The organism is Tomitella gaofuii, from assembly GCF_014126825.1.
In the GTDB taxonomy this organism is placed as follows: Bacteria; Actinomycetota; Actinomycetes; order Mycobacteriales; family Mycobacteriaceae; genus Tomitella; species Tomitella gaofuii.
Window position 1 is genome coordinate 3,609,384 of sequence record NZ_CP059900.1, and the last position, 230,686, is coordinate 3,840,069.

Below are 230,686 nucleotides of genomic sequence, written 5' to 3' on the forward strand. Positions count from 1 at the left end.
TAGCCGGCGGGCAGCGTGACCGTGAGCGAGAAGTCGTTGATCGCCCGGTCGGTGGCAGCGACGGTGCGCCAGTACATGCCGTCCGAGGACGGCCACTTGTCGGTGCGCAGATAGCCCGCGGAGTCGAACTCCGGCGACACGAACACGTCGAGGTCCGCCGTCGCGGAACTGTCGAGCGCGAAGTTCGTCGCCGCATGCCAGTCGACGGTGCAACCGTTCGACACATCACCGCTGTGTTTGCCGCTGGCGGGAAGCTCGTAGGTCGGCTGCGCGGCGGACGAGCCGACGCTGCCGAGTGAGCCCGTCAGCGGCGCGGCGGCCGCGACGGCCGGCACCGCGAGGGCGATGATCCCGGCCGAGGCCAGGGCTGCTGCTGATCGAATCCTCATTCTGACGGCTCCTTGTCTCATGGTGCGGAGTGCACCGAATCCGTGGTTCGCGGTCGCAGTCCTGCAGGCTCACCGCGGGCACACGCTCCGGGATGCTGTGCAGTGCGACGACGGGCCGAGGCATGGACGATGACTGCCGCAGACCACCGCCGGAGCCGGGGCGCGCACTCACGGTATGCACGCAACGGCCGGCGAATCCAGGCGGACTGAAAATATCCCGCGTTCACCTGTCACGCGTGCGACTGTCACCCGATCGAACGACGTGACGCCTCGTCGTACCCGCGGTCGCCCCACTCATGGACGTCCGATGTCTCCGGCCCCGCCTCGACGGTCCCCCCGGTGAGGCCGCACCTTCGCGCTCCGCCGCGAACGGGTGGCACAGCGGCGTCGGATCGTGGTCGTCGACCAGGATGACGCCCGCACCCGCACCGCACGCCCCCTGGCTTTCGCAGAGCAGCCGGTGGTGCCGCGATGGCAAGACCGTGCTGCACAATGGCCCCATGCGCACCGTTGCCGAGCACCGCGCCGTGGTCGCGGCCCTCCTCACCCGCTCCACCGCCGCGGCCGGCCTGCCCCTGGCCCGGGCGGCCGGGCGCCCCCTGGCTGCGGACCTGGTCGCCGGGCGCGCGCTCCCCGCCTTCGACAACTCGGCGATGGACGGATACGCGGTCCGCGCCCAGGATGTGGCCACGGCCGCCGAGGACGCACCCGTCGCCCTGCCCGTGGCCGCCGACATCCCCGCCGGCCGCACCGACACCCCGCCGCTCGCGCCGGGCACTGCGCACCGCATCATGACGGGCTCGCCCGTCCCGGCGGGAGCCGACGCGATAGTGCCGGTGGAGGACACGGAACCCCTCGACGGACCCCCTTCGCGCAGTCCGCGCGCCCACGTGGCTCCCGGCCGCGTCGCCATCCGCCGCGCGCCCACCGCCGGGCGCCACATCCGGCGCGCCGGCAGCGACGTCACCCCCGGCGCCGTCGTCCTGGAGGCGGGCACCGCCCTGGGCGCCGCGCAGTTGGGCCTGCTTTCCGCTCTCGGCGCGCCGAAGGCGACCGTCGTGCCCCCGCTCAAGGTGCTGGTGCTGTCCACCGGCAGCGAGCTGGTGGAACCGGGGCGCGACCTGCTGCCCGGGCAGATCCACGAGTCCAACGGCATCATGCTGGCGGCCGCGGCGCGCGAGGCCGGGGCCGTGGCCGAGCAGGCGCACTTCGTCGCCGACGACGCCGACGCGTTCCTGTCCGTGCTGCGGTCCGCCGACGCGGACCTGGTCCTCACCTCGGGCGGGGTGAGCATGGGCGCCTACGAGGTGGTCAAGGACGCTCTTGCCGGCAGGGGCGTCGAGTTCGTGCGCGTGGCGATGCAGCCGGGCAAGCCGCAGGGCGCGGGAATCGTCGACGGCACACCCGTCATCACGTTGCCGGGCAATCCCGTCAGCTCGCTCGTCTCGTTCGAGGTGTTCGTGCGCCCCGCCCTGCGCGCCGCGATGGGGTTCCGGGACACCGAACGGCCCCGCCGACGCGCCATATTGTCGGAGCCCCTGACCGCCCCCGCCGGCAAGACGCAGTTCCGGCGCGGCGTGTTCGACCGCGACGCCGGCACAGTCACCACCGTCGGCCCTCCCGGGTCGCACCATTTGCGGTGGATGGCCGCGTCGAACTGCCTGCTCGAGATCGCCGCGGACACCACCGCGCTCGACGCGGGCGCCGAGGTGACCGTCTGGGATCTCGCCGTCTGATCCGACCGACTTCTCGCCCCGGCGACGCCCTGGCCTGCGCGGGTGCGACCGGACGCCCGCCGCTTGGCACAATGGTCCGATGCCCCGCCACGCCGCAGCGGGCGGGGGCCGCGACCGAGGAGACGACTGAACACAGTGGCGCGCCGACCGAAGTCCACCGACGCAGAAGGCCCGGGCAGCCCCGGCGCCCCCGGATCGCACGCGCCCGGGCAGCCCGCCTTCTCCCCGTCCCACGCGGTGCGCGTGATCCGCTCCACCGTGCCGCCCATGGACCGCGCGGGGGTGCCGTTCGTGACGGCGCCCCTGGCAGTGGCGCTGGCGGGCCGACGGCGGCGGTACGTGCGCGGGCCTGCCCTCGCGGCGGCCGCGGTGACGGGGGCGTTCTTCCGCAATCCTCCCCGCGTCCCGCCCACGCGTCCCGGCGTCGTCGTGGCGCCCGCGGACGGCGAGGCCGTGCTCGTCGACCACGCCCCGCCGCCCGCCGAGCTCGGCCTGGGCGATGCCCCGCTGCCGCGCGTCAGCGTCTTCCTGTCCGTCCTGGACGTGCACACCCAACGCTCCCCCGTCACCGGCGTGGTCGAGCGCATCGAGTACCGCAAGGGCCGGTTCCTCTCGGCCGACCTGCCCGATGCGGCCGAGGTGAACGAACGCAACGCCATGGCCCTGCGCACGCCCGACGGCCACCGTGTGATCGCGGTGCAGATCGCGGGGCTGCTGGCGCGGCGTATCGTGTGCCGCACCGGTGAGGGCTCCACGCTGGGCATCGGCGAGACCTACGGGCTGATCCGCTTCGGTTCGCGCGTGGACACGTACCTGCCCGCCGGGTCGCGGATCCTCGTCGAGCGCGGGCAGCGCACCGTCGGCGGAGAAACCGTCCTGGCCGAGCTGCCGGACGCGGGCGACGCCGGGCGGGCCGACCGGTGAGCGGCCCCGTCGGCACGCCGGGCGGGGTGCCTGCAGAGGACGCCGACGACCGCCAGGGCATGCGCGTAAGCACCATCCGGCTGCTGCCGAGCACCATCACCATCGCCGCACTGTGTTCGGGGCTGTCCGCCCTCCACTTCGCGCTGCTCGGAAAACCGGGGGTGGCGCTGGCCCTCATCGCGCTGGCCGCGATCCTCGATTCGCTCGATGGGCGCGTGGCCCGCATGCTCGACGCCACGACCAAGATCGGGGCCGAGCTGGACTCGCTGTCCGACGCGATCTCCTTCGGCGTGGCGCCCGCCCTGGTCATTTACGTGTCGCTACTCGAGGGGCACCGGCTGGGGTGGATTGCGACGCTGTTGTTCGTCGTCGCGATCGTGCTGCGCCTGGCCCGGTTCAACACCCTCGTCGACGACGACACCGCCCCCTCCTACACCAAGGAGTTCTTCGTCGGAGTGCCCTCGCCGGCCGGTGCGCTGGTGGCGATGGCGCCGATCGCCGCGGAGGAACAGTGGGGCGACGGATGGTGGACCAACCAGGTGCTGGTGATGGTGTGGCTCCTGTTCACCGCGGTGCTCATCGTCTCGCGCATACCCACCCTCGCCATGAAGGCGGCGTCCGTGCCCCGACGTGCCGCGGTGCTGCTGCTCGGCGGCGTGGCCGTGACCGTCGCCGGGCTGGTCACCTACCCGTACGTGGTGCTGTTGGTGCTCGTGGCCGCGTACCTCGTGCACATCCCGTTCGCGGTGCACAGCCAACGGTGGGTGGCGGCGCACCCCGACGCGTGGGACTGCAAGCCGGCCGAACGGCGCGCGATCCGGCGCGGCCGCTCCGACGCGGACACGAGCGATGCGGATACAAGCCTTACAGACTCCGGCCCGACCACACCTCGATCTTCGGTCGATGCGTCCGGCCACGCGCACGCAGCCGAGAGGGCACCCGGGCCCGCACGGAGCGCGGCATCGTCCGTAGCGCCCACGCCCGCCGCATTCGACCGCCCCGCCGCCTCGCAAGGCACGTCCAGCCGCCGACTGCGGCCGGGGCGGAGGATGCGGCGCGTGCGCGTGGCGGGGCGGCGCAGGCAGTAGGTACCGGCCGGGCAGAACGCGATCAAGCAGGGCGGATTCGGGATAGGAGGGTACGCAGTGGCGCGCAACTTCCGCATGCCTCCCTCCCCTGCGCCAGGGCCGTACAGCAGTCCGGACGGCAAGAGCTCGCAGTGGCCCGGCGTCGAAGCGGCGCGGCGGCGGCGATGGCGCGCACAGCGCCGACGTGCGCAATCATGGGCGCACGAAGTGCTCGACCGCGCCGTCGCCAAGATCGACGCCGACCCACGCGTCACCGTCGTCTCGGCCCGCCCGGATGATCAACCGGGCTTCTTGCGGATCGTCTACCTGCACACCGACGACACGCGGCTGTACGGGTTCCGCGCCGACACCCTCGGCGTGCACCGCCAACCGGAGAACCGCCATGTCCCTGCGGCCGATGCGGTCGCGGACGGCATTGCCACCGCCGTCGGCGTGACACCGCCCGGGAACGGGCGGTCGGCGCGGCCGATCCGCGATGGCGGGGTCCTCTGGTGGGGCGACGGGTACCCGCACGACCGGAACGCGCCGGTGGCGGACCCGGACGACACTGCGGGGTTCGGGGCCCTCACCGCCGACGACGCACAGGCATGGTCGCAATGGCATGCCCGCGGACTGACCCCGGTGACCGATACGGCGCCGGCGGAGTGGCTCACCCGCGGCGCCTTCGCAGCCGGTCGCGCCACCGGCTACCCCGCAAGGGTGCGCCTGTCCAACCCGAATGATCCCGACGACTTCGACGGTGTCGCCGGTCTGCCCGACGCCGTGCTCGCCGCAGTCACCGCCGCCATGTCGCGCGCCACCACCACGCCCTCCACATGCTGGTACGCCGTGGAGGAGGGGACGCCGGTCACACGGAGCAGCCACGCTGGCGCGTTCGCGGTCTACGTCCCGGCGGACGCTCCTGCACCGCAGACGCCACCGGCCGGACTGCCAACGATGTTCCTCGACGGGCCCCGCGCGACGATCGGGGCAGGCCGCTGCCGGTACGTCCTTTTCAGCGGACCGGCCGACGCGGCGCCGAACATGGGTTGGAGCCCCACCCCGACCTCGTTCCACCGTCAGTGGCCCGACCTCATCTGGCCGGACGACAGGGCCTGGTGCGCCGAATACGAGAACTACGACAATGTTCTCGACATCGCCGGACCTATTTCTCTGATCGATGCACTGACCGCCATTCCCGGTGTGGGCGCCGAAAGCGTGCGCTAGCTGTAGGAGGCCAGGACGTTGGTGACGCCGGCTGGAACCCGTGATGCCGGCGGCTGACCATCGGCGGCGCTGTGTGGTCGATGGAAGTTGTAGTGGATGTTCCAGACCTCCAGGGCTCTCGCCCGTTCGTCTTCGGAGGTCCACTCGCGGGCGTAGAGGAACTCCTCGGAGAGGATCCGGTTGTAGCGCTCCACTTTCCCGTTGTGGCGAGGCGTGTACGGCGTGATCCGCTGATGGCGTGATCCGAGCAGCGCGCGGGCGAACGCGGCGGCGCGATAGCAAGCCCCGTTGTCTGTGACGATCCGCTCGATGCGAGTGACGCCGTTGGCAGCGAACCAGGCGCGTGCTCGGTGCATGAACCCGATCGCGGTGACGGCCTTCTCGCCCGGGAGCGCCTCGGTGTAGGCGAGTCGGGAGTAGCCGTCGATCGCGGAGTGCAGGCAAACGTAACCGCCCCGTTCGGTCTTGCCCTTGTTGCGCGCGACTCGGCAAGCGTGGTCGCTGTTCCTCCCATGCAGCCGCCAGCCACCTCCGGCAGGGATGCGGCCGACCTTCTTCACATCGATGTGGACCACGTGCCCGGGTCGACGGGCGATGATCTTCTGCGGTTCCCGGTTCGTGTCGCCGTTGGGGTCGATGAATCGGCGGTGGTTGAGGCCAAGATCGGCGAGAAGTCTGGTGACGGTTCGTCGCGCGATCTCGATGCCGTCGTTGTTCAGCTCGAAAGTGATCCGGGACGCTGGCCACTTGTGGGTGCGTCGCATGCGCTCGATCCGGCTGACGACATCAGCGGCAGTCGCCGTCGGCTGATGTGTCGGTACTGAGCCCTGATCCTCCGGCGTGATTGACGGTGTATTGATTTCGTGGTTTCTGTGTGGCGTTTCGGGTGTGGGCATGCGTGGGCTGGCGGCCGGTGCCGGAATGTCCACTGTGGTTCCTCGTATCGGTCCGCTGGCGCGGCAGGTGGTCAGACTGTGTGGGGCCCCGGTGGTCCGGTAGTGCTGTGCCACAACAGGTTCCACCCCGCCATCCACGGCCAATACGTCGGCAGATGCAGCATCAACCGGCGCCCGGTGCGGGCGATGCGGGCGGGGACACCGATGATGCGGGCCTGGAGCGTCGCCCACCGGGCGGTGGCCATGCCAGCGGCGACGGACGCGGCCCGGGCCAGGTTGAACCCGATCACCGCGATCGCCACCCACGCCGCATTGGCCGTATAGATCCCGGAGGGCAAGTGCGCGAGGGGACCGTTCTTCAACTCGGCGTGCACCTGCTCGATGACCGCGTGGCCGCGGTGACGCTGGTCGGCCTCGACCGCGGACAGCGTGCTGTTGGTGATGAACGCGTGGTGCCGGTAGGCGGCGAACAACTCGCCCTGCCCGGCGTGGTCCGCGGCCCGTGGCTGGAGGCGTTTGACGCGGCGCACCACCAGCCGGCAGTCGACGTGGTCGGCCTTACGGCGTGAGGTGAACGCGGTGAAGTCGACTTCGGCGACCTCGGCATCGGAGATCCAGCGGTGCTCGTCATCGTCCCAGACGGCGTGCGGGTAGGCGATCGGTGTCCACGCCTGCTCGTCGATACTGGCGATCGCGCTGGTGACCGCCGGATTCATAGGGGTGGTGATCGAGAACCACCCGCCGCGGCGCGCGGCGGTCGCGGTGAAGTCGTGGCGGTAGTAGGCCGAGTCGGCGCGCACCAGGATCTGCCCGGCGGCCCCGGCCCGCCTCGACGCGCTGATCGCGTCGGCGAGCATCCCGGCCGACCCGGACGCCGAGGCGGTGTTGCCTTTGCGTAGCCGGGCGCCGGTGATCACGGGCGCGGACACCGGCGTCGAGGTGACCGCGATCTGCATGTTCAATCCGCGTACCCCGGTGTAGCCGAATCCGGCGGCCTGCTTGGCGTAGCCGTGGACCTGGTGCACGGAATCGTCGACGTCGAGGAACGCGAGCGCCTCGGGATCGTCATGCCCGCCGATCAGGCCCGGCACCCGGTCGGCGAGCTGGGCGAGCAGGCGCGTGCCGGCGGCGTCGAGTTGGCGGACATGCCCATGGGTGAATAAGCGCAGGAACGTGCCCAGGGTCGACGGGGCGCGGACACCGGTGAACAGGGCGGGCATGCCGCCGTGCCGCAGCAGGTCCATGTCGTCGATGCTGTCGGCGCCGGCGAGCATCCCCGACAGCAGGCTCGTGGTCTTGGCCGCCGCGTTCGGGCTCTCAACGGTCAGCCGGCCGAGCAGCTCGGACAGGCCCGCCGACTCGGCCAACTGCAGGACCGGGACCAGCCCGGCGGCCGACACGAGATTGCAGTCGTCGAAAACCGGGTGGATCGTGTGAGAAGCTTTCACCTACGAGGTGCCCTCTCCGTGCTGGTGGGTGTGGATGTCGCAATCAACATCTTCCCAGCACAGAAGGGCACCTCGTCCTCATGACACGCCCGAGCCGACCATCACCACCGGTGGATCAGGGCTGAGGGCCGATCGAGCAGGCCAATCTCTCCGTAGAGGCGATAGCGGTTCACCCATTTCGAGGCGCAGGCGCGTGAGATCCCCATCTCTGCGGCAACGTGGGCAATCGGCCAAGTGCGGCAACGGGCCACGAGCCGCTGTCTGCCCTCGACCGAGAGGGGCGCGTTTCGATGACTCATCGGCCGACCTCGCTCGGGCCCTTATGCGGCGTCACGGATGACACGCTCCGCTGCCGTCGGGTAGCGGTCGACGTACTCCTGGCCGGTCAGCCTTTGAATCGCCGACATCAGCTGGTCGGTCGCCGCGCGCCACGCCTGCGGATCTGGTGTCCGAGCCGTCCACTCAGTGAGGTCGATGGGGCTGCCGATCCGGATCTCCACGACGCCGCGCCGCCACCCGCGTCTTCCCGGCCGGTTGACTGATCGGGTGCCGACGATCCCGACCGGAACCACCGAGCAGGGCTTGCCGAGGGCCACCCGCATCGCGCCGGTTCGCCCTCGAAACAGCCGGCCGTCTGGGGAACGAGTCCCCTCCGGGTAGATCGCCCACACTCCGCCGCTGCGGAGGATCCCGGCGGCCGCGTTCAGGGCAGCTTCCGCGCTTTCGGCTCCGTCCCGGCTGATCGGGATCTGTCCGGTGAGCCGACAGAGATTGCCGTAGAGCCAGGCCCCGGCCCCGCCGCGCGCAAAGTACTCGTTCTTCGCAACGAACGTCAGCCGCCGCGGCAGGGAAGCGCACAGAACCAGCGAGTCGATCTCGGTGAGGTGATTGGGCGCCACCACGATCGGCCCCTCCGGCAACTCGCCGATGACCCTCGTCCGTGCGAACCAACGGATCACCGGGCCCACCAGCACCCACTTCAGTACCCAATACACACGCAACCTCCTAGACAGTGTCTAGGAGACATCTTGGCCATTTTTTTAGACACTGTCTACGTGGGTGTGCGAGAGCAGCTGGTGCAAGCAGGCGTCGAACTACTGGAACGCGACGGGCTGGCCGCCATGTCCCAGCGCCAGATCGCCGATCGAGCGGGCGTCTCGCACGGTGCGCCCAGGCATCACTTCCAGACCTATTCCAACTTGCTCGCCGCGATCGCCCGCGAAGGGGTCACGGACCTGGATGCCCTCATCGCCGGGGCCCTGACTGATCCGGATCCGCGACAAGCCCTGATGGATACATGCCGCGAAGTGATCGCGTTCGCGATCGCCCGCCCGGCGATGTTCGAGCTCATCGCCCGCCACGACCTCCTTGACGGTGCGGGCGGCCGACTGCGCTCCATCACGGGTCAGTGGCTGGTCTTGCTGACCGCGAGGATCCAGTCCGCACGACCAGATACGGACCACCGCCACGGACTCGCCCTCTGGGCTGGTGTCCAGGGGCTTGGGATCATGCTCGGCCGGCGGAGCGCTGAGGCGATCGCGTCCCAGCCCATCGATCCAGACGCGGTCCTGATCATCCTCATCGCAGGGGTCCTCGGCGAGGTTTGACCGGCGCCACCGCGTCAACAACCTCTTGGCCAGCAACAGCTAGCGCGGGAAGAATCGGCTTCCGTGCGGGAGGCAACGTTTACGTCTCTCATCAAACGCATTGCGTACATGGTGTGTCATACCTCGATCGCCCAGAGATAGGTCCGCGCGCCGCCGTCCGCGGCCGGATCCCATTCCGCGCCGAGGAAGCCGTGAGAGGTCATCACCGACTTGCACGACATCAACGTCGGCGATGGTGCGGGCCGGTACTCCGGCGGTGCGTTGGCGAAGTCCGCGGAATCCGCCGGATGACACGATGCGAGGCCCGAAGCTCTGCGCAGCTCGCGCGCGCCCGCACCGGATGCCGAGTCCACGACGAGATACGCGCTGGAATCCCGAAATGAAGGATAGTACTCGTAATATACGACTGCATCGGACTCGGCCAAGTGCAGGCCCAGATTCGTCGCGACGGAGATCGCGCTTTTCCGTGCCTGCCGAGCGCTCATCCATTGATACAGCGGTGGGGCGCCGAACCAGAGGCCCAGCGCCGCCATCACCATCACCACCGCGACGGCGCCGGCCCACCACCGCGCGGATCGCCCCCGAAACGGATTGTCCATCCCCTATCGGACCATACGGCGGGCAATGGAGTCAGGACGAGGCCGCCCCCAGGCGATCGGCGTCCAGACTCGGAACGACCCATCGCGCGCCAGCCTGCCGGCCGCAGTGATGGTTGCCGGCGGAGCACTGCTGACGCCCGGCCGGCGATCTGACAACTGGGAGGGGAACCCTTGCGGCACGGCGACGCTCACCAACCTCTGCACGGTGGCGGGTGCACGCGACTGCCGGGAACACTCGTCACACGACGTCGTACCCGAGCCTGTCGGCCGCCGCGGCGATCCTGCCCGCCAGCCGCTGGTCCGACAGCAGCCAGCTGTGTTCCGCCTCGCCAGGAAACGGATCCCGCCGGTCACGCTGCCACAGGACGATCGCGGGTCGCCCGCTCCACCTCGCCCGGTACCGCAGTCCGTCGACGTGGGGAAAAGCGCGGTCGATGGTGCGGGCCCAGCGCTGGGTGCGCGTGCGCGATGCGCTGGTCAGCGCAAAGTTCCCGCCGGCCCGAGTCGGCCACGCGCCGTGGTCTCCGGACACGTCCAGCAGCGTCGCCGAGATCCGCATGGCGGTCAGTCGTGGCGTGCCCGCCTGCCGGTCGATCACGCGCGTGTCCTGAAACGCCTCCGCCAGCGCAGTGTCCACGTCGATCGCGCCGTACCAGACCCCGCGTCCGGGGTGCTCGCCGCGCGGAAGCGGCTGCTGGTCGAACCGCAACAGCGGTCCATGGATCCGGTAGTCGTTCCAGGGGACGACGTGCACACCGCTGGTGCGGTGCACTCGCCATACGAGGGCGCCCCCTGCTGCGGGAACGTACTCGTCGTCGCGGATCCCGACCTCACGCAGGCGGGCGATCGACGGTGGCGGCGGCAGCATCACCGCCATCTACGCCGCTTCCCACCCAACGGCCTGTGCGATCTCCACCGCACGCCCGAGTCGTTCAGGGTCGCCCCCGCTGGCCGCCGCCCAGTCGATGAGCGACATCGGGTGCCCATCCTGTGCGAGATCCGCGCGCGGCAGAGTGAGCAGACGGTGCAGAGCCAGCGGGTGCAGTCCGGTGGGGACGTGCGGCATGATCCGGTCGAGGTAGGGCACCATGCCGTCCCCGGTGAACTGCGCGACCGGCAGGCGTCGCCCGCCACGCACCCCCGGATCGAACGCCCACAGCTTGCGCTCCCTGATCAGTTGACGCACCCGCGCATCGGTGACTCCGATTCGTTCGGCGGCCGCCGCAACCGATAGCGCAGTATCCGTCACCTCCTGCGCAAGCGTGCGGCTCCGCACCATCGCCGCCGCAGCAGATCCGGGGCCTTCCGGCAGCCCGGCATCGTCGAGGGCCTGGCGTTCCTGCGACGACAGCGGCGGATTCAGCGGCCCCAACGCGTCGGCCAGGTCGCTGAGCACCCCCGCCAGCAGCGGGCGGACACGCTCGTCATCGATGCCGACCACCTTGCGGACCGCCGCATCGAATCCGATATCCCCACGCAGGTATGCCTCACGTGCCGAGTCCGACATGGCAGCCACACCGATCATCTACTTACGTCTTCTTTCGTATCCAATTCCATGTTAACCGACGACGGCGTGGGCCGGAATGATCCGGCGAGACCGCCGGGCAGGCGCGCACCGCACGCCCGCCCGGCGAACACCGCCTCCGGCGCAGCTCGGCTACGCCCAGCTCGCAGCCGCCCGCGCGTTGGTCTCGTGCATGAGGTCGTTGCCCTCCTTGACCTTGCGGCTGATCACCTGCAGCACCTGGGTGAGCTCCACGTACGCCTGATCGAACTTCGACTGCGCCGCGTGGTAACTCGCCTGCGCCTCGCCCTCCCAGGAGCCCAGGAGCGTGCGGACGTTGGTGTCGAGGTCGGCCTTGTGCCCGTTGAAGGCGGCGATATGGCCGTCGATCTCCGAAGCCGACTGCTCGATGCCGCCGAAGTCGTAGTGGATACGTCCCGTCATGAATGTTCCTTCCCGAGTGGTGTTCGTCCGGGCGAGTGTCTTCGGCCCGGCGCGTGAAGCAATGTCAGAGGTCGAGCGCGCCGCCGACCTGGCTCAGCGACTGCGCGCTCTCCTGGCTGGCCCCCTCGTAGCCGACGCTGTTGCCCTTGATGTTCTCGCTGATCTCGACCAGCGACAGCTGCATCTTGTTCATGCTCGCGTGGTACCGCTGCATGACGCCCGCGAAGGCGGTGTGCGCGTCGCCCTGCCACGATGCGGCCGCACCCTCGACGGTCGCGTTGAGCCGTCCGAGCGTCGCCTTCATCTGCTCCGAGGCGTCCATCGCCCCCTGCGCCGATGCGCGCATCACCTCGATGTCGGTGGTCAATGCCATTGCTGTTCTCCTCCCCTATTCATCGATACGGGCGCCGATGCGGCCCCGCCGAAATCCCTTGCCGGCACTCACGGGCCGGCGGTCACCGCGCGTCTGCCAGGCCGAGCTCGACCTGCACCGCGCGATGCCGCCGCGCCAGGTCGTGCGACGCCGCGGCGAACGCCTCAACCACGCGTGCACCCAGTTCCGGCCCCCTCACCGGGCGCACGTCGCCGTGCAGCCGCAGCCCGGCGGGCATGCCCAGCCCGTCGACGTCGGCCTCGACGCTGCCGTCCGCGCTGCTCCCCGTCCCGACCGCGGCCCGCATCTGCTCGGCGCAGCGGCGCAGACGTTCCACCTGAGTCCAGGCGTTGTCCACCGCCGCAGCCAGGTCGTCGCCGTTCTCCATGGTCATGCCCTGCTCAGCCATGATTCCGGTTCCCCCTCCCCGCACGTCCGACGCCCGATCGCGGCCGCCCCGGCCGCGTCGGGCAATCCGATGCGGCCCAGGAGGCCGTCGTCGATCCCTCCTGCGGCGAGTTCGGCGCGCTGCCGTGCCTGCGCGGCGGCCGCAGCCGCGGTGCAGACCCGCAGGATCCGCCCTGCGAGCCGATCCCGCTCGCAGCGCGCCGGCAACTGCGCGTCGACGTGCACGTGCACCGGCAGGCCCGACGGTGCGACGCGCACGCGCACCGCACCCGAACGCTCCGCGGCCGCCGCCGGCTCGCTGGCCTCGTCGTGCTCCACACGGGGCTCCCCGGTGCGCACGGTTTCACCGATCACCATTGCTCCCCCATTTCCCTAACGACCGGATCCCGTCCGTCAGCCTTCTGAGAATCACGGTGTTCAACCGGCGGTCGGCCGGTAGAACCCCTGGAACTGCATGTCCCCGTTGGTTGTCCGTAGCGCGGAGACCTGGACGGGATCGCCCGCTTCGATCATCCGGCCGTCCCCGAGGACCATTGCGACGTGGCCGTCCCACACCGCCAGGTCACCGGGCGCCACCGCATCGGCCGACACCGGCATGCCCACCGACTGGTTCTGCGCGAGCCGCGGCAGGTCCACCCCGGCCTGCTCGTAGGCCCACTGGGTGAGCCCGCTGCAGTCGAGCCCCTCCCCCGGAACGGTGCCGCCCCAGCTGTACGGCACGCCGCGCTGCGTCAGCGCAGCCCGGACCGCGTCGGCGGCCTCGGAGTTCGGTGCGGTGACCACGTCCCCGTTCGGCAACCTCACGTCCGCCCCGCCGCCCACGAAACCCGCCCCTGCTCCGGTATCGGCCCCGGCGGCGGCCGTCGCCGCCTGCGCGCCGTCCGCCGTACCCGCACACGCCGGACAGGTGCAGCCGGGCGGGCAGGAGCCTTCACGCCCCGCCTCGCCACCGGTTGCCGCGTCGGATGATGCCCCCTCACTTCCCGCTCCGGCCTCGAAGAACGCGTCCACCTGGTTCTTCACGTCGCCCCAAGCGCCGGCGGCCGCCGTGCGCACCTGCCCGGCCAGGTCCGTCCCCGCCTGCGACAGCCCCTCGGCGAAGCGCACCAGCCCGGCGGCGTCGGGCGTCGGCGGCAGCGGCACCTGCGGGATGAACTGCGCCATCTCCGCTGCGTGCGCGTCCAGCTCACCGCGCATGCGGGCCACCACGGCCAGTGCCCGCTCGATGTGGTCGGCGGCCGCGGCCACCACTGCGACCTGTCCCGCCGGTGTGAGCAGCGCCGGTCCTTGACAAGCGACGACGGCGAGGAACGAATCGAGAATCCCGCCGAGCTCCCCCACGCCGCGGCGCACCCCCGCTGCGGCGTCGCCGAGCACCGCGGCGATGCCGTCACCCTGTTCCACCAACGCCGCCCCGGCACGGCCCGCTTGCGCCGCCAGCCGTGCGCACGCCTCCGCGTCCGCCCCCTCCCAGCCCGCGCCCACCGCGCCGGCCGAGGTGACCCCGGTGCGCATCGCCGCCGCGATCCCCGCGGACGCATCGCGTACGCGCGCATCCTCGCCGCAGGGGCCCAGGTTACCGGTGCCGGACTGCGCGATCAGGTCGGTGATCGGCCGGGCCAGCACCTCCGCGATCACAGCGCGCCCTCCGCCGAGAGCGCGGACGCCTGCGCGGACTCATGCCGCTCGTAGGCGTCCGCGATGGCCGTCGCCGTCGCCCCGGCTCCGCCGAGGACCGCGGCCAGCCCTGCCGCGCCGGCGGCGTGTGCGGCGTGTGCCGCGGCGAAGGACTCGACGAAACCGCCGCCGAGGACCCCGAACACGGGGCCGAGCGCCGCGGCCGCCCCCGCGGTGCCGGCTCCCGAAGCCGTACCGACGCCGTCGCCGGCCGTCGCGAATTCGTCTGCACACCATCGGATGTGCTCGACGGATGCGATCAAATCCACCTTGCGATCCCCCCAAGACACTCGTGCCGTTCCGCCCGCGACGCCCCGGCAACTCCCCCACACGACCCGGCCGCTCCCCTGGTGCGGCCTGCGCCCGCGCCGCCCCCGCGGCCGAACGATTCCGACACTACACGGAACGGCCGGCCGCGGTGCCGCGCAAGGAGAGTTATCCACAGGTTCGTGCTCCGAGCCGGCCACCCCGCGACGCGTCACCCTGCAGCGTCGGAGAACGCGAGCTGCACCAGCCTGTGCCCACCGGACCTGCTCACCAGCACGCCCCGGCCGGGCGGCAACTGATCCGGCCGGGTGCCGCCGATCAGCGGCCCCTCGTCGCGGCTGCCGTTCATGACTATCCCGTCCGTGGACAGATCCTTGAGACGGCCGAGCACCGGATCGAACAGCGCACGCGCGGCGCCGCCGGTGCGCCGGGCGACGACGAGGTGGAAACCTATGTCCTTCCCCTGCGACAGGTACTCCACCAGCGGATGCAACGGGTTGCCGGAGGCGGTGGCCACCAGGTCGTAGTCGTCGACGACGAGCACGATCTCCGGGCCCTCCCACCAGGAACGGGCACGCAGCTGCTCCTGGGTGACGTCAGCGCCGGGCAGCCGGCCGGCGAGGACCGACTGCAGGTGCGCCACCATCCGGCCGAGGACGTCCCCGGTGGTGGCATACCCGGCCAGGTGGGGGCCGACGACCTCGCCGAGCATCGTGCGGCGGTAGTCGACCACTATCAACTTCACCTGCTCGGGCGTGGACCCCTCCACCAGGCCCCGGCAGAGCGTGCGCAACGCGCTGGTCTTACCGGATTCCGGGTCGGCGAACACCATGAAGTGCGGCTGGTCGCCCAACCGTGCGAACACCGGTGCCAGCGCGGCCTCGTCCAGGCCCAATGGCACGGAGAGTCCGGCGCCGCCCGGTGCGCACTGTTCCACGAGCGCCTTCCGAGGCAGGACCCGCGGAAGCATGCGCACCTCGGGCGCCGCGCAGTCCGGCCACCGTCCGCGCAGCAGCTCCGCGGCGTCTTCCACGGCGTCGCCGGCCGGCCGCCCTCCTCTGCCGGGCGGCGTCAGCCGCGGCTCCGCGATGAGCAGGTGCAGGCCCTCCCGCGTGAGGCCGCGACCGGGGCGGCCCGCCGGAACCTGCGCAGCACGCTTGCGGTGCATCTCCGAATCCGCGGGATCGCCCAGACGCAGTTCGATGCGGGTGCCGATCATGTCCTTGAGCGCCGGCCGGATCTCCGCCCACCTGTTCGCCGTGACGACCACATGGATCCCGTAGGACAACCCCCGCACGGCGAGTGCCTGGATCTGCGGCTCCAGCTGCTCGAACTCCTGACGGACGACGGCGAAACCGTCCACGACCAGGAACACGTCGCCGAACCGGTCGAGACGGTCCCCCGTCGGCCGGTCCGGCCCGGCGCGCAGGGCACGGAAGCCGTCCATCGACTCGACGCCGAGCCGCGCGAATTGCTCCTCCCGTGCGTCGACGATCGCGGTGAGCTCCGCGACCGTGCGGCGCACCCGGTCGGTGTCGCGCCGTCCGGCCACCGAACCCACATGCGGCAGGCCGGACAGGCCCGCGAAAGACCCGCCGCCGAAGTCGAGGCAGTAGACCTGCACCTCGTCCGGCGAGCACCGCGCCGCCAGCGCCAGCACCAGCGTGCGCGCCGCGGTCGACTTGCCCGACTGCGGACCGCCGACGATCGCGGCATTGCCACCGGCACCCGCCAGGCGCACCGTGAGGACGTCGCGCCGCTGGTCGAACGGACGGTCCACCAGCGCCACCGGAACCGTGAGATCGCCGTGACCGCGCCGCGGGTCCGCCGCCTCGAGCAGCGCGGCGAGCGCGGGCGGCGCACCGAGCGGCGGCAACCACACCTCGTGCGCGCGGTAGGCGTCGGAGCGCAGACGGCCGACGACCACGTCCAGCAGCACCGCGGCCGACTGCTCCGGCTCGGTGGGCGGGGCGGCGGGCACGAGCATCGCCGCGTGCGGCGGCGTCCGCGGTTGCGCGGTGAACTCCATCGCCCATGCACGCTGCACCCGCTCCCCTGATGCGGCCGCGCCCCCGCCCCGGCGCACCGGCCCGGACACGTAGGACGCGGTGAACCGGATGAGGTCACCGGAATCGCACTTGAGGTACCCGGACCCCGGAACGGGCGGCAGGTGGTAGGCGTCCGGTACCCCGAGAACGCTCCGGGACTCGTTGCCGGAGAATGTCTTCAGGCCGATCCGATAGGATAAGTGACTGTCGAGCCCACGGAGCCTGCCCTCGTCCAGCCGCTGGCTGGCCAGCAGCAGGTGCATGTGCAGCGAGCGGCCGAGCCGGCCGATGGCCACGAACAGCTCGGCGAACTCCGGCTTCTGGCTGAGCAGCTCTGAGAACTCGTCGACGACGATGAACAGCGCGGGCAGCGGTGCGAGGTCGGCGCCGTCGGCGCGCGCGGCCTCGTAGTCACCGACGTTCGCGAAGTTGCCGGCCGCGCGCAGCAGCTCCTGCCGGCGGTGCATCTCACCGGCGAGCGCGTCGCGCATGCGGTCGACCATCGACAGCTCGTCCTCGAGATTGGTGATGACGGCCGACACGTGCGGCGCCTCCTCGAGCCCCAGAAACGTCGCGCCGCCCTTGAAATCCACCAGAACCAGGTTGAGCTGCTCCGGGCCGTGCGTGACGAGCAAGGAGACCACCAGTGTGCGCAGCAGTTCGGATTTGCCCGAGCCCGTTGCGCCGATGCACAGGCCGTGCGGCCCCATGCCGCCCTCCGCGGCCTCCTTGAGGTCGATCTCCACCGGCATGCCCGTGGGATCGACGCCGATCGGCACTCGCAGACGTTCGCGGCCCGTACGCCGCGCCCGGGCGTGCCCGGGGCTCAGCGCGAACGGGTCGGCGACCCCCAGCAACGACAGCAATCCACGGCCGGCCGCCCCGGCGGCCGCGCCTGCTTCCGGCCCGCCGTGCGCCACGCGGTAGCCGGCGAGCGCACGCGCCGTCGCGGCGGCCTCGTGTGCACCGGCCGAATCCACCTCGCCGAAGTCCTCCACGCCGGCCGCGCTGTGCCCGGCGATGCGCCCACCGGATACCTCGCAGCGCAGGCCGCGGCGCACCGCGAGCTGCTCGAGCGCCCCCGTCAGGTCGAGCACGGTCACCCCGTCCACGCCGGCGGTGCACAGCCGCTCGTCGCCCAGAACGTGGCCGCCGTCGAGCACGACGACGATGTGCCCCTGCCCGGGAACGGGTTCGGACAGTCGGGAAAAGCGGCCCCGGCCCGCCAGTTCGGTGTCGAGCGTGTCCTCCAGGTCATGCAGCGAACGGAACACCAGCGCCCCGCGCCCCGGCGCCGCCTCCCCCGGCGGGCGCCCGTGCGGCAACCATTTGAGCCAGCCCCAGTCGCGGCCGTCGGGCTCGGGGGAGACCAGGCACACCCGCACGTGATCCGGGCCGTGGAACACGCACAGCTGCAGCAGCATCGCGCGCACGACCGAGCGCGCCTGCCGCCGGTCGCCGCCGAGCACGATCGCCGCGAACCCGCGCAGCGACACCGCGGTGGGCAGCCGCGACACCACCGAATGCGTGTGGACGAACCGCCGCATCGCCACCGCCGCGATGGGCTCGAGGTCCTCCAGCGGGCCCAGCGCGGGGACCGCGAGCGTGGTGGCCAGACGCTGATCTCCCAGGCCGATGCGCAGGTGGCAGAAGTCCGGTTGCTCCGGCAGCCGTTCCCACATGCGGCGCCCGCCGACGAGCCCGCGCAGCGCCCCCGGCGCCGGATGGTGCCACTGCAGCCCCGCGCGCTGCGCGCGCACCGTCTCGGTCACCTCGTCGCGCACGCCCGCCAGGTAGCGGAAGTAGTCCTTGCGCTCCTCGTCGAGCTCCGCCGGCCGCTTGGACCGGGAGCCCCCGGCGCCGCCGAGCATCCCGACCATGGAGAAGATCATCATCAGCGGGAACAGCAACGTCATCGGGTTGTTCATGCCGCCGGACGCCACCATGAGCGCCACCATGCCGAGCATCGCCACCACCATGACGACGGGCATGAGGCGCTGCAGCAGACCCCCGGGAACAGGCCGCGGCACCGACGGCGGCGGTTGCAGCTCGATCTCACCGCCGGGCACCTGCGGCGCGGGCAGGCGCGGACGCCGGATGAAGTCGCGCGTCGTCATGGGATCCCCCCTCGGCTCGGCCGGCCCTCGCCGCGCGGGTGTGCAGCGCCCCTGACCGGGTCCGTGACCGCCCTCCCCGGCGATCGAAGGCATCGTATGCGAGCCCACCGACGCATTCGGCCACCGGGCGCGGTGCTGTACGGTGGCCACCGCACGGGGGAAGGGCGCCGCCGCAGGCGCCGGGGGACATCGCGCGGCCACGTCCGCGCATCGGATCATCGCCGGGGGGCTTCGCGTGGGATCATCGCTCGTCGCAGGGGAATCGGCTTCGCCGGGGGCGGCGGAGGCCGGGCACGCCCTGTCACCGCAGTCGTGCTCGCTCTCGCTGATCGCACCGGGCACGCAGATGGACGTCACCGTCCCGGCCGCAGTGCCGGTCGCGGCACTGATTCCCGAGCTCGTGGCGTTGACGGCCACGCGCCGGCCCACCATCGCCCCGTCGCACACGCACGGCGAGGCGGACTCCGCTTGGGTGCTCGCACCGGTCGGCGCCGCTCCACTGTCGCCGGAGGGCTCGCTCGCGGATCAGGGTGTCGTCGACGGAACGCTGCTGCACCTGCAGCGATCCGCCGCAGCGGTGCCGGAGCCGCTGTTCGACGACGTCGTCGACGCCGTGTCCGTCGCCGGAGCGCAGCGGTTCTCCCAGTGGGGCCCGGCGGCGGCCCGGCGCATGGCTTTCGCCGTCGCCGTGGCGGCCGCGTCCGCCGGGGCATGGCTGCTGCTGGCGCCCTCCCTGCCGGATCTTCCGCTGTTGCCGCGCACGGCGTGGACCGCGGGCGTCCCCGGCGCCGTGCCGGGCACCGCAGCGCATGCCGCGCGCATGGCCGTCGCGGCCGCGTGCGCGGTGCTGGCCGCCATCGCGTGCCCGGTGCTCGCGCGCGTCTACCGGGACGCCGGGGCCGGCATGGTGCTCGGATTCTGTGCCCTCCCGTTCGCGTTCGCCGCCGGGGCGCTGCTGCCGCAGCCGCTGGTGGGGCCGGCCGGGCTGCTCACCGGATGCGCCTTCGCAGGCGTCTGCGCCGTGGCCTGCGCCCGCGCCGGCGGCGCCGGGGTGCCGGTGCACGCGGCCACGGTCACCGCCTGCCTGACCATCGGTACCGCCGCGGCGGTGGCGATCCTCGTGCACCCCGCGCCGCCGGCGTTGGGGGCGGGTTTGCTCGTCGCGGCGGTCGTCGTGCCGGCGGTCGCGCCGCGGCTGACAGTGCTGCTCGTGCGCCTGCCGATGCCGCCCGTGCCGTCGCGGGACATCCGCGCCGACCTCGCCGACGACGCCGCTGCACCCGCGCGCCTCGCGCCGCGGCTGGTCGACGACACGGTGCACGCCGGCCATTGCCTCGCCGGGCTCTGCGCGGGCGCGGCGGCGACCGCAGCGGCCGGCGCGCTCACGGTGTCGCCGCCGACCGCACCGCCGTCGTGGCCGGGCATCGGGCTCGTCGCCGTGGTGTGCGCGGTGCTCATGCTCCGGGGGCGCGGACACGCGGACACGGCGCCCGCCGCGATCCTGGTGTCCGGCGGCGCGTTCACGGCGATCATCACCATCGGGGCCGTGGCCGCCGGCGGGTCGGCGCCGCCGACCGGCTCCGGCGCCGCCATAGGGGCGGCCCTCGCCGCCGCGGCGGTGGCGGCGGCGCTGTACTTCGGCGTCGCCGCCCAGCGGATCGGGTTCTCGCCCGTCGTACGCCGGGCCGTGGAACTGGCCGAGTACACCCTGATCGCCTCGGTGCTGCCGCTCGCGCTGTGGGTAATGGGGGCCTACTCCGCCATGCGGTCGCTGTGACGCCGCGGCGCGGCGCCCTGGCGGCGGCGGTGCCCGTGGTACTGGCGACGCTGACGGCCGTGGCGTCCGCCGCGCCGGCCGCCGCGGAGGTGCGCCAGACGGCCCCGTGCGCCATCGCCGATCGCGCGCCCGGAGCGCCGCCGATCGGCGTCCCGCCCGTGCAGGCCGGTCTGCACGTCGCCGACCTGTGGCGCTTCGGCACCGGCCAAGGCCAGACCGTCGCCGTCATCGACACCGGCGTCGCGCCGCATCCGCGGCTGCGCAACCTCGTCCCCGGCGGCGACCTGGTGGCCCCCGGCGGTCGGGGCGCCGGACCGGGACTGACGGACTGCGACGCGCACGGCACGATCGTGGCCGGGCTCATCGCGGCCGCGCCTTCGCCGCGAGACGGCTTCGCCGGGGTCGCCCCCGACGCGCGCATCCTGTCGATCCGCCAATCGTCGGCGAAGTTCACCGACTCGGCTCGCGCGTCCGAAGCACCGGACGGCGGCCCGGACGGGCAGACCGGCCGCGGTACCGGCACCATCGGCACGCTGGCCCGGGCGATACGCATGGCGGCCGACCAGGGTGCCACCGTCATCAACATCTCCGAGGTGGCCTGCGGCAGGGGCGTCGGCGCGCTGCGCACCAGCACGCTCGCCGATGCGGTGGCCTATGCGGCGCGGCACGACATCGTCATCGTCGCAGCCGCCGGGAACACGCGCGGAGACGGCGGAGCCTGCCGGCAGAACCCCACCGAGCGCGACCCGCTGCGGCCGGATTCGCGCGGGTGGGACACCGCGTTCACCGATGTCGCGCCGGCGCACTACACGGACCACGTGCTCACCGTCGCCGCGGTGGACGCCGACGGGTCGCCCTCGGAGTTCAGCGTGGCGGGGCCGTGGGTGACCGTGGCCGCGCCCGGCACCGGCATCGTGTCGCTCGCCAACAGCGCGGACGGCGGCCTGGCCGGCCGGGTGCGCACCGAGCGCGGCGTTACGGCGATCGAGGGCACGAGCTTCGCCGCGCCGCTGGTCGCAGGCCTGGCGGCGGACATCCGGTCGCGTTTCCCCGCGTTGTCTGCGACCGAGGTGGTCGAGCGGATCGTCGCGACCGCGGTCCCCGGCCCGCACGGGTGGGAACCCACCGTCGGGTACGGCGTGATCGACCCGCTCGCCGCCCTCACCACGACGCCGGCCGCGCTTCGGGCACTGCGAACCGGCGCGGACGGACCGGACGGCGGGCCCGGCGGCCGGACCGCCGCGTTGGCGACGGCGTCGGGCCCGGAGACGCCGGACACCGCCGCCCGCGATCGTGCGCTGCTCGCCGCCGCGGCGGCCGCCGCGGCACTCGGTGCCGCGGGCATCGGCGCCGGGATCCTGCGCCGCGCCCGCGCGCACGGCGCATCCGGGCTCACCCCCCGGTGAGCAGCGCCCCGGGCGCAGGGTCGGGCGTCAGCCCGTCGTGCACCACCAGCGCGTCGGTGCGGGTGAGGGCGGGGCCGGCCGGCAACAGCCCGAGAATCGACCACGGGGCCGGGTCGGTCGCTGCGCCCAGGCCGAGGATCTTCGACGTCGCCGCGTCGGGAATGCCATAGCGGACGCCGGTCTCCGCGACGAGGAACCGCGGCCCGCCTGCGCCCTCGCCGCCACCGCCGCCACGCAGCGCGGACACGTGCGCCGCGGCGCCCGGCGTCATCACGAACCGGTCCACCGACGGGCCCGCGCCGTCGGCGCCCACCAGCTGCACCGCCGCACCGCGGGCCGCACGCGGGGCGCCGGTGCCCACTGTCCATCCGCCGCCGTGCGGACCGGGCACCCACGACGCGCACAACGCACCGTCCACCACATCGCGCAGACGCAGCCTGCCGCGCGGGTAGCCGTCCAACGGCAACGGATCCCGGGTCACCGGAGCTCCGGACACAGCCTCCGGCCCGACGCTGCGTAGCCGGAGCCCCTGCCCTGCACCCGAATACAGGATCAGGTCCGCGACGGTGGCGGGGAGTTCCTGCAAGCCGTCGCGCAGCACCACGTATCGGTCGCCGTCCGCATCCGCTCCCCTGTCCACGCGGACCACGTCGCCCACCCGCACATCGGGCATCGGGAAGCCGGGAATCCGGCCGGCGCCGTCGATGCGCGGGGCGCGAAGCTCCCGCCCCTCCGGCAACGCGGCCATCAGCCCCGCCGAGACCCGCACCGGCACGGTCCCGCCCAGCCCCAGCGCGCGCACCACCTGCGGATCCCCCAGGTCCACGGCGGAACGCGCGCCGTCGAACACCACGTACTCGCGCTGGCCGTCCGTCACCAGGACCGCCGCGCCGCCGGTGAGCGCGCCGGACACGGCGTGATCCCCTCCCACCAGCACGGTGGTCCGAGCGACGGCGCTGCGCTCGAATCCATCGCACACCGTCCACGGTCCGGCGACTTGATCCGCGCGCGCGGGAAGCATCTGCGGCGCACCGGGTATGCCGACCACCGGCCCGCGCCGGATGTCCGGGAGGTGGTCGTCGGGGACCCCCAGCGGCGCCGCGGGCGATCCGGCGACCAGCCGGGCGGAGGCCAGGTTCAGGGCGGGGTGCAACACCTCCCCGACGGTGCCGGCCCCTGCACCCGGGGCCGCGATCCGCTCGTTGTCCACGCGCACGTACAGCGCACCGCTGTCCTCGGCGAGCAGGATGTCGGCGCCATCGGTGTCCGGCGCCGGGCTGATCCACGCGGCGATGCCGAATCCCGCCATCACCAGCGTCCCCAGCACCGCGCCCACCACGAGCGAGCGCGACGCGCTGCGCATCGGCTCGTGCAGCATGCGCACGTCGCGCCGCACCAGTGCGTGCTCCATGCGACGGATGATGAATCTGTAGCCGTTCACCTGCGGCCTGGTCGTCAAAGGCGCGGGCATGGCACCCCCCGTTCTCGCGCTCCCCCGCGGCGGACACTACCGTAGTCGGCGTCCGGCGCGGGGGCCGGACAGCCGATCCAAGGGGGAGGATCACGGTGGGGGCACGGCCGGTCACGATCATCATGGTCGCCGAGATCGTCGGCATCACAGCGACACTCGCGCTCATCGCGGCGGGCTCCGTCGTTCCTGTCGCAGTGGGGGCCGGGCTGCTGGCGGCGCTCGGTGCGGTCATGCCGTTCCGCCGCCGTTCGCTGGCGGGGGTCGCGGCGCTCCGTTCACGCCACCTGCTGCAATCCCGCGGACGCCTCGCGATCGCACCGCCCGGCCCGGCGATGCGCTCGGACGGGTGCGACGACGCCGCGGACGGACCGGACGGCGGGTCTCGGGCGGGCGGCCGGGCCACGGGGCGCGAGGACGTCACTGCCGGCCCCGGTGGTGACCGCAGTCTCGCCGTTCCCCCTGCGACCGGGTTCCGGTGGGACGCGGCCGAGCTTGTCTGCGCCATGCAGGTGTCCGACCCCGTCGGGGCCGTCACGACGATCGCCTCCGGCCGCGCAGCGCAGCGCCGCGGCGGCACGGCGGCCGCGGTGTCTCCGGGACTGCTCGCACCCCTTCTGGAACAGTTCGATATCCGCCTGTCCGGCATCGACATCCACACACGCAGCGTGCGGACGGCGGGACCGGCGGCCGCGGCCGCAGCGCACGCGCGCCTGGTGGGCAGGTTGCCTGCCACGGTCCGCCGCGACACCATCGTCGTCGTCCGTCTCGACCCGCAGCTGTGTCCGGCGGCGATCGCCCGGCGCGGCGGGGCGGTGCGCGCCGCGGGCGTCGCCGCCGCCCGCATCGTCCGCGCGATCGACCGCGCCGGGCTCGCCGCCACGATGCTCACCGCCGCCGAACTCGACGGTGCCGTGCACCGCTTCACCTGCGACGACGACCCCGGTCAGCCGATGCCGAGGTGGGACCACCTCCTCTCCGGCGGGGCAGGGGACGCCGCGCACCGCACGCATACCGTGTTCGCGCTGCCCACACAGGCGCCCGGCGACGGCGCGCACCCGTGGGACGGCGCCTGGGAGCCGCCGTGCGCGGTATCGGTTCTGTCGGTCCGGGTGGGGCGTGCACGCTCCCCCGGCCACGCGCGGGTGGGCGCGCTCATCCGCTATGTCTCCGACGCACCGACGCCGGCGCCGCGCGTGCCCGGCGCACGCCGGCTCGACGGCGGGCAGCTCGACGCGCTACGGGCGACGTGCCCCCGCGGGGACAGCCGGTTCGACAGGCTCGCGGAGCCGGCCGAGATCCCGCTCGCCGCCGCACACCGGCTCACGATTCCCGTGGCCGGGCACGGCCAGCTCGTCGGCGGCGACGCGTCCGGCAGGGCGGTGCTCGCCGCGCTGGCCGGGCCGTGGGTGCGCACGATGGAGGTGGCTGGGCGGCCCTACCTCGCCCGCCAGGTGGTGCTCCGCGCGCTGGCGACGGGGGCACGCATCCTGGTGGTCACCGATCGGCCCGGCGAATGGCGTCACCTGGAAGCGGAGATCGCGGAGCCGTCGGCCCTTCGCGTGGTCGCGGGCACGGCCACCGGTTCCGGCGTCACGACGGGGCCGGCCGGAGCGTTGACGCCGTCGACGATGCTGCGCTACGGCGTCATCGTCGTGGACTGCCTGCGCGCGTCCGGACCGCTTCCGCGGGTGCCCGCCGACGCCACCGTGATCCGCGTGGCCCCACTCGGCACGGCGGGCACCGCCGACGCGGACGCGCAGGTGCGTCAAGACCCGGACGACCCGAACACCCTGCATATTCTCGTGCACGGCACCGCATCGACCGTCTCGGTGGTGTCGATCCCCGACGAGGCGCGATTGATCGGCCGGCCGCAGTAGCCGCCGCACCGCGTGCGGCACGGCCCCACCGGCGCAGCGCGCTACCCGTCGAGCGCCGCCAGCGCCGCCAGCCCGCGGCCGATGCGCGCCGTATCGCCGGGCCCGAAGGTCACCCACAGCACCCCGCCGGGCGTGCGCTCCGGCGTGGCGGCAAGCCGTCCGAGGGGCGAGTCGTAGACCACCATCGCGGCGGGCGGCGCGGTTCCGTGCAGCGCCGACGAGCGGAGCCCGGATGCCTCGGGCCCCCGCCCGCGGTGCAGCAGCACCACCTCGCTCCACGCGGTGACCGAGCACAACACCGAGGCGACCACGTCCGCCGCGTCCGGCGGCACTCCGCATGCGGTGAACGCCGCCGCGCACTCTCCCCGCGATGCCGCGTCCGCATCGTCCGGTGCCGCCGGGCACGTTCCGCCCAGCCGCCGTTGCAGCTCCTCGAGCGGCACCCGGACCGGCCCCGGCACCGCCGCGAGCTCCGCGGCCCCGAGGAACCGCATGAGCCCGGCGTGCGGGGATCGCTCCCAGGACAGCGTGACCGGAGCGTCATCGCCCGGCGCCCGCGTCGCCGCCGCACACCCGGATCCGGCGCCCGCTCCGATGGCCCCGTCCGGGCGGGCGGCCTGCGCGCCCGCGGCGAGGCACAACCGGGCGATGCCGCCCCCGGTGATCCGCCGTACCGCGACCTCGTCCGGCGCCGAGCACAGCGCGGCCACCTGCTCCGCGAGCGGGGCGCAGGGCTCCGGCGCGGCGCCGTCCCCGGCCGCCGCGAGCAGGCCTCGGCGGTGCAGCGCGGCGTCGACCTCGGCGGCCGACTGCGCAACGCCGTCCGCGCCGACCACGCCGCCCCGCCCGTCGCGGCCGAGCACCACCGGCAACTCCTCGACGCCGATCAGCCCGGCGTACCGCTGCAGGTGCCCCAAGGGCATCGTGGTCGGACCGGGCACGGCGCTCACCGCCCCCGGTCCCCCAGCACCGCGGGGACGACGAGGCGGCCGTCGTCGATCCTATCGAGGCCGCGCAGCCGGTCCTCCGCCTCGTGGTCGTCCTCACCGCCGGCGGCGGTACCGGGGCGCGGACGCGGAGGCACGGCCGATCGGGGCGAGGACGAGGTCTGCTCTCCGGATGCCGTGCCGTGCGGCCCTGGCCGCGCGGTGCCCTGCGCCCCGGCCGCGTGGCCCGCCCCGGACGCCACCGGGGCGAGGGGCGCGGGCTCCGGCCGCCCGGCCGCCATGCCGGACGACGCGGCAGTCGCCGCCGCCCGCGCGGGTATGCCCCCCTGCACCGGAGCCGGCGCCGCGCCGGACGCCGCACCGGCCGCATGCACCGCCGACGCCGGAACGTCGACGGCGGAGGGCGCCGCGGCGTGCCCGCCGGGCCCCGCGGACGGTGCCGGAGCCGCCGCCGCGGCGCGTGTCACGGTGGCGGCGGCGTCGCCGAGCGCGCCCGGGTCCACCGCCCCGGTCTCGAGGAACTCCGTGGCCGCAGCCCGCGGCCGGCCTCCGGAGGACTCGGCCGCGCGCGCGAGGTCACGGGCGACGGTGTCCACCAGCGACAGTCCGTGGTGTTCCGGGATCGTGATCGGCGGCGCCGGCCGGAACGGCTCCGGAACCGACAGCACCGTCGACGCGGCCTCGTAGCCGTCCATCGCCATCGCCGCACGGATGTCCATCTCGCGCTCCGCGGCCTCGGCCGCCGCGACACCCGCCCCGAGGCCCACGCCGGTGGAGGCGGCCGCAGGGTGGCGCCGCCAGCGCCGCACGCGTCGCCGCGATCTCCACCGGGCTAGGCATCACCAGCGCGGCCGCGGTGTACGCCGCGGCACCGGCGCCGGTGGTCACCGCCATGCGCCCCGCGTGTTCGATGGTCTCCGCAAGCCATGCGCCGAATCCGGCGAACCCCGTGTAGGCGGCGCCGGCCGCCGGGCCCTGCCAGCCGGCCCCCAGTGCGCCGACCGCACCCGTCAGCGCCGCGGCGCCCGCGCCCAGCAGCGCGGTCACGTCCGTCCAGGCGGCCGATGCCGCCGACATCGGAACCGGCCCCGGCCCCGCATACAACGTGGTCGAGTTGACCGTGGCCCCGCGCGGAAACCACACCACCCCTGTGAATCCAACCATGACAATCTCCCCCTTCGACAATGTGCGCACGGGCGCCCTCCCGCGGCCGCGCGCCCGGCAACCGGCCCCTGCAGGCCGGGACGCGCCGACTCAGTACAGCGCGCCCACCGCCGACGCCGCCGCACCGTCCGACGATGCGTACGCGGCTGCCTGCATGCGCAGCGCCTGCGCCGCACGCCGCAGCTCGGCGGCCCCGGCCGCTGCCGCGACATCGAAGCTGTCCGCCACCACGTGCTGATTGCGCGAGACGGTCAGGGACACTTCCTCCGCGCCGGCGGGCGCCGCGTGCAGCGCCGGCGCATGCGTGTGCCGGGCCGCGTCGATCCCCTCCGCCACCGCGTCCAGCTCCACGGCAGCGGCCACCATGGCCGCGGGCTCGACGACCACCATGCCGCCTGCCCCACTACTGAATCCTGCACCGAAACCGGCGCCGCTGATCCCCGTCACATTCCCCCCTCGGTTTCCCGTCCACCCCACGGACGGTGGCCAACCTAACACGCACCGGCCGGACGGGCGAGGAGTTCATCCACAGGCCCGCCACACGCCGCCGGACGGCGTCGTGCGCTCCATTAGGATCATTCCGAGTCCCCGTCCACGCCGTCACGTCGGAGCGCTGCATGATCACACTGCTCGTCGCGTATCTCATCGCGGCGGCCAGTGCTCCCCTGCTGGTGCGGGTCTGGGGGCGGAACGCCTTCTACGCGCTGGCCGCAGTTCCCGCCGGCGGCACGGTGTGGGCCGCGACGGCGTGGGGCTCCGCCGCCGCCGTCGACGCCCGCTGGGTGCCGCAGCTGTCGATGGACTTCGTGCTGCGCTACGACGCGCTGGCGCAGATTTTCGCGGTCCTCGTCCTCGGCGTGGGCGCGTTGGTGCTGGTGTACTGCGCACGGTACTTCCGCGACTCCGAGCCGCGCCTGGGACTGTTCGCGGCCGAGCTCACCGCCTTCGGCGGCGCAATGCTGGGCCTCGTACTCAGCGACAACATGCTGCTGCTCTACATCTTCTGGGAGATCACGACCGTCCTGTCGTTCCTGCTGGTGGGGCACTACGCGGAGCGCGCCACCAGCCGGCAGGCGGCCACCAAGGCGCTGCTGGTCACCACCGCCGGCGGGCTCGCCATGCTCGTGGGCATCGTGGCGCTGGGGCACCGGGCCGGCACCTTCCTGCTCTCCGAGATCGTCGCCGACCCACCGTCGGGCACCATCGTGAACATCGCCGTGGTGCTGATGCTCGTCGGCGCGCTGAGCAAGTCGGCCATCGTCCCGTTCCACTTCTGGCTGCCCGGCGCCATGGCCGCGCCCACGCCCGTGAGCGCCTACCTGCACGCGGCCGCCATGGTCAAGGCCGGCATCTTCCTCATCGCGCGGCTGGCGCCGGCCTTCGCCGCCACTCCGTACTGGCGTCCAGTGGTGCTCACCCTGGGCCTGGTCACGATGATCCTCGCCGGCTGGCGTTCGCTGCGCGAGTACGACCTCAAGCTGGTGCTGGCCTTCGGCACCGTCAGCCAGCTCGGCTCCATGGTGATGCTCATGGGCGTGGGCACGCGCGACGCCGCGCTGGCGGGCGCGGCGGTGGTCGTGGCGCACGCGCTGTTCAAATCCGCGCTGTTCATGGTGGTCGGCGCCATCGACCACGCCACCGGCACGCGCGACATGCGCGAGCTCGCGGGGCTGGGCCGTGCGCATCCCGGCTTGGCGATCATCGCGATCGCGGCGACCGCGAGCATGGCCGGCGCACCGCCGTTCATCGGCTTCGTCGGCAAGGAGGCGGCGTTCGAGGCCCTCGACCACGCGCCCGTCGCCGCCGTCGCACTGCTCACCGGCATGACCGTCGGGTCGATCTTCACCGTCGCCTACTCGGTGCGCTTCCTCGTGGGCGCGTTCGCGGGCAAGGACCGCGCCCCCACCCGCGCCGTGACCGGCATGCACGCGCCGGGCGTCGCCCTGCTCGCCGCGCCCGCCCTGCTCGCGGCCGCCGGGCTCGCCGCCGGGTTCGCGTCGGGCTGGATCGACACCCTGCTGGCCCCCTACGCCGACTCCCTCCCCGACGCCGGCCCGCACCAGTACCACCTGGCACTCTGGCACGGCTGGGGTCTGCCGGTGTGGCTGACGATCCTCGTGTTCGGCGTGGGTGCCGGCATGTTCACGGCCCGAAGCACACTGAAGAGGTGGGGCCCCGGCAGGCCCCCGCTGGGCAACGCCGACCGGGTCTACGAGGGAGCGCTGCGGCTGGCGGACAGGATCTCGCTGCGCATGACCGGCACGGTGCAGCGCGGTTCGCTGCCCATCACCCAGGCGATCATCCTGGCCACGTTCGCGGTGCTGCCCGCCGCAACGCTGCTGCTGTTCGGCGTCCCCCAGGTGCGGGCCGCCGGGTGGGACTCGCCGTGGCAGCTCGCGATCGGCCTGCTCATGATCGGCCCGGCGATCGCGACCACCGTCCTGCGCAACCGCCTGGCGGCCGTGCTCATGGTGGGCTTCACCGGCTACGGCATGGCGATGCTCTTCGCCCTGCACGGTGCGCCCGACCTGGCCCTCACCCAGTTCCTCGTCGAAACCCTGCTCCTCGTGGTGTTCGTCCTCGTGCTGCGCAAGCTGCCCGCCGAGGCGTCCACGCCGGTACCCACGCGCCGGCTGTTCCGGCTGCGGTCGGCCCGCGTCGCGCTGGCCGGCCTGGTGGGGGTCACCGTCGCGCTCGTCGGCGCCTACGCGATCGGTTCGCGGACTGCGCGGCCGATCTCCGACGCCATGCCCGACGCCGCCTACCACCGCGGCGGCGGCAAGAACGTCGTCAACGTGCTGCTGGTCGACATCCGCGCGTGGGACACGCTCGGCGAGATCTCCGTGCTGCTCGTCGCCGCCACCGGCGTCGCCAGCCTGGTGTTCCGGCACCACCGGCTCGGCGGCGCGCTGCGCGTCCAGGATGCCCCCGCCGAACTGCGCAACGGCCCGGTCACCAGTTCACTGCGCCTGGTCGGCAGCCGCATCTCCGATCCGCGGACCCGCTCGCTGGTGTTGGAGATGACCACGCGCCTGGTCTTCCCCACGGTCATGGTGCTGTCGGTGTACTTCTTCTTCGCCGGCCACAACCATCCGGGCGGCGGGTTCGCCGGCGGGCTCACCGCCGGGCTCGCCCTGACCCTGCGCTACCTGGCCGGCGGGCGCTACGAGATCGGCGAGACGCTGCCCATCGACGCGGGCAAGATCCTCGGTGCCGGGTTCCTGCTGTCCGCGGGCACCGCCGCCGTGTCGCTGCTCATGGGCGCCCCGGTGCTGTCGTCGGCGATCCTCGAGGTGACGCTGCCGGTGCTCGGCCACATCAAGCTCGTCACCGCGCTGTTCTTCGACGCCGGCGTGTACCTGATCGTGGTGGGCATGACCCTCGACATCCTGCGCAGCCTGGGGGCGCACCTGGACTCACGGGCGGAGGTGAAGCTGCAGTGACCGTCGACATCGGACTGCTCGTCGTGGTCGCCGTGCTCGTCTCCTGCGGCGTCTACCTGCTGATGGAACGCTCCATCGTCAAGATGCTGCTGGGCCTGCTGCTCGGTGGCAACGGCATCAACCTGCTGCTGGTGCTCGCCGGCGGCGGCGCGGGCAACGCGCCCATCATCGGCAGCGATGGCCGCATCTACGACACCGACGCGGATCCGCTGGCGCAGGCGATGATCCTCACCGCCATCGTCATCTCGATGGGGCTCGCCGCCTTCGTCCTGGGGCTCGCCTACCGCGCGTTCACCGCCACCAACACCGACGACGACGTCGAGGACGACCCCGAGGACACCAAAGTGGGCCTGCGCAGCGAGGACGAGTCCCCGCAGCGCGACCGTACCGCCGACCCCGTCACCGGCCGCATCACCCGCGCGGGCGACCAGTTCGGCCCCGCCAACGCGAGCGAGGAGCCATGACGGAGGTCGCCGCCATCGAATGGCTCATCCCGCTGCCGGTGCTCCTGCCGTTCCTCGGCGCCGCCGCCACCATGACGTTGGGCCGTCATCCGCGCCTGCAGCGGATCCTCAGCATCATCGTGCTCGCCCTGGGCACCGTGGTGGCGGGCGCACTGCTGGTGCTCGCCGACCGCAACGGCATCACCGCGATCCAAGTGGGCGGCTGGCCCGCGCCGATCGGCATCACGCTGGTCAGCGACAGGCTCTCCGCTCTCATGCTCGTCATCGCGTATGTCGTCCTGCTCGCGGTGATGGTCTACGCGGTGGGGCAGGGCATCCGCGACGGCGACGAGCATCAGCCGGTGTCGATCTTCCAGCCCACCTACCTGGTGATGGCGGCGGGGATCTCCAACGCGTTCCTCGCCGGCGACCTGTTCAACCTGTACGTGGGGTTCGAGGTGCTGCTGGCCTCGAGCTTCGTGCTGCTCACGCTGGGCGCCAGCGCGGACCGGGTGCACGCCGGCGTCACCTACGTGATGGTGTCGATGCTGTCGTCGCTGGTGTTCCTGGCGGGCATCGCCTTCACCTACGCCGCCACCGGCACCCTCAACCTGGCCCAGCTGGCGGTGCGGCTCGGCGGGGTGCCGGAGGGGGTGCGCATCGCGATCTTCGCCGTGTTCCTCGTGGCATTCGGCATCAAGGCGGCCGTGTTCCCGCTTTCGTCGTGGCTGCCGGACTCGTACCCCACCGCCCCCGCGCCCATCACCGCGGTGTTCGCCGGCCTGCTCACCAAGGTGGGCGTCTACGCGATCATCCGCGCGCACACGCTGCTGTTCCCGGGCGGCGCTCTCGACGACGTCCTCCTGGTCGCCGGGCTCGCGACGATGCTCTTCGGCATCTTCGGCGCCATCGCCCAGACCGACACCAAGCGGCTGTTCTCGTTCACCCTGGTCAGCCACATCGGCTACATGATCTTCGGCATCGGCCTGTCCACGGAGCTGGGGCTGACGGGGGCCATCTACTACGTGGCGCACCACATCGTCGTGCAGACCACGCTGTTCCTGGTGGTGGGACTGATCGAACGGCAGGCCGGTTCCGCGTCGCTGCGCCGGCTGGGCAGCCTCGCCGCGGCCAGCCCCGTGCTCGCCGTGCTCTACCTCATCCCCGCGCTGAACCTGGGCGGCATCCCGCCGTTCTCCGGGTTCATCGGCAAGGTGACGCTGCTCGAGGCGGGCGTGCAGGTCGGGACGCCGCTCGCGTGGGTGCTCGTCGCGGGAGCCGTGGTCACCAGCCTGCTCACCCTCTACGCGGTGATGCGGGTGTGGACCAAGGCCTTCTGGCGTTCGCGGGACGACGCCCCGGAGGGCGACATGGTCGCGGCGCGGCCCGCGGTGCTTCTCGACGACGTCGGCGACGTGGCGCTGGCCGAACGCCGCGACGTCGGCCGGATGCCGTCGCTCATGGTCGGGTCGACGGCGGCGCTCGTACTGGTGGGCATCGCGCTCACCGTCGTCGCCGGCCCGCTCATCGGTTACACCGAACGCGCGGCCGGCAACCTGGTCGACCGGTCGGTGTATGTGGGCACCGTGCTGGGGCCCGAGGCGGCCGCCGAACTGCCCGAGGCCAGCGGGCCCGCCGAGCACACCGGGCTGTCCGACGCCTCGTCCTCGCAGCCGTCCACGGCGGGCGGCCCGCGTTCCGCCCCCGCTGGCACGGAGGTCGGACGATGACCGCATTCGCGCAGTCGCTCGCCCGCCGCATGCGCACGCCGCTCACCGTGCGCGACGTGCTCATCCGCCTGTGGGTCGTCTCCTGGCTGACGTTCGTGTGGGTGCTGCTGTGGGGAGAGGTCACCGCCGCGAACGTCCTCGGCGGCCTGGCCGTGTCGCTGGCGATCCTCATCCTCGCCCCGCTTCCGCAGCTTCCCGTGGAGGGTCGGCTGCACCCCCTGTCCGCGATCCTGCTCGTGCTGCGCGTGGCGTTCGACCTGGTCGTGTCGTCCGTCGAGGTGGCGTGGCTGTCCGTCCGGCCCGGGCCGCCGCCGATGACCGCCATCCTGCGCACACACGTGTCCGTCCGGTCCGACCTCGTGTTGGGTCTGCTCGTGGACGCGATCAACGTCGTGCCCGGCACCATCGTCCTCGAGGTCGACCGCCGCGCCCGCGTGCTCTACATCCACGTGCTGGACGCGCACAGCGCCGCGAAGGTCGACCGGTTCTACGCCAGCGTGGCGCGGCTCGAGCGCATGTTCATCAGGGCCTTCGAACGCGAAGGCGACTGGCAGGAACGCGTCCGCCGGCCGACGCCGCGCGTGATCCCCGCGCCCGGCGCGACCGGCGGCGGCGCGCCGGGCGACGCACTGTGGCCCGGGGACGACGAGAGGGGGCCGCACCGATGAGCGTCGTATGGATTCTGGCCGGCTGCGCGCTGGTCGCGGCGGCGCTGCTGGCGGTGTACCGCCTCATCGCCGGGCCCAGCACCCTCGACCGGCTCGTCGCCACCGAGATGGCGGCGTCGACGTGCCTGTCCGGCATGGGCGCCTGGGCCGCCTACAGCGTCGACTCCGCAGTGCTCGCCGCGCTGGTGGCCCTCGCGCTGCTCGGCTTCATCGGCTCGATCTCCGTGCCCCGGTTCCGCAGGAGTGATCGAGAATGAACGCAGCGCTCGATTGGACCGCCGCGATCCTGGTGCTGCTGGGTTCGCTGTTCGCGCTGACGGCGGCCATCGGACTGGTCCGCTTCCCCGACACCGTCAGCCGCATGCACCCCAGCACCAAGACCCAGGTGCTGGGCCTGCTGTTGGTGCTCGCGGGCGCGGGCATCCGGCTGCGCGGCAGCGTCGACATCGGCATGCTGGTGCTGGCGGGTTTGTTCACCGTCATCGTCTCGCCGGTGTTCGCCCACCTGGTGGGCCGCTCCGCCTACCGTGAGCGCGGGCTGCGCGTGGACCTGATGACACGCGACGAGATGCCCGCGGAGCCGGAAGTGGTGGACGAGAGTCTCGACGAGGACGACTCTGATGACGCAGATCTCGACTCCGACGCTGACGGGCCCGGCGACCCCCGCTAGCCCCTCAGTTCGCCGGTCAGCGAGTCCACCACCGCCCACAGGTCGCCCCCGTACTGCTCGCGCACCCGGCGCTGCCGCTGGTAAGAGGCTCCGCGCCGTGGGATCTCGGCCACGCCCGCCAGCTCGTCCGCGCAGCCGAGCCGCCGCGCCACCGGCTGCAGCCGGGTGAGCAGGTCGTCCAGGTCGTCGATGACGGCCCGCTCCGCGTTGTCGGCGCCGACGATGACCTCCGCGTCCAGGCCGTACCGGGCCGCCCGCCACTTGTTCTCCTGCACGTGCCACGGCGGCAGCGCGGGCAGCGTCTCGCCGTCCTCGAGCCGCCGGTCGAGGTCCACCACCAGGCACTGGATCAGCGCGACGATCGACTGCAACTCGGCGAAGGTGGGCACCCCGTCGCACACCCGCACCTCGATGGTGCCCAGGTGCGGCGCGGGGCGGATGTCCCAGCGGACCTCGGTGATGTCGTCGATGACGCCCGTCGCCAGCTGGTCGCGGACGAACCCCTCGTAGCCGGACCAGTCGTCGAAATGGAACGGCAGCCCCGCCGTGGGGAGCTGCTGGAACATCATCGCCCTGTTGGAGGCGTAGCCGGTGTCGTGCCCCGACCACACCGGCGACGACGCGGACAACGCCAGCAGGTGCGGGTACTGCAGCAGCAGGGCGCCGAGGATGGGGAACACCTTGTGCTGCGAGGAGACGCCGACGTGCACGTGCACGCCCCAGATCAGCATCTGCCGGCCCCACCACTGCGTGCGCTCGATGAGCTCCCGGTACCGCTCGCCGCCGGTCAGCTGCTGCACGTCCCAGCGGGCGAAAGGGTGGGTGCCGGCGGAGATGAGGTCGATGCCCGCGCGGTCCGCCGCGGCCCGCACAGCGGCCAGCCCTGCGCGCAGGTCGGCCATCGCCTCGGCGACGTCGACGCACACCCCGGTGACGAGTTCGACGGTGTTGCGCAGCAGTTCGCCGTGCAGCCGCGCCGCCTGCGACGGCTGCTCGCGGCGCACCGCCGTGAGCAACCGTTCGGCGTCATTGCGCAGGTCGCGGGTGCGGCGGTCCACCAGGGCGAGCTCCCACTCGACCCCGATGGTGGGCCGCGGCGAGCCGGCGAACGCGATGGACACGTGCGGCGCCCGGGTAGCGCTCTGTCCGGTGCCCGGTCAGCGGCCCTCGACGACGCCGCAGCTCACGCGGGTGTCATCGGCGGACATGACGACCACGGCGCTGCCCTGCCCCGCCGCGAGCTGCTCCACCTGGACGCCCGGAACGGTGGTGTCGAGGGTGCCGTCGCCGGCGTCGGAGATCGGCAACGTCAGCGTGGTGCCGCCCTCGCCGCCGCCGAGACTGCGGACCTGCCCGGCCGACTGGAACTGGTCCGCCGCCACGCACGCGCCGTTGTCGGTGATGCCGACCTTGTAGATGCCGGCGTCGAGGTCGCTGTCATCCACCTCGACGTTGACGGTGAGGCCGCCCTGCTTGTCGCCGAGCTGCACGGTGCCGACCTGGTCGCCCGCCGCGTTCTTCAGCGCGGCGGTGAACCCGTAGGCCACCTGCGGCTTCTTGGCGTCACCGTCCGTGCCGGCCGCCTCGTTGTGGGCGCCCACCGCACCGCCGTCCGCGGCCGCCGGGTCGGGTGCCCCGGTGAACACGGCCGGAAGCTCATAGGTGGCGTCCGCCGGGGCGGACGTCTCGCTGTTGCTGCACGCCGTGAGCGCGACAGCCGCCACCGCGATGGCCGGCGCCACCAGCCACGGGCTGCGCCGAAGGTGGCTGTGCGAACGGTTGGTCATGGGTCGGCCTCCTCGAAGTAGTGCCCTGAGCATAATCAGGCGGGCTCGTGGCGTGGGACGGTGGTGCGCTCCCGCCGCCGCGGCCCGCGGACCGCGCGGTGATCCGGCCTCCGGCTCACCGGTCCGCGGTGACGATGACGATGACCCCGGGCGACGCGCTCATGATGCCCGGGAAGCGCGGCTCCACCGGCAGCCCCAGCTCGGCGCCCACCTTCTGCGCCGCCGCCTTCTCGGCCGCGCCGTCGCCGTAGTAGACGGCGCTGCGCGGCACCTCGCCGTCGTTGTAGTTGCCGACGTGGGCGACGGACCACCCCTCGGATTCCAGCGTGCCGGCCGTGTCACCGGCGAGTCCCTCGACGGTGCTGTTGTTGTAGACCCGCACCGGCGTCCGTTTGGCCTCCGCGTCGCTGACGTTTCCGGCTGCTCCCGCGGCCGCGGCCTGCGTGGTCGTGGCAGCGGCGCCCGTCGTCCCGGATTCCGGGGCGGTCGTGGATTCCGCAGCCGTCCCGGTCGGCTCCGCCGTCGTCCCCCTCGCGGCGCTCCGCGTCTGCCGCGCCGCATCGGCGGCCCGTGCCGTTCCGCCGGATCCGCCCTGCGCGGCCGTGGTGGGCGCGGACGAACCCGACGCGGCGGCGTCCGCGTCGGAGCCGGACATGCTGAGGAACCCGAGACCGGCGAACACGATCGCGGCGGACAGCAGCACCATCGCCAGTGCCCGCAGCGGAAGTCCCGACGGCTCGGGGGAAGGGGTACTCACCGCAGCGAGTTTAGGTGATGGTGATTCCGAGGCGCCGGGCCGCACGCGCCTTCTGCCTGCTGGCACGCAAGCGCCTGAGCCGCTTCACCAGCAAGGGGTCCGCCGCGAGCGCCTCCGGGCGGTCCACCAGGGCGTTGAGAACCTGGTAGTACCGGGTGGCGGACAGGCCGAACGTCTCCTTGATGGCCTCTTCCTTGGCCCCCGCGAACTTCCACCACTGGCGCTCGAAGGCCAGGATGTCGCGCTCGCGGCGGGTGAGCCCGTCCTCCGGTTGGTGCGCGTCGTCGCCGGTCGTCTCTCGCGCTGCTGCGCCGTCCATCGTCTCCTCGACTCCCCGTTTCTCACGGCCCCGTGCCGCACGGAATGCGTGCCGCACCGCCCGGCGCCGACCCGATCAGGAACGAACCCGGTCAGGAATGACAGCCCTGTGATTCCTGCGGCCATTGAACCACGGTCGCCCGGTCACCCAGGGGACCTGGCCGGGTCGTGTCGGGGCTCCGCACGGCACCGGTCAGGCCGGGGCAGCGCTGCGGACGGCGCGCACTATCCTGTATGACCATGGCAATCCTTCCCATCCGCATCGTCGGCGACCCCGTTCTGCACCAGCCGACGAAGCCGTTCGACGGCGACCCGGCGGACATCGCCGAGCTGATCCGCGACATGTACGAGACGATGGACGCCGCCAACGGCGTCGGCCTGGCCGCCAATCAGGTGGGAGTCGATCTGCGGGTGTTCGTCTACGACTGCCCCGACGACCGGTCGGACCGCGGCGGCGAGCGGCGGCGCGGCGAGGTCATCAACCCCGTGCTGGAGACCTCCGAGATCCCCGAGACCATGCCCGACGAGGACGACGACGTGGAGGGCTGCCTGTCCGTGCCCGGCGAGCAGTACCCGACAGGACGCGCCGACTGGGCGCGGGTCACCGGGCTGGACGCCGCCGGCGAGCAGGTCACCGTGGAGGGCACCGGGTTCTTCGCCCGCTGCCTGCAGCACGAGGTCGGCCACCTCGACGGTTTCCTCTACCTTGATGCGCTGATCGGCCGTAACAAGCGCGCGGCCAAGAAGATGCTCAAGCAGAACGGGTGGGGCGCCCCCGGCAACAGCTGGACCCCCGGCGAGGACGACGACCCGTTCGGCTACTGACACCGGGCCGGGCGTGACCGGAACCGGCCGCAACGACGATGCGCTGACGGGAGGCGACGACGCGATGGGCCCTGGCCGCAGGCATCCGACGCCCGCCGTCGGCTCCCGTGTGGTGCTGCGGTTCCGGCGCGAGCCCGGATCCGTGCCGTCGCAGTCCGACGCGTTGGGCACGCTGGTCGCGCTCAGCCCGCTCGTGCGGGTGAGGACGGCCGACGGCTCCGAGGTGTCGGTGGAACCGGGTCGGGTGGTGGTGCTCAAGTCCGTGCCGCCGCGGCCGGTGCGGACGTCGTCGATCCGCGCCCTCGAGTCCGCGATCGCGTGGTCGCGCCCGGACATCGAAACGGCGTGGGTGTCCGGGTGGGTGGCCCGGGCCGACGGCGCCGACCCGCTGGCCGGAGGCACGGCGACGCCCCTGGCGGACCCGTCGATGCCGGAGGGAGATTTCTTCCACGATCTTCTCGACACCCGCACCCTGGACAGGCTCGACGCGTGGTTCACCGGCCGCGACCTGCCGCTCACCCTGCGCCTGCCCGATCGCCTCGTGCGCCCGCCTGCCGAGTGGCACAGCTTCGGCGAACACCTCGTGCTCACCGCGGATCTGCCGCTGCGCGTGCCGGGTCGGCCTACGGGCGCCGTCACCGGGCCGGCCACCAGGGTCACCGCCGGGGCAACGGCCTCGGCCACCGCCGGGCATGGCGGCGCGGCGCGCGTCCCGCTCGACGCCGCCGGGTGCCCGATGGATGTCGCGGCACGGATCTCCGAGGGTTCCGACGGCCGGGTGTGGGCGGTGCTCACGGTCGAGTCTGCGGAACGGGAACGCGGGCGCGCGGCCGGAGCGGCCCACGATGACGGCGCCGACGGCATGGGCGCAGCGGTGGAGGCGCTGTGCCGGTGGGCGGCCCGCTCCGGGGCGGCCGGCGCGGTGCTCGCCGTGCTCGGGTCCGACGGGGTCACGGGCGGGGACGCTGCCGGGAAAGCGGGCGGCGACGCGGACAGTGCCGCAACCGGTGAGGATCGCCACGATCTGCGGATCGGGTTCGAGGACGCCGCGGTGCGCGCGCTGGGCTTCGCCGATCACCATCGGTGCCGGTACGTCCGCCTGCACCCGGCCCTCTGAGGGGACCCGGGCCCGTCTAGACCGTGATGTGCTGGAAGTCCGGGTTCTTCACGAGAAAGCGCTGCACATAGGTGCACACGGGTCGCACGCGCCAGCCGCGGTCGCGCGCGGCCGTCATGGCGAACTCGACGAGTTCCGCCGCCAACCCACGCCGCCAGTGATCCTCCATGATCACGGTGTGCATGAAGGCCACCTGCGTGCCGACGCCGGCCGTGGCAGCGCTCTCCCCCGGCGTCTCCACCGCGTAGCCGAGGATGCCGATGAGCTCGTCACCCACCCGCAGCTCGAAGCGGTCCTGCGCGGTGTTCTCGACCAGGCCCAAGGCGGGCGTCCCGGTGCCCGGGCCGGCCGCCGTGTCGTTCGCGTTCATCGCACCTCCCGATGTGGGTCGACGAGCGCGTTGCCGCACTCACGACCGTTCTAGCACCGAAACCTGAGAACCGGTCATGATTCACCTGAGTCTTGCGCCGGAGCCGCCCTTTCCGCCGGGGCCAGCAGCCGCAGCGCCCGCGGGTCCGCCGTGATCACCGCAGGCAGACGCCCCAACCGGTCGCCGTCGGCGTAGGCGTTGATGCCGGGTGAGGAGATCTCGATGCGGCGCGCCCGCGTGGTGATCACTTCGGGCCTGTGCACGTGCGTACCGCGGAACACGGTGGGAAACAGCCGCACCAGCGTGCGCCGGGGGATGTAGCGGATGACGGTGACATCGAGCAGGCCGTCGGCCGGGTCGGCATCCGGACAGATGCGCATGCCGCCGCCGTAGCTGCGGGTGTTTCCGACCGCGGCGAGCACGACGTCCTCCTCGATCACCCTGCCCGGCTCCCCCGCGTTGCCGTCGCCCGGCTCGGCAGCGGCACCGTCGAGGACCAGGCGGAACGGCAGCGGCCGCAGGTTGAGGAACTCCGCGAGGATCGCCAGGTTGTAGCGCATGCGTCCGTGCGGCCAGGTCATGCGGTTGGTGCGGTCGCTGACCAGCGAGTCGAACCCGGCCGCGAGCACCGTCCCGAACCAGTGATCCGCGCCGTCCCCCGTGCGGACCCGACCCAGGTCGACCTCCATGACGGTGCCGGCGGTGACGACGTCGGCGGCGGCCTCCGGATCGCCGATGGGGATGCCGTACTCACGCGCATGGTCATTGCCGGTGCCTGCGGGGATGATCCCCAGCGGCACGCCGGTGCCCGCCACGGCCTGCAGTGCGATGCCGATCACGCCGTCGCCTCCGGTGACCACGAGAACATCGGGACGCTCGGCGACCGCCTTGCGTGCCAGCCGCAGCGCGTCGTCCGCATCGTCACCGATCAGTTCGGTGATCGACGCGCCCGACGCCCGCAGGCGCCGCCCCGCACGCTCGGCGATGTCGCGCGCCTTGCCGTGACCCGAATACGGATTCGTGAGCATCGCATAATGCGGCCCGGCGCCGCGGCGGGCGGCCGTCATGGGATCAGCTTTCCGGGATTGAGGATGCCGGCCGGGTCGAGCGTGCGCTTCACCGAGCGCAGTACCGCCACGCCCAGCTCGCCGATCTCCCGGGTCATCCACTCGCGGTGGTCCGCCCCCACGGCATGGTGGTGGGTGATCGTGCCCCCGTGCTCCACGATCGCGTCGCTCGCCGCCCGTTTGGCCGACGCCCACTGCTCGACGGCGTCACCGCGCTGACCGGCGACCACGGTGAAGTACAACGACGCGCCCGTGGGGTAGACGTGCGAGATGTGGCACATGACGAGCGTCGGCGTGCCCGTCTGCCGGAGGGCGTCCGTGAGCGCGGTCGTCACCTCCGCCTTCAGCGCATGCAGGTTGGACCAGGACGTGGCGGTCTCGAGGGTCTCGCACAAGGCGCCGGCATCGAGCAGCGCGTCCCTGAGATAGGGCGCCGAGAACCTGCCTGCGTCCCAATCGCGCGCGGGCTGCTCGCCCAGCGACCGGCCGCCGTGCGCCTCGAACAACGCGCGCGTCTCCGCGTGCCGGGACTCCGCGTGCGCCGCGGTGCCCTCGAACGTGGTGACCGCCAGGCACCCGCCCGTGATCTGCTGCGCCCCGATGTGTTCCGTGGTGGCCAGGTTGATGCCGGTCTCGGCTTCGTCGGACAGGCGCATCACCGTGGGGCCGGCCCCCTGCTGTTCCACGACGCGCATCGCCTCCGCACCCGCGGCGAAGTCGTCGAACGCCCACGCCTCGTACCGCACGGACTCCGGCACCCGGTGCACGCGCAGCCGGACCCGGGTGATGACCCCGAGAGTGCCCTCCGACCCGGCCACGAGCTGGCGCAGGTCCGGGCCCGCCGCGCTGGCCGGAGCCGGCCCGCCCGTCTCGAGCACCCCGGCGGGGGTGACCAGGGTGAGCCCGCTGATCATGTCGTCGAAGCGGCCGTACCCGGCGGACGCCTGCCCCGACGACCGGGTGGCGGCGAACCCGCCGATGGTCGCGTACTGGAAGCTCTGCGGAAAGTGCCCCAACGAGAACCCGCGCTCGCCCAGCACACGCTCCGCCTCGGGGCCCGTGACCCCCGCACCCAGGACCGCCTCCCCTGAGACCTCGTCGAGCGCCTCCAGCCGGTCGAACCTGCGCAGGTCCAGCGAGACCACGGCCGTGTGGCCCTCGCGCACCGGGTTCAGCCCGCCGACCACGCTGGTGCCGCCGCCGAACGGCACGACCGCGATCGACCGCCGCGAGCAGTGCGCGAGGACGCGCGCGACTTCGTCGTCGGTGCCGGGCGCCAGCACCGCGTCCGGCGCATCCTGCCTGGGCGCACGGGTGCGGCGCAACAGATCCGGGGTGGATTTGCCGCCTGCGCGGGACAGCCGGTCGCCGTCGGAGGTACCGACGTGTCCGGCGCCGACGATCTCCACGAAGGCGTCGCGGTCCGCCGCGGGGAGGGCCGACGGCGCAAGCTCCACCTCCGCCGGGCTGCGGCGCGCGGCGTCGGCCACCGATACCCCCAACGCCTGCTCGAGCAGCGAACGGATGCCGTCCGACAGCGCCGTGGCGGCGGACGGGTCGCCCCACGCGTCCCACTTCATCGGGGGCAGCGGCAGCGTATGCGCCGGAAACGCGGATCGAGCACCGCCGGTGGTGGAATCGTCCATCGTCGTGTCCCTCGCGATCTGTCGGGTCGGTGGTGGGCGGATCAGTCAGCCGTCATGCGCGGACCAGCGGCGAACCGGGCGATGGCGGTCCAAGCAGCGGCTGCTGCATCCGCCCGCCGCATGCATTACAGTATTACACATGTTGTCAATCCGTAACGGCGCTTCGGGGGTCACGGCCGGGCGGAGGCCCGCGGCCGCGGCCGACATCGCCCGCGCGCACGAACCGGCGCTCGATCCGGCGCCGGCGCCCGGCCCGGACACCCACCCGGTGGACGACGCCATCCTCGACAGCACCGCGCGCGCGGTGGTGGACCTGGGCGTGGACCGCCTCACGGTGGCGGAGGTGGCGCGGCGCGCGGGGGTCAGCCGTCCCACCGTGTACCGCCGCTGGTCGGGCATGGAAGAAGTCCTGGCAGCGCTGCTCACCCGGGAGATCCTGCGCATCGCCGACGACCGGCCCGCCCTCGCCCGCGACCGCGCCGACCTGGTCGATCACGTCGTGGACATCACCTGGAGGCTGGCAGATCACACCGTGCTGCACGCCGTGCTGCACCAGAGCCCCGAGGTCTTCCGCACCTACGTCCTGACCCGGTTGGGCACCAGCCAGCGCGCCCTGATCGACGTACTCACCACGCACATCGCCCGCTTGCAGCAACAGGGCGAGGTGCGCGCGGGAGACCCCGCACAGCTCGCGACCATGGTCCTGCTCATGGCGCAGTCGGCGATGCAGTCCGCCGGGATCGTCGCGCCCATCCTCGATACCCATGCCCTGTCCGACGAGCTCGCCCACGCACTGAACGGATACCTCGCACCATGAGCACCGCGCACCCCGCATCCTCACTCAACGCCGCACGCCGCGCCACGGAGCTGCAGTCCCTGGCGGACGGCGGCGTCGTCGACCTGCTCGTCATCGGCGGCGGCATCACGGGTGCGGGTGTCGCGCTCGACGCGGCGGCGCGCGGACTCGACGTCGCATTGGTCGAGGCCCACGACCTGGCCTTCGGCACCAGCCGCTGGAGCTCCAAGCTTGTGCACGGAGGACTGCGGTACCTCGCCTCCGGCAACGTGGGCATCGCCCGACGTAGCGCCGTCGAACGCGGCATCCTCATGACCCGCACCGCACCGCATCTCACCCGCACCCTGCCGCAGCTGGTGCCGCTGCTGCCGTCCATGGGCGCGGCGCAGCGCTATCTGACGCGGGCGGGGTTCCTCGCGGGCGACGCCCTGCGCGCCGCGGCCCGCACCCCCGCGTCAGTGCTGCCGAGGTCCCGCAAAGTCGACGCACGCACCGCTATCGCGCTGTCCCCCACCGTCGCCCGCACGGGCCTCGCCGGCGGCTACGTGAACCACGATGGGCAGTTGGTGGACGACGCGCGCCTCGTCGTCGCCGTCGCACGCACCGCTGCAGAGAACGGCGCGCGGATCCTCACCCGGGTCCGCGCCTCCACGGTCACCGGCTCCGGCGCGACGCTCACCGACACGCTGACCGGCGAGTCGTTCGAAATGCGGGCCCGCGCCGTCGTCAACGCCGCCGGCGTGTGGGCGGGCGAGGTGGACCCGTCGATCAGCCTGCGCCCCAGCCGCGGCACGCACCTGGTGCTCGATTCCGCGACCTTCGGCCACCCCACCGCGTCGCTCACCGTGCCGATCCCCGGAGAGACCAACCGGTTCGTCTTCGTCCTGCCCCAGCAGCTGGGCCGGGTGTACGTGGGGCTCACCGACGAGGATGCGCCCGGCCCCATCCCCGACGAGCCGCAGCCGTCGCCGCAGGAGGTCGACTTCCTGCTCGACACCGTCAACACCGCACTCGACGCGCCTCTCACCCGCGACGACGTCCTCGGGGCGTACGCCGGACTGCGCCCGCTCATCGACTCGGGCGAGGGACGCACCTCGGACCTCTCGCGCGAGCATGCGGTGCTCGAATCCCCCGAGGGCGTCCTCAGCGTGGTGGGCGGCAAGCTCACCGAATACCGGTACATGGCGGAGGACACCGTCGACCGCGTGATCGCGCAACGCGACGTCGACGGCGGACCCTGCCGCACCCGCGACCTCGCACTGGTCGGCGCGCCGATGCACCCGGCCACCGGGACCACCTCCCCGGATCCGTCCGCGCCGGCGGGGCCGCAGTCGCTGCGCGAACGCTTCGGCGACGAGGCGCCCGAGGTGCTCGAGAGCGCCACCTGCACCGACCCCGCGGGGCCGATTGTCGAGGGCATCGACGTGACCCGCGCCGAGGTGGAGTTCGCGCTCACCTGCGAGGGCGCCCTCGACGCCGCGGACGTACTGGACCGGCGCACCCGCATCGGCCTGGTTGCCGCCGACCGGGAACGCGCGCTGGTCGCGGTGCAGGGGTTCTTCTGAGGCTTGCCCCACCCACGCCGAGCACCTCTTACCCACGCCGAGCACGCGTTCCCGGGCCGGAGAGTGGAAGAGGTGCGCGGCCTCGGGCGACGGGGACCGCCGGGGAGCCGTACGGCCCGGCGGAGCACGGACGCCACCGGAAGGATCGCCCAGGCCGCCGGCGCCGCGCCTCCGCTAACCTCACTGTCATGCGCTTCGCCACCTGGAACGTCAACTCCGCCCGCGCCCGCATCGACCGCATCACCGCGTTCCTCGAGCGCCAGGACATCGACGTCCTCGCCATGCAGGAGACCAAGTGCAAGGACGCCCAGTTCCCGGCGGAACGGTTCACCGAGCTCGGCTACGAGGTGGCGCACTTCGGCGTGAGCCAGTGGAACGGCGTGGCGGTGGTCTCGCGGGTGGGGCTCGAGGATGTGGCGACGCAGTTCCCCGGCCAGCCCGGTTTCCACAAGGACCCGGCGCAGGACCAGACCGTCGAGGCGCGTGCACTGGGCGCCACCTGCGACGGCGTGCGGGTGTGGAGCCTGTACGTGCCGAACGGCCGCGAGCTCGACGATCCGCACTACACCTACAAGCTCGACTGGCTGGCGAAGCTGCGCGATCAGGCGGCCGGGTGGCTCGAGCAGGACGGGTCCGCGCAGGTGATGCTCGCCGGAGACTGGAACGTGGCGCCCACCGACGACGACGTGTGGGATCCGGCGTTCTTCGAGGGCAAGACGCACACCTCGCAGCCTGAGCGCGATGCTTTCGACGCCTTCGCCGACGCTGGTTACGTCGAGGTCACCCGCGCCCACACCCCCGACCAGTACACCTACTGGGACTACACGCAGCTCCGGTTCCCCAAGAAGGAGGGCATGCGCATCGACTTCGCCGTGTGCTCCCCCGCGCTGGCGGCCCGCGTGACCGCGGCGAGCATCGACCGTGAGGAGCGCAAGGGCAAGGGTGCCAGCGACCACGCGCCCGTCATCGTCGAGCTGGGGTGACCCTCGGCCGAGCGTATGCGCAAACCTCCGCTCAGGGCCTGGAAACGACGGGTTCCGCATACGCCGGCCGGTCTCGGGGCCGCACGGATGACGAGGCGGCCGCTACCGGATCCGCGGAGTTCTGGTCTACGGTGGAATGACATCCGGCATCCGGGCCCCGCCCGCGCCGGGGCCCCTTACGGGGACAACTGCACATCACGGGTGCTCGCGCCAGCGGGCTGAGAGGACGGCTAGCTCTTTTCGAGCGATCAGGGCCGTCGACCGTACGAACCTGACCGGGTAATGCCGGCGTAGGGAGGAATCACCATGGCCACGTCTGCCTCGAACACGGGATCCGTCTCCACCACGGAGGTCGGCCCCATCACCACCGGCCCCATCACCACGGGCACCGTCACCACCGGCCCCATCGAGGGCTCCGCCAAACACCACCTGCCGGTCGAGGGCACCGCACTGCAGTACCCGGTGCGCCGCATCCACCTGACCGACGGCACCCACCACGACGTCTACGACACCTCCGGCCCCTACACCGACGACGCGGCGACCATCGACCTGGAGGCGGGCCTGCCACGGGCCCGCGACGCATGGGCGCGCCCGGAGCCGGTGGACGGCGCCGCAACCCAGCTGGCGTGGGCCCGGGCGGGGATCATCACCGACGAGATGCGCTTCATCGCCGCACGCGAGGGCGCGGAGCCGGAGCTGGTGCGCAGTGAAGTCGCCGCGGGCCGCGCGGTGATCCCCGCCAACCACCGGCACCCCGAGTCCGAGCCGATGATCATCGGCAAGGCGTTCGCGGTGAAGATCAACGCGAACATCGGCAACAGCGCCGTGCGCAGCTCCATCGCCGACGAGGTGGAGAAGATGGTGTGGGCCACGCGCTGGGGCGCCGACACCATCATGGACCTGTCCACCGGCAAGGACATCCACCGCACGCGCGAGTGGATCCTGCGCAACTCCCCCGTCCCCGTCGGCACCGTGCCCATCTACCAGGCGTTGGAGAAGGTGGGCGGCGACCCGACGGCCCTCACCTGGGAACTGTACCGCGACACGGTGATCGAGCAGTGTGAGCAGGGCGTCGACTACATGACGGTGCACGCCGGGGTGCTGCTGCGCTACGTGCCGCTCACGGCGAAGCGGGTCACCGGCATCGTCTCCCGCGGCGGTTCGATCATGGCCGCGTGGTGCCTGGCCCACCACGCGGAGTCTTTCCTGTACACGCACTTCGAGGAGCTGTGCGACATCCTGCGCTCCTACGACGTCACCTTCTCGCTGGGCGACGGCCTGCGCCCCGGCTCGATCGCCGACGCCAACGACGAGGCGCAGTTCGCCGAGCTGCGCACCCTGGGCGAACTGACGAGGATCGCGAAATCGCGTGGCGTGCAGGTGATGATCGAGGGCCCCGGGCACGTGCCGATGCACAAGATCGCGGAGAACGTGCGGCTCGAGGAGCAGTGGTGCGAGGAGGCGCCGTTCTACACCCTCGGCCCGCTGGCCACGGACATCGCGCCCGCCTACGACCACATCACCTCGGCCATCGGCGCCGCGATGATCGCGCAGGCCGGCACCGCGATGCTCTGCTACGTCACCCCCAAGGAGCACCTGGGCCTGCCGGACCGTGACGACGTGAAGACCGGCGTGATCACCTACAAGATCGCGGCGCACTCCGCGGACCTGGCCAAGGGGCATCCGCGAGCGCAGGAGCGGGACGACGCGCTGTCCACGGCGCGCTTCGAGTTCCGGTGGATCGACCAGTTCAACCTGTCGCTGGACCCCGACACCGCGCGCGCCTTCCACGACGAGACGCTGCCCGCCGAGCCCGCCAAGACCGCGCACTTCTGCTCGATGTGCGGACCCAAATTCTGCTCGATGCGCATCTCCGCGGACGTGCGCGAGTACGCCGCCGAGCACGGGCTGGAGACGCAGGAGCAGATCGACGCGGCGATCGCGGGCGGCATGGCCGGCAAGTCCGCGGAGTTCGCCGACCACGGCTCGCGGGTGTATCTGCCACTGGCCGAGTCGTCCGCGGGGTCGGCGGACGCGTGACCGTCCTTCCTGTGCCCGCGCCCGGCCGCACGCCGCCGCGCGCGCTGACCATCGCCGGCTCGGACAGCGGCGGCGGCGCGGGCATCCAGGCGGACATGCGGACGATGGCCATGTCCGGCGTGCACGCGTGCGTCGCGGTGGCCGCGGTGACCGTGCAGAACACGACCGGCGTCACCGGGGTGCACCCGATACCGCCCGGGATCGTCGCCGGCCAGATCCGCACCGTGGTGCAGGACATCGGGATCCATGCGGCGAAGTCCGGCATGGTGGCCGAGGCGCCGATCATCGAGGCGATCGTGCAGACCTGCGTCGACGTCGGCATCGGCGGCGGGCACGGTTCCGCGGAACCGCACGACGGCGCGAACGGATGCACTGTTCCGCTGGTCGTGGACCCGGTGTGCGCGTCGATGCACGGCGACCCCCTGCTGGAACCGCATTCGCTGGCCGCACTGCGCGATCTTCTGGTGCCCCTGGCCGACTTGGTCACGCCGAACCTCGACGAGGTCCGGCTGTTGACCGGCATCGAGGTCGTCGACGGTGCGACGCAACGCGATGCGGCGCGCGCGCTCGTGGACCTCGGCGCGCGCTGGGCCCTGGTGACCGGCGGACATCTGCGCGCCGACGCCGACGGGCCCGCCGCCGAGAGCACCGACCTGCTGTACGACGGCCGCGACTGGTTCGAATATTCCGGCCCGCGTGTGCACACCGGCGACGATCACGGGGGCGGCGACACCCTGGCCGCGGCGGTCGCCTGCGCGCTCGCGACAGGGGCGGCGATGCCCGACGCCGTGGCGCACGGCAAGGACTGGGTGACGCGGTGCCTGCGGTGGGCGTATCCGCTGGGCGCCGGGCACGGCCCGGTGTCGCCGTGGTGGCGGTTGCAGTAGCGGCGCGCTCCGGTCACCCACGCCCTAGGCAATAGCCCGCGCCCTATGCAATAGTTTGAATTACTGCTAGTGTGGACATCTCAGCACAGCCATCCGGGTGCACCGATGCGGGGACGCCGTCCACCGCCGGCGGACCACGAACCGGTCGGAGAACACGACAGTCGGACATGCCGAGATCGGCCATTGCGGCAACGTCCGGCCCCGCCTCCGCAGAGTGCGCACCAGCGGCGGCCGACAACGCCGCCGTCCCCATCGGCGCGGGTATCGCCGGCCGCGTCATATCCTCTCCCCGGCCCTGTTCCGATCCTCGGCCCCTCCCACCACACCGCACGCTCCCCGCCCGCGTGCCGCCAGGCGCGCCGCCGGAGAGCCATCCCAGGCGGATCCCCCGCCGGATCGGAGCCGACCATGACGCGCACCATCGCCCCGCGGGGCCGCAGCTTCCGTACCGCCGTCGCACTGGCGACCGCCGGTGCGGGCGCGGCCGGCATCCTGGGGCTCACCGCGACCGCCGCATCCGCGGCGCCGCTGAACGCCCTGACCGTCGAGCCCGGGCTCAGCATCGGCGTCGGCACGCCGTACGGCACGAGCTGCTCGTACAAGACGACGGTGCAGACCGGAAGCACCGCCACCGTCAACTTCGACTACCGCAAGACGGACCAGACCTACTGGACGCCCTTCGACGTGCAGTCCACCGTCGGGCCCGGAACCGCGGTGACGCACTGGACACCGGCATTCGGTCCGGGCACGTACGAGGTCCGTGCGACCTCGGGAAGCACCACGGAGGTGTTCACCACAGACGTGGGCATCGGGGTCAACCTCGGCAGCGCCTGCGTGGTGTTCGGGCCGTTCCGCTGACCGGTCAGGCGCCCTCCACCCGGAACATCCTCAGGTCCTCGGGCACGCCCCGCGCACGGTGGAGGAAGAACCGGCGGTGCTCCTTGAGCCGCAGGTCCTGGTCCTGCAGCCACAGCGGGTCGAGCATGTCGCGCACCGCCTCGGAGATCACCACGTTGCCGTCGCGGCCCGCCTCCATCATGCGGGCCGCGATGTTGACGTCCACGCCCAGCCAGTCGTCGCCCATGCGGCGGGGATGGCCGCTGTGGATGCCGACGCGGACGACCGGCCGGTAGCCGTCGACCTCCACACCCGCCAGCGCCGCGCGGGCGGCCACGACCGCCTCGAGGGCCCGCTCCGGCGAGCGGAAGTCCGCGAGCAGCCCGTCGCCCATGCGCTTGACCACGCGTCCGCCGCGCGCCACGATCTCGGGTTCCACGGCCCCCGCCACCGCCCGCAGCAGCCGCAGCGTCGCCTCGTCCCCCGCGCCGAGCGCCCACGTGGAGAACGAGACGAGGTCGGTGAACACCAGGGTCACCTCGGCGTCGCCCTCGCCTCTGCCCGACCACTCGCGGACCGCCTGCCACACCTGCAGTGCGGCGAAGCCGGCCTCCCGCGACGCCCCGGTGGAATCGGGGAACACGCGCTCCGCTACGCGGGCCACCGCCCGCGCGCCGCCGTCGCCCGCGACGGACAGCGGGTCGCCGAAGCCCTGGTCGCCCGGCAGCACCCGGCGGGCACGCCGGACCAGGCCCACCAGCTGCGGCGACCGGTCGACCCGGCGCGCCGACGACCGCACGCCGTCGAGGAACTCCGCCACGCGGTGCGCCGACCCGGCCGGAACATCACCGTCGTCTGCCGTGCCACCGGTCCCCGTGTCGACGCTCACGCCCTCACACTATGCGATGCGGGACCGCGACGAGCGGCGGCGAAAGCGTCCGTCACGCGTCGCGCTTGTTCACCACGCCCACGCTGATGGCGAACACGATCGCGGTGAACACGACGAAGTACACGAGTCCACCCCACGGCCCCCAGTGGAAGTCCGCGGTGGTGCTGCCGTGCGCGCTGAGGAAGTGGTTGATGTTGGCGAACGGCAGGAACACGTAGATGTCCTTGCCGACGTCGCCGAACAGCAGGAAGAGCTGCTCGATGACGAGCGGCCACAGCACCACCAGTGCGATGGCGGCAGCGGTCTGCCGCAGCAGCGCGCCCACCGCCACCGCGAGCACGGCGGCCAGCGCCGCGTAGAGGACCACGCCGTACAGCACCCGCCAGGTCTCCGCGTCCAGGTCCATCTGGATGGCGGGGCCGGACCCGGCGATGCCCTTGGCCAGGAAGAACGCGCCGAACGCCGTGACCGCGACGATGGCGGCCGACACCACGGACACCACCGCCGCCTTCACCGCGATCACCTGGGCGCGATGGGGGATCGCCTGGAAGGTGGTGCGGATGACGCCGAACCGGTATTCGGTGGTGACGGTGAGCGCCGCCATGATCATCACGATCATCACGCCGAACCCGTTGACGCCCCCGGTGGCCGACGTGGCGGACAGGACGAACGCATCGCTGCCCTGCGTCGCCTCCGTGTTGTGCGAGAGCACGGCCATGAGCACCGCTATGCCGAGCCCCAGCACGACGATGAGCGCGGCGCACCACCAGGGCGAGCGTGTGGACGTGAGCTTGATGCGTTCCGCTGCGACGACTCCCATCACCGCACCTCCCTGTCTGCGTCCTGCCCGTGCGCGGCGTGCCTGCCCGCGGGCGGCCCGTTCCCTGCGGGCGCTCCGCCGGCGGTCGGCGGCCCCGCCGGAGGGCCGCCCGCCGGCACGTGCCCGAGCATCGCGTCGGCGTCGGCCCCGTGGTACTCGACCTGGTCGCCGGTGAGCTTCATGAACGCGTCCTCGAGCGAGCCGCTCTGGCCCGCCAGCTCGTGCAGCGCCAGCGACCGCGCGGCGAGCATGTCGCCCACCTGGTCGGTGGTGGCGCCGGAGACGACGAGGTGCGGCGGGTGGATCGGGTCGGCGGGCTCCCGGCGCACCCCGAGCCCGCCGTCGCGCAGGCATCGCTCGATCTCCTCGAGGCGCGGGCCGCGCACGCGCACCGTGGTGTCGGTGGCGAAGTCCACGAACTCCTGCACCGACGAATCCGAGATGAGCCTGCCCCGGCCGATCACCACGAGGTTCTGCGCCGTCAGCGCCATCTCCGAGAGCAGGTGGCTGGACACGAGCACCGTGCGCCCCTCGGCGGCCAGGTGCTGCATGAACTTGCGGATCCAGACGATGCCCTCCGGGTCGAGGCCGTTCACCGGCTCGTCGAACAGCAGCACCTCCGGGTCGCCCAGCAGCGCACCGGCGATCCCCAGCCGCTGCGACATGCCCAGCGAGAAACCGCCCGCCCGCTTGTCCGCCACATCCGACAGGCCGACGAGCCCCAGGACCTCGTCGACGCGTTCGCGCGGCAGTCCGTTGGACGCGGCCATCCACTTGAGGTGGTTGCGCGCCGAACGGTTGGGGTGCACCCACTTGGCGTCGAGCAGCGAACCGACGGTGCCGAGCGGATTGCTCAACTGCCCGTACGGCACGCCCTTGACGGTGGCGGTGCCCGCAGTGGGCCGGTCGAGCCCCAGGATCATCCGCATGGTGGTGGATTTGCCGGCGCCGTTGGGCCCCAGGAAGCCGGTGACGATGCCGGGCTTGACGGTGAATGTCAGGTCGTCGACGGCCACGGTGGAGCCGTAGTGTTTCGTCAGTCCTCGGACTTCGATCATGGTCACCAGCATGCCGGATACCCCCGTTCCGCGCAGCACCGGATGGGGCCGGGGACGGGGACCGGGTCGGCGGCGCCTTGCCCTGCGCGGCAGCCGCCCTCAGCCGCGCCCGTCCGGCGCCGGGGACGACGCCTGCGCCCAGAACCGCCGGGGCACCCGGCCGGCCCGGCGCGCAAGGCGACCCGCGCGCACCGCCGCCGCCATGGCCGCGGCCATCATCTCCGGGTCGTCCGCGCGGGTGACGGCGGTGGCCAGCAGCACCGCGTCGCAGCCGAGCTCCATGGCCAGCGCCGCGTCGCTGGCGGTGCCGATCCCGGCGTCGAGGATCACCGGCACGCCCGCCTGTTCGACGATCATCGCGATGTTGTGCGGGTTGGAGATGCCCAGACCGGTGCCGATGGGCGCGCCCAGCGGCATCACGGCCGCGCACCCGGCGTCCTCGAGGCGGCGGGCCAGGGCCGGGTCGTCGTTGGTGTAGGGCAGCACGACGAAACCCTCGTCCACCAGCTGCTCGGCGGCGGCGACCAGCTCGATCGCGTCGGGCAGCAGCGTGCGCTCGTCGGCGATCACCTCCAGCTTGACCCACTCGGTGCCCAGCGCCTCGCGCGCCAGGCGGGCCGTGAGCACCGCCTCGTCGGCGCCGCGGCTGCCTGCCGTGTTCGGCAGCAGGCCGATGCCCAAGCGCCGCAGCAGCTCCAGCACACCGGTGCCCGCCTGCGCGTCCACCCGCCGCATCGCCACCGTTGTCAGCCCCGTGCCCGACGCCACCAGCGCACGCTCCAACAGCTCCAGGTTGGCCGCGCCGCCGGTCCCCATGATCAGGCGCGACGGCAGCTCCCGGCCGGCGATCACCAGCGGGTCCGCCGCGCCGGCACCCGTCCGCGGCCCGGCAGTCGCCGTGCTAGCCACCCTGCACCGCCGTGAGCACCTCGAAACCGTCGCCGTCGGCCACCGGCGCATCCCAGGCCGACCTCGGCAGCACGATCCCGTCGCGCGCCACCGCCACCCCGGAATCCGGCAGCCCCAGCCCGTCCAACAGCCGGGCCACCGTGCACGGCTCCGGCACCTCGTGCACTGTGCCATTGACCTGCACCTGCATGTCCGCCTCCTTCATCCCGCTTCTCGGATCCCGTCCCGGCGACCACCGTCCTGCTGCCGGTCGTCCCGTCGAAACCTGCACGGGCCCAACCCGTCCACCTCGGACAACGGAGCGCCCGCGAGCTCCGCCAGGACGGCGTCGGCGGTGACGGCGGTGAGCAACACGCCGTTGCGGCCGTGCCCGCAGGCCGCGATGACCCGCGGCCCGCCGCCTCCCGCCGTGACGTCCTCGGCAGCGCCGCCCCCGTCTCGGCCATCCTCGACCCGGCCGATGATCGGAAGATTGTCCGGCGTCATCGGTCGCAGCCCCGCCATCGCGTCCACCAGCTCGTACTCGGCGATCGACGGCAGCACGGTTTGCGCGTCGGCGATGAGGTCGCGCACGCCGCCCACCGTGACGGCCCGGTCCTCGCCGTGCTCGTACATCGTCGCCCCCACGACCAGTCCGTCGTCGCGCGGAACCAGGTACACGTGCCGTCCGTGCACCGCCGCCCGCACCGTGAACGGGGGCGGCGGCGGAACGACGGGCGGGCGCCGCAACCGCAGGATCTCGCCTTTGACGGGCCGCACCGGCAGCCCGGGCAGCAGCGCAGCCGCATCCGTTCCGGCCGTCACCACCACGTGGTCCGCGTCCGCATCGGCGATCGACTCCCGCCGCGACGCCACCGGAACGGCGCCGGCGTCCACGGCCGCCCGCCGCAGTGCGCGCAGCAGGGCACGGTTGTCCACCGCCAGCTCCCCCGCCAGCCACAGTCCGCCGCGCAGGTTGCGTGCCAGCGGCCGGTGCCGGGCGCGGACCTGCGCGCGTGTGAGCGGCTCCGTCCGCACGACCGCCGCGCCGTCCGCACCGCCCAGCCAGGCGGCCACCGCGCGCAGTTCGTCCGCGTCGGCGCCGTCCGCGGCCACCATGAGCGTGCCGCGCGCGCTGAGCACGTCGACGCCGGTCTGCTCGCGCAGCTCGCGTGCCATCCGCGGCCACCGGGCCAGCGACGCCGCGCCGAGCGCCAGCACGCGGCCCTCCCCCGGCCGCCCCTCGCTGAAGGGTGCGAGCATGCCGCCCGCCGCCCACGACGCGCCGGTCTGCGCCGCACCGGGCGCCAGGAGCGGATCGAACAGGCGCACCGCGTACCCGGCGCGGGCCGCGCGCCACGCGATGGCCGCGCCGACCACGCCGGCGCCGATCACGTCGACCCGCGTGCCGGCCGCTCCGCGTGCAATGCCGGGTGCCGAATCCACAGTCCTCCACCTTCCCGCGCCGGCATGATCCGGATCAGGTCCGACGGTCAGGGCGGGCGCGCCCTTTCTCAGCCCCACGATCCCGGGGACTCCCGTGTGTGCCTCCACCGTAGACGCTACGGTCGGAGTCATGAACGCAGCGCCCGGCCACCCGCGGTCCCGCCACCCCCGCGACCAGCTGGACCGGGCGCGGCTGTACCTGTGCACCGATGCGCGCCGCGGCACCGGCGACCTCGACGAGTTCGCCGACGCCGCGCTGCGCGGGGGCGTCGACGTGATCCAGCTGCGCGACAAAGGCTCGGCGGGCGAGGCCGAGCACGGCCCGCTCGAGGCGCGCCAGGAGCTCGCCGCGCTCGCGGTGCTGCGCGCCGCCACCCGGCGCCACGGCGCGCTGCTGGCCGTCAACGACCGCGCGGACGTCGCCCTCGCCGCGGGGGCCGACGTGCTGCACCTGGGCCAGGACGACCTCCCCGTCCCCCACGCCCGGCGGGTGGTGGGCGACAGGATGCTCATCGGCCGTTCCACGCACGACGCCGCGCAGGCGCAGGCCGCCGCTGCCGCCCCCGGCGTCGACTACTTCTGCGTCGGCCCCTGCTGGCCCACCCCCACCAAGCCGGGCCGCGACGCCCCGGGGCTGGATCTGGTGCGCACCGTCGCCGCCGAGGACCAGCCCAAGCCGTGGTTCGCGATCGGCGGCATCGACGGCACCCGGGCCGCCGAGGTACGCGAGGCGGGCGCGCGCCGCATCGTCGTCGTCCGCGCCATCACCGGGGCTTCGGACCCGGAGTCCGCCGCCCGCACGCTGCGTTCGGCGCTCGCGTGACCGCCGGCGCAGGGCAGGACGCAGGAGCAGGGCCGGACGCAGGCACGGCCTGGATGCGCCACCACGGTGCCGTCGCCCACAGCGTGCCCGTGGACGGCGGTGCGCTGCACGCCGTGGAGATCCCCGTGGCCGAGCCGCGGGGCGTCCCGGTCGTGTTCTGCCACGGCTTCCCGGGCTCCTGGTTCAGCTGGCGCGCGCAGCTTCCCGCGCTCGCCGCGCAGGGGCGCCGCGCCATCGCGCTGGACATGCGCGGCTACGGCGCGTCGCTGCGCCCCGCCGACGTGGCCGCCTACGACCGGCGCACCACCGTGGCGGACATGGCCGCCGTGCTCGACGCGCTGGGCATCGACCGGGCCGTGTTCTCCGGCCACGACTTCGGCGCCGCGCTGGCCTGGGACCTGCCGCTGTGGCTGCCGGACCGGGTGGCCGGCCTGGCGCAGCTCGCCGTGCCGCGAATGCCCCACTCACCACTGCGCCCGTCCGAGGCGTTCGCGATGCTCGCCGAACAGCACTTCTTCCACCAGCACTACTTCCAGGCGCCCGGGGTGGCCGAGGCCGAACTGGACGCCGCGCCGGGCGCATTCCTGCACCGGCTGATGTTCGCGCTGTCCGGCCAGGGCGACTACTACGCGTGCTGGCGCCGTCCCAGCACCGACGAGGACGGGGCGGCCACCGGCTACATCCCCTCGCTGCCCGCGGCGCCACCGCTGCCGTGGCCGTGGCTGACCGCCGATGAGTTCGCCTTCTACGTGGACGAGTTCACCCGCTCCGGGTTCACCGGCGGACTCAACTGGTACCGGGCGCAGGACCTGGCCTGGGAGCAGAACGCGCCGCACGACGGGGCCCAGGTGACGGCGCCGACAGCCTTCATCGCAGGCGCCGAGGACCCGGTGCTGACCATGCTGGGGTCGCGGTGCCTGGACACGATGGCGGCCACGGTACCCGGCCTCGCCGTGCAGGAGATCCTGCCCGGCGCGGGGCACTTCGTGCAGATGGAGGCCGCCGGCGACGTCAACCGCATCCTCGCCGGGTTCCTGCGGGAGCACGTGGACTAGGCGGATCCGCCGTGCACGTTTGGTGGACATTTGGTCGGAGATCGGCGGATTTTCGACCAGATGTCCACCAAACGCGGGGCGGGGCGAAGGGTGAGCAGGGCGGGCCGTGCGCAGCCCGCGCTCACAGCCAGCCGAGCACCCGCCCGGGGCTGATCACCTCGGCGTCCGCGGGCAGCCGCGCCCGCAGCCCGCGGTCCGCGGTGACCACCGCGGTCACCCCGTCCCACATCCCCGCGGCGCACTGCGCGATGGTGTCGTCTCCGCTGCCGGGGGCCCGTTCGACGTCGATGGAGTCGCGGTCGCCGGCGGCGCGCGCCTTGCCCTCGGTCACGGCGATCACCTGCGTCGTCCAGCCGAAGCCCGACGGTCCCAGGGAGACCGTGCGCGGCACGCCGCGCTCCAGTGCGTCGAGCATCCGCTCCGCCGCGCCGGCCCGGTCGCGCCACCAGCCGTCGGGACGCGACCCCACCAGGTTGGCCATGTCCACGATCAGCCGCAGCGGCCGCGTGCGCAGCCGGGGCCAGGCGTCGCCGAAGGCGTGGTGCAGCAGCATCGAAGCCACGTCGTCCTCCTGCACCCAGGCCAACTCGACGCTCTCGCGGTTGGCCACGGTGGCCAACGGCTGGTCGGCGTCCGCCACCACGGTGGTGTAGGACCAGGTGGCGTCGTCGCCGGCGGTGCGCAGGTCCGCGCGCACTGCGATCCGCTCCGCCGGCAGCCCGCATTCCTCGTGCGCCTCCCGCACGGCCGCCGCCACCGCGTCCTCGTGGCTGTCGCGGGCGCCGCCCGGGATGGACCACGTGCCGCCCTCGTGGCTCCACGCGGCACGGTGCTGCAGCAGCACGTGCGGGCGTCCCCCCGACCCGGGCGCCCGCAGCAGCAGCCCGGCCGCGCCGTGGCGGCCCCAATGCCGCCGTCCGTCCGGGCCGATCGCCCACCCGTCGCCGTCTCCGCGCATCGTCCGCACACCTCCGCAAGTTCCCCGGCCAGCGTAGGCGGCGGCCGCGGGTTCCGCCGTGGTCGGCCCGGACGCACGACCGGACCGACCGGCCGGGCGGCGCGCCGCGCGTGTTCGTCAGGGACCTGCCGCTGCGCCGCCGGCGGTCTTCTATCCTCATCGTGACGACGCACAACGTGACGAACGGCATCCCGGCGGATCGCATCGTGACGGAGGACCCGGCGCAGGACGACCGGTCGACATGGGGAGCGGACAGGTGTCAGTGGACGGCGGAACACGACTGCACGGCCGCCGCGGCGCGGCTGCGGCCGTGGTCGAGGACGTCCTGATGACGCGCGCCGGCCACTGGCGCGATCAGGCGTTCTCCACACCGGGACGTCTGGCCGCGATCGGGCTCGTCCTGGTGCTGCTGGCGCTGGCCTCCGGTGCGTCGATCGGGCTCGCCGTCAACGCCCGCGACACGCGCGTCGACACGCTGCGGGGCAGCGCCGAACCACTCGCCAACGCCGCCCAGGACCTGTACGCGTCACTGTCGATCGCCGACGCGTCCGCCTCCACCGCATTCCTCGCCGGCGGGCTGCAGCCCCAGGTGATGGTGGACCGCTACGACTCCGCGGTGGCCGCCGCCAGCGCCGCCCTCGCCACCGCCACGATGGGCGTGGGGGACGGCGACACCACCGCACGTGCGCTGCTGGCGTCGCTGTCCACCGGGCTGCCCGTCTACACCGGCCTGATCGCCACGGCCGGCGCCAACAACCGCTCCGGCAACCCGGTGGGCGTCAACTACCTGGGCGAGGCCTCGCACATGATGCAGACGCAACTGCTGCCCGACGCGCAACGGCTGTACTCGGAGCAGTCGGCGGCGGTGGTCGACCTGGAACACCGCAACGCCTCGGTGGACTGGTTTCCGCTGCTCGTCATCGCGCTCACCCTCGTCCTGCTGGTGGCATTCCAGTTCTACCTGGCCCGCCGCAGCAACCGGCGGCTCAACTTCGGCCTGGTGACGGCCACCGTCGCAATCGTGTTGATGTTCGCGTGGGCGCTCGTCGCCGGCCTCGTCTCCGCGTCGTTCAGCCAGCGCGCGGCCGCCGAGAGCACCGGACCGCTCTCGGTGGTCACCACCGCCCGCATCGCCGCCCAGCAGGCGCGCACCGACGAGACCCGCAACCTCCTGGCCCGCGGGGACGACACCGCGATGCCGCAGATGTTCGGCCAGCGCATGGCCACCATCCAGGACGCCCTGGACCAGGACGACGGCGGCGACAGCGATGCCGGCGCGCAACGCAACCTCGACGCGTGGCAGGCCGCCCACGGCGAGATGCGCGACCACCTGGCCCGCGGCGACTACACGGGGGCCGTGGACGTCGCGATCGGCACCGACGGGATGTCGTCGGGCACGCAGTTCGTCGCGCTCGACGCCACACTGGAGGACCGCATCGGTGAGCTGCGTGCCAGCGGCCAGCGGCTCGTCGACGATTCGGCCCGCGCCACCGGATTCCTCGTCGTCGGCTCCGGGATCCTCGCCGGCGTGGCCGCGCTGGCGATCATCTTCGGCCTGCGCCCCCGGCTGAGCGAGTACCAATGAGGGCGCGCCGCATCGGGCTTTCCGCCGCCGTGGCCCTCACGCTCGCCGCCGGCGCCTGCGCCTCGCCGTCCGCGGCACCGTCGATCACGCCGCAGCCCGGGGGCCCGCCGCTGCCCGCCGCCGCCACCGTGCTCCCGCAGCCCACGGAGCGCCCGGCCCCTCCCACCGACTGCGACGCCACCGGCAGCCTGCGGCCCGGGGTGCAGGGTGCGGTGTCGGGGCGTCTGCAGCAGGTCCGCGACCGCGGCAGGCTCATCGTCGGGCTGGACCAGGGCAGCAACCTGTTCAGCTTCCGCGACCCGCTCAGCGGCGACCTGCTCGGCTTCGACGTCGACATCGCCCACCAGGTGGCGCGGGACCTGTTCGGCGACCCGGCACGGGTGGAGTTCCACTTCCTCAGCTCCGCCCAGCGCGAGGAGGCGCTGCGCGAGGGCACGGTGGACATGGTCATCAAGACGATGACGATCACCTGTGAGCGCGCCCGGTCGGTGGCGTTCTCCACGGTGTACTACCGTGCGGCGCAACGGGTGCTGGTGCCGCGTGATTCGGCGGTGCGCGGCCAGGCGGACCTGGGCGGCAAGACGGTCTGCATGGCGGCCGGCACCACCTCGATCCCGTCGCTGTGGCACGTGCAGCCCGCGGCGCGCATCATGACCGTCCCCAGCTGGGGCGACTGCCTCGTCGCCATCCAGCAACGGCAGGTCGACGCGGTGAGCACCGACGACACGATCCTCGCCGGCATGGTGGCGCAGGACCCCAACCTCATGATCGTCGGCGACCCGATCGAGCAGGAGCCCTACGGCATCGGCATGCACAAGGGCGACGACGCGCTGGTCCGCTTCGTCAACGGAACGCTGGAGCGCATCCGGGACGACGGCACCTGGCAGCGCATCTACGACCGGTGGCTCGCCGTGCTGGGGCCCGCGCCCGAACCTCCCGCACCCCGTTATGTGGACTGACAGCGCACCCGGGCGGCCGGGAACGTGGGAACGGCCACGGCCGCGCGCCGAGGTGACAGGCTGGGCGGTATGAGCACCAGAGCCGCGGACCGGCCCGGAGACCCCGGCGCCACCGCCCCCTCGCTGCGCGACGAGCCGACGCGCGGCTCCGAGCGCCGCCCTGACGGAAGCCCGGACGGCTCCGGAACGCAAGGGTCGCTGCGTTCCGGGACGGCACCGTCCTGGGCGTCGCCCGGGTCCGCCACCACCGCGGGCCGGCGGCGTGCACGCGCGCGCACCGGTTCCGCCCGGCTGGCCGGCGGCCTCGTCGAGGTTCCGATCGTGCAGCAGACGGACCCCGAAACTGCGCTGCTCGACAGCCCCGTCGTGGCGGAGGGCAAGAGGTACTGCGGCACCTGCGGGCAACCGGTGGGGCGCGCCACCGCGGCCGGCGCCGGCCCGGTGGCCGGGCTCTGCGGCACGTGCGGCGCGCCGTTCGATTTCACGCCCATGCTCCAGCCCGGGGACCTCATCGCCGGGCAGTACGAGGTGCGCGGGTGCCTGGCGCACGGCGGGCTCGGATGGATCTACCTGGCGATGGACCGCAACGTCAGCGACCGGTGGGTGGTGCTCAAGGGCCTGTTGCATTCGCAGGACCCGTCCGCGCAGGCGGTGGCGGTGGCCGAGCGCGAGTTCCTCGCCGAGCTGACCCACCCGAGCATCGTGAAGATCTTCAACTTCGTCGAGCACCCCCGGCCGGACGGCACCCCGGTGGGCTACATCGTCATGGAGTTCATCGGCGGCACCACCCTCAAACGCTCGTCCGGCGACGAGCACATGCCGCTCGAACATGCCATCGCGTACGTCCTCGAGATCCTGCCCGCGCTGGAATACATGCACTCGAGCGGCCTCGTCTACAACGACCTCAAACCGGACAACATCATGGTGGGCGAGGACCAGGTGAAGCTCATCGACATGGGCGCCGTCGCGGGCATCGGCGACTACGGGTACATCTACGGCACCCAGGGCTTCCAGGCCCCCGAGATCATGGAGACCGGCCCCACCCCGGCCACCGACATCTTCACCGTCGGCCGCACCCTGGCCGTGCTCACCGTCGACATCGCCAAGGACAAAGGGCGCTACGTCGACGGCATCCCCCGCCCCTCCGAGGAGCCGTTGTTCGCCGAGCACGAGTTCTTCTACCGGCTGCTCATGCGCTGCACCGACCCCGAGCCGCACAACCGCTACCCGAGCGCGCAGGCGCTGGCGGGAGACCTGCGCGGGGTCCTCCGCGAGATCGTCTCCGCCCACACCGGCACGCCCCACCCCGCGATGTCGTCGCTGTTCAGCCCGCCGCGCACCACGTTCGGCACCGACCTCGCCATCGCCCGCACCGACAGGCTCGTCGACGAACACGCCGAGGAACCGCGGGTGCGTCCCGCCACCGTCGCCCAGGCGCTCCCGGTGCCGCTCGTCCCCGCCGACGACCCGGCCGCGACGCGCCTGGCGTCCACCGTGCACAGCCGCCCGGAAGAGGTCCTCGACATGCTGCGCCGGGTGCGCGACGACGACGACCCCGCCGTGCACGACAGCATCGAGATCCCGCTGGCCGAGGTGCGCGCATTCCTCGATCTGGGCGAACCCGACCACGCGCTCGACCTGCTCGACAGGCTGCGTGCCGAGCGGATGCCCGACTGGCGGTTCGACTGGCTCGGCGGGGTCGCGCGACTGCAGTCCGGCGACTACCAGGAGGCTTTCACCTCGTTCGACGCCGTGCTCACCGCGCTGCCCGGCGAAGCGGCCCCCAAGCTCGCCGCCGCCGCCACCGCGGAGATCGTCCTCGACTCGTGGGAGAGCGACGCGCCCGACGCATGGCGCGGGCTGGGCGAACGCTACTACCGGCGCCTGTGGCAGGCCGACCGCGCAGTGGTGGCCGCCGCCTTCGGCCTGGCCCGGCAGCTGGTGGAGCGCGGCGACATCACCGGCGCCGTCGCCGCATTGGACCAGGTGCCGGTCAGCTCACGGCACCGCGACGAGGCGCAGATGACGGCGGTGCTCACGCTCATCGACCAGCGCGCGGTCACCTCGATCACCGACGACCAGCTCGAGGACGCCGGCAGGCGCATCGAGCTGCTGCCCGCGGACGACAGGCGCACCTTGCAGCTGCGCGCGCTGGCGATGGGGATCGCGCTCGAATGGCTGCGCCACGGCCGCACCCCCAAGCACACCCACTTCCTGGGGACCCGGTTCACCGAGCACGGGCTGCGCACCGACACCGAGCGCACGCTGCGCACCCTGGCGCGGTCCGTCCGCGAGAACCAGCGCCGCTACCGGCTGGTGGACCTGGCCAACCGGGTCCGGCCCCGTACCTGGGTGTAGGGGAACCGCCGGCGCCGCAGATCCCGCCGAGGCGAGCACCGTTTCCCGCCGCATGGCCGATATCGCGTGCGCGGGTTGCACAGACGGTGCGCGGGTCGGCCAGACGGCGGGCGGACCGCCCCGACGGACACGGGAGGCTGGAACAATACGGTCGACCCGCTTCGAGCTGCGGGGCGCCGCCCGGTGCCGTACAGTGCACAGTCTCAAGGGCACCGTCCGGCACCGGGGAATCGCGCCGGCCTCTTCGATCGAATCGGGGTGCACGATGACGCGGACTCACACAACGCAGACCCGTACCGCCGCCGTCCGAACCCTGTTCACCGTGCTCGTCGCGGTCACAGCCGCACTCACAGCCGTACTCGCCGCGGCACCGGCCGGTGCCGCGCCGCCCGCGCACGTCACCGGCGTCAGCAACCTCGGGCCGCAGGTCCTGCAGGTGGACGTGTACTCCCCCAGCATGGACCGCGTCATCTCCAACACCGTCCTGCGTCCCCCGGGCGGCGGCCCCGCTCCGGTGCTGTACCTGCTCGGCGGCGTCAAGGGCGGCACGGACGGCGTCTCCTGGCGGAACGACTCCGCCTACGAGCAGTTCTTCGCGGACAAGAACGTCACCGTCGTCACCCCCATCGGCGGCCCGTTCAGCGAGTACACGGACTGGCGATTCGACGACCCGGTCCTGGGACCCGCACGCGCCAACCAGTGGCAGACCTACCTGACACGCGAGCTCCCGCCCGCCATCGACGCCGAGTTCGCGACCACCGGCCGCAACGCCATTGCAGGCCTGTCCATGTCGGCGGGCCCCGCCATCGACCTCGCGATCCAGGCGCCGGAGCTCTACCAGGCCGCGGGCGCGTACAGCGGCTGCCCCATCAACGGCGGCATGTTCGGCGCCGCGCAGGTGTCGTCGGTGGTGCTCGCCGGCGGCGGGAGCGCCTCGAACATGTGGGGGCCGCCCGGCAGCGCCAGCTGGGCCGCGCACGACCAGTTCGCCCGGGCCGGCGAGCTGCGCGGCACCGCCGTCTACCTGGGCTCCGCATCGGGCATCCCCGGGGAGGTCGACGCGCTGGCGCCCTACCAGCTCTTCGGCGCGGCCACCGGCGGCGGGGCCGTCGAGGCGATCGCCGATGCGTGCACCGCCGCGTTCTCCCGCCGGCTCGACGACGTGGGCGTGCCGCACACGTTCGTCCACCGCGACCGCGGGGCCCACACCTGGGGACTGTTCGAGGCCGAACTGCGCGAGTCCTGGTTCACCGTCATCGGCCCGGCCCTGGGAGCGTAGGCCGGGGCCCCGGGAAGGGCCCTCAGTCGCAGATGCCCCGCAGCTTCTCGATCAGCGCCACCCGCCCGGCCGCGTCCGCCGCCATCGGGGCCACGTTGAGCGTGGTCACGCCGGCCTCGGCGAACGCCGCGACCCGTTCGCGCACATACGATTCAGGCCCGATCAGGTTGACGGCCCGCACCAGCTCGTCCGGAATCGCCGCCGCGGCCTCCTCCTTCTTGCCGGCCAGGTAGAGGTCCTGCACCACCTCGGCCTCCTTGCCGAAGCCGTACGTGGTGGCCAGCGTGTTGTAGAAGTTCTTGCCCTTGGCGCCCATGCCGCCGATGTAGAGCGCCAGGTGCGGGCGCACCCAGTCGTGCATGTGGTCCACGTCGTCGCCGATGGCCACCGCCGGTCCCGCATACACCTCGAGCTCGCCCAACGACGGATCGCGCTTGGCCTTGCCGGCCGCCAGCGCGTCGCCCCATGCATCCTGCGCCTTCTCCGGGTAGAAGAAGATCGGTTGCCAGCCTTCGGCCAGCTCCGCGGTGAGCTCGACGTTCTTGGGCCCCAGGGCCGCGAGCACGATGGGGATCCGCTCGCGCACAGGGTGGTTGATCAGCTTGAGCGACTTGCCCAACCCGGTGCCCTCGTCGGCCGGCAGCGGGATCCGGTATCGCTTGCCCTGGTGCTGCACCTTCTCACGACGCCACACCTGACGGCAGATGTCGATGATCTCGCGGGTGCGCCCCAACGGTGCGTCGTACTTGACGCCGTGGAAGCCCTCGATGACCTGCGGCCCCGAGGCGCCGAGCCCCAGGGTGAAGCGCCCGTCGGAGACGTAGTCCAGCCCGGCGGCGGTCATCGCGGTGAGCGTGGGCGTGCGCGTGTAGATCTGCAGGATCCCCGACGCCAGCTCCAGGCGCGTGGTGCGTGCCGCGAGGAACCCCAACTGGCTGACCGCGTCGAACGAGTACGCCTCCGGGACGAAGGCGATGTCGAGTCCCGCCCGTTCCAGGTCCGCCACCTCGGCGGCCGTCTCGGCGAATCCGCCGCTGTAGTTGAGGGTCATGCCGACGCGCATCAGTGCACCTCTGTTCTCGATCAGGGTGGGTGGGTGTTCTCGATCATGGGTGGAGTCCGATCACACGCGAGTCTGCCACGTCGTGCCGGGGGTCACACAGGCAGTACTATTGTTCACGGATACAATACTGGTGTTCCCGGCCGGAGCAGACGAGATCGGAGCCGAAATGACAGCGACGCTCGCCCCGCAGCGCGACGCACGTGGCCCGCAGGAACGCGGCACCCGCACCGCGGCCCTCACGCTGGCGGCCCGCAACGCGTGGGCGCTGACGCCGTTCGGCAACGGCATCGAGCGGCCGGCGCCGCTGCCGTCCACCGTGGTCCACGACGCGCACCACTGCACCGTCCGCCGGTACAGCGCGCCGGGGGCGGACGGGGCGCCGGTCCTGCTGGTGCCCCCGCTGGCCGTGTCCATCGACTGCTACGACCTGCGACCGGGGCAGAGCCTGGCCGCGCACTTCGTCGAATCGGGCCGGCCCGTCTACGTCGTCGACTACGGCCGCATCCGGTACGCCGACCGTGACATGGGCTTCGACGACTGGTTCGCCCGCATCATCCCCACCGCGATCGGAGCGGTGCTGCGCGACGCGGACAACGGCCCTGCCGCCGCCGATCCCACACTGGACCTCGTCGCCTGGAGCCTGGGCGGCACGCTCTCCCTGCTCACCGCCGCCCACTACCCCGAGCTGCCGATCCGGTCCATCGTCGCCATGGGCACGCCCATCGACTACGCGAAGAACCCGTCCATCGCGCCGCTGCGCGCCCTGGGCTCGCTCGCGCCGCTGCCGGTGGTCGGCGGAGTGGTGCGCACCGCCGGCGGCATCCCCTCGCCGCTGGTCAAGCTCAGCTACCGCTCGACGGCGCTGACCCGGGAGCTGACGCGGCCGTGGTTCATCGCCAACAACCTCACCGACACCACGGCGCTCGCCCAGATGGAGGCGATCGACCGGTTCATGGCAGGAATGCCCGGGTACCCGGCACGCTTCTACACCCAGATGCACAAGAACCTCATCATGGGCAACGCGCTCGCATCAGGGCGCGTGCGCATGGGCGGACACGAGGTAGAGCTGGCCGACCTGCGGGTGCCGGTGCTCGCGATCTGCGGCGACACCGACGTGCTGGCGCCCGCGGCCAGCGTCGCGGCCGCCGCCGACGTGCTCACCGGCTCGCCGCGGGTACGGGTCGAGACTGTCCCGGGCAGCCATTTGGGCATGGTCGCCGGCAGCGGGGCGAGTGCGCACACGTGGCCGGTGATCGACCGGTTCCACGCCGGCCTGCCCGGGTGAACCGCCGGCGCGCCACGGCGCCACCGCGCTCGGTATGTTCCTCGGTGCTCCGCGCCCGGATTCCACCGAAAAACGCCCCGCGCGACGACTACTCCACGAACTCCCAGGCGGCCTTCGCGATGGCGAGCTCCTCGTTCGTCGGCACCACCAGCACCGCGGTCTTCGATGCGGCGGTCGAGACCACCCGTCCGTGGTCGCCGCGCACGCGGTTGACGGCCGGGTCCACCTCGATGCCGTACCCTTCGAGCCCGGCCAGCGCGTCCTCGCGCACGGATGCGGCGTTCTCGCCGACGCCGGCGGTGAACGTGATCGCGTCGACGCGTCCGAGCACCGCCATGTAGGCGCCGACGTATTTGCGCAGCCGGTGCACGTACACGTCGTAGGCGAGCGCCGCACGCGGATCACCGGCCTCCCGTCGTTCGGTGACGGTGCGGAAGTCGTTGACGCCGCTGAGCCCCTTGAGCCCCGAGCGCCGGTTGAGCAGCTCGTCGATGTCGGCGATGTCCATCCCGGCGTGCCGGCCCAGGTGCAGCAGCACCCCCGGGTCCACATCTCCGGGACGGGTGCCCATGACGAGCCCCTCGAGCGGCGTGAGCCCCATCGACGTCTCCACCGCCACGCCGCCGCGCACCGCCGAGGCCGACGCCCCGTTGCCCAGGTGCAGCACGATGGTGTTGACCTCGTCGCGGGGCCGCCCCAGCAGCCGTGCCGTCTCCTCGCTGACGTACTCGTGCGAGGTGCCGTGGAACCCGTAGCGCTGCACTCCGTATTCCTCTGCCACGTCCGCGTCGATGGCGTAGGCGGCGGCCGCGGGGGGCAGCGTGTGGAAGAAGCCGGTGTCGAACACGCCCACGTGCGGCACGTCGGGGAAGTGTTCGCGGGCCACCTCGATGCCGATGATGTTCGCCGGGTTGTGCAGGGGTGCGAGGTCGGCCAGCCGATCGATGGTCTCGACCACCCTCGGGCGTGATGAGTGTGGGCTGCGTGAACACCTTGCCGCCGTGCACGATCCGATGACCGACGGCCGCCACGCCCGCCTCGTCCAGGTCCAGCCCCGGTCTCGGCGAACGTGCGGTAGGCCAGTGTCAGCCCGTGCGTGTGGTCAGTGATCTCGCCCCGCCATTCGCTGGTGCGCCCGTCGTACTCGTGGGTGAGCCGGCCCTGCGGTTCGCCGATCTGCTCGACCAGACCGGACGCGACGGCACGTTCGCCGGCCACGTCGACCAATTCGTACTTGATCGACGATGATCCCGAGTTGATCACGAGCACAAGGCGGCTCATCGGCCAGCCCCTTCCGTCGGGTCGGAGGCGCGGCCGGACACCTGCGCCTGGATCGCGGTGATCGCCACGGTGTTGACGATGTCCTCCACCAGCGCGCCGCGCGAGAGGTCGTTGACGGGCTTGCGCAGCCCCTGCAGCACCGGCCCGATGGCCACCGCCCCCGCCGTCCGCTGCACCGCCTTGTAGGTGTTGTTGCCCGTGTTGAGGTCCGGGAAGACGAGCACCGTCGCCCGCCCGGCCACCGCCGACTCCGGCATCTTGGCCGCCGCCACCGACGGTTCGACGGCCGCGTCGAACTGGATGGGCCCCTCCACGGGCAGCCCGGTGCCCCGTTCGCGCACCAGCGCGGTGGCGGCGCGCACCTTGTCGACGTCGGCGCCCGAGCCCGATTCGCCCGTCGAGTACGACAGCATCGCCACGCGCGGGTCGATGCCGAACTGCGCCGCCGTGCGCGCCGACGAGACGGCGATGTCCGCGAGCTGCTCGGCGGTGGGGTCGGGCACCACCGCACAGTCGCCGAAGGCGAGCACCCTGTCCGCCAGGCACATCAGGAAGATCGACGACACCGTGGACACGTCCGGCAGCGTCTTGATGATCTCGAACGCGGGGCGGATCGTGTGGGCGGTGGTGTGCGCGGCACCGGAGACCATGCCGTCGGCCGCGCCCATGTGCACCATCATCGTGCCGAAATACGACGAGTCGCGCATCACCTCCGCGGCCACGTCCTCGGTGACGCCCCGGTGCGCGCGCAGCCGCGCGTACTCCGTGATGAAACCGTGCCGCAGCGTGGAGGACGCCGGATCGATCACCTGCGCACCGTCGAGCTCCAGACCGAGCTCCGCGGCGCGCTGGCGCACGCGGGTCTCGTCGCCGAGGATCGACAGGTCGACGATGCCGCGCCGGATCAGCCGGCCGGCGGCGCGCAGGATCCGATCGTCGTCGCCTTCGGGCAGCACGATGCGGCGCCGGTCGGCACGGGCCCGCGCCAGCAACCGGAACTGGAACATCTGCGGCGTCACGATCTGCGGAATGTCCACCCGCATGAGGTCGCGCAGCGCCTCGCCGTCGACGTGCCGTTCCATCAGGTCCAGCGCGGTGTCCACCTTGCGCAGCGACGACGGGGTCATCTGGCCGCGGGTCTGCGACGCGATGGCCGCGGTGGCGAACGTGCCCTGCTCGCAGCGGATGAGCGGCAGCCGCGGCTTGGTGCCCTTGACCAGAGCGTCGATCGCCGGGTGGGGCTGCAGTCCGCCGTTGAGCACGATGCCCGCGAGCGACGGGAACCCCTCGGCCTCGTGGGCGGCCACCAACGCCAGCAGCGCGTCCGAACGGTCGGCGGGCACGATCACCACCTGCCCCTCGGTGATGCGCTCCAGGATGTGCTCGGCCGTCATGCCGCCCACCATCACGCTGGTGGCCTCGCGGGCGAGCAGCGCCGGGTCGCCCGCGTAGACGGTGCCGCCCACCGCGGTGCACAGCTCGGCCATCGTCGGCGCGAACAACACCGGCACCTCCGGCAGCGCCCAGGCCGGCAGCCCGGTGCCGCGCAGCGCTGCCACCATCGCGTCGAGGCCGTCCGGATCGCACTGGTTGGCCACGACGCCCACCACGTGCGCCTGCGCCGAGCGGATCTCGGCGATGCTGTGCGACGCGAGCTCCGCCGTCGCCCCCGGCTCCCGGTCGTGCCCGCTCACCGCCAGCAGCACCCGCGCACCCAGGTTGACGGCGATGCGCGCGTTGTAGGCGAGCTCCGACTGGTTGACCACGTCGGTGTGGTCGCTGCCCACGATGACGACGGCGTCGGAGCAGGCCCGCACCTCGTGGTAGCGGGCGACGATCTCGCTCAGCGCCGCCTCCGGGTCGGCGTGCACCTGGTCGTAGGTGACGCCGACGCAGTCGGCGTAGTCGAGGCTGGCCGTCGCGTGCCGCACGAGCAGCTCGAGGATGCGGTCGGGACCGTCCGCGCTGCGGGTGATCGGCCGGAACACGCCCACCCGCGCGCCCGACTCGGCGAGCAGGTGCAGCAGGCCGAGCGCGATCGCCGACTTGCCGGTGTTCCCCTCGGCCGAGGCGAGGAAGACGCTCGGCGCCGGGGACTCGGAGACCGGGCGCGGCGGCGCGGCTGAAGGAGACTCAGAGGGCATCACCCCAGACTAGTGGCAATGCCGCGCAGTTAGTGGTGTGGCTGGTGTGGCAAGTGTGACTGCGGCGTGTCGGGCGAAGAGCAACGGAACTCCACGGTAGGCAAGGGGTGTCCTCACAAGACGCCCTGCTACCAAAGGAGTTCCGTTGCCGTCCCAGTCTGTCATCCCTGCCCCGCTGCCCGCGCCGGCGGATCCCTTCGCCGCGGGTCATCTCGGCGAGTTGACCCGGATCGTGTCATTCGATCTGGTCGACGCGGCGATCGAGGCTGCCGGAGCGGCGCAGAAACGGGTGCGCCGCCTGCCCACCCGGGTGGTGATGTACGTGCTGCTCGCGGGGGTGCTGTTCACTGGCGTGGGCTACCAGCAGGTACTGGCGCGCCTGGCCCGCGGCGCCGGCCTGAGCCTGACCACGCCCGGTAGCTCGGCGTTGTCCCAGGCGTTCCGGCGGATCGGCACCGGCCCGCTTGCCGAACTGTTCGACCTGGTCCGCGGCCCGGCGGCCGGGTCCTCGCGCTGGCGGGGCCTGCTGGTGTGCGCGATCGACGGCACCACGATGTTCGTGGCGGACACCGGCGCCAACACCGGCGCGTTCGGCCGCCAGTCCGGCCGCCCTGACGCACCGGCCGGATACCCGATGCTGCGGCTGGTGAGCATCGTCGCATGCGGCACCCGCACGGTCATCGACGCCGTGTTCGGCTCCTACCGGGCCGGGGAGACCACCTACGCCCCCGCCCTGACGAACAGTCTGCGCCCCGGCATGCTGCTGCTGGGCGACCGCAACTTCGCCGCCGCCGCCCTGATCGAGCAGTTCGCCGCCACCGGCGCAGACCTGCTCATACGGTGCAAGAACGCCCGCAGGTTCGAGGTCCTCGAGCGCCTGGACGACGGCACCCAGATCGTGGCCATCGGCGATCTGCGGGTGCGCCTGATCGACGCCCAGATCACCGTCGATCTCGACCCGGCCGGCGGCCGGCGCACCGGCACCTACCGTCTGATCACCACGCTGACCGACCCGGACCGCTACCCCGCACGGCAGATCGTGCAGCTCTACCACCAGCGATGGGAGATCGAGACCAGCTACCGGGAGACCAAAGCGACGATCCTCGCGGGCCGGGTCCTGCGAGCACGCACCCCGGCCGGCGTCGCCCAGGAGGTCTACGCCGTCCTGATCGTCCACCAGGCGCTGCGCACCGCGATCGCCGACACCGCCCTGGCCGCCGGCGACATCGCTCCCGACCGGCTCAGCTTCACCATCGCCCTGACCACCGCCCGCGACGCTATCCACGATGCGGGTCTCATCCTCGCCGGGCCCTGCACCGACCTGACCGGCCGCATCGGGCGAGCAGCACTGGCAGCGGTCATGCCCGCCCGCCGATCACGCTCGAGCCCCAGAGTCACGAAACGGGCCATCTCCAAACACCGCGCGAAAGGCAACGTCGACCGCACGAACTATCGGACCCGCATCACGACACACCTACCGGGCATCATTGACACCAGACACGACAACTAACTGCGCGGCATTGAGACTAGTGGCGCGCGCCATCCGCCCGGTCCCCCGATCCGGGGGTGCCCGGCGTCAGCTCAGCGCGCGCAGGCGCGGCGCCAGGTCGCGCTCGAACAGCTCGAGGAACCGCCGCTGGTCGTGGCCGGGCGCGTGGAACACCAGGTGGTTCAGGCCGGCGTCGATGTACTGGCGCACCTGTTCCACCGCGTCGTCCGGGTCGGAGGCGACGATCCATCGCTTGGCGATCTGCTCGATGGGCAGCGCGTCGGCGGCCCGCTCCATCTCGATCGGGTCGTCGATGGAGTGCTTCTGCTCGGCGGTGAGCGACAGCGGCGCCCAGAAGCGGGTGTTCTCCAGCGCCATGTCCGGGTCGGTGTCGTAGGAGATCTTGATCTCGATCATCTTGTCGATCTCGTCGACGTCGCGCTCCTTCTTGGCCGCACCCTCCGCGACGGCGGGCATGAGCTTGTCGGTGTAGAGCTCCATGCCCTTGCCGGAAGTGCAGATGAAGCCGTCGCCCGCACGCCCGGCGTACCGCGCGACGACGGGGCCGCCCGCCGCGATGTAGACGGGGATGCCGCCCTCGGGCACGTCGTAGATGGAGGCGCCGGACGTCGAGTAGTACTCGCCGTCGAAGTCCACGCGGTCGCCGGTCCACAGCTCGCGCATGAGGCGCACCGACTCGCGCAGCCGGGCGAAGCGCTCCTTGAACGCCGGCCATTCGCCTTTGTATCCGGTGGCGATCTCGTTGAGCGCCTCGCCGGTGCCCACGCCCAGCATCACCCGGCCCGGGAAAAGGCAGCCCATGGTGGCGAACGCCTGGGCCACCACCGCCGGGTTGTAGCGGAAGGTCGGCGTCATCACCGACGTGCCCAGCTGCAGGCGCTCGGTGCGCTCGCCCACCGCGGCCATCCACGCCAGCGAGAACGGCGCGTGCCCGCCCTCGTGCCGCCACGGCTGGAAGTGGTCGGACACCGTCGCCGAATCCATCCCGTGGCGCTCCGCCGCCACCGCGATCTCCACGAGTTCACGCGGATCGAACTGTTCCGCAGACGCCTTGTAGCCGAGCTTGAGCGGGCGCTTCGCCATGTCCAGATCCTCCTCGCCGATGACAGTCAGCCTCGATTCAACCATCGACGCCCGCGGACCACGCGCCGCCACTTGCTCACCGGAATACGCGACGACGCGCGGCGGCCGGCCCGCTGCTGCCAGAATCCCATTGACGACACCCCGACGCCGCCCGCAGGAGGGACCACCCATGACCGCACCGCATCGGCACCGCACCGCACTGGTGACGGGGGCCTCGTCGGGCATCGGCCTGGCGACGGCACGCGCCCTCGTCGCGTCCGGCTACACCGTGTACGGCACCGGACGTGCACCGCAGAACCTGCCCGACGACGCCCGCGTGCCCGGGGTGCACTACCTGCCGCTCGACCTCGCCGACACTGCATCCATCGAGCGCTGCGCCGCCCAGGCCGGCCCCGTCGACGTGCTCGTCAACAACGCGGGCGAGAGCCAGTCGGGGCCGTTCGAGGAGCTGCTGCCGGACGACCTCGAGCGGCTGTTCCGGATCAACGTGCTCGGCGCGGTGCGCTTGAGCCAGCAGGTGCTGCCCGGCATGCGCGAGCGCGGGTACGGACGCGTCGTCATGGTCGGGTCGATGCTGGGCAGCCTGCCTCTGGCCTACCGCTCGTCGTACTGCGCGTCCAAAGCGGCCGTCCGCACGTTCGCGTCCGCCGCCCGGGCCGAGTTCGCGCCGTACGGGGTGTGGCTGACCACCGTGGAGCCCAGCTCGATCAACACCGGCATCAGCGAGCGCCGCACCCACCTGGTGCGGCCCGGCTCGGTGTTCGAGGAGCAGTACCGGCGGGTGATCGCGCGTCTGGACGCGCGCGAGGCCGCCGGCATCCCCGCCGAGGAGGTCGCCGCGCAGATCATGGACGCGATCCGTGCGCGGCGGCCCCGGCCGCTGTATGCGGTGGGCGGGGGCTCGCGGGCGGCGTTCGCGCTCAAGCGGATGCTGCCCGAGTCGGTGACCGAGCGGATCCTGGGCCGCCGGTTCGGGGTGCGCTTCTAGGCAGCTGTCCTCCCCGAGACCCGCGACTCCCTACCGCTCGGTACGTTCTTCGGTGGAAATCGCCGCGCGATCACCGAAAAACGTACCGCCGGGCGAGGCGCCGTCAGCGCAGCCGCACCGGCAGCCCCGCCACCACCAGCAGCACCTCGTCGGACGCGGCGGCGATGCGCGCGTTGAGCCGGCCGAGCAGGTCGCGGAACAGCCGTCCCGAGGCGGTCGCGGGGACCACGCCGCTGCCCACCTCGTTGCTCACCGCCACCACCGGCGCCGGGCACGCGCGCCACGCGGCCACGAGCTCGTCGATATCGGCCTCGACCCGTTCGAGCGGCCCGCCCTCCCACGCCGAGTGCAGGTCGATGCGCGCCGTCAGCCACGTGCCCAGGCAGTCCAGCAGCACCGGGCCCGTCGCCGACCGCAGCAGCCCGGCCACATCGGTCGTCTCGACGGTGCGCCACGTTCCGGGGCGCCGCTCGCGGTGCGCGGCCACCCGCTCCAGCCACTCGGGATCGTCACGGCCGGCGCCACCGGTGGCCAGGTAGGTGACGTCGGCACTGTCGGCCAGCGCCTCCTCGGCCAGCGTGGACTTGCCCGACCGCGCACCGCCCAGCACCAGGGTCCGGCGGTGTCCGACGACGTCCTCCCGACGTTCCACGCCCGGCACCGGCACGACCATCCCGTCCTCCCCCGCGCGGACCCCCCACGGGCGCAGCCGCCGGTCCAGCTCGTCCGGCGGCGGATTGTGGTGGCTCAGGTGCACGGCCACCACCTGCGTGCCCTCGACGACGGCCCCGCGTTGCCGCAGCTCCGCGAGCACGCGCGGGAACGTCGCGAGGTTCAGGTGCCCGCCGTCCAGGTCGGTGCGGTCGCCGAAGGTCTCGTCCAGGAACACCGCATCGAATCGGGCCCCCGCCACCGCCCGCACCGTCGGATCGGGCAGCGGCCCGGTGTCCGTGGCCCACAGGATGCGGCCGACCGCGCCCTCCCGTGCCACGTCGTAGAGCACCGCGTCTCCGGCTATCCACACAGCATGGTCGGCCGCGAGCACCCGCACCCGGTAGCGCGCACCGTCCGGCTCCCCCAGCACCGCCTCGTCGCCCGCTGCGACCTCGATGAACCGCACCGGATCGTCGGGCGCCGCCCACGGCCGGCACTGCGCGACGACGTCGGCCGGGCCCACCACGTCCAAGGGGTCGCGGCGGCCTGCCCAGTGCCGGAACAGCAACGCCGCGGGCCCCAGGTGATCCGGGTGCGAGTGGGTCAGCAGCAGGTGTCGCACCCCCGCCAGCGACCGTCCTGCACGCACCGCGCTGCGCGGGGTCTCCGGCCCGCAGTCGAGCAGAAGCCGGCCGTCGACCAGTGCCGACGTCTGCCCGCGGACCCGCCCCGACCCGGCCGCGGCGAGGCACGACGCGCACTCGCAGAAAGGGTTGGGCCACCCGTCGGCGGCGCCGCTGCCCAGCAGCACCACCTCCCCGCCGTCTCGCATCTCCCCGCCGCTCATTCCGCCGTCCCGCGCGCCGCACGCCCGACAGCCCCGGCGCCCAGCCCCTCCGGCAGCACCACCACGGTGCCGCCCCGCCGCAGCACCTCGACGCGGGCGCCGTACACGCGGCCGATCCGCGCAGGTTCGAGCACGTCCTCGGGCGCGCCGTCGGCGATCACCCGGGCGTCGGCCATCATCACCATGCGTCGACCGTAGTGGGCGGCCAGGGTGAGGTCGTGCATCGCGGCCACCACCGTGATCCCCTCGTCGGCCCGCAACGATTCCACCAGATCCAGCACCTGCTGCTGGTGTCCGATGTCGAGGGCGCTGGTCGGCTCGTCCAACAGCAGCACCTCCGGCTGCTGGGCCAGCGCCCGCCCCAGCACCACCCGTTGAAGCTCGCCGCCGGAGAGCTGCGCGGCCTGCCGGGGTGCCAACTCCTCCAGATCGAGCCGCCGCAGGACCCGCGCCACCGCCGCCTTGTCCGCCGCCGATTCCACCCCGAACCGGGGCACATGCGGGGTGCGGCCCAGCGACACCAGCTCGGCCACCGTGATCCCCTCCGGGACCACCGGCCGCTGCGGCATGAGCGCCACCTTGCGCGCCATCGCCCGGCGCCGGGTCCTGCGCGGGTCGGCGCCCGCCACCGTCACCGCGCCGGTCACCGTTCCCCCCGCCGCGGTGCCGCCCGCCGGCGTGAGCAGCCCGGCGAACGCGTGCAGCAGCGTCGTCTTGCCGGCGCCGTTGGGGCCCACCACCGAGACCCATGCGCCCCGGCCGATCGTGAGCGTCACGTCGTCCACCACCGTCGCACCGCCGCGCGCCACAGTCAGGCCCGCGCAGGCGACGGCCGAATCCCCCGCCGTCACTGCATCCCCGTGCCGCGCCGCAGCACCACGAGGAAGAACGGCGCCCCGATGGCGGCCGTCACCACGCCGATCGGCAGTTCCGCGGGCGACATGATCGTGCGCGCCACGACATCGGCGAGCACCAGGAACGACGCACCGGCCAGCACCGACAGCGGCAGCAGCAGCCGGTGCCCGGGCCCCACGACCAGGCGCACCGCGTGCGGCACCACGATGCCGACGAACCCGATGAGCCCGCTCACGCTCACCACCGCGGCCGTGCCGAGCGTGGCGACCGCGACGAGCAGCAGCCGCACCCGCGCCGGGCGGATGCCCAGGCTGGCCGCCTCGACGTCGCCGACCGACATCACGTCGAGCGTGCGCCGGAACAGCAGGATCACCGCGATCGTCACCGCCACGTACGGCAGCACCAGGGTGACGTCGGACCAGCCGTCGGTGCTCAGCCGTCCGAGCAGCCATGCGTACACGCTCTGCAGCGAATCCTGGTAGCGCTGCTGCACGAACGTCTGCGCGGCGTTGGCGAATGCCGCGACGGCCACCCCGGCGAGGATGATCACCACCTCGCCCCGGCCCCCGCCCACGCTGCGGCCCAGCAGATACGTGGCGGCGACGGCGACGATGCCCCCGGCGAACGCCGCCACCGGCACGCCCAGCGAACCCATGCCCGCACCGGCGGCACCCGCCACGATCATCACCGTGGCACCCAGCCCGGCGCCGCTGGAGACGCCCAACAGGTACGGGTCGGCCAGCGGATTGCGGAACACGCCTTGGTAGGCGGCCCCGGCCACGGCGAGGGTCGCCCCCACCAGCGCGCCGAGCACCACCCGCGGCAACCGGATCTGCCACAGGATGGCCTGCTGCTGCGTGGTGAGACCGGAATCGATGTGCACCAGCGGCAGCGCGTCGGCCAGTTCGGCCAGCACGGATGACGGCGACAGGCCCGATGCGCCGACGAGCGTGGCCGTCAACAGCACCGCGAAGGTCACCGCCGCCGCGGCCGCGATGATGGCCGCGCCGCGCCCGCGACTCCGGCGCGCGACGACACCGCCGGGGCGGGCCGCCGTGGCCGTCACGTGCCCGGCCGGTCCGCGAGGATCTGCGCGATGCGCTGGGCCAGGTCACCGATCCGCGGCCCCCAGCGGCTGGTGATGTCGGCGTCGAGCGCATGCACCTGCCCGTCGCGCACCGCCGTCACGCCGGCCCACCCGGGCCGCTGCGCCACCGAGGCCGGTGACTCGCCGCCCGCCTGGGCGTCGGCCAGGAAGATCAGGTCCGGATTCGCCGAGACGACGAACTCCGGCTGCAGCTGCGGATACGCACCCGCGCCGGACGCGGCGTCCGCGATGTTCTGCAGACCGAACAGCGAGTACACCTGCCCGATGAACGACGCGGAGGTGACGGTGTAGAGGGTCGGGTCGAGCTCGTGGAAGTAGGTGAGCCCCTCGCCCGCGCCGCCCGCGGCGTCGATCGCCGCGGAGATCTGCTCGCGCACCTCCCCCACGAGCTCGTGCGCCTCGTCGGCGTGCCCGGTGACGACGCCCACCTGTGCGAACTGCTCGTAGGCGCCCTCGATATCGCCGGGCGCGGGCAGCTGCAGGTACGGCACGCCCACCCTGTCCAGGCCGGACTTCAGGTCGCCGTTGTCGTCGGAGAACACCACGAGGTCCGGCTGGTAGCCCAGGATGGCCTCGAGGTTGGGGGTGTAGCCGGACAGGTCGGTGGTGGGCACGCCCTGCGGATAGTCCGACTGGTCGTCCACCGCCACCACCTGATCGCCCGCGCCCACCGCGTAGAGGATCTCGGTGGCCGACGGGCTCAGCGAGACGATCCGCTGCGGCGCGTCGCCCGGGGAGCCGGGCGCCTCCGCCGCTGCCCCGGGGGCGTCGCCGCCGGAACCGCCGGCCGGATCTTCCGCGCCCGATCCGCACGCCGTGAGCACCATGCCCAGCAGCAGCGCGATGACCAGGGCGCACATGCGCAGCGCCGCGCGACGGGAGTGAACAAGACGGTGGTGGAGCACAGAGCCGTTCCTTCATCCGAGGGGCGTCGTGTGGCCGCGGGCCAGCTGACCTGGCTCATCCGACTCGCCTCGAGCGCATCCGCGCGGCGTCGGCTTCACAGTTGCGGGACAGCGCCGGCATCGCACCGGACTTCACTGGCACCCACGGCGACCGGCGGCGCCGGCCGGACGGCAGTTTACCCGCCGGCCGTCCGCGGCCCCGCCGGTGTTCTCAGGGGGGGCAGGCCCGGTTGTGACACCTGCTTCACATTCTGTGGCCCCCGGATGAGGGTTTCCCACCATCCGGGGGCCACAGAATGTGAAGTTCGTGCCGCCGGACGTCAGCCCAGCGCCTGCGCGATGTCCTCTTTGAGGTCGCGCACGTCCTCGAGACCCACGGACAGCCGCACCACACCGTCGGTGATCCCGATGGCGGCGCGCCCCTCCGAGCCCATGGCGCGGTGCGTCGTGGTGGCGGGGTGGGTGGTCATGGACTTGGCGTCGCCCAGGTTGTTGGAGATGTCGAGGATGCGCAGCCGGTTGAGGAACTCGAAGGCGCGCGCCTTGCCCTGCCCCTCGGCGGCGTCGAGCTCGAAGGTGATCACCGATCCGCCGCCGGTCATCTGCGAGCGGGCCAGCTCGTACTGCGGGTGCGACGGCAGGAACGGGTACTTGACCCACTTGACCGCCTCGTGCGCCTCGAGCAGCCCGGCGATCTCGAGCGCGCTCGCCGCCATCCGCTCGACGCGCATCGCCATGGTCTCGAGTCCCTTGACCAGGGTCCAGGCGTTGAACGGGCTCAGCGACGGGCCGGTGTGGCGGATCAGGTGCTTGACCGGCCCGCCGATGAACTCCTCGGATCCCAGGATGGCCCCGCCCATCACGCGCCCCTGGCCGTCGATGTGCTTGGTGCCGGAGTACACCGTGACGTCGGCGCCCAGCTCCAGGCTGTTCTGCAGCACGGGGGTGGCGAAGACGTTGTCGAGGACGACGGTGGCGCCGGCCGCGTGCGCCATCTCGGAGACCGCCCGGACGTCGACGATCTCCTGCATCGGGTTGGACGGCGTCTCGAAGAACACGGCCTTGGTGGGCTTCGAGAGCGCCTCGCGCCACTGGTCCAGGTCGGTGCCGTCGACGAACACCGTCTCGACGCCCCAGCGCGGCAGCAGCTCGTTGCAGATCACGAAGCACGAGCCGAACAGGCTGCGCGACGCGACGAGCCGGTCGCCGCTCCCGCACAGCGCGGCCAGCGCCGTGAACACCGCGGACATGCCGGTGGCGGTGGCATAGCAGGCTTCGGCGCCGTCGAGCAGGCGCATGCGCTCCTGGAACATCTCCACGGTGGGGTTGCCGTAGCGCGAGTACACGAAGCGCTGGTCCTCGCCGGTGAACGCGCGCTCGGCGGCCTCCGCGCTCTCGTAGACGTAGCCGGACGTCAGGTACAGCCCCTCGGCCGTCTCCTGGTACTGCGAGCGCATCACCCCGCCGCGGATGCCGACGGTGGCGGGGCGCACCCCGTCGGGGAGCCGGGGCGGGTTCTGGTCGTGCGCGGGCTGATCGGACATCGTCGCTGCCTCCGTGGGGCGGGTCGGCCCGGCCGTCTCGGCGGGCCGGGAAGAACAGTGGGCGTCAGGAGTGCGGCGTCGAGGACAGCCGGAACGCTGCGGCCGCCGCGGGGTCGGGAGCGGTCAGGACTGACACCAGGGCAGGCCGGCCGCGCGCCATCCGGCGCTGCCGCGGTGCCCTTGGGCGTCCAGTCCGCCTTCGAACCCCTCGAGAACGTTGTAGGCGGGCCCCAGGCCCGCGCCGGTGGCCGCGATGGCGGCCCCGATGGACCGCTGCCCGGAGCGGCACAGGAACAGGACCGGCGACGCCGCGCCGTCCGCGTCGCCGCCCGGCACGGCTCCCCGCTCGGCCGCGACCTCGGCGTGCAGCTGCTCTCCGAACCGCGGGTTGGGCGCGCCCGACGGGTAGTCGATCCACTCGACGAACCGTGTGCGGCGCCCCAGCGCGGACAGGTCGGGAACGCCCACGAACTGCCACTCCGCACCGGTGCGGACGTCCACGAGGACGGCGCGCGGATCGTCGCCGAGCATTTCCCAGGCGCGGGCGGGCGTCACATCGCCCGCGTAGCCGGCCCCCTGCGGGTTCGTCCCATCCGCCATCACCGGAGCCTCCCGCCCGTGCATTCCATCTGCATCCCGCATCACGTTTCGCGCCCCACCGCGCACCTCGGGCCGGGCCGGTTCCAGTGTGTCACCGCGCGCGGCGGCCACGCATCGCAGGGTTGGCCGCGCGCCCCGCACCGGTCGATGTGATGCCACTCACGCACCTGAAACCGGGAGACAAGTGTCACCTCTATCACAAAGGTAAGCCTTCGGTGCCCTAGACTGGAATGTCCATAGAACCGCCAACTCGACAAAAGGGTCTGAAGTGAATCGTCCACTGCGTGTCGCAATCATTGGAGCAGGGCCTGCTGGCATTTACGCCGCAGACGCCCTGATGAAATCCGATACCGCGACCTGTGGCTGTGGCGTGAGCATCGACCTCTTCGAGCGCATGCCCGCACCGTTCGGCCTCATCCGCTACGGCGTCGCCCCCGACCACCCGCGCATCAAGGGCATCGTCTCGGCACTGCACAAGGTGCTCGACAAGCCGCAGGTCCGCCTGCTCGGCAACATCGACTACGGCAGCGACGTCACCCTCGACGACCTGCACTCGATGTACGACGCGGTGATCTTCTCCACCGGCGCCAATGCCGACCGGCCGCTGAACATCCCGGGCATCGACCTCGACGGCAGCTACGGTGCGGCCGACTTCGTCTCCTGGTACGACGGACACCCCGACGTGCCGCGCGAGTGGCCGCTGGACGCCGAGTCGGTGGCGGTGCTCGGCGTGGGCAACGTGGCCCTCGACGTGGCCCGTGTGCTGGCCAAGACCGGCGACGAGCTGCTGCGCACCGAGATCCCCGCCAACGTCTACGACGGGCTCAAGGCCAACAAGGCCACCGACGTGCACGTGTTCGGCCGCCGCGGCCCGGCGCAGGCCAAGTTCACGCCGCTGGAGCTCAAGGAGCTCAACCATTCGCCGAACATCGAGGTCATCGTCGACCCGGAGGACATCGACTACGACGAGGCCTCCGCGGTGGCCCGGCGCAACTCGAAGATCGTCGACCAGGTCGCCAACATCATCCAGGACTACGCGCTGCGTGACCCCGGCGAGAGCCTGAACCGCATCCACCTGCACTTCTTCGAGAACCCGGTGGAGGTGCTCGGCGAGGACGGCAGGGTCGCCGGCCTGCGCACCGAACGCACCGAGCTCGACGGCACCGGCAACGTGCGCGGCACCGGCCGGTTCAACGAGTGGCCGGTGCAGGCGGTGTACCGGGCGGTGGGCTACCTGTCGCAGAACATCGCCAAGCTGCCGTTCGACGAGCAGGCGGGCACCATCCCCAACGAGGCCGGCCGCGTCACCGGCGACGACGGCGCGCACTTCACCGCCACCTACGTCACCGGCTGGATCAAGCGCGGCCCCGTGGGGCTCATCGGCTCCACCAAGGGCGATGCCAACGAGACGGTCGCCTGCCTCATCGAGGACTTCGACGCGGGCCGGCTGCCGCAGCCGGAGAACACCGGCGAGGACGCGATCATCGAGTTCCTCGACGCCAAGGGCCACCCGTACACCACCTGGGACGGCTGGTACAAGCTCGACGCGTACGAGCGCGGGCTCGGCGAGGACGAGGGCCGAGAGCGCGTCAAGGTGGTCGAGCGCGAGGACATGCTCCGCGCCTCGCACGGAGCCTGATCACCACCTGAACGGCCCGCTCCGCCCCGGCACCCGATCATGGCGCCGGGGCGGAGCCGCGTCCCGGGGCGGGCCGCGCCACCACAATTCGCCCCGTTTCACGAACGTGCGTCCAGAATTCCGCTACCGTGACATACGGCACGTCATCGACGGTCCAGCCCGGCGGATCGCCGCAGCACATGCACCACGTGCCCGGCGGAAGGATCCCGGATGCGCACCCGATTCCCACGCACGCTCCCCCGCTTCGCTGCGCCTCTGACAACGCTGGCCACCGCGACCGTCATCACGGCCGCCGCAGCACTCGCCGTCCCCGCATCCGCCGCCCCCGTGTCCGGCCCGGAGACCATGCTCAACGGCCTGCTCGCCGGGTCGCGCACAGAGGCCCCCCGGCGCAGGCGGCACCCGACGCCTTCTACGACTCCCCCGCCGACCTGGCCGGCACCCGTCCCGGCGACGTTCTGCGCGCGCGGCCCACCACCATCGATTTCGCCGGTCTCGACCTGCCTGTGCACGCCACCACGGTCCTATACCGCTCCACCGACACGCATGGGGACCCCATCGCCGTCAGCGGCACCGTCATGGCCCCGGACATGCCGTGGACGCGCCCCGGCCCGCGCCCGCTCGTCGTCATCGCGCCGGGCACCCAGGGGCAGGGCGACCAGTGCGCGCCGTCGCGGCGGATGCCCGGCGGCGGGTCCGTCGACAACCTGGCCCAGGCGGGCGTGTTCCTCGTGCAGGGCTACGCAGTGGCGGTCACGGACTACGAGGGCCTGGGCACCCCCGGCATCCACACCTACATGAACCGGCTCTCGCAGGCGCACACCGTGCTGGACATGGGCCGCGCCGCGAAGAACCTCCACGATCCGGAGATCCCGGCCGACGCACCGGTGGGCCTGTGGGGTTATTCGCAGGGCGGCGGGGCGGTGGCCTCGGCGGCCGAGCAGGTGGACGCCTACGCACCTGATCTGGGCGTACGCGGCGCGTTCGCCGGCGCCCCGCCGGCGAACCTCGCCGTCACCACCTCCCGCGTCGACGGCAGCCGGCTGGCCGGGGCCATCGGCTACGCGATCAACGGCCTCGAGGCCGACTACCCGCAGATCGTCCCGTCGGTGGACGCGCAGCTGAACGACCGGGGGCGGGCAATGCTCCGCGACGTGGCCACCCAGTGCACGTCGGCCACCGAGGAGGAGTTCGGCGGCGCCCACAGCACGCAGTTCACCGCCTCCGGGCAGCCGATCGAGTCGCTGCTGGGCACCGAGCCGATCAAGTCGGTCGTCGCCACGCAGACCATCGGCACGATCCGTCCTGGTGTGCCGGTCTTCGTGGTCACCGGCGACGGCGACGACATCGTCCCCGCGCGCACTGTGCGCACCATGGTCGATGGTTGGTGCTCCCTCGGCGGGACGGTGACGTTCCGCGACTATCCGACGCCGGACATCGCCCCGCTCGTCAACCACGTGGCGGCCATGCCGATCGCGGCCCCCGAGGCGCTGACGTGGATGAACGACCGGCTCGACGGGGTTCCCGACGCGGGGGACTGCGCCTCCTGACCGGGCTCGCCGGCCGGTATCGTCGAGGCGGCGACGACGGAAGGCGGACAGGTGACCGACACCCCCGGGGCCCTCGACGGCTACCGCGTCATCGAACTCGGCACGCTCATCTCCGGCCCCTTCGCGGGGCGCCTGCTGGGCGACATGGGCGCCGACGTCATCAAGGTCGAGGCGCCCGACCGCCCCGACCCGCTGCGCACCTGGGGCAACGCCGAGCAGGACGGGCACCGGTTCTTCTGGACCGTGCACGCGCGCAACAAGCGGTCAATCACGCTCGACCTGCGCGGCGACGCCGGCCGCGCGGTGCTGCTGGACCTGGTCGAGCACGCCGACGTGGTGCTGGAGAACTTCCGCCCGGGCACGCTCGAGCGCTGGGGACTGGGCTACGACGTGCTCAGCGCGCGCAATCCGGGGATCGTGCTCGCCCGCGTGTCCGGCTACGGGCAGACGGGCCCGCTCGCCGGCCGCCCCGGATACGCCTCGGTGGCCGAGGCGGTGAGCGGGCTGCGGCACCTCAACGGCTACCCGGACCAGCCGCCGCCGCGGCTGTCGCTGTCGATCGGCGACACGCTCGCCGGCATGTTCGCCGCGCAGGGCATTCTCGCCGCCTTGCTGGCCCGGCAGTCGACCGGCCGCGGCCAGGTGGTGGACGTGGCGCTCACCGAGGCGTGCCTGGCGGTGCAGGAGTCGACGATCCCCGACTTCGACCGCGGCGGCGTGGTGCGCGGGCCGTCGGGCACGCGGCTCGACGGGATCGCGCCGTCGAACATCTACCGTTCGTCCGACGGCAAGTGGGTGGTGATCGCCGCCAACCAGGACACGCTGTTCCGGCGGCTGTGCGGCGCGCTGGGCAGCCCGGAGCTGGCGGACGACCCACGATTCCGGGACCACCTGGCGCGCGGGCGCAATCAGGACGAGCTCGACGGGATCATCGGCGCGTGGGCCGGGCGCCGCTCCGCGCAGGAGATCATCGACGAGCTCACCGAGGCCCAGGTGGTCGTCGGGCCCGTGAACACCGTGGCCGAGGTGGTCGAAGACCCCCAGCTGCGGGCCCGCGGCATGTTCGTCGAGCACGACGACGCGCGTATCGGCCAGGCGGTGCTGGGCCCGGGCGTGGTTCCCCGGCTCTCCAGCACCCCGGGGTCCGTGCGCACCGCGGGATCGGCGGAGCCGGGCGGCGACAACGACGCTGTGTACGCCGGACTGCTGGGATACTCGGAGGAGCAGCGGGCGGCGCTACGTGAGGAGGACACGATCTGATGGACGGACTGCCGCAGCACGTGAGCATCCGCGAGGTGGGCCTGCGCGACGGCCTGCAGAACGAGGCGCCTCTCCCCACCGAGGCGAAGGTGCGGCTGCTCGAGGCGCTTGCGTCGACGGGCGTTCCACGCATCGAGCTCACCGCATTCGTCTCACCCAAGGCCGTGCCCGCCATGGCCGACGCGGACCTGATGGCCTCGGCCGCCCTCGCTCTCGGCGATGCCGGACCGGAGTTCTCGGTGCTCGTCGCGAGCCCGGGCGGGGCACGCCGCGCCGTGGACGCGGGCATCACCGCCGTCGAGTACGTCGTCTCCGCGGCCGACGGGCACAGCCGCGCCAACGTCAAGGCCACCACCGCCGAGGCGCTCGCACGCACATCCGAGGTGGCGGACATCGTGCACGGCGCGGGCGGCCGGCTCGAGGTCATCATCGCCACCGCCTGGGACTGCCCGTTCGACGGCCCCACCGAACCGGACCGCACCGTGCGGGTGGCGGCCGGGGCGCTGGAGCGCGGGGCCGACGCGCTGGCGGTGGCGGACACGATCGGCACCGCGACGCCCGGCCGCGTGACGGCCCTCCTCCGCCGGATCCGCGCCGAGCTCACTCCGACTGCCGCTTCCCCGCTCCCGTTGGGTGCGCACTTCCACAACACGCGCGGCGCGGGCCTGGCGTGCGCGTGTGGGCGGCGGTGCAGGAGGGCGTCACGTGGCTGGACGCGTCGGTGGGCGGTTTCGGCGGCTGCCCGTTCGCCCCCGGCGCCAGCGGCAACATCGCCACCGAGGAGCTCGTCTACCTGCTGGAGGATTCGGGCGTCGCCACCGGGATCGACCTGGACTCCGCGCTCGCCGCCGCGGCGCTCGCCGAGGAGGTCGTCGGCAAGCCCGGCGCGAGCAACCTCCTGCGCGCCGGCGACCGGAAGCGCGGCCGCACGCACGCTTCCGCCGGCCCGGACGCCGCATCCTGATCGCCGGGCTGTCCCCGGCCGTCCTCGTCGGGCTGGCGCTCATCAGCCTGGCCGGCGGCATCGGCATCACCGCGCTGGGCCCCGGCGGCGTGCTCCCCACCATCGGCCTGTTCGCGCTGACGGGCCTTTCCGCCCCCCGCCGTGGCCGGAACCGCCCTGGTCACACACGTCGCCACCGGCATCGCCGGCACGGCGGCATTCGCGCGCTCCGGCCAGCTGCGCCAAGTACACACGCGTCGCACGGCGCTCATCCTCGCCGGCGCCGCAGTCGTCGGCACACCCGTCGGGGTCCTGGTCAACGCGCGACTGTCCCAGCGCGCGTTCGGCTACGTCCTCGCCGCCGTCGTCGCCGCCGTCGCGCTGCTGCTCTGGTTCCGGGAACGGCGCGGCGATGGGCAGGAGAGGCCTGCGGCCACGGGAGACGGTGCGCCCCCGCGGTATCCCGGTACCACGGCCGTTGTCGGCATCGGGGCAGCCGTGGCCGTCACGGGCGGCATCGTCGGCATCGGCGGCCCCATGCTGGCCGTGCCGCTGCTCATCGCATGCGGGGTTCCGGTGCTCGAATCCCTCGCGGCCGCGCAGGTGCAGTCCATCGTCATCGCCGCCCTCGGTTCGGTCGGCTACGCGGCGCAGGGCGCGATCGACTGGCCGCTCGCCCTGCTGGTCGGGGTCCCGGAGCTGGCCGGGGTGTTCCTCGGCTGGCGGATCGCGCACGCCATCCCCACCCACGCTCTCAAGCGCGCCCTCATCGTCGCCCTGCTGGCACTGGCGCCCTACCTGGCCGTGACGGCGTAGGAGGAACGGACCGGTCCGGCGCACCGCCCGCCGAAACGCTCCGGCGCCGAGGGGATTCCCCTCGGCGCCGGAGCGTCGGTACGGCGGGCCTGGTCAGGCGCCGATCACCGCCACGTCCGCGCTCCCACGGTCGGTAACCAGCGCCGTCGAGGTCAGCGGGTTGTAGCCGACGCCCAGCGGCACGCCGCCGATGTGCAGCTCGGCGATCTTCGTGCCGGCGTCCGCGTCGATCACGGACACGCGGCCGGGATCGTCCGGGTCGGTGCTGCCCTTGCCGCCGTCGCCCTTCGCGGTCAAGTGCGGCACCACGCACACGGCGCTCACCGGGTTGCAGTCGATGCCGATGGGCTGCGCGCCCACCTCGATGCTGTCGACCACCGCGTCGGTGTTCACGTCGACGACGTCGACGGTGCCGGCCTTGAACGCGTCGACATACAGCTTGCCGCGCACGGCGTCCAGGTACATGTTCTGCGGCCCCTCACCGGTGGTCACCGACGCGATCTTCGCGTTGGTGTCCGACGAGTACTCGGTCACCGTGGCGTCGCCGGTGGTGGACACCCAGTAGCTGCCGCGCAGCTCGTCCACCTCGATCTGCACCGGCGTCTCACCCGTCGGCACGGTCGCGACGACCTCGCCGGCCGCCCCGTCGATCACCTTGACCGCAGAGTCGCCGGGCACGGCCAGGTAGACGAGGTTGCGCACCGGATCCACCTCGATCCCGTGCCCCTTGCCCGCCTGGATCGTCCCGGTGACGGCGCCGGACACCGCGTCGATGACGGTGACCGTCTCATTCCGCGTGTCCGAGGTGTACACAGTCTGGGTGACCGGGTTGACGGCGACGCCGTACGGCGCGTGGCCGAGGTCGATCGTCTGCAGCGTCGCGTTGGTGGTGGCGTCGAGGACGGTGATCGCCTTCGCGCCGGGGCTCGCCAGGTACGCGCGGTTGTGGATCGGGTCCACGGCCACCTCGTAGTTGCCGTCGCCCACCTGCAACGTGTCGAGCACGGCCGGCTCCGGCGACGGTGCCAGCGAGCCGAACGGATCCGCGGGAGCGGCCAGCGCGGGGGCAGCGGTGGCGGTGACGAGGCCGGCCGCCGCCGCGATGGTGAGCATCCGCCGCATGCGCGCCGTCGTCTTCCGAGTGGTGTTCATCAGTGTGTTCTCTTCTCTCCCTGTGTTACTGAAAAGGTATGTGCTGCTGAAAGGGCTTGCGTGGCCATGGCGGCGGCCCGCGTCAGCGCTGCAGCGCCGGGGTGAGCGCATCGACCAGGCGTGCGGTGGTCGTCACGGTGGCGCAGCGGCGCGCCGCGTAGTCCACCGCCATCCGGTGCTCGTCGGCGGTGAAGTCGGCCACCGCATCGGCCACGAAGAACGGCTGGATGTCGCGCATGAACGCCTCGGTCGCGGTGGCCAGGCACCCCAGGTGCGCATACACGCCGGTGATGATGAGCTGGTCGCGCCGCCGGAACCGCAGAGTGTCAGCGAGTTCGGTGCGCTGGAACGCGCTGTAGCGCCACTTGGTGATGACGATGTCGTCGGGGCCGGGGGCCAGCGCGTCGACGATGCGGGTCTGTGCGGGATCGTCGGCCATCCCCTCACCCCAGAAGTCGGCCAGCAGCCCGCGCCGCGACGGGTCCTGCCCGCCCGGCTGCGCCGAGTACAGCACCGGGATCCCCTGTTCCGCGCACGCCGCGCGCAGCGCCGCGATGTTGCGGTAGAGCTCGGGGATCGGTTCCTGCGCGGCGTCGTAGGCGTCCAGGAAGTACTTCTGCATGTCATGGATGAGCAGTGCGCACCGGCCCGGTTCCGGGCGCCAGTCGGCGCGGTTGGCATCCAGGTCCGCGGAGGGCGCGGGGTAGGGGGTGATCGCGGGGATCGGCATGGCTGCGTCGGACTCCGTCTCTGCAGTAGGGCGTGTGTCGGGTCTGTGGGCGTCGGTCGCCCGTCAGCCGCGCGCTGCGGCGGCGGCCACCGCCTGGTCGACGGCGTCGATCATGGTGCGGAACTTGGCGGAGGTCTCCGCCAGCTCGGCTGCGGGATCGGATCCGGCCACGATGCCGCCGCCGGCGAACAGCCGCGCCCCGTCGGCGTCCACCTCGGCGCAGCGGATCGCGATGGCCCATTCGCCGTCGCCGTCCGCGTCGCACCAGCCGACGAAGCCGCTGTAGAAGCCGCGGTCGAAGGTTTCGATCCGGCCGATCTCCGCGCGGGCGGCCGCCGTGGGAGCCCCGCAGATCGCCGGGGTGGGGTGCAGGGCCAGGGCGAGATCGAGCGCGGTGACGGAGCGGTCCGCGACCGTCCCGGCGATGGGGGTGGCCAAGTGCCACATCGTCGGCGTCGCGACCAGGCGGGGCCGCACCGGGACGTCGAGCCCGCCGCACAGCGGGCGCAGCGCCTCGGCGATCGCGTCGACGACGATGGCGTGCTCCACCTGGTCCTTCGCCGACGCCTGCAGCGCCTCCGCGCGGCGCCGGTCCTCCGCGGGGTCGTCGCTGCGCGCCGCGGATCCGGCGAGCGGGCACGAGCGCACCACGTCGCCGTGCCGCGATGCGAGCAGTTCGGGGCTGGCGCCCACCAGCGTGCGCGGCCCCCCGTCCCGGGCCGCGGGGAGGTCCGCGGCGAACGTGTAGGCCCCGGGGTGCCGGCGGGCCAGCACGCGCAGCACGCTCCCGGGATCGACGGCGCCGTCGGGCCGCAGGTGAAGCGTCCGGGCGAGGACGAGCTTGTGCAGCTCGGGGGCCCGGTGCATCACGCTGAGCGCCTCGCCGACGGCCGCCATGTGGTCGTCAGGACTCGGGACTGCGGTGACCTCGCACGGGGCCGGTGCGTCTCCCGCCGATGCGGCACCGACGCCCATCGCGACGCGATCGCCGTCGGCCCCGGCGCTCGCAACACCGCCACCGCTGCTGTCGACCGTCCGGAGCCGTTCCGGAATCGACAGGTGGGCAGGGCGTTCCGTATCGAACGGAATCGCCCCGACGACGCGCGGCGGCCGGGCCCCGGTGCGGGGGGCGTCGCGGAGCGCCGCACGCACGGCGTCCGCACACACGGCGGCCGGCACGCCCGCGGCCACCGCCACCCCGCCGCTGCCCAGCATCGCCCGGCCGCCGGCCGAGAAGTAGAAGTCGCCGGGCGCGTATGCGTCCAGCGGCGCGACCGCGCCGGAACCGGCCGGCGCAGCGGTGCGCATCGTGGTCGAGAGGGTCATCGCGTCTCCTGTCGTCGCGCGCCGGGTTCCGGCGGCGGTGTCGTCAGCAGTGCAGAGTCACGTTCGGGGTGCCGGTGCCGTCCGGCCGCCGGCGGCGGGATGGCTCATGCCTTGAGCGTCGCCCCGCCGTCCACGTAGAGGTCGTGCATGGTGATGTGCCGCGCCCGGTCCGACAGCAGGAACAGCACGGAATCGGCCACGTCGGCCGGATCTGCGATGCGCCCCAGCGGGATCCCGACCTTGTACAGCTCCGGAGAACCGGCGATCACCGCCTCCGCGCCTGCGCCGTCGCTCCACATCCCCCGCTGCATGGGCGTGTCGGTGGACCCCGGCGAGACCACGTTGCATCGGATGCCGTGCGCCGCCAGTTCGAGCCCCAGGCACTTGGTGAACATCGTCGCCGCAGCCTTCGACGCCGCGTAGGCCGCCATCGACGCGCGCGGGCCGCCCGCCGCGTTGGAGCCGACCGTGACGATGGCGCCGGCCCGACGCGCGACCATCACCCGGGCCACCGCCCGGGACACGGTGAACACGCCGGTGGCGTTGACGTCGAACGGGCGCGACCACTGTGCATCGGTCGTGTCGACGACGTCGCCCGTCGCCAGGACCCCGGCCACGTTCGCGAGCATCGCCACCGGCCCCAGCTCCGCCTCCACCTGCGAGATCACCGCGTCGACCGACGCGGAATCGGCGACGTCGCAGGCGTATCCGCGGCCGCCGGCGGGCGCCGCGGCACCGTCGAGGTCGAGCGCCGCGACGACGGCGCCTTGCGCGGCGAGGCCCGACGCGACGGCCGCGCCGATCCCGCCCGCGGCCCCCGTCACCACGGCCACCCGGCCGGCGAACTCGGCAGCGTCCACGATGCACCCTCCGATCAACGTTTTGGTTAGCCTAACCTAACAGATCCGATGCCGGGTCGCCAAGCGGCTCAACGGGTCCGGCTACCATCCGCGTGTCAGCGATGCGAGCCCGCCGGCGATGCCGACCCGCCAGCAGGCGAGATCGTGGCCACCGCCGAACTCCCGATACACCACCGGATACCCCTTGCGCTCGAGGACGTCCCGGAACCGGCGGGCCGGCAGCAGGTTCACCCACTCGTCGCGGCCGACCTCCAGGTGAAAACGCACGGGAAGCCGCGCGCGCCGCGCGTACCAGTCGGTGAGCCATTCGCGCCCGTCCGGCACGGCCTCCCCACCGGGACCGCGTCCCCGCCACCACAGCGAGGGCGACTGCGCCAGAACGCATCCGATGCGCTCCGGCGCCGAGCCCGCGGCGAACGCCGCCGCCAGCCCGCCCAGGCTCTGGCCGGCGATGATGGTGCGTTCCGGTGCCCGTGCGATCCGCCATCGCCGCTCCGCCCACGGCAGCAGCTCGTCGGTGAGGAACCGCACGAACGGCACGTGGCAGGTCAGCTCCTCACCGCGCACCGACGGCCCCAGCGTGTCGACGGCCACCGTCACCATCGGGGGCAGTTCGCCTCGCGCGTAGAGGTGGTCGAGCGCTGGCGCGATCGGCGCGGTCTCGAACCAGGTGGCGCCGTCGAGGAGCACCAGCACCGGATATCCGTCCACCGGAACGCCGGCCCCGGAGCGGCCGTGCGGTACATGCACCCACACGCGACGGCTGTTGCCCAGCACGGTGCTGGGCAGTGCGTGCACCGCCACCGCGCCGGCGGGCGTGCCCGGCGGCGGATCCAGGTGGTCGTCCGCGGGCGCCTGGGGCATCGCCGCCACGCTCTTGTCTGCGCCGCCGGGCTGCGCCAGCCGGCGCGGGCCGTGCGGGTCGGGTACGGCCGCGGCGAGGTCGCCGGGCCCGTCGCCCGGCACCAGGTGATAGCTGCCCCGCCAGTCGGCCGGGAGCCGGTAGGCGAGCCACCACACGTCGGTCCCCGTGACGTTCCGCATCCGCGAGGCAGCGGGGTCCGCGCGGTCGTGCAGCTTGTTCACCATGGCGAGGGCCGGCCCGCCGCGGTGGACGAAAGTGGCGATCACCTCGTCCGCCCGGGCCGTGCCGCCGTTCGCATCGCCGCCCGGGACCGCCTCGACCAGCGGCGCCCCTTCCTCGGCGACCTGCCCCCAGAAGGACTCCACCGCGCCCGGTACGCCCCGCCTCACCTCCTCCTCGAGGCGCCCGATGCGGGGGCTGGCCGCCAGCGGCGCCGGTGCGGGCCGGGGCGACCGCGGCGGCGTGGCGTGGCGCTGCACTGCGGCGCGCGACGCCGTCACGCGTGCACCGCCGCAGGCGGGGGGCCGTGCACCACGTCCGCCCCGGAATCGCCGGCCGCTCCGCCGACCGGCGGCTCCTTGGTCACCACCACCGGTGCACCATCGCTGGGCGCGGTGAGGATGTCCGCGTCGATGTCGAACAGCGTCCGCACCAACGCCGCGTCCACGACCTCGCCCGGCGGCCCCCACGCGACCACCTCGCCGTCGCGCATGGCCAGCACGTCGTCCGCGTAGCGCGCGGCGGCGCCGATGTCGTGCACCACCATCACCACCGTGCGGCCGTCCCGGGCGACCCCCCTGGCGAGCCCCAGCACGCTCGCCGCGTGCCCCAGGTCGAGGGCGCTCGTCGGCTCGTCGAGCAGCAGCACCGGCGACTCCTGGGCCATGACCATGGCGAACCAGCAGCGTTGCCGCTGGCCGCCGGACAGCTCGTCCAGGCGCCGCCCCGCGAGCGACGTCGTGCCGGTGGCCTCCAGCGCGGCGGTCACAGCCTGCTCGTCGCGGTGCGACCACTGGCGGAACAAACCCTGGTGGGGATGCCGCCCGTAGCCCACCAGGCCGGCCACGGTGAGCGCCTCGGGGGCCTGCGGTGATTGCGGCAGCAGCGCCACCCGGTGCGCGGCCTGGCGCGGACGCATCCGCCACAGGTCCTCGCCGCCCACCGTCACCGCGCCCGCGGTCGGCTTGTGCAGACGGGCGATCGACCGGAGCAGTGTGGACTTGCCGCAGCCGTTGGGCCCGACGATGGCCACGACGCGCCCCGCCCCCGCGGTGAACGACACGTCGCGCACCGCGGGCGCGCCCGCATAGCCCGCGCTGAGCCCGGACACTTCCAGACTCCAGCCCACGGCGGCAGTCGCTTCGGTCATCGGCCTTCTCCTTCTCGCGACAACAGCACCCACAGCAGGAACGGCCCTCCCAGCACGGCGGTGACCACGCCGGCGGGGATCTCGACGGGGGCGAGCGTCCGGGCGGCGAGGTCGGCGGCGACCACCAGCACCGCGCCCACCACCGCGGACGAGAGCACCGGGACCCGCGCCGGGCCGGCCAGCCGCGAGGCGATCACCGGTGCGGCCAGCGCGACGAACCCGATGGGGCCGCCGACGCCGACGGCCAGGCCCGCCATGCCGACGGCCACCGTCAGCACCGCCAGCCGGGTGCGGTCCGGGCGCAGCCCCAACGTCGCGGCGGTGGCGTCGTCGAGCCGCAGCACCCCCAGCCTCCGCGCCATCAGCAGCGCGAGGGGGAACAGCACGGCCATGCCGACCGCCACCGGCACCGCGGTCTCGTAGCCGCGACCGTTGAGGCTGCCCATGGTCCACAGGAACGACCCGCCCGCGGAGTTGATGTTCTGGGTTGCCAACACCAGCTGGGTGACCGACGAGAGCATGGTGGTCAGCGCGACGCCCACGATGAGCACCCGGTAGCCGGCCCGGCCCATTCCGCCGGCCAGCAGCACCACGACGAGCCCGGCCGCCGCCGCTCCCACCGGCCCCGCCCACCACGCGCCGACCAGCCCGGTCACGCTGGCGCCCGCGACGGCGAGCATCGCGGTGGTGGCGCCCTCGCTGACGCCGAGCATGTCGGGGGTGGCCAGGCGGTTGCGGGCGAGCGTCTGCGACAGGCACCCGGCGGCGCCCAGGCCCGCCCCCGCCAGCAGCGCGCACACCACCCGGGGCAGGAATATCTGCTGCACAAGCAGGTTCACGCCGTCACCGGCGCGGCCGAACAACCCGGCGAGCAACTCCCCGGTGCCGAACCCCGCCGAGTCGGTGAGCAGTGACGCCACGACCAGCGCCGCCGCGCACACCGCCATCACGGCGACGACGAGGCTCCCCCGCCGCGCGAGCACCACGGAGTAGCCGCCGACGCGGACCACGAACCCGTCCGGGGCCGCGCAGCCGCCGCGCCGTCCCCCGCACCGTCGCCGTCCGGCAGCGGGTTTGCGGCCGGCGACGCGATTTCGGCCCGCATCGGCCCTCCGGCCGCCGTCACAGCGCCCCCTGCTTCGACGCGCCCAGCGTGAGCAGCCGGGGCGAGCGGGCGAGCACGATGAGCAGCGGCGCCCCGATGAGCGCGAGCAGCACCGCCACCGGCGCCTCGTACGGGGCGATCACCAGCCGGGCGGCCACGTCCGCCACCAGCACCGCGAGCGCGCCGGCGAGCCCCGCGAAGAGCAGTTGCGGCACCATCGCCGTGCCGACCACCGCGCGGGCGATGTACGGCGCGAGCAGCCCGACGAAGGCCACCGGCCCCGCCACCGCCACCGACGCCGCCGTCAGCAGCGTCACCGCGACGACCACGACCGACCGGATCAGCTTGGGCCGGTGCCCCAGCGACCGCGCCGTCTCGTCGCCCAGCGAGAGCGCCGACAGCGGACGGGCGGAGGCGAGCGCGATGACGACGCCCACGATCACGAACGGCAGGACGTCGACCACCGACTCGGCCGACACCCCGGACAGCGATCCGAGGATCCACCACCGGTATTCGTCATAGCTGGCCTGTTTACCCAACAGGAGGTACGCGGTGACGCCGCGGACGGTGGCGCCGATCGCCGCGCCGGCGAGCACCAGGCGCAGCGGCGACGCCCCGCCGGACCCTTTGGCGGCGATGAGCAGGACCAGGGCGCTGACGATGAGCGCACCGGCGAACGCCCACCCGAGCCGTGCGGTCCCCGTCCCCGCGGCGCCGAGCATGATGCCGGAGACCACCCCCAGCGCGCCGCCCGCGTTGACGCCGAGCAGCCCGGTCTCCGCGAGGGGGTTGCGCGTGACCGCCTGCAGCAGTGCGCCGGCCACGCCCAGTGCCACGCCGATCAGGAGTGCGGCGAACGTCCGCGGCAAGCGCAGGTCCATCACGACGATGCGGAGGTGCTCGTCGGCGCGCGCGTCGCCGCCGCCCACCAGGAACTGCACCGCGCGCCACACGCCCGTGTCGCCCGACCCGAACAGCAGCGACGCCACGGCGGCCAACAGCACGGCCAGCAGCAGGAGTGCGGCCAGCACGACGTGACGCCGTGTGCCGAACCGGTTCCGCTTGCCGCCCAACGGGGTAGGAGACACCCCCCTGGCGCCGGGGCGGCGGTCCGTGGCAGCATGATCGACGATCATGAAGTTAGCCTAAGCTAACCGATGCGGCGGGGTCGAACGGCCCCCGCCGAGCGGGACGACGCGGACCCGCCGGGCTCGACGCCTCCGGCAGGCCGGGACAGGTCGCGCGTCCACGCGGGATTCCATCGCAGGATCGATGGAATCCACGACGACAATAGCGAGATCCACGACAACGATACGGAGCTTTCATGCCGCAATCAACGATCGGCGCCCACCCCGCGCCCCGGGGCCGCACCGGCGGGGGCCGCCGCAGGTCCGGCGTCGCCGCGCTGTTCACCGCCCTCATGGCACTGATGCTCGCGCTCACCGCCTGCGGCAGCGGATCCGGCGGGTCGGGAGACGCCGATGCGGCAGCGGCGGCCTCGTCGGAGACCATCACCATCACCGACGCCACCGGCACCGAGGTCGAGGTGCCGGCCGATCCCCAGCGCGTCGTGACGCTGAGCGAGCTCGACCTCGACGCCGCGCTCGCCCTCGGCGTGACGCCCGTGGGCGCGACGGCCGGACGCGGCCAGGACGGCGCACCGCGCTACCTGGGCGACAAGGCCGAGGGCGTCACCATGGTCGGCACCGTCACCGGTCCCGAGCTGGACAAGGTGATCAAGGCCGACCCGGACGTCATCCTCGCGGGCCAGGTGCGCGACCAGCAGGTGCTCGCCCGCCTGCGCCAGATCGCGCCCACCGTCGTCACCTTCCAGCTCGGCGAGAACTGGAAGGACGCGTTCGCCACCATCGGAGAAACGCTCGGCCGCACCGACCAGCAGCAGGCCTTCATGGAGGACTACCAGGCCAAGGTGGCGTCGGTGCAGCAGGACCTGGGCCCGGCCGCAGGCTCCGTCGTCAGCGTGGTGCGCTGGAACCCCAAGGGGCCCAGCACCATCAACAAGGGCACCTTCGCGGGCAGCGTACTCAACGACCTCGGCTTCCAGCGCCCCGAGGCGCAGCAGGAGACCGCGCAGCACAGCATGCCGCTGAGCATGGAGAACCTCGACGCCATCGACGGCGACTGGATCTTCGTGGGCACCCTCTCCGGGCAGGGCAACGACGTCGACGCGCTCGACGCCGCGATGGCCAGCCCGTCGTTCGCCGCGCTCTCCGCCGTCCAGGAGGGCCACGTCAGCACCGTCGACGGCTCGCAGTGGATGAGCCTGGGCGGCCCGCTCGCCGCGATGGCCATGCTCGACGACGTCGACGAGGCGATGGCGAACTGATGGCCGGCACCACCACGCGGACCCGCTACCCCGACTGGCCCGAGGACTACGCCCGCCGCTACCGCGCGCAGGGACTCTGGCGCGACGAAACGCTGTGCGATGTGCTGCGAGCGCGCGCCGCCGCGCACGGCGACCGGCTCGCGCTCGTCGCCGGCGAAACCCGCCTGACCTACGGCGAGCTCGCAGCGCGCGTCGACGCCCTCGCGGCGGGGCTGCACCGGACGGGCATCCGGCGCGGCGACCACGTGGTGGTGCACCTGCCCAACGGCGCGGAGTTCGTCGAAACCTTCTTCGCGCTGCTGCGCCTCGGCGCCGTGGCGGTGCTGGCGCTGCCCGCGCACCGGCGCACCGAGATCGCGCAGTTCTGCGGGCACACCGGCGCCGTCGCGTACATCGTCGCCGACAAGCACCTCGGATTCGACTACCGCGCGCTCGCCGCCGAGATCGCGGCGGACCTGCCCGCGCTGCGGCACGTCATCGTGGCCGGCGAGCCGGGGCCCGTCGGCGAATCGCACGGGTTCGTCCGGCTCGACGCGCTGTACTCGGCCGCGGGAAATCTGGCCGACGGGGAAGACGCCGCCGCCGCGCTCCCGGATCCCCCCGTCGCCTCCGACGTGGCGCTGCTGCAGCTGTCCGGCGGCAGCACGGGCGTGCCCAAGCTCATCCCGCGCCGCCACGAGGACTACCTGTGCGCGATCCGCGAGAGCCTCGACGCCTGCCCGCTGGACGCGTCCTCGGTGTTCCTCGGGGCGCTGCCCGTGGCGCACAACTTCCCGTTCGTCTCCCCCGGCATCCTCGGCGCGTTCCACGCCGGCGCCACCGTGGTCCTCGCGCACGTGCCGAGCCCCGACGTGGTGTTCGCGCTCATCGAAGCGGAGCGCGTCACCATCACCTCGGCCGTCCCGCCGCTGGCGCTGTCGTGGCTGGCGGCCGCGGCCTCCACCGACCGCGACCTGTCGACCCTCGAGGTCCTGCAGATCGGCGGCGCAGCGTGCGGCACCGACCTGGCGCGGCGGGTGGGCCCCGAGCTGGGCGCCACCCTGCAGCAGGTCTTCGGCATGGCCGAGGGGCTCATCAACTACACCCGCCTGGACGACCCGCACGAGGTGATCGTCGCGACGCAGGGCCGCCCGTGCTCCGCGGCCGACGAGATCCGCATCGTCGACGACGCCGGCGCCCCGGTGCCCGACGGCGCCCCCGGGCACCTGCTCACCCGCGGCCCCTACACCATCCGCGGATACTTCGAACCCGCCCGGGGCGACGGCGGCGCCGCAGACCCGTCCGTTCCCGGCTCCGGCTCCCCCGCCGACCCCAATCGCACCGCGTTCACCGACGACGGGTTCTACCGCACCGGCGACCTGGCAGTGCTGCGGCCCGACGGCAACCTCGCGGTGGTCGGCCGCGCCAAGGAACAGATCAACCGCGGCGGGGAGAAGGTCTCACCCGACGAGGTCGAGGGACGCCTGCTCGCCCACCCCGGCATCCACGACGCGGCCGTCGTCGCCGTGCCGGACGACGCTCTGGGCGAGCGCACCTGCGCGTTCGTCATCCCCCGCCGCGCGCAGGCAGGTCCGGCGCATACTCGCCCGGCGCAGGAGTCCGACGTGCCCGCGCTCGGCCCCCGGGACGTCACCCGCTACCTGAGGCGGGACGGCCTGGCGGCGTACAAGATCCCCGACCTGGTGGAGATCGTCGACGAGTTTCCGGTGATCGGGGTCGGCAAGATCAGCAGGGCGCAGCTGCGGCGCGCACTGGCCGAATCCCGCCGCGCCGGAGAGTGACTCCCTCCCCAGCCTGTTCCCACCCGATTCCGAACCTGAAAGGCGGCGCATCCGCATGACCACCCCCTTGCCTGCGACCCTGGAGGAACTCCGCCGCGACGTCAGCGAGATCCTCGAGGACCCGGAGGTGCTCACCCTCGCCGGCGACGACGACCTTCTCGAGCTCGGCATCGACTCGATGCGGATGATGACGCTGGTGACCCGGTGGAACGAGCGCGGGGTGGAGGTCGGCTTCGTCGAACTCATCGAGGAGCCGTCGCTGGACGCCTGGCTGGCGCTGGTCTCCCGCGGCGACCGCCCGGGCGCATGAGCAGCACCCTGCCGCTGACCCGCGCCCAGTCGGGGATCTGGTTCGCCCAGCAGCGCGATCCGGGCAGCCCCGCGTTCCACTGCGCCGAGTACGTGCGCATCAGCGGCCCGATGGATGCCGCCGCGCTGGAAGTGCTCCGGCATGCTCTGCGCCGCGTCGTCGCCGAGACCGGCACGCTCACCGCACGATTCGACGCCGGCGCACCGGGCGCGGAGGGCGAGCCCCGCCAGGTGCTGGGGGCCGCGTTCGACGATCCGATCCGCATCCTCGACCTGTCCGGCGAGCCGGACCCGGAGGCGGCCGCGCAACGCGTGATGCGCGACGCGACGGACGAGACTCCGGACCTCGAACGCGGCGGGCTGTGCACGGCCATGATCCTGACGCTGGGGCACCCCGCCGGCGGCGGCTGCTGCTGCGATGTACTGCTCTACCTGCGCGCCCACCACATCGTGCTCGACGGGTTCGGCTTCTCCTCGGTGATCCGGCGCACCGCGCGGGTGTTCACGGCGTACGAACGCGGAGAAGAGCCCTCCGCGAGCCCCTTCGCGCCGCTCGACGCGCTCCTCGCCGAGGAGCACGACTACCGCGCATCGCCGGACTTCGCCGCGGACCGCGCGTTCTGGGCGGACCGCCTCGCCGGCCGCGGACACGCGCGCAGCCTGGCCGACCGCGCGCAGCCCGCCGCCCGCGACGTGCTGCGCCACGGCGGCACACTGCCCCGCGCGACCGCGCACGCGCTGGATACGACGGCGCGCACGCACGGCGTCGCCTGGCCCGAGTTGACCCTCGCCGCTGCCGCCGCCTACGTCGGCCGCATCACCGGGTCCGCGGACGTCGTGCTGGGCCTGCCGGTCCTCGCGCGCACCGGCTCCGCCGCCGCGAAGGTCCCCACCACCACGGTCAACGTGCTGCCGCTGCCGCTCACCATCGGCGAGGACGACGACCTGCCCGCGCTGGCCCGTTCCGTGCACGACGGGATCGCCGCGGCCCGCGCGCACCAGCGCTACCGGCACGAGGACCTGCGCCGCGACCTCGGCCTGGTCGGCGGGAACCGGCGGCTCTCCGGGCCCCAGATCAACATCAAGCCGTTCGGGTATCCGCTCCGGTTCGGCGGCCGGCGGGCCGCAGTGCACTACCTGGCGGCCGGGCCGGTCGAGGACATCGAGCTGACCGTGCACACCGCCGCCCCCGACGGCGCGCTCGGCTTCGACATGACCGCCAACCCGCACCTCTACGGACCCGACGAGCTGGCCGCGCACCACGCCCGGCTGCACGAGCTCGTCACCCGCGCCGCCACGGGCACGGCCCCCGGGCCGGTGCGGACGCTCGACGTCGCCACCCGCGCCGAGCTGCGGATGATCGACGCCTGCAACGACACCGGGCACGACGTCGACCCGACCACCCTCATCGACCGCATCGAGGCCGCCGCGCGGCGCACCCCCGGGGCGCCCGCGCTGCGCTTCCGCGGTGAGACGCTCACCTACGCGGAGCTCGACGCGCGCGCCGCCCGGCTCGCCGCCCTGCTGCGCAGAGAGCACGGCATCGGCGGCGGGGACACGCCCGACGGCGCGCCGTGCGACATCGTCGCCGTCGCCCTCCCCCGCTCGTTCGAGCTGGTCGTGGCGCTGGTCGCGACGCTCAAGTGCGGCGCCGCCTACCTGCCGGTGGACCCCGACTACCCCGACGGCCGGATCGCCTACCTCCTCGATCACGCGCGGCCGGGATGCGTGGTCACCACCGGCGCCGAGGCTGCCCGGCTCCCCGACACCCCCGCCGCACCGGTCGTGCGGCTCGACGCCCCCGCCGTCGCCGCCGCGCTCGCCGCGCCCGCGGATCCCGTCACCCGGCCCTCGGACCTGCTCGACAGGCCCGCCTACGTCATCTACACCTCCGGCTCCACCGGCGCCCCCAAGGGCGTCGTGGTGGGGCACCGGGCGATCGTCAACCGGCTCGCGTGGATGCAGCATGCCTTCGGCCTCGGCGCCGACGACCGCGTGCTGCAGAAGACCCCGTCCGGCTTCGACGTGTCCGTCTGGGAGTTCTTCTGGCCGCTGATGACCGGGGCCGTGCTGGTGCTCGCCGAGCCGGGCGGGCACCGCGACCCCGCATACCTCGCCGGGCTCATCGCGGACGAGGGCGTCACGACGATCCACTTCGTCCCGTCGATGCTCGAGGCGTTCTGCGGCGAGCCCTCCCTGAAGCGCCGGCCCGGCACCACGCCACTGCGGCGGATCGTGTGCAGCGGAGAGGCCCTCGACGCGGGCCTGGCGGACACTGCGGAGTCGTTGCTGGGCGCGCCCGTGTTCAACCTCTACGGGCCCACCGAGGCCGCGGTGGACGTGAGCTGGTGGCGGCACGCCACGGGATCGGGGTCGGTCCCCATCGGACACCCCGTGTGGAACACGCGGTTGCACGTGCTCGATTCGGCCATGCGCCCCGCCCCGCCCGGCGTGGCCGGCGACCTGTACCTGGGCGGCGTCCAGCTGGCGGACGGCTACCTGCACCGGCCGGACCTCACCCGCGAGCGGTTCGTCCCCGACCCGTTCGGGCGCGCGGGAGAACGGCTGTACCGCACGGGCGATCAGGCGCGCAGGCGGTCCGACGGCGCGGTCGAGTACCTGGGGCGCGACGACGACCAGGTGAAGATCCGCGGGGTGCGCATCGAACCGGCCGAGATCGCCGCGGTCCTGCGCGGCCTCGGCGGGGTGGCGCAGGCCGCCGTCGTCGCGACCCGGGCCGGCGGGGACGGCCCGATGATGCTCGTCGGCTACGCGGTGCCGGAGGACGGCGCGACGATCGACCCGGCCGCCGTCCGCCGGGGCCTGGCGGAGCGGCTCCCCGCGGCGATGGTGCCCGCGCACATCGTGCCCCTCGCCGCGCTCCCGGTGACCGCCAACGGAAAGCTCGACCGGTCCGCGCTGCCGGCCCCCCAGGCCGACGGCAAAGCGGCGCACACCGCATCCGAGGCACCCCGTTCGCCGCGCGAGCAGGCCCTGTGCGAACTCATGGCCGACGTGCTGGGGCTCGGATCCGTCGCGCCCACCGACGATTTCTTCGACCTCGGCGGGCATTCGCTCGCGGCCGTCGCCCTGGTGCGCCGGATCCGCGACGCGCTGGGCGCCGACGTCGGCGTCGGCACCGTCTTCGCCGCGCCCGACGCCCGCTCACTCGCCGCGGAATTGGACGCAGGGACGCCGGACCGCTCGCTCGACGTGCTGTTCCCGCTGCGTTCGGGGGCGGGATCCGATGCCGGCGCAGCAGAGACGGACCCGGCGCTGTACTGCGTGCACCCGGCGGGCGGGCTCGGCTGGTGCTACGCGGGGCTCGCACGCCGGCTGCCGCCCGGGCGGCCGGTGATGGCCGTGCAGGCGCGGGGGCTCGACGGACGCGGCGCACTGCCCGCCGGCATCGAGGCCATGGCCGCCGAGTACGTGACCGCGATCCGCGGCTCCGGCGACAAGGGCCCCTACCACCTGCTGGGCTGGTCCGTCGGCGGGGTGATCGCGCAGGAGATGGCGGTGCAGATTCAGCAGTCCGGCGGCACCGTCGCGTCGCTGACCCTGCTCGACGCGTACCCGGGCGACCAGTGGCGCGGGCTCGCGGCGCCCACCGAGGACGAGGCGCTCCGGGCGCTGCTGCACATGGCCGGCCAGGACCCGGACGAGGGGCCCGGATCCGGCCGGGCCGCCGTCATGGACCGGCTGCGCCGCGGCGGGAGCGCGCTGGGCAGCCTCGGCGAGGAGACGCTGTCCGCGGTGATCGACATCGTCACCAACAACGCGCGGCTCATGCGCGAGCACGAGCACCGGGTGTTCAAGGGCGACGTGCTGTTCTTCACCGCGGCCGCCCCGCGCGCAGAGTCCTGGCTGCACCGCGACTCCTGGCTGCCGCACGTCTCCGGCGTCATCGAGGGCCACGACCTGCCCCTGACGCACCCCGAGATGATCCGGGCCGCCGCACTGGACACCGTGGGCCCCGTGCTGGCGGAACGGCTCAGGCTGGGGGACGCCCAGGGCGGGTGACCCGCCCCGGTCCGGCCGCCCCGGTCCGCGCACCGGATCTCGCTGCAGCGCCGATATCCGGTGCGCGGAATGCCCACCGGGTACTCGGACCGGGGCCGCGCCTCAGTGGATGACGTCGCGGCGGACGATCGTCTCGTCGCGCCCGGGCCCCACGCCGATGCAGGAGACCGGCGCGCCGGCGAGCTCCTCGATGCGCTCGACGTACCGGCGCGCGTTGGCGGGGAGCTCCTCGAACGAGCGCACGTGGGTGATGTCCTCGGACCACCCGGGCAGTTCCTCGTAGACGGGGACCGCGTGGTGGATGTCGGTCTGCGTCATCGGCCACTCGTCGACGCGCTTGCCGTCGATCTCGTAGCCCACGCAGATCGGCACCGTCTCAAGGCCGGAGAGCACGTCGAGCTTGGTGAGGAAGTAGTCGGTGATGCCGTTGATGCGGGTGGCGTACCGGGCGATGACCGCGTCGAACCACCCGCATCGGCGCGAACGGCCGGTGGTCACGCCCACCTCGCCGCCGTGCTTGGCCAGGTACTCGCCCCACTCGTCGAACAGCTCGGTGGGGAACGGCCCGGAGCCCACGCGCGTGGTGTAGGCCTTGAGGATGCCGAGCACAGTGGTGATCCGCGTGGGCCCGATGCCCGAGCCCACCGCGGCGCCGCCGGCCGTCGGGTTGGACGACGTCACGTACGGGTAGGTGCCATGGTCGACGTCCAGCAGCGTGCCCTGCGAACCCTCGAGCAGCACGTTGTCGCCGCGTTCGAGCGCCGCGCCCAGGGTCATCTGGGTGTCGGAGATGCGGTGGCGGAAGCGTTCGGCCTGCGCGAGCACGTCGTCGACCACCTGCTGCGGGTCGAGCGCGCGGCGGTTGTACACCTTGACGAGGATCTGGTTCTTCAGCTCCAGGGCCGCCTCGACCTTCTGGGTGAGGATCTTCTCGTCCAGCACGTCGGCCGCGCGCACGCCCACGCGCGCGATCTTGTCCTGATAGCAGGGGCCGATACCGCGGCCGGTTGTGCCGATCTTCTTGTTGCCCAGGAACCGTTCGGTGACCTTGTCGATGGCCACGTGGTACGGCATGAGCAGGTGGGCGTCGGCGCTGAGCAGCAGCGACGAGGTGTCGACGCCGCGGTCCTCCAGGCCGGCCAGCTCGTCGAGCAGCACGGCGGGGTCCACCACCACTCCGTTACCGATGACGTTGCCGACGCCCGGGGTGAGGATGCCCGAGGGAATCAGGTGCAAGGCGAAGTTGTCCCCGTTGGGGAGGACGACGGTGTGCCCGGCGTTGTTGCCGCCCTGGTAGCGCACCACCCACTGGACCCGCCCGCCGAGCAGGTCGGTGGCCTTGCCTTTGCCCTCGTCGCCCCACTGGGCACCGATCAGAACGATCGCCGGCATCGTGTCTCCTACTACGTTCGGTCCCGGGCGTTGCGGCCGGAACCGGGGTGTTCGGTTTGCGGATGCCGGGGACTCGATCGCGCGCCGACGCACGGCGCCGTGATCCATCGTGCAGGTCCCCGAACACAGCCGGTGCTTCACTTTATCCCAGCACCCTGCGGCCGCCCCTTCCAGCTCCGCCGGGCGTGGCGGGCGATGCCGGACGCGGCAGCCGCCGGCGCCGTCACTACCGGTCGGTACGGCTGCCGGTGCCCGTCGCCCGCACTGCCGATACGATGAATTGCGTGCTGTTGCGATGTGGAGACGCCCCGATCCCGGTCACGCTGCCCTCCGAGGGCGCGGTGGCCGTGTCGGACGTGCCCACGCGTGAGGAGCTTGCCGAGCACCTCCCGCGCACCGAGATGCCGCAGCGCATCATCATCGCCGGGCAGGACGCCGCCCTGGCCTCGGTGCTCACCCATCTGCTGCGGTCCGAGCGCCTCGACGTGGAGGTGGCCTTCGTCCCCGCCTCCCGCACCGACGCCACCCGCATCCACGGACTGGAGAAGGGGGCCAAGGCCGGCCGCGCGGCGATGGAGGGCACCGCCCACGGCACCCCCCTCATCCGCGACGACCTCGGCGTGGTCCTCGTGGGCTGCGCGCAGCTCACCGGCCCGGACGGGGCACGGCTCACCGGTGAGACCTACGTGGACCACCGGCCGCTGTTCGCCGGCGAGGCCGCCGGCATCGAGATCCACCCGACGGGGCATGCGCCGGGCCTGCGCGCCGCCCGTCTGGGCCGGATGCGCCGCAAATGGATCGAGGGCCGGGCCGCGCAGACGGGCGGCGACGCCATCGCGGTGACGCGCGACGGCGTGCCCGAGCCGAAGCGTCTCAAGCGCTCCACGTTCTACCGGCACAACGTCGACTGGCTGCTGGTGCGCTGAGTGCACGTCCGGTCCAGATCCCTGCAGGGCCCGAGCGTCCGGCCCAGCCCGCTGTTCCTCGCCATCGTCGCGGCCACCGCAGCGGCCGGCGTCGCGGCGTGGAACCTCGAGGGCAACCTCACGGCCATGCGTGTCGCCGTGTTCGTCATGGTCGTCGGCGGCTGGGTGGTCTCGCTGTGCCTGCACGAGTTCGCGCACGCCTACACCGCCTACCGGCACGGCGACGCGGACGTCGCCGCCCGCGGCTACCTCACGCTGAACCCGCTGCGCTACACGCACCCCGTGCTCTCACTGCTGCTGCCGGTGCTGTTCATCGCGCTCGGCGGCATCGGGCTGCCCGGCGGCGCGGTGTATCTGCAGACGGGGCACCTGTCGCCCGCCGTGCGACGCCGCATATCCCTCGCCGGCCCGCTCACCAACGCCCTGCTGGCGGTCGTGCTGCTGGTGACGGTGCACTTCCTGGCGGGCACGGACGCGGGCTCTCCCGGCGGTGCGACCCGCGGCGTGGTCTACGGCCTCGCGTTCCTGGGGTTCCTGCAGGTGATGGCGGCCGTGCTGAACCTGCTGCCCATCCCCGGCCTCGACGGCTACGCGCTACTGGAGCCGCACCTGTCGCCGTCCACCCGCCGGTCGTTCGCGCAGTTCGCCCCGTTCGGCATCATCGCCGTGTTCGCGCTGCTCACCATCCGCCAGGTCAACGCGGTGTTCTTCGACGTCATCTACCGGATCGTCGAGGTCTTCGGCGTGCCCCGCGGATACTCGGCCATCGGGTACATGCTGTTCCGGTTCTGGGCGTAGCGGTTCCCGGCATGCCCGCCGCAAGCCCGCCGTAGGGTTGACGGCATGGGCCCTGCGCGCGGGCCGCGCCGCCACGGGACGCTTCGCATGGTGGCGGCGGCGATCATCACTGCCGTGGTCGTGGGCGGCGCCGTGGGCTTCGGCCTGGACCAATGGGATTCCGTCAGGCACAGCGCGCAGGCCCCCTCCGCCACGGCCACCGCGCCCGCATCCCCCACCACCTCGGCCATCGGCGACGCGGGCGCACCGCTGGGCGCGTCGATCGCGCTCGGCGGACCCGCGCCCGCTCTTCCCCCCGACCCGACGGTGGACCAGGTCGCCGCCGCCGTCATCCCCACCACGGTCACCGTGTGGACCGACATCCCCGACGACATCGCCGGGCTGCGCACGCGCGGGGCGGGCACCGGGATCATCCTCACCGCCGACGGCGTGGTGCTCACCAACAACCACGTCGTGTCCGGTTCCCGATCGATCTCCGTCACCGTCCCGTCCACCGGCGCCGAGTTCGACGCGGAGGTCCTCGGCTACGACCGCACGCGCGACATCGCGATCCTCCGGCTGACCGGCCCCGACGGCGCGGCCGCCGCCGGCCTGCCCGCTGCCGCGCTCGGCGACGCCGGTGCACTGCACCTGGGGCAGCCCGTCATCGCGCTCGGCAACGCCGGCGGCACCGGTTCGCTCGTCACCTCGCCGGGCACCGTCACCGCGTTCGACCAGTCGATCCGCGCCACCGACAGCGACGGCACCACCGAGAACCTGGACGGCGTCATCCAGATCGCCGCCGACATCAACCCCGGCGACTCGGGCGGCCCGCTGGTGGACATGACCGGACGCGTGGTGGGCATCAACACCGCCAAGTCGGAATCCGCGCAGGCCGAGGCGGCCGGCGGCCGGGGCTATGCGGTGCCGATCGGCGACGCGCTGGGCGTGGCACGGGTGGTCTTGGGCGCGGCCGCCGCGGGCCCCGGCGGCGCCGCGCAGCACGGCACGGTGCACGTGGGCCCCACCGCGCAGCTCGGGGTACGCGTGCGCAGCCGCACCGCCGAACCCCCACGCGGGGCCGTGGTCGTGGAGATCGTGCCCGGCAGCGCCGCGTCGTCCACTCCCCTGCGGGCGGGCGACGTCGTCACCGCTCTCGACGGCGAACGCATCGCCGGGGCCGACGATCTGAGCTCGGCGATCGACCGGCACCGGCCCGGCGACGTGGTGGAGCTCGAGTGGGTCGACGCGGCCGGCGCCGTCCGGCAGGCCCCCGTCACCCTCGACGAGGGCCTGCCCGGCTGACGGATCATCGGACTCCCGCCCACCAAGCGCTTTCCGCACATCCTTGCGGCGGAAGCAGCAGTTTTCGCTTGGTCAGCGCGTGTCCGCCCCGCTCACCGGCTCGGGGCAGTCGGTGCCGTGGTGGCCGGCGTGGTCGTCGCGCGATTCCGCGTGATCGACCTGCAGCGTGGTGTGCGTGATGCCGAAGTCGTCGTGCAGAAGGTGCTCGAGCTCCGCGCGCACCGCGTGGCACGGGGCGCTGTCCGCGACGATCACGTGCGCCGACAGCGACGGGAACCCGGAGGTCACCTCCCACACGTGCAGGTCGTGCACCTCGTCGATGTCGGGGTGCACGGCCATGCGCCGGCCGATCTCGTCCGGGTCGACGCCGCGCGGGGCGGCCTCGAGCACCACCCGCCCGCCGTCCCGCAGCAGCCCGTACCCGGCCTTGAACATGAGCGCGGCGACGAACAGCGAGGCCAGCGCGTCGGCCTGCACCCAGCCGGTGAAGTAGATGACGGTGCCCGCCACCGCCGTGCCGATGAACGCGTAGAGGTCGGTGAGGATGTGCTGGAACGAGCCCTCCACGTTGAGGCTCTGCCGGTTGGCCTTGCTCAGCGACCACGTGGCCAGCAGGTTCACGGCGATGCCGATGAGCGCGACGATCACCACCGCCCCGCCCTCGACCTCCGGCGGGTCGAGCAGGCGGAGCACCGACATCACCGTGAAGAAAACGGCGAGCAGCAGCAGCGTGGCCCCGTTGATGAGGGCGGAGACGATCTCGACGCGCTTGAGCCCGAAGGTGTAGGAGCCCCAGGCGGGGCGTGCCGCGAGCGCCATCGCACCGAGCGACAGGGCGATGGCCGCGGCGTCGGAGACCATGTGCCCCGCGTCCGCGAGCAGCGCCAGCGAGCCGGTGAGGAAGCCGACGACCACCTCGCCGGCCATCAGTCCCAGGATCAGCAACAGGGCGATCCACAGGTACCGCCGGTCCGCGTCCGCGGTGATGCCGTGCGAGTGGCCGCCATGGTCGTGTGTGTTCCCCATGCCGCTCATCATATGCATAGTTGTGCATATGTCAATCGTCCGTCCGTGCCGCCCCGCACCCCACACCCCTCGCACTTCACGAAAACCTCCGCGTGACGCCCCGGGGCGTTATAGATTCGAGATCGTGACCGGCGCCATAGGTGCGCCGGCCACCGCCGTCGTCGGGGACGGCACGCACTGCTCACCTTCCGGAATCGTCCAGGCCGGCCGCGTCCGCACGGCCCCGCGACAGATCGGAGCACCCCTGTGTCCCGAAAGCACGCTGCATCCCGAATGACCACCGTGAAATCTGCGACCCCCGCGCCCCTCCGCCGCCGCACGCCCCGGCACCGCGCGCCCCGCAAGCCCGTCGTCGTCCCCGCCCTCCGCCGTGCCGCCATCGGCGCGGCGGTGACGGCCGTCGCCGTCACCGCCCCGGCCACCGCGGCCCTCGCCGCGCCCTCGTCCAGCCTCGGGTCGGAAAGCCTCGGGTCGGGCAGCGCCGGGTCGTCCGGCAGCACCGGGTCGCTGGGGTCGCTCGGCTCGGCCGGATCCACCGGCAGCATCGGGGAGCGTGCGGGCGCGCTGCCCATCCCCAGCCCCCGCGGACTCGTCGCGCTCGGCGCCGCCATGACGCAGGTGGGCAAACCCTACGAGTGGGGCGCCGAGGGCCCGAACAGCTACGACTGCTCCGGCCTGGTGTGGTGGGCCTACCGGCAGCTGGGCATCGACATCGGGCGCACCACGTTCGACCAGATCCACGACGGCGTCCCTGTTCCGCTGAACAATATCCAGCCGGGCGACCTCATCATCTTCCGCGAGAACAACACGCACATCGGCATCTACGCGGGCTTCGGTCAGGTGTGGAACGCCTACGACTACGGCGTGCCCATCGGGCTCACCCCGCTCGCCGACGAGCCGCCGATCCACATCGTGCGCCGGATCTACTGAGCCGCGCCCGGCACGACCAGGGGAAGGAAGATCTCGTCGACGATCTCCGCGAGCACCTCCTCCGGCACCGGCCGGAACGTCATGAAGTACTCGTGGCGGAGCAGCGCGAAGGGCAGGTCGGCGATGCGCGGCGTCAGCTTCGCGGCGTCGACCTCCCCGCGCTCCCGCGCCCGGTCCAGGATGACGTCCACCGACGTCGCCCGGTCTCCGATCAGCTCCGCCCGGAGCTCGGAAGGCGACATCCCGATGTCCTCGAAACTGCTGGTGACCAGCACCGACAGTAAAGCGGTGACATTGCTGCGGCCGGAGTTCGCGCCGCGCAGCACGGCGAGAAGATCGCCACGGACGCCGCCGGTGTCCGGCACCGACGGCACGTGCACCGCGCCGCGGTGCCGGATCGTCGCACGGAAGAGCTCCTCGCGGGTCCGCCACCGCCGGTAGAGCACCGGCTTGCTGGTGCGTGCCCGCGCCGCGACGGCCTCGATGGTGAACCTGCCGTAACCTTCGGCCACGAGCTGGTCCCACGCCGCGTCGAGGATCGCGCGCTCGAGCTCGGCGCCGCGCCGCCGCGACGGACCGCTGCCGCCCATCGTCTCCCCCTCACTGTCGCAGTTGCCCGTCACCACGGTTATCGCCCGTCGACGCGATCGGGTTCCCCTGCTGGTGCGAGCGCCGCACGGCGGAATGCCAACGCGGGGATCAGCGCCAGGACGGTGAGGGCGGTCGTCCACCAGAATACGTAGTGGAACGCCGCCTCGGCTCCGAGATCCGCGCGGGACTGGAGGATCACGGCGACGAGGGCGGCCCCGAACGAAGCCCCGATCTGCTGCGTGATGCGGGTGAGCATCGTGGCGTGCGGCATCTGCTCGTACGGAACATCCGCATACGCGGCCATGATCGGGGCCATGACCACCGCGCCCACCCCGAGCCCGCGGACGAACAGCACCGCGCCGAGCCACCACTGGCCGGTGTGCGCGCCGGCGAAGGCGAACGGCACCGTCCCCGCCGCCGTCACCAGGAACGCGCCGACCGTCACCCACCGCGGCCCGATGCGCGCGGCCAACCGTGCGGCGATGACGCGGGCGAACAGCGCGCCGACGCCCATGGGGATCAGCTGGAACGCGGTCTCGAGGACCGTCGCCCCGCGCAATTGCTGCCAGTACAACGGAAGGAGCACCATGCCCGCATAGAGCACCGCCCCCGCGGTGAACAGCACGATCGAGGCGACGGACAGGGAGCGGCCGGACAACAGGGTGACGTCGACGAGCGCACGTCCCCGGCGCCGGATCGACCAGCATGTGAACGCGACGAGCAAGGCGAGCGCGCCGAGCAGCGGAAGCCACGTGCCGGTGCGCGCGAAATGCGCGCCGGAAGCGAGGTTGGACAGCCCCAGCACGAGGCCGGCCAGACCGGGACCGAGCAGGCTCAGGCCCACGACGTCCAGCTTGCCCGCCCCGCCGTCCCGCGCGGGCGGATCCGGCGCGAGCATCCGCCACGCCAGGACCACCCCCACCGAGACCACCGGCACGTTGATCAGGAAGATCCACCGCCAGCTCAGCTGGCTGAGGATGACCCCGCCGAGCACGGGGCCCAGGATCGGCCCGAGCGCGAGCGGCACGGTCACCGCCGTCACCGCCTTGCTCATGACCTTGCCGCCGGCCGTACCCACCGACTGCACGGCGAGGGTCTGCATCAGCGGCATCATCACCCCGGCACCGAGCCCCTGGAACGCGCGGAAGGCGATCAGGCTGCCCGCGTTCCACGATGCGGCGCACGCCGCCGAGGCCACGACGAACACCAGCAACGCGGCGATCCAGGCCCGCTTCCCACCCAGGCGGGCCTGCGCCCAGCCGCTCATCGGCACCGCGACCGCCACCGCCAGCAGGTACGCGGTCACCACCCACTGGATCGTGCCGGTCGACGTCCCGAGCGCAGTGGTCAGCCTGTCCAGCGCGATCGTGACCACCGTGGAGTCGAGTATCGCCGCGGCACCACCGAAAACCAGTACGGACAGCGTCTTGCGGGTCGACGGTGACAAGCGCTCATCGGAGGCCGGCGGCGACGTCCTTGTGCGGGTGGTCATGGCTGCACCCCGTCCCTCATTAGGATACGTATTCGTACCTTATTGACGGTATGCCGATGCGTTAGGAAACGCAATAAGTATCTTGTTGCCGGCAACGGCTGCACCCCCGACAGGGTGGTGACCCGCTTCGTCCGCAGTTTGCGGGTGGGATGCCCGGCGCCTCACCTCATCGCCGCCACAACGGCCGCGGTCGCGTCGGCGATCAGGGCGTCCTGCGACTGCGCGTCCCGATCCTGCTGCCGATCCGACAGTACGGCGAGCACGATCGGTGCGCCCCGGTCCGGCCACACCACCGCGATGTCGTTGCGCGTGCCGTAGTGGCCGGCGCCCGTCTTGTCCGCCACCGTCCAGCCGGCGGGTATTCCCGCGCGGATGTACTCGTCACCGGTCGTGTTAGCGACCATCCACTCGACGTATCGCGCCCGCCGTTGCGGTGCCAGCCAATCGCCGAGCGCGAACCCCCGCAGGTCCTCGGCGAGTACACGCGGCGTGCTGGTGTCGCGGACATCGCCGGGCACCGCCGAATTCAGCGCGGGCTCGATGCGGTCGACGTTCGTGGTCGCGTCGCCCCGTGCGCGCAACCGCCGTTGCAGCTCCGCCGGGCCGCCCAGCCGCTCGAGCAGCAGGTTGGCCGCCGTGTTGTCGCTCTGCGTGAGCATGGCCGCCACCAGGTCGCGCACCGTCATCCCGGTGGCCACGTGCTGCGACGTCACCGGGGCGTAGTCCAGCAGGTCCGCATCGGTGTATCGGGCCGTCTGCGCGAGGTCCTCGTCCGATGCGCCGGCGAGCACCGCCCCGGCCAGCAGCGCCTTGTAGGTGGACGCGTAGGCGAACCGTTCGTCGACCCGGTGGCCCACGACCTGCCCGGTCCCCGTGTCCACGGCGTACACGCCCAGGCGTGCGCCGTACTTGCGCTCCAGCGCGCCGAATTCCGCGGCCGGGTCCTGTTGCTCCGCGGCAGCGGCGGCCGCTGCCGCCGGTCCCGGGGTCCGCTCCTGCGTCGGGGTCTCCTGCGCACCGCAGCCGACGAGCAGCGCCGCCGACACGGCGAGCGATGCGCAGAGTCCGAGTCGTCCTTTTCCGTCCATGGCGAGCAGCGTGCCCGCGCCCGCTGATGCACGCAAAGGCCGGATTGCACCGTAGTATGCGTTCTCGGCATGATGGCTGATCATGGATCTGGTCAGCGCGTGCCGCGTCTTCGTGCAGGTGGCCGAGCGGGGCAGCGTCACCGCCGGTTCCGCCGCAATCGGCATGCCGCAGCCGGCCGCCAGCCGCCGGATCGCCGCCCTGGAACGGCACCTGGGCGCCGCGCTGTTCGACAGGTCCGGCCGCGCCATGGTGCCGACGCCGTTCGGCCGCGCCATGATGGGCCCGGCCGAACGTCTTGTGCGGCTAGCGGACACCCTGGAGATCGACGCCGAGCAGGCGCGGCTGGAGCCGGTGGCCGTCGCCGTGCCGGAGGGGTGCCCGGCCCGCAGCCTGGTGATGCTGCACCGCGCCGCGCACGTGCACGGCGTCGTGCTCGATCTGCGCCCCGCCCACCGGGCCGCACGCACCGCCGCGCTCGACGGGGGCCGGGTGCGCGCCGCGCTGATGCCGGCGGCGCCGGACCGCGCCGCCTGGCAGGTGCCGCTGGGCGTCGCCACCGCCGACGACGAGGGCTCCGGCCCACTGCGCATAGAATCGTTGCGCCCCGGGCGCGGCACGGCCGCTGCCCGCACGGTGCACATTCCACCGGAGGACGACGTGCCCCACATCAGCGACCGGCTCGCCCGGCTCGGCCACCGCGCCGCCCTGTCGCCCGCGCAGTTCACCGTCGGCTCCTCCCCTGTCGACGCCGCGTCCGCGGCCCTCCGGTCCGGGGGGATGCTCCTGTGCTCCGCCGCCGACGCCGACGAGCTCGGACTGTCCTGGCGCCCGCTGCACGACCAGGCGATCCGCCGTGGCTACGCACCCGTCGCCCGGCATGCGGGCGACCGGCGCCTGCTTCGGGACGTGTTGGGGGACGAGGTCGGCCGGTGCCTCGGCGCGCTTCCGGGGAGCGGGGAGCGGTGAACACGACGCGCCTGCTGCACCGGCTCGGCCTCGACATGGAGCGGGCCGGCCTGCGCGGCCGGTTCCTCGTCCGAGATCTGGACGGCGGCGCCGAGATCGGTCTCGGGTCCGACGCCGAGATGCCGATCGCCTCCCTGGTCAAGGTGCCGCTGGCGGTGGCCGTGCTGCACGCCGTGCACACCGGTCGCCTCGACGGCGCCCGGATGGTCGACGTCCTGCCCGACCCGGCAGGTCCGCGGCCCGGCCCCGGCGGGACCAGTGGGTTCCGCCGGCCCAGCCGCATCGCCGTCGACGACCTCGTGCACCTGGCCCTCACCGTCTCCGACAACGCCGCGGCCGACGCGCTGTTCACCCTGGTGCCGCCGGACGAGGTCACCGCGCACCTCCGCGGGCTCGGCGTCGACGGGATCACGGTCCGTCATCGCACACGCGATCTCGGCGACACGCCCGCGGCACGCCTGGGGCCGGACGACGCGCTCCTGGCGCAGGAGCTGGCCATCCGATCCGGCTCGCCCGCGCACGGGCACGCCATCGCCCAGCTCGATGTCGCGTCCGCCAACACCGGCACGGCGGGCGCGTTCGCCGACCTGCTGGGGATGCTCTGGCGCCCGTCGACGGTCCCGGCGCCGGTCGCCGCGCAGATGCGCGCGCACATGGCGCGGAACATGATCCGCAACCGGCTCGCCCCCGACTTCGACTCCGACGCGACCACCTGGTCGTCGAAGACCGGCACGATACTGCACTACCGGCACGAGGCCGGCGTCGTCGAGCACGACGACGGTGCCGCGTTCGCCGTCGTCGCCATGACCGCCTCGTCGGTGCCTGCCGCCGCGCAGCCGGCCGCCGAGGCCGCGATGGCCGGGGTCGCCCGCGCGCTGCACGACCGGCTGCGGGACGGATAGCAGCCGGGTGCAGACCGGTGGTCCCCGCTACGCCCGGCGCAGCAGGTACACGTCCATCACCCACCCGCGTGCGGCCTTCGCGCGGGCCCGCGCGGCGCGGATGGCGGGAAGCACTTCGGCCAGCCGCCCGGCCACCAGCTCCTCGTCGTCCGTGCCCAGGTTGGCGCCCCAGTGGATGTCCCACTCGCCGGGCAGGCCGGCGCAGGCGAGTCCGCCGTCGAGCATGACCGCCAGGTCGTCCGCGCCGCCCGCCGCGTCGGCCGCCAGCCGACGGCCCGTGGTGACGAGCACCGCTCCGCCGATCCTGTTGAGCACCAGCCGGTGCCGCGCGGCCAGCAGGGTCAGGCTGCTGACCCCCGGGATCACCTCGTAGTCCAGGTCCGCGCCCAGGACGCGCGCCCGCTCGAGCACGCGCACCGCCGAGTCGTACAGCGCCGGATCGCCCCACACCGGCACCACCGCGGTCCCGCCGTCGGGCAGCGCCCCTGTCAGGGCGTCCGCCCAGGCGCGTGCACGGGCGGCATGCCAGTCCTGCACCGCGACACCGTATTCGGCGTCGTCGCGCGGTGCGCGGTTCCGCGGCGGATCCGTCACCCGCACCATCCGGCGGCCTGGGCCGGTGCGGTGCCGCGCGATGACCGCCTCACGCAGGCGCACCAGATCGCCGGCGCCCGCGGCGCCGCCGCTGCCGTCCTTGTCCGTCACCAGGAAGACGTCCGCCGCGTTCAGCGCGCGGACCGCCTCGACCGTCACCTGGTCGAGGCCGCCCGCGCCGATGCCGACGACCAGGACCCGGCGACGGGCGCCCGCCGGGCCGGTCACCCCCGATCCTCCAGGTCCCCTTCGACCTCCAGGTACGCCCGGCGCATCGCGTCGAGCGTGGCCGGGTCCGGCTCGGCCCACAGTCCGCGGTCGGCCGCCTCGGTGAGCCGCTCGATGATGCCCTGCAGCGCCCACGGGTTCGCCTCGCGCAGGAAGTCCTGGTTCACCGTGTCCAACGCGTAGTTCTGCGCCAGCGACTCGTACATCCAGTCGGGCACCACGGACGCGGTGGCGTCGTAGCCGAAGAGATAGTCGACGGTGGCCGCCATCTCGAAGGCCCCCTTGTAGCCGTGCCGGCGCATCGCCGCCATCCACCGCGGGTTGACCACCCGGGCCCGGAACACGCGCGCGGTCTCCTCTCCGAGTGAACGCGTGCGCACCGCGTCGGGGCTGGTCGAATCGCCGATGTAGGAGCGCGGCGCGCGGCCCGTGAGCGCGCGGACCGTCGCGATCATCCCGCCGTGATACTGGAAGTAGTCGTCCGAGTCGGCGATGTCGTGCTCGCGGGTGTCTGTGTTCTTGGCCGCCACGGCGATCCGCGCGTAGTTGGCGCGCATGTCGTCGGCCGCCGGCGCGCCGTGCAGGCCGCGCCCGTAGGCGAATCCGCCCCACGCGGTGTACACCTCGGCGAGGTCGCGGTCGTCGCGCCAGTTGCCGGACTCGATCACCTGCAGGATGCCCGCCCCGTAGGCACCGGGCTTGGAGCCGAAGATGCGGGTGCGGGCGCGGCGCTCGTCCCCGTGCGCGGCGGTGTCCGCCCGGACGTGGGCGCGCACGAAGTTGTCCTCATCGGACTCCTCCAACCCCGCGACGAGCGCGAACGCGTCGTCGAGCAGGTCGATCACGTGCGGGAACGCGTCCCGGAAGAACCCGGAGATGCGCACCGTGACGTCGATGCGCGGGCGGCCCAGCTCGGCCAGGCCCACCACGTCCAGGCCCGTGACCCGCCGGGACTCCGCATCCCAGCGGGGCCGCACGCCCAGAAGCGCGAGCACCTCGGCGATGTCGTCGCCCGCGGTGCGCATGGCCGAGGTGCCCCACGCCGACAGGCCCACCGAGGCCGGATAGCCGCCGGTCTCCGCCAGGTACCGCTGCACCAGCGATTCCGCCATCGCCTGCCCGGTCTCCCACGACAGCCGCGACGGGATCGCCTTGGGGTCGACGGTGTAGAAGTTGCGCCCCGTCGGCAGCACGTTGACCAGCCCGCGCAGCGGCGACCCCGACGGCCCGGCCGGAACATACCCGCCGCCGAGGGCTCGGAGCACCGCGTCGATCTCGTCGGTGGTCCGGGCCAGCCGCGGCACGATCTGCTCCGCCGCGAACTCCAGCACCCGCACCGTCTCCGCCGCGTCGGCGCCCGGCACCCGGGACACCTCCTGGGCCGCGACGATCCCCGACGCCGCCGATCGGTCCCACCCGGCGTCCTCCATCGCCTGCACCAGCGCGCGGGCCCGGGACTCCGCGGCGTCGACGGCGGCGAGATCCGCTCCCGCCGCGAGGCCCAGCGCGGACCGCAGCCCCGGGAGCGCGTGCGCGGTGCCGCCCCACACCTGCGCCGCGCGCAGCATCGACAGCACCAGGTCCACGCGCTGGCCCGGATCCGGCGCCTGGCCGAGCACGTGCAGGCCGTCGCGGATCTGCGCGTCCTTGATCTCGCACAGCCAGCCGTCGACGTGCAGCAGCATGTCGTCGAACGCCTCGCCCTCGAGCTCCTCGTCGATGCCCAGGTCCTGGTCCATCTTCGCCGCGCGCAGCAGCGTCCAGATCTCCTGGCGGATCGCCGGCAGCTTTCCCGGGTCCATCGCTGAGATGTTCTGGTGCTCGTCCAGCAGCTGCTCCAGGCGGGCGATGTCGCCGTAGGACTCGGCGCGCGCCATCGGCGGGATGAGGTGGTCGACGATGGTGGCATGTGCGCGGCGCTTCGCCTGTGCGCCCTCGCCCGGGTCGTTCACCAGGAACGGGTAGATCATCGGCAGGTTCGCCAGCGCCGCGTCGGTGGCGCACGCGGCCGACGGCGCCGCGTTCTTGCCGGGCAGCCACTCGAGGGAGCCGTGCTTGCCCAGGTGCACCACCGCGTGCGCGCCGAACCCGCGCTCGACCCACTTGTACGCGGCCAGGTAGTGGTGGCTGGGCGGCAGGTCCGGGTCGTGGTAGATCGCCACCGGGTTCTCGCCGAACCCGCGCGGCGGCTGGATCATGAGCACCACGTTCCCGGCGCGCAGGGTGGCCAGCACGATGTCGCCGCCGTCCGCGGCGTCGCCGGACTCGTCGACGAACAGCGTGCCGGGCGCCTCGCCCCACGCCGCGCGCATGGCGCCGGTGAGGCCGTCCGGAAGCTCGGCCGTCCACTCGCGGTACTGCCCCGCAGTCACACGCACCGGGTTGCCCGCCAGCTGTGCGGCGGTGAGCCAGTCCTCGTCCTGCCCGCCCGCGTCGATCAGCGCGTGGATGAGCCGATTGCCGGCCGCCGTGTCGTCGCTTTCGGGGCCGTCAGGTCCGTCCGCGCCGTCGAGGGCGAGCCACGGGCGCTCGGACTCCTCGCCCAGGTCGTACCCGGCCGCGGCGAGCGCGCGCAGCAGACGCACCGCGGAGACCGGGGTGTCCATGCCGACGGCGTTGCCCACCCGCGCATGCTTCGTCGGGTAGGCCGAGAGCATCACCGCGATCCGCCGCTCGCCCACCGGCACATGCCGCAGCCGGGCGTGGGCGGCCGCGATCCCCGCCACCCGTCGGCACCGCTCCGGGTCGGTGACGTACCGGGGCAGGCCGTCGTCGTCGAACTCCTTGAACGAGAACGCGGTGGTGATGATGCGACCGTCGAACTCGGGCACCGCGATCTGCGAGGCCGCGTCCATCGGCGAGACGCCCTCGTCGGACCCGGCCCAGGTCTCGCGGTCCCACGTCAGGCACAGCCCCTGCAGGATCGGGATGTCGAGCGCGGCCAGGTCGTCGACGTCCCACACCTCGTCGTCGCCGCCGGCCTGCGCGTGCGCGGGGCGCGTGCCGCCCGCCGCCAGCACCGTGACCACCAGCGCGTCCAACGTGGACAGCGCCTCGAGCAGGTCGGCGGGCGGGGTGCGCAACGACGCGCAGAACACGGGCACCGGCTCGGCGCCCTGCTCCGCGACGGCCCGGGCCAGGTCGGTGACGAACCGCCGGTTGCCGCTGACGTGATGGGCCCGGTAGTACAGGATCCCGACCCGCGGGCGGTCGCCGTCCGGGGCCGCGGCGCCGGGAGCCCGCCACTCGCCCAGTCCCCACTCGGGCAGTTCCCGCGGCGGCGCGAAACCCTCGCCGGTGAGCAGCACCGTGTCGGTGAGGAAGGCGTGCAGCTGGGCGAGGTTCTCCGGCCCGCCGAAGGCCAGGTACCGGTGCGCCTCCGCCGCGGTGCCGACGGGAACCGTCGAGTGCCCCATCAGCTCCGCGTCCGGGGCCTGCTCGCCGCCGAGCACCACCACCGGGACGCCCCGTGCCAGCACCGCGTCGAGCCCGTCCTGCCAGGACCGGGCGGAACCGAGGATGCGCACCACCACCAGCGCGGCGCCGTCGAGCAGCCTGTCGAGCGAGCCGGGCCCGGTGCCGGCGACGTCGGTGCGCGCGGGATTGCCCAGCGCGAAACCGGCGCCGGAGGCGCGTGCGGACAGCAGGTCGGTATCGGACGTGGACAGCAGTGCGATCCGCGTCATGGCAGCCGCCAGGACATGTCGATTCTCCAAAACCCTCGTGGACACAATCAGGCCACGGTCGGTCTCCTGGCTTACGGATCGACGCCCCGCGCACGACCTTCCCAGGCGCTGCGCGCCCAGTGGTCCCCGCCGCCGTGGCATGCACCCGGGCGGCGGGGGAGTCCGCGGGACTCCCCGATGACAGTGGCGAGGGCCGCGCCGGATTCACACCGGCTTCCCGTTCACCATGGCTTCGATGAGCGTAAACCACGCCGTCCAGGCGCCTGCACGCCTGTGCCACTATGTGCCGGTGCTCCCTCCCCCTCCCCGGTCCGGCGCGGCCGACCGCTGCCCCGGACTGCTGCGCCCGCACCACGCCGACGACGGCGCGCTGGTGCGGCTGCGCGTGCCCGGGGGTGCGCTCACCGCAGAGATGTTCGCAGCTTTGCGAAGCGTTTCCGACGAGTTCGGCGATGGACGGATTCACCTCACTTCGCGCGCCAACGTGCAGTTGAGAGCCTTGCCGACCGGCCCCGACGGTCAGCTGCCCGGTCGGATCGTCGACGTTCTGCGAACGGCGGGTCTGCTGCCCTCGCCGCGCCACGAGCGGGTGCGCAACATCGTCTGCTCGCCCCTGTCCGGGATCGCCGGCGGCCGCGCGGACGTGCGCGGGCTCGCCGGCGCACTCGACCGCACCCTGTGCGCGGACCCCGGGCTGGCCGCGCTGCCGGGGCGTTTCCTGTTCGGCATCGACGACGGCCGCGGCGACGTCGCGGGGATGGGCTGCGACGTTCTCGCGCTCGCCGAAACTCCCGGGCGCGCCCGCATCGTCGCCGGCGACCTGGCGGGCCCGGCCGTGCCGTTGCACGCGGTGCCCGGCGCGCTCATCGCCCTCGCACGGGGATTCGCCGGTGCCGCCGACGGGCGCTGGCGGGTGCGCGAACTCCCCCGCCGCGGGGCGGAACTCCTCGACGGTCACGCCACCGGAACACTGCCGTACGCCCCCGCGCCCGCGATGGCGTACGGTGCGCTTCCCGGCGGGGCGCTGTCGGTGCTGGCGCCGCTGGGCGTGCTCACCCCGGAGCAGGGCGACGCGCTCGCCGCTGCGGCCGGCGGCGACGGAACGCTCATCGTCACGCCATGGCGCGGGATCGTCGTGGTGCCGCAGGAGGCCCCCCGGTGCGGCGCGCTCGCCCGGCTCGCCGACTCCGGCCTGGCGACCACGGCCGACTCCCCGTGGACCCGGGTCACCGCGTGTGTCGGCGCCCCCGGCTGCGCCAAGTCCGCCGGCGACACCCACGCGGCCGCCCGGGCCGCGGCCGCCGGCCCGCCCGGCCAGGTCTCATCCGGCCCCTTCCAGACCCTCCCAGCCCACGTCACCCTCCCCGTCCACGTCGTCGGCTGCCCCCGCGCATGCGGCGCACCGCGCGGCCCCCACACCCTCCTCCAGTTAGGGAGCAGAAAGTGACCCAGTCCCACGTGATCCGGCGTCCCACCCGCAGGTACGACTACGTCGCCGACGGCGCCGGAATCTACGCGCGCTCGTTCGCCACCATCCGCGCGGAGACGGACCTGCGCCGCATCCCCGCCGACGCCGAGAAGGTGGCGGTGCGCATGGTGCACGCCGCCGGCCAGACCGACCTGACGCGCGACCTCGACATCGCGCCCGGCCTCGTCGCCGCCGCCCGCAGCGCCTTGCGCGGCGGCGCGCCGATCCTGTGCGACGCGCACATGGTGGCCTCCGGCATCACCCGGAAACGACTGCCCGCAGGCAACGACGTGGTGTGCACGCTGCGCGACGAGCGGGTGCCCCCGCTCGCGGCCGAGTGGGGCACCACGCGTTCCGCCGCCGCCGTTTCGCTGTGGGCGGATCGGCTCGCCGGCGCCGTCGTCGCCGTCGGCAACGCCCCCACCGCGCTGTTCCACCTGCTCGAGCTGCTCGACGACGGCGCCCCGCCGCCCGCCGCGATCGTCGGCATCCCCGTCGGCTTCATCGGCGCGGCCGAGTCCAAGCGCGCCCTCGCCGACCACCTCGCCGGGATCCCCTACCTGACGGTGCACGGCCGGCGCGGCGGCTCCGCGATGGCGTCCGCCGCGGTCAACGCACTCGCCCAGGAGGAAGAATGAGCCGCCCCGGCAGCGCAGGCCTGCTCTACGGCGTGGGGGTGGGCCCCGGCGACCCCGAGCTGATCACCCGCAAGGCCGCCCGGATCATCGCGGGCGCGGATGTCGTCGCCTACTATTCCGGCACCCACGGACGGTCCATCTCCCGCACCATCGCCGGCGACCTGGTGCCCGCCGGCGCCATCGAGGAGAAGCTCGTCTACCCGGTGACCACCGGCACCGCCGCGCACCCCGGCGGGTACGAGGCGGCGATCGCCGAGTTCTACGACGCCGCGGCCGCCAGGCTCGCGGAGCACCTGGCCGCCGGCCGCACGGTGGCCGTGCTCTGCGAGGGCGACCCGATGTTCTACGGCTCCTACATGTACCTGCACGACAGGCTGGCCGGCCGGTTCGTCGCCGAGGTGGTCCCGGGCGTGACCAGCGTGTCCGCCGCCTCCGCCGCGGCCGCGCAGCCGCTGGTGCGCCGCGACGACGTGCTCACGGTCCTGCCCGGCACCCTGCCCGCGCCCGAGCTGGCCCGCCGGCTGGCCGACACCCAGGGCGCCGCGATCATGAAGCTGGGGCGCACGTTCCCCGCGGTGCGCTCGGCGCTCGCGCAGGCGGGCCGGCTCGACGGCGCGGTGTATGTGGAGCGGGCGTCGACGGGAGAGCAGCGCATCGCACCCGTGCGCGACGTGGACCCGGAGCGGGTGCCGTACTTCTCCGTCGTCCTCACCGGTGGCGACGACGTGCGCAGGGCCGGGGAGAAGGGCGCGCTGACCTCCGGCGTCGCGGGCACCCCCCAGTCCCGCACGGTCCCGGCCGCCGCCGCACCCGGGCCCGCGGAACTGCTGGTCATCGGCCTGGGGCCCGCCGGCGACGCGTGGCTGACCCCCGAGGCCGCCGGCGCCCTCGCCTCCGTGCGCCACGTCGTCGGCTACGGGCCGTACGTCGACCGGGTCCCGGTGCGCCCCGGCCAGCAGCGGCACGCCAGCGGCAACACCGTCGAGCTGGACCGGTCGCGCCTGGCCCTCGACCTGGCGCTGGCCGGCGAATCGGTCGCCGTGGTCTCCGGCGGGGACGCCGGCGTGTTCGGCATGGCGGCCGCCGTGTTCGAGGCCGCCGCCGACCCCGCCTACAGCGCCGTCCCCGTCCGCGTGCTCCCCGGCGTGTCCGCGTTCCAGGCCGTGGCCGCGCGCGCCGGCGCCCCGATGGGCGGCGACTTCGCGGTGCTGAGCCTGTCCGACCGGCTCAAACCCTGGGAGGTCATCGAACGCCGGCTGCGCGCGGTGAGCGCCGCCGACATGGCGCTGGCGATCTACAACCCTGCGTCCCGCTCGCGCACCGGGCAGATCGCGCGCGCCCGCGCGGTGCTCGTCGACGAGCGCGGCGCGGCCACCCCCGTCGTGGTGGGCCGCTCGGTGGGCCGCGCCGGGGAGTCGCTGGAGGTCACGACGCTCGGGGAGCTCGATCCGGCCGCGATCGACATGCGCTGTCTGCTCATCGTGGGCTCGTCCGCCACCACGGTGACGCCGGGCGGCCGGGTGTGGACTGCGCGGTCGGTGCCTGCGGGCGACCGGCCGCGGCCCTGACACAAGATCCACATTCTGTGGCCCCCGGACGGTGGGAAACCACCGTCCGGGGGCCACAGAATGTGGAGTTCGTGTCACCGCCCCCTACCGCGGCGGGTACAGCCGGCCCGCCAGCGCCGTCTTCGCCGCCACCGCGGCCCGCCGGCGCTCGGGGGTGAATCCGCCGGCGGTCGGCCGGGCCGGGAGCGTGTCGCCGTCCGTCACCAGCGTCCAGCGGGAGCCGGCGTCCAGCAGTGAGCGGTGCTTGACCTCGTAGTACCCGGGTTCGGTCGCGACCGCCACGCCCGCGGCGCCGGCCGCGGCCGCCACCAGGTGCAGGTGGAACCGGGTGCTCAGCCACGTCTGCCCCGCCCGCGCCGGCACCCCGTGGTGCCACAGGTCCCGGAACGGCACGAACCGCGCCCCGTCGAGTCGCTCACCCAGCCGCTCGTACACCAGACGGTCCTTGCCGGGGATGCCCTCGACCACGGTGACCGCCGCGCCCGGGACCTCCCAGGAGTCGAGCACCCGCCGCGCCCAGTGGGCCACCGCATCCGCCCCCGTCCGCCCGTCGCCGGCGAAGTGCTCGGTCAGGTCGGACTGCAGACACAGCACCACCCCGGCGTCCGGCACCGGTTCCCGCGGGGCTGCTCCAACAGCACAGTCCACCCCCAGCCACGCGTCGTCGCCGGTGCGCGAGGCCCCCGGCACGCCGGCCAGCGCCTCGAACGATGCGCGGTCGCGCGTGTCGAACACCGCGAACGCCCGGGCCGCGTCCACCAGCGCCTCCCACGGGGCGGTTTCCGCAGTGGGCATGAGCCCCTGCCCCGTCGCGGTGGCCCGGATCCCGAACCGCCGCGCCAGCGCCGCCATCGCCGTGACGAGCGCCGTGTGGTGCGGCCACACCGCGTTGAGATAGCCGCCGCCGAGCAGGTGCAGCGTGTCGGCCCGCTGCAGCAGGGCCACGCCCTCGTCGATGCGCGGCTCGGCGCCCAGGGTCACCGCCGCGTGCGCGCACCACTCCCACACCGGCCCCGGGCGCGCGTTCTCGGCGGCGAGCCCGATCATCCGCCACAACGTGTCCACGTAGGTCACGCGCGGGTGGGCGCCGCGCAGCAGCAGCGCGGCCTGGCCGGGGGTGTGGCAGTCGAGCACGACCTCGTCGTCGGGGCGCACGCGCGCCAGGTGCTCGAGCCACGTGCGCGCGATGAGCTCGTCCCCGTAGTTGGGGTGCCCGGCGGGCGAGACCAGGTAGTGGACCCGCCCCGACGGGCCGCCGCCGAGCATCCGGGCCGCCCGCGCCCGCCACCGTGTGCGCATCTGCCCGACCGTACCGGGATTCCGGAGGCCGCGGCCTTGTGATGCCGGTCCTGCCGGGTCAGGCCTCGCCGCGGTGCAGCATGCTGACGACGAAGTCCGAGGCCGGCGTCCACGGCTGCAGGTCCCAGGTGCCGAACCGCTGCCGCACACGCAGCCCCGCCGCCGCCACGTGCTCGTCGAACTCCTCCACCGTGAGCGTGCGGCCCATGCCGAAGCCGACGACGAGCACGCCCTCGGGCTTCAGGTGCCGGCCCACCGCCGCGAGCACGTCCGTCTCCGAGCCGGGGGCGACGAAGCAGAGGACGTTGCCCGCCATGACGGCCGCGTCGAACTCGCCGGTGACGCCGCGCGCGGGCAGGTCCAGCTCGGACAGGTCGCCGACGAGCCACGTGGGCCCCGGGTGGTCCTGTTCGGCCGCCGCGATGAGCGCCGGGTCCACATCCACCCCCACCACCTCGTGTCCTCGGGTGTGGAGCTCGCCGCCGAGGCGGCCCGGGCCGCAGCCGGCGTCGAGGACGCGGGCACCACGGGGCACCATGGCGTCGATCAGGCGCGCCTCGCCGGCGAGGTCGGCGCCCTGGGCCGCCATGGCGCGGAAGCGTTCGATGTACCACTGCGAGTGGCCGTCGGAGGTCTCGCTGAACCAGCGGGTGGGTCGTGCCATACCCCGGAGCCTAGCCCCTGATGCGGGACCGGATCAGCCGCGCGCCCGCCGCGGGTCGTACAGGTGCGAGTCCAGCCCGCAGGCGGCCGCCGCGCCCCGGTCCATCGCCCGGCCGACCATGATGACGGCGGTGCGGCGCAGCCCCTCGGCCTCGACCATGCCGGCGATGGTCGCGAGCGTGCCGCGCAGCACCACCTGGCCCGGCCGCGAGGCGTGGGCGACGACGACGGCCGGGCAGTCGGCGCCGTACTCGGCGGTGAGCTCGGCGGCGAGCTCCCGCACCCGCGTGATCGCCAGGTGCAGCACCAACGATGCCCGCAGGCCCGCCACCCGCTGCAGGGATTCCGTTTCCGGCATGGGGGTGGACCGCGCGCGGGTGCGGGTGAGCACCACCGTCTGCACCTCGCCGGGCACCGTGAGCTCGGCGCCCAGGGCAGCGGCGGCCGCGGCGTAGGCGGGGACCCCCGGGGTGACGTCCCAGGGCACGCCGGCCGCGTCGAGCCGCCGGGTCTGCTCGGTGAGCGCCGAATACACCGACGGGTCGCCCGAGCACATCCGCACCGCGTCGAGTCCCCGCCGGTGCGCGTCGACGAGGTGGCCGATGATCGCGTCCAGGTCCAGGCCCTGGGTGTCGATGAGCGCGGCGCCGTCGCGGCAGTGCGCGAGCACCGCGTCGTCCAGGTAGGTGCCCGCGTAGAGCACGACGGGCGCGGCGCGCAGCAGGTCCACTGCCCGCAAGGTGAGCAGGTCGGCGGCGCCGGGGCCCGCCCCCACGAAGTGCACTGTCATGACCGGTCCCCTTCCTCCGGATCCTGCTTCGATTCCGCCGCCGTTGGTTTCACGCCGCACCACTGCACCACCGGGCGCATCGGCTCCCACCCGGTGAACGCGCCGATGGGACCGGCCACGTCCACCGCGTACCGAAGCAGTTCACCGCCGTGCGCGCGGTGCCACTCGGCCAGTACGGCCTGCGTCTCCAGGGTCACCGCGTGCGCGACCAATCGCCCGCCCGCCGGCACCGCCGCCCAGCACGCCTCGAGGACCCCGGGACGGCTGCCGCCGCCGCCGACGAAGACCGCGTCGGGCCGCTCCAGGCCCGCGAGCGCGTCCGGGGCGGCGCCCTCCACGACGGTGACAAGATCCGGCACTCCCAGTCGCGCGGCGTTGCGGCGGACCGCATCCGCCCGGCCCGCGTCGCGCTCGATGGCGAGGGCCCGGCACCCGGAGGCTCCGCGCGCCCACTCGATGCCCACCGACCCGGCCCCCGCCCCTACGTCCCACAGCAGCTCCCCGGGCCGCGGGGCGAGGGCGCTCACCGCGGCGGCGCGGATCGGCCGGCGGCTCAGCTGCCCGTCGTTCTCGAAGGCGTCGTCGGGCAGCCCGGGGGCACGCGAATATCCCCGCGCGCCACGGCATTCGACGCACACCAGCCCCAGCGCGGCACCGTCGACGCCGAGCATGCCGTCCGCGGTACCGTCGCGCCGCGATTCCGCCGGCCCGCCCAGCTCCGCCAGCAGCGTCATGGCCGACGCGCCGAAGCCCTCGTCGACGAGCACCCGGGCCACGGCCGCAGGGCCGTCGGCGTCCCCTGTGAGCACGATCAGCCGCCGCCCACGCGCCAGGTGCCGGCGCAGGCGGTCCGTGCCGCGGCCCACCAGCGTCACGACCGCGCAGCCCTCGGCCGGCCAGCTCATCCGCGCGCGGGCCAGCGCCGCCGACGACACCGCCGGGAGCACGCGCACCGCATCCGGCCCCAGCCGGCGCACCAGCGTGGACCCGATGCCGGAGACCATCGGGTCACCCGATGCGAGCGCGACGACGTTCCTGCCGTCGTGCCGCTCGAGCAGCGCGTCCAGCCCGTCGAGCAGCGGCGACGGCCAGGTTTCGCGGATCGCGGCGGGCGCTGCGGCGTCCGGCACCATCGCCAGGTGGCGCGGCCCGCCCAGCAGCACGTCCGCGCGGTGCACGGCGCCGCGCCCCGCGGGATCGACGCTCGCCCAGCCGCCCGCTCCGACGCCCACCACCGTCACCCGCACCCTCGACTCCGGACCCATGGCGCAGAACCCTAGACCGCGGTGGAGCGCTCCAGGCGCGGCGGGGTTAGGGTCGTCGATGGCAGCTCGCCCGGAGGTGCCCCGCGGCCGTCACGGCGTGCGGGGGTAAACGGGAAGCCGGTGCGAATCCGGCACAGGCCCGCTGCGGTGACCTGGGAGCCGACGACCACGCACGCCGTGCAGCCACTGGACCACCGGTCCGGGAAGGCGGTCCGAGGCGCTCGACCAGGAAGTCCGAATACCGGCCCTCGTGCGTCTGCCCGGCTGCAGCGCCCACGCCGCAGCCGCGAACCACGTCCCAGCGGAAGCCTGCGGAGGTCCCACAGTGCACGTCTATCCGTTCAGCGCCCTCGTCGGCGCCGACGATCTGCAGCTGGCGCTCACGCTCACCGCCGTCTCGCCTGCGATCGGCGGGGTGCTGGTGCGCGGCGAGAAGGGCACGGCGAAGTCGACGGCGGTGCGCGCTCAGGCGGCGCTGCTGCCCCCGGTCCTGTCCGTCGACGGCTGCCGGTTCGCCTGCGACCCGGCCGCGCCGGACCCCGCCTGCCCCGACGGCCCGCACGCCACGGACGCCCCGGCCACGGCAGGCCCCGCGCGCCTGGTGGAGCTGCCGGTGGGCGCCGCAGAGGACCGTGTCACCGGGTCGCTGCACCTGGGCAAGGCACTCTCTGGTGAGGGCGCCGAGTACGAGCCCGGACTGCTGGCGCGCGCCCACCGCGGGGTGCTGTACGTCGACGAGGTCAACCTGCTGCACGACCACCTGGTGGACCTGCTGCTCGACGCGGCCGCGATGGGCCGCACCTCGGTGGAGCGCGACGGCGTCTCGATCAGCCATGCGTCGCGGTTCGTGCTCGTGGGCACCATGAATCCCGAGGAGGGCGAGCTGCGGCCGCAGCTGCTGGACCGGTTCGGTCTGGCGGTGGACGTGGCCGCGCCGCGTGATGCCGCGGTGCGCGCCGAGATCGTGCGCCGGCGCCTGGCCTTCGACGCCGACCCGGCAGGCTTCGCCGCACGGTGGGCGGACGCCGAGTCGGAGCTGGCGCGGCGCATCGCCGGCGCCCGGGAGCGCGTCGGATCGGTGGTGCTGGGCGACGCGGCGCTCACGGCGATCGCCGAGGTGTGCGCAGCATTCGACGTGGACGGGATGCGCGCGGACCTGGTGACGGCCAAGGCCGCCGCCGCGCACGCCGCGTGGTGCGGCCGCACCGGCGTCACTCGCGAGGACATCGCCGCCGCAGCCCGGCTCACCCTGCCGCACCGCCGGCGCCGGGCCCCGTTCGACGATCCGGGTACCGACGGCGAACGCCTGGACGAGCTCCTGGACGGCATGGGCGACGCGGAGGACCCCGACGGCCCCGGCGATGACGGAACCGGGGACGACGGACCGGGCGAGGACGGCCCAGAAGGCGGGGAGGGCCCCGAGGGCGGGGACGGCCCTGAGGGCGGGGGCCCTGAGGGCGGGGGCCCTGAGGACGGGGGCCCTGAGGACGGGGGCCCTGAAGACGACGGCCCGGGCGGCGGGGCGCCGGAACCGGCTGACGACGGCTCCGCGGAACAGCGACCCCGCACCGACGGCGGTGCAGATGACCATGCCGATCGCGATTCGGGCACGCCTGCCGAGCGCGCGCTCGCCCCCGCCGGCGCACCGTTCCGCGCCCGGCTGCTGGCCGCGCAGCGCGCCGGCCGCGGGGCGGCGGGGCGGCGCTCGCGGGCCCGGACGACGGTGGGCCGCACCGTGGGGGCACGCCGGAGCGCCTCCGCCGCGGACCCCGCACCGGTGCACCTGCCGGCCACGATCCGCGCGGCCGTAGTGCGCCGGGGGGACCTTGCCGGTCCGCAGCCCCCGAGCCGAGCACCGTTTCCCGCGACACGCCGGGGGAATCGGCGCGCGGCTGACGAAAGCGTGCGCGGATCGGCCGACTCCGCGCCAGGTGCCCGGATCACCCCGGCCGACCTGCGCCGCAAGATCGTCGAGGGCCGGGAGACCAACCTGGTGCTGCTGTGCGTGGACGCGTCGGGGTCGATGGCGGCACGCACGCGGATGGAGCAGGTCAAGGCCGCGGTGCTGTCGCTGCTGCTGGATGCGTACCGACGCCGGGACACCGTCGGGCTGGTGACCTTCCGCGGCGATTCCGCGTCCGTGGTCCTGCCGCCGACGAACTCGGTGGACATCGCCGCCGCGCGCCTCCGGGATCTCCCCACCGGCGGGCGCACCCCGCTCGCGGAGGGGCTCGACCGGGCCGCGGAGACTCTGCGCCGCCACCGGCTGCGCGCCCCGGACCTGCGCCCCCTGCTCATCGTCGTCACCGACGGCCGCGCCACCGCGGGCCCCGACGCCGTGGGCAGGTCTCTCGCCGCGGCAGACCGCCTGGCCGCCGCGCAGACCCCCGCGGTGGTGTTGGACTGCGAGACGGGCCGTTTCCGCATGGGGCTCGCCCGCGACCTCGCGCAGCGCATGGGCGCCGAGTACTCCCCCGTCGGCGATGTCCGTGCGGACGCCATCACCGCGGCGGCCGCCCCCCACCTCCAGCACCCACGCACCGGAAAGGCCGCCTGATGCCCCAGGGAAAACCCGCATACGTGCCCGACGACGGCCTCACCACCCGCCAGCGCCGCAACCGTCCGCTCGTCATGGTCAACACCGGCGACGGCAAGGGCAAGTCCACCTCGGCGTTCGGCCTGGCGCTGCGCGGGTGGAACCAGGGATGGTCGGTGGCGGTGTTCCAGTTCGTCAAGTCGGCCAAGTGGCGCCTGGGCGAGCAGTCGGCGTTCGAGGCGCTCGGCGGGCTGCACGAATCCGACGGCACCGGCGGCGCGATCGAGTGGCACAAGATGGGCTCGGGCTGGTCGTGGTCGCGCAAGGCCGGCACCGACGAGGACCATGCCGCCGCCGCGCTCGAAGGTTGGCGCGAGATCCAGGCGCGGCTGGCCGATGAGCGGCACGGGCTGTACGTGCTCGACGAGTTCACCTACCCCATCAATTGGGGCTGGATCGACGTGGACGAGGTGGTGGAGACCCTGGCGCACCGGCCGGGCCGCCAGCACGTGATGATCACCGGCCGCCGCGCCGACCCCAAGCTCGTCGAGGCCGCCGACCTGGTCACGGAGATGACGAAGATCAAGCACCCCATGGACGCCGGGCAGAAGGGGCAGCGTGGCATCGAATGGTAGGCGCCCGGGACCAGTGGTGATCGCGCCATGCTGACCCTTCCCCGCGTCGTCATCGCCGCGCCGGCGTCGGGCCACGGCAAGACGACGGTCGCGACGGGGCTCATGGCGGCGCTGCGCCGCGCCGGGCACCGGGTCTCCGGGCACAAGGTGGGCCCCGACTACATCGACCCCGGCTACCACGCGCTGGCCACGGGCCGCCCCGGCCGCAACCTGGACCCGCACCTCCAGTCGCCGGAGCTGCTGACGCCGCTGCTGCTGCACGGGGCCGCGGGCGCGGACGTCGCCGTCGTCGAGGGCGTCATGGGCCTGTACGACGGGATGCTGGGGGCCGATGGTTTCGCCTCCACCGCGCACGTGGCCGCCGAGCTCACGGCGCCGGTGATCCTGGTCGTGGACGTCTCGCACGCCTCCCGGTCCATCGCCGCCGTCGTGCACGGGATGGCCGGTTTCGACGGCGGCACCCGGCTGGCCGGGGTGATCCTCAACAAGGCGGGGTCACAGCGGCACGCCGACGAGGTGATCTCCGCGCTCGACCACACCGGCATCCCGGTGCTGGGGGTCCTGCACCGCGACGACGGCATCAGCGCCCCGTCCCGGCACCTGGGCCTGGTGCCCGCCGCCGAGCGCGCCGACGCCGCCGCCCGCCTGGACCGCCTCGCCGCGCTCATCGCCGAGCGCGTCGACCTGCCCGCCGTCGTCCGCATCGCCCGCGCCGCACCCCCGTTGGCCGCGGAGCCGTGGGATCCGGCCGCGGCGCTGCCGACGGCCCCGGCGGCTCTCCCGCCCGGCCCGCGCCCGGTGATCGCCGTCGCCGGAGGGCGGGCGTTCACGTTCCGCTACACCGAGACCGACGAGCTGCTGCGCGCCGCCGGCTGCGACGTGACCGTGTTCGATCCCCTGCGCGACGAGCGGCTGCCGCCCGGGACGGCCGGAATCTACCTGGGCGGCGGGTTTCCCGAGGTGCACGCCGCGGAGCTGTCGGCCAACACCCCGCTCCTCGGGCACGTGCGCGCGGCCGTCGGCGCCGGGATCCCCACCGTCGCCGAATGCGCGGGCCTGCTGTATCTGTGCCGCGAGGTCGAGGGCGCGCCGATGGCGGGGGCGCTCGACGCGGCCGCCGCGATGGCGCCGCGGCTCACGCTCGGCTACCGCACCGCCGTCGCCTCCGCCGACGGGTTGGCGGGCCCGGCGGGCACGCGCGTGACCGGCCACGAGTTCCACCGCACTGCCCTCGATTCCGCGCTGGAGCCGCCGGCCTGGCTCCTCGCCGGCAGCGGCCCGGGCGCGCGTCCCCGGCCGGACGGGTGGTCCTCGGCCACGCTGCACGCGTCCTATCTGCACACCCATTGGGCCGGGTATCCGGTTCTGGCGCACCGGTTCGCCGACGCCGCCCGCCGCGCACCCGCGCTGCCCGACGCGGTTCTGTGGAGCCGCCCCGCGCCGCCCCCGGAGCCCGACCTGCACCACCACGGCGACCGCGAGTCCGCGGAAGGCCTGGCCGACTTCGCAGTGAACGTCTCCCGACTGGCCCGCCCCGCGTGGCTGGACGCGGCGCTGCGCGCGTCGTTCGACGGACTGGGCGGGTATCCCGACCCGGCCGGCGCCCGCGAGGCCCTCGCCGCGCGGCACGGTCGCGGAACCGACGAGGTGCTGCCCACCGCCGGCGGGGCCGAGGCCTTCACGCTGCTCGCCCGGGCGCGGCACTGGCACCGGCCGGTGGTGGTGCATCCGCAGTTCACCGAGCCGGAGGCGGCGCTGCGCGCGGCGGGGTACGACGGCACGGCCGGCCCGGCGGTGCACCGCATGCTGCTGCGGCCCGACGACGGGTTCCGGCTCGATCCGGCGGACGTCCCCGCCGACGCCGACCTCGTCGTCGTCGGCAACCCCACCAACCCCACGTCGGTGCTACACCCGTCCGCGACGCTGCGCTCCCTGCTGCGCCCCGGCCGGGTGGTGGCCGTCGACGAAGCCTTCATGGACGCCGTACCCGGCGAGCACGAATCCCTGACGCGCACCGCGCTTCCCGGGCTGGTCGTCCTGCGATCACTCACCAAGACGTGGGCGATCCCCGGGCTGCGTGCCGGCTACGCGGTCGGCGATGCCGCGGTGCTGGCCGACCTCGCCGCGCAACAACCCCCGTGGTCGGTGTCGGGGCCCGCGGCGGCGGCGATGATCGCGTGCAGCGGGGACGAGGCCGTCGCGGAATCGGACCACCGGGCGCACACGATCGCTGCCGATCGCGACGTCCTCGTGGACGGCCTGCGCACGCTCGGCCTGCACGTGGCGGGACCGGCCCGCGGCCCGTTCGTCCTCGTCCGATGCCGCACCGGCACACGGACGATGCTGCGGGCGAACGGCTTCGCAGTGCGCCGCGGTGATACGTTCCCAGGCCTCGCGCCGGACGGCGACACCGAGTGGGTACGGGTGGCGGTGCGCGACCGGGCCTCCACCGGTGCACTGCTCACCGCGTGGGCGGAGGCGCTGTGAGCGCGGCGCGTGCCGCCGGTCTGATCCTCGGGTTCGCCGCCGACCGCGCGCTCGGCGACCCGCCCCGGTGGCACCCGGTGAGCGGCTTCGGCCGTGCCGGACGTGGACTCGAGCGGCGGATGTACGCGCAGTCGCGGCTGCGCGGCGCCGCGTTCACCGGCATCCTCGTCGCCGGACCGACCGGAATCGGACTCGCCGCCGGCCGCGCCAGCCGCGGGCGCCCTGTCGCAGAGGCCGTCACGGTCGCGTTCGCCACGTGGGCCGTGCTCGGCGGCACCACCCTGGCGCGCGAAGCCCGCGCCGTCGAAACCCGCCTGGCCCGCGGCGACCTGGGGGCGGCCCGCACGCAGGTGACCCGGCTCGTCGGCCGGGACCCCGAGTTCATGTCCACCGCGGATGTGGCCCGGGCGGCGATCGAATCGGTCGCGGAGAACACCTCGGACGCCGTCGTCGCGCCACTCGTCTGGGGCGCCCTGCTGGGGCCGGCCGGGCTTCTCGGCTACCGCGCCGTGAACACGCTCGACGCGATGGTGGGGCACCGCAGCGCGCGGTACGAGCGGTTCGGCTGGGCGTCCGCGCGGCTCGACGACGCAGCGAACCTCGCTCCGGCCCGGCTGACCGCGCTGCTGGCGGCCCTGTGCGGAGCCGACACCGCGGGCGCACTGCGGGCCTGGCGGCGGGACGCGCGCAAGCACCCGAGCCCCAACGCCGGACCCGTCGAAGCCGCGTTCGCGGGGGCGCTGGGCGTGCGGCTCGGCGGGGTGAATGCGTACCGGGGGGTAGTGGAAGATCGGGGCATGCTGGGCGACGGGCGCGCGCCGGCCGCTACGGACATCGAGCGCACCGTGCGTTTGGCGGCGCGCGTGGGCGCTGCGGCACTCGGTGTCACTGCTCTGCTCGCCGCGGCCGCTCCCCCTCCCTGATCACCGGCCACCGCTCCGGCCAGAACCCGCCCTCCGGCGGCGCCGCGAAGTACGCGGCTGTCGCCATGCCCACCACGTCGTAGACGAACGCGTCGAGCGTGATCCCGTCGACCACCGCGTCCTGGTTCTCCGCGCGGGCGGCGAACGACGAGACCACGAACCGCGTGATCAGCCACATCCGCTCTTCCAGCACCTCGGCCGGCAGTCCTCGTGCGCTGCGCCGGATCAGATCCATCGCCAACGCGCTGGAGGGGATGAAGCGCTGCTGCTGCCAGTCGCCGATGCGGCCCCACACCTGCGCGACGATGCGGATGAACCTCCGTCCGCGCTCGTCGCGCAGCTTCTCAGCGAACGGGATGGCGAGCGCGGCGATGGCGTCCCGCAGCGCATCCGGCGAGCCGTCGCGCCCCGTGCACAGGAGCGCCGTCGTCTCGTCGACGCGGGCGCCGATCTCGTGCAGATGCGTCTGCAGGATCGCCTCGAGCAGTCCGTCCTGCGATCCGAAGTGGTAGTGCACCGCCGAGTCGTTGCGCACGCCCGCCAGCGTGTTGAGCTCGCGCAGCCGCACCCGCCCCACCCCGGCCTCCGCATACAACTGCTCGCCCGCCTCGATCAGCCGCTGACGCGCACTGTCCTGCCCCATACGCACCCCTCTCGAAACCTTCATTGACATAGTAACGAACTTCATTAATATGACTGGCATCACACAGCAGCGGAGGATCTTCATGGAACCACCGGCCAGCACCCGGGCCGCAGCCGACACCGGCCCGGACGTCGACATCACCGACGCGTCCCTCTACGTGGACGGCATCCCGCACGCGCTGTTCGCCCGCCTGCGCGCCGAGAGCCCCGTGTGGTGGAACCCTCAGGCGCCCGGCGTCGGCGGCTTCGACGACTCCGGCTTCTGGGTGGTGTCCACCAACGAGCTCGTCCGCCAGGTCTCCCGGGACGGCGCGACGTTCTCGTCCTGGGAGAACACCGCCACCACCCGCTACGCCGACCATTGCCCGCGCGAGCACATCGACGCCGGCCGCGCCATCCTGCTCAACATGGACGCGCCCGAGCACACGGCGCTGCGGGCGATCGTCTCGCGCGGGTTCACCCCGCGCGCCATCGCCACGCTCCGCGCCGGTCTCGCCGCCCGCGCCCGCGACCTTGTCGAGCGCGCACTGGCATCAGGCTCCGGGAACTTCGTCGAGCAGGTCGCCACGGAGCTGCCGCTGCAGGCGATCGCCGACATCATCGGCGTGCCGCAGGCCGAGCGCCGCCGCATCTTCGACTGGTCCACCACCATGACCGGGCGCGACGATCCCGACGTGCCCGGCGACCCGGCCACGGCGATCGGCGAGGTGTTCGCCTACGCCATGGGCCTGGCTGCCGAGCGCCGCGCGCACCCGGCCGACGACATCGTCACCACCCTCGTCCGCGCCCAGGACGATGCGGGGGCACTCACCGACGCCGAGTTCGGCTCGTTTCTGGTGCTGCTCATGGTGGCCGGCAGCGAGACCACCCGCGACGCCGTCGCCCACGGGCTGCTCGCGTTCCAGGACAACCCAGCACAGTGGGAGCTGTACCGGCACGAGCGCCCCGCCACCGCCGTCGACGAGATCGTCCGCTGGGCGACGCCCGTGATGTCGTTCCAGCGCACCGCGACCCGCGACCTCGAGCTGGGTGGGAAGGCCGTTCGCCGGGGAGACCGGGTGGTCATGCTCTACGCCTCGGCCAACTTCGACGAGGCCGCCTTCGCCGATCCGCTGACGTTCGACATCACCCGCTCGCCCAATCCGCACGTGGGCTTCGGCGGCACCGGACCGCATTTCTGCCTGGGGCACAACCTCGCCCGCGTGGAGGTGGAGCTGATCTTCGACGCGCTCGCCGACATCATCCCCGACATCGCCGTCACCGGACCGGCCGTCCGCGCCCCCTCGGGGTGGCTCCACGGGCTCAAGAACGTGCCCGTCGAGTACCGCGCGTGCCCCGTGGCGCATTGACCGGGCCGACACCGACCTCCACCGCCCACGAAAGGACCCCTCCCGCAATGCCTGACTACACCGGGCGCACCGCCATCGTCACCGGATTCGCCTCCGGCATCGGCGCGCGCACCACGTCCCTGCTCGCCGGGCTCGGCGCGCGCGTCATCGGCGTCGACCGCCCCGGCACAGACGCCCCCACGGAGCTCGCCGCCCTGCTCGCCGCACGCATCGACGCCGACCTGTCCGCCCCCGAAGGCCCCGCCGCGGTGGCGGCACAGGTCGACGGCCCGGTGCACCTGCTCGTCAACAACGCCGGCGTGGCCGCCACCCGGCCGTGGCGCGAGGTGCTCGGCGTCGACCTGCTCGCCCCGCGCGACCTCACCCGGCTGCTGGCGCCGACGTTCGCGGATGCGGCCGCCGTCGTCACCGTCGCTTCGCAGGCGGGTCTGCGCTGGCGCGAGAACGTCGCCCGGTCGCGGGCACTGCTCGCCGCGGAGTCCTGGGACGCGGCCTTCGCGCTCGCCGCGGAGGAGCCGGAGATCCAGCGCGACTGCTACGCCATCGCGAAGGAATCGGTCATCGTCGACGCGCTCACGCTCGCCGCCGAGCGGACCGTGCCCGGGCTGCGCGCCAACACCGTCTCGCCGGGCACCGTGCAGACTCCGCTGCTCGCCGACTTCCGGACCTCGATGGGGAACGAGGTCGTCGAGGGCGCCGCGGCCTGGGCCGGCCGCCACGCCACCCCCGACGACATCGCCGCGGCGATCGCCTTCCTCGGCTCCGACGACGCCGCGTGGATCAGCGGGGTCGACCTGCCCGTCGACGGCGGCTACGGCGCGCTCATTTTCACGATGATGCAGTCCTCCGCGAAGGAGGCCGCCCTATGACCGTCATCGACGACGGCACGCTGATCTCCCGCAACCCGGCGACGCTCGCCGAGGTGGGCCGCTCCCCGTCGCTCACCGGCCCCGCGCTCGACGTCGTCGTCGCCCGCGCCCGGGCAGCGCAGCCCGCATGGGCCGCCGACCTTTCCGCCCGCCGCGCCGCCTTGCGCGCGGCCGCCGAGGCGATCACCGCGCAGTCCGGCGAGCTCGCGCCGTTGCTCACCGCCGAGCAGGGCAAGCCACTCGCCGAGGCCGGCCAGGAGCTGTGGGTGGCGGGGCACGCGTTCGCCACGCTCGCCGGCACCGAGTGGGAGCCCGAGCATTCGCTCACGGCCTCGCTGGGCCGCCCGGTGACGGTGCAGCACCGGCCGTACGGGGTGGTGGCGGCGATCGTGCCGTGGAATTTCCCGCTCTACCTCGCCGCCGCCAAGATCGCGCCGGCCCTGCTCGCAGGGAACGCCGTGGTGGTCAAGCCGGCCGAGTCGGTCTCGCTCGCGGTCACCGCCTTCGTCGACGTGCTGCGTGCCGTGCTGCCCGAGGGTGTGCTCGAGGTGGTCACCGGCGGGCCCGAGACGGGGCGGCAGCTCATCGACCACCCCGACGTGCGCATGGTGAGCTTCACCGGGTCCACCGCCGTGGGCCGCAGCATCATGGCGCAGGCCGCGGCCACGCTCACCCCCGTCGCCCTGGAACTGGGCGGCAACGACCCGGCGATCCTGCTGCCGGACGCCGACCTGGCCGACGCGGCAGCCCGGCTCGCCGCGGGCGCGTTCCTCAACGCCGGCCAGATGTGCATCGCACCCAAGCGGGTCTACGTGCCCGCGCCGCTGGTGGACGGCTTCGCCGAGGCCCTCGCCGCGCAGGCGCAACGCACGGTGGGCGACGGCGCCGACCCCGCGACCACGATGGGACCGCTGCACAACGCCCGTCAGCGCGAGATCGTCGCGGGGATGCTCGGGGACGCACTCGATTCCGGCGCGCGAGTCGTCACCGGGGGCGTGCGCGAACATGCACTGCCCGGACATTTCCTCGACCCGACGGTGCTCGTGGGCGCGGACGACGGCGACGACATCGTGCGCCAGGAGCAATTCGGACCGGTACTGCCCGTCGTCGGCTACCGCGACCTGGACGCGCTGTTGCACATGCTGGACACCCAGGAGTTCGGGCTGGGCGCGTCGGTGTGGGGCGCCGACACCGCCGCGGCCGACGCCGCCGCCGAGCGCATCGACGCGGGCACGGTGTGGGTCAACCAGCACAACGCGCTGGACGTGGCCGTGCCATTCGGCGGGGTCAAAGCCAGCGGTTTCGGCCGCGAGGGCGGCGTCGCCGGCATCGAAGAGTTCACCACCGCCCGCGTGCTCGACCCGAGGCCGGCGGAGTAACGGCGCACCTTGTCCACCACAGAAGAATTGGAATATTCATGCCCGCACCCCATGCCCCCGCAGCCATGACCGCTGATGCCACCGCCGACACGCTCGAAGACGCCTACATCTACGCCTACCCGCTCGTCCTCATGGACGTCATCCGGGAGATGACGACCAATACCGAAGTCCCTACCGGTGTGCGCGCACCGCTCGGGCAGTTCTTCCACTCGCGCGCGCTCGCGTCGCCGTCCATCGACAGCCTCACCCGGCCCAACGCCGACACCCTCTACTCCCAGGCGTACCTGGACCTCGGCGACGAGCCGTACCTGCTGCACAAGCCGGCCGCGAACCGCTATCTGGCGATCCAGCCGTTCGACGGATACTCGAACAACCCCTCGATCCTGGGCACCGGAGGCCCAGGCGGCGACGACGAGGCGGTGTACGCGTTCACCGGGCCCCGCTTCGTCGGCTCGCTGCCTGACGGCGTCATCCCTGTCCCCATGCCTACCGACTTCGTGTGGCTGCTGGCGCGCGTGCGCTGCCACGGCCCCGACGACACCGCCGGGCCGCACCGCCTGCAGGACGCGATGGACCTTTACCCGCTCTCCCAGCACGGGCGCGCGCATGAATACCCGCGGGGCGTCTATACCCCGGCGCGCGACTACGTGCCGCTCGAACACATGCTGACTCTGGATGCGGAGGCCTACTTCCGCCGCTTCAACGCGCTCTCTGTGCGCAACCCCGGTACCGACGCCGACCGGCCCGCGCTAGAGCGCTTCGCACAGGTGGGTGTGGGCGCCGGCCTGGATTTTTCCGTCGAAGCCCTGCCGGAAGAGGCGCAGCGTCGGGCCAAGGAGCTGCCAGGCTTGATGGACAGTACCCGAATCGACGCACTCCGCCGGGCGATCGTCGTCGACGGCTGGACCTACCTGGACTCCGCGGTCGGGCGCTTCGGCACCGACTACACCTATCGCGCGCGGATCGCGCACCGCGGTTTCGCCAATCCCGTCGACGTCACCGCCTATCCGTCCGCGTTCACTGACTCCGACGGCGAGCCGCTCACCGGCGAAAGCTCGTACGTCATGCACTTCCCCGCGGGGCAGCATCCGCCGTACCACGAGGGCGGGTGGTGGTCGCTCACGCCGTACACGAAGGCCGGACGCCTCGTCGCCAACGACATCGACCGGTACGCCCTCGATGACAGCATGCCGCTCACCGTCAACGCGGACGGGTCGCTGGACCTGTGGTTGTCCGCCGATGCACCCGACGCGGAGCGGATGCCCAACTGGTTGCCAGTGTGCCGCAGCGAATTCGGACTCACCATGCGCATCTACTTGCCGCACGACAGCGTGACGACGCACGAGTGGACCCCGCCGCAGGTGCGCCGGATCGACGCATCACGGTGACTACGGCCGGCCGTCCAGGCGCCCCCTTCGAAGCTCCAGAACACCGGAAGGGTTCGGCATGGCACACCCCTCACTGACCCGCGCGGGGTCGCTTCTCCTCGCGCTCGTCACCGCCGCGACATTGGCTGGTTGCGCGGGTGCCGACGCATCCGACTCCTCCGCTCCATCAGTGACGAACGGTTTCATCGGCGCACAACCTGACGACGGCGATCCGACTCCAGGCGGGACACTCTCGTATGCCACGCTGACTGGCATCACGAGCCTGGATCCCACCGATCGACAGGACAGCGGGTCGACAGGTGGCAGCGAAATGGCCGCCATCTACGACCTGTTGATGCGCTACGACCCAGTCGCGAAGGAATACGAGCCCCAGCTTGCCCGTTCGCTCTCCCCGAACGCGGACGGCTCGGTCTGGACGCTCTCGCTACGGCCCGACGCGATGTTCAGCGACGGCACGCCGGTGGATGCGGATGCGGTGGTCTGGAGCATCCGGCGGTACCTCGACGAGAAGGGCACGCAAGCTCAGGTGTGGCAGGAGTCGGTCGAGAATATGCGTGTCGTGGATGCGACCACCGTGCAGTTCACGCTCAAGCGGCCCTGGCAGCAGTTTCCGTTCATGCTGGCCTCCGGACCCGGGATGATCGTGGCTCCGTCGTCGATGGCCACGGGATCCTTCACCGCGATCGGCGCGGGCCCCTTCACCGTCGAACAGTTCGCACCGCAGAATCGGCTCACCCTCACCGCGAATCCCCGGTACTGGGGCGGACCGCCTGCGCTGGAGAGCGTGCGGTTCCCCGTGATCCAAGGTGAGCAGCCCAAACTGGACGCCCTCCGCAACGGCGATATCGACGTCGCATACCTGCGACGTTCCGACACGATCCAGAACGCCCTCTCCGCCGGCGCCATCGGCTTTCTCAACACCGTCGATATGGGCGCGGTCGGCATGATCAATCAGCGACAGGGCAGGGCGGCGTCGGATCTCCGGGTGCGCAAGGCCATCGTCGCCGCGATCGATCCTGGCCTCTACAACGAGCGCGCGGAGGCCGGTGCGGGAATGCCCGGAAGCGCGATGTTCCAATCCTGGTCGACTTGGCACAGCGATGCACCGGTGAGCGGATACGATCCTGCGGCGGCGAAGAAGTATCTGGATGAGGCCAAGGCCGACGGCTACGACGGCAGACTCACCTACTTCACCACCAACAACGCCCAGACCCAGAAGAACGCCCTAGCTTACAAGTCCATGCTGGAGGCGGTGGGATTCACGGTGGACATCCAGTACGCGCCCACCATCGCGGACTTCATTCGCGGAATCTACGTGGACCACGACTTCGACATCGCGCACTCCGGCATGAGCGTCCAGGAGGAGGCGCCCTTCGTGCGGCTGTACGGAAACTTCCACAGCGACTCGGCGTCGAACGTCCTCGGATACGCAAACTCCGACATGGACGCTTTGTTGGAACGCGTCCAATCGTCAGGGGACGTGGAAGACAAGCGCGCCGCACTCGCCGACGTGCAGAAGCTGGTGAATCAGACGGCACCGTTGGTGACGCTGGGCGCCGGCCAGGTCCTCGTCACCTGGAGCGAAGATGTCCATGGGATCACCCCGAGCGCAGACGGCATCATGCTTTTCGACGACGCGTGGGTGGCTTCCGGCGCCCAAAGCTGACCCGCACCCGCACAGCATCGCTGGAGGACCACCATGACGCGACACCCTGTCCCCGACGGCGTCAACACCACCGTCACCACCACCCGCACCGACCTGGACGAGCTGGCGGCGGCGCTGCAGTCGTGGCTGCGCACCGCCGAGGACGATCAGTCGATCACCGTCGAGGACCTCGAGCGTTCGGAGTCGTCGGGCATGTCGAGCGTGACGGTCCTGTTTACCGCGGTGCGCGGCGGAGATCGTTCCGCGCAGGTGCTGCGGTTGGCGCCCGAACCGTCGGCGCTGCCGGTGTTCCCCGGCTACGACCTGCACCGACAGGCCGCGGTGACGGGCGCGCTCGCCGACGCGGGCCTGGTGCCGGTCCCCCGGGTGCGCCGGGTGGAGGAGTCGCCGGAGCCACTCGGCCGGCCGTTCCTCGTGATGGACCGGGCCGACGGCACCGCCCCGCCCGACAACCCGCCGTACGTGTTCGGCGGCCCGCTCGTCGACGCCACGCCCGCCGAGCGCGACCGGATGCAGCGCGCCTCCGTCGCCCTGCTCGCCGGGGTGCACGCGACGCCGCCGCCGGACGCCCTGCTCGCCGACGGGCCGGCCGGCACCGGCCTGGCACGCCTGGTCGACGACACCGTCGCGTATTACGAGTGGACCGTCGCCAACGGCGGTGTGCGCGTGCCGATCCTGGAGGACGGGCTGCGCCGGCTTCGCGACGAGCGGCCCGCACAGGCCTCACCCGACGTGCTGGCCTGGGGCGACGCGCGCATCGGCAACATCCTCTACCGCGACTTCGAGCCCACTGCGGCACTGGACTGGGAGGGCGCCGCGCTGGCGCCGCCCGAGTACGACGTCGCCTGGTTCGTGTTCTTCCACCGCATGTACCAGGACATGGCCGCGTCGTTCGGCAAGCCCGGCCTTCCCGGGTTCCTGCGCGCCGCCGACGTGCTCGGACAGTACCGCGCCGACTCGGACCGCGCGCTGCACGACATGCCGTACTTCCTCATGCTCTCCGCGGTGCGGATGGGCATCATCTTCGCCCGCATCAAGGCGCGCTCGGTGCACTTCGGCGACACCCCCGCGCCCGCCGACCCCGACGAGTACGTGCTGCACCACCGGATGCTGCGCGCCCTCCTCGACGACCGCTACGAATGGGAGATCTGATGTACCCCGACCCGCTGGACGAATACCCGATCCACCAGGTGCCGCTGTCGATGGCGCGCACCGAGACCTCCGACCGCAACTTCTACGACCGCTACTACTTCAACGCTCACGACCGGACCGGCCGCGTCTACTTCGTCTCCGGATTCGGGGTGTACCCCAACCTGGGCGTGGTCGACGCGTTCGCCACCGCGATCCGCGGCACCGACCAGCGCGCGGTGCGCTTCTCCGACGCTCTCGACACGCGCTACCGGGACCAGGTGGGCGGCTACCGCATCGAGGTGATCGAACCGCTGGAGCGCCTGCGGCTCGTCGGCGAGCATCCCGACCTGTCGTTCGACCTCACCTGGCAGGGCTCGTTCCGGGCGGTGCTCGAGGACCGCCACCTGCTCATGGGCGGGCGCCGGCCCAATCTCGACGCCAGCCGGTTCGCGCAGCTCGGCTCGTGGGAGGGCACGCTGAGCGTGGACGGCGAGGACTTCGCCGTGGACCCGGTCGTGTGGATGGGCAGCCGCGACCGGTCGTGGGGCATCCGCCCGTCCGGCGAGCCCGACCCGCTCGAGCGCACGGCCGAGCTGCGCCCCGACGGGTTCTGGTGGGTGTACTGCCCGCTGCGGTTCGACGACTTCGCCATCGTCCTCATCGCCCAGGAGGACGGCGACGGGTTCCGCTCGCTCAACTACGCGGTGCGCGTCGACAGGGACGGCGCCGTGGAGCAGCTCGGCTGGCCGCGCTTCGAGATCGTCTACAAGCCGGGCACGCGCGAGATGTCCTCCGTGCGGATCCATCTCACCGACCGCCGCGGCGAGCAGACCGTCATCGACCTCGAACCGAAGACGTTCCTCACCCTGCAGATCGGCGCCGGCTACGGCAGTGACCCCGAGTGGAGCCACGGCCGGTGGATGGGCCGCGACTGGTCGCTGTCCTCCCGATACGACACGGCCGCACCGGAGTTCGACCAGCGCAAGACCAACGGAGTCGTCGAGTATGTGGTGCACGCGCGCTGCGGCGACGCCGTCGGTTCAGGCATGTTCGAGCACCGCGTCGCCGGACGGCACACGCCGTCCGGGTTCGACTCCCCCACCGCCATGGCGCGCTGAGCGGGCCCACCGGCGCCGACCAAGCGGATTCTGCACGTGCGGACGCGAGAACGTGCAGAAACCGCTTGCTCGGCGCGCGCGGTCGCCAGCACCCGAGCACCCCCGGCGCCTGAGCGCCCCCTATCCCCGAGGTGAAACCATGCGCACCACCCGCGGTCTACTGATCGCCGCCACAGCGACCGCCCTCCTTCTCACCGGCTGCAGCAGCGGCGGCACCGCCGACTCCGCGCGCGACATCTCCGAGGTCACCGCGGGCCTGCTCGACGGTGCCGACTCCGCCGAGGAAGTCCAGGGCGGCACCGTCTCCTACGCCCCCTTCTCCGGCGTCAGCACCCTCGACCCGGTCCGCCAGGACGGCGGGTCGACGGGCGGCAGCCAGATGGCCGCGATCTACGACCTGCTGATGCGGTACGACGCGGCCGCCGACGAGTACGTCCCGCAGCTCGCCGCCGGATTGGAACCGAACGGCGACAACACGGTATGGACGCTCGCCCTCCGCGACGGGGCCACGTTCAGCGACGGCACCCCGGCCGACGCCGAGTCCGTCAAGTGGAGCGTGGAGCGGTATCTGACGAAGCGGGGCACGCACGCGCAACTCTGGTCGTCGGCAGTGGAGCGCATCGACGTCGTCGACCCGCTGACCGCCCGCATCACGCTGACGAAGCCCTGGCCGCAGTTCCCCGCACTGCTCGCTGCCGGCCCTGGCATGATCGTCGCCCCGTCGTCCATGGCCACCGGCACGTTCCGCCCCATCGGCGCCGGACCGTTCACCGTCGCGGACTTCCAGCCGGGCACCGCGCTCACACTGGCCGCGCGCGACGACTACTGGGGCGGCACCCCGCCTCTGGACACCCTGCGCTTTCCCGTGATCACCAGCGAGGACGGCCGCCTGGACGCCCTGCGCAACGGCGACATCGACGCCGCCTACATGCGCTCGCCCGACGTGGTGGCGGACGCGCTGACCACCGAGGATGCCGGCTACCTCTACAACGCCAACATGGGCGCGGTGCTGGCGATCAACCAGCGGCCCGGACGCGCCGCCGCCGACCCGCGCGTCCGCCGCGCGATCGTCGCCGCAGTCGACCCCGCCCTGTTCGACCAACGCGCCAACAAAGGCAAGGGCATGCCGGGGAGCGCGATGTTCGAGCAGTGGTCGCGTTGGGGTCCCACGGAGGCGGCCGGCTACGACCCGGACCTCGCCCGGCGCCTCCTCGACGAGGCCAAGGCCGACGGATACGACGGCGTGCTCACCTACGCCGGCCTCAACGCCGCCTACGCGCAGTCGCATGCGCTGGCGATCCAGTCGATGCTGGAGGCCGTCGGATTCACCGTGGAGCTCGACTTCAAGCCCAGCATGGCCGACCTCATCGCCGCCCTGTACGCCAAGCACGATTTCGACATCGGCGAGTCCGGCTTCAACGTCGCGGACGAGGCCCCGTACGTCCGGCTGTTCAGCAACCTGCACAGCGGCTCCAGCTCCAACGTGCTCGGCGTCGCGAGCCCGGAGGCCGACGGGCTCCTCGACGCGCTGCAGACGGCCGACGACGAGCAGGCACGGCAGGCCGCCCTGGACGACCTGCAGTCATGGGTGAACACCGAGGCCCCGTTCGCTGCGCTCGGCGCCACCAAGAACTTCGTCGCCTGGCGCGGCATCACCGGCGTGGTCCCCAGCGCCGACGGGATCATGCTGTTCGGCGACGCGGCCAGGACCGAGGGGTGACGGGGATGCCCGAAGCCCCCGCGCTCCTCGCCCCGGGCGGTGCGCTGTCCGCCGACCGTCTGCGCGTGCCGCTCATCGCCGCGCCGATGCTCGGCGTGTCCGGCGTCGACCTGGCGGCCGCCGCGTGCCGGGCCGGGGTGGTGGGCGCGTTCCCCACCGCCAACGCCCGCACCGTCGACGAGCTCGACCACTGGCTGACCACGCTCGACGCCGTCGTCGCGAAGGCCGCCGCGTCGGGGACGCCCGCCGCGCCGTACGCACCGAACCTCATCATCCGGCAGCCGCGGCTCACCGACGACCTCGCCTGCCTCACCCGACACGCCGTCGAGCTCGTCATCACCAGCGTCGGCGCCCCCGGCGCGGTGATCGGCCCGCTGCACGACGCGGGCACCGCCGTGTTCGCCGACGTCGGCACCCTGCGGCACGCCGAACGTGCCGTGGCCCAGGGCGCCGACGGGCTGATCCTGCTCACCGCGGGCGCAGGCGGGCAGACCGGATGGCTGAACCCGTTCGCGTTCGTGCGCGCGGTGCGCGGCTTCTTCGACGGCCCGCTGGTGCTGGCCGGCGGGCTCTCCGACGGACACGCGCTGTGGGCCGCGCGCGCCGCCGGCTACGACCTGGCCTACATGGGCACCCGGTTCATCGCCGCCGAGGAGTCGCTGGCCTCCGACGGGTACCGGCGGATGCTCGTCGACAGCACCGCCGACGACGTCGTCCTCACACGCGCGTTCACCGGGCTGCGCACCAACATGCTCGCCCCGTCGATCCGCGCGAACGGCCTCGACCCGGCGCGGCTCGACGAGCAGATCACCGTGGCGGACTCCGCCCAGGTGTTCGGCAGCGCCGCGCCGCCGGGTCCGCGCAGATACAAGGACATCTGGAGCGCCGGGCACTCGGTATCGGGCGTGGCGGGCGTGGACAGCGCCGCCGAGATCGCGGAGCAGACCCGGCGCGAATACGAGGCTGCCCGCGAGGCCACGAGGAGGGAACTGCGATGAACGAGCAGACGGCCGGCTGTGCGGGGGTGCATCAGCGCGGGCCCACGATGAACAGCGCCGTGTTCGCCGCGCTGCGCCGGTACCCGGACCGCGTCGCGTTCTCGTGGGACGGCGGACACTGCACCTACCGCGAGGCGGCGGACATGATCGGCCGGTTCCAGGCCGTCCTGGCGGCACGGGGGTGCGCCCGCGGCCAGGTGATCGCGCTGCTCGGCGGCAACCGCGCGGAGGTCTGGTGCGCGGGCGCCGCGGCGGGCGGGCTGGGCATGGCGACGACGTGGCTGCACCCGCTGGGCTCGACGGCCGACCGGCTGTTCCAGCTCGACGACTCCGGGGCGTCGGTGCTCCTCGTCGACGAGCGGCGGTTCCCCCACCAGGGCGGCGAGCTGGCCGCGGCGTGCGCCGAGCGCGGTGTGGACGTACTCTCCCTCGGCCCGTCCCCGTTCGCGCCCGACCTGGCCACGCTCGCCGAGCGGCACGGGCCCGCGACCGTCGTCGACCTCGCCCGCCCGTCCGACCTGTCCAACATCGGCTACACCGGCGGCACCACCGGCACGCCCAAGGGCGTCGAGCGCAGCCACGCCGCCAACGCCGCGGTCACCGGCGCGGTGCTGGCCGGGTTCGAGCTGCCGCCCGTGCCGCGGTTCCTGGCGGCGGCGCCGATCAGCCACGTCGGCGGGTCGAAGGTGGTGCCCACGCTGATCCGCGGCGGCACGGTGCACCTGGTCACCGGATTCGACCCGAGCGCGACGCTGCGCGCGATCGGGGAGCACGGGATCAACTGCACACTGCTGGTGCCGTCGATGATCTACGCGCTGCTGGACGCCCCCGAACTCGGCCGCGCCGACCTCTCGCCGCTCGAGCTCGTTCTCTACGGCGCCTCCCCGATCTCGCCCGACCGGCTCGGCGAGGGGCTGGACAGGCTGGGGCCCGTGTTCTCACAGATGTTCGGGCAGACCGAGTGCTACCCGATCTCGCTGCTGCGGCGCGACGAACACCGGGTGGACGAGCCGGGGCTGCTGGCGTCGTGCGGCTTCCCGCTTCCCGGTGTGGCCGTGTCGATCCGCGGCGAAGACGGGTCCGAGGTGCCGGACGGTGAGCCGGGCGAGCTGTGCGTGCGCGGCGGGCCGGTGATGGACCGCTATCACGAGCGCCCCGACCTCACGGACGAGGCGCTGGCCGGCGGCTGGCTGCACACCGGCGACGTCGCACGGCGCGACGAGCGCGGCTATCTCTACATCGTGGACCGTAAGAAGGACATGATCATCTCCGGCGGGTTCAACGTGTATCCGCGGGAGGTGGAGGACGCGCTCGCGGCGCACCCGGCGGTATCGGCTGCCGCGGTGTACGGCGTGCCCGACGCGCGCTGGGGCGAGGCGGTGACGGCGTCGGTGGTCCTGCGCCCGGGGGCGGCAGCGGGCGAGGCCGAGCTGATCGCGCACATCCGGGAACGCAAGGGGCCGGTGCTCACTCCGAAGTCGGTGCGGATACTCGATGCGTTGCCGCTCACCGCCGTGGGCAAGATCGACAAGCGGCGGCTGCGGGGTGACCACCCGGCCTGAGCGAGCCGAGCAAGCGGATTTCGCACATCGGCGCGCGCGAACGTGCAGAAGCCGCTTGCTGGGCAGCGCCGCTATGTCCCCGCAGGCGCCGCCTTCGCCCCGCGCACCAGCCGCCCGGGCAGCGCGCCCGTGTGCTCGCCGTCCTCCAGCACCACTTCGCCGGCGACGATGGTCGCGCGGTACCCGGTAGCCGTCTGCATCAGCCGCCGCCCGCCGGTGGGCAGGTCATAGCGCACGTCGGGATGGTCGGCCTGCAGCGCCTCGAAGTCGATCACGTTGATGTCGGCGCGGTACCCGGGTGCCAGCAGACCCCGGTCGAGAAGACCGACGGCTGTGGCTGTGTCAGTGGTGTGCCGCTTGATCAACCACTCCACGGGGAAGCGCCGCCCGCGTGTGCGGTCGCGCCCCCAGTGCGTGAGCATCGTCGTGGTGAAGCTCGCGTCGCAGATCGCGCCGCAGTGCGCGCCCCCGTCGCCCAGCGCGGGCACGGTCCCCGCGCGGGCGAGCATGTCGCCCACCGCATCCAGGTTTCCGTCGCTGTAGTTGAGCATCGGGAAGTACAGCAGCCCGCCGGCCAGCATGGTCTCGTAGGCGAATTCCGCCGCCGGCACCCCGGCGCGCGCCGCGTGCGCGGCCACCGAATCCTCCGGGCCGGGTTCGTAGTTCGGCGGCGTGCCCAGCAGGTACATGCGCTCGAAATCGGTGGCCAGGCGGTGCTGGAAGGCGTTGTCATCGGAGGGTGCGGCGGCCAGCATCCGCGCGCGCACCTCCGGGGTGCGCAGCCGTTCACGAAGTTCCGGCGTAGCCAGGTCCGCCAGCTCGCGGAACACCGGGTTGGCCGTGAACGGATGCCAGCTCAGCTCCCAGCCCAGCAGCACCCCCACCGCGCGCGGCGCCACCTGTCCGAGTACCGGCAGCCCCGTGCGCTCCGCCACCTGCGCCAGCCCGTCGAGCAGGTCCCGCCACTTGCCGGGCACCCTGTCCGCCTGCGTGATCGACACCGATGCGGGCCGCCCCGACTCTGCGACGATGGCGCGGACGAGCTCCATCTCCTCGGGCTCGTCCATGAAGTCCGAGATCAGATCCGTCACACCGCCGCCCGCGTCGCGCAGACCGCCGGCCAGCGCCACGAGCTCGGAGTGCGGCGCGGTGAGGCTCGGGGTCGGCTCACCCGCCGAGGTCTTGTGCACGGCGGTGCGCGAGGTCGACCAGCCCAGCGCCCCGGCCCGCACCGCCTCCGCGATGATCGCCCGCATCCGCGCCGTCTCCTCCTCGGTGGGGCGGGCCGTGTGGTCGGCACCGCGCGCGCCCATCACGTAGGTGCGCACCGCGCCGTGCGGCACCTGCGCGGCGAAGTCGATGGCGTGCGGGGTGTCGATGGCGTCGAGGTACTCGGGGAAGGATTCCCAGTCCCACGCGATGCCCTCCGCGAGAACACTTCCGGGAATGTCCTCGACGCCCTCCATGAGCCCGATCAGCCAGTCGCGGTCCTCGGCGCGCACCGGGGCGAAGCCCACGCCGCAGTTGCCCATCACCACCGTCGTCACCCCATGCAGGGCCGACGGTGTGAGCACCGGGTCCCACGTCACCTGGCCGTCGTAGTGGGTGTGGATGTCGACGAAGCCGGGCGTCACCAGCAGCCCGGCCGCGTCGATCTCGCGGTGGCCGGCGTCGGCGACCTCGCTGACCGCGGTGACGGCCCCGCCGTCGATCGCGACGTCCGCGGTGAACGGCGCGCCGCCGCTCCCGTCGACGACGGTGCCACTACGGATCACAAGATCATGCACGGTGCTCACACGCCTTCCTCAGATGGTGTCGGTGCCGGCCGGGGCCCGAGGGGTCGGGATGGGGTTGCTATCCGGCCACCGCATCGCAGAGCCGCACCACGGCGTCCACGATCCGGTCCTGCGCGGCGGCGGCCGCCTGGGAGACCGCGGTGAACTGCAAGAACGCATGCGGGAGCTCCGGGAACGCCATGAGCTCCACCGGGGTGCCCGCCGCCTCGGCCGCGTCCGCATACGCCAGTCCCTCGTCGCGCAGCGGATCGTGCCCGCACGCCACGACGAGCGTCCGCGGCAGCGCCGTCCCGGGACGCACCGCGCGCAGCGGCGCGATCCGAGGGTCCGACCGCAGCGCCGGGTCGGGGCAGTAATGGTCGAAGAACCAGCGCATCTCGTCCACGCCAAGGAAGCCGGTGGAGCGCGTGGCATAGGACTGCGTCGTCAGGTCGCTGTCCACCACCGGCCCCACCAGCACCTGGGCCGCGATCCGCGCCGACGACGCAGCCGCACACACGGCGGCCAGGTTCCCGCCGGAGCTGTCGCCGCCGACCACGATGGCGCCGCCGAATCCCTCCGCCATGCCCGGGCCGCCGGCCGCCACCCACTCGACCACCGCCGACGCGTCGTCGACCGCCGCGGGGAACCGGTGCTCGGGCGCGAGCCGGTAGTCGACGCTCACGACGGTGCGCCGCGTCGCGTCCGCGATGCGGCGGCAATACGCATCCGCATAGTCCAGGTCCCCCGTGACCCAGCCGCCGCCGTGGAAGTGGATCAGCGTGCCCGACCCACGACGGCCGCGCGCGCGGTACACGCGCACCGGCACCGGCGGCGCCCCGCTCGACGGCCTCGCAACGGCCTCGGCCGCCGCGACGGATGGCGGCCCCGGGGCGCACGCGGACACCGTGGCGCGGATCCGTTCGCGGGCCACGTCCACGCTCTGATGGATCATGCGCTGCGCCTCGTCGCGCGGCAGCCCCGCCAGGATCTGCCCCAGCGCGGCGTCCAGCGGCGCGTCGGCGATCGTCGCTCTTGTCATGAACTAGACTCTAGTTCTATTGTGATCCGTATGACAATAGCCCGCTTCCGGCACCGCGCGGCGTCAGCGCCGCGGGGCCGCCGCGCGGGCATCGAGCACGGCGGGCACCGCGGCCGCGAAGACGATCTCCACGAAGCGGTCCACCAGCCGGTGCACCTCCTCGATCCGTTGGCGCCCCTGGCTGTACAACGCGAGTTGATGTACGAGCAGCGCGGACGCCATCACCACCACGTCGTCGCGCTCGGCGGGCGGCAGCTCCGGCACCTGCTCCCGGTACGAGTCGACGACCTGCGCCGAGAACTGGTCCAGGATCCGCCGCACCACCGGATCGTCCGACTGCTGCAGCGCATAGTGCAATCGCAGATACGCGGGGTACGCCTCGAAGCGCCGGACGGAATGGTGCAGACGTGCCCGCAGCCGCTCCCCCGCCGCAGCCGCATCCGCGCCGGCGTCCCCGGACCGGGCCTGCGCGTCGGCCGCAGACCACTCGCGCAGCACCACCGCGTACAGCTGTTCTTTGGAGGGGAAGTAGCGGTACAGCGTCCCCAGCGCCACACCCGCGCGCGCCGCCACGTCGCGGATCTGGACGGCGGCAGCGGCCTCGTCGCCTTCGGCCAGCAACGCCCCCGCGGCCGCGACGATCGCGCCCCAGCGCGCGCGTTGATGCGCGGGCAGCACGTCCGGATCCTCGGCGAACCCTCCGGCCTCCATCGGCTGCGCCTCCTCCCGCCGGCCCCACTGACCGCACTGTCGAATCGAGGTTGCCACAGATGAACGCCCACCGCGCACACCAGCACGCCACGCACGACGTCCTCGTCGTCGGCGCGGGCTTCGCCGGCCTCTACATGCTGCACGCCGCACGGGAACTGGGCCTCGACGCGCACCTCGTCGAGGCGGCCGACGGGATCGGCGGCACCTGGCACCACAACCGCTATCCGGGCGCGCGCTGCGACGTCGACAGCATCGACTATTCGTACTCTTTCGACCCCGCCCTGCGCGCGCAGTGGCGTTGGACCCAGCGGTATCCGTCTGCGCAGGAGATCCGGCGCTACCTGCAGACCGCCGCGGACCGGCTCGGGCTGCACCCGCACATCAGCCTGTCGACGACCGTCGCCGGGGCGGACTACGACGACGAGGCCGGGAGGTGGGAGGTCCGCGCCGACGACGGGCGGCGGTGGACGCCGCGATGGCTGATCTTCGCCACCGGCAGCCTCTCGCAGGCGAACGCCACGGAGTTCCCCGGCGCGTCCGGGTACCGCGGCCGGCTGCTGCACACCGCCGACTGGCCGGACGACGCGGACCTGCGTGGCAAGCGGGTCGGCGTCATCGGCACCGGCTCGTCCGGGGTGCAGGCGATCCCGGCTCTGGCCGGACAGGCGTCGCAGTTGACGGTGTTCCAGCGGACCGCCGGCTACGTGGTGCCCGCGCGGAACCGCCCCCTCGACCCGGTGGAGACCGACGCGATCGAGGCCGACTACCCCACGCGACGCCAGGCACTGCGCGAGTCATTCGGCGGATGGCATCTGCCGCCGTCGCTGGGTCCGGCCGCCGAGGTCCCGCGGGACGAGGGGCTCGCCGAGCTCGAGCGGCGCTGGGCCCTCGGCGGGCTGTGCGTGCAGTCCGCCTTCTCGGACGTCATGACGAACCCGGAGGCGAACGCCGTCGTCGCGGATTTCGTGCGCGACAAGATCCGCGCCGCCGTCGACGACCCCGCCACGGCCGAGGCACTGTGCCCGCAGCACTTCCCCATCGGCGCCAAGCGGCTGTGCGTGGGCACCGACTACTACGAGACCTTCAACCGCGACCACGTGGAGCTCGTGGACCTGCGGGCGACGCCGATCGAGACGTTCACGCCGGACGGCATCCGCACCAGCGCACGGGACTTCGGCCTGGACGCGGTCGTCCTCGCCACCGGCTTCGATGCGATGACCGGCGCACTCTCGCGCATCGACATCCGCGGCCGCGGCGGGCGCCGGCTGCGCGACGCGTGGGCGGCCGGCCCGCGCACCTACCTCGGCGTGTCGGTGGCGGGTTTCCCCAACATGTTCGTGCTCGCCGGCCCGGGCAGCCCGTCGGTGATGTCCAACGTCGTCGTCTCCATCGAGCAGCACGTCGAATGGGTGCGCGACCTGCTGGCGCACCTGACCGGCTCGGGCGCCGGCACCGTCGAGGCGACCGCCGAAGCACAGGACCGGTGGGTGGAGCTCGGCAATCAGATCGCCGCCGGCACCCTCTACCCGCAGGCTGATTCGTGGTACCTGGGCGCCAACGTCCCCGGCAAGCCACGCGTATTCATGCCGTTCCTCGGCGGAGTCGGCACCTACCGGGGCATCTGCGACGGCGTGGCCGCCGACGGGTACAAGGGGTTCGCACTGGGCTGACGCGGTACGCGATCACTCCCGCCGCCCCGTCCGCCGACCAAGCGGAAAATGCCGGATCCCGCGCCGGAACGTGCAGAATCCGCTTGGTCGGCACTGCAGCAACCGGCGCGGCAGGACTCACACCTTCCTGCGCACCTCGCGCTTGAGGATCTTCCCCGAGGCGTTGCGCGGGATGGCGTCGAGCACCACGAGGTCATGCGGCACCTTGTAGTGCGCGATCCGCTCGCCGCAGAACTCCCGCAGCTCGTCGAGGCCCAGGCTCGCCCCCTCTGCCAGCGTCACGACGGCCACGATCGACTCGCCGTACTCCGCATGCGGCCTCGCCACCACGGCGCAGTCGACGACGGACGGGTGCGCGGCGACGGCGTTCTCCACCTCGACCGAGTACACGTTGCGCCCGCCCGTGATGATCATGTCCTTGAGCCGGTCGACCACGGTCATGCAGCCGTCGGCGTCGACCAACGTGAGGTCGCCGGTGTGCAGCCAGCCGTCGCGGATGGTCTCGGCGGTCTGCTCCGGCTTGTTCCAGTACTCCTTCATCACCGTCACGCCGCGCAGGATCATCTCTCCCACCTCCCCCGGGGCCACGTCGGTGCCGTCGGGGCGTACCACCCGGCATTCCAGGTTGATCAACGCCTCCTTGCCGCTGGTCTCCGGCCGTGCCACCACCTGTTCGTGCTTGGCGAGGATGCCGCCGGGCCCGGCCTCCGTCTGCCCGCACAGCTGCATGAACTCGACGCCCGGGAACGTCGCCACGAGTTGCTGCACGGCGGACGCCGGCATGGGGGCGGCCCCGAACATCCCGGTGCGCCACGCCCCCAGGTCCCGTTCCGCCACGCCCGGCACCCGCATGAGGAACTGGTAAATGGTGGGAACCCCGAACATCATCGTGATGCGCTCGCCTGCGATGGTGTCCAACACCGCCACCGGGTCGAATCCGCTGTGCACGATGTGCGTCGCACCCACGAACACGCCCGGCAGCAGCATCAGGTTGAGCTCGGCGGAGTGGTAAAGCGGGGCCACGTGCAGCAGCCGGTCGCCATCGCGCAGGCCGACTCCCCCGATGAACGCCGCCGTCTCCCACATCTGCCGGTGGTGGTCGAACAGCGCACCCTTCGGCTTGCCGGTGGTGCCCGAGGTGTAGAGGATCTCGCAGTCGTCGTCCTCGGTGATCGCCACGTCCACCGGCCCCGGCGCCGTCCCCTCCGCGGCTTCGAACAGGTCGGGGTATCCGGCATCCGCACCCGTGCAGTGGATGCGCAGCCGCTCGGGCAGGCCGGCCGCCACCGCATCGCGCACCGCCCCCGACACCGGCGGCGCGTAGATCAGGACCGACGCACCCGAGTCCCGGATCAGGTAGTCCAGCTCCAGCCCCGTCGACGCGGGGTTGACCGGCACCACCACCGCGCCCGCGCGCTGGGCGGCGTAGAAGGCGATGACGAACCTGTCGGTGTTGGGCGACATGAGCGCCAGCCGGTCCCCTTTGCGGAAGCCGCCGTCCACCAGCACAGCGGCCACGCGGTCGACGGCCGCGTCGAGCTCGGCGTAGGTGTAGCGGAGGTCGCCGAACACCAGCGCCTCGCGGTCCGGCACGCGGGCCGCGGTGGATCTCAGCGCCCCGGGAACGGTGGTGCGGCTCGTTGCGGGCGTGTGCGGCATGGCGGACCTCCCGACGCAGGATTTGTTACCTGCCTCACATCATGCCTTCTGGAATCCCGCTGCGGAGCGCGCAAGGTCTCCAGCTCTCTGTCGAGGTCGACGGCCTTTCCCGCGCCTAGGAGTTGCGGAAGAATTCCGGCCTCTACCCCCGCACAGACCACAGCAAGTTCCCGCAGGTCAGGCGCCAGGGCGGATTGTCAATACAACAGAACACAGGTCGATGACGCTACACGTTCACTTCCTCAATACCTAGCTTCGTGACAAGCCACTCCGCTGCCCAGAGTCGACAGAGCTCGGGATCGCCCCACCGCTGACCGCGACGAAATGCCCCACTGCCGACTTGCCTTGAAGTGGCACACGCGCCGATCACGCCGGCACCGCGCCCCCGATTCCGCGATCCCCCAATGCCGACAGCATCGGCCGCGCCCCCGACACCGCCATTCCCGGACCGTTCGCGACAGAAGCATGCCGAGCGGCTTGATACTGTCGTCAGCGTCGCGGTAGTCACGCGGAGGGACGGGGGACATGGTGCGTGGTTTCGTCTGGCAGAGGGAACGACGATGGATCAGATGGGCCGTCGTCCTGGTAGCCTCAATGGCGCTCATCGGATGGTCGATCGCCCCGGCCTCGGCAGCCCCCCCTCAAGGCGCGGCGTCTGTGGGCCTCCTCGCTGGAACCTTGCTCTTCACAATCGCGTTCATCTTCTTCCTGGGCGGATTGTGGTGGCGGTCCGTGGAATGGAAGAAGATCGTCGAACGCCAAGAGCAGATGGCAGACAACGTACGAGGCGGCTGGCAGGCCGCGGCGAGTCTGTACGCGGATCTCAGCAATGACAGGAGACTGCCTCCTCTCGACCCGACGCCCGTAGTGCTGCGCGAGAACGAGGTCATCCAAGTACGCACCGCCGCCCGGTATACGCGGTTCGTCAGTGCCGGGGACGGCTCGTATACCCACATGGTCGGTTTCGGCACCGGATGGGCCGGGGCGCTGCTGGCAGGCAGCGCGATGGTCGGCAACAGTCGCCGCAGAAATGCGGCCACGGCCGCAGCGGCGCCGGCGTGGCGCGAGCAGCAGCAGATCGAGTTCCTTGCCGGGAACTACGGCCTCATCGCATTCCCCAACGGCCAGGTGATGCATTTCGACTGGCAGGCAGTCTCGGCATTCCATCCCGCGCCAGAACACTTGTCGGTGACCTTCGAGTTCTACTCGGCGGCACCGTTGACCATCTCCGGGCCGTACGCCCCGCTCCTCTGTGTCTACGCAGCGTTCCACCTGTGGGGAAGGGAACGTTTCTGCAGCGCCCCTACGCTGCATGCCCTCCGCTCGGCGCCTGTGAGCGCCATGCCCCTCCCCCGCTAACCCATCTCCGCGGCCCACCGCGCGGCCGCCTCGGCATCGGGGACCGTGCGCACCCCCGCGGGCGCCGGCGGCCTGCGCACGACGATCACGTCCACCTTCAACTCGTCGGCGGCGTCGAGCTTGGCGCGGGTCATCACGCCCCCGGAGTCCTTGGTGACGAGCACGCGGATGCCGTGTTCGTGCATGAGCGCCCGCTCGGCGGCCAGGTCGTACGGTCCGCGCGACTCCAGCACCGTCCACTCGTCCGGCGCCGCGATGCCGAGCGGCTCGACCACGCGCACCAGCGTCGGGCACGACGCCAGCGGCCCGACGAAGCGGTCGAGCGTCTGGCGGCCGGTGGTGAGGAACACCGTGCCGCCCCGCACGGCTGCCTCCACCGCCGCGGCAGCCGCCGCATCGTGCCCGTCCACCCAGGTCCAACGGTGCGCACCGGGCTCGTCCGACCATCCGGGCCGTTGCAGGCGCAGCAGCGGCAGCCCGGCGCGGGCGCACGCGTCGGCCGCGTGGGCACTGATCCCCGCGGCGAACGGATGGGTGGCGTCGACGACCGCGGTGATCTGCTCCTCGCACAGGTACGACGCCAGGCCGTCGGTACCGCCGAACCCGCCGATCCGCACGGGCCCGACGGGCAGTCGCGGACGGCTCACCCGGCCGGCGAGCGAGGACACGAACGGGACGCCGGCGCCGTCGAGACGTTCCGCCAGCGCACGCGCCTCGCCGGTGCCGCCGAGCACCAGCACGCTCATCGGGGCTGCTCCAATGCGAGGCGGACCGTGGGCAGCGCGGGCCCGCCATCGAGCATCGCCAGCAGCGCGTCCACGTCGATGTGCTCGTCGATCAGGTCGGCCAGCCGGTCCAGCCGCTCCGCGCGGGCGGCTGCGAAGCCCACCGCCCCGGTTGCGATCGATTTTCCCCGCGCACGCGCCACCTCCCGCAGCCAGGCGGACCGCAGCGCATCGCCCTCCAGGGCGCCGTGCCACATGGTGCCGTACACGAGTCCGTCACGGGCGCCGCCCAGGAACCTGTCGCCGGACCCCACCGTCACGCGCCCGTGGTGGATCTCATAGCCCGACGCCGCGGCGCCCAGCGCGGTCCCCTCCGGCAGGCGCAGCACCTTGCCGGCGCGGAACTCGGTGATCGCGTCCAGCAGCCCCAGCCCCGGGGCGACGACGCCCGCGGAATCTTCCACGCCGTCCGGATCGCGGATCTCGCGGCCGAGCATCTGGAACCCCCCGCAGATCCCCAGCACCGCACCGCCGTCCGCGGCGTGCTCCGTGAGGGCCGCGTCGAGTCCGCGTCCGCGCAGCCAGGCCAGGTCGGCCAAGGTCGCCCGCGTGCCCGGCAGCACCACCACGTCGGCGCCGGCGAGCGCGCGCGGGTCGTCGACGTACCGCACCCGCACCCCCGGCTCCAGGCACAGCGCGTCGACGTCGGTGAAGTTGGAGATGCGCGGCAGCATCACCACGGCAATGGTGAGCGTCTCGGACTCACGAGGTGCCGCCGCACGATCCCCGCTGTCGGAGCGCCTGGCACCCAAGGACAGCGAGTCCTCCGAGTCCAGCCACAGCCCGCGCAGCCACGGCAGCACCCCCAGCACGGGACGGCCGGTGCGGCGCTCCAGCTCGTCGAGCCCGGGCCGCAGCAGGCCGACGTCGCCGCGGAACCGGTTGACGACGAACCCGCGCACCAGCTCCTGGTCCTCGGGCGAGAGCAGTGCCAGCGTGCCGGCCATGGATGCGAAGACGCCGCCGCGGTCGATGTCGCCGACGATGATCGTCGGCATCCCGGCCCGGCGTGCGAGCCCCATGTTGACGTAGTCGTGCGCGCGCAGGTTGATCTCCGCCGCGCTGCCCGCGCCCTCGCACACCACCACGTCGTAGCGCGAGCGCAGGTCGTCCAGTGCGTCGAAGGCGGCGCGGGCAAGGTGTTCCCGTCCGCCCGCGAACTCGCCGGCGTCGAGAGTGCCGGCGGGTTCGCCCATCACCACCACGTGGCTGCGGCGGTCGCTGCCCGGCTTGAGCAGCACGGGGTTCATCGCCGGCTCAGGCCGCGCCCCCGCCGCGACCGCCTGGACCCACTGGGCCCGGCCGATCTCCGCGCAGTCTCCCGCGGTGCCGCCCTCGACGACCATCGAGTTGTTCGACATGTTCTGCGCCTTGAACGGCGCGACGGCGATGCCGCGGCGGGCGAGGGCACGGCAGATCCCGGTGGTCACCACCGTCTTTCCGGCGTCCGAGGTGGTGCCGGCCACCAGCAGGGCCCGGCCGGTCATCGGGGGGTTCGGGATCGGGTGCGCGGCATGCGCCCATCCTGGCACCGCCGCCGGATCAGGGCCGCGCCCGCCCCCGGATCCAGAAGGTGGCCCAATTGGCCGCCTCGGGGTCGAGCCCCCAGGTCTTGACGGCCATCGTGCGCGCGGCCTTCGCCAAGTCCGCCTCGCCGCACGCCCATATGTACGGCACGCGCGCGGCGGGATGGCCGTCGCGGGTCCACTGCCTCAGGATCCGCGCGGTCTCGGCGCACTGGCGGTCCTCGGGCGCGTAGACCAATTCGAGGGTGCCCACGCGGTGCGCCCACTGCTCGAGCAGCCCGGGCTCGAGCTCCGCGTCCGAGGCGGCCAGCGCGAGCACGTGCGTCGACGCCAGCTCGCCGGGGTGATGTGCGGCGAGGAACTCGAGCACCGACCGCAGCGCGGGCACGGCCGTCGCGTCGGCCACCAGCAGCCGTTGCGCGTGAGGACGCCACCAGATGCCGTTGGACGTGTAGACGCCCGCGGTGTCGCCCGGCTCCGCCCGCAGCACCCACCGCGAGCCGGGCCCGCCGTCGCCGTGCGTCACCACGTCGACGTCGATGGTGGCGGCCGCCGGGTCGAGGCTGCGAATGGTGTACCAGCGGAGCTCCGGTTGCTCGTCGGGCGCGAGGGCGGAGACGGCGGCGCGGATGTTGGCGGCCGCGTCGGGGTCGAACCACCGGAACGTGCGACCTTCCCGCGGCATGAGCAGGCCGAAGTACTCGTCGGGCCCGCTGAGACGGTAGTCGGCGAACTCCGGGGCCGTGAATGTCAACCGGCGGACGTTGCGGGCCAGCGGCACGTTCGCGGTGACGGTGACCGGGATGATGCGGTGCTCCCCGGCGGCCGGGCGGGCGGCGAGGCGCGTGTCGGCGGCTGTGGTGCTGTGGGCCATGCGGCTCCTGGGTTGTGCGTCGCGGTCCGGCGGGGTCGCCGGACCGCGTCCGCCGGTCGGTTTCCGTCGGCCGATCCGGCTTCCGTTCAGGTATTAGCCTAGGCTAACCTGCTCCCCATGCAGAAATCTGATGCACCGACCCCCCTGCACCGGCGTCGCGGCCTCCTCGGCGCCGTCGCGGTGCTGTCCGCCGTGGCCCTGACGCTCGGCGGGTGCTCGCGCGGCGGCGACGGCGACACCGCGAACGCGGCGTCCGGAACCCAGCAGGCCGCCGACGACCAGCGCATCGCCGCGCTGGGTCTGGGCGACACCGACACGCTCCTCGCCCTCGGCATCACTCCCGTCGCGATCGCCCCGTGGGGCGCCCAGGGCGACGTCGACGAGTCCGGAGTGGGCCCGTGGGCGCAGGACGCGCTGGGCGACGCGCGCCCGCCGCTGATCTTCAACACGGCCAGCGGGTTCACCGCGGACATCGTCGAGCAGGTCGCGGCCACCAACCCCACGCAGATCATCGCCGTCAACAACGCGGTGAACGAGCAGGCGAAGACCGACCTCGAGCGCATCGCACCCGTCACCGTGCACCCGCCGGAGTACAAGGACTGGCAGGTGCCGTGGAAGGTGCAGGTCACCACCATCGCCGAGGCCGTCGGCAAGCCGGATCAGGGCCAGAAGCTCATCGAGCAGGCCGAGGCGAGCCTGGCCGAGTTCCGCGAGACGCACCCCGAGCTGCAGGGCAAGAAGGCCGCCGTGGTCATGCCCTACGCCGGGAAGCTCGGCCTCTACACCGAGGGCGACGGCCGCGGCGCGATGATCGAGAAGCTCGGGTTCACCATCCCCGACGATCTGCAGGCCACGCCCGACGGCACCTTCTACAAGGACATCGCGCCGGAGAACTACCGCGACCTCGACGTGCTCGACTACCTGTTCGTCCTCGACTACAACGGCGCCGCCGACGCCGTGCGCAACAGCCCCATTTTCCAGGGGCTCGACCTGGTCAAGCAGGACAAGGTGTACTACCTGGACCAGAGCACGGGCAACGCGATGAGCATGCCGAACCCGCTGACCATTCCGTACGTCGTCGACGCGATCGATCAGAAGTTGTGAGTGCACCGGTCCGCGGCCGCAGTAGGCGGGCGACGGCGATCCTCGTGATCGCCGTCGCCGGCGTGGTCGCGGGCTGCGTGCTCTCCCTCGTCGTCGGGGCCCGCCCCACCTCGCCGGGCGCCGCGTTCTCGGCGCTGTTCGCCGGGCCGGACGGCGGCGGGGGCGGCGACCTGGCGCAGGTGGTGTGGCAGCTCCGGGTGCCGCGCACGCTGCTCGCGCTCGCCGCGGGCGCAGCGCTGGCCGTCTCCGGCGCTTTCGCCCAGGCGTGGACGCGCAACCCGCTGGCCGACCCGGGCATCATCGGCATCACCGCCGGCGCCGCGTTCGCCGTCGCCGTCGGCACCACGCTGGGCGTCGTCGCCCTCGGCAGCCAGGCGCTGCTGGCGCTCGCGGGGGCCGGCGCGGTGGCGCTCGTCGTGCTCGCCGTCTCCCGCCGCACCTCCGACCCGCTGACGCTGCTGCTCGTCGGCTTCGGTATGGCGGCGGCGCTGCGCGCGGCGACGACGCTGCTGGCGCTGCAGGATTCGTCGGTGCTCGACGGGATGCGCCAGTGGATCGTCGGCTCCACCGTGGGGCGCAGCGGCGGCGACCTGGCCATCGCCGCCGTGGGGCTCGCCGTCGGCCTGGTGTTCGCGGCCGTCGCGGCCCGCCCGATGGACCTGCTCGCCATGGGCGAGTCCACCGCCGTCGGCCTCGGCGGGTCACCCCGCACCACGCGGACGCTCACCGCCCTGGCCGTCGTCATCCTCGCGGGCAGCGCCACGGCGGCCGTCGGCCCCATCGCCTTCGTCGGCTTCGCCGCGCCGCACCTGGTGCGGCGGTTCACCGGCCCGTCGCTGAGCCGGATGCTGATTCCCACCGCGCTCGTCGGCGCCGCCATCACGCTGCTCGCCGACGTGCTCGGCCGCGTCGTCGCGCGCCCCGGCGAGGTGGAGGTCTCGGTGGTGCTCGCCGTCATCGGGGCACCGCTGCTCATCGCCTCGGTGGTGCGCATGCGCCGGAGCCGCCCGGCGGTGTTCGCATGACCGGCACCACGGATCTGCGCCCGGCCGGCGTGGGCACCGGTCCCGCGCCGGCGCACGACGGCAGCGCGGGACGCCGCCGCACCGCCCGGGCCCGCCGCCTGCGCCTCATCTCCGTCTTCCTCGGACTCGCCGTCGTCACCGCGGTCGGCTACGTCATGCTCCTCGCCACCGGCCCCGTGCAGCTCACGGCGGGGCAGGTGCTCGACGCGCTCACCGGCGGCGGCACCGACAGGACCATCAGCATCGTCTGGGACCTGCGTCTTCCGGTGGCCATCGCCACCGTCGCGGTGGGCGCCGCCCTGGGCCTGGCGGGCGCGTGGACGCAGACGATGTCGCGCAACCCCATCGCCTCGCCCGACGTCCTCGGCATCACCGGCGGCGCGTCGGTGGCCGTCGTCGCCGGCACCGTGGTGGCCCGGCCGGCGTTCTCCGAGGACATCTCCACGTTCTGGTGGCGGGCGGCGATGGCGCTCGTCGGCGCGGCCGTCATCGTCGGCCTGCTGCTGCTCTTCGGCGGCTTCGGCTCGTCCCGCCGCGTCGTGGTCATCGGCTTCGCGCTGAGCCTGCTGTGCAGCAGTCTCGTCAGCTACCTGCTGCTGCGCGCCGATCTCACCCGCGCGACGGAGGCGCAGACGTGGCTGGCGGGGTCGACGGGACTCGTGCGCGCCGGGGCCCTCATCCCCTTGTCGGTGGGCCTGCTCGTATTCACCGCCCTGGGGGCGGCCGTCTCGCGTGACCTGCCGCTGCTCGCGCACGACGACACGACCGCCGCGGCCCTCGGCGTCCGGGTGCCGCGCGTCCGGATGGTGCTGCTGGTGGCGTCGACGGGGCTCGCAGCGGTGACCGTGGCCGTCGTCGGCCCCATCGGATTCGTCGCCCTCGTCGCGCCGCAGCTGGTGCGGCTGCTCAGCGGGCGTCCCACTCCCCCGCCGGCGACGTCGGCCGTCGGCGGGGCCGCGGTGATCACGGTGTGCGCGCTGGCCGCCGAGGCTCTGCCGTTCACCGCGCCCGTCGGGCTCATCACCGCGGTCGTCGGCGGCCCCGTCCTCATCGCGCTGGTGCTCGGCTCGGCGCGGCGCGGGAGGCGGTCCACGCCGTGAAGCATTGCGCACAGAGGCAGGAGGATTCCCGATGATCCCGCAGCAGCACACGCGGCGGCCCCCGCTGGACGGCGCCGACGCCGATCCCGCCCGTACCGGCTCCACGGTGACCGTCGAGGAGGTGCGGGCCGGCTACGGCTCGGCGCCCGACGTCGTCGGACCCGTGGCCCTGACCGCCCGCCCCGGCGAGACCACGACCCTGCTGGGGCCCAACGGATGCGGCAAGTCCACGCTGCTCAAGACGATGAGCCGGCAGCTGAGCCCGCGTGCCGGCAGGGTGCTCGTCGGCGACGAGGACGTGCACGGCATGGCGGCCCGGCACGCCGCCCGCACCATCGCCGTCCTGCCGCAGAACCCGGTGGCGCCCGAGGGGCTCACCGTGGGCGAGCTGGTGGCGCGCGGCCGCCACCCGCACCGGCCCTGGTGGCGCGGCGAGTCCGCGGCCGACTCCGCCGCCATCGACGCCGCACTGGAGGAGACCTCCACGACCGCGCTCGTCGACCGCGACATGGGCACCCTGTCCGGCGGCCAGCGCCAGCGGGTGTGGCTGGCGATGGTGCTGGCGCAGGACACCCCGGTGATCCTGCTCGACGAGCCCACCACCTACCTCGACCCGGCGCACGCCGTCGAAATGCTCGAGCTCGTGCAGGGGCTCGCGCGCCGCGGGCGCACCGTCGTCATGGTGCTGCACGACCTGATGATGGCGGGCGCCTACTCGGACCGGATCGTCGTGCTCGGGCAGGGCCGCATCCTGGGCTCCGGCACGCCGCAGCAGGCGCTGACCCCGGAGACGCTGGCGCAGACCTACCGGCTGCGGGCCGACGTGCTCGACGACCCGCAAGGCACGGTGCCGATCATCGTTCCGCGCGGAACCTGCTGATCGGCCGCGCACGCCGAAGGTCAATGTGCGAGAATTCTCCGGCTAGACGTCTGTCCGACACCCGGAGGTACCGTGACCGCACCCGCCCCGATCAGCCGCCCGGCCCGCGCACGCCCGACCGCCCGCGGCCTCCGGGCCCGCGGCCGCGCCGGCGTCGCGGCGGCTGCCCTCGGCGCGGTGGCCCTGAGCGTGGCCCCGCTGAGCGCGGTGGTGTTCACGCAGCCCGCCGCCGCCGCTCCGTTGTCCTCGGGCTCCGGCGGGGACTCCGGGTCGGCCGGGGCCGCCTCGGTGGAGTCGTCCGCGCAGTCGATGACCGGCTCGGGCGAGAGCGTCGGCTCGGCGAGCCCCCTCGGTTCCACCGACACCGCGTCGCTGGGCAGCACCGTCGCGCTGCCGATGGACGCCGTGTTCGGCAGCTCCGGGCTTCTCGAGGACCCGTACCAGGTCCCCCGGCCCGACCCGGCCATCACGCAGACGCGGGTGGTGCGCATCGAACGCGACGCCGCCGAACCGCGGCTGGAGACCTGGTACGTCGACTCCGCCTCGATGTCGCGGACCATCGCCGTGCAGGTGCTGCGGGCGGCGGACCCGGAAGCGCCCGCGCCGATGCTCTACCTGCTCGACGGGGTCGGCTCCGACCTGCCCAGCGGCTGGATCACCCTGGGGCACGCCGACGACTACTTCCGTGACAAACAGGTCACCGTGGTCATGCCCACCGGCGCCTACGGCTCGATGTACACCGACTGGATCGCCGACGACCCGATGCTCTCACGCAACAAGTGGGAGACCTTCCTGACCTCGGAGCTTCCGCCGCTGCTCGAGGGCGGCGCGCACGCGATCCCCTTCAACGGCAAGCGCGGCATCGCCGGCCTGTCGATGGGCGCGTCCGGGGCGCTGGGCATCGCCACGCTGCACCCCTCCCTCTACAGCGCGGTGGCGGGGATCAGCGGCTGCTACTCGTCGCTGTCCGACGCCGGCTACGCGATGACGAAGATGACGGTGGAGACGCGCCGCGGCGATGTCACCAAGATGTGGGGTGCCCGGGACAACCCCGAGTGGGCCCGGCACGACGTCCTCTCGCACGCCGACGCGCTGGAGGGGATGGCGGTGTACCTGTCCGCGTCGCCCGGGATCGGGCGGCCCGGCGAGCTGGAGGGACCGTACGGCGGCGACGTGTCCGCCTACCTGTCCGGCGCCGTCATCGAGCAGTTCGTCTACGGGTGCACCCAGGACCTCGACCGCGCACTCGACGACGTGGACGCCGACGTCCGCGTCGACTACCTGCAGGACGGGCTGCACGGCTGGGAAACCTTCGGCCCGCAGCTCGCGCCCGCGTGGCGGCACATGAGCCGGGCCCTGTACTGAGGCCGGCTCATGTGCCGGCGGTTCAGGCCAGGCCCAGCTCGCCCGCGGCCGCCGGGTCGCAGTCCTCGAGCAGATCGAGGCAGCGGCGGTACTCGCTGTCCTCGCCGATCGTCTGTGCGGCCCTGGCCAGCGCACCGACAGCGCGCAGGAACCCCCGGTTGGGCTCGTGGCTCCAGGGCACCGGGCCGTAGCCTTTCCAGCCGTTGCGGCGCAGCTGGTCCAGGCCGCGGTGGTATCCGGTGCGCGCATAGGCGTACCCGGCCACCGCGGCGCCCTCCTCCAGGGCGCCCTCTGCCAGCGTCGCCCAGGCGATGGACGCCGACGGGTACTTGGCCGCCACTGCGGTGGGGTCGGCGTGGTTGAGCAGCTCGGACTCGGCGTCGTCGTCATCGCCGGGAAGCAGGACGGGCGGGGGTCCCAGAAGGTCACCGAAAGAGGTCATGGTGCCCATTGTGCCGGAGGGGCCGCGCACCGTGGACCCGGACTGCGCCGCGCTCCGGCCGCCACCCCGCGTGCAGGCTGCCACCCCGCGTGCCGGTTGCGGCGACACGCCGGGACGACACGCGCGCGTGGTGATGATCGGCGCGAGGCGCGAGGCCAACCGAGCACGGCCCCCGCCATGCACACCGCCCCGGCACGCGACGGCGGCCGCACCCCCGGGGATGCGGCCGCCGTAATGCGTTCCGAACCGTGCGGTCAGGCGCTGACGGACTTGCCCGCCGAGTGCAGGTTCCGGCAGGCCTCCACCACGCGGTCGGTCATCGACTGCTCGGCCTTCTTGAGGTAGCTGCGCGGGTCGTAGACCTTCTTGTTGCCCACGTCGCCGTCGACCTTGAGCACACCGTCGTAGTTGGTGAACATGTGCGCGGCGAGCGGCCGGGTGAACGCGTACTGCGTGTCGGTGTCCACGTTCATCTTGATCACGCCGTAGGTCAGCGACTCTTCGATGTCCGAGACCGCGGAGCCGGAGCCGCCGTGGAAGACGAAGTCGAACGGGTTCTCGCCCTCCGACAGGCTCAGCTTCTTCTCGGCGATCCGCTGCCCGGCGGCCAGCACCGCCGGCTCGAGCTTGACGTTGCCCGGCTTGTACACGCCGTGCACGTTGCCGAACGTCGCTGCGAGCATGTAGCCGCGCTCGTCGCCGACCCCCGCGGCGCCGAGGGCGTCGACAGTCTTCGCGAAGTCCTCGTCCGAGGTGTAGAGCTTCTCGTTGATCGCGTTCTCGACGCCGTCCTCTTCACCGCCGACGACGCCGATCTCGATCTCGAGGATCTGCTTCGCCTTGGAGGTCAGGGCCATGAGCTCCTTGGCGATCTCCAGGTTCTCGTCGATCGGCACCGCGGAGCCGTCCCACATGTGCGACTGGAACAGCGGGTTCTTGCCGGCGTCGACCCGCTCCTGCGACAGCGCGATGAGCGGGCGGACGAAGCCGTCCAGCTTGTCCTTGGGGCAGTGGTCGGTGTGCAGCGCGATGTTGACGTCGTACTTGGCGGCCACCACGTGCGCGAACTCCGCGAGCGCGACCGCGCCGGTCACCATGTCCTTGACACCGAGCCCGGATCCGAACTCCGCGCCACCGGTGGAGAACTGGATGATGCCATCGCTGCCGGCCTCGGCGAAGCCGCGGATGGCGGCGTTGATGGTCTCGGACGACGTGCAGTTGATTGCGGGGTAGGCGAAGGTGTTCTCCTTGGCCCGTCCGAGCATCTCGGCGTAGGCCTCGGGGGTTGCGATGGGCACGGCTGGGGTCCTCCATTGACGACTGTGCAGGTCCGGGGCGGGCCGACACGGCCTACCGCACTCATTATGGCAACTCCCCGCGGCGAAGTCTCGTGACGGCCCACTCGGTGGGGACGGAAGGAGGGCGCCGGCCGCCGACGGTGACGAGGCTCACGGCCTCCCGGATCCACGCTGCGGTCCAGGTACGCTGGGCTCCGTGAATTTGCTGGCCGCTTCCGACTCCGTCACCACGAACCTGGCGCTGATGCCGGGCTTCATGGACCCGTTCAACCTGATCGGCTACTTCGGCGCCTTCGCATTCTGGGGCCTGCTGCTGGTCATCCTGATCGAGTCGGGAGTGCTGTTCCCGATCCTGCCCGGAGATTCGCTGCTGTTCGTCGCCGGGCTCATCGCCGCCGGCAGCGCGACCGCCGAGCATGCCGACAAGGTCGCGGATTCACACCTCAAGCTCGTCTGGCTGCTCATCGGCGTGCCCATCGCCGGCATCATCGGCGGGCAGATCGGCTACTGGATCGGCCGCTACACCGGTACGTCCATGTTCAAGCCCGACGCACGCTTCCTCAAAGAGAAGTACCTGGTCGAGGCACATGACTTCTTCGAGAAGCGCGGGCCGTTCACCATCTTCATCGCGCGCTTCGTGCCCATCGTGCGCACGCTCGCACCCATCGTCGCCGGCGCCGCGCGCATGCGGTACTCCCTGTTCAGCCTCTACAACATCGTCGGCGCCATCGTCTGGGGCGCGGGCATCGTGCTGCTCGGCTACTGGCTGGGCAGCTTCGCGATCATCCAGAAGCTCATCGAACCGATCTTCATCCTCATCGTGCTCGTGTCGGTCCTGCCGATGGTGTGGGAGTGGTACAAGCGGCGCAAAGCCGGCGGCGGCGACGCGTCTTCCGCAGGCGGACATGCCGCCACCGCCGACGAGCCGCAGTCCGTTTCGCTCGGTTCCGCCGACCCAGAGCAGCCGGCCGGCCAGTGACCTTCTTCAGCACCGCACTCGACCACGTCCAGTCCGCAGGCCCCGGCCTGCTGGTCGTGATGGTCGCTGCGGTGCTGTTCGTCGAATGCGCGTTCCTCATCGGCTTCGTGCTGCCGGGCGATTCCCTGCTGGCCACCGCGGGCATGATGTTCGCGGCCGGGCATCAACCGGGGTGGCTGTTGCTCGCGGTGGTCGCCGTGTTCGCCGCGGCCGTGGCGGGCAACCACGTGGGCTACCGGATGGGTCGATGCCGTGGGAGCAGGCTCGCCGCCCGCCCCGGCGGCCGGTTCGTCAACGCCGAGAACCTCGGAAAGGCTCGCGGCCTGCTCAACCGCTACGGCTTCTGGGGCGTGCTCATGGCGCGCTGGCTGCCGTGGATCCGCACGCTGTGCCCCCAGGTCGCAGGCGCCGCGGCGATGAACCGGCGCTCGTTCGCTATCGCGACGGCGCTCGGCGCGCTCGTCTGGGCCCCGGTGATGCTGGTCGTCGGGTACGTCGGCGGTTCGCAGCTCGACCGCGTGCGCTGGCTCATGCCGGTGGTCCTCGGCGGAATGACGCTCACCGTCGTCGTCGTCACCGCGGTCGGAGTGGTGCGCATGCGCAGGGAAGGCCGCGAGAATCGGTGCGCCGAGGAAGCCGCGCCCGCCCTCACGCACTGAGCGACCGGGCCGGCGCTCACCCCGCGCCGTAGCCGGATGTGGTCTTCTCGACCCGCGCCGCCGCCTCCATCAGCATCCACCCCGACACCTGTACGGACAGATCACGCTCGGCGACCCGCGCGGACGGGTCGTCGGGCCGGAACAGGGCCGCCGGCACCACCGCGGGGGTCACCCACTCGTGCCCGAACAGCGGCTCTCCGTCGAACTCGATCCGGTTGCCCCACGCCGCCTCGGCGGACGTCAGCACCAGGTTCGCGGCCGCGCCGCGCAACAGGTCCGCATCGGGCACGGCGTCGGGCAGGTCGCACGCGACCCCCGCGAGATACCGTGCCAGGATCCCGGCGAACAGCCCGCCGTCCTCGCCGCCGTCGCCGTGGATGACGCCGCCGACGCACATGCCCGTCGACACCGCCTCGAGCAGGCGCCCGATGCGCTCACCGTGCGTCGACACCCCCGACGCTTCCGCCCCCGACACATCCGCGGCATGCGCCGCAAGCTCCGTCTCCGCGCCGAGCACTGTGCCTTGGCAGTAGGTGTAGTACTCCTCCACCAGCACGCCCTTGCGGATGCCGTCGTGGATGAGGGCCGTCTGCGGGTCGCGGAGCGTGGCATCGAGCCAGTCGCAGAGCCTCTCCGCCGTGTCGGTCCGCCCCAAGCGGGCGCAGAGGATCGCCGCCGGCCCGTTGGTGGCCGCGTTCAGGAAGTCGCCGCCGCGCCGCCAGGGCAACACCCCCGTGACGGGGTCGGCCCCGGCCACGATGGCGGCCGTCAGTTTGTCGAATCCGCGCGGCTTGCGCACGCCGCACAGCCGCGTCGCCCGCTCCAGCGCCAACGCCATCCACGCCATGTCGTCATGGAAGTCGCGCCGCCAGCCGATGGACCCCGACCGGCTCACAGAATTGCGGATCCACGGGGTGCGGCACAGGTTGCCGAGCCGGCGGCGACGCACCGGGGTGGGCTCGCGCAGCGCCGCATCCACCGCGCAGTCGATCAGCTGCGCCTGCCACCAGTAATGCCAGGTGACGAACGTCCCGGACGGCACGTCGGCCGGCCAGCGCGCGCAGCCCATCCTCGTCCACGGGACCGCCCAGAGCCGCCGGATGTGCCGGTGCACGACAGCCGACTCCGCGGCATCGGCGCGCGAGGCCCACGCGGTGAGCTGCGCCGACGGGCCGCCAGGTAACGACATGATCTCATCGTGCCCCGACCCGGCCCGCGGCGCAGGGCGTTCGGAATCCGGTCGCTCACCACGCGGTGGACAGAGCTCCGCTCACCACGCGGTGGACAGAGCTCCGCTCACCACGCGGTGGACAGAGCTCCGCTCACCACGCGGTGGACAGATCCGCGTGCTGCCGGATCCACGTGTGCATCGCGATGCCCGCCGCCACGCCGGCGTTGATGCTGCGCGTGGAGCCGAACTGCGCAATGGACACGGTGGTGAGCGCGGCGTCGCGGGCCTCGTCCGTCACGCCAGGCCCCTCCTGGCCGAACAGCAGCATGCACTCGCGCGGCAGCGTCGCCGTCTCGATCGGCACCGACCCCGGCACGTTGTCCACCGCGACCACGCCCAGGCCGTGCTCCGACGCGTAGTCCAACAGGGTCGGGACGTCCGGATGATGCTCGATGTGCTGGTAGCGGTCCGTGACCATCGCGCCACGACGGTTCCAGCGCCGCCGGCCGACGATGTGCACCGCCCCCACCGCGAAGGCGTTGGCGGTACGCACCACGGTCCCGATGTTCGAGTCGTGGCCGAAATTCTCGATGGCGATGTGCAGCGGATGGCGCCGCGTGTCGATGTCCGCGACGATCGCCTCGCGCCGCCAGTACCGGTAGGCGTCGACGACGTTGCGGCGGTCGCCGTCCTCGAGCAGTGCGCGGTCCAGGCGCGGATCGTCCGGCACGGGCCCGCCGCGCGCCTCCCGCCACGGGCCGACGCCGACGGGACGCGGGTTCCACTCGGTGGGGCCGGGCGCGGCAGTGCGCGGGTCCAGGTTGCGGGTCTCCGGCAGGTCCTGCGTCGACGCGTCGGGTCCGTTGTGGCTGGTGTGAGGCACGTCGGCGACGGTACCCGCCGGCCGACGCCCCGGCGTATCGCGGCGAGTGCGCGTGCGACAGACTGCGCAGAGGACCAGGCGCACGGCCCGGCGCACCCATGGCAAGGAGTCTTCGAGTGAAACCGTCCCGGCTGATCGTCCGTCTGCTCGCGCCGCTGGCGATCACCCTGTTCCTCGCCGGCATGTACCTGGGCTTGAGCCGGCCCACCCTGGTCCAGACGCCACTGGGCGCCGTCCAGTGCGCCTCGGCGTTCGGCACCGGTTCGGTGCAGGGTGCCACGGAGACCGGCCAGGCCAGCTGCGCCGCGCTGACCTCCGAACGCCAAGTGTGGGCGTCGGCCATGCTCGCGATCTCGATCGGCCTGCTGCTGGGCCTGGTATGGGTCACCGCCACGTCCATTTCGACGGACGCGGCCGACGGCCCACGGACGCGCACCGGCGTCCCGGAGGGGGCCTGGCCGCCGCTGGACCCGTCCGCCGGCTGGGCCGACTACCCCGGCCAGTCCCCCACCACGCGCGCGCCCCAACCGCCGGCGGCGCCCGGTGCCGTTCCCCCGCAACCGCCCCGGCATCGTCCGGCAGAGGACTAGGCTGGTGTCATGGGCGTGCTGGTTTAGCCGCTACGGTTCCCGTCGATACTGGTTGAAACTGGTCGATGCTGGTTGAAACTGGTCGATGCTGAAGGTGACCGTGCGGCGGTCCGCGTCGCCCGGGTCGAGGTCGGTGAGTCGGATGGGCCGTGCGCGTTCCGTACGAGCGGTTGCAATCGTGACCGCACTGTTCCTCGCCGCCTTCATCGCGTGGGTGACGGTGCTGCACACCATGGCGCCGCAGGGCACGCTCGCCGCGCAGATCGTCATCCTGCTGGGCGGGTACGTCCTCCTGCTGGGCGTCGGGCTGCTGTGGGCGCATCGGCGTCCGCGCCTGGCACGCCACGGCTACGAGGGGTGGGCCACCATCCTGGCGGTGCACCCGTTGCAGCCGCGTGAACTCACCGGCGAGCTCACGGACATCACGCTGCGCCTCGTGGTCCCCGGCGCGGTGCCGTACGCGGGCCACATCGTGCGGATGCTCGACCCGCACGAGCGCGCCATCTTCCTGCCGGGCGAGACCTTCCCCATCCGCGTCGACCCCCGCGACCGGGACCACGTGCTGCTGCAGCCGCATCTGATGCCGCACTGAGCCGCCACACTGGAAGGGCCACCGGGCGGCGGGGTCGGGCGGCTAACGGCGGCGCAGCGCGAGCATGCCCTCGACGAGCATGAGGTGGGCGGCGCCGTAGCTGGCGATCACGAACCCCTCCGCCAACCGCCGGGCCGCCGCGCCGCGCAGGAACATCCGTCGGCCCACGATCGCCGCATCGGACACCGTGAACAGCATCCCCCCGGCGCCGAGCCAGGTGCGGGTGTCGGCGGCATCGGGGCGCACCACGTCGGCGATCCGGGGCGCCCCCGGTGCCAGCCCCGGGTCGGCCGCGAGCGTGGCCGTGGTGCCCAGCGCCAGCGAATACCCGCTGAGTGTGGACGCCACCTGCGGCATCCGCCAGTGGAGCAGCGCCGCCCCGGCCGCCGCGGACGCGCCGCCCACCAGAGCGGTCTTGAGCCTCGGCTTCGCGCCGTGCTGCCGCAGGTACTGCCCGTAGGCGGACTGCATCACGCCGAAGGCCGACGCCCCGCGCCGCAGGCGTTCGTCGTCGTCCGCGTCGATCATGAACACGTCGCCCGCCGTCGCGCCCGCCAGTCCGATGAGCAGCAGTGCCGTGTCGACGCCGTCGATCGCGCCGGCGCGCCGCTCGCGCAGCACACGGGCCGCCAGAGCCGGCCCCAGCGTGGTCTTGGTGGCGTACTGGATGCGTTTGTCGCCCGTCAGCGCCAGCGCCGTCGTGGCGAGCGCCCCGGCCAGGTACACCCCGTGCTCGGGGTGGAGTCCGCCCGATCCGCGCAGCGACGCGCCCACCCTGCGCAGGACCGACCGTGCGCCGCCACGGGTCATTCCGCGGCCCCCGCCAGCCCGAGGTCGGCGAGACCCAGCAGCGAGCGGTAGGGGACGCCCTCGGCTTCGATGATCTGCGCCGCGCCGGTGTCGCGGTCGACCACCGTCGCCACGCCGACGACCTCCGCCCCCTCTTCGCGCAGCGCCCGCACCGCGGTGAGCGGCGAGTTGCCGGTGGTGGTGGTGTCCTCGACGACGAGCACGCGACGGCCGCGCACGTCCGGCCCCTCGATGCGCCGCTGCATCCCGTGCTGTTTCGCCGACTTGCGCACCACGCACGCGTCGACCGGGCGCCCCGGCGCGTGCATCACCGCCAGGGCCACCGGGTCGGCGCCCATGGTCAGCCCGCCGACGGACGTGTAGTCCCAGTCCGCGGTGAGCTCGCGCAGGAGCCGACCGATCAGCGGCCCCGCCCGATGGTGCAGCGTCGCCCTGCGGAGGTCCACGTAGTAGTCGGCCTCCTTGCCCGACGACAGCGTCACCTTCCCGTGCACCACGGCGTGCTCGCGGACGAGTCCCGCCAGCTCGGCCGTCGCGTCACCGTCGGTGGACGGTGTCGTGGTCGCGGTCCGGTCCGGGTTCGTCATCTGCCACCTCGTGTCGGGTCGATCGGGTCGGGCTCGCGCATCCGGGCCGCATTCCCGTCCCGTGCGCTGCTGTCTGTGTCTGTGTCTGTCTGGTCGAGTGTGCTCTCGTCGATCATTCTCGCGTCGAGCATGCCCTGGCCGGCTCCGCGCCCGTCCCCGCTTCGCCCGTCCCCGCCGGGCGCATGCACGCCGGCGCCGAAGCGGGGTGTCCGCACCCGCCCCCGCAGGGCGCTCCGCGCAGCGAGCGCGATGAACACCAGCACCGGGATCACGCCGAACAGCACTGTTTCCATGCCGCTCCTACCTCGCCGCCCCGGCGTGGCCGGTCCGGGCCGCACGCGCGCTCACGGGCGCGGGCTCCCCGGGTCGTGCGCCATCGCCCGCGGCACGGGGCCGCCGAGGGCCGGGGGAAGCACCCGCAGCAGCGACGTGAACCTGGCCAGCGCGGCGACGGCGTCGTCGCAGTCGTCGGGGCTCGCCCCGGGCACCAGCCACGCGAACGTCCAGTCCCCTTCGCTCCACAGCGTGTCGACGCATTCGGGCACCGCCTCGGCGAACGCGACCATGCGCCTGTCGCACACCCGGCGGGCCACGCCCAGGTCGTTGGAGAACGCGAAGAACCGTCCGACGGCGCCGAGGATGTGCACCTCGGGCTCCGTGGGGGCCGGGGAGGTCTCGGCGCGCAGGTCGAACACGACCGGCGATCCGACCGCGCGCTGCAGGCAGACGACGGTCTCCCGCTGCGCCGCGGCCGCATCCTGGCCCACCTGCGGCGGCACTTCGATGTCCGTGACGTACATCTGCGCGCCGTCCAGCAGCCCCATCGCCACATCGACCGCGCGCGTGTGCGGGAACTCCTCGAACACCCCGCGACGCCACTCCGCGGTGAACCCGGGCTCCGCGTCGGCGTACACCAGTCCGCGCGCGTCGGCCCAGTCCCGGCGTCCCAGCACGGCGGGCTCGGGCTTGTTGCGGTCCAGGTACATCAGCGCCACGGCACCGATCAACGCCAGCGCGGCCAGGACGAACCAGAAGATAGACATCGATGGACAGCTTAAGCGTCAATCCGACGCCGGCGGGGAAGCATCGCCGATGGCGGCGTGATCCGCGTCTGATATTGACGGCCGGCGATCATCTGGTCCCCGCGCCCAGCTCGGGGAACGCGCCGCCGAGGACCATGTCGGCCTTGATGGTGCCGTCGGACTGGTTCTCGCCTCCGACGAACACCAGGTCGCCGACGGCAAGCTTGGAGATGCCGCCGATTCCCCGCACCGTCGCGAAGTAGGTGTGGCCGTCGGTGTCCACCTGGTTCTCGCTTCCGTCGATGGTGCGCACGAAGAACGTGGACCCGTCGATGGACGCGACGACGCCCAGCGCCGCGCTCGTGCCGCCGTGGTCGGCCTGGCCGCCGGCACCGGCCGAGGAGCCGCCGCCCAGCGAACCGAGCGGCGCCGGCGGGGACTGCGCCCCCTCGCCCCCGGAGCCACCCTGCGGCGGCCCGGCCGCGCTGCCGTCCTGCCCACCGGGCGCGGGCGCCTGCTGCGCTATCCCCACCGGCATCGCGGGCTCCTCGTCGGACGAACCCAGCCCCACGGACACGAGGTAGCCGCCGCCCAGCCCGATCAGCAGGACGCACACCACCGCGACGAGAGCGCCGACGCCGCCGATGGGCCGGCGCTTTTTCTCCGCGGCGTCGGTGTAACCGGGCTCCACGTACGCCGGCGAACCGAACGCGATGGGCTGCACCGGCGCCGTCGGAAACGCCATCGTGTCCCGCTGTTGGCCGGACCCGGGCGGGTACGGCGGGCCCGGCGGATACGCGGCGTCCGGCCTGTACGCCTCGTCGCCCGGGTGCCACGGGCGCGGCGGGCCGGAGTCGGGCGCGCCGGGGTGGGGTGCGCCGGGGTGAGGCCGGGACCACGCGGCACCTGAAGAGTCGTCATCGCGCGACGAACGATCCGGGTCATCCATCTCGATGTGGCCTCCCATCGGAACCTCGGCGTGCACGGGCGGTGTCACCGCGGCGTGTGTTCCCGGCGCATTCTCCGGGCCGGGCGCGTACCGGCTGCGTGCTGTTCAGGCTAGGCACGGATCCTGAGTGCAGGCTGTGAACCCGCGTGGTTTCCGCTGAGGGCGCGAACACGCGCTCCGTGCCCGGACAGCAGTGTGCCCGGACCCCCGTCGAGGTCCGGGCACACTGTACGTGCGGCGGCGGCACCGCGCGATCGCAGTTCCGCCGCTCTGCGCCGTCAGCGCGGGTTGTCGGTCTTGGCCCGCACTTCACGGGCGCCGAAGTCGAGTCCGCGCCCGGAGGCCAGCCCGATGGCGAGTACCGCGCCGGCTGCGATCAGGAGTCCTGCAAGCATGTCGTGTCCCTTCGTCGGGGTCCGGTTCCGGCCGGGCCCTGGGTGTTGCGCAGTGCGCGCCCCCGTAAACATTCTGTGCATGCCGGACACACCAAATCTACCTATGACGGCCGGTACCGCCTATGACGTTGGTCATGGCGCGGCCGTGGGCGAGACCGGCATCTCACCCACGGCCCACTCCGCTATGACCCGGACGACAGGACCAGGCTCTCGCCGTCCTCCGCCACGGTGACCGGCACCGCGTCCCCGTCCCGGATCTCGCCGGCGAGCAGCTTCTTGGCCAGCTGGTCGCCGATGGCCTGCTGGATCAGCCTGCGCAGCGGACGCGCCCCGTAGGCCGGGTCGTAACCGCGCGCCGCCAGCCAGGCCCGCGCGGGCCCGGAGACGTCCAGCGTGAGCCGGCGCGCCTCGAGCCGCCTGGCCAGCTGGCCCAGCTGGATGTCGACGATCGACTCCAGCTGCTGCTCCGACAGCGGGTCGAAGATGACCACGTCGTCGAGCCGGTTGATGAACTCCGGCTTGAAGGTGGCCTTCACCGCCGCCATCATCTGGTCGTGGCTCCCGCCCGCGCCCAGGTTGGACGTGAGGATCAGGATCGTGTTGCGGAAGTCCACCGTCCGCCCCTGGCCGTCGGTGAGGCGGCCGTCGTCGAGCACCTGCAGCAGGATGTCGAACACGTCCGTGTGCGCCTTCTCGACCTCGTCGAACAGCACCACCGTGTACGGGCGGCGGCGCACCGCCTCGGTGAGCTGCCCGCCGGACTCATAGCCGACGTACCCCGGGGGCGCACCGACCAGCCGTGCCACCGAGTGCTTCTCCGAGTACTCCGACATGTCGATCCGCACCATCGCGTGCTCGTCGTCGAAGAGGAATTCGGCAAGCGACTTGGCCAGCTCCGTCTTGCCCACGCCCGTGGGCCCCAGGAACAGGAACGAACCCGTGGGCCGGTCGGGGTCGGCCACGCCGGCGCGCGCCCGCCGGACCGCGTCCGACACGGCCTGGACGGCCTCGGTTTGGCCCACCACGCGGCGCCCCAGCTCCTGCTCCATGCGCAGCAGCTTGGCCGTCTCGCCCTCGAGCATGCGGCCCGCGGGGATGCCGGTCCAGGCGGAAACGACCTCGGCGACGTCGTCGGGGCCCACCTCCTCCTTGAGCATCACATCGCCGGACCCGTCGTCGCCGCCCGCCTCGTCCGTGGCGGCCGCGAGCTCCTTCTCCAGCTCCGGGATCCGCCCGTAACGCAGCTCGGCCGCCTTGCCCAGGTCGCCGTCGCGCTCGGCGCGCTCCGACTCGCCGCGCAGGTTCTCCAGCTGCTCCTTGAGCTCGCGCACCGCGTCGATGGACTGCTTCTCGTTCTGCCACCGCGCCATGAGCTGGCTGAGCTTCTCGCGCTCGTCGGCCAGTTCCTCGCGCAGCTTGTCCAGGCGCTCCTTCGAGGCGGCGTCGTCCTCCTTGGCCAGCGCCACCTCCTCGATCTCGAGGCGACGGACGATGCGCTCCACCTCGTCGACCTCCACGGGGCGCGAGTCGATCTCCATGCGCAGCCGCGACGCCGCCTCGTCCACCAGGTCGATGGCCTTGTCCGGCAGGAACCGCGAGGTGATGTAGCGGTCCGACAGTGTTGCGGCCGACACCAGCGCGGAGTCGGTGATGCGCACGCCGTGGTGCACCTCGTAGCGCTCCTTGAGCCCGCGCAGGATGCCGACGGTGTCCTCCACACTCGGCTCGCCCACCAGAACCTGCTGGAAGCGCCGCTCCAGGGCGGCGTCCTTCTCGATGTACTGGCGGTACTCCTCGAGCGTCGTGGCGCCGACCAGCCGCAGCTCACCGCGGGCGAGCATCGGCTTGATCATGTTGCCGGCGTCCATCGCGGACTCGCCGGTGGCGCCGGCGCCCACGATGGTGTGCAACTCGTCGATGAAGGTGACGATCTGGCCGTCGCTCTCCTTGATCTCGTCGAGCACGGCCTTGAGCCGCTCCTCGAACTCGCCGCGGTACTTGGCACCCGCCACCATCGAGCCGAGGTCCAGGGAGATGACCGTCTTGCCGCGCAGCGATTCGGGCACGTCGCCCGCGACCACGCGCTGCGCCAGGCCCTCGACGATGGCCGTCTTGCCCACGCCGGGCTCGCCGATGAGCACCGGGTTGTTCTTGGTGCGGCGGCTGAGCACCTGGACGACGCGGCGGATCTCCGTGTCGCGGCCGATCACCGGGTCCAGCTTGCCTTCGCGCGCGGCGGCGGTGAGGTCCGTCGAATACTTCTCCAGCGACTGGTAGGTGGACTCCGGGTCCTCGCTGGTCACCCGCCGGTTGCCGCGCACGGAGGTGAACGCCTCCCGCAGCGCGTCCGGCCCCGCCCCGCGCCCGGAGAGCAGCGTGGCCACATCGGAGTCGCCGGTCGCCAGGCCCACGAGAAGGTGCTCGGTGGAGACGAACTCGTCCGACATCTCGCCGGCCAGCTTCTGCGCCACCGTCACCGCGGCAAGCGACTCACGCGACAGGTTCGGCTGCGCGGAGGCGCCCGACGCCGTCGGCAGCGCGTCCACCAGCCGCTGCGCCTCGGCGCGGACCGTCTGCGGGTCGACGCCCACGGCGCGCAGCAGCGGCGCGGCGATCCCGTCGGCCTGGTCGATCAGCGCCACCAGCAGGTGCGCGGGCCGGATCTCCGGGTTGCCCGCGGCCGACGCCGACTGCAGAGCGGCCGACAGCGCCGCCTGGGTCTTGGTTGTCGGGTTGAACGATTCCACTTCCACCCTTTCGTCCGGGTCGAGCCGGGTCGCGCGACAGCCGCGCGCCCCGCCGAGTCAGTTGATATCACCAGACTCAACCTGGTCGCACTTGAGTCTATTCCGCTCATGCATGGACGCCGGCCGCTTCCATCGTGATCTCCCCCACGATTCCAGCAGCCCAGGCACGCCCCGCGCCGGAGAACGCGCCTGTACTGCTGAGTAACCCATGGCCGAGCGCCCGGAAGCGCTCACACCGGCGCGCCGGCTGCGCGCAGGGCGGTCCGCAGCTGCCCGAGAGCCTTCGCCGCCCCGTCCCGCAGGTGCGGCGCGCGCACTCTGATCACCACGTACCCGGCCTCATGCAGATCGTTCCAGCGCACGATGTCGCGGTCGCGCTGCGCCGTCGTCGCATGCGGGGCGTCACCGTCGTACTCGAACACGACGCGGTACTCCGGCCAGCACATGTCGACACGCGCGATGAACGCCCCGTCCGCACGCCGGATCTCCACCTGGGTCCGGGGCGTCGGCAATCCCGCGGCGACGACGGCCAGGCGCGCACGCGTCTCCCACACCGACTCGGCGCCCTCATCCGAAGCGTCGATCACCGCGGGCACGCGCGGACCGCCGCGCAGCCCACGATGGGTGCGCGCATACTCGGCGAGCGCGGCACGGGTGAGGTTCGTCGCCTGGTAGAGCGCGTCGACCACCTCGACGCTCTGCGGATACGGCATCCGGCGCGCCACGTCGAATGCGGTGCGGACCGGCGAAGTGACGCGGACTCCGCGGACCCGGCGCACATCGCCGTCATCGAGTTGATCCTCATGCACATGCACCCACGCGCGGCATCTGCGGGGCGTCCGGCTGACGCAGCTCGCGTAGCGGTGGTCCCCCAGGTAGCGCGCGCCCAGCACCGCCGCGGCCGAGACATCGGACAGCACGACCGCCCCGCGCGACCACTCCCAGACCGCGAGCGCGCGCAGGTACGGAGTCAGCGACACGCTGTTTCTGATGCACACCCCCGGCAGGATCAGCCGGTGGTGCGAATCCATCCGACGGCGGGTGACGCACCCGCACGCCAGCGCCTCGGCACGGCGGAACGGCACTCCGGTCGTGTGCGAGCAACACGAGAGCGCCGCACCGCGGCGGGGGCGGGCATCACGGGGACGATTCGACTCCACGGGGCGAGACTGTCACCCCAGTCGGCCGCCCGCGCCGCGCCGAGCGCCGCCCTGTGGACAACGTGTACGCCTGTGCATAACCGCCAGCGCCCCAGCGCACGGTTCCAGCACTCCGGGTACGTTAGCGCCCCCGTGACGTCCCCCTACTGCTGAGTAACCTCATATCGGAGGCGCCCCCTCACACCATCGGTGCGCGGCCCAGCACCAGTCCCCCGTCCGCGAGCAGACGGAACGGCGCCGCGCGGTCCGCCGCTTCGAGCGCTACCGACCCACGCTCGAAGCCGCGCACGGCGAACACGAACGCCGTCAGCCTCACGTGCAGCGGCCCGCAGCCGGTCAGCACCACCCGCGGCGGCGCGCCGCCACCGGCACCGGGGCCGGCGGCGGGCGGTAGTCGCCGTGCTGCTCGGCCCGGAGTCAGGCGCCGTCCGGGAGCAATCGCTCCCGGAGTCCGTGATCGCACCGGTCAACGATTCCCAGGTGTCGTACCGCAGCCGGGGAGCCGCGGCCGCGGCGAGCGCATCGAGCGTCGACGCGACAAGCATTCCTCCGGTCGATCGCTGGACGGTCCACCCCTGTGCGGCAGGGGCGATCCGCAGTCCGGATGTCAGCGCCGTGGCCAACGACGCGATCCGGCGCCGCCGCCGCATGCCGGACACCAGCGGCGTCGCCCAGTCGCCGGCGACCGCCCCGCACGCGCCGCACATCCGCGTCCTCCGATCCTCTACGACGGTCCGGCCGGGCTACTTGCGTGGAAAGCGGGCCACGAAGTCGTCGGCGATGCCGTTGAAGTTCGACCAGCGCACACCGTCGTGGGAGTTGATGTGTTCGATGAGCCGTTCGAGCATGAGAAGCACCTGCGGACGGCCGGACACGTCCGGGTGCACGGTCATCGTGAACACCGCGTAGTCCATCTCCCGGTACACCCAGTCGAACTGGTCCTGCCACATCTGGCCGATGTCCCGCGGGTTGACGAAGCCGTGGCTGTTGGGGCTGGTCTTCACGAACATCATCGGGGGCAGGTCGTCGAGGTACCAGTTGGCGGGGATCTCGACCAGGTCTGTTTCCTCGCCGCGCACCAACGGCTTCATCCACTCGGCAGCCGGCTTGTCGTAGTCGATCTTCGTCCAGCTGTCTCCGACGCGCACGTAGTACGGCTCGAAATCGCGGTGCATGAGCGAATGGTCGTACTTGATGCCCCGTTCGAGCAGCAGCTCATTGGTGACCGGAGAGAACTCCCACCACGGGGCCACGTATCCGGTGGGCCGGGTTCCGGTGCGCGTTTCGATCAGGCCGATGCAGTGGTCGAGCACGGACGATTCCTGCGCCCGGTCCATCGCGATCGGGTTCTCGTGGCTGTAGCCGTGCACGCCGATCTCGTAGCCGCCGGCGACGACGTCGTCGAACTGCTGAGGGAAGGTTTCGATGGAGTGCCCTGGCCAGAACCACGTGGCCGGGAGCTCGTACTTCTGCAGAAGTCGCTGGAGTCGCGGCACGCCGACCTCGCCGGCGAACATTCCGCGTGAGATGTCGTCGGGGGAGTCCTCGCCCCCGTAGGAGCCGAGCCATCCGCCGACCGCGTCGACGTCGATGCCCAATGCTACGAAGATTTCCTTGGCCACGGTGTTTCCTTCCTCTCGACCCGGCGCACCGGGGTGCTGTATTCGTACTGTGGTCCTCAAACGTGGTCCGCGATGGCGTCGCCGTCCACGTGGCGCCCTCCGGCCAACAGCGCCGCGAACAGGATCCGCGCGTGGAACAGCGGGAGCGAACCGGTGCAGAGTGCGCCCGCGGCGACCAGGTCGACACCACCGCCGTTGGCGTAGATCGGCACGACGGGGCCTTCGTGGACCCGGGTGGACAGGCCCACGGTGATCCCGTCGGCCGTGGCCGTGCGCACCCACTCCAGCAGTGCATGGTTGCCGTTGCCTGCTCCTGTGCCGGCGAGGATGACTCCGCGCGCTCCCGCATCGACTGCGGCCGAGGCCAGCCGCGCGTCGGCCCCCGGGTGGGCGACCACCACGTCGACTCGCGTCACATCGAAGCGCGCGTCCGGCAGTGCCAGCGGCGACGGGCGGAGCGGGGCCGCGGTGAACGCGACGTTCCCGTCCACGATGCTGCCCACCGGACCGGCGCCGAGCGCGGCGAACGGGTCCGGCGCAATGGTCGCGGTCTTGCGGGTGCGCGCGGCCGGGAGGATTCTGCCCGCGAACACCAGCAGCACTCCGCGTCCGCGCGCCCGGGGGGAGGCCGCCACCGCGATCGCGTCCCGCAGGTTGCGCGGCCCGTCGGTGTCCGGCTCGTCCGCCGCCCTCTGCGCACCGGTGAACACCACCGGCTTGTCCGCGGAGTGCACGAGGTCGAGCAGGTACGCCGTCTCCTCCATAGTGTCGGTGCCGTGGGTGATCACCACTCCGTCCACGTCGTCGCGGGCGAGTTCGGCGGCCGCCGCCTCGGCGATGCGCCGCAGGTCCCGGTGGGTCAGCAGATAGGACCCGAGGTTCATCACGTCCTTGCCCTCGACGATGGCCGGGCCGCCGGGCGCGCCTGCCAGCAGGTCGGCGACGCCGCGCTGGGCGGCGGAACCGCCGCCGGGCACGTAGGCCGAGGCGATGGTCCCGCCGGTGGCGAGGACGACGATGCGCGCCATGGAGTCCTTCCTCGATTGCGGGGGTCGTGTCTGTGCGGTGTACCGGATGTCGGCGCTACGGCATGACATCGCCGCTGTTGGGCCCGAGCGTCTGTCCGACGTAGATGTCGCCGCCGGGCGAGCCGGCCAGCAGCAGTGCGGTGGGCGCGATCTCCTCGGGGCGCCCGAAACGCCCCAGCGGAAGTTCAGCGGCCTTCTGCGCCTTCCAGTCTTCCGAGAGCCCGTCGATCAGCGGGGTGACGACGGGCCCCGGCGCGATGGCGTTGACGAGCACGCCGTGGGGCGCGAGTTCCTGGGCCAGCGCCTTGGTCATGCCGATCACGCCCGCCTTGGCCGCGACATAGTGCGCCAGGTTCACCCCGCCCTTGATCCCCAATTGCGACGCGATCGGAATGATCCGGCCACGCCCGGCCGCCACCATGTGCGGGGCGGCGTACCGGGCGGCGAGGAACACCCCGCGCAGGTCCACCGCGAGCGTCCGGTCCCACTGCGCCGGGTCCATCTCCAGGAACGGCACCTCCTCGAGGATCCCGGCCGCGCACACGAGCACGTCGATGCGCCCGTGCTCGGCGATCACCGCGTCGATCCCGGCGGACACCGAGTCCGCGTCGGTCACGTCCACCCTGTGGCGGGTGGTCGCCGGCAGTGCGGCCGACTCCGGGGCGGGTTCGGCGATGTCGAACAGGGCGAGTGCGGCGCCTTCCGCGCTGAACAGGCGTGCCACCGCCGATCCGATACCACTGGCGGCACCGGTGATCACGGCGACCTGCCCTTCGAGTGCTCCCATGTCGTTCCTCCTTCTCAGCTCGGCCATCGCACGGTCAGACCGCCGTCGACGATGAGTTGCTGTCCGGTGATGTACGCCGCGTCCTCGCTGGTGAGGAACCGGATCGCACGCGCGCATTCGTCGACGGTGCCGACCCGGCCGCGCGGGATGATCCGCCCGGCTTCGCGCAGGCCGTCCGGGCCCAGGGAGTTCTGCTCGTCGAGCGACTGCGGGCTCTCGATCAGGCCGGGGATCACCGCGTTGCACCGGATGCCGCGTGGGGCGAGTTCCACCGCGAGGGAGCGGCACAGGCCGAGCACTCCGGACTTCGCCGCCGCGTAGTGGGCGTGATCCTCCCAGCCGTATACGCCGCCGGCGATCGACGACGTCGCCACGAGGGCGCCGCCGGAGTCCATGCGAGCAGCGGCCGACCGGAACAGCCGGACCACCCCGGACAGGTCCACCGCCATCATGTCGTCCCAGGCCTCGTCGGTCATCTCACCGAGCGGACGCCGCCGGAGGATGCCGGCCGCGGCCACAGCGATATCGAGGCGGCCGAAGGTCTCCAACGCCGCTTCCGTGAACCGGTCGGTCCGTTCGGCCGAACGCACGTCGAGCTCCACCGCCCGGCACCGCCCGCCGGCCCGTTCGACGGCCTCGACGGTCTCGCCGGCGTCATGCGGATCGCCGGGGTAGTACCCGACCACCGAGTCCGCGCCGGCCCGGGCGTAGGCGACCGCGAGGGCGCGCCCGATCCCGCTGGCGCCGCCGGAGATAGCGGCGACCTTCCCGGCGAGCCCGTCGTCGCGTGCGGGGGCCGTGGCCTGCGTGCCGGGCTCGAGGTCTTGTGCTGTCATCGCTGCTCCTACGCTGTCTCGCGGGCGTGATCGCCCATCCGGTTGGTTGTGCGGGTGCCGAGCATGAGCAGCCCGGACACGAGCATGAACACCGAGCCCGCGCCGATCGCCGCAGCCGACATCGGCATCCCGGTGGCGAGCAGCAGGCTGAGCAGGCCGGAACCGATGATGCCTCCGACCGGCGCCATCACGTGCGCCACGTTGGCGCCGGTTCCGCGCACGTGCGCCGGGAACGATTCGCCCATGTAGAACAGCATGGCGCCGTAGGGCCCGTTGAGGAAGAACAACGTCAGGGCGTACATGAAGATGGTCATGCCCTGACCGGTCGGCAGGATCAGCATCAGTGCTGAAACGATGCCGCCGAGCGTCCAGCCGACCGTCACGGTGAGCTTGCGGCCGAAGCGGTCGCCGAGCCAGCCGTGCGCGAGGTAGCCGATGAACGCGGCCACGTTGGAGAGCACCAGGACCACCAGTGCGCTTTCGAAGCTGACGTCCTTGGCACCGACGAGCACCGTGGTGCCGAGCACCGAGAACACCTGGATCCCCATCCAGTTGGTCAACCATGCGCCGGACAGGCACAGCGTGTGCCGACGGATCGACGGGGCGAGGACGTCGCGCAGGCCGCCGGTCATCTGCTCGGAGTCGGTGAGCTCCGTCAGCTCGAATCGCACCGCGAGCTCGCGGGCTCCGGCGTCGTCGCCGACGGACTGGCGCCGTTTGACCTCCTTGATCGCCAGGAAGGTCGGGGACTTCGGCAGGAACTTGATCGCCGCGAGGATCACCGGGATGGAAACGGCCCCCGCGACCACGAAGGACCAGCGCCAGCCGATCACCGGCAGCAGCAGCGCCGTGATGCCGGCCGAAACGAGGGCGCCCACCGGCCAGCCCGACTGCACGAGGCTGAAGATGAACCCCCGGTTCTTGACCTTGCGGAGCATCTCGTTGAGGTAGACGGAGTTGACCACCTCCTCGGACAGCGACAGACCCGTGATCGAGCGGATCAGGATGATGCTGACCACGCCCATGGCCAGTCCTGTCAGGCCCGACGCGATGGTGCCGCCGATCATCAGGATGATCAGCGCCTGTTTGCGGCCGAGCTTGTCGAGCAGCGGCCCGACGGCGATCGACACGAGGAACACGCCGGCCGTGGCGATGGTGTTGATGGTCGTGGACTGCGCCGTGGACCAGCCGAACTCGTCGGCTATCTCGGGAAGGAGCGTGCCGAACAGCGTGTAGTCGTACACGGAGGCGGACCAAGCGAGGAAGGCGATGATGCTGACCGCTGCGATGTCCTTGCGGGTGATCTCCCGGTCCCATGGTTGCGCATCGGGCGGGGCCGGGCGCGCCGTCTTCGCGCGCAGGGTTGCGTTCATCTGCGAGGCTCCTCGTTCTCGGGCAGCGGCAGCGGGGCGCCGCTCGGCACACAAAGGTTTGTGTGGATGGCGTTACGCAAACGTCTCCACGTGCACCGCCTCAAGCGGAAGCCATCGACGCACGGTGCGTCGGGGGCGCTCCGGGCGTCGGCACGAATCTTACACAAACGTTTGGGTAACGATGGATGAGAGAGTAGCGGTGAGTGCCGTCACAAGTCAACGGGGGTCGCTCTCCGAGGACCACGCCGCCGCCGAAGCCCCGGGCCCGCGCCTCAGGCCGACGACCCCTGCGCTCCTGCTCCACGACCCGCGGAGGACTCGCGCACGATCAACGTCGGCTCCAGCTCGACAGGCTCGGGGTCCTCACCGTCGAGGACCCCGAGCAGCATCGCGAACCCCTCCGACCCCATCCGGTGCATCGGCGAGTGCACCGAGGTGAGCGGCACCGGCAACTCTGCGGCCAGCGTCGTGTCGTTGTAGCCGATGAGGACGATGTCGTCCGGCGCGCGCAACCCGTGATCCCGCAGCGCTCCCATGGCGCCGATCGCGGCGAAATCGTTGGTCGCGAAGATGGCGTCGGGATACGGCGGCCCCTGCGCCAGCAGCTCTTCGGCCGCGGCGCGCCCGCCCCGGGCATCGAACGGTCCGTGGATGATCCGTTCATCCGGCACCGCGACTCCCGCTTCCGCCAGCGCGGCGACGAGCCCGGCAGTGCGGTCGATGCCGGTCGAGGCGTAGGGCTGGCCGGCCAGCACGGCGACGCGGCGGCAGCCCAGCTTGGCCAGGTGGCGACCGGCCAGCCGCCCTCCCAGCTCGTCGTCGCAGGTCACGGAGGGGAAACCCGGGCTACGCCGCGAGACCAGCACGAACTTGAGCCCCCGGGCATGCACCTCGCGAAGGAACTCGCCGTCGAAGAAGGCGTCGCCGAAGATCAGCCCCTCGACCCGGCGCGCCGCCAGCAACTCGACAGCCTTCTGCTGTCGTTCACGCTGGTCGAGCGAGTTCGCGGCCAGGGTTGTGTACCCATGCGCAACCGCAGCCTCGTCGACGCCCTCGTGGATGGTCGCGAGAACATAGTCCTGCATCCGCGGGACCACCATGCCCACGAAGTTCGAGCGCTGGGTGCGCAGACCCACCGCCTGCGGGTTGGGGGTGTACGCGTGCCGGTCCGCCGCCTTGCGCACCCGTTCGATCGTCTGGTGCGATGCCCACCGTCGCGCCGCGGAGGCGCTCTCCGCGTTGAGGACCCGCGACACCGTCGAGGCCGAGACGCCGGTCTCCTCCGCAATGGTGTGCAGCGTCGAATGCCGCGGCTGCCTCGCCACCCGGTCCTCCTGCCCCGATCTCCGGCCGCGTCTCGCAGCCCGGCCCGCTCCCCGTCCGGATCCCCAAGCTACCGCAGCGGCGCGGCGTCCCCGCGCGCATTCCCGCGCACGCCGGTCCGCCGCGCCGCGCACGGTTCCAGCACTCCGGGTACATTCGCGCCCCCAGACGTACCCATACCGCTGAGTAACCCCGCTTCGGAGGCGCGCCCTCACACCATCCGCTCGGCGCCCTCCCAGTACCGCGCCCGCAGCGCCTTCTTGTCCGGCTTGCCCAGCCCCGTCACCGGGATCGCGTCGATGACGTCGACCGTCTTGGGCGAGTGCACCGACCCCAGGGCCTCCTTGACCCGCGCGATCAGCACGTCCGCGTCGACGGTGCGCCCCTCCCGGGGGACGACGCACGCCTTGACCGCCTCGCCCCACTTCTCGTCGGGCACGCCCACCACGGCGACGCCGGCGACCGCCGGGTCCGCGGAGATGACGTCCTCGATCTCGCGCGGGAACACATTGAATCCGCCGGTGACGATCATGTCCTTCTTGCGGTCGACGATGGTCATGAATCCGGCCTGGTCCATGCGCGCGACGTCGCCGGTGTGCAGCCACCCGCCGCGCAACGCCTCCTCGGTCTGCTCCGGCTTGTTCCAGTACCCGCGCATGACCAGCGGGCCGCGCACGCAGATCTCGCCCAGCTGCCCGCGCTCGACCTCGTTCAGGTCGTCGTCGAGCAGGCGCACGTCCAGCCACGGCACCGGCCGCCCGCAGGAGGCGAGCCGCGCCGGGTCCTCCGGCAGGTGTTCTTCCCGGCGCATCACGGCGATCGTCATGCCGCACTCGGACTGGCCGTAGAACTGGAAGAACACCGGCCCCAACTTGGCCATGCCCTCCCGCAGCCGGGACGGCGACATCGCGGAGGCCCCGTAGAACACGGTCTGCAGGCTCGACAGGTCGCGGGTGTCGATGTCGGGGTGGTCGAGCAGCATGTAGATCATCGTCGGCACCAGCATGGTGGAGGTGATCCGGTACTTCTCGATCGCCTCCAGCACCGCGCCCGGCGAGAACTGCTCGAGCACCACCAGGGCACCACCGCGCAGGAGAGTGGGCAGGAAGAACGCGGCGCCGGCATGCGAGAGCGGCGTGCACACCAGAAAGCGCATGTCGTCGGGCAACTGCCACTCCGACATCTGGATCTGCGGCAGCGTCACGCCGGACCGGAAGGTGTTGACGACGCCCTTCGGCTTGCCGGTGGTGCCGCCGGTGTACACCATCGACGACGCGTCCTCGCCGTCCACATCCGCCGCCACCAGCGGCTTCGGTTCGAACGTGGCGGCCAGCGCCAGGATGTCCGTGCCCACCTCGGACGGCCCCAGCGACAGCAGCGTCGTCAGAGTGGGGCACGCGTCGCGGAGTTGCGCCGCGCGCTCCTCGTAGTGGCGGGGGTCGAAGACGAGCATCTCGATCTGCGCGTCGTCGATGATGTAGCGGTGCGCGTCGAGTTCCACGGTGGGGCTCAGCGCGGTGTTGCGGCACCCGGCGATGATGGTCGAGCCCATCGAGATGAGGACCTCGGGCCGGTTCTTCGACAGCATCGACGCCTTCGTGCCCTTGCCGACGCCCAGCGATGCGAGTGCCTGGATGAAGCAGCTGATCTGGTCGCGCACCTCGCCCGCGGTGAGCACCACGTCGCCCAGGTACAACGCCGGCTTGTCCTGGTTGCGGTCGAGGGCGCGGATCAGCAGGTCGGGCATGTACTGCATGCGGTGCAGAGCGGGGTCCGCCGCCCCCGCCGCGCCGGCCGGCCCCGGGGCGCCCGCGGAGTCCGTCGTCAGGGTGTCGCTCATCGTCCCTCCACTTTCGTCGTGATCCACCCGACACTATCGCCATAATTGACACATGTTCCAGTGCCGGTTCCGGGGGCACCCCCGACAGGCGCCGCATGACGCCCGCCACCCGCCGCGACGCCGCACCTTCCACCGGTTCAGTACGCTGTAACCGCAGCGGAAGCAGCGGGTGCCGGCCGGATGGGCGCGGCCGCGGTGCCGACAGGGAAAGGGGTCGCATGTCCACAGCGGAACCGTCCCCACGACAACAATTCCTGGCGTTCCTGCATGAAGACTCCGATACACTCAGCGCGGAGATATTCGCGCGCTTCTTCGCCTACCGGCCCGCCGCCCGCGCCATGTTCCCGGCGAACATGGTCGGGCACCGCGCCGTGTTCATGGATGTCCTCGTGTATGTGGTGCGCTCGATCGAGGACCCCGCCGCGGAGCCCGCCATGATGGCGTTCCTCGGCCAGTTGGGGCGGGATCACCGCAAGTTCGGGGCCACCGCTGAGGACTACTCGGCCTTCCGCAAGTCGATGGCGATGGTCGTCTCGCAGCGCCTCGGCCACCGGCGCACCCCCGAGATCGACAAGCTCCTGCTGCTCCTGGTGCGCGCCACCACCGAGCTGATGAACGCGGGCGCCGCCCAGGCCCCGGGGCCGGCCTTCGTCGAGGCGACGGTGGTCGAGCACATCCGGGCCACGCGCGATCAGGCCGTCATCCGCCTGCAGGCCGACGCGCCCGTCCCCTACCGCGCCGGCCAGTACCTGAGCGTGCGCACCACGCTGGGCGGCTGGCGCTACTTCTCCCCCACCATCCCGCCCAACCCCGGCGGCCAGGTGGAGTTCCTCGTCCGCACCGTCCCCGGCGGCGACGTGAGCGGCCCGGTGGTGGCGGGCACGCGGGTGGGCGACCGGTGGCGGCTCGGCGCGGCCCACGGGGCGATGCAGGTGGACCGCGATGCGGGCTGCGACGTGCTCATGGTCGCGGGCGGCTCCGGCGTGGCCCCCATGCGGTCGATGATCGTGGACATGGCCCGCTTCGGCGACAACCCGCGGGTGCACCTGTTCTACGGTGCGCGGCATCCGGGGGACCTCACCGAGATGCCCACGCTGTGGCGGCTGTCCATCACGAACCCGTGGCTGACGGTGGTGCCGGTGTCGGAGGAGACCGAGGACCCCTGGTGGTTGACGGACACCGACAGCCGATACGAGCCGGGCATGCACTCGCGGCAGACGGGCACGCTCGCCGACGTCGTCACGTCGTACGGGGCGTGGTCGGACCGGCGCGTGCTGGTGTGCGGTTCACCGAAGATGGTCGAGGCCACCGTGGGCCGGCTCCTGGCGGCGGGCACGCCCCGCGAGAACATCGCCTTCGACCCGTACTGACGGATCCGGTCTGCACCCCCCGGTGCGCACGCGATCGGGCCCCGCGCGCGGGAGGTTCCGCGCACAGGGCCCGACCGGCCGTCCGTCAGTTGGGGTTGAACCCGAAGTCCTGGCCCCGCACGCTCTCCCAGCGCGACGTGACGTACTTGGGCCGCGTGTAGAAGCTCCAGGACGCGTTGTTCAGCCCCGTGTCGCCGAACGCCGACGCCTTCCAGCCCTGCACCGCGTAGGCGGCGACGGGCACCGGGATCGCGACGTTGACGCCGACCATGCCCGCGGTGACGCGCCGCTCGAACTCGTTGGCCGCGGCCCCGTTCTGCGTGAAGATCGACGCACCGTTGCCGTAGCGGTGGCTGCGGATCAGCTCCAGCGCCTCGTCGAGCGTGTCCACCCGCAGCACCACCAGCACCGGGGCGAACAGCTCCTGCGTGTACACCGGCGAGGTCACGTCGACGTCGGTCAGGAGCGTCGGCCCCACGAAGTACCCGCTCTCGTAGCCGGGGACCGTCTCGGCCGACCTGTCGACGACGGCCCGCGCACCGGCGGCCACCGCGTCGCGCACCACCTGCTGCACCCGCTGCTGCGAGCGGCGGCTCACCACCGGCCCCACCTCGACTCCGGTTTCCGATCCCGCGCCGACGACGACGTTCCGCGCACGCTCGGCGAGACGTTCCAGCAGCGGCTCGGCCGTCGGCCCCACCACGACCGCGACGGAGATGGCCATGCACCGCTGCCCGGCCGCGCCGAAGGCCGCGGCGGTGAGCTGGTCGGCGGTCACCTCGAGGTCGGCGTCGGGCATGACGACAAGGTGGTTCTTCGCCCCGCCGAAGGCCTGCACGCGCTTGCCCGCGGCGGCGGCCCGCTCGTAGATGACCTGGGCCACGTCGGAAGAGCCGACGAACGACACCGCCTCGGTGTCCGGCGAATCGATGAGCCGCTGCGAGGCCTCGACGCCGCCGTGCACCACGTTGAGCACGCCGTCCGGGAGCCCGGCCTGCGAAAACAGCTCGGCGATGCGCACGCACACGCCCGGGTCCTGCTCGCTGGGCTTCCACACGAACGTGTTGCCCGCGGCCAGCGCCACCGACATCATCATCAGGCCCATCATCGCCGGGAAGTTGAACGGCGTGATGCCCACGCACACGCCGAGCGGGTGCAGGACGGACTTGGTGTCGATGCTGGGGCCCGTTTGCAGCGACGTGGCGCCCCGCAGCTGCGCCGGTCCGCCGCAGGCCAGCTCGATCGAGTCGACGGCGCGGGTCACCTCGCCGGCGGCGTCGTCGAGGGTCTTGCCGTGCTCTTCGGAGATGAGCGCGGCGAGCTCGTCGCGGTGCTCCAGCAGCAGGTCGCGCGCCTTGAACAGCACGTGCACCCGGCGCGACTGCGGGGTCTGCGACCAGCCTTCGAACGCCTTGAGTCCGGAGGAGACGGCCGTGTCGATCGTGGCGGCGTCCGCCATGGGAGCCGTGGCGACCGCGCTGTCGGTGGCCGGGTTCTCCACCTCGACCGCGCCGGTGCCGTCCACGGCTGTGCCGTTGATCCAGTGGGTGATGGTGCGCATGGGTCATTGCCTTTCGTCGGGTTCCGGACCGCACGCGGTGCGCGCGGCCGGGGTACAGCGGGTTCGGTGGGTTGAGGGGTGTTCCGCGGGGCGACCGCGCGTCAGGCCGGCGCTTCGGCGCGGGCGTTGTACTCGGCGTCGAGGTCGGCCAGCGACGATCCGCGCGTCTCCTTCATGAAGGCCACGGCGATCATCGAGATCACGCCCGCGAGCGCCATGTAGGCGGCGACGGGGATCCAGCTGTTGTAGGTGCGCAGCAGCCAGGTGGCGATCACCGGCGCCAACGACCCCGCGAAGATCGCCGTGACCTGCGCCCCCAGCGATACGCCGATGTAGCGCATGTGGGTGGGGAACATCTCCGCCATCAGCGCCGGCTGCGGCGCGTACATGATGGCGTGGATGATGAGCCCAAGGGTGATGGCTCCGAGGATCAGCACATCGCTGCGCGTGTCCATCAGCGGGAAGGCGACGAACGCGTACACGGTCGCCAGCGCCGCGCCCACTCCGTAGACGGTCTTGCGGCCGGCCACGTCGGACAACCAGCCGAACACGAGGATCATCACCGCGTGCACGGCGTGCGAGATGAGCATCAGCAGCAGGATCGTCGACGTTTCGAGCCCCAGCCGCACGCTCAGGTACGTCAGCGAGAACGTCACCACGATGTAGTAGAGGATGTTCTCCACCACCCGGGCGCCCATGGCGGTGGCGACCTGCCGCGGGTAGGCCTTGCACACGCGGCGCACGGCGGCCCACGTGCTGGCGACCTGCTCGGTGTTCTGGGCGGCCTGCTTGTAGACGTCCGACTCCTCCACCCGGGTGCGGATGAACCAGCCGATGAGCACGATCACCGCGGACAGGAAGAACGCGATGCGCCAGCCCCACGAGAGGAACTGGTCCTCGGGCATCGACGCGGACAGGATCAGGAGGGCGACGGTGGCGACGATGTTGCCGACGGGCGCTCCGAACTGCGGGAAGCTGGACCAGAAGCCGCGGCGGTCGTCCGGACTGTGCTCGGCGACGAGCAGCACCGCGCCGCCCCATTCGCCGCCGATGGCGATGCCCTGGATGAAGCGCATGACCACCAGGAGCAGCGGTGCGGCGATACCGATGGCCGCGTAGCTCGGAATGGCGCCGATGAGGAACGTCGAGACGCCGATCATCAGCAACGAGATCTGCAGCAGACGCTTGCGGCCCAGCTTGTCGCCGTAGTGCCCGAAGATCACCCCGCCGATGGGGCGCGCGACGAATCCGATCGCATAGGTGAGCAGCGCGGCGATGACCCCGTCGAGCTTGTTGCCGGACGAGTGGAAGAACACGTCGCCGAACACCAGCGCCGCCGCCATGCCGTACAGGAAGAACTCGTACCACTCGACGACGGTGCCGGCCATCGAGGCGGCGACGACGCGGCGGAAGCCCTTCGGCAACGAAGAGCGTGGCGCTGTGCCGTCCGGGCCGGGCATGCCGGAGTCCGTCGGCAGCGTCGGGGCGCTCACAGCGCGCCCGCCGTCGCCATCGCCGGCCGTGCGCCGAGCAGCCCCACCACGGCGGAGAAGTCGAGCCCGCCGTCGCCTCCGGCCATGAGCTCGTCGAGACGGCTGCGGACCAGGCGCACCGCCGGCAGCTCCAGGCCCGCCTCGTCGGCCGCGTCGAGGGCGAGGCCGAGGTCCTTGTGCATGAGCTGCGCCGCGAAGCCGTCGCGGAAGCCCCGACTGGACGGTGCGGACTCCACCACTCCGTCGACCGGATAGTAGTTGCGCAGCACCCAGCTGTCACCGGTGCAGGTGGCGGCGATCTCCACCAGCGCGGCGGGGTCCACCCCCAGCGTGCCCGCGAGCACCGCGGCCTCGCAGGTGCTCTGCATGTTGACCGCGAGCATGAGGTTGTTGAGCAGCTTCACCGACTGTCCCGCGCCCACCGGGCCGGCGTGGAACGTGCGCGCGCCCATCGCGCCGAACAGTGGGCCGGCGGCCGCGACCGCGTCGTCGGCCCCGCCGACCATGAAGGTCAGCGTCGCGTTCCGGGCGCCGGCGGTCCCGCCGGACACCGGGGCGTCGACGAACGTCCGGCCGGCGGCGGCGACGATATCCGAGGCGGCGCGGGTGTCGGCGACGGCGATCGTGGACGAGTCGACGACCAGCGAGCCGGGGCGGCTCGCCTCCAGCGCGCCCGACTCCGCCAGCACCGCACGGACGTGCGCTCCGGCCGGCAGCATCGTGACGAGGACGTCCGCGTCGCGTGCGGCGTCCACGGCCGAGGCGGCCACGGGGATCCCGGCGTCGTCGCGTGCCGATTCCGACAGGTCGAACCCGATCACGTCGAATCCGGCGGCATGCAGGTTCCGAGCCATCGGTGCACCCATGTGCCCCAGCCCGATCCATCCGATTCTCATTGCGCGTCTCCTTCGCCTCCGACCGGCGTGTCCCGTACCGGCGATGCCTCCAGAGTGCATGACCTGCGTCACAGCGAAAATAGCCAGATCGGTAGAGTTGGTGTGCACATATGCACAGCGGTCCTGGCAGGAGTTTCCTTATGCGTGCTGATGATCTCGTCGTCCTGCTCGAAATCGCACGATGTGGTTCGCTCGTGGGCGCGGCCTCGGCGCTGGAGCTCAACCACGCGACGGTGTCGCGGCGCGTCTCCGCGCTCGAGGCCGAACTCCGCGCCCCCGTTCTCGTCCGGAACGTCAAGGGCTGCGAACCGACCGAACTGGGCTACCGGCTCCTCGAGTCGTGCGAGAAGATCGAGTCCGCGCTGACGGAGGTCTCCGCCCTGGCCGCGGCCGGGCCACAGGACAGGGCGCTGTCCGGGCTCGTCCGCATCGCCACCACATACGCGTTCGGCAGCTACTTCGTCGCCCCGCTGCTGGCCCGCCTGCACCGGGAGAATCCCGAGCTGACCGTGGAGATCGTCACCTCCACCCGCCTGACGCCCTACAACACCGGGTGGGACATCGAGATCGGGGTGGGCGACCCCGTCGCCAGCAGACCCGGAGCGGAGAAGCTGACCGACTACGCGCTGGGCCTGTACGCGCATGTGGACTACCTGGCCGAGCGGGGCATGCCCGGCGACGTCGACGACCTCGCCGACCATTCGCTGATCTACTACGTCGAGTCGCTGCTGCGGGTCCAGGACCTCGACGTGCTCGAACACCTGGTGCACAAGCACCGCGTCCGCGTCGGATCCACCAGTGTCCACGCCCAGCTCGCCGCCACGCTCGCCGGCGGGGGGATCGGACTGCTGCCCGCGTTCATGGCGGAGAAGGAACCGGAGCTGCGCCGCGTGCTATGGCCGCAGGTGTCGTTCACGCTCGCGTTCTCGGTGTGCCTGGCGCCGCGACGCCTGCGACGTCCCGCAGCGACGCCGGTTCTCCAGGCCATCCGCGCCCTCGTCGCCGAGCACAGCGCCGAACTGGTTCCTCAGGTGGCGTGATCCCCCATTCGGTGGAACCGCGCATTCCCCCGCCGGATCCTCCCGCCACGGGACAGACCCGGCTCTGATTTCGAGGGACTGTGGGTGCATCGCCGGATCACACCGGCGATGCAGACGAAACACACAGTCCCGCAATAGGAGTCATCATGAATATCCGCAGCGCGATCTCCGCAGGAATCCTCACGGTCACTGCCGCCGCCGCCATCGGCGTCTCGGCCGCCACGGGGGCCTCCGCCACGCCGCCGCCCGCGATCCCGGTGGGGTCGCTGTGCATCACGCCCGATGGTTCGCTGTGCGTGCAGCCCGCGCCGGCCGAGGCGACGATCACCACGGTGGTCACCAACAACACCGACGCGACGATGTACTTCACCGGCGGCCACGCCCCCGACGGGCACTGGGTCGACGGCCCCTCGCACACCATCGCCCCGCACACGTCGCAGACCGTGCGCGTGGCGAGCGACGCCGGCCCCGGCGTGGGCGTGTACCTCGACTACCACCTGTCCGCCTGGTGGGGGAACGTCGGCGATGTGACGATCGCGGTGAACAACTACCACGCGCAGACGAACACCGACGGATCCGCCGCGAGCCCGGGCGTGCGCCTGGACCCGCACTTCGTGCACGGTTCGCCCGATGCGCGGTACATCTTCGCGGTGAGCTGACCATTCCGGGTGCGCAGGCCGGCCGGCGTCGGCCGTTCAGCCGGCGTCGGCGGGCGCCGCGCGGGGCGTGCCCGGTGCAAGTTCGTCGATCAGCGCCTCGACCTTCTCCCGGATCCGGTCGCGGATGGGCCGCACGGCCTCGATTCCGCGGCCGGCCGGGTCGTCGAGCGCCCAGTCGCGGTAGCTGATCCCCGGGAACACCGGGCACGTGTCCCCGCATCCCATGGTGATGACGACGGTCGACGTTTCGACGGCGTCCGCGGTGAGTATCCGCGGGCTGCGGCTCGCGATGTCGATGCCCACCTCCGCCATGGCCTCGACCGCGGCCGGGTTCACCGCGTCGGCGGGCGCGGTGCCGGCCGAGCGGACCTCGATCCGGTCCCCGGCGAGCGCGGAGAGGTAGGCGGCCGCCATCTGCGACCGTCCGGCGTTGTGCACGCACACGAACAGCACGCTGGGCATGGAGGGCATGGGGTTCCTTTCGAGGACACGATGGAAGTGCGGACCGCGGCGCGTCCGGCACGCGATGTCACGCCGGCGGCGCTGACGACTCCTCCGCCACCCGTTCCGACGCGAAGCGCCTGCGCAGCCGCAACGACAGGTAGGCCAGCCCGACGAGGATCGGAACCTCGATCAGCGGGCCGACCACGCCCGCCAGCGCCTGCCCGGAGGCCACGCCGAAGGTGCCGATCGCCACGGCGATGGCCAGCTCGAAGTTGTTGCCCGCGGCGGTCATCGCCATCGCGACGGTCCGCTTGTAACCCAGGCCCAGCGCCGCGCCGGTGCCGAAGCCGGCGCCCCACATGATCGCGAAGTACAGCAGCAGCGGCAGCGCGATGCGCACCACGTCGAGCGGACGGGAGGTGATCTGTTCGCCCTGCATCGCGAACAGGATCACGATCGTGAACAGCAGCCCGTACAGCGCCCACGGGCCGATCCGCGGCAGGAACGTCTCCTCGTACCACTGACGCCCCTTGGCCCGCTCGCCCAGGCGGCGGGTGAGGAAGCCGGCGACCAGCGGGATTCCCAGGAAGATCAGCACCGATTTGGCGATCTGCCAGGGCGACGCGTCGATGCTCGTCTGCTCGAGCCCCAGCCAGCCCGGCAGCACGGACAGGTAGAACCAGCCGAGGACGGCGAACATGATCACCTGGAACACCGAGTTGATCGCCACCAGCACGGCCGTGGCCTCCCGGTCGCCGCAGGCCAGGTCGTTCCAGACGACCACCATGGCGATGCACCGCGCCAGTCCGACGATGATGAGGCCGGTGCGGTATTCGGGCAGGTCCGGAAGCAGCGTCCACGCCAGGGTGAACATCACCGCCGGCCCGACGACCCAGTTGAGCAGTAGGGAGCTGATCATGAGCCTGCGGTCGCCGGCGATCGCGCCCACGCGGTCGTAGCGCACCTTCGCCAGCACCGGGTACATCATGATCAGGAGGCCCAGGGCGATCGGCACCGACACCCCGTCGACCTGCACGGCGTCGAGCGTGGTGTCCAGCCCCTCGAAGACGGCGCCGAGCCCCAGCCCGGCCGCCATGGCCAGTCCGATCCACACCGGCAGGAACCGGTCGAGGAACGACAGCTTCTGCGCGTGCTGCGGTGCGGGCGCGGAGGTGTCCACGCTCATGCCGGCACCGCCGTCGCGTCGGCCGCCTGTGCACGGGGCGATTGTGCACCGGCCGGCTCGGCGCTGTCCGCCGGCCCGACGGGCCGGGTGAACAGGGTGGCGAGCCGGTCGGTCGCTTCCGGAAGCAGCCAGTAGTACACCCAGGTCCCCCGGCGCTCCGAGCCGATCAGCCCGGCCTGCCGCAGCTGCTTGAGGTGGTGCGAGATCGTCGGCTGCGTCAGGTCGAAGGCCGGCGTCAGGTCGCATACGCACACCTCGCCGCCGTCACGCGAGGCGATCATCGACAGCAGGCGCAGGCGTACCGGGTCGCCCAGCGCCTTGAACACCCGCGACAGTTCGACGGCCTCGTCGGCCCCCACCGGCGCGACGAGCAATCCGCCGCAGCACCCGCCCGCGTCCCCACGCACGTCCACTTGATTCGACATAGCTCTATGTTGACAGGTTTCGATTCAAGGTGCAATCTTGCATCGACAGCCATCGAATCACGAATCGGAGGACACCATGTCCCGTGTGCAGCTCGCGCTCAACGTCGCCGACCTGGAAGGCTCGATCGCGTTCTATTCCGCCCTGTTCGGCGTGGCGCCCGCCAAGCGACGCCCCGGCTACGCCAACTTCGCGATCGTGGAGCCGCCGCTCAAGCTCGTCCTCATCGAGGGCGAGGCCGGCCAGTCCACGCGGCTGGACCACCTGGGCGTCGAGGTGGAATCCGCCGACGCGGTCACCGCCGCCACCACACGGTTCACCGACGCCGGCCTGGCGACCTTCGAGGAGAACGACACCACGTGCTGCTACGCGGTGCAGGACAAGGTCTGGGTCCATGGCCCCGGCGCCGAGCCCTGGGAGGTCTACGTCGTCAAGAGCGACGCGGACGCGATGGGCGACTCCCCCGCGCTCAGCGGCGCTTGCTGTTCATCGGGCAGCGAGGACTGACCCCGCCGGCATCAGCCCGCAATGACTCCGCGCCCGGCGCGGGGCACGCGCACCACCGTCGTCGTGCCCCGGCCGGGCGCGGAGTCCATCTCCCAGGTGCCGCCGACGGACTCGATGCGCAGCGCATGCGACGCCAGCCCGATGTGCCCCTCGGCGATGCGCCCGGGCAGGACGGCACGATCGAAGCCCGCGCCGTCGTCGGCCACCGTCATCTCCATGAACCGCCCCGACTTCGCCAGCGACACCGTCACCCGATCCGCCGCCGCATGCTTGACCACGTTCGCCAACAGCTCCCGCGCAGTCGAATACAACAGCGCCTGCTCGGCCGGCCTGCCCACCCCGTCGATCTCCACCCGGGCCGCGAACCCGCCGCGGCGTGCGCTCTGGTCCACCAGCTCGCGCAGCGCGGCCGCCAGCCCCAGGTGCTCGAGCACCTGCGGGTTCAGCGTGGTCACGGTGGCGCGCAGCTGGCCGGCGGTGTCGCGCAGGATCGACTCGGCACCGTCGAGGGCGGGATCGGGATGACGCTCGGCCGCCTCCTCCACGTCCATCCGCGCCGCCAGGACGTTCTGCAGGGGCCCGTCGTGCAGGTGCTCCGCCAACCGCTGCCGTTCGCGCTCCTCCACCCGCAGCGCCTCCGCCACCAGCTGCCGCCGTGCGGTGAGCAGCTCCATCACCGCCGCGGAGCGCCGCTCGAGCACCGCGGACAGCGCCGTCATCGCCGCCGCCAGCCATGCCAGGAACGCGGCGTAGAGGAAGGCGACGTCCGGGAGGTCGACGGTGTCGTCGCGCACCGCGTAGAAGACCCACACCAGCACGAATCCGACCACGGTCAGCACGCCGAGCGCCGCGGTGATACGCGGGCCGTGCAGGAACGCGGCCGCCACCGGCAGCACGAAGAACACCGGCACCAGCACCGACGTCGCCCCGCCGGACGCCGCGCACAGCGACACCAGTCCCACGATGTCGACCGCCGTGGACGCCCCGACGGCCCAGCGCGCCACGCGCCCCCGCCACACCAGCCACAGCCACCAGACCGCGACGAGCACCCAGAACGCCAGCAACCACCAGTACAGGCCCGGCAGCCAATGCTCCACGGGCACGGCGGTGCCCACCATGACCATGATCAGCAGCAGCGGCACCCGCAGCAGGGCCGTGACCCGCAGCACCTCCACCGAATGGTCGCGGACGGCGTCGTCGCGCACGCTCACATGCTCACCCGCTCGGCGTCACCGCAGGATCCCCCTGCGCATCGCCTCGGCCACCGCGGCGGCCCTGTCGGTGACGCCGAGCTTCTCGTACAGTCGCTGCACGTGCGTCTTCACCGTGGACGGCGCCAGGAACAGCTCTCCGGCGATCGTCGGCACCGATTTGCCCTGCGCGATGCCGTCGAGCACCTCCGCCTCGCGGTCGCTCAGCGCCGGCCCCTCCTTGCGGCGCCGCACCTCGGAGACCAGTCCGGCGGCCAGTTCCGGCGGCAGGACGTCGCGGCCCTTCGCGCAGTGGCGGACGGCCAGCACGATCTCGGCGCGCGACGACTCCTTGGGCAGAAAACCCGACGCCCCGTCCTCGAGCGCGCTGTAGACGATGGCGGACTCGTCGTGGCCGGAGAGGATCAGCACCCGCGTCGGCAGCTTCTCCGCCGTGACGGCCGCCGCCACGGCGGCGCCGTCGAGCGCGGGCATCCGGTAGTCCAGCAGCGCCACCTGCGGGCGGTGCTCCCGGATCGCGTCCAGGGCCGCGGTGCCGTCGTCGGCCTCCGCCACCACCGTGATGCCGTCGGCGGCGGTCAGCGCCCGCACCACGCCCTCGCGGAACATCGGGTGATCGTCGCCCACCACTACGCGCACTTCCACGCCTTGAAGTGTTCCACCCTGCACCGACGCGCACAGGGCTTTCGCGTGTCCCCCTGTCGGTGGACACGCGTATTCCCCCCGCGCACCCTCCCCGCGCGGGACATACTTCCCGGCCCGCGCGCCGGATAGTGGATGCATCGCCGGAGCACACCGGCAGACCACCACCGACACAGTCCGGAGAATCGATCATGCGCGTCCGTTTCACCACCCCCGTCGTCGCCTCCGTCCTCGCCGCAGGCGCCCTCGTCACCGGCGCCGGGGTCATCGCCACCGCCCTCGCCACCGGCGCCTCCGCCGCCCCCGTCACGGGGTCGCTCGGCTCGCTCGCCGGCCCCACCACCCCGGACGACGACGCGTCCATCACGGTGCACATCACCAACGAGACCGGCGACACCCTGTACTACCAGGGCGGCACCGTGCAGGACGGGACGTTCAGCGACGCGCCGTGGCAGGCGATCCGCCCGCACTCCACCGAGGACATCACCGTGTTGAGCAACGGCAACCACGGCGTGGCGGTGAACCTGGACTACGACCTGTCCAACGGGGTGTCGCACCGGGGCGTCACGCTGCACGCCAACGACTACCAGGGGAACCTCAACACCGTGGGCACTCAGGCGCACGTGGGCGTCGGCACCGCGAACACGATCGACGCCGGCTACCCCAACGCGGAGTTCAGCTTCCACGTCACCGACAACGGCTGACGCGCACAGGACGGATCCCCGCCACCCTCAGGGTGACGGGGATCCGTCGTGCGTTCGGTCAGATCCGGGCGGGCGTCGCCTCGGCCGCCGCCTGAGCCGCCGTCACCGTCCGGTCCGCGGACGCCACACGACCACCGCATTGCCCGGCTCGAACGGCACCAACTCGCGCCCGGCCGTGGCCGTGCGCGTCCGGAGCCGCGCCGTCTCCGCCGTGAGCTCCTCGACGCGGGCCTCGAGCGCGGCCACCTGGCCGGTGAGCTCGATGATGCGCTTGATGCCGGCCAGGTTGACGCCCTCGTCCTGCGAGAGGCGCTGCACCTCGCGCAGCAGCTCCACGTCGTGATCGGAGTACCGGCGCCCGCCGCCGCTGGTGCGGGCGGGGGTCACCAGCCCCAGGCGGTCGTAGGTGCGCAGGGTCTGCGCGTGCATGCCCGCCATCTCGGCTGCCACCGAGATGCCGAACAACGCCGCCTCCACCCTGCCGCGCCTGCGCCCGCCCGGGTCACGCCCCGTCATCACGCACCGGCCCAGTCCGCGCGCGGATCGAATCCGCTCTCCTTCTCGGCCTTGATGTAGGTCTCGAGTGCGTCCTTGGCGGCGCTGTCGAGCTGGTTCGGCACCGCGACGCGCACGGTGACGAGCAGGTCGCCCGCCCCGCCGGACCGCTTGGGCACCCCGCGGCCGCGCACGCGCAGCGTGCGACCGTCCTTGGTGCCGGCCGGGACCTTCACGCCCACCTTGCTGTCCAGCGTGGGCACGTGCAGCGTGGTGCCCAGCGCGAGTTCGCCGAACGTCACCGGCGCGGTGACGGTGAGGTTGTCGCCGTCGCGGCCGAAAACGCGGTCGGGCCGCACGTGCACGGTCACGTAGAGGTCGCCCGAGGGCGCCCCCCGCATGCCCGCCTGCCCCTGGCCGGCCAGCCGGATCCGCTGCCCGTCCTTGACACCCGACGGCACCCGCACGCTGATGGTGCGCTCCCGCGTGGTGACGCCGGTTCCGCTGCAGTCGGTGCACGGGCTGTCCACGATCGAGCCCGTGCCGCGGCAGTCCACGCACGGCTCGCTGAACCCGAAGTGGCCCTGGTTGCGGCTGACCACGCCCGAGCCGTTGCACCGCGCGCACACCTTGGGGCTGGTGCCCGGTCGTGCACCGCTGCCGTGGCAGGTGGTGCACGGGCTGGGGCTGGTGAGCCGGATCGGCAGCACCGACCCCCGCGCGGCCTCGCGGAAGTCGATCGTCATCTCGGTTTCGATGTCGTTGCCGCGGCTGGGGCGCGAGGGCCGGGTGCCGCGGTTGAACAGTCCGCCGAAGATGTCGCCGGCATCGCCGCCGCCCGTGGCCTGGCCGAACAGGTCGCCCAGGTCGAAGTCGGCCGTCGAGAAACCGCCGGGGCTGAACCCGCCGGTGCGTCCGCCGGTGCGGGATCCGCCGCCGGGGCTGAAACCCCCGCCGGCACTGAAGATACGACGGGCCTCGTCGTACTCCTTGCGCTTGTCCGCGTCCGCGAGGACCGTGTAGGCCTCGCTGACCCGTTTGAAGCGCTCCTCCGCCGCCTCGTCGCCGGGGTTGGCGTCGGGGTGCAGCTCACGCGCCAGCTTACGGTAGGCCTTCTTGATCTCGTCGGCCGTCGCGGTGGACGTGACGCCCAGGTCGGCATAGAAGTCTCGCTCCACCCACTCGCGCTGCGTCACCGGGCGCCACCTCCCTTCTTGTCGTGCTCACGTGACCGCAGGTCACTTCTCAGTGTGGTCACTGCGCTTACTGAATGTCGTGCTTTCCGTTCACTGCGCGGGCGGTGCACCCGGTGCAGTGTCCGCCGGCCCGGCGGACGGGCCGCCGTCGCCGCCGGCCGCGTCGGCGGGAGCGTCGCCGACGATGACCATTGCCGTGCGCAGCACCCGGTCGCCCACGCGGTATCCGCGGCGCAGCACCGTGTCGAGCACCGGGTGGTCGTCGCCACCCGTGTGCTGCACCGCCTCGTGCATTTCCGGATCGAACGCGTCGCCCACGGCGCCGAACCCCTCGAGGCCGAGCCCCGTGAGCGTGCCGACGAGCTTGTCGCCGAGCGCCTTCAGCGGGCCGGAATCGAGGTCGCCGTGGTCGCGCGCCCGGTCCAGGTCGTCGAGGAGGTCCAGGAGCTCGCCGATCACCGAGGCCTTCGCCTGGGCGACGGCCGCCTGCCGCTCGCGCTGCTCACGCTTGCGGTAGTTGGCGTACTCGGCGTGCAGCCGCTGCAGGTCGTTGGTCAGCTCTGCCACCTGCAGCGCCGCACCGTCGAGCCCGCCGTCCACCACTGCGGCCTCGGGATCGAGGTCCACGGCCTCGCCGTCGGCCCCCGGCCCCGACTCGGCCTGCGCGGCCGAGTCGGGGGTGCGGGCCTGCCCGGTCTCAGGGTCGACCTTGCGGTTGTCGGTCACGACGACGGGCTCCTCGCGCTCGTCGGACGTGGCGCGCCCGCCGTCGCCCTGCGGCGCCTGTGTCACTTCTTCTCCTGATCGTTCCCGGCGTCGTCGACGACCTCGGCGTCGACGACGTCGTCCTGACCGTCGGAGGAGCCGCCCTCGGCGGACGCGCCGTCCTCAGCGGCCTGCGCGTCGTAGATGGCCTGGCCGAGCGCCTGCGAATCGGTGTTGAGCTGCTCGATCGCGGACTTGACGGCGGCGATGTCGGTGCCCGCCAGCGCGTCCTTGGCGCCCTGGATGGACCCCTCCACCTTCTCCTTGACGTCCGCCGGGACCTTGTCCTCGTTGTCCTTGATGAACTTCTCGGTCTGGTAGACCAGCGACTCCGCCTGGTTGCGGACGTCCGCCTCCTCGCGACGCTGCTTGTCCTCCTCCGCGTGCGCCTCGGCGTCCTTGACCATCCGGTCGATCTCCTCCTGGGACAGGCCGGAACCGTCCTGGATCTTGATCGTGTTCTCCTTGCCGGTGCCCTTGTCCTTGGCCGTGACGTGCACGATGCCGTTGGCGTCGATGTCGAAGGTGACCTCGATCTGCGGCACGCCGCGCGGCGCCGGCGGGATGCCGGTCAGCTCGAACGACCCGAGCAGCTTGTTGTGCGTGGCGATCTCGCGCTCGCCCTGGAACACCTGGATCTGCACCGACGGCTGGTTGTCATCCGCCGTCGTGAAGGTCTCCGACCGCTTGGTGGGGATCGTGGTGTTGCGCTCGATGAGCTTGGTCATCACGCCGCCCTTGGTCTCGATGCCCAGCGACAGCGGGGTCACGTCGAGCAGCAGGACGTCCTTGACCTCGCCCTTGAGGACGCCGGCCTGCAGCGCGGCACCCACGGCGACGACCTCGTCCGGGTTGACGCCCTTGTTGGGGTCCTGGCCGCCGGTCATCTCCTTGACCAGCTCCGTCACCGCGGGCATGCGGGTGGAACCGCCCACCAGCACGACGTGGTCGATGTCGCCCACGGCGATGCCGGCGTCCTTGATGACGGCCTGGAACGGCTTGCGCGTGCGGTCGAGCAGGTCGGAGGTGATCCGCTGGAACTCGCTACGGCTGAGCTGCTCGTCGAGGAACAGCGGGTTCTTGTCCGCGTCCACAGTGATGTAGGGCAGGTTGATGGAGGTGGTCTGCGAGCTGGACAGCTCGATCTTGGCCTTCTCCGCCGCCTCACGCAGGCGCTGCAGGGCCATCTTGTCCTTGGTCAGGTCGATGCCGTTGGCCGACTTGAACTTGTCCACGAGCCAGTCGACGATGCGCTGGTCCCAGTCGTCGCCGCCGAGCTCGTTGTCGCCCGAGGTGGCGCGCACCTCGACCACGCCGTCGCCGATCTCCAGCAGCGAGACGTCGAAGGTGCCGCCGCCGAGGTCGAAGACCAGGATGGTCTGTTCCTTCTCGCCCTTGTCGAGACCGTAGGCGAGGGCCGCCGCGGTGGGCTCGTTGACGATGCGCAGGACGTTCAGGCCCGCGATCTGCCCGGCCTCCTTGGTGGCCTGGCGCTGACTGTCCTCGAAGTAGGCGGGCACGGTGATGACCGCGTCCGTGATGTCCTCGCCCAGGTAGGCCTCCGCGTCACGCTTGAGCTTCATCAGCGTGCGGGCGCTGATCTCCTGGGAGGTGTACTTCTTGTCGTCGATGGCGACGTTCCAGTCGGTGCCGATGTGGCGCTTGACCGAACGCACGGTGCGATCGACGTTGGTGACGGCCTGGTTCTTCGCCGGCTGCCCGACGAGCACCTCACCGTTCTTGGCGAAGGCGACGACGGACGGGGTCGTCCGCGAGCCCTCGGCGTTGGCGACGACGACGGGCTCGCCACCCTCCAGAACGGAGACGACCGAGTTGGTGGTCCCGAGGTCGATACCGACCGCACGAGCCATGATGTTCCTCCTGATGTTGACGGTGGTCGTGATCAAACCCTGCGCATGCCCGGCCTGGATTGAGCACTTCGCACTCAAGATTGCATCAGGCGCTACGTGACGTCAAGTTCGATTGAGTCTCACTCGCTCAGGTTTGTCATCCGGCATAACGGACGCCCCCGGAGGATCATTCCCGCCATGAGCCTATGCGGCGCACATCACCGCGCGGCAGCCGGGAGGCGCCGCATTCCCTGGGCGAGGGCGGCGGTGGGCGAAGGCCGCTCTACGAGGCGGAGGCCGCGCCCACTCCCGCGCCGATCGCACACCCCTCGAGCGACGCGAGGCCGAAGGTCGTCACGAGCGTGGCGGCGGAGCCAACGACGCATCCCCAGGTGGCCCCCGCGGCGACGGGGTCCGCGCCGGGGTCGGTGGCGACGCCATACTCGCCGAGGAGCGCGTCCAGGTTCGGGTCGCCGGTGCTGGGCATCAGGATCCACGTCGGCGGGGCTTCGGCGGCCGGCGGCCCGGCGGGCGCCGCGACAGCGGTTCCTGCCGTACCGAGCCCGATGCCGCCGGTCAGCACGGCGGCCGCAGCCACCGAGGCGATCCAGCGATTGCGTGTCATGCGTTTTCTCCCGAGGTCGGTTTCAGTGCGTACTGCTTGGCCATCGCAAGTCGGCCGGAACTGATGCCCACGCCCCCGGCAGGGGCTCGCCCCGGCCTCGGATACGCGTATGGCCCGGCCCTGCGAACAGGGCCGGGCCATACGGGGACCCAGGTCGGCTGCGCGATCGACGCACCGGCCGCGGGCATTATGCGCGGCTGCGTCAGCCCTCGGCCGGGGCCTCCGGGGCGAAGAGCTCCGGGATGGCACCCAAGCCGCCGAGGATGGTGCCGACCACGCCGCCGGCGCCGGCGCCTGCGGCGAGGCCAAATGCAGTGCCGCCAGTAACGCAACCGACCGGACCTGCACCTGCAGATCCGACGGCACAGCCCAAACTCGCGCCCAGTGCAGTGCCGACGAACCCACCGATCGTGGTGTTGATGCCGAGCTGCTTCAGGAACGCATCCATGTTGAGGTCCTGCGGCGCGGGCACCGCCGGCGGGGCGGGCATCGCCGGCATCTCGATCGAGCCCGGCGCGGGGGCCGCGTTCGCGACGCCGGCCACGCCGACCCCGGTTCCTGCCACCAGGGCGGCAGCGGCCAGCGGCGCCACCAGGTAACGACTACGGTTCATGGTCTTCCTCCCAAACGATTCGGCAATACTGCGCGGCCGTTGCGGCCGCGATTCCACGGGCCGTCCGCGGAGCGGTCATCGCGCACCCAGCGGGCACGCCACCGTCACAACCGCGAGCGGTCAGAACGGCATCGTCGGCAACTCCACTCCCGGCGCCAGCGCGAGCCCCAGCCCGATGGAACCGCCGAGCAGGCCGATGATCGTCGCGGCGGCACCCCCGTATGGCTTGCCGAGGAGCATGTTCGCCACGCTCCCGGGGTACTGCGCCACACTCTGACCCAGGTTGATGCCCTGGGCGATATCGCCCGGCGTCGCGGCCGACGCCACGCCCGCACCGGACACGGCGATCGTCACGGCGGCCACCGGAGCGGCGACATATCGCATCATCTTCATATGCAACGACTCCTCATCGTCCGTGGCCGCACCCCGACTGCGACGACGGAACTGCTCACACCACCCCGCACGGACGCGATGCCAGCGAGAGTGACCCGTACAAGTACCGGATAAGTGTATCCCAATACACATAACACGATGAAATCCTCGCGGCGGATTGCACCGAACGTACGACAGCCAGGACCGATACGGCAGTCAACCGCGACTGCGCGCGGCCGCGCCAGTGCCCCCGCGCACAGTCCCGGCCCCGGGGGATTTGCCTACCCTGACCCCGCCGGACGACGGACGGCCGGTGTAGGTTCCGAGCATGGGCGACCCCTGCCCTGCACAGGGGGCGCATAAGGTTACCAGCCGGTAACAAGTCGGTGCCCGCAGCAGGTATCATCCTGCGCGAGGCCGGCGGGCGGCGACCGCGGGCAGGACGCCGGGTACCCGGGACTGCCGCGTCGAGCCCACCGCCCCACATGACCGCCCCGAAGAAGGGACCCGTATGAACGCCCTGACCATCACGCTGGGCACCGTCGCGTCGCTGATCAGCCTCGCGTGCTGGGTGATGTTCGCGTCCGGCGTGTGGCGCATGGTCAAGACCATCGCGCTCGGCCAGCCGGACCGCACCCGCAACACGCCGGTCGTTCCGCGCATCAAGACGGTGATCGTCGAGTTCCTGGCGCACACCAAGATGCTCAAGAACCGCACCGTCGGCATCGCCCACTGGTTCGTGATGATCGGCTTCCTCGGCGGGGCGCTGCTGTGGTTCGAAGCCTACGGCGAGTCCTTCGACCCGCACTTCCACTGGCCCGTGTTCGGCTCCTGGAACATCTGGCAGCTGTGGAGCGAGGTCCTGGGCCTGGGCACCGTCATCGGCGTACTCGTACTCATGGTGATCCGCCAGATCAACCACCCCCGGGTGCCCTCACGGCTGTCCCGGTTCACCGGCTCGGACTTCAAGGCCGCCTACTTCGTCGAGTGGGTCGTGCTCATCGAGGGCCTGGGCATGATCTTCGTCAAGACGTTCAAGATCGCCAGCGGCGGCGAGAACCCGCCCATCTGGACGTCGTTCTTCACCCACTACTTCGCGCAGCTGTTCACCGGCATCGACGAGACCGCCGTCAGCTGGGCGGCCGTGGTCAAGCTGCTCTCCGGCATGATCTGGCTGGCCGTCGTCGGGTACTTCGTCACCTGGGGCGTCGCCTGGCACCGGTTCGCCGCGTTCTTCAACATCTACTTCAAGCGCGAGGACGACGGCAGGAACGCCCTGGGCGCCGTCAAGCCGATGATGTCCGGCGGCCAGGTGCTCGAGCTCGAGGAGGCCGACCCCGAGGTCGACGCGTTCGGCGCCGGCAAGGTCGAGGACTTCTCGTGGAAGGGCTGGCTGGACTTCACCACCTGCACCGAGTGCGGCCGCTGCCAGAGCCAGTGCCCCGCGTGGAACACCGGCAAGCCGCTGAGCCCCAAGCTCATGGTCATGTCGCTGCGCGACCACGGGTACGCCAAGGCCCCGTACCTGCTCGCCGGCGGCAGCAAGGACATGGGCGGCGACGAGATCGGCCTGGTGGACGCGGACGGCAACGCCGACGACGCCGCGCTGGCGAAGATCCCGGAATCCGCCCGCGCCGAGGCCGAGCGTCCCCTCGTCGGCTCCTACGCCGAGGGCGAGCCGCAGCCGGTCTTCGACATGGAAGCGCTGTGGGCGTGCACGAACTGCGGCGCCTGCGTCGAGCAGTGCCCCGTGGACATCGAGCACGTCGACCACATCGTGGACATGCGCCGCTACCAGGTGCTCATCGAGTCGGAGTTCCCGTCCGAGCTGGCCGGGCTGTTCAAGAACCTCGAGAACAAGGGCAACCCCTGGGGCCAGAACGCCAAGGACCGGATGGGCTGGATCTCCGAGCTGGAGTTCGACGTGCCCGTCTACGGCAAGGATGTCGACTCGTTCGACGACTTCGAGTACCTGTTCTGGGTGGGCTGCGCCGGCGCCTACGAGGACCGCGCCAAGAAGACCACCAAGGCGGTGGCCGAGCTGCTCAACATCGCCGCGGTGAAGTTCATGGTGCTCGGCGACGGCGAGACCTGCACCGGCGATCCGGCCCGCCGCGCCGGCAACGAGCTGATCTTCCAGCAGCTGGCCATGCAGAACGTCGACACGCTCAACGAGGTGTTCGACGGCCTGCCGCGGAAGAAGCGCAAGATCGTCTCCACCTGCGCGCACTGCTTCAACACGCTCACCAACGAGTACCCGGAGCTGGGCGGCGAGTACGAGGTGGTGCACCACACGCAGCTGCTCAACCGTCTGGTGCGCGACAAGCGCCTGACCCCCGTGGCCGATCCGTCCCCGGAGAACACCACCTACCACGACCCGTGCTTCCTGGGCCGCCACAACAAGGTCTACGACGCGCCGCGCGAGCTCATCGGCTCCAGCGCCAAGCTCAGCGAGATGCCCCGGCACGCCGAGCGTTCCCTGTGCTGCGGCGCGGGCGGTGCGCGCATGTGGATGGAAGAGAACATCGGCAAGCGCATCAACATCGAGCGTGTCGAGGAGGCGCTGACCACCCAGCCTAAGAAGGTCGTCACGGCCTGCCCGTTCTGCAAGGTGATGATGGCCGACGGCGTCACCGCGCAGGAGGACAAGGCGCAGGGCGTCGAGGTGGTCGACGTGGCGCAGGTGCTGCTCGACGGGGTGCGCCGCAGCGGCGCCACCGTCAACGTCACCTCCCCCGTGCGTGAGAAGCCGGCCGCCGCGGCCGGCGCCGGTACCGCCACGGCGCTCAAGGAGGCCCCCGCCGAGGCCCCGGAGAAGAAGGAGAGCGCTCCGTCCGCCGGCGGCAACGGGTCCTCGGGCAGCGGCGCGTCCGGCGGCGCACCCAAGCCGGCGGTGAAGGGCCTGGGCATGGCCGGCGCCGGCAAGGCGCCCGGCGCCAAGAAGCCCGGCGGCGGGGCGCCCGCTCCCGGCGGGGCCCCCAAGCCCGCGGCGAAGGGCCTCGGCATGGCCGGCGCGGCGAAGGCGCCCGGCGCCAAGAAGCCCGGCGCGCCGAAGCCCGCCGAGGAGTCGGCACCGGAGTCCACCACCGCCGAGGCGCCCGCAGCGCCCAAGCCCGCGGCGAAGGGCCTGGGCATGGCGGGCGGCGCCAAGGCACCCGGCGCCAAGAAGCCCGGCGCACCGAAGCCCGCCGCACCTACGGCACCCGCAGCGGCGGCAGAAGACGAGGGCACTGACGCCCCCGCGACGCCCAAGCCCGCGGCGAAGGGCCTCGGCATGGCGGGCGGCGCCAAGGCACCCGGCGCCAAGAAGCCCGGCGCACCCACGGCACCCGAGGCGGAATCCCCCGAGGCTGCGAAGGCACCCGAAGCCGCGGAGCCGGCGCAGGAGGCCACCGACGCACCGGCCAAGCCTGCGGGACTGAGCGTCAAGCCCAAGGGTCTCGGACTGGCCGGGGGCGCGATGGCCCCGGGCGCGAAGAAGCCGGGTGCTCCGAAAACGGGCGCGCCGAAGCCGGCCCAGGACGCATCGGCGCCGCAGGACTCGCCCGCGCAAGGGGCTGCCTCCGAGGCTCCGGCGGACGATGCCCCGGCGGAGAAGGCGCCAGAGAAGAAGGCGCCGGAGAAGAAAGCGTCGGACGACGACAAGCCGACGTTGAGCGTCAAGCCGAAGGGCCTCGGCATGCAGGGCGGTGCGAAGCCCCCAGGCAAGCGCTGATCCAGCAGCACGACCGGATCCCCGTCGCCGGACCGCACAGGTCCGCGGCGGGGATCCGTCGTTTCGGCGGCCTCAGCCCCGCAGGTCCGCCGCCGTCACCAGCCCCGCACGGAACGCGGTGAGCACCGCCTGCACCCGGTCCCTGCTCCCGGTCTTGGCGAGGATCCGGCCCACGTGCGTCTTCACGGTGGCCTCGGAGACGAACAGCCTTTCCGCCAGCTCGCCGTTGTTGAGCCCCAACGCCATGTGGCGCAGGAACTCGGCCTCCCTCGCGGTCAGACCCTCCACCAGCGCCGGCTCCGGTGCGGAACCCGTGCCGAGCCCCCGTCGTACGTGGTCGAGGAGCCTGCGTGTGGAGCGCGCGGACAGCGTCGCATCACCGTCCGCAACAGTGCGGATCGACGCCAGCAGTTGCTCAGGATCGGTGTCCTTGAGGAGAAACCCCGACGCCCCGGCCGCGATCGCATCGAGCACGTACCGGTCGATGTCGAAGGTCGTCAGGACGATGACGCGGGGCGCCGGATCCGCGGCGAGCGCCCGCCGCGTGGCCTCGATGCCGTCGAGCCCCGGCATTTGCACGTCCATGATCACGATGTCCACGGGATCCGCGGACAACCGGCCCAGCGCTTCCTGCCCGTCGCCCGCCTGCCACCCCACCGCCATGTCCGGCTGGGAGTCGATGACCATCGCGAAGCCCGCGCGCACCAGCTGCTGGTCGTCGACCACCGCCACCCTGATCGTCATCGCCCCTCCGGCCTTCGCGTCTCGGCCCGGATGCCGCCCGCGCCATCCACTGTGTCCTCCACGCCGACTCCTTCCACACCGACAGCGGCGGCGGATCCCGGGCGCGCAACATGCCCTTCCGGGATCGGTATCACCGCTGTCACCCGGAAACCGTCGGGCGTCCTGCGCACCTCGAGCGTGCCGCCATGGATTGCGGCACGCTCCCGCATGCCCAGGATGCCGCGCCCGCCGTGCGGGATCGGCGACGTCCGCGGCGCCCACCCCGCCGGTGCCGTGTCCTCGACGGTCGCAGTGAGGAGCCCGCCCTCCCTCGACACGGAGACCCGGGTCCTGTTGCCGGGTGCTCCGTGCAGTCGCGCATTCGTGAGCGCCTCCTGCACGATCCGATACACCGCCAGTCCCAGCGAGGGCGGCAGGTGCCCGAGATCCCCGACCCCGGTGAGCGCCACGTCGGCCCTGTGAACGCGTTCGGCGTCGACGAGCGCCGGAATGTCGTGCACCCCCAGCGGCGCGCGGCCGTCGTCCGACCCGTCACCGCGCAGCACGCCGAGGAGGCCGCGCATGTCGGACAGTGCGTCGCGGGACGTCGCTGCGACGACCTCCAGAGCTCGCCGGCCCGCCTCCGGATCCGCGACGGCCGCATAACGTCCCCCGTCCGCCTGGGCGATGACCGCGGACAACGAGTGCGCGATGATGTCGTGCATCTCGCGGGCGATCCGGTTGCGTTCCGCCGCCGCCGCGCGTTCCTCCGACACGTCCTTCTCCGCCTGCAACGCCAGGTTGCGTTCGGCGAGGATCCGGATCTCCCGCAGCCTGCCGCGCCGTACGCGCCCCATCGACCAGACCCCGGTGAGGAGGACCGCGACGACCACGACGTTCATCGTGATGAGCCGGATCCGGTCCTCGTCGGCTTGTACGGATGTCACCGTGAAGGTCAGGCCGCCGACCAATGCGACGCCGAGCGCGGCGAGCGCCGTGCGCGGGCTCCCGTACGCGGAGACCGCATACAGTCCCGCGAACGTCGCCAGCAGCATCCCCTGCACGGCGCCGCTGTACTCGTTGGTCGCCGATCCGTCCGCCTCCGCCAGGTACAACGCCAGCACGGCGGCCCCGCAGACGCCGATGACGGCGGCCGTCGCATCTGGCCGGAGACGACGCAGAGCCAACGCGCCCACCGCGCACGACGCCAGCACCATCGCGACGTTTCCCCCGGTGCTCGGCTGTTGCGCCCCGGTGAGGAAAAGCGTGGCGATCAGCAGCACCGCGGCGAGCACTGCGTCGACCGCAAGCATGCGGCGGCGCCCGGTCGCGGTGTCGGGGTCCAGGGGCATCGCTGTCATCGCTTCCTCAGGATAATGCGGAATCCCCAGGCCGAGGCGTTGCCGTCATCGCGCTCCTGGCACCGCATTCCGCCGGGCTGCGGCGTGCTCACCCGTTCCGCAGCGCATCCACGCTCGCCGCGGCCGCGGCGAGTACGGCGGTGAATACGGCGACCACCGCGAACGCGGTCCACGGCCCATGCGCGAGATCCGCAGGAAGCGACCCCGGCTGATAAAGCTCGACCGCATTGCGGAACGGGAGCCACGGAGCGATCCTCTCCCCGATGCCGGGAATCCCCGCCGCCAACGGTTCCAGCGCAGCCGGCCACAGGACGACGAGCGCCACGGCGGGGGCCGTACGCCGCACCAGAGTGCCGACCGCGACGCCGATCACCCCGCACAGCGCCCACAGCGGCACCACGACCCAGACCGGCCGGATATCGGCCGCCGCCCATTCGAACTCGACGTTCGGCGCCGCCGCCCCGACGAGGGACAGCACCGTCGCACCCAGTGCCGCTGCGCCAGCGCATATCCCGGCCAGCACACAGGACTTTGCAAGGAAGAAGCGCACCGTGCCCGCATCGGCGAGAAGCGTCATCGCATACGTCCCGTGGGTGTGTTCGGCTGTCGCCGCGACAGTGCCCAACGCCAGCACGACGAGCAGGCCGGTGCTGGCGCCCTCCAACAACTGTGTCGCCGTCAACGTTCCGTCGGCGGTGAGGGTCCGCACGACACCCACGCCGGCGAGAGCGGCGAACGCCAGCAGCGCGGTCGCCAACGGAGCGCGAGTGGTGATCGTCTTCGTCCATTCGCCGTGCACGTTGGCGATCATCCTGCCGCCTCCGTCCGCGCCCCGGCCGGCGGGGCGCCCACCGCGTTCCCGGCTTCCGGACTGCGGTAGTCGAGAACATCGCCGGTGGCCGCGAGGAATGCGTCCTCCAACGAGCCGCGGACCTCGGTGAGCTCATCGACCCGCAGCCCCGCCGCGAAGCAGACCCGGCCCACCGATGACGCTTCCAGGCCGCCGGCCGGATCCGACAGCGCGAGCGCCCCCGCCGCGGTCGCCTCCACCGCCCATCCCCGAGTGCAGGCTGCGGCATGCAGCACCTCCGGCCGGTCCACGCGGACGCGGATCGAGGTCGCGCTCATGGACCGCACGAACTCGTCGGTGTCGTACTGCCCGATGAGGCTGCCGCGTCCTATGACGACGAGACGATCCGCCGTAAGGGACATTTCGGACAGCAGATGGCTGGACACGAGCACCGTGTTCCCGCACTCGGCGTAGTGGCGGATGAAACGGCGCATCCAGTGCACGCCGTCCGGGTCGAGCCCGTTGAGCGGTTCGTCGAGCACCAGGTGCGCGGGTTCCCCGAGCAGCGCACCCGCCAGACCCAGCCGTTGCCGCATTCCCAGCGAGAAGCCGCCCACCCGCCGGTCCGCGACCTCGTCGAGCCCCACCCGGGTCAGCACCGCGTCCGCCCGATCCGCATCGATCCGGCCCACCTGCGACAGCCAGCGCAGGTGGGCGCGGGCGCTGCGGCCCGGATGCACCCACCCGGCGTCGAGAAGCGCCCCGACCCTGCTCATCGGCCTGTCAAGCGCGCCGTAGGGGCGGCAATCGATGTGGGCGATGCCGCTGTCGGGACGCTCGAGCCCCAGGAGGATCCGCAGCGTCGTGGACTTGCCCGCGCCGTTGGGGCCGACGAATCCGGTGACCAGTCCGTCCCCCGCGGTGAAGCTCAGCGAGTCCACGGCCATGTTCTCCCCGTACCGGCGGGAGAGCCCCTCCACTGCGATCATCGCGCACACCTCCGTCGTTCGGTCCCGGCGGACGTCGCCGGGCGGTATGCACTCCACCTTGTCGCCGGTGCCCCGCGAGCGCGTCGGAGCGCAGGGGGAATTTGACGCGGCGGCCGTCCTACCCCGGTGGGACGGCCGCCGCACGCATCTCGCCCCCGCCGACCAAGTAGAAACTGCACCATCGGGCCCGCGGGCGTGCATTTTCTACTTGATCGGCAGGAGAGTCGAGTCCGCCCCACCCGGGATACCGCGCGGACCCGCGCAGCATCAGCCACGATGGAGCAATGCGTACTCGTTCCCGGTCCCTCGCCTGTGCCCTCGCCGCGGCCGCCGCACTGCTCGCCGCCGGCTGCTCGAGCTCGCCCGACACCGCGCCATCTGCCGCTTCAGACGCCGCCCCCGGCATCAGCACCCAGGCCACCGGCACCGTCTCCGGCACCCCCGACACCGTGACGGTGGTACTGGCCGTGCAGACGCAGGCCGCATCCGCCAACGCCGCGCTCACCGACAACGCGGACAAGGCGAACGCCGTGATCGACCTGCTCAAGGGCAAGGGCATCGCGGAGGAAGACATCAAGACCAGCAACCTGAACCTGCACCCGCAGCACGGCCCCGACCAGCAGATCACCGGATACCAGGTGACCAACGAGGTCACGGCCACGGTGCACGACATCAGCAAGGCGGGCCCGCTCATCGACGCGGCGGCCGGCGCCGCGGGCGACGCGATCCGCGTGCGGCAGACCAGCTTCTCGATCTCCGACGACAGCGATCTGCGCGCCCAGGCCCGCGCCGAAGCCGTCACCCAGGCGCAGGATCAGGCGAAGCAGATCGCCGAGGCGGCCGGCGTGGACCTGGGCGGCGTCCGGTCCATCGCCGAGGTGGCCGCGCAGTCCGGCCCGCCGCAGCCGCTCGGGCTGGCCGACAGGGCCGCGGCCGCCACCCCAGTGGAACCCGGCTCGCAGGATGTGACGGTGAAGGTGGACGTGGTCTACGACATCGGCTGAACCGCGCCCCTCCAGTCCCGGGCGAACCTACTCAGCAGTCCGAGCACATTTCAGGCCCCCTGGCGTACCTGTACTGCTGAGTAGGCGCTGCGGGACCGCCCCCTACTCCGCCAGCACCTTCCGCAGCCGGCGGGTGTCGTCGTCGGTCCACTGCGGCAGCTGGAGGATGGCGGCCCAGGCGTCCGCGTAGTCGGCGACGAACGTGTGACCGAAACCGTCCGGCACGTTGGTTCCCACGGCCATGTCTGCGCTGAGCTGCAGGAACGTGATGATCGGATACCACTGGGTGGACGGCAGGACCGCGTCGCCGCGCGGCTCGTCGAGCCAGTCCGGCTCGGACAGCAGCGTGTCCGGGTTCCACCAGGTGATGGGGTCGGAGGCGTGCTGCAGATACACCACCCGCGTCCCCTCCCATGGGGTGTCGGGGCGCTGCAGGTCCTCCGCGTCGGAGATGAAGCGGACGGTCATGCCCTCGCGATAGATCGGCAGCCATTCCGGCGAACCCTCGTCACGCTGGGCGGTGAACCGGCGCCACAGCTCGTTGTTGCTGGTGGGCCCCACGAACAGCGCGCCGTCGGTCTGCGAGGCCAGGTCGAGGTCGCCGGAGAACGCCGACTCGCCGGAGAACGAGCCGAGGCTCTCGCCGAAGGTCACCAGCCGCGGACGCTGGTCCTCGGGGAGCGACTGCACCTCGGCCGCGACCGCGCGGAACAGCGCCTGGCCGGCCTGCCGGGCGCGGCTCTGGTCGGCGATGAACGACAGCCAGCTCGGCAGGTACGAATACTGCATGCTGGCGATGGCCGTGTCGCCGCCGAACATGTACTCCAGCGACGTCGCAGACGCTTCGTTGATCCAGCCGCTGCCCGTGGTGTTCGCGACCGCGATCACCTTCCGGTCCAACGCCCCGGTGCGCTCGAGCTCGTCCACCACGCGCTGTGCGCGCTCGACGACGCCGCCGTCCGTGGATGCCAGCCCCGCGTAGACGCGGATCGGTTCGATGGCGGGGCGGCCGGTGAACTGCGCGATCTGTTCGACCGTCGGCCCGTCGGAGACGAACCGCCGGCCCAGCCTGCCCAGCGAGTCCCAGGTGACCAGCGACGCGGCGCTGCCGGAGCGCAACGGCGTGTCCGGCGGGGCGCTGTCCGCCTCGGTCTCGTCGTTGATGGCGCTGAAGCTGGAGTTGAGCCCGGACATGAGCCAGTTCGCCAGCACACCGTTGGCCAGGGTCACCACCAGCCAGCCGGCCAGCACGACGCCCGCCACGGCGGCGACGCGGCGGGGCAGGAACCCGCGGCCCAGACGGGTGAGCAGGCGCGCGAGCCACCGGAATCCGCGGCACACCGCGATGATCACCGCCCACACGATCACCGCGATCACGAGCGTCAACGGGTACGCCCACCAGCGCAGCGGGTCCGCGGACATGATGGTGCGCAGCTGCGACTGCCAGTGCGCGAACCACACGAGCATCGCCACGGTCCCCGCCACGGCGACCACCGTGAGCACCCAGCGCGCCACCCGCTGCACCAGCCGCGGCGGCTCCCACTCCAGCAGCCACCGCAGGAACAGGGCGACGAGGATGCCGATGCCGTAGCCGATGACCGCCGAGCCGCCGGACACGGCGCCCTGGAACACCGGCCCACGCGGGAGGAGGGTCGGGGTGAGGGACGCCCAGAAGAACAGCAGCGCGCCGACGAGGCCCAGGTAGGGGGCGCGCGCGAACATCCCGGCCGACCGCGGTGCGGTGTCGTCGGGCGAGTCCGGCGCGTCGTGCGATGCGGTGCTCTGCTCAGTGGTCACATGATGATTCTGGACTGTCCACCGGGGCACGGGCGGTACCGGCACCCGCCGCGCGCCGCCGGCGCCGGAGGAGCCACACCGCCGCGGCCGCGATCACCACCACCGTCAGCACCACCGCCGATCCGGCGCCCAGCCACCGCACCACCTCCTTGTAGGAGCGGCCCACCACGTAGCCGATGGCCACGTTGGCCGCGCCCCAGGTGAGCGCGGCGGCGACGTCGGCGAGCAGGAAGGGGCGCAAGCGCATCCCCGATGCGCCGGCCAGCGTGGGCATCAGTGTGCGCACGAAGGCGATGTAGCGGCCGACGAACACCGCGAGCGGCCCGCGCCGGGCGATCAGCGCCTGGGTCTGCTCCCGCCTGCGACGCCGGCGCGGCGACATCGGCCGGCCCGCCATGCGGTCGCCCAGCAGGTGGCCCACCCCGAAGCCGGTGAGGTCGCCCAGCACCGCCGACCCGATGACCACGGCCGCCATCGGCCACAGTTCCGCGTGCCCGAGGCTGGCGAGCACTCCGCCCACGATCGCCGCGGTCTCCCCGGGCACGACGAAACCGACGAGCAGCGCGACCTCGGCGAACACCAGGGCCCCGACGATGGCGTAGACCACGGCACCGTTCAGCGTCAACAGCTGCTCGAATACCTCGGTCATGGTGGCCGCCCGCCGATCGTCCGCCGCCCCCGGGCGTGGAGGCGCCATCGCTCTCCCGCCGTGGCAGGCCGGGTGCGTGCGCGGCGTAGGAGAATTCCGACCTGTGAGAATACAGCCTCGCACGCGGGATTGGACGCACGGCCGACAACGGGGCGGGCGGTCCCTGTCAGCGGGAGCCGCGTCCCCCGCCGGCGAGGCACCCGCCACACTGCCCGCCCGCGCCGCACCCCGGACGCGCCGCAGTGGCACGATGGTCGCGTGAGCATCTCAGACAATGTGCGCCCCGAGTCCACGCCTGCACCCCTGGACTACCCGGCACACCGCGCCCTGGAGCAGTCGCAGAAGCTCCAGAACGTCCTCTACGAGATCCGCGGACCGGTGCACGCCCACGCCGCGCGCATGGAGGCCGAGGGCCACCGGATCCTCAAGCTCAACATCGGCAACCCGGCCACGTTCGGATTCGACGCGCCGGACGTGATCATGCGCGACATGATCGCCGCGCTCCCCTACGCGCAGGGTTATTCGGAGTCCAAGGGCATCCTGTCGGCCCGCCGGGCCATCGTCACCCGCTACGAGCTGGAGCCCGGCTTCCCCCACCTGGACGTGGAGGACATCTTCCTGGGCAACGGAGTCTCGGAGCTCATCACCATCACGATGCAGGCGCTGCTCAACGACGGCGACGAGGTGCTGATCCCCGCCCCCGACTACCCGCTGTGGACGGCGATGACCTCGCTGGCCGGGGGCACCCCGGTGCACTACCTGTGCGACGAGGACAACGGCTGGCAGCCGGACATCGAGGACCTGGAATCGAAGATCACCCCGCGCACCAAGGCGCTGCTGGTGATCAACCCCAACAACCCCACCGGCGCCGTCTACTCGCGCGAGGTGCTCGAGCAGCTCGTCGAGCTGGCCCGCAAGCACCGGCTGCTGCTGCTGGCGGACGAGATCTACGACCGCATCCTCTACGACGGCGCCCAGCACACGTCGCTGGCGTCGCTGGCCCCGGACATGCTGTGCCTCACGTTCAACGGCCTGTCGAAGACGTACCGCGTGGCCGGGTACCGTGCCGGCTGGCTGGCGGTCACCGGCCCCAAGGGGCACGCGACGGGGTTCCTCGAGGGCATCAACCTGCTGGCATCCACGCGCCTGTGCCCCAACGTGCCCGCGCAGCACGCCATCCAGGTGGCGCTGGGCGGCTATCAGAGCGTCAACGACCTGATCCTGCCCGGCGGGCGGCTGTTGGAACAGCGTGATGCGGCCGTCAGCGGCCTCAACGCCATCCCCGGCGTCTCGTGCGTGGCGCCCAAGGGCGCGCTGTACGTGTTTCCCCGGTTGGACCCGGAGGTGCACGAGATCCACGACGACGAGCAGCTGGTGCACGACCTGCTCACCAGCGAGAAGATCCTGGTCACCCAGGGCACCGGCTTCAACTGGCCGCACCCGGACCACCTGCGGATCGTCACGCTGCCGTGGGCCCGCGACCTGTCCGTGGCCATCGAGCGGCTGGGCAACTTCCTGGCGGGCTACTCGCAGTAGGCGGCGCGCCGCGCCCGCCGCTGCCGTCCGGCAACCGATCAGGCGCCGGGCAGCGGTATCTCGATGGGCGGCAGCCCCGGAATGTTGATCTCCAATGGCGGGGGCGGCGCGGGCGCCTGCTGCACGGGCGGCTGAGGGGCCTGCTGCTGCGGAGGGGGCGCCGCAGGCTGTTCCTCGGTGACCGGAGGTGGGGGCGGCTCCGGGGCCGGGGGAGGCGGCGGAGGTGCGGGCGCCTGCTGCGTCACCGGCGGCGGGGGCGCAGGCGCCTCGGTGGTCACCGGCTCGGGCGGGGGCAGCGGAGGCACCTCGGGCGCTTTCGTCGTCGACGCGGGCGAGGGCGCGGCGGGCGAGGTGGGCAGTGTGGTCGATTCCGGGCCGGACGCGGTGTCGTCCCCGGCCAGCACCCCGCTGGCCGCGACGGCCCCGACCGCGAGACCCGCCAGCAACAGCAGGCCCACGATGCCCGCGGCGGCCGCGGCAGACGACGTCCAGTCCGGGCCCCGCCGCGAACGCTCCGCCACCGGCGCCCAGTCCCCGTCCGAGGCCGCCCCCGACGCGCCGACGACCTCCCGGCTGGGCAGTAGCGAAGCACCGCGCGCCACAACCGATTCCGGCTCCCCGGGCACGATCACCGGCAGGCCCAGCTCGCGTTCGACCACCTCGGCGTCGAACTGCTCGTGGATGCGCTCGCCCACTAGCACCACCAGGTCCGCCATGACGCCGCTGAGCTGTTGCGCGGCGTCGACGACCATCGCGACGCCTTCGAGCACGTCCACGTCCGCTGCCGCGAGCTTGTCGGTGGAAATGCGCTGGATCTCCCCCACCATCGCGCCGTCGGCGTCGACGATGCCGCAGCTGTAGCGCCACGAGTCCACGTTGCACACCGCGACGTGCCGGGCGAAGCCCACCTGCCGGGTCGCCATCAACTCGGCCAGGGCCGCAACGGGTGTGGGCATCAGGCTGCAGTGGGTGAGTCCGGCGGCATCGGTGCCCATCGTGATGCGCTTGGCCTGGTCCGCGTCGTGGTAGGCGAACACGACCGACCGGATGGTGCGGTCGATACGCGGTGCCGTCGCGCCCTGCCCCGTACGGCCGGCGAGCAGCGGCCGCAAGGCGTAGGCCACCTGCTCCTCCGGCGTGCCGTAGGAGGGGACGTCTTTGAGCAACCGCGCCGCGTCGAGCATCTCCACCGAACGCCTGCGTACGCCGCGCCCGCCGTACACCGCCGGGTCGCCGGACATGGGGGCGTCCGCGAGGGCCATGCGGACGTCGTCGCCGTTGATGCAGACGCCGAGGATCGCGCTCATGCGCGCCTCACCCGGTGCGCGCGCCTGGCCGTTGGACTCACGATCCGCGCGATTCACTGTGCCCTCCCTCCGCGCCGGGCCCTCCTCGAACCCGGACCTTCCGTCCAAAGCGGGCGTTCACGCGCGACGGCCGGACCCGGTTGCCGATACGTCCGGGTCACGGAAGTTCCGACGCCGCGAACCATTCCACCGCCACCATACTTGCGCTGCAATGATATGGCGTGTCGATGTTGCGAAAAACCCCGGCTTCACACTGGTCGGCGTGTCGCCCGGGCGCGGCCGCGGCATGGCACTGGACTGTCAGCGGCGGAAGTTCAGGTACGCGCGCGACGGCGTGGGCCCCCGCTGACCCTGGTACTTGGAGCCGACGGACGCACTGCCGTAGGGGCTTTCGGACGGGCTGGTCAGCCGCAGCAGGCACAGCTGGCCGATCTTCATGCCCGGCCACAGCGTGATGGGCAGGTTCGCGACGTTGGAGAGCTCCAGCGTGATGTGCCCGGAGAAGCCCGGGTCGATGAAACCGGCCGTCGAATGCGTCAGCAGTCCCAGCCGGCCCAGGCTCGACTTGCCCTCGAGGCGCCCGGCCAGGTCGTCGGGAAGGGTGCAGCACTCCATGGTGGCGCCCAGCACGAACTCGCCCGGATGCAGGACGAACGGCTCGCCGTCGCCCGGGGCCACCAGCGTGGTCAACTCGTCTTGCTGCTGCGCCGGATCGATATGGGTGTACCGGGTGTTGTTGAAGACCCGGAAGAACTTGTCCAGCCGCACGTCCACACTCGACGGCTGCACCAGCGCATCATCGTAGGGCTCGATGCCGAGGCGGCCGGAGTCGAGTGCGGCGCGTATGTCGCGGTCGGAGAGCAGCACCAGCACAGCCTAACGGGGTCCCGGGGGGCGGCATGGGCGGGCTCCGCGGGGAATCTGCTAGAGTCTGTCCCTGCAGGCAACGCAGCAGTGCGATTCACACGTTTTCGCTGGTCACACAGCCAAGTTCGCCGCAATGCCGATGTAGTTCAATGGTAGAACATCAGCTTCCCAAGCTGAATACGCGGGTTCGATTCCCGTCATCGGCTCTCACTGGTCAGGGCATGTTTTCGCCCGGCCTGATCTCCCCCTCTGCGGTCGGAACCCGACCTTCATGCCCCGGACGTGCCCGAAAAGCATTCACAAGTCAGCAGTACCGCGGCGGCTCCACACCTGGGAAGTCGTCGACCACGTCCACCTCCGTGAGCGCCAGAACCGCGTCGACCGCGTCCGCTGATCCGCCTATCGTGGCGAAGTGCGAGTCGATGTCGCACGTGACGCACCAAGCGCGGTCGGCCGGCCAGACGAACGCCGGCGTCGGCGCCTCCACGGTGCCCAGCAACGCCTTCAACCGGCCGTCCCAGGTCTCCGCATCCGCGACAGCGCCGTGGAAGAGGAAGTAGTCCCGGTTCGGAATCGCCAGCCTCGGCATCTGATCGTCCGCATGGAAGCAGGGCCAACCCTCCCAGACGAGGAAACAGCAGTCGGCCGGCGTGCAGGTGAAGCTGGCCAGCTCCGACAGCACGACACCGATCTGCTCATCGTCGCTCAGAGCACCGGGACTCACCGGAGATTCGCTCTCGCGCTGCCCGTCCCGACTCGGGTCCGGGATGAGCCGCAGGCGCGCGTACCTGTCGAAGCAGAACGGACCTCGGGAGACCAACCGATCCCACTCCTCGGCGCGGTCCGCTATCCACTGCGCCGGCGTCAGATCCGCCACCCGCGCGATGCTCACGTGGACGCTTCTGCACCGGGTCGCCGACCGGCATGCTTACAGAGTTCACCGATGGGAGCGACAGCGACGTCACCGTGCGGGTCCACCCAGAACGGTTCCCCCGCGCGCACGCCGGGAGTCAGCAGGTGACGCCCTCGGCTGGGCCACTGCACGAACTCATACCCCGCCAGGTCGTCCTGCACGACCTCGGCTATCCAGGCGGCGGCTTCCCCGTATGCGGCGTCGACAGTGAGGTTCGAGCCATTGCTGAACCCGCTCACGCCCCGGCCGCCCCGCCAACCGGCCCACACACGGAAATCGCCGTCGACCGCGAGCTCCCAGATCAGCCCATCGACATCCAGTTCGCGCCCGTACCGCAGACAGCGCAGGTCGCGGGCCACTGCGTCGAGAGCGCACCGCCACGTCACAGGCGGATCGACGCCGGGACCGTCCATCGGGCCGAAAGCCGTACCGGACAGCGGAATGCGCCACACGAATCGGTCGTCACCCCACGGACCCGCCTCCGTCATGCGACCGACCTTCCTGCACACACCGTTGGTCATGTCGACGGGACCGCCCGGCGAATCCTGTTCGTGATCGTCGTGTGGGCGCTACCGTTCGCGGGTGCGGTCGCCTGGATCTTCTGCCGGAATCGGGCGACGGCGAACCGGGGCGAGGCGTAGCCCGGAAACCGCGGGGCACCCAGCGAGCCTCCGCGGCGGGCAGGCCGGCCCGCGCGGGCGACCGGCCGCGGGCTCGCCGGCCGATCGCCCCGCAGCATCGACGTCCTAGTCGAACGTCCCCCAGCCGTACAGCACGCTCAGCACGATCGCGAGGACCACCAGCACGCCGATGATCCCGGTCCACACGAACGCCTGCGTCTTCGACGGCGGATCGTAGGGGTTCAGCTCGGCCTTCAGCTCTTCCGCGTTCACACTCATCATCTCCTCACAGCACCGACACGGCGACTGGATAGAACGATACGGAACATCCGCCCGCGAAAGGCACCGACCCCGGGCACGGTCCGGGCGCTCTCCGCAGCGCCGAAGCGCACCGCGGCATGCGAGGGCCGGGCCGGTGGCGGTACCGCGCGACGCACTCCGTTCAACTTATTGCGAATCCGCATACGAATAGGTCGTCCGCCCTCTATTCTCAGCGGCAATGCCCTGGCCGACCGCCGCCCCGGCTGATATTCACCGCTGGACTCCGGCCTTGCCACGGCGCCGCATCCCACAGAAGGCAGGCCCTCGATGGCGCCCGATCTCCCCCACCCCGACCACTCTCAGGCCGATCATTCTCAGGCCGACGAACCCCATTCCGGTTCGGACTTCCCACGTCGCAGCTTCCTCGGCGGCGCGGGGCTCCTGCTCGCCGCCGGCGCCGGGGCCACCCTGGGCTCGTCGCTGGTCCCCGGGACCACGCCGAGCGCCGGCGCCGCAGTCGGCGGCGGCGCGGTGCGTAAGCGCCCCAACATCGTCATCATCATGACCGACCAGGAACGCCAGCCCATCTACTGGCCCGAGGGCTGGGCGGCGAGGAACCTCCCGCAACGCCAGCGGCTCGTCGACACCGGCCTGTCATTCATCCACAACGCGTGCAACTCGACGATGTGTTCACCCAGCCGCAGCACGTTGTTCACCGGCCTCTTCCCCGCCCAGCACGGGGTGTTCCGCACGCTGACCTCGGGCGGCACGCTGTCGCCGGAGGAACCGGTGCTCTCCCCGGACACCCCCAACATGGCCCGCCTGTTGTCCGCCGCCGGATACAACGTGCACTACCGGGGCAAGTGGCACATGAGCAAGGGCGCCGACGGCTACGACCCCTCCACCGAGGACATCGAGGGTTTCGGTTTCCACGGGTGGCAGCCGCCCGAGGCCGGCCAGGACATCGCGCCCGAGCACTTCGGCGGCGGCACCGCCAACATCGACCAGCAGTACGCGGACGAGGCCGTCGAGTTCCTCAACACGGTGCAGAACGACGCCGACCGCCCCTTCGCCCTCATCGCCAGCTTCGCCAACCCGCACGACATCCTCGCCTACCCGCAGACGTGGGACCAGGAGATGCCGGACGGCGGCACCAACTACCGCGATGCCGCGCCCGGCTGCTTCGAGATGGGCATCGAGCTGCCGCCGACCTTCCGCGAGGTCCTCGCGCTCAACCACAAGCCGCGCGCCCAGACGCAGGTCAACCTGGCGTCGCAGATCGGGCTGGGCCCGCTCATCGGCGACGACCGGGCGCTGAACTACGCCAACTTCTACGCGTACGTGCAGAAGGTGGTGGACGCGCACATCGGGGCGGTCATCGACGCGGTCGAGGCCAACGGCCTGCGCGACGACACCATCATCATCCGCCTGGCCGACCACGGCGAGATGGGCATGTCGCACGGCGGCATGCGGCAGAAGGTGTTCAACGCCTACGAGGAGACGATGCTGGTGCCGCTGGTCGTCAGCAACCCGCGGCTGTTCCCGTCCGCGGTGACGACCGGCGCGCTGTCGAGCCTGATCGACGTCATGCCCACGCTCGCGACCATCGCCGACGTCCCCGCCGAGGCGCGCAGCGGTTTCGACTTCCACGGCGTCGACCTCTCGCCGATCATCGACGACGCGGCGGCCAACCCCGCGTCGCCCACCGCGTCGGTGCAGGACGTGCTCCACTACACGTTCGACGACGACAACATCGGCCAGCCCGACGGCCAGACGGCGGTGCAGCAGCCGAACCACCTGCGCACCATCCGCGAGCAGACGCGCAAGTTCTCGATGTACTTCGACCCGGCATGGCAGGAGCCGCCGGTGTTCGAGATGTACGACATGGCGGCCGACCCGCTGGAGCTCAAGAACCTGGCGGACCCGTTCGCCCCCGCCCAGTTCCGGCCGGACATGTTCGTCGAGATGCTCGCCAGGCTGGTCGCCGTCATGGCGGAGAAGGGCACGACGCCCGCCGGGATGCCTGCGGTGCCGCCGCTGCCGGAGATGCCGCCCGGGTCCGTGCTGCCCGACCTTCCGCCGCTCTCGGTGTCGTGATCACGGCCTGACCGCGCCGTATGACGTCCTGACCACGCCGTCGCGCGCGGGCGCCGGTTCTGTCGGCGTCCGCGCGTAGCGTGACGCCCTACACAAACCGAACGCGGAGGACTACAGTTAACGGCGATTAACCCAAACGGGTGATCCGATAGCGAAGAGAGGCGGTTTCCCGTGGCCGACGCCGGCACCCCGCACACCCCTGCCACCCCGCACACCCGCGTCCCGGAGCCCGGCAGTGACCTGGGCGCCTACGTCGACGACCTCATCGCCGGTTACAGCGGCCCGGACGTCTCCGCCGCGCACCTGCTGTGCGACAGGCACGACCCCGCTTCCGTGGCCTTCACCGTCATCGACGCCGAGCTCGGTTCCGTGGACATCACCTTCGGCGAGTTGCGCTCCCGGTCCGAGCAGGGCGCCGCAGCTCTCGCCGAGCTGGGGGTGGGGCCGGGCGACGCGGTCGCCACGCTCATGGGCAAGTCGGCCGACCTCGTGTTCACGCTGATGGCGATCTGGCGGCTCGGCGCCGTCCACGTGCCGTTGTTCACCGCCTTCGCCTGGCCCGCGATCGAGCTGCGCATGAGCGGCAGCGACGCCAAGGTCGTCGTCACCGACCCGGGGCAGCGCGCCAAGATCGAGGACCCGGCCGGTGCACGGATCGTCATCGCCGACGGCGGCACCGGCACCGTCGGCCGCGACGGCGATCTGGCGCTGTCCACCCTCGTCGACGCGCAGCGGCCCGGCCGCCCCGCCGCCGTCACCGGCTCAGACGCGCCGCTGGTCATGATCTTCACCTCCGGCACCACCGGCAAACCCAAGGGCGTGCCCGTCCCGGTGTATTCGCTGGCCTCGTTCCACGAGTACGTCCAGCTGGGACTCGACGTCCGCGAGTCGGACGTGTTCTGGAACGCCGCCGACCCGGGCTGGGCCTACGGCCTCTACTACGGGATCCTCGGGCCGTTGACACTGGGACGCCGCAGCCTGCTGCTGTCGTCGGGGTTCTCCCCCGAGCTCAGCGCCAGGGTCATCGAGCACTTCGGGGTCACCAACTTCGCCGCGGCGCCCACCGTCTACCGGTCCATGCGGGCCAAGGCCGACGCGCTGCCCGCGAGCCTGCCGCTGCGGCGCGCGTCGTCGGCGGGCGAGCCGCTCACCCCCGAGGTCATCGAGTGGTCCCAGGAGATCTTCGGCGTCCCCGTGCGCGACCACTACGGGCAGACCGAGCACGGCATGATGATCATCAACGGCTGGCACGAGTCGATCCAGCGCCCACTGCGCGACGGTTCCATGGGGCACGCGCTCCCCGGGTGGACGGCGACCGTCCTCTCCGAGGATTCCACCGACGCGCTGCCCGCCGGCGAGGTGGGCCGCGTCGCCATCGACGTGCCCGCCAGCCCGCTGATGTGGTTCCGCAGCTACCACGACGCGCCGGAGAAGACCGCCGAGCGCTTCGCCGACGACGGCCGCTGGTACCTCACCGGCGACGCCGGCCGCACCGACGACGAGGGCTACTACTACTTCTCGTCCCGCGACGACGACGTCATCCTCATGGCCGGATACCGCATCGGCCCGTTCGACGTGGAGAGCGTGCTGTCCACACATCCCGCCGTCGCGGAATCGGCGGTGATCGGCGTCCCCGACGAACTGCGCGGCGAGGTGCTCGAGGCCTACGTGGTGCTCCGCGCGGGCATCGCCGGCGGCGAGGAGCTCACCGACGAGCTGCAGAAGCACGTCAAGACGGGATTCGCCGCGCACGCGTACCCGCGCGTCATCCACTTCGTCGACGAGTTGCCGAAGACGCCGAGCGGCAAGATCCAGCGGTTCCTGCTGCGCAAGCAGCGCGCCACCGAGGTGCGCGGCAGCTGACCGCTGCGGACCCGCCGGGCCGGCACCGGCGGGTCCGCCGCACCGGCGGCGCGTCCCGCCGTTCGTGCCTACGCTGGCGACCATGAGCATTCCTGCGATCACCCTCAATTCCGGAACGTCGATCCCGCAGCTGGGCCTGGGCGTCTGGCAGGCGTCCGACGAGGAGGCCGAGCGTGCCGTGGGGGCCGCCCTGGACGCCGGGTACCGGCACATCGACACCGCGGCCGCCTACGCCAACGAGGACGCGGTGGGCCGTGGGCTCGCCGCGTCGTCGGTGCCGCGCGAGGACGTCTTCGTCACCACCAAGCTGTGGAACGCCGACCACGGCCACGACCGGGCCCTCGCCGCCGTCGATGCGAGCCTGCAGCGCCTGGGCGTCGACTACGTGGACCTCTACCTGATCCACTGGCCGCTGCAGGACCGCGACCGGCTGCTGCGCACCTGGGACGCGATGGAGGAGATCGCCGAATCGGGCCGCGCCAAGTCCGTCGGCGTGTGCAACTTCGAGCCGCACCACCTGCAGCTGCTCGTCGACCGCGGCGGCATGCTCCCCGCCGTCGACCAGGTGGAGCTCAACCCGCACCTGACGCAGAAGGACATCCGCGCCGAATGCGCCAAACTGGGGATCGCCGTCGAATCCTGGAGCCCCCTGGGCGGCACGTCCCGCTCCGGGTGGGGACCCGATTCCAAACCGAACACGCTGCTCGGCGACGACACCATCGGCGCCATCGCGCAGGAACACGGCGTCTCGCCCGCGCAGGTGCTCATCCGCTGGCACCTGGACAACGGCCTCATCGTCATCCCCAAGTCCGTGCACCCGGAGCGCATCGCCCAGAACTTCGACGTGTTCGGCTTCACGCTCACCGCCGACGACCTGACGAGGATCGCCACACTCGACGACGGCACCCGGCTGGGCCTGCACCCGGACGAGATGAACCTCGGCGCGCCGTAAGCACGTGCGGGCAGCGAGTCGGACGCGGGTCCGGGCCGCGCGTCGCTTAGGATGCGTCGAGTGACTCAGCTCGACCCGGACGTCGAACGGGCGAAGACGGCCGGCGCGACCACGCCGGTCCCCGCAGCACGCGGCGACGCCGCGCCCGGCGACGCTGCCATGGGCGGCTCCGCCCCCGACGTCGCTGTCGACGAGGGCTCCGAACGCCGGCGCAAGCTGGTCCGCATCCGCCGCAGCTGCTACGCGGCGTGGGCCGTGGTGGTGGTGCTGTGGCTGACGTTCTTCGGGTTCCCCTTCGACCGCAACCGCCTGCTGATCCTCATCTGCCTGGGGCTGCTCACCGTCAGCATCGGCCGCCGGCCCCTGCTGGGCGTCATCCGCGACTGGCTTCCGTTCGCCCTGCTGCTGGCCGCCTACGACCTGAGCCGGTACCTGGCCATCATCATCGGGCTGCCCACCCATTGGCACCTCGCGGTGGACGTGGACAAGTGGATGTTCGGCGGCGTCGTCCCGACGGTGTGGCTGCAGGAACAGCTCAAGACGGCCGAGATCCCCTGGTGGGAGATCATCACCAGCACGGTCTACATGTCGTTCTTCCTCATCCCCTACGTGGTGGCCGCGTTCCTGTGGGTGCGCGACAGGGCGTCGTGGCGCAAGTACGTCATCCGGTTCGTCGCCATCTCCTTCGCCGCGCTGATCGGCTACATTTTCGTGCCCGCCGCACCGCCGTGGGCCGCGGCGCGGTGCACCGCCGAGCAGGTGGTGGACGGCCCGTCCAACCCGGACTGCATGTTCAGCGACCCGGCCGACACCCCCGACGGCGGACTGCTGGGCCCCATGACCACGCACCAGCCCGGGGCCGAGCCGTACGTCGAGCGCATCTCCACCCGCGGCTGGGACGCGACGCACCTGATGGCGGCCCGCAAAGTGGTCGAATCCGGGCAGAAGAACTCCAACATGGTGGCGGCGATCCCCTCGCTGCACGCGGGCCTCACCGCGCTCATCGCCATGTTCATGTGGCCGCGCGTGCGCAAAAGGTGGCGGCCGCTGTGGGCGGGCTACGCGCTGACCATGGCGTTCGCCCTCGTCTACACCGCCGAGCACTACGTGTTCGACATCCTCATCGGCTGGGCGCTGGCAGTGGCGGTGCTGCGGCTCTGCCCGCCGGTGGACCGGTGGTGGGACCGCACCGGGCCCAAGGTGTACGCGCGGCTCGGCGCGTGGCGGGCGCGGCGGGCGCCGACGGACGTGAGTCCGGACGCCGCAGGGACCGGCGCGGGCGTGACCGGCGCTGAAACGCGGTGACGTTCGAAGTTCAGGCGCGACGCCGCGCCGGCCCGCAGACTGGGAGCATCAGCACGGACCCCATCAGCACGGACGCAGCGCCCGCAGACGAGGAGAACCCGGTGGCCGACGAGCAGACCGCGGCGGACATGCCCGCGAACGCGAAGCACGTGCGTGCGGAGGACGCGTTCGACGTCGGGGCGGTCGCGCGGTGGCTGCATGCCACCGCCGGAATCGTCGGCACTCCCGAGGTGCGCCAGTTCGCGGGCGGCGCATCCAACCTCACCTACCTGCTGCGCTATCCGGACCGTGACCCTGGTACTGCGCCGCCCGCCGGCGGGGGCGAAGCCGGCGTCGGGCCATGACATGCACCGCGAGTTCCGGACCCAGCAGCTGCTCGCGCCCGCGTTTCCGCACGTGCCGGAGATGGTGGGGCTGTGCACCGACCCGGCGGTGCTGGGCAGCGACTTCTACGTGATGGAGCGCGTGCACGGCACGATCCTGCGGGGAGACGCCGACGTCGCGCTCACGCCCGCGCAGACCGGCGCCCTGTGCACCCGGATGGTGGACCTGCTGGTGGAGCTGCACTCCGTCGACCCGGTCGCCACCGGTATCGACGAGTTCAGCCGCGGCCCCGGGTACGTGTCCCGCCAGGTGTCGGGCTGGACCCGGCGGTTCGCCAAGGCCCGCACCGACAACGTCCCCGACTTCGCCGCGGTCACCGGCTGGCTCGACGCCCACCAACAGCCGGACGTGCGGCACGCCGTCATCCACGGCGACTTCCGGTTGGACAACCTGCTGCTGGGACCCGAGTCGGATGGCGATCCCACGCCGCTCCGCCCGGTGGCCGTTCTCGATTGGGAGTTGGCCACGGTGGGCGACCCGCTGATGGACCTGGGCGCCACGCTCGCCTACTGGGTGCAGTCCGACGACGAGCCGATGATGCGCCTGACCAAGCGCCAGCCCTCCGACCTGCCCGGGATGCTCACCCGCGAGCAAATCGTGCAGCGCTACCTCGACGCCACCGGGCTGCACACCGGCAATTGGCGGTTCTACGAGGTGTACGGGTTGTTCCGGCTGGCCGTGATCGCGCAGCAGATCTACTACCGCTACCACCACGGGCAGACGACCAACCCGGTGTTCCGGGACTTCTGGCAGATCGTGGCCTACCTGGAGCAGCGGTGCCGTCGGCTGATCGCGGAGTAGGAAGAAATCGACGAGCAGGCGGCGTGAACTGAAGGGACTATCCCTCGCTTGCGTCGAGCATCGCCGAGACATCGATCCCGTTCGGCCACTCCAGGGTGCGCGTCGGCACTGCTTTCAGCCCGCCGGCCAGGACCCGCACATTGCCGTCGTCGTCCGCTTCCACGCGCGCGCGTAAGCCGTGGATCGGCACGCTGAGAACCGGCTCCAGCGACTGACCGTCGAGCCGCGTGAGCAACCAATACTGCTTGCCGCTGCGGTCGAACCGCGTCGGGCCCGGCAGCGGCCACCATCCCCTGAGCCCCGTTCCGCCCGGAGGGTGCGCGGTGATCCAGACGTCGCCGGCGGCCCAGCCGACGTCGATCGGCTTCTCCGGCAGCCGAGCGACCTCACGGAGCGTCAGGTCGGGTTGCACCGAGAACACGGCGGCTCCGGAGACCACGCGGAGCGGATCGCCGATCAGTGTGGAATGGCCTACGCCGCCGACTCCCCGCAGTCGCGGGCCCGTCGTCGCCGCACCCGCCGAGTCGACCCGGACGAGGCGCGGCACTCCGGGATCGGGATCACAGAGAACGACGAACGCGTCGTCATCCACGATCACGTCGATGACCGGTCCTTCCGGGCCGTCGACGGACACCGGTTCCGTATCGGGACGACGCAGGGACCACCGGCCTTCTTTGCCGCACGTCAGCAGCGTCTCGCCGTCCGCCGCAGCCGCGATGACCTCGCTGTCGTCGATTCTCTGAGCCTTCGTGCCCGGCTCGAGCCGGTATACACCGTCACTCCCGGTCACCCAGCAGCCCGTCGGCGTCGCGGAAACCCGTCGCCTCCCCACCGCAGGCCCCGGCAGAACGTACTCGGTTGCCGCCCCTGCCCCGTCGACGGCCGCGACCAGTGGCAGATCCGCATCGCTCACCCACCACCGGTCTCCGGCGGCGGACGCGTCACCAGGAACGAAGCGCGGCCGCGGTGGAATCGGGGGGACATCGTCCAGGTCCAGGTCGACCAGCACTCCCAGGTCGTCATCGACCTCATCGGGCATGAACCGCGCACCCGTGACGAATACCGGCGGTGGACGGCCTGCCGCCTTCTCCGCGGCGATCTCGGCGTCGATGGCCGCGTCGCGCCAGGGCTGTTCGAAGAACCTGGGCGCCGATTCGACATCACGGTATCGCCTGTGGCCTGGCTTCACTATCCACGATCCGCCTCGACCTCGGGATAGCCGCTCGCTGACGACCTGCACGCGGGTGACACGGCCACGCACGCTGCCGCCGACGTCACCGTCCAGATTCGACGAGAATCGCCCGGTGAGCTCCACCTGCCCTGTGCGGGGCCGCCGCCCGCTCCACACCGCGGTCCACCCGTCGCCTTGCAGGACTCCGGACCACTCCCACCGACGCCCTCCCACCGACCCGGTGTACTGCCACACCGGGTCGCCCGACCGCGGCAGGAGCAACGCATTGATCTTGGCCGTGCGCTCATCGCCGGTGTCGGATTCGATAGTGCTGCCGGAATCGACTGTCGCGTCGGATTCGATGAACCTCAACGGCAGCGTCGCCACATCCCCGACGGCCGGAGGCAGCACGTCGCCGTCCTCGATCAGGGTGCGCCCCACCATGACGGCCATGGTGCGACTCGGCCTCACGCTCACTCGAATCCTCACTCCCCGTAGTGGTATCGGCATGCGGCGAACCGGATCTCGTCGCCGATGATTTTGTACACCAACCGATGCTCCAGGGTGATCCGCCGCGACCAGTAGCCCTGGAATCCGTGTCTGAGCTGCTCGGGCTTCCCGATGCCCTCATTGCCGTTGCGCTGGATATCGCGGATCAGCGCGTTGATGCGCTTGAGCGTCTTGCGGTCCTGCGCCTGCCACCACAGGTAGTCGTCCCACGCCGCCTCGTCCCAGACCAGCCTCATTCGGCGAGATCCCGCTCGACCCCTTCCCCCGATTCGAGTCGCTTGATGGAGGCGAGGAGGCGACGCGCATTCTCGGGACTCTTGAGCAGGTACGCCGTCTCCTTGAGGGACTCGTACTCGTCGAGCGCCACCATCACCACCGGGTCGCGTCCCGCACGCGTGACGATGACCTCCTCGCGATCGTCGATGACGCTATCGAGCGTTTCCGCGTACCGCGCCCGTGATTCCGAATAAGAGATCGTCCGCACTGTCCACCGCCTCGCCCGTCGCCGCTCCGCACTGGAGCACCTTCACGTACAGGATATTGTACGCGAGATCGGCGCGGTACACCCTGTGCTTCCCTCGCCCGCCTCGGGCATCGCGGCAGGTCCTCGCGTACCCGCGTTGGGTGGACTCTTGGCTGAAATTTCGAGCGTTTACAGCCAAAAGTCCACCCAACGCCGGGGCGCTCGCAGCTACGAACCGCCAGCATCACCCGCCGGCTGCTCCCCCGCCCCCGGCAGCCTCAGCGGCAGCAGCGCCGCCAGGCCCGCGCCGATCACGATCAACAGGCCGACGATCCCGGCCCGGTCGGCGCCGAACAGCCACGAGAACAGCCCGAACAGCGCCGGCGCCAGGAACGACACGGCGCGGCCCGAGGTGGCGTAGAGCCCGAACATCTGCCCCTCCCCGCCGGGCGGCGACAGGCGCGCCATCGCCGACCGCGCCGACGCCTGCGCCGGGCCGATGAACAGGCACAGCACCAGCCCGCACGCCCAGAAAGCCACCGGCCCCGACGACGCGAGCAGCCCCACGCCCACCACCATCATCGACACCAGCGAGAACACGATCACCGGCTTGGCGCCCACCCGTTCCTCGCACTGCCCACCCACCACCGCGCCCACTGCGGCGACGACGTTGGCGGCCACGCCGAACATGAGCACGTCCGACGACGACACCCCGTACACGCCCACCCCCAGCACCGCCCCAAAGGTGAACACTCCCGCCAGGCCGTCGCGGAACAGCGCCGACGCGGCGAGGAACCCGAGGGTGCGCCGGTCCGTGCGCCACAGCCCGCGCAGGTCGGCGAACAGCGCCCGGTAGGCGTGGGCCACGTCGGTGAGCCGCTCCCGGAGGCCGCGTGCAGGAGGCGTCGACTCCGTCGCGGGCACCTCCGGGACCACGACGAACAGCGGCACCGCGAAGGCGACGAACCACACCGCGGCGAACAGCACCACGAGGCGGATGTTCATGCCGTCGGCGCTCGGCAGGCTCAGCAGCCCGCGGGTGTCCCCGTCGCCCGCGATGAATCCGGCATACACGAGCAGCAACAGCACGACGCCGCCCACGTAGCCCGCCGACCAGCCGATCCCGGATACCCGCCCCTGCGTCTCGAGTGTGGAGACCTGCCGCAGCATCGCGTAGTAGGGCACGTTGGCCAGCTCCGACAGCACCG

At 72.5% G+C, this 230,686-nt stretch carries 200 protein-coding genes, 1 tRNA gene, 7 pseudogenes and 3 riboswitches (2 of these 211 only partly in view); of the genes and pseudogenes, 88 read left to right on the forward strand and 120 right to left on the reverse strand.

What is annotated here, in order from left to right:
* A protein-coding gene (locus tag H4F70_RS16790) for a hypothetical protein (protein WP_182358016.1) crosses the window boundary here: on the reverse strand, positions 1-389 show its 5' portion. It extends 379 nt beyond the left edge of the window; 389 of the gene's 768 nt are visible here — the first part of the coding sequence; its start codon is at positions 387-389; its stop codon lies off the left edge, out of view.
* Positions 390-889: 500 nt separating this feature from the next.
* Between H4F70_RS16790 and moeA the strand changes: the two genes are divergently transcribed.
* The 4 genes and pseudogenes from moeA to H4F70_RS16810 all read left to right on the forward strand — a co-directional run bounded on the left by moeA (position 890) and on the right by H4F70_RS16810 (position 5,343).
* Positions 890-2,125 carry a molybdopterin molybdotransferase MoeA gene (gene moeA / locus H4F70_RS16795; protein WP_182358017.1) on the forward strand — a complete coding sequence of 412 codons (1,236 nt, stop codon included), beginning with the start codon at positions 890-892 and terminating at the stop codon, positions 2,123-2,125.
* Between the two features lie 135 nt (positions 2,126-2,260).
* A complete protein-coding gene (locus tag H4F70_RS16800) occupies positions 2,261-3,049 on the forward strand; it encodes a phosphatidylserine decarboxylase (protein ID WP_372497601.1) in 789 nt (262 codons plus the stop codon).
* A 59-nt stretch (positions 3,050-3,108) separates the two neighbouring features.
* Positions 3,109-3,873: pseudogene (locus tag H4F70_RS16805) on the forward strand (CDP-alcohol phosphatidyltransferase family protein); the annotation flags it as partial.
* 321 nt (positions 3,874-4,194) lie between these two features.
* Positions 4,195-5,343, forward strand: a complete 1,149-nt coding sequence (locus H4F70_RS16810; RefSeq protein WP_182358018.1) for a hypothetical protein — start codon at positions 4,195-4,197, stop codon at positions 5,341-5,343.
* On the opposite strand, the pseudogene H4F70_RS16815 reads toward H4F70_RS16810, so the two are convergent.
* The 4 genes and pseudogenes from H4F70_RS16815 to H4F70_RS16830 all read right to left on the reverse strand — a co-directional run.
* Positions 5,340-6,176: pseudogene (locus H4F70_RS16815) on the reverse strand (IS481 family transposase); the annotation flags it as partial. The gene H4F70_RS16810 and the pseudogene H4F70_RS16815 sit on opposite strands and share 4 nt — an antisense overlap.
* Positions 6,177-6,310: 134 nt before the next feature.
* On the reverse strand, positions 6,311-7,687 hold the full coding sequence (locus tag H4F70_RS16820) for an IS1380 family transposase (RefSeq protein ID WP_182358019.1): 1,377 nt from the start codon (positions 7,685-7,687) through the stop codon (positions 6,311-6,313).
* A gap of 107 nt (positions 7,688-7,794) precedes the next feature.
* Positions 7,795-7,986, reverse strand: a pseudogene (locus H4F70_RS16825) (helix-turn-helix domain-containing protein); the annotation flags it as partial.
* 21 nt (positions 7,987-8,007) lie between these two features.
* Positions 8,008-8,655, reverse strand: a complete 648-nt coding sequence (locus tag H4F70_RS16830; protein ID WP_235681177.1) for a lysophospholipid acyltransferase family protein — start codon at positions 8,653-8,655, stop codon at positions 8,008-8,010.
* 87 nt (positions 8,656-8,742) lie between these two features.
* On the opposite strand from H4F70_RS16830, the gene H4F70_RS16835 reads away from it, so the two are divergent.
* Positions 8,743-9,294, forward strand: a complete 552-nt coding sequence (locus H4F70_RS16835; protein ID WP_182358021.1) for a TetR/AcrR family transcriptional regulator — start codon at positions 8,743-8,745, stop codon at positions 9,292-9,294.
* A 116-nt stretch (positions 9,295-9,410) separates the two neighbouring features.
* On the opposite strand, the gene H4F70_RS16840 is transcribed toward H4F70_RS16835, so the two are convergent.
* From H4F70_RS16840 to eccCa, 10 genes are all read right to left on the reverse strand, one after another.
* The gene (locus H4F70_RS16840) at positions 9,411-9,833 is read right to left on the reverse strand and encodes a hypothetical protein (protein WP_235681593.1); all 423 of its coding nucleotides are present in this window, start codon (positions 9,831-9,833) and stop codon (positions 9,411-9,413) included.
* A gap of 298 nt (positions 9,834-10,131) precedes the next feature.
* Positions 10,132-10,770: an RES family NAD+ phosphorylase gene (locus H4F70_RS16845; RefSeq protein ID WP_182358023.1), complete on the reverse strand. Its 639-nt coding sequence runs from the start codon at positions 10,768-10,770 to the stop codon at positions 10,132-10,134.
* Complete coding sequence (locus H4F70_RS16850; RefSeq protein WP_182358024.1) at positions 10,771-11,418, reverse strand: hypothetical protein; 648 nt, start codon at positions 11,416-11,418, stop codon at positions 10,771-10,773.
* A gap of 132 nt (positions 11,419-11,550) precedes the next feature.
* Complete coding sequence (locus H4F70_RS16855; RefSeq protein WP_143909748.1) at positions 11,551-11,841, reverse strand: WXG100 family type VII secretion target; 291 nt, start codon at positions 11,839-11,841, stop codon at positions 11,551-11,553.
* A gap of 64 nt (positions 11,842-11,905) precedes the next feature.
* Positions 11,906-12,214: a WXG100 family type VII secretion target gene (locus H4F70_RS16860; protein ID WP_182358025.1), complete on the reverse strand. Its 309-nt coding sequence runs from the start codon at positions 12,212-12,214 to the stop codon at positions 11,906-11,908.
* A gap of 82 nt (positions 12,215-12,296) precedes the next feature.
* Positions 12,297-12,623 (reverse strand): hypothetical protein, encoded by a 327-nt coding sequence (locus tag H4F70_RS16865; protein WP_182358026.1) that lies wholly within the window; start codon positions 12,621-12,623, stop codon positions 12,297-12,299.
* On the reverse strand, positions 12,605-12,979 hold the full coding sequence (locus H4F70_RS16870) for a hypothetical protein (RefSeq protein ID WP_182358027.1): 375 nt from the start codon (positions 12,977-12,979) through the stop codon (positions 12,605-12,607). Before H4F70_RS16870 ends, H4F70_RS16865 begins: the two co-directional genes overlap by 19 nt.
* Positions 12,980-13,039: 60 nt before the next feature.
* A complete protein-coding gene (locus H4F70_RS16875; protein WP_235681178.1) occupies positions 13,040-14,260 on the reverse strand; it encodes a C40 family peptidase in 1,221 nt (406 codons plus the stop codon).
* Positions 14,257-14,568, reverse strand: coding sequence for a type VII secretion target (locus H4F70_RS16880; RefSeq protein ID WP_235681179.1), 312 nt, complete (start codon positions 14,566-14,568; stop codon positions 14,257-14,259). The genes H4F70_RS16875 and H4F70_RS16880 overlap by 4 nt, the downstream gene beginning before the upstream one ends.
* Positions 14,569-14,777: 209 nt before the next feature.
* Positions 14,778-18,731, reverse strand: a complete 3,954-nt coding sequence (eccCa, locus tag H4F70_RS16885) for a type VII secretion protein EccCa (protein WP_182358028.1) — start codon at positions 18,729-18,731, stop codon at positions 14,778-14,780.
* A gap of 235 nt (positions 18,732-18,966) precedes the next feature.
* Between eccCa and eccD the strand changes: the two genes are divergently transcribed.
* Entirely contained in the window at positions 18,967-20,508 is a 1,542-nt protein-coding gene (gene eccD / locus H4F70_RS16890) for a type VII secretion integral membrane protein EccD (protein WP_182358029.1), read from the forward strand.
* On the forward strand, positions 20,505-21,914 hold the full coding sequence (mycP, locus tag H4F70_RS16895; protein ID WP_182358030.1) for a type VII secretion-associated serine protease mycosin: 1,410 nt from the start codon (positions 20,505-20,507) through the stop codon (positions 21,912-21,914). The genes eccD and mycP overlap by 4 nt, the downstream gene beginning before the upstream one ends.
* On the opposite strand, the gene eccB is transcribed toward mycP, so the two are convergent.
* On the reverse strand, positions 21,901-23,385 hold the full coding sequence (eccB, locus tag H4F70_RS16900) for a type VII secretion protein EccB (protein ID WP_268968340.1): 1,485 nt from the start codon (positions 23,383-23,385) through the stop codon (positions 21,901-21,903). The genes mycP and eccB overlap by 14 nt on opposite strands.
* 95 nt (positions 23,386-23,480) lie before the next feature.
* Between eccB and eccE the strand changes: the two genes are divergently transcribed.
* Entirely contained in the window at positions 23,481-25,262 is a 1,782-nt protein-coding gene (eccE, locus tag H4F70_RS16905; protein WP_182358033.1) for a type VII secretion protein EccE, read from the forward strand.
* Between the two features lie 41 nt (positions 25,263-25,303).
* On the opposite strand, the gene H4F70_RS16910 is transcribed toward eccE, so the two are convergent.
* The 4 genes and pseudogenes from H4F70_RS16910 to H4F70_RS16920 form a co-directional block, all read right to left on the reverse strand.
* Entirely contained in the window at positions 25,304-26,203 is a 900-nt protein-coding gene (locus H4F70_RS16910; protein WP_182358035.1) for an ESX secretion-associated protein EspG, read from the reverse strand.
* A 5-nt stretch (positions 26,204-26,208) separates the two neighbouring features.
* Positions 26,209-27,018, reverse strand: coding sequence for a hypothetical protein (locus H4F70_RS20705; protein ID WP_235681181.1), 810 nt, complete (start codon positions 27,016-27,018; stop codon positions 26,209-26,211).
* Positions 27,019-27,064: 46 nt separating this feature from the next.
* Positions 27,065-27,373 (reverse strand): annotated as a pseudogene (locus H4F70_RS21235) (PPE domain-containing protein); the annotation flags it as partial.
* A gap of 90 nt (positions 27,374-27,463) precedes the next feature.
* Positions 27,464-27,763 carry a PE domain-containing protein gene (locus tag H4F70_RS16920; RefSeq protein WP_182358037.1) on the reverse strand — a complete coding sequence of 100 codons (300 nt, stop codon included), beginning with the start codon at positions 27,761-27,763 and terminating at the stop codon, positions 27,464-27,466.
* Positions 27,764-27,990: 227 nt separating this feature from the next.
* On the opposite strand from H4F70_RS16920, the gene H4F70_RS16925 reads away from it, so the two are divergent.
* The 6 genes from H4F70_RS16925 to mnhG are packed head-to-tail and all read left to right on the forward strand — an operon-like array spanning position 27,991 to position 34,327.
* Entirely contained in the window at positions 27,991-30,816 is a 2,826-nt protein-coding gene (locus tag H4F70_RS16925; RefSeq protein ID WP_182358038.1) for a Na+/H+ antiporter subunit A, read from the forward strand.
* On the forward strand, positions 30,813-31,280 hold the full coding sequence (locus H4F70_RS16930) for a Na(+)/H(+) antiporter subunit C (protein WP_182358039.1): 468 nt from the start codon (positions 30,813-30,815) through the stop codon (positions 31,278-31,280). Before H4F70_RS16925 ends, H4F70_RS16930 begins: the two co-directional genes overlap by 4 nt.
* A complete protein-coding gene (locus H4F70_RS16935) occupies positions 31,277-32,989 on the forward strand; it encodes a Na+/H+ antiporter subunit D (RefSeq protein WP_182358040.1) in 1,713 nt (570 codons plus the stop codon). Before H4F70_RS16930 ends, H4F70_RS16935 begins: the two co-directional genes overlap by 4 nt.
* Complete coding sequence (locus H4F70_RS16940) at positions 32,986-33,657, forward strand: Na+/H+ antiporter subunit E (RefSeq protein ID WP_235681182.1); 672 nt, start codon at positions 32,986-32,988, stop codon at positions 33,655-33,657. The genes H4F70_RS16935 and H4F70_RS16940 overlap by 4 nt, the downstream gene beginning before the upstream one ends.
* Positions 33,654-33,914 (forward strand): monovalent cation/H+ antiporter complex subunit F, encoded by a 261-nt coding sequence (locus tag H4F70_RS16945; RefSeq protein ID WP_182358041.1) that lies wholly within the window; start codon positions 33,654-33,656, stop codon positions 33,912-33,914. Before H4F70_RS16940 ends, H4F70_RS16945 begins: the two co-directional genes overlap by 4 nt.
* Positions 33,911-34,327, forward strand: coding sequence for a monovalent cation/H(+) antiporter subunit G (gene mnhG / locus H4F70_RS16950; protein WP_182358043.1), 417 nt, complete (start codon positions 33,911-33,913; stop codon positions 34,325-34,327). Before H4F70_RS16945 ends, mnhG begins: the two co-directional genes overlap by 4 nt.
* On the opposite strand, the gene H4F70_RS16955 is transcribed toward mnhG, so the two are convergent.
* The 4 genes from H4F70_RS16955 to H4F70_RS16970 all read right to left on the reverse strand — a co-directional run bounded on the left by H4F70_RS16955 (position 34,324) and on the right by H4F70_RS16970 (position 37,190).
* Complete coding sequence (locus H4F70_RS16955) at positions 34,324-35,448, reverse strand: glutamate--cysteine ligase (RefSeq protein ID WP_182358044.1); 1,125 nt, start codon at positions 35,446-35,448, stop codon at positions 34,324-34,326. The two genes, mnhG and H4F70_RS16955, sit on opposite strands and share 4 nt — an antisense overlap.
* Positions 35,449-35,484: 36 nt before the next feature.
* Positions 35,485-36,114, reverse strand: a complete 630-nt coding sequence (locus tag H4F70_RS16960; RefSeq protein ID WP_182358045.1) for a hypothetical protein — start codon at positions 36,112-36,114, stop codon at positions 35,485-35,487.
* A gap of 115 nt (positions 36,115-36,229) precedes the next feature.
* Entirely contained in the window at positions 36,230-36,871 is a 642-nt protein-coding gene (locus H4F70_RS16965) for a LytR C-terminal domain-containing protein (RefSeq protein ID WP_182358047.1), read from the reverse strand.
* A gap of 10 nt (positions 36,872-36,881) precedes the next feature.
* On the reverse strand, positions 36,882-37,190 hold the full coding sequence (locus H4F70_RS16970) for a DUF3263 domain-containing protein (RefSeq protein ID WP_143909770.1): 309 nt from the start codon (positions 37,188-37,190) through the stop codon (positions 36,882-36,884).
* A 239-nt stretch (positions 37,191-37,429) separates the two neighbouring features.
* Between H4F70_RS16970 and H4F70_RS16975 the strand changes: the two genes are divergently transcribed.
* Both H4F70_RS16975 and H4F70_RS16980 read left to right on the forward strand, forming a co-directional pair.
* Positions 37,430-38,014: a peptide deformylase gene (locus H4F70_RS16975; RefSeq protein ID WP_182346597.1), complete on the forward strand. Its 585-nt coding sequence runs from the start codon at positions 37,430-37,432 to the stop codon at positions 38,012-38,014.
* Between the two features lie 13 nt (positions 38,015-38,027).
* Positions 38,028-39,131, forward strand: coding sequence for a GNAT family N-acetyltransferase, cg3035/Rv0428c family (locus tag H4F70_RS16980; protein WP_182358048.1), 1,104 nt, complete (start codon positions 38,028-38,030; stop codon positions 39,129-39,131).
* Between the two features lie 16 nt (positions 39,132-39,147).
* Here the strand turns inward: H4F70_RS16980 and H4F70_RS16985 are convergent, their stop codons facing one another.
* From H4F70_RS16985 to H4F70_RS16995, 3 genes are all read right to left on the reverse strand, one after another.
* Entirely contained in the window at positions 39,148-39,501 is a 354-nt protein-coding gene (locus H4F70_RS16985) for a GNAT family N-acetyltransferase (protein ID WP_182358050.1), read from the reverse strand.
* Positions 39,502-39,575: 74 nt separating this feature from the next.
* On the reverse strand, positions 39,576-40,568 hold the full coding sequence (locus H4F70_RS16990) for a diacylglycerol kinase (protein WP_235681183.1): 993 nt from the start codon (positions 40,566-40,568) through the stop codon (positions 39,576-39,578).
* Complete coding sequence (locus tag H4F70_RS16995; RefSeq protein ID WP_182360479.1) at positions 40,565-42,148, reverse strand: FAD-binding oxidoreductase; 1,584 nt, start codon at positions 42,146-42,148, stop codon at positions 40,565-40,567. Before H4F70_RS16995 ends, H4F70_RS16990 begins: the two co-directional genes overlap by 4 nt.
* 205 nt (positions 42,149-42,353) lie before the next feature.
* Between H4F70_RS16995 and H4F70_RS17000 the strand changes: the two genes are divergently transcribed.
* The 6 genes from H4F70_RS17000 to H4F70_RS17025 all read left to right on the forward strand — a co-directional run bounded on the left by H4F70_RS17000 (position 42,354) and on the right by H4F70_RS17025 (position 49,343).
* Positions 42,354-43,031: a TetR/AcrR family transcriptional regulator gene (locus H4F70_RS17000; protein WP_182358051.1), complete on the forward strand. Its 678-nt coding sequence runs from the start codon at positions 42,354-42,356 to the stop codon at positions 43,029-43,031.
* Positions 43,028-44,575 (forward strand): glycerol-3-phosphate dehydrogenase/oxidase, encoded by a 1,548-nt coding sequence (locus H4F70_RS17005; RefSeq protein WP_182358052.1) that lies wholly within the window; start codon positions 43,028-43,030, stop codon positions 44,573-44,575. The genes H4F70_RS17000 and H4F70_RS17005 overlap by 4 nt, the downstream gene beginning before the upstream one ends.
* A gap of 188 nt (positions 44,576-44,763) precedes the next feature.
* Complete coding sequence (locus tag H4F70_RS17010; RefSeq protein WP_182358054.1) at positions 44,764-45,558, forward strand: exodeoxyribonuclease III; 795 nt, start codon at positions 44,764-44,766, stop codon at positions 45,556-45,558.
* Between the two features lie 306 nt (positions 45,559-45,864).
* On the forward strand, positions 45,865-47,598 hold the full coding sequence (gene thiC, locus H4F70_RS17015) for a phosphomethylpyrimidine synthase ThiC (protein ID WP_182358055.1): 1,734 nt from the start codon (positions 45,865-45,867) through the stop codon (positions 47,596-47,598).
* A complete protein-coding gene (locus tag H4F70_RS17020) occupies positions 47,595-48,485 on the forward strand; it encodes a PfkB family carbohydrate kinase (RefSeq protein ID WP_182358056.1) in 891 nt (296 codons plus the stop codon). Before thiC ends, H4F70_RS17020 begins: the two co-directional genes overlap by 4 nt.
* A 408-nt stretch (positions 48,486-48,893) precedes the next feature.
* Positions 48,894-49,343 carry a hypothetical protein gene (locus H4F70_RS17025; RefSeq protein ID WP_182358058.1) on the forward strand — a complete coding sequence of 150 codons (450 nt, stop codon included), beginning with the start codon at positions 48,894-48,896 and terminating at the stop codon, positions 49,341-49,343.
* 4 nt (positions 49,344-49,347) lie between these two features.
* On the opposite strand, the gene H4F70_RS17030 is transcribed toward H4F70_RS17025, so the two are convergent.
* The 6 genes from H4F70_RS17030 to thiO form a co-directional block, all read right to left on the reverse strand.
* The gene (locus H4F70_RS17030; protein ID WP_182360480.1) at positions 49,348-50,142 is read right to left on the reverse strand and encodes an adenylate/guanylate cyclase domain-containing protein; all 795 of its coding nucleotides are present in this window, start codon (positions 50,140-50,142) and stop codon (positions 49,348-49,350) included.
* A 121-nt stretch (positions 50,143-50,263) separates the two neighbouring features.
* Positions 50,264-51,031, reverse strand: a complete 768-nt coding sequence (locus H4F70_RS17035; protein WP_182346587.1) for an ABC transporter permease — start codon at positions 51,029-51,031, stop codon at positions 50,264-50,266.
* A complete protein-coding gene (locus H4F70_RS17040) occupies positions 51,031-52,089 on the reverse strand; it encodes an ABC transporter ATP-binding protein (RefSeq protein ID WP_182358059.1) in 1,059 nt (352 codons plus the stop codon). Before H4F70_RS17040 ends, H4F70_RS17035 begins: the two co-directional genes overlap by 1 nt.
* A gap of 99 nt (positions 52,090-52,188) precedes the next feature.
* Positions 52,189-52,944 (reverse strand): thiazole synthase, encoded by a 756-nt coding sequence (gene thiG, locus H4F70_RS17045; protein ID WP_268968220.1) that lies wholly within the window; start codon positions 52,942-52,944, stop codon positions 52,189-52,191.
* Between the two features lie 46 nt (positions 52,945-52,990).
* Complete coding sequence (thiS, locus tag H4F70_RS17050) at positions 52,991-53,188, reverse strand: sulfur carrier protein ThiS (protein WP_182346584.1); 198 nt, start codon at positions 53,186-53,188, stop codon at positions 52,991-52,993.
* Positions 53,189-53,199: 11 nt separating this feature from the next.
* On the reverse strand, positions 53,200-54,423 hold the full coding sequence (gene thiO / locus H4F70_RS17055; protein ID WP_235681184.1) for a glycine oxidase ThiO: 1,224 nt from the start codon (positions 54,421-54,423) through the stop codon (positions 53,200-53,202).
* A 130-nt stretch (positions 54,424-54,553) separates the two neighbouring features.
* Between thiO and thiE the strand changes: the two genes are divergently transcribed.
* Both thiE and H4F70_RS17065 read left to right on the forward strand, forming a co-directional pair.
* Positions 54,554-55,246: a thiamine phosphate synthase gene (thiE, locus tag H4F70_RS17060; RefSeq protein ID WP_182358062.1), complete on the forward strand. Its 693-nt coding sequence runs from the start codon at positions 54,554-54,556 to the stop codon at positions 55,244-55,246.
* Between the two features lie 53 nt (positions 55,247-55,299).
* Entirely contained in the window at positions 55,300-56,301 is a 1,002-nt protein-coding gene (locus tag H4F70_RS17065; RefSeq protein WP_182360482.1) for an alpha/beta fold hydrolase, read from the forward strand.
* 121 nt (positions 56,302-56,422) lie between these two features.
* On the opposite strand, the gene H4F70_RS17070 is transcribed toward H4F70_RS17065, so the two are convergent.
* Positions 56,423-57,259, reverse strand: a complete 837-nt coding sequence (locus H4F70_RS17070) for an NUDIX hydrolase (RefSeq protein WP_182358063.1) — start codon at positions 57,257-57,259, stop codon at positions 56,423-56,425.
* 256 nt (positions 57,260-57,515) lie between these two features.
* Here H4F70_RS17070 and H4F70_RS17075 point away from each other — a divergent pair, with 256 nt between their 5' ends.
* The 4 genes from H4F70_RS17075 (at position 57,516) to H4F70_RS17090 (ending at position 63,440) form a co-directional block, all read left to right on the forward strand.
* Positions 57,516-58,844 carry a hypothetical protein gene (locus H4F70_RS17075; protein WP_182358065.1) on the forward strand — a complete coding sequence of 443 codons (1,329 nt, stop codon included), beginning with the start codon at positions 57,516-57,518 and terminating at the stop codon, positions 58,842-58,844.
* Positions 58,841-59,803, forward strand: a complete 963-nt coding sequence (locus H4F70_RS17080; RefSeq protein ID WP_182358066.1) for a glutamate ABC transporter substrate-binding protein — start codon at positions 58,841-58,843, stop codon at positions 59,801-59,803. Before H4F70_RS17075 ends, H4F70_RS17080 begins: the two co-directional genes overlap by 4 nt.
* Before the next feature lie 69 nt (positions 59,804-59,872).
* Entirely contained in the window at positions 59,873-62,161 is a 2,289-nt protein-coding gene (locus H4F70_RS17085) for a serine/threonine-protein kinase (protein WP_182358068.1), read from the forward strand.
* A 265-nt stretch (positions 62,162-62,426) separates the two neighbouring features.
* Positions 62,427-63,440, forward strand: a complete 1,014-nt coding sequence (locus H4F70_RS17090) for an alpha/beta hydrolase (RefSeq protein ID WP_182358069.1) — start codon at positions 62,427-62,429, stop codon at positions 63,438-63,440.
* Positions 63,441-63,462: 22 nt separating this feature from the next.
* On the opposite strand, the gene H4F70_RS17095 is transcribed toward H4F70_RS17090, so the two are convergent.
* The gene (locus H4F70_RS17095) at positions 63,463-64,503 is read right to left on the reverse strand and encodes an LLM class F420-dependent oxidoreductase (protein WP_182358070.1); all 1,041 of its coding nucleotides are present in this window, start codon (positions 64,501-64,503) and stop codon (positions 63,463-63,465) included.
* A 166-nt stretch (positions 64,504-64,669) separates the two neighbouring features.
* Between H4F70_RS17095 and H4F70_RS17100 the strand changes: the two genes are divergently transcribed.
* Entirely contained in the window at positions 64,670-65,788 is a 1,119-nt protein-coding gene (locus H4F70_RS17100; RefSeq protein WP_235681186.1) for an alpha/beta hydrolase, read from the forward strand.
* An 88-nt stretch (positions 65,789-65,876) separates the two neighbouring features.
* On the opposite strand, the pseudogene H4F70_RS17105 reads toward H4F70_RS17100, so the two are convergent.
* Together H4F70_RS17105 and pta are read right to left on the reverse strand one after the other, a co-directional pair.
* Positions 65,877-67,069 (reverse strand): annotated as a pseudogene (locus tag H4F70_RS17105) (acetate kinase).
* Entirely contained in the window at positions 67,066-69,213 is a 2,148-nt protein-coding gene (gene pta, locus H4F70_RS17110) for a phosphate acetyltransferase (protein ID WP_182358071.1), read from the reverse strand. The pseudogene H4F70_RS17105 and the gene pta overlap by 4 nt, the downstream one beginning before the upstream one ends.
* Before the next feature lie 145 nt (positions 69,214-69,358).
* On the opposite strand from pta, the gene H4F70_RS17115 reads away from it, so the two are divergent.
* Positions 69,359-70,723 (forward strand): IS4 family transposase, encoded by a 1,365-nt coding sequence (locus H4F70_RS17115; RefSeq protein ID WP_220471713.1) that lies wholly within the window; start codon positions 69,359-69,361, stop codon positions 70,721-70,723.
* A 66-nt stretch (positions 70,724-70,789) separates the two neighbouring features.
* Here H4F70_RS17115 and fgd read toward each other — a convergent pair whose 3' ends face one another.
* Positions 70,790-71,806, reverse strand: coding sequence for a glucose-6-phosphate dehydrogenase (coenzyme-F420) (gene fgd / locus H4F70_RS17120; protein WP_182360484.1), 1,017 nt, complete (start codon positions 71,804-71,806; stop codon positions 70,790-70,792).
* A gap of 169 nt (positions 71,807-71,975) precedes the next feature.
* Here fgd and H4F70_RS17125 point away from each other — a divergent pair, with 169 nt between their 5' ends.
* Positions 71,976-72,794 carry an SDR family oxidoreductase gene (locus H4F70_RS17125; RefSeq protein WP_182358072.1) on the forward strand — a complete coding sequence of 273 codons (819 nt, stop codon included), beginning with the start codon at positions 71,976-71,978 and terminating at the stop codon, positions 72,792-72,794.
* Between the two features lie 103 nt (positions 72,795-72,897).
* Here H4F70_RS17125 and cobU read toward each other — a convergent pair whose 3' ends face one another.
* The 6 genes from cobU to H4F70_RS17155 all read right to left on the reverse strand — a co-directional run bounded on the left by cobU (position 72,898) and on the right by H4F70_RS17155 (position 79,307).
* On the reverse strand, positions 72,898-74,280 hold the full coding sequence (cobU, locus tag H4F70_RS17130; RefSeq protein ID WP_235681187.1) for a bifunctional adenosylcobinamide kinase/adenosylcobinamide-phosphate guanylyltransferase: 1,383 nt from the start codon (positions 74,278-74,280) through the stop codon (positions 72,898-72,900).
* An 11-nt stretch (positions 74,281-74,291) separates the two neighbouring features.
* Positions 74,292-75,146 (reverse strand): ABC transporter ATP-binding protein, encoded by an 855-nt coding sequence (locus tag H4F70_RS17135; RefSeq protein WP_182358074.1) that lies wholly within the window; start codon positions 75,144-75,146, stop codon positions 74,292-74,294.
* Positions 75,143-76,150 (reverse strand): FecCD family ABC transporter permease, encoded by a 1,008-nt coding sequence (locus tag H4F70_RS17140; protein ID WP_182360485.1) that lies wholly within the window; start codon positions 76,148-76,150, stop codon positions 75,143-75,145. The genes H4F70_RS17135 and H4F70_RS17140 overlap by 4 nt, the downstream gene beginning before the upstream one ends.
* Positions 76,151-76,212: 62 nt before the next feature.
* Positions 76,213-77,118 carry an ABC transporter substrate-binding protein gene (locus H4F70_RS17145; RefSeq protein ID WP_182360486.1) on the reverse strand — a complete coding sequence of 302 codons (906 nt, stop codon included), beginning with the start codon at positions 77,116-77,118 and terminating at the stop codon, positions 76,213-76,215.
* Positions 77,119-77,206: 88 nt separating this feature from the next.
* A riboswitch (cobalamin riboswitch) is annotated at positions 77,207-77,300 on the reverse strand.
* A 183-nt stretch (positions 77,301-77,483) separates the two neighbouring features.
* Positions 77,484-78,707, reverse strand: a complete 1,224-nt coding sequence (locus tag H4F70_RS17150; RefSeq protein ID WP_182358075.1) for an O-succinylhomoserine sulfhydrylase — start codon at positions 78,705-78,707, stop codon at positions 77,484-77,486.
* A 123-nt stretch (positions 78,708-78,830) separates the two neighbouring features.
* A complete protein-coding gene (locus H4F70_RS17155; protein ID WP_182358076.1) occupies positions 78,831-79,307 on the reverse strand; it encodes a rhodanese-like domain-containing protein in 477 nt (158 codons plus the stop codon).
* Positions 79,308-79,575: 268 nt separating this feature from the next.
* On the opposite strand from H4F70_RS17155, the gene H4F70_RS17160 reads away from it, so the two are divergent.
* From H4F70_RS17160 to H4F70_RS17180, 5 genes and pseudogenes are all read left to right on the forward strand, one after another.
* The gene (locus H4F70_RS17160; RefSeq protein ID WP_182358077.1) at positions 79,576-80,946 is read left to right on the forward strand and encodes an FAD-dependent oxidoreductase; all 1,371 of its coding nucleotides are present in this window, start codon (positions 79,576-79,578) and stop codon (positions 80,944-80,946) included.
* Between the two features lie 506 nt (positions 80,947-81,452).
* Positions 81,453-82,496 carry a lipase family protein gene (locus H4F70_RS17165; protein ID WP_182358078.1) on the forward strand — a complete coding sequence of 348 codons (1,044 nt, stop codon included), beginning with the start codon at positions 81,453-81,455 and terminating at the stop codon, positions 82,494-82,496.
* 51 nt (positions 82,497-82,547) lie between these two features.
* The gene (locus tag H4F70_RS17170; RefSeq protein WP_182358079.1) at positions 82,548-83,756 is read left to right on the forward strand and encodes a CaiB/BaiF CoA transferase family protein; all 1,209 of its coding nucleotides are present in this window, start codon (positions 82,548-82,550) and stop codon (positions 83,754-83,756) included.
* Positions 83,756-84,720 (forward strand): annotated as a pseudogene (locus H4F70_RS17175) (hydroxymethylglutaryl-CoA lyase). Before H4F70_RS17170 ends, H4F70_RS17175 begins: the two are co-directional and overlap by 1 nt.
* A gap of 141 nt (positions 84,721-84,861) precedes the next feature.
* On the forward strand, positions 84,862-85,515 hold the full coding sequence (locus H4F70_RS17180) for a sulfite exporter TauE/SafE family protein (RefSeq protein WP_220471726.1): 654 nt from the start codon (positions 84,862-84,864) through the stop codon (positions 85,513-85,515).
* Positions 85,516-85,608: 93 nt separating this feature from the next.
* On the opposite strand, the gene H4F70_RS17185 is transcribed toward H4F70_RS17180, so the two are convergent.
* From H4F70_RS17185 to H4F70_RS17220, 8 genes are all read right to left on the reverse strand, one after another.
* Positions 85,609-86,667, reverse strand: a complete 1,059-nt coding sequence (locus tag H4F70_RS17185) for a YncE family protein (protein ID WP_182358080.1) — start codon at positions 86,665-86,667, stop codon at positions 85,609-85,611.
* Positions 86,668-86,749: 82 nt separating this feature from the next.
* Positions 86,750-87,397, reverse strand: coding sequence for an isochorismatase family protein (locus H4F70_RS17190; RefSeq protein ID WP_182358081.1), 648 nt, complete (start codon positions 87,395-87,397; stop codon positions 86,750-86,752).
* Between the two features lie 63 nt (positions 87,398-87,460).
* Positions 87,461-88,723, reverse strand: a complete 1,263-nt coding sequence (locus tag H4F70_RS17195; protein ID WP_182358082.1) for an isochorismate synthase — start codon at positions 88,721-88,723, stop codon at positions 87,461-87,463.
* A gap of 104 nt (positions 88,724-88,827) precedes the next feature.
* Positions 88,828-89,583, reverse strand: a complete 756-nt coding sequence (locus H4F70_RS17200; RefSeq protein ID WP_182358083.1) for a 2,3-dihydro-2,3-dihydroxybenzoate dehydrogenase — start codon at positions 89,581-89,583, stop codon at positions 88,828-88,830.
* 81 nt (positions 89,584-89,664) lie between these two features.
* Positions 89,665-90,948 carry an alpha/beta hydrolase-fold protein gene (locus H4F70_RS17205; protein WP_182358084.1) on the reverse strand — a complete coding sequence of 428 codons (1,284 nt, stop codon included), beginning with the start codon at positions 90,946-90,948 and terminating at the stop codon, positions 89,665-89,667.
* Positions 90,945-91,817, reverse strand: a complete 873-nt coding sequence (locus tag H4F70_RS17210; protein WP_182358085.1) for an ABC transporter ATP-binding protein — start codon at positions 91,815-91,817, stop codon at positions 90,945-90,947. The genes H4F70_RS17205 and H4F70_RS17210 overlap by 4 nt, the downstream gene beginning before the upstream one ends.
* The gene (locus H4F70_RS17215) at positions 91,814-92,827 is read right to left on the reverse strand and encodes a FecCD family ABC transporter permease (protein WP_220471727.1); all 1,014 of its coding nucleotides are present in this window, start codon (positions 92,825-92,827) and stop codon (positions 91,814-91,816) included. Before H4F70_RS17215 ends, H4F70_RS17210 begins: the two co-directional genes overlap by 4 nt.
* Before the next feature lie 112 nt (positions 92,828-92,939).
* Entirely contained in the window at positions 92,940-94,058 is a 1,119-nt protein-coding gene (locus tag H4F70_RS17220; protein ID WP_182358086.1) for a FecCD family ABC transporter permease, read from the reverse strand.
* A gap of 188 nt (positions 94,059-94,246) precedes the next feature.
* On the opposite strand from H4F70_RS17220, the gene H4F70_RS17225 reads away from it, so the two are divergent.
* From H4F70_RS17225 to H4F70_RS17240, 4 genes are read left to right on the forward strand one after another with little or no spacing between them, the layout of a single operon-like run.
* On the forward strand, positions 94,247-95,269 hold the full coding sequence (locus H4F70_RS17225) for an ABC transporter substrate-binding protein (RefSeq protein ID WP_182358087.1): 1,023 nt from the start codon (positions 94,247-94,249) through the stop codon (positions 95,267-95,269).
* Positions 95,269-97,050 carry a (2,3-dihydroxybenzoyl)adenylate synthase gene (locus tag H4F70_RS17230; RefSeq protein ID WP_182358088.1) on the forward strand — a complete coding sequence of 594 codons (1,782 nt, stop codon included), beginning with the start codon at positions 95,269-95,271 and terminating at the stop codon, positions 97,048-97,050. Before H4F70_RS17225 ends, H4F70_RS17230 begins: the two co-directional genes overlap by 1 nt.
* 55 nt (positions 97,051-97,105) lie before the next feature.
* Entirely contained in the window at positions 97,106-97,360 is a 255-nt protein-coding gene (locus H4F70_RS17235; protein WP_182358089.1) for a phosphopantetheine-binding protein, read from the forward strand.
* Positions 97,357-101,382, forward strand: coding sequence for a non-ribosomal peptide synthetase (locus H4F70_RS17240; RefSeq protein WP_182358090.1), 4,026 nt, complete (start codon positions 97,357-97,359; stop codon positions 101,380-101,382). The genes H4F70_RS17235 and H4F70_RS17240 overlap by 4 nt, the downstream gene beginning before the upstream one ends.
* 102 nt (positions 101,383-101,484) lie before the next feature.
* On the opposite strand, the gene H4F70_RS17245 is transcribed toward H4F70_RS17240, so the two are convergent.
* A complete protein-coding gene (locus H4F70_RS17245) occupies positions 101,485-102,774 on the reverse strand; it encodes an adenylosuccinate synthase (protein WP_182358091.1) in 1,290 nt (429 codons plus the stop codon).
* Positions 102,775-103,058: 284 nt separating this feature from the next.
* On the opposite strand from H4F70_RS17245, the gene H4F70_RS17250 reads away from it, so the two are divergent.
* From H4F70_RS17250 to H4F70_RS17260, 3 genes are read left to right on the forward strand one after another with little or no spacing between them, the layout of a single operon-like run.
* Positions 103,059-103,700, forward strand: coding sequence for a hypothetical protein (locus tag H4F70_RS17250; RefSeq protein WP_235681190.1), 642 nt, complete (start codon positions 103,059-103,061; stop codon positions 103,698-103,700).
* Positions 103,701-104,498 carry a site-2 protease family protein gene (locus H4F70_RS17255; RefSeq protein ID WP_182346549.1) on the forward strand — a complete coding sequence of 266 codons (798 nt, stop codon included), beginning with the start codon at positions 103,701-103,703 and terminating at the stop codon, positions 104,496-104,498.
* A gap of 45 nt (positions 104,499-104,543) precedes the next feature.
* Positions 104,544-105,782, forward strand: a complete 1,239-nt coding sequence (locus tag H4F70_RS17260) for a S1C family serine protease (protein WP_182358092.1) — start codon at positions 104,544-104,546, stop codon at positions 105,780-105,782.
* Positions 105,783-105,854: 72 nt separating this feature from the next.
* Here H4F70_RS17260 and H4F70_RS17265 read toward each other — a convergent pair whose 3' ends face one another.
* Positions 105,855-106,817, reverse strand: a complete 963-nt coding sequence (locus tag H4F70_RS17265; RefSeq protein WP_372497566.1) for a cation diffusion facilitator family transporter — start codon at positions 106,815-106,817, stop codon at positions 105,855-105,857.
* Positions 106,818-107,090: 273 nt separating this feature from the next.
* Here H4F70_RS17265 and H4F70_RS17270 point away from each other — a divergent pair, with 273 nt between their 5' ends.
* On the forward strand, positions 107,091-107,738 hold the full coding sequence (locus H4F70_RS17270; protein WP_235681191.1) for a C40 family peptidase: 648 nt from the start codon (positions 107,091-107,093) through the stop codon (positions 107,736-107,738).
* Here the strand turns inward: H4F70_RS17270 and H4F70_RS17275 are convergent.
* From H4F70_RS17275 to bla, 3 genes are all read right to left on the reverse strand, one after another.
* Positions 107,732-108,361 (reverse strand): TetR/AcrR family transcriptional regulator, encoded by a 630-nt coding sequence (locus tag H4F70_RS17275; protein WP_235681192.1) that lies wholly within the window; start codon positions 108,359-108,361, stop codon positions 107,732-107,734. The genes H4F70_RS17270 and H4F70_RS17275 overlap by 7 nt on opposite strands.
* Before the next feature lie 5 nt (positions 108,362-108,366).
* Positions 108,367-109,821 carry a DHA2 family efflux MFS transporter permease subunit gene (locus H4F70_RS17280; RefSeq protein ID WP_182358095.1) on the reverse strand — a complete coding sequence of 485 codons (1,455 nt, stop codon included), beginning with the start codon at positions 109,819-109,821 and terminating at the stop codon, positions 108,367-108,369.
* 161 nt (positions 109,822-109,982) lie between these two features.
* Entirely contained in the window at positions 109,983-110,909 is a 927-nt protein-coding gene (bla, locus tag H4F70_RS17285; RefSeq protein WP_182360490.1) for a class A beta-lactamase, read from the reverse strand.
* Between the two features lie 82 nt (positions 110,910-110,991).
* On the opposite strand from bla, the gene H4F70_RS20270 reads away from it, so the two are divergent.
* Together H4F70_RS20270 and H4F70_RS20275 are read left to right on the forward strand one after the other, a co-directional pair.
* Positions 110,992-111,876 carry a LysR family transcriptional regulator gene (locus H4F70_RS20270; protein WP_220471729.1) on the forward strand — a complete coding sequence of 295 codons (885 nt, stop codon included), beginning with the start codon at positions 110,992-110,994 and terminating at the stop codon, positions 111,874-111,876.
* Positions 111,873-112,778, forward strand: coding sequence for a serine hydrolase (locus tag H4F70_RS20275; protein WP_220471730.1), 906 nt, complete (start codon positions 111,873-111,875; stop codon positions 112,776-112,778). The genes H4F70_RS20270 and H4F70_RS20275 overlap by 4 nt, the downstream gene beginning before the upstream one ends.
* A gap of 27 nt (positions 112,779-112,805) precedes the next feature.
* Here the strand turns inward: H4F70_RS20275 and cobF are convergent, their stop codons facing one another.
* Entirely contained in the window at positions 112,806-113,600 is a 795-nt protein-coding gene (cobF, locus tag H4F70_RS17295; protein ID WP_182358096.1) for a precorrin-6A synthase (deacetylating), read from the reverse strand.
* Positions 113,597-117,286: a cobaltochelatase subunit CobN gene (gene cobN, locus H4F70_RS17300; RefSeq protein ID WP_182358097.1), complete on the reverse strand. Its 3,690-nt coding sequence runs from the start codon at positions 117,284-117,286 to the stop codon at positions 113,597-113,599. Before cobN ends, cobF begins: the two co-directional genes overlap by 4 nt.
* 39 nt (positions 117,287-117,325) lie before the next feature.
* Positions 117,326-117,530, reverse strand: a riboswitch (cobalamin riboswitch).
* Here cobN and H4F70_RS17305 point away from each other — a divergent pair.
* From H4F70_RS17305 to H4F70_RS17315, 3 genes are all read left to right on the forward strand, one after another.
* A complete protein-coding gene (locus H4F70_RS17305; protein ID WP_182358098.1) occupies positions 117,522-118,733 on the forward strand; it encodes a cobalamin biosynthesis protein CobG in 1,212 nt (403 codons plus the stop codon). It overlaps the preceding riboswitch by 9 nt.
* Positions 118,730-119,392 carry a precorrin-8X methylmutase gene (locus H4F70_RS17310; RefSeq protein ID WP_235681193.1) on the forward strand — a complete coding sequence of 221 codons (663 nt, stop codon included), beginning with the start codon at positions 118,730-118,732 and terminating at the stop codon, positions 119,390-119,392. Before H4F70_RS17305 ends, H4F70_RS17310 begins: the two co-directional genes overlap by 4 nt.
* Positions 119,389-120,960: a precorrin-2 C(20)-methyltransferase gene (locus H4F70_RS17315; RefSeq protein WP_182358100.1), complete on the forward strand. Its 1,572-nt coding sequence runs from the start codon at positions 119,389-119,391 to the stop codon at positions 120,958-120,960. Before H4F70_RS17310 ends, H4F70_RS17315 begins: the two co-directional genes overlap by 4 nt.
* A gap of 84 nt (positions 120,961-121,044) precedes the next feature.
* Here the strand turns inward: H4F70_RS17315 and H4F70_RS17320 are convergent, their stop codons facing one another.
* From H4F70_RS17320 to cbiE, 4 genes are read right to left on the reverse strand one after another with little or no spacing between them, the layout of a single operon-like run.
* Positions 121,045-122,259 carry a polysaccharide pyruvyl transferase family protein gene (locus H4F70_RS17320; protein ID WP_182358101.1) on the reverse strand — a complete coding sequence of 405 codons (1,215 nt, stop codon included), beginning with the start codon at positions 122,257-122,259 and terminating at the stop codon, positions 121,045-121,047.
* A 58-nt stretch (positions 122,260-122,317) separates the two neighbouring features.
* A complete protein-coding gene (locus H4F70_RS17325; protein ID WP_182358102.1) occupies positions 122,318-122,923 on the reverse strand; it encodes a methyltransferase domain-containing protein in 606 nt (201 codons plus the stop codon).
* Positions 122,924-122,956: 33 nt separating this feature from the next.
* Positions 122,957-123,712, reverse strand: coding sequence for a cobalt-precorrin-4/precorrin-4 C(11)-methyltransferase (locus H4F70_RS17330; RefSeq protein WP_182358103.1), 756 nt, complete (start codon positions 123,710-123,712; stop codon positions 122,957-122,959).
* On the reverse strand, positions 123,709-124,977 hold the full coding sequence (cbiE, locus tag H4F70_RS17335; RefSeq protein WP_182358104.1) for a precorrin-6y C5,15-methyltransferase (decarboxylating) subunit CbiE: 1,269 nt from the start codon (positions 124,975-124,977) through the stop codon (positions 123,709-123,711). The genes H4F70_RS17330 and cbiE overlap by 4 nt, the downstream gene beginning before the upstream one ends.
* 57 nt (positions 124,978-125,034) lie before the next feature.
* Positions 125,035-125,241, forward strand: a riboswitch (cobalamin riboswitch).
* 61 nt (positions 125,242-125,302) lie between these two features.
* Here cbiE and H4F70_RS17340 point away from each other — a divergent pair.
* The 4 genes from H4F70_RS17340 to H4F70_RS17355 are packed head-to-tail and all read left to right on the forward strand — an operon-like array spanning position 125,303 to position 131,558.
* Complete coding sequence (locus H4F70_RS17340) at positions 125,303-127,534, forward strand: VWA domain-containing protein (RefSeq protein WP_182358105.1); 2,232 nt, start codon at positions 125,303-125,305, stop codon at positions 127,532-127,534.
* Positions 127,534-128,148, forward strand: a complete 615-nt coding sequence (gene cobO / locus H4F70_RS17345; RefSeq protein WP_182358106.1) for a cob(I)yrinic acid a,c-diamide adenosyltransferase — start codon at positions 127,534-127,536, stop codon at positions 128,146-128,148. The genes H4F70_RS17340 and cobO overlap by 1 nt, the downstream gene beginning before the upstream one ends.
* A 27-nt stretch (positions 128,149-128,175) precedes the next feature.
* Complete coding sequence (locus H4F70_RS17350; RefSeq protein ID WP_182358107.1) at positions 128,176-130,635, forward strand: bifunctional hydrogenobyrinic acid a,c-diamide synthase/histidinol phosphate aminotransferase CobBC; 2,460 nt, start codon at positions 128,176-128,178, stop codon at positions 130,633-130,635.
* Complete coding sequence (locus tag H4F70_RS17355) at positions 130,632-131,558, forward strand: cobalamin biosynthesis protein (protein ID WP_182358108.1); 927 nt, start codon at positions 130,632-130,634, stop codon at positions 131,556-131,558. Before H4F70_RS17350 ends, H4F70_RS17355 begins: the two co-directional genes overlap by 4 nt.
* Here the strand turns inward: H4F70_RS17355 and H4F70_RS17360 are convergent.
* Positions 131,521-132,201, reverse strand: coding sequence for a TetR/AcrR family transcriptional regulator (locus tag H4F70_RS17360; protein ID WP_182358109.1), 681 nt, complete (start codon positions 132,199-132,201; stop codon positions 131,521-131,523). The genes H4F70_RS17355 and H4F70_RS17360 overlap by 38 nt on opposite strands.
* Before the next feature lie 82 nt (positions 132,202-132,283).
* Here H4F70_RS17360 and H4F70_RS17365 point away from each other — a divergent pair, with 82 nt between their 5' ends.
* From H4F70_RS17365 to H4F70_RS17410, 10 genes are all read left to right on the forward strand, one after another.
* A complete protein-coding gene (locus tag H4F70_RS17365) occupies positions 132,284-133,549 on the forward strand; it encodes a cytochrome P450 (protein ID WP_182358110.1) in 1,266 nt (421 codons plus the stop codon).
* Between the two features lie 47 nt (positions 133,550-133,596).
* On the forward strand, positions 133,597-134,418 hold the full coding sequence (locus H4F70_RS17370; RefSeq protein WP_182358111.1) for an SDR family oxidoreductase: 822 nt from the start codon (positions 133,597-133,599) through the stop codon (positions 134,416-134,418).
* Complete coding sequence (locus H4F70_RS17375; RefSeq protein WP_182358112.1) at positions 134,415-135,797, forward strand: aldehyde dehydrogenase family protein; 1,383 nt, start codon at positions 134,415-134,417, stop codon at positions 135,795-135,797. Before H4F70_RS17370 ends, H4F70_RS17375 begins: the two co-directional genes overlap by 4 nt.
* A 38-nt stretch (positions 135,798-135,835) precedes the next feature.
* Positions 135,836-137,185 carry a DUF1254 domain-containing protein gene (locus tag H4F70_RS17380; RefSeq protein ID WP_182358113.1) on the forward strand — a complete coding sequence of 450 codons (1,350 nt, stop codon included), beginning with the start codon at positions 135,836-135,838 and terminating at the stop codon, positions 137,183-137,185.
* Between the two features lie 58 nt (positions 137,186-137,243).
* A complete protein-coding gene (locus H4F70_RS17385) occupies positions 137,244-138,851 on the forward strand; it encodes an ABC transporter substrate-binding protein (RefSeq protein ID WP_182358114.1) in 1,608 nt (535 codons plus the stop codon).
* 33 nt (positions 138,852-138,884) lie between these two features.
* Positions 138,885-140,003, forward strand: a complete 1,119-nt coding sequence (locus tag H4F70_RS17390) for a phosphotransferase family protein (RefSeq protein WP_182358115.1) — start codon at positions 138,885-138,887, stop codon at positions 140,001-140,003.
* Positions 139,991-141,100 (forward strand): Rv3169 family protein, encoded by a 1,110-nt coding sequence (locus H4F70_RS17395; protein WP_235681194.1) that lies wholly within the window; start codon positions 139,991-139,993, stop codon positions 141,098-141,100. Before H4F70_RS17390 ends, H4F70_RS17395 begins: the two co-directional genes overlap by 13 nt.
* Before the next feature lie 139 nt (positions 141,101-141,239).
* Positions 141,240-142,820, forward strand: a complete 1,581-nt coding sequence (locus H4F70_RS17400; RefSeq protein WP_182358116.1) for an ABC transporter substrate-binding protein — start codon at positions 141,240-141,242, stop codon at positions 142,818-142,820.
* Positions 142,821-142,825: 5 nt separating this feature from the next.
* Positions 142,826-143,818, forward strand: a complete 993-nt coding sequence (locus tag H4F70_RS17405) for an NAD(P)H-dependent flavin oxidoreductase (RefSeq protein ID WP_182358117.1) — start codon at positions 142,826-142,828, stop codon at positions 143,816-143,818.
* Complete coding sequence (locus H4F70_RS17410) at positions 143,815-145,380, forward strand: AMP-binding protein (RefSeq protein ID WP_220471731.1); 1,566 nt, start codon at positions 143,815-143,817, stop codon at positions 145,378-145,380. Before H4F70_RS17405 ends, H4F70_RS17410 begins: the two co-directional genes overlap by 4 nt.
* 71 nt (positions 145,381-145,451) lie before the next feature.
* On the opposite strand, the gene H4F70_RS17415 is transcribed toward H4F70_RS17410, so the two are convergent.
* The 3 genes from H4F70_RS17415 to H4F70_RS20710 form a co-directional block, all read right to left on the reverse strand.
* Positions 145,452-147,176 (reverse strand): N-acyl-D-amino-acid deacylase family protein, encoded by a 1,725-nt coding sequence (locus tag H4F70_RS17415; protein ID WP_308316687.1) that lies wholly within the window; start codon positions 147,174-147,176, stop codon positions 145,452-145,454.
* Positions 147,177-147,234: 58 nt separating this feature from the next.
* Complete coding sequence (locus tag H4F70_RS17420; RefSeq protein WP_235681195.1) at positions 147,235-148,197, reverse strand: alpha/beta hydrolase; 963 nt, start codon at positions 148,195-148,197, stop codon at positions 147,235-147,237.
* Between the two features lie 63 nt (positions 148,198-148,260).
* Positions 148,261-148,908 (reverse strand): TetR/AcrR family transcriptional regulator, encoded by a 648-nt coding sequence (locus tag H4F70_RS20710; RefSeq protein WP_182358118.1) that lies wholly within the window; start codon positions 148,906-148,908, stop codon positions 148,261-148,263.
* Between the two features lie 59 nt (positions 148,909-148,967).
* On the opposite strand from H4F70_RS20710, the gene H4F70_RS17430 reads away from it, so the two are divergent.
* On the forward strand, positions 148,968-150,578 hold the full coding sequence (locus H4F70_RS17430) for a flavin-containing monooxygenase (protein ID WP_182358119.1): 1,611 nt from the start codon (positions 148,968-148,970) through the stop codon (positions 150,576-150,578).
* A 117-nt stretch (positions 150,579-150,695) separates the two neighbouring features.
* Here the strand turns inward: H4F70_RS17430 and H4F70_RS17435 are convergent, their stop codons facing one another.
* On the reverse strand, positions 150,696-152,237 hold the full coding sequence (locus H4F70_RS17435; RefSeq protein ID WP_182358120.1) for a class I adenylate-forming enzyme family protein: 1,542 nt from the start codon (positions 152,235-152,237) through the stop codon (positions 150,696-150,698).
* Between the two features lie 678 nt (positions 152,238-152,915).
* Here H4F70_RS17435 and H4F70_RS17440 point away from each other — a divergent pair.
* Positions 152,916-153,596: a hypothetical protein gene (locus H4F70_RS17440; protein ID WP_182358121.1), complete on the forward strand. Its 681-nt coding sequence runs from the start codon at positions 152,916-152,918 to the stop codon at positions 153,594-153,596.
* Here the strand turns inward: H4F70_RS17440 and H4F70_RS17445 are convergent.
* The 3 genes from H4F70_RS17445 to H4F70_RS17455 are packed head-to-tail and all read right to left on the reverse strand — an operon-like array spanning position 153,593 to position 156,781.
* Positions 153,593-154,342: a cobalt-precorrin-6A reductase gene (locus tag H4F70_RS17445; protein ID WP_182358122.1), complete on the reverse strand. Its 750-nt coding sequence runs from the start codon at positions 154,340-154,342 to the stop codon at positions 153,593-153,595. The two genes, H4F70_RS17440 and H4F70_RS17445, sit on opposite strands and share 4 nt — an antisense overlap.
* The gene (locus H4F70_RS17450; RefSeq protein WP_182358123.1) at positions 154,339-155,868 is read right to left on the reverse strand and encodes a cobyric acid synthase; all 1,530 of its coding nucleotides are present in this window, start codon (positions 155,866-155,868) and stop codon (positions 154,339-154,341) included. The genes H4F70_RS17445 and H4F70_RS17450 overlap by 4 nt, the downstream gene beginning before the upstream one ends.
* Positions 155,869-155,923: 55 nt before the next feature.
* Positions 155,924-156,781 (reverse strand): siderophore-interacting protein, encoded by an 858-nt coding sequence (locus H4F70_RS17455; protein WP_182358124.1) that lies wholly within the window; start codon positions 156,779-156,781, stop codon positions 155,924-155,926.
* Between the two features lie 117 nt (positions 156,782-156,898).
* On the opposite strand from H4F70_RS17455, the gene H4F70_RS17460 reads away from it, so the two are divergent.
* The 5 genes from H4F70_RS17460 to H4F70_RS17480 all read left to right on the forward strand — a co-directional run bounded on the left by H4F70_RS17460 (position 156,899) and on the right by H4F70_RS17480 (position 162,255).
* Complete coding sequence (locus H4F70_RS17460; RefSeq protein WP_182358125.1) at positions 156,899-157,885, forward strand: ABC transporter substrate-binding protein; 987 nt, start codon at positions 156,899-156,901, stop codon at positions 157,883-157,885.
* Entirely contained in the window at positions 157,882-158,910 is a 1,029-nt protein-coding gene (locus H4F70_RS17465) for a FecCD family ABC transporter permease (protein WP_182358126.1), read from the forward strand. The genes H4F70_RS17460 and H4F70_RS17465 overlap by 4 nt, the downstream gene beginning before the upstream one ends.
* Positions 158,907-160,010: a FecCD family ABC transporter permease gene (locus H4F70_RS17470; protein ID WP_182358127.1), complete on the forward strand. Its 1,104-nt coding sequence runs from the start codon at positions 158,907-158,909 to the stop codon at positions 160,008-160,010. The genes H4F70_RS17465 and H4F70_RS17470 overlap by 4 nt, the downstream gene beginning before the upstream one ends.
* A gap of 31 nt (positions 160,011-160,041) precedes the next feature.
* Complete coding sequence (locus H4F70_RS17475) at positions 160,042-160,890, forward strand: ABC transporter ATP-binding protein (protein WP_182358128.1); 849 nt, start codon at positions 160,042-160,044, stop codon at positions 160,888-160,890.
* A 72-nt stretch (positions 160,891-160,962) separates the two neighbouring features.
* Positions 160,963-162,255 carry an alpha/beta hydrolase gene (locus H4F70_RS17480; protein ID WP_182358129.1) on the forward strand — a complete coding sequence of 431 codons (1,293 nt, stop codon included), beginning with the start codon at positions 160,963-160,965 and terminating at the stop codon, positions 162,253-162,255.
* Positions 162,256-162,277: 22 nt separating this feature from the next.
* On the opposite strand, the gene H4F70_RS17485 is transcribed toward H4F70_RS17480, so the two are convergent.
* Both H4F70_RS17485 and fbaA read right to left on the reverse strand, forming a co-directional pair.
* Positions 162,278-162,697, reverse strand: a complete 420-nt coding sequence (locus tag H4F70_RS17485; protein ID WP_182358130.1) for a DUF3151 domain-containing protein — start codon at positions 162,695-162,697, stop codon at positions 162,278-162,280.
* A gap of 254 nt (positions 162,698-162,951) precedes the next feature.
* On the reverse strand, positions 162,952-163,995 hold the full coding sequence (gene fbaA, locus H4F70_RS17490) for a class II fructose-bisphosphate aldolase (protein ID WP_182358131.1): 1,044 nt from the start codon (positions 163,993-163,995) through the stop codon (positions 162,952-162,954).
* Between the two features lie 244 nt (positions 163,996-164,239).
* Here fbaA and H4F70_RS17495 point away from each other — a divergent pair, with 244 nt between their 5' ends.
* Positions 164,240-164,974: a DedA family protein gene (locus H4F70_RS17495; RefSeq protein WP_182360496.1), complete on the forward strand. Its 735-nt coding sequence runs from the start codon at positions 164,240-164,242 to the stop codon at positions 164,972-164,974.
* On the forward strand, positions 164,971-165,633 hold the full coding sequence (locus H4F70_RS17500; protein ID WP_235681196.1) for a DedA family protein: 663 nt from the start codon (positions 164,971-164,973) through the stop codon (positions 165,631-165,633). Before H4F70_RS17495 ends, H4F70_RS17500 begins: the two co-directional genes overlap by 4 nt.
* A gap of 16 nt (positions 165,634-165,649) precedes the next feature.
* Here the strand turns inward: H4F70_RS17500 and H4F70_RS17505 are convergent, their stop codons facing one another.
* Positions 165,650-166,822 carry a glycoside hydrolase family 76 protein gene (locus H4F70_RS17505; protein WP_182358132.1) on the reverse strand — a complete coding sequence of 391 codons (1,173 nt, stop codon included), beginning with the start codon at positions 166,820-166,822 and terminating at the stop codon, positions 165,650-165,652.
* A gap of 133 nt (positions 166,823-166,955) precedes the next feature.
* Positions 166,956-167,642, reverse strand: coding sequence for a TrmH family RNA methyltransferase (locus tag H4F70_RS17510; protein ID WP_182360498.1), 687 nt, complete (start codon positions 167,640-167,642; stop codon positions 166,956-166,958).
* 161 nt (positions 167,643-167,803) lie between these two features.
* Here H4F70_RS17510 and H4F70_RS17515 point away from each other — a divergent pair, with 161 nt between their 5' ends.
* Positions 167,804-168,277 (forward strand): hypothetical protein, encoded by a 474-nt coding sequence (locus H4F70_RS17515; RefSeq protein WP_182358133.1) that lies wholly within the window; start codon positions 167,804-167,806, stop codon positions 168,275-168,277.
* Positions 168,278-168,455: 178 nt separating this feature from the next.
* Positions 168,456-168,869 carry a hypothetical protein gene (locus tag H4F70_RS17520; RefSeq protein ID WP_182358134.1) on the forward strand — a complete coding sequence of 138 codons (414 nt, stop codon included), beginning with the start codon at positions 168,456-168,458 and terminating at the stop codon, positions 168,867-168,869.
* Between the two features lie 42 nt (positions 168,870-168,911).
* Here H4F70_RS17520 and H4F70_RS17525 read toward each other — a convergent pair whose 3' ends face one another.
* From H4F70_RS17525 to H4F70_RS17595, 15 genes are all read right to left on the reverse strand, one after another.
* Positions 168,912-169,679: a lysoplasmalogenase family protein gene (locus H4F70_RS17525; RefSeq protein ID WP_182358135.1), complete on the reverse strand. Its 768-nt coding sequence runs from the start codon at positions 169,677-169,679 to the stop codon at positions 168,912-168,914.
* Positions 169,676-170,266, reverse strand: a complete 591-nt coding sequence (gene pyrE / locus H4F70_RS17530; RefSeq protein ID WP_182358136.1) for an orotate phosphoribosyltransferase — start codon at positions 170,264-170,266, stop codon at positions 169,676-169,678. Before pyrE ends, H4F70_RS17525 begins: the two co-directional genes overlap by 4 nt.
* Positions 170,263-170,559, reverse strand: a complete 297-nt coding sequence (locus H4F70_RS17535; protein WP_182358137.1) for a hypothetical protein — start codon at positions 170,557-170,559, stop codon at positions 170,263-170,265. Before H4F70_RS17535 ends, pyrE begins: the two co-directional genes overlap by 4 nt.
* Positions 170,560-170,610: 51 nt before the next feature.
* Entirely contained in the window at positions 170,611-171,309 is a 699-nt protein-coding gene (locus tag H4F70_RS17540; protein WP_182358138.1) for a type III secretion system chaperone family protein, read from the reverse strand.
* Between the two features lie 88 nt (positions 171,310-171,397).
* Positions 171,398-172,033 carry a hypothetical protein gene (locus tag H4F70_RS17545; protein WP_182358139.1) on the reverse strand — a complete coding sequence of 212 codons (636 nt, stop codon included), beginning with the start codon at positions 172,031-172,033 and terminating at the stop codon, positions 171,398-171,400.
* A 781-nt stretch (positions 172,034-172,814) separates the two neighbouring features.
* A complete protein-coding gene (gene clpB, locus H4F70_RS17550) occupies positions 172,815-175,379 on the reverse strand; it encodes an ATP-dependent chaperone ClpB (RefSeq protein WP_182360499.1) in 2,565 nt (854 codons plus the stop codon).
* A 230-nt stretch (positions 175,380-175,609) separates the two neighbouring features.
* Positions 175,610-176,410: an endonuclease domain-containing protein gene (locus H4F70_RS17555; RefSeq protein ID WP_182358140.1), complete on the reverse strand. Its 801-nt coding sequence runs from the start codon at positions 176,408-176,410 to the stop codon at positions 175,610-175,612.
* Between the two features lie 307 nt (positions 176,411-176,717).
* Positions 176,718-176,885, reverse strand: a complete 168-nt coding sequence (locus tag H4F70_RS17560; RefSeq protein WP_182358141.1) for a hypothetical protein — start codon at positions 176,883-176,885, stop codon at positions 176,718-176,720.
* Positions 176,886-177,282: 397 nt separating this feature from the next.
* Complete coding sequence (locus H4F70_RS17565; protein ID WP_182358142.1) at positions 177,283-178,161, reverse strand: polysaccharide deacetylase family protein; 879 nt, start codon at positions 178,159-178,161, stop codon at positions 177,283-177,285.
* Positions 178,162-178,217: 56 nt separating this feature from the next.
* Positions 178,218-179,189, reverse strand: coding sequence for an asparaginase (locus H4F70_RS17570; protein ID WP_182358143.1), 972 nt, complete (start codon positions 179,187-179,189; stop codon positions 178,218-178,220).
* A gap of 55 nt (positions 179,190-179,244) precedes the next feature.
* Entirely contained in the window at positions 179,245-179,976 is a 732-nt protein-coding gene (locus H4F70_RS17575; RefSeq protein WP_182358144.1) for an SDR family NAD(P)-dependent oxidoreductase, read from the reverse strand.
* A 14-nt stretch (positions 179,977-179,990) separates the two neighbouring features.
* Complete coding sequence (locus tag H4F70_RS17580) at positions 179,991-180,812, reverse strand: SDR family NAD(P)-dependent oxidoreductase (protein ID WP_182358145.1); 822 nt, start codon at positions 180,810-180,812, stop codon at positions 179,991-179,993.
* An 8-nt stretch (positions 180,813-180,820) separates the two neighbouring features.
* Positions 180,821-182,185 carry an MFS transporter gene (locus tag H4F70_RS17585; protein ID WP_182358146.1) on the reverse strand — a complete coding sequence of 455 codons (1,365 nt, stop codon included), beginning with the start codon at positions 182,183-182,185 and terminating at the stop codon, positions 180,821-180,823.
* A gap of 272 nt (positions 182,186-182,457) precedes the next feature.
* On the reverse strand, positions 182,458-183,510 hold the full coding sequence (locus tag H4F70_RS17590) for a LacI family DNA-binding transcriptional regulator (RefSeq protein WP_182358147.1): 1,053 nt from the start codon (positions 183,508-183,510) through the stop codon (positions 182,458-182,460).
* A 209-nt stretch (positions 183,511-183,719) separates the two neighbouring features.
* Positions 183,720-185,264 carry an AMP-binding protein gene (locus H4F70_RS17595; RefSeq protein WP_235681595.1) on the reverse strand — a complete coding sequence of 515 codons (1,545 nt, stop codon included), beginning with the start codon at positions 185,262-185,264 and terminating at the stop codon, positions 183,720-183,722.
* A 302-nt stretch (positions 185,265-185,566) separates the two neighbouring features.
* Here H4F70_RS17595 and H4F70_RS17600 point away from each other — a divergent pair, with 302 nt between their 5' ends.
* Positions 185,567-186,718 (forward strand): FAD-binding oxidoreductase, encoded by a 1,152-nt coding sequence (locus tag H4F70_RS17600; RefSeq protein WP_182358149.1) that lies wholly within the window; start codon positions 185,567-185,569, stop codon positions 186,716-186,718.
* Positions 186,719-186,803: 85 nt separating this feature from the next.
* On the opposite strand, the gene mmsA is transcribed toward H4F70_RS17600, so the two are convergent.
* From mmsA to H4F70_RS17615, 3 genes are all read right to left on the reverse strand, one after another.
* Positions 186,804-188,279: a CoA-acylating methylmalonate-semialdehyde dehydrogenase gene (mmsA, locus tag H4F70_RS17605; RefSeq protein WP_182358150.1), complete on the reverse strand. Its 1,476-nt coding sequence runs from the start codon at positions 188,277-188,279 to the stop codon at positions 186,804-186,806.
* Positions 188,280-188,380: 101 nt separating this feature from the next.
* Positions 188,381-189,739, reverse strand: a complete 1,359-nt coding sequence (locus H4F70_RS17610; RefSeq protein WP_182360500.1) for an MFS transporter — start codon at positions 189,737-189,739, stop codon at positions 188,381-188,383.
* 29 nt (positions 189,740-189,768) lie between these two features.
* The gene (locus H4F70_RS17615; RefSeq protein ID WP_182358151.1) at positions 189,769-190,728 is read right to left on the reverse strand and encodes an NAD(P)-dependent oxidoreductase; all 960 of its coding nucleotides are present in this window, start codon (positions 190,726-190,728) and stop codon (positions 189,769-189,771) included.
* Positions 190,729-190,808: 80 nt separating this feature from the next.
* Between H4F70_RS17615 and H4F70_RS17620 the strand changes: the two genes are divergently transcribed.
* Together H4F70_RS17620 and H4F70_RS17625 are read left to right on the forward strand one after the other, a co-directional pair.
* The gene (locus tag H4F70_RS17620) at positions 190,809-191,708 is read left to right on the forward strand and encodes a LysR family transcriptional regulator (protein ID WP_182358152.1); all 900 of its coding nucleotides are present in this window, start codon (positions 190,809-190,811) and stop codon (positions 191,706-191,708) included.
* 146 nt (positions 191,709-191,854) lie between these two features.
* A complete protein-coding gene (locus H4F70_RS17625; protein WP_182358153.1) occupies positions 191,855-192,367 on the forward strand; it encodes a hypothetical protein in 513 nt (170 codons plus the stop codon).
* 36 nt (positions 192,368-192,403) lie between these two features.
* Here H4F70_RS17625 and H4F70_RS17630 read toward each other — a convergent pair whose 3' ends face one another.
* Genes H4F70_RS17630 through H4F70_RS17640 form a run of 3 tightly spaced genes read right to left on the reverse strand, consistent with a single transcriptional unit; the run spans position 192,404 to position 194,422 of the window.
* Positions 192,404-192,838 (reverse strand): arsenate reductase ArsC, encoded by a 435-nt coding sequence (locus H4F70_RS17630; RefSeq protein ID WP_182358154.1) that lies wholly within the window; start codon positions 192,836-192,838, stop codon positions 192,404-192,406.
* 58 nt (positions 192,839-192,896) lie between these two features.
* Positions 192,897-193,997 (reverse strand): ACR3 family arsenite efflux transporter, encoded by a 1,101-nt coding sequence (gene arsB, locus H4F70_RS17635; protein WP_182358155.1) that lies wholly within the window; start codon positions 193,995-193,997, stop codon positions 192,897-192,899.
* The gene (locus H4F70_RS17640) at positions 193,994-194,422 is read right to left on the reverse strand and encodes an ArsR/SmtB family transcription factor (RefSeq protein WP_182346496.1); all 429 of its coding nucleotides are present in this window, start codon (positions 194,420-194,422) and stop codon (positions 193,994-193,996) included. The genes arsB and H4F70_RS17640 overlap by 4 nt, the downstream gene beginning before the upstream one ends.
* Before the next feature lie 76 nt (positions 194,423-194,498).
* Between H4F70_RS17640 and H4F70_RS17645 the strand changes: the two genes are divergently transcribed.
* Positions 194,499-194,927, forward strand: coding sequence for an ArsI/CadI family heavy metal resistance metalloenzyme (locus H4F70_RS17645; protein WP_182358156.1), 429 nt, complete (start codon positions 194,499-194,501; stop codon positions 194,925-194,927).
* 11 nt (positions 194,928-194,938) lie between these two features.
* Here the strand turns inward: H4F70_RS17645 and H4F70_RS17650 are convergent, their stop codons facing one another.
* A complete protein-coding gene (locus H4F70_RS17650) occupies positions 194,939-196,132 on the reverse strand; it encodes an ATP-binding protein (protein ID WP_308316699.1) in 1,194 nt (397 codons plus the stop codon).
* Between the two features lie 24 nt (positions 196,133-196,156).
* A complete protein-coding gene (locus tag H4F70_RS17655) occupies positions 196,157-196,783 on the reverse strand; it encodes a response regulator transcription factor (protein ID WP_268968341.1) in 627 nt (208 codons plus the stop codon).
* Between the two features lie 188 nt (positions 196,784-196,971).
* Here H4F70_RS17655 and H4F70_RS17660 point away from each other — a divergent pair, with 188 nt between their 5' ends.
* Positions 196,972-197,484 (forward strand): hypothetical protein, encoded by a 513-nt coding sequence (locus H4F70_RS17660; protein ID WP_182358158.1) that lies wholly within the window; start codon positions 196,972-196,974, stop codon positions 197,482-197,484.
* Positions 197,485-197,586: 102 nt separating this feature from the next.
* Here H4F70_RS17660 and H4F70_RS17665 read toward each other — a convergent pair whose 3' ends face one another.
* The 7 genes from H4F70_RS17665 to H4F70_RS17695 all read right to left on the reverse strand — a co-directional run bounded on the left by H4F70_RS17665 (position 197,587) and on the right by H4F70_RS17695 (position 203,421).
* Entirely contained in the window at positions 197,587-198,000 is a 414-nt protein-coding gene (locus tag H4F70_RS17665; RefSeq protein ID WP_182358159.1) for a heat shock protein transcriptional repressor HspR, read from the reverse strand.
* Positions 198,000-199,175, reverse strand: a complete 1,176-nt coding sequence (gene dnaJ, locus H4F70_RS17670) for a molecular chaperone DnaJ (protein ID WP_182346491.1) — start codon at positions 199,173-199,175, stop codon at positions 198,000-198,002. Before dnaJ ends, H4F70_RS17665 begins: the two co-directional genes overlap by 1 nt.
* A gap of 90 nt (positions 199,176-199,265) precedes the next feature.
* Positions 199,266-199,967, reverse strand: coding sequence for a nucleotide exchange factor GrpE (grpE, locus tag H4F70_RS17675; RefSeq protein WP_182358160.1), 702 nt, complete (start codon positions 199,965-199,967; stop codon positions 199,266-199,268).
* On the reverse strand, positions 199,964-201,811 hold the full coding sequence (gene dnaK / locus H4F70_RS17680; RefSeq protein WP_182358161.1) for a molecular chaperone DnaK: 1,848 nt from the start codon (positions 201,809-201,811) through the stop codon (positions 199,964-199,966). Before dnaK ends, grpE begins: the two co-directional genes overlap by 4 nt.
* Positions 201,812-202,073: 262 nt before the next feature.
* Positions 202,074-202,415, reverse strand: a complete 342-nt coding sequence (locus H4F70_RS17685) for a hypothetical protein (protein ID WP_182358162.1) — start codon at positions 202,413-202,415, stop codon at positions 202,074-202,076.
* Between the two features lie 202 nt (positions 202,416-202,617).
* Entirely contained in the window at positions 202,618-203,028 is a 411-nt protein-coding gene (locus H4F70_RS17690; RefSeq protein ID WP_182358163.1) for a hypothetical protein, read from the reverse strand.
* A gap of 120 nt (positions 203,029-203,148) precedes the next feature.
* Positions 203,149-203,421, reverse strand: coding sequence for a hypothetical protein (locus H4F70_RS17695; protein ID WP_182358164.1), 273 nt, complete (start codon positions 203,419-203,421; stop codon positions 203,149-203,151).
* Positions 203,422-203,911: 490 nt separating this feature from the next.
* Here H4F70_RS17695 and H4F70_RS17700 point away from each other — a divergent pair, with 490 nt between their 5' ends.
* Positions 203,912-207,115 carry a (Fe-S)-binding protein gene (locus tag H4F70_RS17700; RefSeq protein ID WP_182358165.1) on the forward strand — a complete coding sequence of 1,068 codons (3,204 nt, stop codon included), beginning with the start codon at positions 203,912-203,914 and terminating at the stop codon, positions 207,113-207,115.
* A 72-nt stretch (positions 207,116-207,187) separates the two neighbouring features.
* Here the strand turns inward: H4F70_RS17700 and H4F70_RS17705 are convergent, their stop codons facing one another.
* The 4 genes from H4F70_RS17705 to H4F70_RS17720 all read right to left on the reverse strand — a co-directional run bounded on the left by H4F70_RS17705 (position 207,188) and on the right by H4F70_RS17720 (position 210,978).
* Complete coding sequence (locus tag H4F70_RS17705; protein ID WP_182358166.1) at positions 207,188-207,859, reverse strand: response regulator transcription factor; 672 nt, start codon at positions 207,857-207,859, stop codon at positions 207,188-207,190.
* On the reverse strand, positions 207,856-209,199 hold the full coding sequence (locus tag H4F70_RS17710; protein WP_182358167.1) for a sensor histidine kinase: 1,344 nt from the start codon (positions 209,197-209,199) through the stop codon (positions 207,856-207,858). Before H4F70_RS17710 ends, H4F70_RS17705 begins: the two co-directional genes overlap by 4 nt.
* Positions 209,200-209,287: 88 nt before the next feature.
* The gene (locus tag H4F70_RS17715; RefSeq protein ID WP_182358168.1) at positions 209,288-210,010 is read right to left on the reverse strand and encodes a hypothetical protein; all 723 of its coding nucleotides are present in this window, start codon (positions 210,008-210,010) and stop codon (positions 209,288-209,290) included.
* Positions 210,007-210,978: an ATP-binding cassette domain-containing protein gene (locus H4F70_RS17720; protein WP_182358169.1), complete on the reverse strand. Its 972-nt coding sequence runs from the start codon at positions 210,976-210,978 to the stop codon at positions 210,007-210,009. The genes H4F70_RS17715 and H4F70_RS17720 overlap by 4 nt, the downstream gene beginning before the upstream one ends.
* Positions 210,979-211,262: 284 nt before the next feature.
* On the opposite strand from H4F70_RS17720, the gene H4F70_RS17725 reads away from it, so the two are divergent.
* Positions 211,263-211,982 (forward strand): SIMPL domain-containing protein, encoded by a 720-nt coding sequence (locus tag H4F70_RS17725; RefSeq protein ID WP_182358170.1) that lies wholly within the window; start codon positions 211,263-211,265, stop codon positions 211,980-211,982.
* A 102-nt stretch (positions 211,983-212,084) separates the two neighbouring features.
* Here H4F70_RS17725 and H4F70_RS17730 read toward each other — a convergent pair whose 3' ends face one another.
* Positions 212,085-213,704, reverse strand: coding sequence for an alpha/beta hydrolase (locus tag H4F70_RS17730; protein ID WP_182360502.1), 1,620 nt, complete (start codon positions 213,702-213,704; stop codon positions 212,085-212,087).
* Between the two features lie 64 nt (positions 213,705-213,768).
* On the reverse strand, positions 213,769-214,428 hold the full coding sequence (locus H4F70_RS17735) for a DedA family protein (protein WP_182358171.1): 660 nt from the start codon (positions 214,426-214,428) through the stop codon (positions 213,769-213,771).
* 276 nt (positions 214,429-214,704) lie between these two features.
* Between H4F70_RS17735 and H4F70_RS17740 the strand changes: the two genes are divergently transcribed.
* The gene (locus H4F70_RS17740) at positions 214,705-215,964 is read left to right on the forward strand and encodes a pyridoxal phosphate-dependent aminotransferase (protein ID WP_372497569.1); all 1,260 of its coding nucleotides are present in this window, start codon (positions 214,705-214,707) and stop codon (positions 215,962-215,964) included.
* A gap of 38 nt (positions 215,965-216,002) precedes the next feature.
* On the opposite strand, the gene H4F70_RS17745 is transcribed toward H4F70_RS17740, so the two are convergent.
* Both H4F70_RS17745 and dcd read right to left on the reverse strand, forming a co-directional pair.
* Positions 216,003-217,328, reverse strand: a complete 1,326-nt coding sequence (locus H4F70_RS17745) for a hypothetical protein (RefSeq protein ID WP_182358172.1) — start codon at positions 217,326-217,328, stop codon at positions 216,003-216,005.
* Positions 217,329-217,571: 243 nt separating this feature from the next.
* Positions 217,572-218,138: a dCTP deaminase gene (gene dcd / locus H4F70_RS17750; protein WP_182346473.1), complete on the reverse strand. Its 567-nt coding sequence runs from the start codon at positions 218,136-218,138 to the stop codon at positions 217,572-217,574.
* 135 nt (positions 218,139-218,273) lie between these two features.
* On the opposite strand from dcd, the gene H4F70_RS17755 reads away from it, so the two are divergent.
* Positions 218,274-218,344: transfer RNA gene (locus tag H4F70_RS17755), tRNA-Gly, on the forward strand.
* A 98-nt stretch (positions 218,345-218,442) separates the two neighbouring features.
* On the opposite strand, the gene H4F70_RS17760 is transcribed toward H4F70_RS17755, so the two are convergent.
* From H4F70_RS17760 to H4F70_RS17770, 3 genes are all read right to left on the reverse strand, one after another.
* Entirely contained in the window at positions 218,443-219,030 is a 588-nt protein-coding gene (locus H4F70_RS17760; RefSeq protein ID WP_182358173.1) for a hypothetical protein, read from the reverse strand.
* Complete coding sequence (locus tag H4F70_RS17765) at positions 219,027-219,539, reverse strand: hypothetical protein (RefSeq protein WP_235681200.1); 513 nt, start codon at positions 219,537-219,539, stop codon at positions 219,027-219,029. Before H4F70_RS17765 ends, H4F70_RS17760 begins: the two co-directional genes overlap by 4 nt.
* A 258-nt stretch (positions 219,540-219,797) precedes the next feature.
* A complete protein-coding gene (locus H4F70_RS17770) occupies positions 219,798-219,953 on the reverse strand; it encodes a hypothetical protein (protein WP_182358174.1) in 156 nt (51 codons plus the stop codon).
* 306 nt (positions 219,954-220,259) lie between these two features.
* On the opposite strand from H4F70_RS17770, the gene H4F70_RS17775 reads away from it, so the two are divergent.
* From H4F70_RS17775 to H4F70_RS17795, 5 genes and pseudogenes are all read left to right on the forward strand, one after another.
* The gene (locus tag H4F70_RS17775) at positions 220,260-222,029 is read left to right on the forward strand and encodes a sulfatase family protein (protein WP_182358175.1); all 1,770 of its coding nucleotides are present in this window, start codon (positions 220,260-220,262) and stop codon (positions 222,027-222,029) included.
* A 240-nt stretch (positions 222,030-222,269) separates the two neighbouring features.
* A complete protein-coding gene (locus tag H4F70_RS17780) occupies positions 222,270-223,892 on the forward strand; it encodes an AMP-binding protein (protein WP_182360505.1) in 1,623 nt (540 codons plus the stop codon).
* An 82-nt stretch (positions 223,893-223,974) separates the two neighbouring features.
* Positions 223,975-224,844, forward strand: coding sequence for an aldo/keto reductase (locus H4F70_RS17785; protein WP_182358176.1), 870 nt, complete (start codon positions 223,975-223,977; stop codon positions 224,842-224,844).
* 51 nt (positions 224,845-224,895) lie between these two features.
* Positions 224,896-226,149: a phosphatase PAP2 family protein gene (locus H4F70_RS17790; protein WP_182358177.1), complete on the forward strand. Its 1,254-nt coding sequence runs from the start codon at positions 224,896-224,898 to the stop codon at positions 226,147-226,149.
* A gap of 128 nt (positions 226,150-226,277) precedes the next feature.
* Positions 226,278-227,334 (forward strand): annotated as a pseudogene (locus tag H4F70_RS17795) (phosphotransferase family protein).
* A gap of 37 nt (positions 227,335-227,371) precedes the next feature.
* Here H4F70_RS17795 and H4F70_RS17800 read toward each other — a convergent pair.
* The 4 genes from H4F70_RS17800 to H4F70_RS17815 all read right to left on the reverse strand — a co-directional run.
* A complete protein-coding gene (locus H4F70_RS17800; RefSeq protein WP_182358178.1) occupies positions 227,372-228,949 on the reverse strand; it encodes a hypothetical protein in 1,578 nt (525 codons plus the stop codon).
* Positions 228,950-228,990: 41 nt separating this feature from the next.
* Positions 228,991-229,251: a Txe/YoeB family addiction module toxin gene (locus H4F70_RS17805; RefSeq protein WP_182358179.1), complete on the reverse strand. Its 261-nt coding sequence runs from the start codon at positions 229,249-229,251 to the stop codon at positions 228,991-228,993.
* Positions 229,248-229,499, reverse strand: coding sequence for a type II toxin-antitoxin system Phd/YefM family antitoxin (locus H4F70_RS17810; protein WP_182358180.1), 252 nt, complete (start codon positions 229,497-229,499; stop codon positions 229,248-229,250). The genes H4F70_RS17805 and H4F70_RS17810 overlap by 4 nt, the downstream gene beginning before the upstream one ends.
* Before the next feature lie 207 nt (positions 229,500-229,706).
* On the reverse strand, positions 229,707-230,686 hold the 3' portion of the coding sequence (locus H4F70_RS17815; RefSeq protein WP_182358181.1) for an MFS transporter. It continues 379 nt past the right edge of the window; only the last 980 of its 1,359 coding nucleotides appear in the window; its start codon lies beyond the right edge, outside the window — the gene reads right to left on this strand; it ends in the stop codon at positions 229,707-229,709.

Excerpts from the sequence above, each read along its gene's own strand:
- moeA (WP_182358017.1), top strand. The coding sequence starts at position 890 with ATGCGCACCGTTGCCGAGCACCGCGCCGTGGTCGCGGCCCTCCTCACC.
- H4F70_RS16840 (WP_235681593.1), bottom strand. The coding sequence starts at position 9,833 with ATGGTGATGGCGGCGCTGGGCCTCTGGTTCGGCGCCCCACCGCTGTAT.
- H4F70_RS16845 (WP_182358023.1), bottom strand. The coding sequence starts at position 10,770 with ATGGCGGTGATGCTGCCGCCGCCACCGTCGATCGCCCGCCTGCGTGAG.
- H4F70_RS16850 (WP_182358024.1), bottom strand. The coding sequence starts at position 11,418 with ATGATCGGTGTGGCTGCCATGTCGGACTCGGCACGTGAGGCATACCTG.
- H4F70_RS16855 (WP_143909748.1), bottom strand. The coding sequence starts at position 11,841 with ATGACGGGACGTATCCACTACGACTTCGGCGGCATCGAGCAGTCGGCT.
- H4F70_RS16860 (WP_182358025.1), bottom strand. The coding sequence starts at position 12,214 with ATGGCATTGACCACCGACATCGAGGTGATGCGCGCATCGGCGCAGGGG.
- H4F70_RS16865 (WP_182358026.1), bottom strand. The coding sequence starts at position 12,623 with ATGGCTGAGCAGGGCATGACCATGGAGAACGGCGACGACCTGGCTGCG.
- H4F70_RS16870 (WP_182358027.1), bottom strand. The coding sequence starts at position 12,979 with ATGGTGATCGGTGAAACCGTGCGCACCGGGGAGCCCCGTGTGGAGCAC.
- eccCa (WP_182358028.1), bottom strand. The coding sequence starts at position 18,731 with ATGACGACGCGCGACTTCATCCGGCGTCCGCGCCTGCCCGCGCCGCAG.
- eccB (WP_268968340.1), bottom strand. The coding sequence starts at position 23,385 with ATGCCCGCGCCTTTGACGACCAGGCCGCAGGTGAACGGCTACAGATTC.
- H4F70_RS16920 (WP_182358037.1), bottom strand. The coding sequence starts at position 27,763 with ATGGTGGTCGTCGAGCCCGCGGCCATGGTGGCCGCTGCCGTGGAGCTG.
- H4F70_RS16925 (WP_182358038.1), top strand. The coding sequence starts at position 27,991 with ATGATCACACTGCTCGTCGCGTATCTCATCGCGGCGGCCAGTGCTCCC.
- H4F70_RS16935 (WP_182358040.1), top strand. The coding sequence starts at position 31,277 with ATGACGGAGGTCGCCGCCATCGAATGGCTCATCCCGCTGCCGGTGCTC.
- H4F70_RS16940 (WP_235681182.1), top strand. The coding sequence starts at position 32,986 with ATGACCGCATTCGCGCAGTCGCTCGCCCGCCGCATGCGCACGCCGCTC.
- H4F70_RS16945 (WP_182358041.1), top strand. The coding sequence starts at position 33,654 with ATGAGCGTCGTATGGATTCTGGCCGGCTGCGCGCTGGTCGCGGCGGCG.
- mnhG (WP_182358043.1), top strand. The coding sequence starts at position 33,911 with ATGAACGCAGCGCTCGATTGGACCGCCGCGATCCTGGTGCTGCTGGGT.
- H4F70_RS16960 (WP_182358045.1), bottom strand. The coding sequence starts at position 36,114 with ATGACCAACCGTTCGCACAGCCACCTTCGGCGCAGCCCGTGGCTGGTG.
- H4F70_RS16970 (WP_143909770.1), bottom strand. The coding sequence starts at position 37,190 with ATGGACGGCGCAGCAGCGCGAGAGACGACCGGCGACGACGCGCACCAA.
- H4F70_RS16975 (WP_182346597.1), top strand. The coding sequence starts at position 37,430 with ATGGCAATCCTTCCCATCCGCATCGTCGGCGACCCCGTTCTGCACCAG.
- H4F70_RS16985 (WP_182358050.1), bottom strand. The coding sequence starts at position 39,501 with ATGAACGCGAACGACACGGCGGCCGGCCCGGGCACCGGGACGCCCGCC.
- H4F70_RS16990 (WP_235681183.1), bottom strand. The coding sequence starts at position 40,568 with ATGACGGCCGCCCGCCGCGGCGCCGGGCCGCATTATGCGATGCTCACG.
- H4F70_RS16995 (WP_182360479.1), bottom strand. The coding sequence starts at position 42,148 with ATGAAGTGGGACGCGTGGGGCGACCCGTCCGCCGCCACGGCGCTGTCG.
- H4F70_RS17000 (WP_182358051.1), top strand. The coding sequence starts at position 42,354 with ATGTTGTCAATCCGTAACGGCGCTTCGGGGGTCACGGCCGGGCGGAGG.
- H4F70_RS17005 (WP_182358052.1), top strand. The coding sequence starts at position 43,028 with ATGAGCACCGCGCACCCCGCATCCTCACTCAACGCCGCACGCCGCGCC.
- H4F70_RS17010 (WP_182358054.1), top strand. The coding sequence starts at position 44,764 with ATGCGCTTCGCCACCTGGAACGTCAACTCCGCCCGCGCCCGCATCGAC.
- thiC (WP_182358055.1), top strand. The coding sequence starts at position 45,865 with ATGGCCACGTCTGCCTCGAACACGGGATCCGTCTCCACCACGGAGGTC.
- H4F70_RS17025 (WP_182358058.1), top strand. The coding sequence starts at position 48,894 with ATGACGCGCACCATCGCCCCGCGGGGCCGCAGCTTCCGTACCGCCGTC.
- H4F70_RS17035 (WP_182346587.1), bottom strand. The coding sequence starts at position 51,031 with ATGGGAGTCGTCGCAGCGGAACGCATCAAGCTCACGTCCACACGCTCG.
- H4F70_RS17040 (WP_182358059.1), bottom strand. The coding sequence starts at position 52,089 with ATGATCGAAGTCCGAGGACTGACGAAACACTACGGCTCCACCGTGGCC.
- thiS (WP_182346584.1), bottom strand. The coding sequence starts at position 53,188 with ATGCAGGTGCAGGTCAATGGCACAGTGCACGAGGTGCCGGAGCCGTGC.
- thiE (WP_182358062.1), top strand. The coding sequence starts at position 54,554 with ATGAACGCAGCGCCCGGCCACCCGCGGTCCCGCCACCCCCGCGACCAG.
- H4F70_RS17065 (WP_182360482.1), top strand. The coding sequence starts at position 55,300 with ATGCGCCACCACGGTGCCGTCGCCCACAGCGTGCCCGTGGACGGCGGT.
- H4F70_RS17070 (WP_182358063.1), bottom strand. The coding sequence starts at position 57,259 with ATGCGCGGAGACGGCGACGGGTGGGCGATCGGCCCGGACGGACGGCGG.
- H4F70_RS17080 (WP_182358066.1), top strand. The coding sequence starts at position 58,841 with ATGAGGGCGCGCCGCATCGGGCTTTCCGCCGCCGTGGCCCTCACGCTC.
- H4F70_RS17085 (WP_182358068.1), top strand. The coding sequence starts at position 59,873 with ATGAGCACCAGAGCCGCGGACCGGCCCGGAGACCCCGGCGCCACCGCC.
- H4F70_RS17090 (WP_182358069.1), top strand. The coding sequence starts at position 62,427 with ATGACGCGGACTCACACAACGCAGACCCGTACCGCCGCCGTCCGAACC.
- H4F70_RS17095 (WP_182358070.1), bottom strand. The coding sequence starts at position 64,503 with ATGCGCGTCGGCATGACCCTCAACTACAGCGGCGGATTCGCCGAGACG.
- H4F70_RS17100 (WP_235681186.1), top strand. The coding sequence starts at position 64,670 with ATGACAGCGACGCTCGCCCCGCAGCGCGACGCACGTGGCCCGCAGGAA.
- pta (WP_182358071.1), bottom strand. The coding sequence starts at position 69,213 with ATGCCCTCTGAGTCTCCTTCAGCCGCGCCGCCGCGCCCGGTCTCCGAG.
- fgd (WP_182360484.1), bottom strand. The coding sequence starts at position 71,806 with ATGGCGAAGCGCCCGCTCAAGCTCGGCTACAAGGCGTCTGCGGAACAG.
- H4F70_RS17125 (WP_182358072.1), top strand. The coding sequence starts at position 71,976 with ATGACCGCACCGCATCGGCACCGCACCGCACTGGTGACGGGGGCCTCG.
- cobU (WP_235681187.1), bottom strand. The coding sequence starts at position 74,280 with ATGCGAGACGGCGGGGAGGTGGTGCTGCTGGGCAGCGGCGCCGCCGAC.
- H4F70_RS17145 (WP_182360486.1), bottom strand. The coding sequence starts at position 77,118 with ATGTGCGCCCTGGTCATCGCGCTGCTGCTGGGCATGGTGCTCACGGCG.
- H4F70_RS17150 (WP_182358075.1), bottom strand. The coding sequence starts at position 78,707 with ATGTCCGATCAGCCCGCGCACGACCAGAACCCGCCCCGGCTCCCCGAC.
- H4F70_RS17155 (WP_182358076.1), bottom strand. The coding sequence starts at position 79,307 with ATGGCGGATGGGACGAACCCGCAGGGGGCCGGCTACGCGGGCGATGTG.
- H4F70_RS17185 (WP_182358080.1), bottom strand. The coding sequence starts at position 86,667 with ATGAACACCACTCGGAAGACGACGGCGCGCATGCGGCGGATGCTCACC.
- H4F70_RS17190 (WP_182358081.1), bottom strand. The coding sequence starts at position 87,397 with ATGCCGATCCCCGCGATCACCCCCTACCCCGCGCCCTCCGCGGACCTG.
- H4F70_RS17195 (WP_182358082.1), bottom strand. The coding sequence starts at position 88,723 with ATGACCCTCTCGACCACGATGCGCACCGCTGCGCCGGCCGGTTCCGGC.
- H4F70_RS17210 (WP_182358085.1), bottom strand. The coding sequence starts at position 91,817 with ATGACCGAAGCGACTGCCGCCGTGGGCTGGAGTCTGGAAGTGTCCGGG.
- H4F70_RS17220 (WP_182358086.1), bottom strand. The coding sequence starts at position 94,058 with ATGATCGTCGATCATGCTGCCACGGACCGCCGCCCCGGCGCCAGGGGG.
- H4F70_RS17225 (WP_182358087.1), top strand. The coding sequence starts at position 94,247 with ATGCCGCAATCAACGATCGGCGCCCACCCCGCGCCCCGGGGCCGCACC.
- H4F70_RS17230 (WP_182358088.1), top strand. The coding sequence starts at position 95,269 with ATGGCCGGCACCACCACGCGGACCCGCTACCCCGACTGGCCCGAGGAC.
- H4F70_RS17235 (WP_182358089.1), top strand. The coding sequence starts at position 97,106 with ATGACCACCCCCTTGCCTGCGACCCTGGAGGAACTCCGCCGCGACGTC.
- H4F70_RS17240 (WP_182358090.1), top strand. The coding sequence starts at position 97,357 with ATGAGCAGCACCCTGCCGCTGACCCGCGCCCAGTCGGGGATCTGGTTC.
- H4F70_RS17245 (WP_182358091.1), bottom strand. The coding sequence starts at position 102,774 with ATGCCGGCGATCGTTCTGATCGGTGCCCAGTGGGGCGACGAGGGCAAA.
- H4F70_RS17260 (WP_182358092.1), top strand. The coding sequence starts at position 104,544 with ATGGGCCCTGCGCGCGGGCCGCGCCGCCACGGGACGCTTCGCATGGTG.
- H4F70_RS17265 (WP_372497566.1), bottom strand. The coding sequence starts at position 106,817 with ATGAGCGGCATGGGGAACACACACGACCATGGCGGCCACTCGCACGGC.
- H4F70_RS17280 (WP_182358095.1), bottom strand. The coding sequence starts at position 109,821 with ATGACCACCCGCACAAGGACGTCGCCGCCGGCCTCCGATGAGCGCTTG.
- bla (WP_182360490.1), bottom strand. The coding sequence starts at position 110,909 with ATGGACGGAAAAGGACGACTCGGACTCTGCGCATCGCTCGCCGTGTCG.
- H4F70_RS20270 (WP_220471729.1), top strand. The coding sequence starts at position 110,992 with ATGGATCTGGTCAGCGCGTGCCGCGTCTTCGTGCAGGTGGCCGAGCGG.
- cobN (WP_182358097.1), bottom strand. The coding sequence starts at position 117,286 with ATGACGCGGATCGCACTGCTGTCCACGTCCGATACCGACCTGCTGTCC.
- H4F70_RS17305 (WP_182358098.1), top strand. The coding sequence starts at position 117,522 with ATGAGCGTAAACCACGCCGTCCAGGCGCCTGCACGCCTGTGCCACTAT.
- H4F70_RS17315 (WP_182358100.1), top strand. The coding sequence starts at position 119,389 with ATGAGCCGCCCCGGCAGCGCAGGCCTGCTCTACGGCGTGGGGGTGGGC.
- H4F70_RS17320 (WP_182358101.1), bottom strand. The coding sequence starts at position 122,259 with ATGCGCACACGGTGGCGGGCGCGGGCGGCCCGGATGCTCGGCGGCGGC.
- H4F70_RS17325 (WP_182358102.1), bottom strand. The coding sequence starts at position 122,923 with ATGGCACGACCCACCCGCTGGTTCAGCGAGACCTCCGACGGCCACTCG.
- H4F70_RS17330 (WP_182358103.1), bottom strand. The coding sequence starts at position 123,712 with ATGACAGTGCACTTCGTGGGGGCGGGCCCCGGCGCCGCCGACCTGCTC.
- cbiE (WP_182358104.1), bottom strand. The coding sequence starts at position 124,977 with ATGGGTCCGGAGTCGAGGGTGCGGGTGACGGTGGTGGGCGTCGGAGCG.
- cobO (WP_182358106.1), top strand. The coding sequence starts at position 127,534 with ATGCCCCAGGGAAAACCCGCATACGTGCCCGACGACGGCCTCACCACC.
- H4F70_RS17350 (WP_182358107.1), top strand. The coding sequence starts at position 128,176 with ATGCTGACCCTTCCCCGCGTCGTCATCGCCGCGCCGGCGTCGGGCCAC.
- H4F70_RS17360 (WP_182358109.1), bottom strand. The coding sequence starts at position 132,201 with ATGGGGCAGGACAGTGCGCGTCAGCGGCTGATCGAGGCGGGCGAGCAG.
- H4F70_RS17365 (WP_182358110.1), top strand. The coding sequence starts at position 132,284 with ATGGAACCACCGGCCAGCACCCGGGCCGCAGCCGACACCGGCCCGGAC.
- H4F70_RS17370 (WP_182358111.1), top strand. The coding sequence starts at position 133,597 with ATGCCTGACTACACCGGGCGCACCGCCATCGTCACCGGATTCGCCTCC.
- H4F70_RS17375 (WP_182358112.1), top strand. The coding sequence starts at position 134,415 with ATGACCGTCATCGACGACGGCACGCTGATCTCCCGCAACCCGGCGACG.
- H4F70_RS17380 (WP_182358113.1), top strand. The coding sequence starts at position 135,836 with ATGCCCGCACCCCATGCCCCCGCAGCCATGACCGCTGATGCCACCGCC.
- H4F70_RS17385 (WP_182358114.1), top strand. The coding sequence starts at position 137,244 with ATGGCACACCCCTCACTGACCCGCGCGGGGTCGCTTCTCCTCGCGCTC.
- H4F70_RS17390 (WP_182358115.1), top strand. The coding sequence starts at position 138,885 with ATGACGCGACACCCTGTCCCCGACGGCGTCAACACCACCGTCACCACC.
- H4F70_RS17395 (WP_235681194.1), top strand. The coding sequence starts at position 139,991 with ATGGGAGATCTGATGTACCCCGACCCGCTGGACGAATACCCGATCCAC.
- H4F70_RS17400 (WP_182358116.1), top strand. The coding sequence starts at position 141,240 with ATGCGCACCACCCGCGGTCTACTGATCGCCGCCACAGCGACCGCCCTC.
- H4F70_RS17405 (WP_182358117.1), top strand. The coding sequence starts at position 142,826 with ATGCCCGAAGCCCCCGCGCTCCTCGCCCCGGGCGGTGCGCTGTCCGCC.
- H4F70_RS17410 (WP_220471731.1), top strand. The coding sequence starts at position 143,815 with ATGAACGAGCAGACGGCCGGCTGTGCGGGGGTGCATCAGCGCGGGCCC.
- H4F70_RS17420 (WP_235681195.1), bottom strand. The coding sequence starts at position 148,197 with ATGACAAGAGCGACGATCGCCGACGCGCCGCTGGACGCCGCGCTGGGG.
- H4F70_RS20710 (WP_182358118.1), bottom strand. The coding sequence starts at position 148,908 with ATGGAGGCCGGAGGGTTCGCCGAGGATCCGGACGTGCTGCCCGCGCAT.
- H4F70_RS17430 (WP_182358119.1), top strand. The coding sequence starts at position 148,968 with ATGAACGCCCACCGCGCACACCAGCACGCCACGCACGACGTCCTCGTC.
- H4F70_RS17435 (WP_182358120.1), bottom strand. The coding sequence starts at position 152,237 with ATGCCGCACACGCCCGCAACGAGCCGCACCACCGTTCCCGGGGCGCTG.
- H4F70_RS17445 (WP_182358122.1), bottom strand. The coding sequence starts at position 154,342 with ATGAGCGTGCTGGTGCTCGGCGGCACCGGCGAGGCGCGTGCGCTGGCG.
- H4F70_RS17450 (WP_182358123.1), bottom strand. The coding sequence starts at position 155,868 with ATGACCGGCCGGGCCCTGCTGGTGGCCGGCACCACCTCGGACGCCGGA.
- H4F70_RS17455 (WP_182358124.1), bottom strand. The coding sequence starts at position 156,781 with ATGGCCCACAGCACCACAGCCGCCGACACGCGCCTCGCCGCCCGCCCG.
- H4F70_RS17460 (WP_182358125.1), top strand. The coding sequence starts at position 156,899 with ATGCAGAAATCTGATGCACCGACCCCCCTGCACCGGCGTCGCGGCCTC.
- H4F70_RS17470 (WP_182358127.1), top strand. The coding sequence starts at position 158,907 with ATGACCGGCACCACGGATCTGCGCCCGGCCGGCGTGGGCACCGGTCCC.
- H4F70_RS17475 (WP_182358128.1), top strand. The coding sequence starts at position 160,042 with ATGATCCCGCAGCAGCACACGCGGCGGCCCCCGCTGGACGGCGCCGAC.
- H4F70_RS17485 (WP_182358130.1), bottom strand. The coding sequence starts at position 162,697 with ATGACCTCTTTCGGTGACCTTCTGGGACCCCCGCCCGTCCTGCTTCCC.
- H4F70_RS17495 (WP_182360496.1), top strand. The coding sequence starts at position 164,240 with ATGCCGGGCTTCATGGACCCGTTCAACCTGATCGGCTACTTCGGCGCC.
- H4F70_RS17505 (WP_182358132.1), bottom strand. The coding sequence starts at position 166,822 with ATGTCGTTACCTGGCGGCCCGTCGGCGCAGCTCACCGCGTGGGCCTCG.
- H4F70_RS17525 (WP_182358135.1), bottom strand. The coding sequence starts at position 169,679 with ATGACCCGTGGCGGCGCACGGTCGGTCCTGCGCAGGGTGGGCGCGTCG.
- pyrE (WP_182358136.1), bottom strand. The coding sequence starts at position 170,266 with ATGACGAACCCGGACCGGACCGCGACCACGACACCGTCCACCGACGGT.
- H4F70_RS17535 (WP_182358137.1), bottom strand. The coding sequence starts at position 170,559 with ATGGAAACAGTGCTGTTCGGCGTGATCCCGGTGCTGGTGTTCATCGCG.
- H4F70_RS17540 (WP_182358138.1), bottom strand. The coding sequence starts at position 171,309 with ATGTCTATCTTCTGGTTCGTCCTGGCCGCGCTGGCGTTGATCGGTGCC.
- H4F70_RS17545 (WP_182358139.1), bottom strand. The coding sequence starts at position 172,033 with ATGGCGTTTCCGACGGCGCCGGTGCAGCCCATCGCGTTCGGTTCGCCG.
- H4F70_RS17555 (WP_182358140.1), bottom strand. The coding sequence starts at position 176,410 with ATGGATTCGCACCACCGGCTGATCCTGCCGGGGGTGTGCATCAGAAAC.
- H4F70_RS17570 (WP_182358143.1), bottom strand. The coding sequence starts at position 179,189 with ATGGCGCGCATCGTCGTCCTCGCCACCGGCGGGACCATCGCCTCGGCC.
- H4F70_RS17575 (WP_182358144.1), bottom strand. The coding sequence starts at position 179,976 with ATGGGAGCACTCGAAGGGCAGGTCGCCGTGATCACCGGTGCCGCCAGT.
- H4F70_RS17580 (WP_182358145.1), bottom strand. The coding sequence starts at position 180,812 with ATGACAGCACAAGACCTCGAGCCCGGCACGCAGGCCACGGCCCCCGCA.
- H4F70_RS17585 (WP_182358146.1), bottom strand. The coding sequence starts at position 182,185 with ATGAACGCAACCCTGCGCGCGAAGACGGCGCGCCCGGCCCCGCCCGAT.
- H4F70_RS17595 (WP_235681595.1), bottom strand. The coding sequence starts at position 185,264 with ATGCAGTACATGCCCGACCTGCTGATCCGCGCCCTCGACCGCAACCAG.
- H4F70_RS17600 (WP_182358149.1), top strand. The coding sequence starts at position 185,567 with ATGTCCACAGCGGAACCGTCCCCACGACAACAATTCCTGGCGTTCCTG.
- mmsA (WP_182358150.1), bottom strand. The coding sequence starts at position 188,279 with ATGCGCACCATCACCCACTGGATCAACGGCACAGCCGTGGACGGCACC.
- H4F70_RS17610 (WP_182360500.1), bottom strand. The coding sequence starts at position 189,739 with ATGCCCGGCCCGGACGGCACAGCGCCACGCTCTTCGTTGCCGAAGGGC.
- H4F70_RS17615 (WP_182358151.1), bottom strand. The coding sequence starts at position 190,728 with ATGCACTCTGGAGGCATCGCCGGTACGGGACACGCCGGTCGGAGGCGA.
- H4F70_RS17620 (WP_182358152.1), top strand. The coding sequence starts at position 190,809 with ATGCGTGCTGATGATCTCGTCGTCCTGCTCGAAATCGCACGATGTGGT.
- H4F70_RS17625 (WP_182358153.1), top strand. The coding sequence starts at position 191,855 with ATGAATATCCGCAGCGCGATCTCCGCAGGAATCCTCACGGTCACTGCC.
- H4F70_RS17630 (WP_182358154.1), bottom strand. The coding sequence starts at position 192,838 with ATGCCCTCCATGCCCAGCGTGCTGTTCGTGTGCGTGCACAACGCCGGA.
- arsB (WP_182358155.1), bottom strand. The coding sequence starts at position 193,997 with ATGAGCGTGGACACCTCCGCGCCCGCACCGCAGCACGCGCAGAAGCTG.
- H4F70_RS17640 (WP_182346496.1), bottom strand. The coding sequence starts at position 194,422 with ATGTCGAATCAAGTGGACGTGCGTGGGGACGCGGGCGGGTGCTGCGGC.
- H4F70_RS17645 (WP_182358156.1), top strand. The coding sequence starts at position 194,499 with ATGTCCCGTGTGCAGCTCGCGCTCAACGTCGCCGACCTGGAAGGCTCG.
- H4F70_RS17660 (WP_182358158.1), top strand. The coding sequence starts at position 196,972 with ATGCGCGTCCGTTTCACCACCCCCGTCGTCGCCTCCGTCCTCGCCGCA.
- H4F70_RS17665 (WP_182358159.1), bottom strand. The coding sequence starts at position 198,000 with ATGACGGGGCGTGACCCGGGCGGGCGCAGGCGCGGCAGGGTGGAGGCG.
- dnaK (WP_182358161.1), bottom strand. The coding sequence starts at position 201,811 with ATGGCTCGTGCGGTCGGTATCGACCTCGGGACCACCAACTCGGTCGTC.
- H4F70_RS17685 (WP_182358162.1), bottom strand. The coding sequence starts at position 202,415 with ATGACACGCAATCGCTGGATCGCCTCGGTGGCTGCGGCCGCCGTGCTG.
- H4F70_RS17690 (WP_182358163.1), bottom strand. The coding sequence starts at position 203,028 with ATGAACCGTAGTCGTTACCTGGTGGCGCCGCTGGCCGCTGCCGCCCTG.
- H4F70_RS17695 (WP_182358164.1), bottom strand. The coding sequence starts at position 203,421 with ATGAAGATGATGCGATATGTCGCCGCTCCGGTGGCCGCCGTGACGATC.
- H4F70_RS17700 (WP_182358165.1), top strand. The coding sequence starts at position 203,912 with ATGAACGCCCTGACCATCACGCTGGGCACCGTCGCGTCGCTGATCAGC.
- H4F70_RS17705 (WP_182358166.1), bottom strand. The coding sequence starts at position 207,859 with ATGACGATCAGGGTGGCGGTGGTCGACGACCAGCAGCTGGTGCGCGCG.
- H4F70_RS17710 (WP_182358167.1), bottom strand. The coding sequence starts at position 209,199 with ATGACAGCGATGCCCCTGGACCCCGACACCGCGACCGGGCGCCGCCGC.
- H4F70_RS17715 (WP_182358168.1), bottom strand. The coding sequence starts at position 210,010 with ATGATCGCCAACGTGCACGGCGAATGGACGAAGACGATCACCACTCGC.
- H4F70_RS17720 (WP_182358169.1), bottom strand. The coding sequence starts at position 210,978 with ATGATCGCAGTGGAGGGGCTCTCCCGCCGGTACGGGGAGAACATGGCC.
- H4F70_RS17725 (WP_182358170.1), top strand. The coding sequence starts at position 211,263 with ATGCGTACTCGTTCCCGGTCCCTCGCCTGTGCCCTCGCCGCGGCCGCC.
- H4F70_RS17730 (WP_182360502.1), bottom strand. The coding sequence starts at position 213,704 with ATGTTCGCGCGCGCCCCCTACCTGGGCCTCGTCGGCGCGCTGCTGTTC.
- H4F70_RS17735 (WP_182358171.1), bottom strand. The coding sequence starts at position 214,428 with ATGACCGAGGTATTCGAGCAGCTGTTGACGCTGAACGGTGCCGTGGTC.
- H4F70_RS17765 (WP_235681200.1), bottom strand. The coding sequence starts at position 219,539 with ATGACGGAGGCGGGTCCGTGGGGTGACGACCGATTCGTGTGGCGCATT.
- H4F70_RS17770 (WP_182358174.1), bottom strand. The coding sequence starts at position 219,953 with ATGATGAGTGTGAACGCGGAAGAGCTGAAGGCCGAGCTGAACCCCTAC.
- H4F70_RS17775 (WP_182358175.1), top strand. The coding sequence starts at position 220,260 with ATGGCGCCCGATCTCCCCCACCCCGACCACTCTCAGGCCGATCATTCT.
- H4F70_RS17785 (WP_182358176.1), top strand. The coding sequence starts at position 223,975 with ATGAGCATTCCTGCGATCACCCTCAATTCCGGAACGTCGATCCCGCAG.
- H4F70_RS17790 (WP_182358177.1), top strand. The coding sequence starts at position 224,896 with ATGCGTCGAGTGACTCAGCTCGACCCGGACGTCGAACGGGCGAAGACG.
- H4F70_RS17800 (WP_182358178.1), bottom strand. The coding sequence starts at position 228,949 with ATGGTGGGGCGCACCCTGATCGAGGACGGCGACGTGCTGCCTCCGGCC.
- H4F70_RS17805 (WP_182358179.1), bottom strand. The coding sequence starts at position 229,251 with ATGAGGCTGGTCTGGGACGAGGCGGCGTGGGACGACTACCTGTGGTGG.